The sequence below is a fragment of the Spirosoma aerophilum genome, from assembly GCF_054782495.1.
The window spans coordinates 230687-461372 of sequence record NZ_BAAGSJ010000017.1 but is presented as its reverse complement, the minus strand read 5'-3'; the positions used below and the strand labels follow the sequence as shown (position 1 = coordinate 461372).

The following is a 230686-nucleotide window of genomic DNA, read 5'->3' as shown; positions in this document are numbered from 1 at the left end:
GCCATGATCAGCAATGATAATGGTCGTATAGCCGTGCGCCAGAGCGGCTTCCGTAACGGCCTGGGCACAGGCGTCGGCGGTTTCAGCGGCTTTTACCACAGCCTCAAATACGCCGGTATGCCCTACCATGTCGGTATTGGCAAAGTTGAGACAGATGAAGTCGGGGACCTCGCTTTCCAGTTCGGGGATAATGGCATCGCGAATGTCGAAAGCGGCCATTTCGGGTTTCTGGTCGTAGGTTTTCACCGGAACGACGGTTTCAACACCATTGGCATCAACAACAGTCATCTCTTTGGGTGATGCGCATAACAGTCGCTTTTCGCCCGCGAACGGCTCCTCTCGGCCACCCGAGAAGAAGAACGTAACGTGCGGATATTTTTCCGTTTCGGCAATCCGGATCTGTTTGCGTCCTGCACCGGCAATCACTTCGCCGATGGTATTTTGTAAGTTGTCTTTATCGAAAATGACCTTTACGCCCGTGAACTCACTGTCGTAGTTGGTCATGGTGATGTAGTTCAATGACAGCTTTTTCATGTCCTGCTCCGGGAAGTCCTTCTGCGTCAGAGCCTGGGTTATTTCGCGGCCCCGGTCGGTGCGGAAGTTGAAGCAGAGCACTACGTCACCTTCTTCAATAACGGCTACGGGCGAGCCGTCGGCCTTTGTTACGATCAGAGGCTTGATGAACTCATCGGTAACACCCGCATCATACGACGCCTGCAGCACGCTGGTAATGTCGGCAGCGGTCACTTTTTCGCCAATGCCTTTTACCATAGCGTCATAAGCGATTTTAACCCGCTCCCAGCGGTTATCGCGGTCCATGGCGTAGTAGCGACCTACAACGCTGGCAATTTGCCCCGTAGTAGCGGCCATGTGCGCCTGAAGATCGGTCAGATAACCGATGCCTCCTTTGGGGTCGGTGTCCCGTCCGTCGGTAAAGGCATGCACAAATACATTGGTCAGGTCGTGTGCCTGTGCAATAGACAGCAAGCCTTTCACGTGTTCGATATGAGCGTGAACACCACCATCCGACACCAGACCGATAAAATGGACGTTTTTGCCGTTGGTTTTGGCATAAGTCAGGGCATCAACCAGCACAGGTTCTTTGTCCAGCGTATGTTCTTCAACAGCTTTATTTACTTTCACCAGATCCTGATACACGACCCGACCGGCACCGAGGTTCATGTGCCCTACCTCGGAGTTCCCCATCTGGCCCGCAGGCAAGCCAACGGCCAATCCGGACGCTTCCAGCCGACTATGTGGATATTTACCATAAAGCGAGTTCATAAACGGCGTATGAGCGGCTTCAATGGCCGATACTTCAGGCTTGAGCGGAATACCCCAGCCGTCGAGAATGATGAGAATGACTTTTTTGTCCATAAGAAATAAAGAGTGAAAGAGCGAAAGAGCAAAAGAGTGAGAAGATGGGCCGAACGGCTTTCACTCTTTCGCTCCGTTCCGGCGTTCCGGTTCGCTCTTTCGCTCATTTAAGTTATGTTGCTGTACTATATAGATAAGGAGCTGGCGGCAGCAACGGAGCGTGATTTGGTATACCTCCTCAAACACTTCGGGGCCTTCATAATACGGGTCCGGCACGTTGGGCTGATCGCTCACGTCCGGGTCGAATTCACGAAGTAAAAAGATAGTATCGTTCGTGTAGAGTCCGGTACTTCGGTAATTGAGCTTTTCGATGGCCTCCAGATTGGTTTCATCCATAGCCACGAAGTAGTCAAATTGAGCCAGATCCTCGCCAATTAAACGGCGGGCACGGTGCGTAAGGGTCAGACCGTGTTCGAGCGCGTTTTCGCGGGTCCGGCGATCCGGGAGCTGTCCAATGTGGAAGGAAGCCGTTCCCGCCGAATCGGCTTGAATCTGTTTCTCCAGGCCAGCTTCGGCCACCAGCATTCGAAACACCCCCTCCGCTACCGGCGACCGGCAGATGTTACCGTAACAAACGAAGAGAACGTTTAGCATAATTCTGACATGAGGACGGGGCCGCCCGCGCGGTGAATAGTGCAGCATGCAGAATAGAGGAACAGTTTTCGGACATCTATTCTACATGCTGCATTATTTCTCCAGCTGTTCATTCTGTTCATTGACGATGACAAAAACGTCTTCGCCGGGCTTTTTCATCAGGTATTTCTCCCTGGCAAATTTCTCGCGAAGGCGGTCATTGCCCAGTACTTCCTGCCGTTCGATCTGTACCGCTTTTATTTTATCCTGATAATACTGTGCTTCACCGTCCAGTTCGCGCAGTTTCCACCAGTTCCGAATCTGGGTTGGCAGATCATTAGCATCAAAAAACGTCATCCAGACCAGCAATACCATGCCGGTGGCGACGTAGAAGTTGCGTCCGTAGCGAAGAAGACGGTTTAGCATAATTTTGTGGTGTCGGGTTCTGGAGCGCCAGCCCGGTCAAACCCGACACTCTTTATCATTGAAAAGTGTCGGGTTCTCAAACCCGACACCACAAAATGTATTAAAATTTAACTCCCGGGAAGTAAGCGGTTTCGCCCAATTCCTCTTCAATGCGGAGAAGCTGGTTGTATTTCGCCATCCGGTCGGAACGCGATGCCGAACCGGTTTTGATTTGACCCGTGTTGAGCGCAACGGCCAGATCGGCGATGGTAGCATCTTCGGTTTCGCCCGAACGGTGCGACATGATGTTCTTGTACGAATTACGCTTCGCCAGATTAACCGTGTCGATCGTTTCGGTCAGTGAACCGATCTGGTTCACCTTCACCAGAATCGCATTGGCAATGCCTTTGTCGATACCTTCCTGAAGGCGCGTCACGTTGGTTACGAACAGGTCGTCGCCCACCAGTTGCACCTTCGTGTCTTTCAGCGCATCGGTATGGGCTTTCCAGCCAGCCCAGTCATCTTCGGCCATACCGTCTTCGATCGACAGGATTGGGTATTTGGTCGCCCAATCTTTCCAGAAGCCCGCCATCTCTGAAGACGTCAGCTTGTCGCCGGTCGATTTTTTGAAGTGATACATACCCGTTTCGGCATTGTAGAACTCCGACGTAGCGGCATCCATCGCGATCCAAACGTCTTCGCCCGGCCGATAGCCTGCTTTTTCGATAGCCTGGATGATGGTTTGAATCGCTTCTTCGTTCGACTTGATGTTGGGGGCAAAACCACCTTCATCGCCTACGTTGGTGGCGAGGCCCATCTTTTTCAATACACCTTTCAGGGTATGGAAAATTTCGGTACCCATGCGCAGCGCATCCGAGAAGCTGGCCGCGTTGGCAGGCATTACCATGAACTCCTGGAAGTCGATGGAGTTATCAGCATGCGAACCGCCGTTCAGGATGTTCATCATCGGCACGGGCAGTGTGTTTGCATTCACGCCACCAATGTAGCGGTATAGAGACAAACCAGCCTCCTGAGCAGCCGCTTTGGAAGCCGCCAGTGAAACGCCCAGAATAGCATTGGCACCTAAACGACCCTTGTTGGGTGTACCGTCCAGCTCCAGCATAATTTTATCGATCATGCTTTGCTCAAAAACCGATATACCAACCAGTTCGGGGAAGATCAACTCGTTTACGTTCGAAACCGCTTTCAGAACGCCTTTACCAACATATACCTTCGGGTCGTCGTCGCGCAGTTCGACAGCCTCGTGGGTACCTGTCGATGCGCCCGATGGCACAGCGGCACGGCCCAGAAAGCCATTTTCAGTGCGGACGTCCACTTCAACAGTCGGATTACCACGGGAATCCAGGATCTGCCGGGCATGAATGCTTTGGATAGTACTCATTGCAAATAATAAGAAGGGTTAACAACGAAATATTTTATCGCTCCGGCGTACCGGTTTGTCGGGTTTTGACTACCAAGCCATTAGACTAGTTAGCTAACCAGCCACAAAGTAACGAAATACAGGGCAAAACTTTAGAAAAGGAATGGGATTGCTGCGTGACTTAATGAATAATTCATTGTCTAGAGGGTCCCTAAACAGAAGTTATCAGAAAATGTTGTCTATTTGTGTGCTCATGATTTGCCACTAAACAACCATATTTATGCGAGGCCTTTTATATTTTCTATTGTTCTTATTAGTCATTTTCGGTGTGTTGTATGCCCTTACGAACTGGAGTTATAGCGATGGCGAACGCGCCGGAACGGTTTCGAAATTCAGCCGACGCGGTTTTGTCTTCAAAACATACGAAGGTGTTCTTAATGTCGGCGGCTTTTCGGGTGAAACCGGTTCGCTTACGCCCCAGTACTTTGATTTCTCAGTAAAAGATGATGCAGTAGCCGCTAAAGTTACGGATGCGGTCAAGACAGGCCAACGCGTGACCCTGCATTACGAAGAGAAGATTCTGAAGTTCCCCTGGAATGGCGAAACGAAATACTACATTACTGATGTCGAAATCGTTGGCCCGCCGGCTCGTCCCTACGGCGACGGTTCTGCTTATCCGGGCTATCAACAGGGGCAGCCTCAGCCCGCTCAACCTCAACAAACACAACCCCAGAACCCACAAACGGCACCCGTTCAGCAGCCCGCTGCCGCCGACTCGACACTGCCGTAAAAGACGCTCCGTTTCGGCTCTATAGTTCACTGGAAATAAGGCAGTTAACTGCCTTATTTTTTAGCCGATCAGATTCGTAAAAAAGAGCCCTAAAAGCCCTAACTATTTTCAAAAGTCGTTTGGTAATCTGCCCGTTTTTGGGTAATTTTATCTGTTTAAACAACCATCCTAACATGGCAAAATCAGATACGGCGCAAGCCACAGCATCTGCTAATGACAGTAAATTAAAAGCACTTCAAACAACCATCGAAAAACTGGATAAAGCCTTTGGTAAAGGCACCGTGATGCGGCTGAGCGAAAGCAAAGTCGTTGACATTCCGGTTATTTCGACTGGTTCACTGGGATTAGATCTAGCCCTTGGCATCGGTGGTATGCCCCGTGGCCGTGTCGTTGAAATCTATGGTCCGGAATCGTCGGGTAAAACGACGCTGACCATGCACTGCATTGCCGAAGCTCAGAAAGCTGGCGGCCTGGCAGCGTTCATCGACGCCGAACACGCCTTCGACCGGGTGTATGCCGAGAAGCTTGGCATTGATACAAAAAATCTGCTTATCTCACAGCCCGACAATGGTGAGCAGGCGCTCGAAATTGCCGAACACCTGATTAGCTCCGGCGCCATCGACATTATTGTTATCGACTCCGTTGCCGCGCTGGTTCCCAAAGCCGAGATCGAAGGCGAAATGGGCGAAAGCAAAATGGGTCTGCAAGCTCGTCTGATGTCGCAGGCGCTGCGGAAACTGACCGGTACGATCAACAAAACCGGTTGCTGCTGTATTTTCATTAACCAGCTGCGCGAAAAGATCGGCGTTATGTTCGGTAACCCCGAAACAACGACCGGTGGTAACGCCCTGAAATTCTACGCATCGGTTCGTCTGGATATTCGTCGTATCGGTCAGATCAAAGAAGGTGCGGATAATATCGTCGGTAACCGTACGAAGGTGAAGGTCGTTAAGAACAAACTGGCCGCACCTTTTAAAGTCGTTGAGTTCGACATCATGTACGGTCAGGGTATCTCTAAAGTTGGCGAAATCCTCGACTTAGCCGTTGAAATGGAAATCGTGAAGAAATCAGGTTCCTGGTTCTCGTACGGCACCAGCCGTCTGGCCCAGGGTCGCGACGCCGTTAAAGAACTGCTTCTCGATAACCCCGAATTGATGGGCGAAATCGAAGGCAAGATCCGCGCGAAGATCGCCGACGATCAGGATGCCCTCCTCGACCCCGTTCTGGCCGCTACGGCTGACGACGACGAAGGCGAAATCGACGATTAATCATTCTTTTTGTAGTACCGACCGTCCCGGTCGGGTGTGGATTCAGGCTACGTTTGTCTGTTTTCACACCTGACCGGGACGCTCGTTTTGGGTCCGGCTTACCTTCCAAACACCGCAGTAGCATAGCTAACGTGAATAATGGGTTGATTAGCTTAAAATCTAGCTTATACGCAGTTATCACCCACGTTATGTTATGCATCAATTAGATCAAAAAGATATAACCACAGAGGCACAAAGAACACAGAGGTTGATCAGGAAACTTTATTCCCTGATCAACCTCTGTGTTCTTTGTGCCTCTGTGGTTAAATCTTTTTGATCTAGCCTGGATTCTGATCTTCAGTTAAACGAATGCTAACCTGCATTTAGCCATTATTCACGTTAGCTAGTAGCCGATTCTTTACATTTCTGGAACAATGAACGAATCGACCTCAATGCTTACTGCGGTATGCCTAATCATGTACATGCCGTCTTTACGCTCATTACCGAGACAAGCAACTCGGGAAAGGCAAACATACTTAAACAACTAATGCCCTCAATTAAACGCTACACGGCGCATGACGCTAATAAGATTCTACATCTAAGTGGTACCGACCGGGACGGACGGCACTACAATAAAAACGACCGGCCCGGTTGGGTGTGAAACAGACAGATCTGAACACACACCCAACCGGGCCGACGCTCGGTACAATAATACTATTACCGCTGCTCAATTGGAACAAACTCCCGCAGGGTAGAACCGGTGTAAATCTGCCGTGGACGACCGATAGGCTCTTTCGTTTCGCGCATTTCTTTCCACTGGGCGATCCAGCCCGGCAAACGACCGATGGCGAACATCACCGTAAACATGTTCGTTGGGATACCGAGGGCACGGTAGATGATACCCGAATAGAAATCGACGTTCGGGTACAGCTTGCGCGATACGAAGTACTCATCGTTCAGCGCGGCTTCTTCCAGACCTTTCGCAATTTCGAGGATTGGGTCGTTTACACCCAGCTTCGCCAGCACATCGTCGGCTGCTTTTTTGATGATCTTGGCCCGTGGGTCAAAGTTCTTATACACCCGGTGGCCGAAACCGAACAGACGGAAGCCCGTTGTTTTCGCGTTTTTGGCCATTTCTACATATTTCGACACATCGCCACCATCGGCCTTGATGTTTTCGAGCATTTCAATGACCTCCTGGTTTGCGCCACCATGCAGCGGGCCCCACAAAGCACTGATACCTGCCGAAATAGACGAGTACAGGTTTGCCTGCGACGAACCAACCAGACGCACCGTTGACGTTGAGCAGTTTTGCTCGTGGTCGGCGTGGAGAATGAGCAGCACGTTCAAGGCTTCGGCAACGACCGGATCAACTTTATAGTCCTCAACGGGCAGCGCGAACATCATATTCAGGAAGTTCGGGATGTAGTCGAGATTATTTTTCGGGTAGTTGGTTGGGTGGCCCATCGACCGCTTGTAGGACCAGGTGGCAATGGTTGGCAACTTGGCCAGCAGCCGGATAATGTGTAAGTCGGTCTTATCCTCTTCTTTGCCGTTTTCCAGTTCAGGATAGAAAGCGCTCATGGCACTCACCATCGATGCCAGAACGCCCATAGGGTGCGCATTGACCGGAAACCCGTTAAAGATAGTCCGCATACCTTCATTGACCAGCGTATGCCGACGAATGCCGTCTTCGAAGGTATCGTACTGCTCCTTGGTGGGCAGTTCACCGTAAATCAGCAGATAGGCAACTTCCAGAAACGATGCCTTGGCGGCCAGCTCTTCAATAGAATACCCTCGGTATTGCAGAATGCCCAGCTCACCGTCCAGAAACGTGATGGCACTTTTAGTGGCACCGGTGTTTTTATAACCACGGTCTAAGGTAACGTAGCCAGTCTGATCACGAAGGTTCGAGATGTCGAAGGCTTTTTCATGTTCGGTTCCCTCTAATGTTGGAAATGAATACGTTTTACCATCGACGGTTAATTCAGCGGAGTTTGCCATACAGAAATTTAGGGTAGAGTAATCAGAGTTAATGAATTAGGCTTTTTAAGCATCGGGACATATTTCATGCGGCAAATTCCGTCTGACGAACCAGTTACACCTGCAAAAAACAGGTGTAGCGACAATCGGGCAAACTCACCGCACCGAATCGGCGAAATTAGTCCAAAAACCCAAACGACAGATGAAATTGTCTAAAAAAAGCCATGTTACGTTTGTATTAACAGGTAACCTCAGGAATTTGCAATAAGTTTGCCGGTCAACGCTTCGAAAAAACGCCCCCTTTCATAACCATCTGAACGCGTTGCACATCCGCGATTGTTTTTGTTGGATCGCCCTGTACGGCCACCAGATCAGCCAGCAAACCCGGACGAATCCGGCCTCGATCGGCCAATTTGAACACGTCGGCGTTTATGGATGTCACCGAGCGCATCACATCGAGCGGTTTCATTCCGTATTCAACCATCAGCACGAGTTCGCGGGCGTTGTCGCCGTGGCTGAAAACGCCCACATCGCCCCCGGCGCAAATAGTAACACCGGCGGCCAATGCCTGTTTGAAAATCTCCCGCTTTTGTTTGAGTCGTTCGGGTTCGGGATCCTGTCCTTTTTTCCAGCCCCGATACTGGCTAATGGCATCACCAGCCGCCAGCGTTGGGCAAAGGGCCGTTCCATTCTGTTTCATGAGGGCAAATATTTCGGGGGTTCCGGCGTCGCCGTGTTCAACAGTTTCGCAACCGCCCAGAATAGCCCGACGCATTCCCTCTGCGGTACTGGCATGGGCCACTACGCCCCGACCGCTGCTTCTGGCCGTTTCGACGATGAGTTTTATCTCCTCCAGCGTATACGTTGGACGGGCTTCGGCCATAAGACCCCAGCGGTAATCGGCATAGATCTTTATGGCATCGGCCCCTTTGCCAATCTGCCGCCGAACGGCCTGAATCAGGGCGTCGTGACCGTCGGCTTCCTCAGCGCCCTGCGGCACGTCGATATCCGGACTGAATCCTTTGGGGGCATAACTTCCGGTAGCGATGAGCGCCCGCGTCACGATCATCATGCGCGGACCGGGAATAATGCCTTTATTGATTGCCTGCTTCAAACCGACATCATCATAATCGGCCCCTTCAGTACCGAGATCGCGCACGGTGGTAAAACCCGCTTCCAGTGTTTTTTTAGCATGAACCGTAGCGCGCGCCACCCGCAGCGAGCGGGCTTCTTTCAGCACCTGATCATCCCAGGGCGTTTCGTTGTAGGGGTGCAGCAACAAATGCGAGTGCCCTTCAATAAGTCCGGGCGTTAGGGTAGTCCCTTTCAGATCAACTACCGCAGCGCCCGTTGCCGAAACACTGTTGGCCGGGCCGACGGCGTCAATTTTATCGTCTTTCACCCGTACCACCCAGCCTTCGTGCATGGTTTCGCCGTCGAAGACCCGGTCGGGGCGGAGGAGGTATACTGTCTGGGCCAGGCTCTGGCTTGGCCCTATTAGCACAAATGAAAATAAGCCAAGGCCAAGCCAGAGCCTGGTCCAGACAGCGTAAAGATTACTCGAAATCATTGTATTCAGGTTTTATGTATGTCCATTGCCAATCTTGCCAGCGGTCGCACAAGCCAGCTTTCACGGGGTTTTGTAGAACGTATTGTACGATTCGGTGTAGTTCGTGGCGATCGCGCACCAGGCGATCGTAATTCTTATCGGACCAAAATGGGCCTGTTCTTTGAAGAATTTGATTACACTGCCTCCCCGAAAAACTTTTAACACTTTGTAAAACGCTCTTTAATGACTGAGTCTTCTTTCCTGGTTCATTGTCAAAAAGGGTGAAAACAACATGAATGTGATTCGACATGAGTGTATAAGCAATCAAATCGTAAGATTTATCATGCCAATAGAGAAGGCTGTTGGAAACAGTCTCTGCTACTGAATCCATAGTAAGCCACTTCGGGCCATAATCTGCTTTGTCTAATAGACTCTCGTATTCAGCGAAATATACCTTTTCGAGACGGTCTAACTCGCTAGATGAATACCCTTGTTGCGATATTATCTGTTGTTTTCGCAGAGCGTACTGTTCAGCTAATCGTATTTTTTCAACTTGTGGCATTGAGCCTGCCAGACGAGTCGTAACAAAGAAGGTCCCTCCAAGAGGCTGAAGATGCGGTAATCCTTTGTACCAATACAAGTCGCTATGCATAGATGTCCGGGCCAAGCTCCGGCTTGGCCGTGTAAATAGAAATTTAAATATATATGGCCAAGCCAGAGCTTGGCCCGGACATATACTACTTACCGCAACCGCCGGAGCAGCCCCTCGCCGAACACCAGCACAATGAGGCCGGGCAGCAGAATAGCCCCGGCTCGGAAGCCCGCACCGGTTAGTTTATAGATGCCCGTGTTGTATTGGGTAAAACTCTGAAACAGGTAATAAACCGATGCGGCCAGCAGGGCGACCATAATCCCCAACGCTACCGACTTGCTCAATTGCCCAACGGCCCAGCTGATCAGCAAAGACAAACCAACCACCACCCCGACGGTTCCCAGGGCTTTAGGGAACGTTTCGAGATAGGTGTAGTCAAAAAAGAACACCCCAGCCTTGCCGATCAGGTTGGGGTGCGCCAGGAGCCAGCCGTCCAGAACGACCAGCACCAGGAGTAAAACATAAAAAAATGGGTTACGCATGAATCTAGTTTCACAGGTTGTAAGTACCGGCGAAGATACTGGATTTTGCGATTTCTTATCCCGCCAATTCTATCTTCAAGAACTTGCCGGTATAGCTCCCTTTCACCTCGGCTACCTTTTCAGGAGGGCCTTCGGCGATGATATAGCCACCTTTGTTACCGCCCTCCGGACCAAGGTCGATGAGGTGATCCGACACTTTGATGACGTCCAGATTATGTTCAATAATTAATACCGTATTTCCCTTGTCGGCGAGTTTATTCAGCACGTCGAGCAGGTGAGCGATGTCCTGAAAGTGCAGCCCCGTGGTGGGTTCGTCCAGAATATAGAGCGTTTTGCCGGTATCTTTTTTGGACAGCTCTTCGGCGAGTTTCACCCGTTGTGCTTCTCCTCCCGAAAGGGTCGTAGCGTGCTGACCGAGGGTGATGTAACCCAGGCCCACATCGTTCAGCGTCGTTACTTTCCGCAGGATTTTGGGCTGGCTCGCAAAGAAGTCCAGCGCCTGCTCAACGGTCATGTCGAGCACATCGGCAATGGACTTGCCTTTGAACCGGACTTCCAGCGTTTCGCGGTTGAAGCGCTTGCCTTTACAGGTTTCGCACATGACGTGAACATCGGGCAGAAACTCCATTTCGATCTTCTTCATGCCCGCACCTTCGCAATCTTCACAGCGGCCTCCTTTCACGTTGAATGAGAACCGACCGGGTTTATAGCCCCGGATTTTCGCTTCGGGTAACTCGGCAAACAGGGTTCTGATTTCCGAGAACATGCCCGTATACGTGGCCGGGTTCGACCGGGGGGTGCGGCCAATGGGTGACTGATCGACCTCGATCACTTTGTCCAGATGCTCCAGCCCTTCCACCGTTTTGAACGGCAACGGCTCGCGCTTCGACCGGAAAAAGTGGCGGTTCAGGACGGGGAACAAGGTTTCGTGAATCAATGACGATTTACCGCTGCCTGACACACCCGTGATGGTCACCATTCGGCCAAGCGGCAGGCGGAGGGTCACGTTCTTGAGGTTATGCCCCGTTGCGTTTTTAATAACGAGGAATTTACCATTTCCTTTCCGGCGCTCTTTCGGAACGTCAATGGCGCGTCGGCCGCTTAGGTAATCAGCGGTGGTGCTGCTGCCCCCTACACCGATGTACTTATTTTGGAGAAACTCGGCGGGTGTTCCCTGATTAACCACCTGCCCGCCATGCCGCCCGGCACCGGGACCAATATCGAGGATAAAGTCCGATTCGAGCATCATGTCCTTGTCGTGTTCAACGACCAGAACGGTATTACCCAGGTCGCGCAGGTTCTTGAGCGAGTCGATCAGTTTGACGTTGTCGCGCTGGTGCAGACCAATACTGGGCTCATCCATGATGTAGAGCACACCTACCAGCTGCGTCCCGATCTGGGTCGCCAGCCGGATTCGCTGCGCTTCGCCACCCGACAGCGTCCGCAAGGGCCGGTCCAGCGTCAGGTAGTCGAGACCAATGTCGAGCAGGAAGCCGATACGCTTCCGGATTTCTTTCAGAATTTCTTTGCCGATCACATTCTGGCGGTTGGTCATCCGGTCTTCGACCCCGTCGAACCAGGCCGTCAACTCCGAAATGTCCATGCGGGCCAGTTCGGAAATGTTTTTCTCGTCGATCTTGAAGAAGAGTGATTCTTTTTTTAATCGCGCCCCATGACACTCCGGGCAGGACTTTATCACCATAAAATCCTTGAGCCATTCCTGAATTTTGTCGGTGCTGTTTTCCTGCTGCCGTTTCAGGAAGTTGACAATACCTTCGAACTTGAAGCTGTAATAATCCTCGCCCACGTACTTTTTCGACGGGACGGTGGCTTCCTCTTCCGTACCGTACATGAGGGCATGCATCAGGTCGTCGGGAAACTTGCTTACGGGCGAAGTCAGGTTCAGTTTGTATTTTTTGAGAATCGCTTCGATCTCCTTGAATATCCACAACTCGCGGTATTCACCCAGTGGCGCTATGGCGCCCCGGCTAATACTCAGCGACTTATCCGGAATAACTGATTCTTCCGTTATCTCTTCAATAACGCCCAATCCATTACAAACCGGACAGGCTCCGTAAGGCGAGTTGAACGAAAACGAGTTCGGCGAGGGTTCGTCATAGCTAATGCCCGATTCGGGGTCCATCAGGTTTTGCGAGAAATACACCAGTTTGCCATCGGCGTCCAGCATCTGCATAGCGCCTTTCCCCTGCTTCATGGCCGTTTGAATCGACTGGCTGAGCCGGTACCGGTCGTCTACTTTGGGAACGAGTCGGTCAATAACGATTTCGATGTCGTGAATTTTGTACCGGTCCAGCTGCATCTTCGGCGCAATGTCCTGCACCACGCCATCTACCCGCACTTTGGTGTAGCCCGTTTTGGCGATCTGCACGAACAGTTCGCGGTAGTGGCCTTTCCGGCTTCGGATAATGGGAGCCAGCAGGGTGATCTTTTTCCCTTCGTATTGCTCCAGAATGGTGTCGATGATCTGGTCCTGCGACTGCCGCTCCATCTTCCGACCCGTTACGTATGAATACGCTTCGCCCGCGCGGGCATAGAGCAGGCGCAGAAAGTCATAGATTTCGGTGGTCGTGCCCACCGTAGAGCGGGGGTTTTTGGAGGTCGTTTTCTGTTCGATGGAAATTACCGGACTCAACCCGTTGATCTTGTCGACGTCGGGCCGCTCCATATCGCCGATAAACGAGCGGGCATAAGCCGAAAAGCTCTCCATATATCGGCGTTGCCCTTCGGCATAAATGGTATCGAAAGCCAGCGACGACTTGCCGCTTCCGCTGATACCCGTTACCACCACCAGCTTGTTGCGGGGAATAACGACGTCGATGTTTTTAAGATTATGTTCACGGGCACCCAGCACTTCAATCTGGTCGTAGCCTGTCAGGTCTATATCAGTCAGACCGGCCTGGCGCTCGGTCGTTTTTTCTTCTGTCACGTTCGGTTGGCTCATTCTAAACAACAACGTAAAACCAGCGGGGGTAGTTTCCGGGAAATGTAGAGACGCAACTCTTTGCGTGTCTTGGCCGGATGGTTTTTTACACGTCCAAGTAAGCTACTACAATAAGGGCTGACGCACGGAGACGCGAAGGCCGGGCCGCCGATGTGGTCTCGTCTCTATAAATGCACTATTTTCGTGCATGGCAAGGACTGACCTTTGGACGCGCAGAGAATTAATCGTCGTTTTCAATTTATACTTAAAACTCCCCTTTGGAAAATTAGATAAACGAACAAAAGAGGTTCAGGAACTGGCCCAACTAATAGGACGCACTGACAACGCGGTTTCTATGCGACTCAACAACTTTGCTCATGTTGATCCGTATCATCAACAACGTGGAATTGTCGGTTTAGTTAATGGAAGAAAGCAAGTCGAGCCGATCTGGAATGAGTTTATTAACAACCAACAAGGGTTAGTTTTTGAGAGTGAGCAAATTCTGGCTGAATACAAACACGAAACCATAGAGGAAGCCTATCCAGAAATCGAGTTCGACCTTAAGGACCTGAAAGGCGAAATGAAAACCCGTTTCGTGAAAACCCGCGTAAACCAAAGTGTTTTCAGGCAAATGATTTTGAAAACGTACGATAATCGGTGTGCCATTTCGGGAATTGATTTGCCTGAGTTACTGGTTGCCGGCCATATAGTCCCTTGGGCTGAAAATGAGCATGAACGACTCAATCCTGAAAATGGCCTATGCCTGTCGCACCTTTATGATAGAGCCTACGAAAAAGGGTTGATTTGTATTGACACCGACTACAAACTATTGCTATCAAAGCAATTGAAAGGGCACACAACAAAAGCGTTCTATCAGCAGTTTTTCGGACGGTTCGAGCATCAGCCAATCCGAATCCCAAAATCGTACCAACCGAAGAAAGAATTCTTAGAATATAGATTAGAGCGATTTGATCGTTAAAAGCTCTCTTACTATACACCATCACTTCATAATCTTCTGTTCTATGCTGTCTTCAGACCAACACTGAACTATTCCAAGAACTTCCGCACGCCCCGAAAACATCACTCGTTAACTATCAGCACATTACGACGTTTCATCATTTATATCCTGCCAGTTATATTACCTGTTGGGCTTGCAGAAGCGGGCAGAAAGCCTAATTTTGTTAATCTGATTTTCATCGCTTAGATAGACGCTCAGCCTATTCGCCCGGTTGAACATTTACATAAAACAACGCATTCCAGATTCATGGTACAGACTGATGTAATTGAACCGATTTTAGAAGAAGACAAAGGCCGCTTTGTACTGTTCCCCATCAAACACTGGGACATTTGGGAATACTATAAAACCCACGAAGCATCGTTCTGGACCGCCGAAGAGATCGACCTCGGCCAGGACATGAAAGACTGGAACAGCCTTAACGACGGCGAACGCCACTTCATTTCGCACGTGCTGGCGTTCTTTGCCGCGTCGGACGGGATTGTGAATGAAAACCTGGCCGTCAACTTCCTGTCGGAGGTGCAGTATGCCGAAGCGAAATGCTTCTATGGTTTTCAGGTGATGATGGAGAATATCCACTCCGAAACCTACTCGCTGCTGATCGATACCTACATCAAAGACCCAGCCGAAAAAGACCGGCTCCTGAACGCGATCGACACCATCCCGTGCGTACAGAAAAAAGCCGAATGGGCGCTGCGCTGGATCGACAACGGTTCGTTTGCCGAGCGGCTGATTGCGTTTGCCGTAGTTGAAGGGATTTTCTTCTCGGGGTCGTTCTGCTCCATTTACTGGCTCAAAAAGCGGGGTATGATGCCCGGCCTGACGTTCTCGAACGAGCTGATCTCCCGCGATGAAGGCTTGCACCGCGATTTCGCCTGCATGCTGTATACCGACCACATTGTCAACAAACTACCCGAATCGGAGATTTACGACATCATTCGGAATGCGGTTGAAATTGAGCAGGAGTTCGTGGCCGATGCACTGCCCGTATCGCTCATTGGCATGAACGCCGAGTTGATGAAGCAATACATTGCCTTCGTAGCCGATCACCTGCTGGTGACGCTGGGTCTGCGGAAAATATACAACGTGGCGAATCCGTTCGATTTCATGGATATGATCTCGCTACAGGGCAAAACCAATTTCTTTGAGAAGCGGGTTGGCGAATACCAGCGGGGCGAAGTTATGTCGAAGTTCAAAGCGATGAAAGCCGCTTCGTTACAGCCTCAGGATGCCGAGAACCCGGCTCCCGTTGCCGTGGCGGAAGAGCCAAAAGGCATTACGTTCGACGCTGATTTTTAATTAAATTACCTGCTGGCAAACGGGCAGACAACACGTGATAAAACCACGTATTGTCTGCCCGTTTTTTTTGGCTTAAACAATCATCAATTAAACGAGTAGAACAATACCGTAAATTTATGTTCCTGTTAAATTGTACTCCTGTTTTATTCAAAGTAAGATAATATACACATCACACCCAGGAAATATTGCGTAGAGACCTTTGAGGGCACAAAATACCCTAGCAAATGGTCAACTTCTCAAAGTTAATTTTTGTACTTTTCTTATTTATAGTTTACTCCTCTAAGGCCCAGACCAACCTGGCGGGCATCTCAGGGAAGGTAATTGATCAGGATGGCAAACCCCTGGAGATGGCTACCGTCCAGATCAAAAATGAATCCACCGGTTTCAAGGCCAATACCGTCTCTAACGAAAAAGGTGAGTTTCGCTTAAAGGAATTACCGCTGGGCGCACCTTATTCCATTACGGTTCAGTTTATCGGGATGGCAACGCAGTCTCAGACCGGATTCGCCCTCAACCAGGGCGACCTGTTGCAGGTATCCTTCAAAATGGTCGAAAGTTCGCAGCAACTGGAAACGGTCGTCATTTCGTCGACGTCTCTGACCAATAAGATCGAAAACATTGGTACGGCAACGGCGATTACGGCCAAAGACATCAACCGACTGCCGGTAAACGGCCGTAACTTCTCGACCCTGGCCGACCTTTCGCCCCTGAGCACCGGCAATAGTCTGGGCGGACAGCTGGGTTCGGCGACCAATTTTACGATCGATGGTATGGCGGCTCGCAGTACCATTGCCGGTGGACAACCTACCGGAGCGTACTCGATTACGATGGAGGCCGTCCGGGAGTTTCAGGTGGTGACCAACCAGTACGACGTTACCTACGGAAACGCCGGTGGGGGTACCATCAGTACCGTAACCAAGTCGGGCACCAACAAGCTGAGCGGCAGTGCCTTCACGTTCCTGCGTACCAACTGGCTGTCGAGCCCGTACGGCTTGAATCAGCAAAAAAGAAACCTTCCTTTTAACACGGCTCAATATGGCTTTTCGCTGGGCGGTCCGATCATTAAAGACAAACTGCACTTTTTTGTCGCCTGGGACCGTCAGGCCAGCACTCAACCGCTGTTGATCGCTCCGATTCAATCGACCGCCGATGCGCTGCGTTATAATGTAACTCAGGCTACACAAGACAAGTTTCTGGGTATTGCCCGGAGCAAATATGGCGTGGGCAGTGCTCCTCAATTTGGCCAGTTCACCCGTTTCAAGAACACACAGGCCCTTTTTGCCCGTATTGACTGGCAGATCAACGCCAAAAACCTCCTGACCATCCGGGACAACTACATCTATGATCTGGATAACCAGTCGGATGGGGATAATACGGCCATCAACATGTATGAGGTGTACAGCACCCGCAAGAGTTCCAACAACAGCTTGCTGGCCTCGCTGCGGACAACCATCAATGCCAAGGTGACCAATGAGTTGAAACTTCAGCATTTTTGGGAGTACAACAAGATGTACGCCAACCCACAGCTACCGGAGGACAACATCCCGCGGGCAACGGTGGCCAATGTGGCCTCTGTAAACCCAACGGATTCGACCAAAACGTTATTCACGAGTATTCAGTTAGGTGGCCAGCGCTACGGCGGTGACTATTTCAATAACAACCTGGTTCAGCTGGTTGATAACCTGTATGTGAATACCAACAAGTTTAACTTCACCTTTGGCGCTGGTTTGACATTCAGCAACCAGAACTCCATTTACGGAAGTGAGACCAACGGCCGTTTCTGGTATACGGGCCTGGATGCGTTTAACAACCTGACTCCGTATCGGTTCACGCGGGATGTGTATTTGAGCAACACCCCCAATGTTAAGTTCAACGTGCTTATTCCCTCCGTCTATGCACAGGCGCAAACGACCGTGGCACCGGGCCTGAACGTAACGGGTGGTATCCGGATCGATTATACGGACTACCTGACCAAACCAAATTTTAACCAGACGGTATTTAACACGCTGGGTCTACGCACCGACAACAAGCTGGCTACCCTTCAGATACAGCCCCGTGTCCAGCTTACCTGGGATGTTCGGCAGGATGGGAAAGACATTGTTCGCTTAGGGGGTGGCATTCTGGGCTCGGCCCTGAATCCGTATTCGATGATCAACAACATGCTGTTTGACGGTAGCCACATTGCCAGCATCGACGTAACGGGCAATCTGGTGCCAACGCCGAACTTCCCTGCTTATCGCGCCAACCCGGCTGCGGCACCGGGCCTGGACCTGGTCAACAACCCCAATGTACCGAAACTCTACACCATCAATATGAATGGCAAGGATGCTAAAGTCCCAACTGTTTATAAAGTCAATGGGTCGTACAGCCACTTCTTCAGCCCCAATTTCAGAATGAGCATTGCGGGGTATATGTCGTTTGCCCGGAACAACTACACGTATATCGACAAGAACATGGTCGATCAGCCTTTCTTTACGTTATCGCAGGAAGGCAACCGACCCGTTTATGTTCCGGCTGCCTCCATCTTAACGTCGAATGGTTCGCAGAACTGGATTTTAGGCCGCAAGACGACCGAAGTGGGGCGCGTGCTGCAGCTGGAAAGTCTGGGTAAAGTGAATCAGGCTGCCGTTGTGGTAGATGCCAACTACCGGTATTTCAGGGATGGCGAAATTGCGGCCTCCTACACCTGGAACCAGACAAAGGACAACACGTCCTATAACGGAAACGTAGCCAATACCGCAACGCTGGTTCAGTACACGGCCGGCGACCCGCGCGTATTGAATCAGATGAATTACTCCGACAACCAGTTCCGGACCAAAGTCGTTGTTTATGGGAACACACCTACGTTCCACGGATTTAACCTGGGTTTCCGCTTTTCGGGCTTGAGCGGCACGCGTTATTCGATGATTGTGAACGGCAACATCAACGGCGATTTTGTGGAAACGAACGATCTGGCGTTTGTGTATGACCCAAACAGCCCCGAAACACCACAGTACTTACGCGACGGGATCAATGCCATTCTGAACAACCCGAACGTCGAGCAAAGTGCGAAAGACTACATCCGGAATAGCTTCGGTAAGGTTGCCGAGCGGAATGGCGGAGTGAATCCATTCTACGGAACGGTTGATCTGCGCCTGACCTATAAAGTTAAAACGTTTAAGAAACAGTACCTCGAACTATCCGGCGACCTGTTCAATACGGCCAACCTGATCAATAAAGCATGGGGTGTTAACCACGCCCTGGGAGCCACTACGCTATTGTCGAGAGCGGGCTTCGATCCGGTTACCAACAACTATAAATACGCCGTCAATACCAACGCGGGTGTCTCGGGCCTGAGTGGCAATCCCTACCAATTCCAGTTGGGTGCCCGATACGGATTTTAAGCAGCCTATCAGAAAACCAATAGACGAGCTTTCTGATAATAAACTAACTACTCATGAACAACCGGAAGGGGACCCAATTTGGGTCCCCTTCCGGTTGTTACAGCGACTTGCACTTCGGGCATTTAAATTTCGTTCTACGATTCTCGTTTTCAGAAACGAATCCGACTAATCAGACAGCCTCGTTAGGCGTTGCGTAGAAGTTGAAGTTCTTCCACCGAATCATATCCTGAGCTGACAGTTTTATTATTTCGGTATTCTCGTCGAAATCTCCGAAGTAATACAATGTGTAGTTATGGTCAGCAACGAGATTATACAAGTCAACGCGCTCTTCCAGTGTAGCCTCGCTAAAACATTCGGCAATGATGGTGGGCTTGTATGTATCGATCAATGACGAAATGGACCGCAGCACATCTATATCGTGTCCCTCCACGTCAACCTTGATCAGGGATAATTTAGGCAGATAGGTTTTGTAATACTGGTTCAGGTACTGGGTGAGGTTGACACCTCTCACTTTTTTTTCCAGCTTGAACTTCCCGTGCTGCACCGCTTCGGCAATGCTGGCCGACACGCCCCCATTTCCAAACGATGCCTCTGAGGAGGAATAGAAAAAATCACCTTCTGCTTCAGTAACCGCATAGGCAAGCGGAACGATGTTGGTGATGTCTTTATTCAGCTGCGCATTGGCATCCAGAATTTCATGCGTTGTTGGGTTGGGCTCAAAGGCCAGCGTTAGTCCGGCTTTCCCCACGGCTATAGCCATGGGCACGGTGGTATCGCCAATGTTAGCGCCCACGTCAATGCTGAAGCTATCCGGTATAGCAAATCGCCGAAAGAAGTTTATCTCTGCCTGAGTAATGGTTTTAGGCGGAATCAGCGGATTCTTCCAATTGGCAAACTGTACCTTCCCTTCTTTTGCCAGTTGAAACGAGTCGATCTCATACGGGTACTTGGCGGTAACACGACGAGCCTTTTTTCTGGCAAAGGACTCTTTTAAGTACTTAAACATACGGGCAGGTTTTAATCTTTAAATGAGCTTAGGACCTGCAAGTTTACTAAAATAATACTACTCCTACGTGCTTTACTTATATAGTCACCAAAACGGCTGATCAAAATCTATGTTACTGTTTATTAATCGTTTGGCGGTAACGTAAGCTCTCACGCATGGGGCTACCCCGCCATATAAACCCGGCCAGTTGGCCATAGATCGGGTTGCGCCGAAACTTCCGGCCATTTTTGATGAAGTAATACGCCCGGAACAAAGCCCGCGCCGGCCAGGCGTGGTATTTTCTGAAGTAATGAAACAGCGATATGTAATACTCCTTCTCTATGTCGTAGTTACGCGTGGTGCTTTGCCCGGTAAAATGAACATACTCGGCCTGCGGTACCAGATATGACTTGAAGCCCTGCCTTAGCAGACGTGTGGCTAAATCTTCCTCTTCCACGTACAGGAAATGGGCAACATCGAAGCCACCAAGTAAGTTGAAGGCCGATGCCCGCACAAACAGCGTGCTCCCCATCACAAAAGGGACTTGTACCGGCTCGGTATACACCTGCCGCACGTTGGGATACTGTTGCGGATTCAGCATTCGCACAAATCCATGACCCAGTATTTTGCTGCCCAGGGTAGGCAGATAGCCAAACGTTATCTGCCGCGAGCCATCGCCCGCAAACATCTGCGCCCCGCACAAACCGGCATCGGGCGTGGCCTCCATGAAAGCGGTCAGCTGCGTGCAAACATCCGTTCGCAACACACAGTCGTTGTTCAAAAAATAATAGTAATCAGCGGCCGGGTCGGCAAACTGGACACCCAGCATATTCCCCCCGGAAAAACCAAGGTTGATGCGGCTTCGAATGAGTTGTATGGAAAGGCCGGGATGCCGGGCTGGGTTGGCAATGGGTGTCAGCGCTTCGTAATCATCCGGCCGGGAGTTGTTATCAACAATAACGATTTCATAAGCAACACCGCCCTGCGCTACCGGGGCCGTTTTGGCAACAATGGAATCAACACAGTCGTACGTAAACTGGTGGGAATTGTAATTGATCAGAATAATGGAAACTTTTCGAGGGGTCATGTAGCAAAAGTAGCGCGGCTGGGAGACCGCGATGGTATATATAAATGAATCGCGACTGCCCATCGCACCAGCGCACCGTCCGCGTTACTCCTCGCCCAAAACTGTAAATATCAACTCCGATTCGTAACCTTTGCTGAGGGCATAGCGAACCAGTTTTTGTTTAATGACCAGCGGGTTATCGTCGCGCAGGGTTTGGCGTTTTTTTGCCAGCAAATCGGCCAGCGTACCCCGATAATCGTCCGGGGCGATTTCTTTCATGGCCTGATCGAGGTTATAGCCCGATATGCCCCGCTGCTGCAAATGCTGCTTGATCTTCCGCTTTCCCCAGCCTTTAACCCGGAATTTACCCCCGGCAAACGACTTGGCAAATCGCTCTTCATTGAGGTAATTCTGCTGGATCAGTTCAGCAATCACTTCTTCGGCATCATCGCCAAAAATGCCCCAGTCTTTCAGCCGATCGCGGACTTCCTGCTGGGTGCGTTCCTGATAAGCGCAAAACATAGCTGCTTTGCGAAGTGCCTCTTTTACGGAATCTGTCATACACAATACTACGTATTCACCCAAAATGAGATTACACTTAATGAACACAGAGACCCCAGGCGTATAGAGGCTAAAAAGCCAAAATCCATCGTTTACACTCTGTGCCGCAACGGTGGGCCGTCTCTGTGTTCAATAAATTTGCTTACTTAGAGTCAGCGTTACCCGGCCGGGCGCAAGCCAATACCCCTCCCAACTAATAACCAATTAACCGGCTAACTAAGTTTACTACTTGCGGGGCTGATGCTGCATCAATTCGTTGATGAGAGCTTCTACTTTCGGAACGGGCATGTCAACCACCAGATACTGATGACCTTTGCCCGAATCGTCCCAGCCATTTGAGCCATCGGGATTGAGGGTTAACCGACCGGATTTAACGGTATAGTACGGCGCGTAGCCTTTCACACCAACGAGCACCGCCGTCTGGTCCCAGCTCATCCGGCCATTCTTATCTTCGGCCGCTTTGGGCAGCGAAATCCGGAATACATCTTTTACGGGGCTGTTCTGAATAGCCTTGTTCTGGGTGAGCGGCACACCCGAATGGATCTGCTCTCCAATTTCAAACCCACTCATCAGGACTGGTGTTGGCCAATCGGCAAAGAATATTTTTGAGGACTCAGTATCCCGGTGCACATTGTACTCCCGTCCGCCCGGAAATTTACCCGCCATGCTAACGACCTGTTTTATCTTCCGGGCCGCCAGCGCCTTGCCTGACAGCGGAGAATACTGGTCGGGTTGAGAAGCCAGCAAATTAGCCAGATTGGTCAGAAATCCGACGGTAATAACGGTAACGCTATGGTCGGGTTGTTTAGCCAGAACCTGGCGGTAGAGCGCCACGGCATCGGGCATATTATCGTTCGACCGAACGGCATGTGGGTAGCGGGCGACCAGCGTATCGGACCAGTGCTGGGTGTCTTTATCACTCACGGCCTTTCCTTTCGGCACGCCGATGGGTATGGTCGGGCGCTTGAAATACGTATTCAGCACGCTCAGCACCGGTGCCACGTTGGGGTAGTTCGTGCTGGCAATGGTCGCCAGAATACGCGCCTGGCCCGCATCGGCAAACGCATGCAGCATCGTTATTGCACCAACATCATCATAATCGGGCCCCATGTCCGTGTCGAAAATAACGGGGATGGCCCGACTTTTCCCGGCCGGTTGTCCATGTACCAGACCGACTGTCAGGGTTAGTAAGGCACTGACAAAAAATAAATACGTTCGAATCATTTGGTTAAGCGAGATTTACAGGAACATTTCGGCAACGACGAAGCCCGTTGGTGCCGGACTGGGTTTTATACTACGAATTACGGTTTGTTTTGTCAAGAATCGGCATTCGTTTTCGCAAAATAACAACGACTATGATTTCTCTTAAAAAGCTGCCTATACAGCCCGACGCCCAGCTCCGTAATCTTGGCTGGGACTGGATGCTCGGACAGGATACATTACCCTATCTGACCAGCGACGTTGTGACCATCACGCCAGCTGAAGCCGATGCGTACTACGAAGCCGCCAACGACCTCTTCGACATGTTCGTGGCGGCCGGCCAGGAGGTTATCGACAACAACCGCTTTGCCGAACTGGGCATCCCGGTTAACCTGGTCGAGCTGATCAAACTATCCTGGGATGATGACCGGCACATTCACCTTTACGGGCGTTTCGATCTGGCAGGGGGTATCGACGGCCAGCCCATAAAGCTCATCGAGTTTAATGCGGATACCGCCACCTGCCTTCCCGAAACCGCCGTGGTCCAGTATGCGCACCTCAAAGCCAACGGCCTTGATGACAGCCAGCAGTTCAACGCTGTTTTTGAGACCTTAACAGGCCAGTTCGAAGCACTTCTGGCCCTCAACCCCGACCTGCAGCCAACCCTTTTGCTGTCGGCCATGCGCGACAGTCCCGAAGATGACACCAATGTGGCGTTACTGGGCGAAGCCGCCCGGGAAGCGGGTTTCGATATTGAGCTGGACTTTATTGACAACATCGATTTCTCGGCAGAAGAAGGCATTTTCTGGCAGAACCCGAAAAATGGGGAGTTTGAGAAACTGGACTTCTGGTTCAAGCTGGTTCCCTGGGAGGCCATTGCGGAGGAGGAGCCCGAACTGCTTCAGATTTTGACCGACATTGTCCGCAAAAGGCTGGCGGTTGTTCTGAATCCTGCCTATACGTTACTGTTCCAGTCGAAATACATTCTTAAAGTTTTATGGGAGCTGTACCCCAATCATCCGCTTTTGCTCGAAACAGACAGTAAGCCACTAGCCAACAAGCCCTGTGTCGAAAAAGTACTGTTTGGGCGGGAAGGCGCCAATACGCGCATTCTCAACGCCGACGGCAGCGAGCGTGAGGCTACCGACGGGGACTACGGCGATTATCCCAAAATCTATCAGGAGTACGTTGTGTTTCCTACCGATTCGGCTGGTCACGTCTATCAGGCAGGGGTATTTTATGCCGGTGAAGCCTGTGGGGCGGGTTTCCGGCGGGGCGGCCTCATCCTGAATAACACCGCTGGCTTTGTAGGGCACGCGATTGAATGAAGTATATATGTAAAGGCTATCGCTTAGACAGGAAGGAAGAGGACTAGACCTCTCCTTCCTGTTTTTGTATTTGCGCCATTATCATTAACCAAATGGGTATGTCAAACCTCAGTCTTTATATCCAGGCCATTATTTATATCGCTGCCGGGGCGAATCATTTCATCAGCCCTAAAACGTATCTGGCGATCATGCCGCCTTACATTCCATCGCATCAGTTGATGGTAACGCTCAGTGGTATAGCGGAGATTGTGCTGGGCATTGGACTGCTCTTTCCGGCTACCCGTTCCCTATCCGCCTGGGGACTCATTTTGTTACTGATTGTCGTCTTTCCCGCTAATGTTTACATGGCAACTGCCGGCAAATTTAAAAAGTTACCGGCCTGGATACGGTGGGGGCGATTGCCTTTGCAGGCTGTACTAATCTGGTGGGCTTATCAGTTTACGTAGCCAGTACAGCAACTTTTTTTTGATGTATTTATAGGACTATTTATATATGAATAAAATATAATATATTACTACAAAACTTCGTTTTAAAAGACTATCTTTCAGACAGGGATAGGCGCCTGGCTGTCCTTTTCCGGTACTTATAGTGTACTGATTTTTGTTACTAGCTAAATAGCACACGCTTTATTGCCTAGTATTTATTTTTCCATTAATACGTCACTAATTATAGGCTGACAAAAAAAGAAATGGTGTAAAAAGGCACTCCTTTTTGTCAACCACTTCATCATTAAAGCTACTTTTCTTCGTTTATAGAGCATTTTCCTATGTATATGATATGAATAATTTCGTATTATTATATATTAACAGATTCATTGCATAATATTGACAAACTTAATTTCTCTTTGTTATTACTAATTGATTGGCAAATTAAAGTTTACTAAAGTGACTTTCATAAATAGTTATAGTCAAAGGGAGTGACATCTACTTAATTACAATGAATACAGTTATTATGGAGAAAGATGAAAAGATAAGACGCAACCGGGCAAAGACCACCCAGCGCATTGTTGAAGCGTTAGAAGAAGTCATTGCCGAACGCGGTTTAGAAGGCGTAGGTGTAAACCGAATTGCAGAGAAAGCTAATGTTAGTAAAGTATTAATTTACCGATATTTCGGGGGCATGGAAGGCCTACTGGAGTATTATGTAAAAATGGGTAAACTGTTCCCTGTTTTTACCCCAGCCATTCTGGATCAAATCCGTCCGCTGCACGACTCTGACATAGCCAGAATCTGGTATCGCCAGGTCATTCAAACGTATAGATACTTCCGTACGTTTAAAGCAGCCCGCGAAGTGCTTAAGGCAAGCGTTATTGAAAATGATCCAATTGCTGCTACAACAGCAAAAGCTCAGGATGAAGAAATGACCCGGCTCGTTAGTCAGCTTTCCTTCGTAAAAGTAGCGGATACTCAGGCTATCTCGGCGGTTATTCTTGGCGCGATGACCTACCTTACCATCATGGCGCAGAACGATCATACCATGATCAGCATTGATCTGCAGAGTGAAGAAGGCTGGCAGCGCATTGAAAATGCCGTGAAAGCTATTTACATCTCATTAAATAAAATGGCGGTTAGTGCGAAGGATGTTCAGCTGGAACTTCAAGCCTCCAACCTACCCATGGCGCAATGGTAAAAAATAAGCCGAACACAATGGACGACCAGCCTACTACAAGATTGGTATCCCTCTGTAAACGGCTCATTATTTATATTGGCTGAACGGCTCTTTTTGAGAGCCGACATACTGAACACGAATAAACTCTTTTTCTTATTGGCTTTATTCTTCGTGCAATACTCTTTGCAAGAATAGACTAACAGCTTATTTCCACCTTACATTAACTTGTCTACCGGCATTACAAAAAGGCCTCTACCAGTACGATTGGTAGAGGCCTTTGTATTGTAGCAACCCGTAAACTTACCGCTGGGCCACTCCTGCTTTGCGGGTGCGAATTTTTTCGATCACCCACTTGCCAACTTTTTCGCCTTCCAGCTGTCCGTTTGCCAGGGCAGAGCGGTAGTGAATGCCACCATATAAACGACTTATCGAGGCCTCGTCGGCAGCCCCCCGGATGGACGTAAATGACCGAACGCCGTGACCATACGGAAACTCCGTTGAATCTGTAAAGGCTACATTATCGCCCATCAGATGAGTCATCACGGTAGCAGCGGCAGTCGAGATCACACTGTGGCCGCTGGGATATTCGGGAAACGGGGGCGTTTGCAGAAAGGGCGTCCACTTCGGATCAAACGTTTTGTTAATGACGGTTTCCGGCCGAACGGTTTTACTGCGGTATTTCTCATCCCAGCAGGAAATAAAGCCATCACTCAGGGCAAACGACGTGAGCGCGTAGGCTTCAACGGTCTGCATCATGTTCAGTTTTTTCTTCCGGGAAATGGTCTGCGCAATGGCCAGCCAGTGTCCGCCGGGCGTCATTTTCTTACTGGCGTACATCACGTGACCGGCTACGTTCATCACAAACGCGTTATCGTCCCAGAAGTAGGCAATATCCTGCTTCTGCTTATCAAGGTTTTTGCCAATCTGGTACACCTCATCGAGTTCTTTTTCATACGGACTTCCTTTCGTCAGGCTGTAGGGAAGCGGACGGGGCGGCATAAACTGATTGCATGTATCCATGGCCCAGCAGCGCAACTTGTTCCATTGCGGCTCGGCAGCATCCATATAGGCCGGGGGTGTTGGCACCCATGACCCCTCTTCGTTCGTGACGGTATGCTTGAACCCCCGCGTTTGCTTGTAGCTATCTTTGGCGGCATAATCCAGAATGTGCTTGGCTACCGCTTCGCCATAGGCCATCGATCGGTCGTATACCTCATCAGGCACGCCATCCTTCTTGTATTGCTCATAAAAGGGTTTTTCGAAGGTGTCGTAAAAATCAACCGAGAAGGTCAGTGCCCGGGCAACCGTTAAAAAGGCGCGGGTACTGGCCAGGGGAAAACAGTATTCTTTACCCGCTTCCGGTTTTGGCCCGCGGTCAAACCGTTTCAACTGCCCCCCCAGCGATTCGTATTGCGCATCGAAGGGAACAAGGGCCTCGTAACCCGCCAGGTTCGCATAAGAATAAATCCGACTGGCAACGGGTGGGGAGAAAATGTCGTGAATGACAACTTCTGTTAGTTTGTTCAGCGCCGAATTGTAATACTCAGGATTGGCTGCCTTAGCGTTGTATTCGGCAGGAGATGCAGGCTTTTGGCAACTGGCTAACCCAACCAGCAACACAGCCAGCAGATAGCCCCAACGAAGCGAAAAGTTCATACGATTAAATAACAAGTTGAAGTAATAAGCAACCGTAAAACTAATTGCTCAGAATTTACAAAATTAACGGAAAAAATCAGACAAAAGAAAGATTTATATCAGCCAGTTATAACGGTTTAAATACCTGCAAACCGGCATTGTTGCGGGCAACCACCATGAGCGTACCCTGCGCCGTTCGAACGGGGCGAATATCGCGGATTTCGCCGTTGAGCAGGAAGCCGGTATCTACGGGCGACAGGGCCGTGAAGTTCCCGTTGCCATCGTTCCGCAAAACTAACCCATAACTCGCATCGTAACGCCCCTGATAAGTACTAACGCCGTAGAAATTACCACCCCCCAGCACATCCAGGTCACCATCGTGGTCAAGGTCAATCGCTTGCAGAGCAAACAGTTTCGATACCTGAGCCATCATCGGCAATTCGTGAACGGTGAATTTACCCCCCTTATTTTCGAGATAAACCGACGCAAACTGATTGACGGTGGACTCCTGAGCATCTTTTAGTTCATCATCCTTCAGCACCTCGTCGAGGGGTTTACCGGCAAAGGAGACGTAATCGGTAAATCGTTTATTGATGATACTCGGCATCTGTTTGCCCAACTCATCTTTAAAGGCCAGCGGGTACCACTCTTTGCCACGATTATAGGCAATGATCTGTTCGACACTCTGGTTGTTATCGACATCCTTGACCCACATCCGTAGCTGCGAATCGGGCGTTTTGCGAAACTTAGTATTCGTGCCGAGGTTACCCGCCATCAGGTCAATGTCGCCATCTTTATCAAAGTCGGCCGCAATAACGCGCTGGTAGAAACCGCTCAGGGGGGTGTCTTCGCTGGTAATCTCTTTCACTTCGGCGAATTTTCCGTTGTCATTGGCAAAAATGCGAATCGGCATCCAGTCACCGGCCAAAATCAGATCCTGGTCTTTGTCGCCGTCATAATCGGCCCAAACGGCATCGGTAATCATACCCGCCTGGCGAAGCCCCGTGGCCAGTTGTTCGGTTTTGTCGGCGAAGTGCCCTTTTCCGTCGTTGATCAGCAGATAGGAGTTGGGCGACTTCCCGTAACCAAAGCCCACCACGCGCCCGCCAACGAATAAGTCCAGGTCGCCGTCGTTATCCAGATCGATCGGCCGAACGCAGCTTTTGTTGTCGTACATGGCTGGCAGAGCATTAGCCGAACGGCTGAAATTTCCCTTGCCATCGTTCACATACAGACGATCGAACTGTTCGGGCATTTTATTGTAAAACTCGTTCCCGCCCGACACCACATATAAATCGAGATCTTTATCACCATCGGCATCAAAAAACACCGCATCGACATCTTCGTAGGTAGAATCTTTCGTAAAGTCGGGCTGAACCGATGGAACAAACGTACCGCCCGGCTGCTGAATCAGTAAACTCCCGGCCTTCCATTTGGCACCACCGGCATACATATCGTCCAGACCGTCGCCGTTTACGTCGCCCACGGCCAGATGCGGCCCTTCCGTCGATACTTTGAAGGGCATCAACGACTCGCGGACAAAATCGAAATACTCGTTATTATCGGTATGCCGGTAAGGAATCGAATCGGCAGTGGCCAGATCGGCAAAGAGCGGCTGAGTAGGTGACGTTGTGTACCGGAAGTTCGTCCCGTCGAGTTTAGCGTCGGCCTGTTTCAGCGTGATTGCCTGATTGGTCTTGACATTTTTGCGTACTTCCATCTGCTGATTGGGCCAGATCACGATCAGCGAGTCGATAACTGCGCGTTTCCCTAATCCAAACAATAACTCGGGCGCGACCGACGACTCAAAGCCGCGCGTAGGCATCAGCTGCTGCATCATCAGGCTGTCTTTACCGTATTTCAGAATGACCTTTGCCCCCACCCCGAACGTGTTGGGCGACTCTCCTTTCAGCCTGACCGTCAGGTGTGTATTGTCAGGAAATACATCGTTGGCATCGTTGCGGTAGAGACTGGCAGCATCGTCGATGTTGTTGGCAATCAGATCCAGGTCGCCGTCATTGTCGAGATCGGCATAGGCCGAACCGTTTGAATAGGTAGGCGTTTCAAAACCCCAGGCTATCGACTTGTCTTCGAACCGCAGCGAAGGCGTGCCCCGATACAGGTAGTTGTGTACCTTGCCTTCAGGCATGAGTTTAGTGGCCCGTTCGTCCAGCGATTTCGAGGTTTCCATGGCATACCGCAGCGAGTCATCGGCGGCAAACTTGACATATTCGAGGTTGTTGGGCCGACGAACGATGCCGTTGCTAATGAACATGTCTTTCACGCCGTCGTTGTCGTAATCGGCCAGCAACGGCGACCAACTCCAGTCGGTAGCCGCTACCCCCGACATGGCGCCGATGTCCATGAATTTTTTCCCCGAAAGGCTCAGCTGAAGGCAGTTCCGGCTGTACTGGTTCATGTAGCCGTACGCCAGTTTGTAAGTGTATATATCGAGCGGATCTTCGCCCAGCGACGATTTCTCGACAGTTTCGTCTTCGGGATACATGTCGAGCGTAACCACGTCGGCAAAGCCATCGTTGTTCACGTCGCCAATGTCGTTCCCCATCGAGAAGCGGCTGGTGTGCTGGAATGCCTTCCGGACACTTTCCGTGAATGTCCCGTCGTGGTTATTGACGTAGTAATAATCGTCTTCGTGGAAGTCGTTGGAGACATAAATATCTTCCCAGCCATCGTTGTTCAGATCGGCAACCGAGACCCCAAGTCCGTAGCCCATTGCTGCGCCGTAAATACCGGCCCGCTCACTTACGTTCTGGAATCGGGCAATTTTACCGGCAGGCGCTTTTCCGGCTTTGGTGATCATCTGATTCTCGTACAGGTAATCGCCTGACTCGTTATTCCGGAAATTCCGGGCCGACACGCGGTCGTAACTGCGGGAGGTATGAATGGCGTGGTTGAGCAGGTAACAGTCCAGATCGCCGTCGTGGTCATAATCAAAGAAAGCGGCCTGGGTGGAGAAACCCGTAAAGTCGAGGCCATAATCGGCGGCTTTTTCGGTGAATGTCTCGTCGCCGTTGTTAATATACAGCTCGTTGGACCCCTCCTGCCCACGGAAATTCCCCACGGCACAAACGTAAATATCGAGCAGTCCATCGCCATTGACATCGGCCATGGTGGAGCCTGTCTGCCAGTCGGCAAAGCCTTCAACACCGGCTTTGGCGGTTATGTCTTCGAACTTAAAATTTCCTTTGTTGAGATAGAGTTTATTCTTTCCCTGATTGGAAACAAAGTACAGATCGGTGAGGCCATCGTTGTTGATATCGCCCGCCGACACGCCCCCGCCATTGTAGAAATACAGGTAATCGAGGATGTTCAGCTTTTCATTCGGCATTAACTTATTCACGAATCCGACCCCCGTTTGGGTCGAATCCAGTGATTGAAAAAGCTGTTTTTCCGATTTGAAAGAACTACAACCCGCCAGCGCCATAGCACAGAGGGAAAAGAAGAAAGCACTTTTTTTCATATGGTAGGAGCGAGGAATTAGGAGTCAGGAGTTGGGAGGGCTGACCGCGTCGGCGGACCGGCACGCAATGCCGTCAGATGCATCCTCACTCCTACTTACGAATTCCATAATCTCATTTCTTCATTAAACTTGTTAATATATTTTTTATTTGAAGAGTAAATAGTCGGCGTTGCTGGAGTTAAGCGTTGCTGACCGCACCGCAGCCGCGGACGGTCGGCGGACCGGCATGTTGCGCTGCCGGATGGCTCCTCACTCCTCGCTACTAACTCCTAACTACTTCTTCAAAAACACTTGCGCCCGGTCGTTATTTTTGGCCAGAACGATCTGCCCCTGCCTGAGCTGAGCAATGCGCCGAACCTGCCCCCGCGTGAACAGGCCGGAAAGGGTTGGATTAATGGTTTCGTAATGGATCGTACCATCGGCCGCTTTGCCTTTGTTGCGCAAGGTAACGCCATAACTGGCGTCATACCGCCCGATTTCGGGCAGCACATCCAGGAAGTTGCCCGTTAGCACGAGGTCAGTACGTCCATCCCGGTCCACATCGGTAAAGAGAGCCCCGCAAACGGGTGAGAACTGAGCCTCGGCGGGTAGAGCCTGATAGGTTAAATGCCCCTTCCCATCATTCAGCAAAATCGCCGTTGACCCCATGAAGGACTGCTTCACGATCGCCTGTTTGATCTGGTCTTCGTCCAGCACCTCGTTGATCTTTTTGCCGGCAAAATCATGGAACTTCACGTACTTTTTCTTGATCGTCGGCATGGCTTTCTGCAGCTCCTGTTTCAACACCATCGGATACAGTTCGCCTGTTTCATCGGCGCAGTTGATAATCTGCTCAACGGTGCCGTTGTGATCGAAATCGCCGACGTAGAGTTCGGAAGGTGTGGTTTGCGTGGCCTTGATGCGGGAGTTGGTTCCCAGGTTGCCAATCACGAGGTCCAGGTCACCGTCGCCGTCGGCATCACCAGCCGTTACGCAATTCCACCAGCCATTGGTTTTCAGCACTTCGCCTTTAGTGTTTTTAATGGCTGCCTCGGGGTTCTGACCCAGTTTACCCCGCTTGTTTTCGAATATTTTTACCGGCTCCCAGTCGCCCACCACAATGAGTTCGGGGTAGTTGTCGCCGTTTAGGTCGGCCCAGGTAGCCGACGTCACCATGCCTAACTGCTCGGCGTCGGTCAGGGAGCGTTTTGTGTAGTTCTTAAAATTGCCCGTTCCATCGTTGGTGAGCAGATAACTGGGTGGATTTTGTCCGTATTTCCCCGGAATCATTCGCGAGCCAACGAAAAGGTCGATATCGCCATCCCGGTCAAAATCAGCGGCAGCTACGCAGGAGCCACTGGCTTTCAGGTTCGGCAGGCCCGTCTCCGAGCGCGTAAACCCACCTTTGCCATCGTTGAGGTATAAGCGGTCCAGCAGTTCATCGGAGTCTTCGCTGAACTCGTTACTGCCCGATACAATGTATAAATCCAGGTCTTTATCGCCGTCGGCATCAAAGAAAACCGCATCGACGGCTTCATAAGCCGTATCCTGACGCAATGCATCCGGCGTTTTATCGGCAAAGCGCCCGGCGGGTTGCTGTACAAATAAGCGGGCGGGTTGACCTTCGGCGCCACCGAAGAACACGTCATCCAGCCCATCGCCGTTTACATCGCCGGTAGCTAACGCCGGTCCCTGCGTGGAGAGTTGCTGCTTGAGCAGTGCATCGCGGTTATAGTCGACAAAGGGGCTTTCCTGATGCACGTAATTCAGACCCGACGCAGCGGTGTTGTCCTGAAAAAAGGGTGCCTGTTTGGTGACGGTAGGTTTCCAGAGCTGGTTGGCCTGTTGCTGCTTGAGGGTCAGCAGTTGGTTGGCGTTGGGCTTTCGCAGCGTTTGCATTTTATCATCCGGCCAGATGACCACCAGCGAATCAATCCGGGGAGAGGCTCCCAGGCCAAACACCAGATTAAGATCAACCGATGACTCGAACCCGCGATTGGGCATTTGCTGAAGCAGTTGGGTTTGGGCTGGCTGGTAAACGATGACCCGCGCCCCAATGGCATTCCGGTTCATGCCCGTCCCCTCCAGCTTTATCTTCAGAAAGTTCGTCTTGTTCTTCTCGATCGACTGGTTCTGGTAAATGGCCACCGGCGCGTTCATGTTATTAACGATCAGGTCCAGGTCGCCGTCGTTGTCCAGATCGCCATAGGCAGCGCCATTGGAGAAATCCGGCTCCGACAGGCCCCAGTCAAATGCTTTGTTGGTGAACTGCAAGCCGCCGTCGTTGTGAAAGGCGTAGTTGGGTACCCCTTCCGATGGTGCTTTATCCAGAAACTCCTTGAAGTTGAACGCCCGTTGCCGAGCGATTTGCGCCATATTTTCCCCGTCGGCCAAGAAGTTGATAAAATCCTGATCGGTAACGTCTTTGGCAATACCGTTGGCCACAAAAATATCTTTCTGACCATCGTTGTCCATATCGAAAATAAGGGCTCCCCAACTCCAGTCGGTAGCATGAACGCCCGCAAAACGCGCCACATCGCTGAACACCGGCAAGGCGTTTGTTCCGGGTTGGTTACCCCGGTTCAGGTGGAGCATATTCTGCATGTACTGATAATGGAAGTCGCGGCCGACTTTGATCTGCTCCAGATCATGGCCTTCGTAACTCGACGTCCGCTTCAGTCGCCGGTCGTTGCCGGGCAGCATATCGGTAATGAAGATATCGAGCTTGCCATCGTTGTTCACATCGGCCACATCGGCTCCCATCGACGACAGACTCGTGTGCGGCATCGACTCTTTGATCGACTCCTTAAAGGTGCCGTCGTGATTGTTAATGTAGAGGTAATCCCGCTCGTAGAAGTCGTTGGAGATGTAAATATCCAGCCAGTTATCGTCATTGACATCGCCAATGGTAATGCCCAGCCCGAAGCCAATCAAACTCCCATATATCCCAGCCTTTTCCGACACATCGGCGAAAACAGGGCCTGACGGCTTAACGGTGACTTTTTCGCTCTTTTGCTCTTTCGCTCTTTCGCTGCTTAAATTCCGAAACAGCTTATGCCCCCCCAGCGAATCCCGCTGCGACCGCAGGTTGGCGTACTGCAATTTCCCAACGGGCATGAAGCTGTTATTGAGCAGGTACATATCCAGGTCACCATCCCGGTCGTAGTCGAAGAAAGCGGCATGGGTCGAATAGCCCCGATCGTCCAGCCCATATTCGGCGGCCCGCTCGGTGAAGGTAGGAATGCCGTTGGCGTCGTTGCCGTTGTTGATGAAGAGTTCGTTGGCGCGGTCGTCGCCACTCCGATTGCCGGCGTTACAGATGTATATATCGAGCCGTCCATCGCCATTCACATCGGCAAACGTGGCTCCTGTACTCCAGTCATGCTTACCCGCAATACCGGCTTTGGTCGTAACATCGTCGAACTGAATACCACTCTGACCGGGTTTTGTCCGGTTCAAATAGAGCTTATTATCGCCCATATTCGCGATCATCAGCACATCCGACAGGCCATCGTTGTTGACATCCCCAATCGCGACACCGCCCCCATTGTAGAAATTACGGTAATTAAAGATATTGAAGTCTTTATCGTCGGTAACGGTATTGGAGAAATTGACGTGTGTTTCGTCGGCAGATAACTTTCGAAATAAGGGATCTGATGGCTGTTGTTGTTCCGACCGGCAACCGGCAAGAAGACCTATGGCCACTAGTATGAAACTGATGCGCATTAGCACAAGTACGTGATTTGTAAGAACGTTATAATTAAGACAAGTTATCGTTCGGGCGGAGTATGTAAGGAAATAGGGGTTACAAAGATAAGTAATTACAGAAGTTCTTACACGTTAGGAATATGATTAATTGGCTTTTAATCAGGCTTAAAATGGAACGAGCAGACCCATATGAGCCTGCTCGTTTTCACCCTTTATCAGGAAAATTAATAACCAGGATTCTGCTTCAGGTTCGGGTTCAGCGACAACTGATCCTTCGGAATCGGGAACAGCTGGCGGAAAGGCTGTGAAGCCTCCTTAAAGCGCCATGCCTTCGTGTACTGACCGAAACGGATCAGATCCTGACGACGGTGCTGCTCCCAGGCCAACTCACGACCACGCTCGGCCAGGATTTCGTTCAGCGTCAGGGTAGCTGCGGTGTAATCCGGCATACCGGCGCGTTTACGAACCACGTTGAAATCAGGTAGTGCTGCGCCTACATTTCCTAAACGGAAGTTAGCTTCACCACGCATCATGTACACGTCAGCCAAACGATAAACGACGAAATCGTTATCCTGATCAACGAACGTATTGTTCTTCTGGATTTCGTACTTCTGGCTCCGGGCACCGGCCAAACGACCACTGGCACCGGCATCGAAGGTGAACGATTCGATTTCAGGACGGAAGACCATGTCCAAGGCATCATCCTTCAATGGGGTACCGTCGGCTTTGTACTGCTGACCAACGATCCACTGCTTTTTACGAATATCCTTATCGTCGAACGAGTTGTAGAACTCCGTTACCGTTGCCCAACCATTCCAGGGAGCGGTGCCCAGGTTGTAGGTCAACTGGTTCAGGTAGTGGAGCGTTTTCATCTGGTGGTTGAAGCCACCGCGCTTCGACTTATCGAACGGCGTAGCCAAGATCGTTTCGGGCGAGTTCTGGTTCTGAACAGCGAAGTTGCTCAGGTAATCACCGGAGATCTGGAATTTACCCGATTTGATGAGGTTATCACAACGGGTGATACAATCAGCCCAACGGGGCGTACCCGTGTATACCTGTGCATTCAGGTACATTTTAGCCAGAATCATGTCGGCCACGTACTTGTTCATCCGGCCATAATACGCACCACCCGATACATCGCTCAGGTTAGGATACACGGCCAGCAGTTCTTTCTCAACGAAAGCAAATACTTCAGCCCGCGTGTTCTGCTTGGGCGTAGCCGCCGTTACCGCATCCGAAATGATGACGTTACCAAACAGATCCATGGCCTGGTAGTGGAAGAACGCCCGCAGTGCCCGTAACTCAGCTTTGGTGTTGGCATCCGTAATGGTTCCCAGCTGCTGGTTGATACTGGTGATGTTATTGTAGCACCAGGTCCAGGGGCCATTGAACTGACCGTTGTCTGTAATAGGATCCCAGGTGTGTTGGTACAGACGCTTCCAGTTATCACCATCTTTCCAGTCACCACCCCGGGTTGGCACGATCTGCTCATCCGTAGTCGTGTTCAGGTTCGACATGTTGCCGTAATAGTCGCCCAAACCATTGTAAAGCGGACCGATCAGAGCAGATGCCTGGGCGGGGGTACTACCAAAGTTGCCACTGGTAGGAATAACGTCATAGGTTTGCTCGGTCAGATCGGTACAGGATTGGCCTGCCAGCATCAGCGCCGAACAGCCCAGAAGCAATTTTATGTTTATTTGTTTCATAGAAGTTTTTGATAGTTAACTAGTTACAGCGTTAGTGTTGACAAACTACGTACGCTGTGTTAATTAAAATAGTTTTCACAAACCGGATATTTTTTTGTATTAATCCGGTTTGTGAACAAGAACCATTTAGAACGTCAGGTTAAGACCTAACTGGAACGTACGGGTTTTTGGATAAACCGTGTTTCCGTAGCCACCGCCGTCCATACCAACTGAATTCGGTGCCTGTTGAATGGTACCACCGTTCATCTGCAAATCGGCCTTTACCTGTAGCTCAGGGTCGATACCTTTATATTTGGTCAGGATAAACAGGTTGTTACCACCGGCATAAATCCGGGCGTTCGTGATGTACTTGCTGGCTGGCAAGGGAATGTTGTAGCCTACCTGCCAGTTGTCGAAACGAACATACGAACCGCTTTCCAGCCAGTTTGTCGACAGTACGTTTACGCCGTAGTTGTTAGGCAGATCCGTTACGCCTTTCAGCATATTGGTTTCCAGAATAGAACCTGGGATGAGCAGGTTAGACCGGATGGCGTTCAGGATCGTGTTACCGAACGTACCGCGTAACTGGAAGTACAGATCAAATCCCTTATAGCGGAACGTGTTGATAAACGAAGCATTCAGGAATGGCTGTGGGTTACCCTGTTTCAATGGGTTGCCGGCAGCAACAGCCGCAGCGGCATCGGCTTTCGACACGTCCGTTACGGGTGTGTCGCCCGAAGCAGCTTTCAGCAGAGGCTGTCCATCGGCCGAGTAAGCTCCCGTAAAGGTTGGTACGTTGTTGAATTCGCCCAGCGACTGACCAGGGGTCAGGTAAGAGGCAAATACGTCGGAAAGACCACGGCCGTTGAACGCGTTGAAACGAACCTGTCCATTGCTGAACTGATCATTCGACAGCGAAACGATGGTGTTTTTGTTATACGCACCAACCACCCGCGAGTTCCAGGAGAAATTACCCTTCTGGATAACATCACCGCCGAAAGACAATTCAAATCCGCTGTTGCGCATCGAGCCTACGTTGGCCAGAATGGTGTTGGCGAAGTACTTGATACCATCGGCAGGTACTGAGTACGGATAAAGCATGTCTTTGGTCAGCTTGTTATAGTACTCAACCGTACCGGAGAAACGACCACCCAGCAACTGGAAGTCCAGACCAACGTTCGAGGTGGTCAGTACTTCCCACTTCAGGTTTGGATTTGCGTTCTGTGTGATACCGTAGCCTGGCAGGAAGTCGCCCAGCGTACCATCGTAGTAGGTACCTTTCTGACCATATAACTGAATGGAGTTATAGGCTGCAATACCTTCCGAGTTACCCGTTGCACCATAACCGACACGCAGTTTCAGGAAGTTAAGCGTGTTGCCTTTTGGGAAGAACGACTCGTTGGTGATCGTCCAGCCAGCACCAATCGATGGGAACACGCCCCATTTGTTGTTAGCACCAAACTTAGAGCTACCATCCCGACGTATTGTAGCCGTTACGTTGTACTTGTCGTTCAGGTTCAACGATGCCCGTCCGAAGAAGGAGATCAGCTTCGAGTTGTTGCGGTATGAGGTAGCGTAGTTGTTACCGGGGTTAACCAGCGTTCCCGAACCTAAGCCCAGGTTGCTGTAGTTAATATCGCTGGTTACGAAACCTGAGTTAGCAGCACCAAAGCCGTCGTTATCAAAGTTCTGGAACGAGTAACCACCCAATAACGAGTAGTTGCTGTTCTGGCTGCCAAATCCTTTGGTGTAGTTAGCCGTCAATTCAAGCAGTTTCGTATTCGACTCCGAGAAATTCCGGCTAGCCCGACCATTGTTAGCCGCATAGGCTTTGATGGCTGGATTGGTGTAGAAGTTATTAACGGTGTTATCCCGTTGTATCTGGCCGTTAACACCTAATGTCAACCCGTCCAGTATCTCGTAACGAAGGTTCATACCACCCTGCAGATACCGCTGAACGCCGTTGTTAATAACGTTTTCCAGCATAGCAACCGGGTTGAAGAGGTCAAAGCTACCGCCTACCTCATAATAGGAACCATCCGCATTCTTCACGGGCAGTGTAGGCAGGAACGTAACGGCCCGGCCAATGATACCGCTGTCATACTTTTTGTTCGTTTCGGAGTACGACAGGTTGTACTGAATGTTCAGTCGGTTATCGAATGCTTTCTGATCGAGGTTGATACGACCCGTTAAACGATCGATACCCGTATTTTTAATGATACCGTTCTGATTGAGGTAGTTAAGCGAACCCCGGTAGCTGAACGTTGGCGAACCACCGGCAATCGACAGATCGTGGTTGTTGACCGTTCCATTCTGGGTCACTTGCTTGGTCCAGTCGGTATTGTAGTTACCATCCGGGAAACGCTGCTTATCATTCAATGACGCAGCGCCCTTGATTTGCGTAACGGCATCCCGATACCCCTGGGCATCCAGCATGTCGTACCGACGGGAGATGGTCGATACACCTACGTAGTTATTGAACGAAACTGTTGTTCTGCCCGACTTACCACGCTTGGTGGTGATGAGGATAACGCCGTTAGCAGCCCGTGAACCATAAATGGCAGCAGCAGAAGCATCTTTCAGGACGTCCATCGACTCGATGTCGGAAGGAGAAATGGTGTTGATAGGGACACCGATCATACCATCGACAACATACAGTGGATCAGAACCACCGGCCAGCGAGGTGTAACCACGCAGACGAACCGTTGGGTTCTGGTTGGGGTCGCCCGAAGGAGCCGTGATAACCAGACCCGCTACTTTACCCTGAATGGCCTGTAGTGGGTTTGGGTTGACACCCGCGTTGAAGTCTTTAGCAGACACCTGCACAACAGAACCCGTCAGATCTTTCCGTTTTGCCGTACCATAACCCACAACGACGACTTCGTCGAGTGCTTTGGTATCGTCCGATAATTTTACGTCTACCGTCGAGCGGTTTCCTACGACTACTTCCTGTGACGTGTAGCCAATGAAACTCAGCACAATCGTTGCGTTGTCTGGCACGTTAGCCAGCGAGTACTTACCATCAGCGTCGGTGTTGGTACCCCGCTGCGTACCTTTAAGTTGTACACTTACCCCTGGCAAGGATGCGCCCGCGGGGTCGGTTACCTTACCCGTTATGGTACGGCCTTGTGCCCATGCTGCGGAGTTGCTCAACAGCAGTACCATTACCAGCATCGACAGAAAGCTAACCAACGCTTTCCGTTTGAATGACTGGGGTTGGCCTTCACCAACCTGACCTACGTTGCCACCGAAGTGGTTGATTTTGTAGGAGTTGTTCATCATAGGTTTTTTGTAAAAATGAATGGATTGTGATTCCTGGTTGATGGTTAGCTGACTATATAAATTCTATCTTCTTAATAGTACACCAAAGGTGCATACACCGTCTTTTAACTACTAAATTCTATTAACATGACTAGAAAATATTGAACTAAACCCGAACCATTTGGCGAATTACATCATGTTAAGAATAAAATACAAATAACACTGGTTAATATTGTCTTAAACGACGTCAATATTGAGTCATAAATAATGTTAAAAATTATAACAAAAACAGGATTATGTACATATTAAAAAACGCTTATTTGCTTGATATGTAAGAATACAGCAATAATTAAAGATATTACTAATTGTATTTTTTTTATAATATATTATTTACTCACGTATAAGTAATTACCCTAATCTTTTTAAGGGTTTACCCTATCCCACTTCACATTTCCTGTCGATACACGGGTTAGGAACATTATTGAGGAAAGCATTCAGTAGAGGTTAAGTATCAAGCCAATATATGTCACATCAATTTTTACTATACACTTATTATTAAACATAATACTTGAGTAAATTTTCAGTAATTACTTACTCACCTGTAAGTTCATTACGAGTGAGTAAGTAAAATGAGTAGAGGGCCGGTATAACTGTTCGGTGAGCAACGTTCGTTGCCTAGTTTTACGTGCCCTTCTGGTACTGTAAAGTCCTCACTTACGCTCCTTGGCTTTCTCTCTTTGGGGAACCCTTGTCTTTGCAACAGCAAAGAGCTGGGCTTTGTCGTTGTTTTTCGCCAGCACAATATATTGCTTGCCCTGTAAGCCAGACACCTGTCGCATCTGCCTTACCTGTCCACGCACGAAAAAACCGGTTTGATTGGGTGCTGTGGCCACAAAATCGCTTTCCCCGGTACCCGTTAGCAGCAAACCATAATTGGCATCGTACCGGCCTACTTCGGTCAATACATCGAAGAAGTTGCCAGCCAGCAATATATCCGGGTTTCCGTCACCATTGTAGTCATGGATAAGAATCGCGTGAATGGGCGATGTTTGCGCCTGAACAGGTAAGGCTTTTCGGGTGAAATTACCTTTCCCATCGTTGATCAACACGGATGTTTCAGCCGTTTGAACGGTCTTTATACTCATTCCCTGCCGTTGCTGCGCTGAAAATAGGTCTTCGAAGCTCGCTTTGGCATAGTCGATATGCTTCAGGTATTTTGTTTTGATGGATGGGATGCGTTTTTGTAGATCGGCTTTCTGCACCATCACGCATTCACGGGTTTCTTCTGTTCCGTTGGTGCCATTCGTGGTGGGGCGGAAACACGTAATAACCTGATCGTAAGATCCATTCTGATCGAAGTCATTGCTGTATAAATGAGCGGGTTCCTGTTCTGACGCGATCATCCGGCTGTTGAGCCCCAGATTACCAGCCACAAAATCCATGTCGCCGTCATTATCCAGATCAGCGGTTCGAAGGGTGTTCCACCAGCCGCCCGTGTTGGCCAGCGCATCGCTGTTCAGTTTTTCAAAACCTTTTCCTGCTTTGTTTTTCAGGACGGTAATGGGCATCCAGTCGCCAGCCAGCACCAGATCCGGGTAGCGGTCATTGTCAACATCTGACCAGACCGCGTCCGTCACCATGCCAATATCAGCCGAAAACGGCATCAGTTCTTTGGTTCCCTTCCGGAAGTTACCCTTGCCGTCGTTCACCAGCAGCAATTGATCGGGGGTTTGCCCATATCGACCGGGCACCAGTCGTGCACCCACAAACAGGTCCTGATCGCCATCGAGGTCGAAATCTGCGGCTATAACACACGAGTTACTGGCTAATGTGCGTGGTAAGGTTCTATCCCAAGTAAAGTTGCCTTTGCCGTCGTTACGATAGAAACGGTCAGCCGTATACGTTGAATCGATAAACTCGTTCCCGCCGGTGGCTACGTACAGATCCAGGTCTTTGTCCCCGTCGGCGTCGAAAAAGGTAGCCGCTACATCTTCCGTATAGATCGCGTCGAGCAGAAAAGGTTGTTTCTGAAGGAAAAACGTCCCATCGGCCTGCTGAATATACAGCGAACGGGGCATATCGACTGCACCGCCCAGAAATACATCGTCCAGCCCATCCCCGTTTACGTCGCCGGTGGCCAGGGCGGGCCCTTCCCGCGACAGCATTTGCTTCAATAAGCCATCGCGGTCGTAGTCGACAAAGTCGTTTTCCTTATGAACATAGTTCAGCTTTGAGGCCTCCGTTACATCCTGAAACAACCGGTTTGCTGCGAGGGCAGGGGTGGCAAACGTGGCCCGCTGACTGGCGTTTTTATGGCTCAGTGTCAGGGTGGTATTGGCTTTAGGTTGCCGGATAAGTTGTTTTTGATCGTCCGGCCAGATCACTACCAGTGAGTCAATGCGGGGATTATTATCTAACCCGAACACCATTGTCAGATCGACCGATGATTCAAATCCCCGATTGGGCATCTGCTGCAAAAACTGGGTTTGTGGTTTGCCATCGGAGCCCTTCTGGTAAACGTATACTTTTGCCCCAATGGCATTCCTGTTATAGGCATACCCATCAAGTTTTACGCGCAGGAAATTCTTGTGGTTCTTCTCCACCGATGTGTTGGCAAAGATCGACACGGGTGCATCATTATTGTTGACGACCAGGTCCAGATCACCATCGTTATCCAGGTCGCCATAAGCCGATCCGTTGGAGAATGAGGGGTCACCGAGTCCCCATTCAATAGCTTTGTTTTCATATTTCATGCCATTGCCCCCATTTCGGAAAGCGTAATTGGGCAACGGCCGCGATCCCATTTTATCGACGTACGCTTTGTAATCGAATTTCTTGGTGCCTTCGATCATGGGCTGTAGATCGGGGTTGCTGGCCAGAAAGGCCATGTAATCCTGATCGGTGAGGTCTTTCAGGATACCGTTGGCCACAAAAATGTCTTTTCGGCCATCCATATCCATATCGAACAACAAAGCGCCCCAACTCCAGTCGGTGGCCGATGTGCCCGCCATCCGTCCGATTTCGGAAAACGTGCCATCTCCATTGTTCAGGTGCAGCATATTTCGGGAATCCTGATAAAAAAAGTCACGGGACTCCTTTAATTTACCCAGTTCATAACTCTCAAAGGCAGTGGTCGTTTTAAGCCGGTAATCATCATCGGGCAGCATGTCTGTCACGAAAATATCGAGGTTACCATCATTGTTCACATCAGCAATATCGGCCCCCATCGACGCCAGACTGATATGGCCCATTTCGTTCTCAATATCTTCTTTAAAGGTGCCGTCGTGGTTGTTAATGTAAAGGTAATCGCGCTCATAGAAGTCGTTGGAAATATAAATATCCAGCCAGTTGTCGTTGTTGACATCCCCAATGGTAATGCCCAGCCCAAAGCCAATCAAACTCCCATATATCCCGGCCTCCTCCGATACGTCGGCGAAAACAGGGCCTGACGGCTTATCAGAGGCTCTTTCGCTCTTTTGCTCTTTCGCTCTTTCGCTGCTTAAATTCCGAAACAACTTATGTCCCCCCAGCTTATCCCGTGTTTCGCGCATGTTGGCATACCCCAACCGGTCCATGGGCGTGAAGCTGTTATTGAGCAGGTACATATCCAGATCACCATCGCGGTCGTAGTCGAAAAAGGCGGCATGGGTCGAGAAACCGCCATCCCACAGTCCATATTCTTTGGCTTTTTCGGTAAAGACAGGCACCCCGTTCTTCACGCCCTCATTGATGTACAACTGATTGCCCCGCTCGTCGCGGCTACCCGAGTTGCAGACGTAAATATCGAGCAGCCCGTCGCCATTTACATCCGCAAAGGTGACACCCGTCGACCAGAACTTCTTGCCGATAATACCCGCCGGCTTCGTTACATCGGTAAACGTCATGCCTCCTTTATTGAGGTACAATTTATTCTCTTCAAAATTAGAGGTCAGGAACAGATCGGGCAGACCGTCGTTATTCACATCGCCAATAGCGACGCCCCCGCCGTTGTAGAAGTTACGGTAGTTGAAAATATTAAAGTTCTTCTTATCCAGACTCCGGTTCACAAAATCAACCCCTGTTTTATCGGCCGTCAGCTTCACGAATAGCGAGTCCGGTTGCTGGTGGCAGGCCAGCAGGGTGAAGAGGATGGGGAGTAAGGTGAGTTTGTTGATCATGGGTAATGAATGGAAGTCGGGGTATCTACCCCACCCCCGACCCCTCCCCTTGAAAAAAAGGGAGGGGAGCTAAACAGCCACCTTCTCTCATTAACACTGGCCGTTTGTTCTCGACCAGCCACTAAAAACGACAGAAAAGCCACTTACTCTTAGCCCCTCCCCTTTTTTCAAGGGGAGGGGTTGGGGTGGGGTAAAACATCCCATTAGGAAAGCAAACAGCAGCCCACATTCAGGCTGCTGTTTGACATACATTTTTTGTGGTGTCTGGTTTAAGAAACTGACACCACTATAGCCAACTACCTCAATTAATAACCCGGATTTTGTGGTTGCAGATTCGGGTTGCTGTCGATGGCCTGCTGCGGGAATGGGAACAGTACAGCCGTAGCGGGCGAGGTTGTTGGACGCTGGTCGACGGGGTTCAGGAAGGTACCAAAGCGAATCTCATCGCTCCGGCGCCAGCCCTCCCAGTACAGTTCGCGACCACGTTCGGCCAGTACAGCGGGCAGATCGACCGTTGCGGCAGCCGACGCTCCCCGCGTTGTCCGCAGGTTGTTGACGATGGTAGCCGCTGTTTGGCCTTGTGGGTCCGTACCGCCACGCAGGATAGCCTCCGCTTTCATGAGCAACACATCGGCATACCGCAGAAACACGTAGTCGTTGGTTGGGTTGTTGTACGTAAGCGGGTTAGGCAGGTATTTCACCACCCGGATACCCTGCACTTCATTGGCCAGCGCAATGTTGACCTGTGGTGTAAACACCAACGGGTTACCACTCCGATCTTTCAGCGGAACCGGTCCCGAGGCTCCTGTAGGCCCATACTGCTGCCCAACCTGGAAACCAGCGGTAATACCCGTTGCAGGCGTTAGATCGGCAGGCTGAGCACCCCGACGTTCGTCCGTTGCTTCAAAACTGTTGTAAAAATCAGCCAGTGTGGTAAAACCATTCCAGGCACCAATGTACTGATTGTAGTGCTCCGTCATGAAATAACGGTTCTGTACGCTACCCGGCTGCGCTGTGGAGGTATTCTGGATGGTAAAGATCAGTTCCTTCGAACGCTGGTCGTTATCCCAGTGGAAGTTATCGTAGTAACTTCCCTTCGGCGTCAACGCGAACTTACCCGAAGCAATCACCTGATTGGCAAAATACACCGCCGAATCCATGTCAGCTTTGGCAAATGTGAATGGCCCTGCTGGTGTCGCGGGCGACTGGTTGTACACGGCTCGGTTCAGATACACCTTCGCCAGCATGGCCGCTGCGGCTTCTTTACTGGCTACGTTTGCGGTTGCCTGCGTGTAGGCGGGCAACACATTGAAAGCCGCCCGTAAATCACTGATAACAAAATTTGTTGCCGCCTGCCGACTCAGCACGGCGGGATTGGCATCGGCCGCGTCGGTCACCTGACGAACCGGCACCCGACCCCACAAGTCGACAATGCTCGACGTAAAGAAACCACGCAGAAATTGCCCCTGTGCCACCAACTGCGCGTTGGAACCGGCCGCAAAGATGGCCTGTGAAGCCCGGAAAGCGCCCGTGTTCAGGTCATTCCAGGCATTCAGGATTTCAATATGCTGCGAATCCCAGGTATGCTGGTGCAGCTTACGCCACACCCCGAAATCGTCCCAGTCGGTACCCCGTGTTGGGCCCATCATTTCGTCGGATGGGTGCTCCTGTAAGGCGTAAGCGCGTCCCTGGCTGTTTGCAATTGGGTTGAGCGCCTGATAAGCTCCCTGTAGGGTAGCCGCCGGATCGAGCCGGATTGACCCCTGCGTAGCGTCTGTTGACGAAAGGGCCCCAAACACTTTATCGTCCAGATTGGTACAACCATTGATGCCTATACTACCAACCAGCAGCGTGGTGGTCAGTAAGCCAATAGTTTTATAATTAAATGAATTCATGTCGTTGAAAATTGAAAGTAGTCTGTTGGCCTTGGCTCTTGTTTGCTGGCTTTACCCGGCAAACAAGAGCCCGACCGCTGATGCCTGATTAGAAACCAACATTTAAGCCTAAGGTCACCGTGCGGGGTGTTGGATACGGCGTGTAGTCGATACCCAGCGATGGAATGCCGTTGCCGTTGCCATTAAAGGTTACGGTGTTCACGTCCGGATTCAGGCCTGTGTATCCGGTGAAGATGAACAGGTTCTGGCCCGTTAATGACAGCGACAGCGTTTTGGCAAACAAGCCCTGCGGCAGGTCGAACCGGCGCGAGATGGTCAGGTTGGTAATCCGGACGTAATCGCTTTTCTCCAGGAACCGGGTTGATACCGAAGCGGGATTCAAGCCGTTTTCGTTGCTGTTCGCTACCTCATAGGTTACGTTACGGGCGTTTTTGAGGGCGCCTTTCGCAAACAGGGCATTGGCCGTGTTGTTGTAGATCTTGCCGCCAAACTGACCGTTCACGAACAGGCTCGCCGTCCAGGCACCAAACGTAAAGTTGTTGGTCAGGCCCAGCCGTAATTTGGCGAACGGACTACCCTGATAACTCGACCGGCCATCGTCGGCATAGGTCGAATAGCCATTGGCGTCGAAGCCCGTGAATTTAGGAACGAAGAACGCAAATGGCGGATACCCGCTGGTGATCCGTTCGGCATAAGCGCCGGAAAGCCCCTGACCGCTGATGGCACCCACGGCCTGATCGGTACCGATACCCTGCGCCTTGATGTCAAGCGTTGTCAGGTTGAAGACCGCTTCCCAGCCAAACTGAGGCTTTTGGACGACCTGATAGATCAGGTTCAGCTCAATACCCTGGCTCACGATCTGGCCCGGCAGGTTGATCCATTTGTAATTTACCGGAGCAGGCTGGGCATAGAACACCTGAAGCAGTGTGTTGGTACCCGCGCGATGGTAGTAGTCGATCGAACCGGACAGCTGGCCTTTCAGTACGCTGAAGTCAACCCCAACACCCGTTGTGGTGTTCTGCTCCCATTTCAGGTCGGGGTTTGGGTTGTTCTGCTGAATCTGCGAACCGGAACTGTTGTAGGTATAAATGATTTTCGATGCGCCCCCCGTAAAATCCTGGTTACCCACAATACCGTAGTTGGCCCGGATCTTAAGGTCATCGAAAATATTTTTCGGGATGAAACTCTCCTGCGATATGCGCCACGCAGCCGCCACCGACGGGAAGGTGCCATACTTGTTATTAACCCCAAAGCGCGACGATCCGTCGACCCGCACCGTAGCCGTTAAGAGATATTTCTCTTTAAAATTATAATTGGCGCGGGCAAAGTACGACTGCAGATCGTTCTGCGAACGCGACGAACCGCCCCCAATGGCCGTTCCGGTTAGCGTATTAGCTGCGCCAATGTTGTCGATGTAGGAAATCTGCGACTCATCGAACGGGAAACGGCTGGCCGCTACATAGCTGGTTCGTGTCCCGAATGTCTGGTAAGCAAACCCAGCTACAGCTTCCAGTTTTCCGGGACCCAGGTCGCGGTTGTAGTTGGCCGTGTATTCGACCAGTTTCGACAAACGGTTCAGGTTATTGATATAAGCCGCTCCGCCCAGTCCCGTTGTCGGGTCAGCATATACCTGGTTAGTTACCGAGCCCAACGGCACGTTGAACTGGCCATTCAGCCGGGAGTCGATGGACGTTGAGCGCGTCGAGGTCGAGTTATCCACGCCGAAGTTTGCTTTGAGCGACAGACCCTCCAGGATATTCCAGGTGGCACTGATGTTTGCCAGTGTGCGGTTGGTTACGCCCCGGTCGTGGTAATAATCCAGCATAGCCCGCGGATTACGATACGACCCGCCCGCCAACTGATAGTACGACGCCGTATCGCTCGCGTTGGTAAACACCGGATAGGTTGGGTTAGCACCGATCATGGCCCCGAAGAGGTTACCCAGCGCACCGGCCTGGTTACCCGTCATAGCGTACTGATCGGTTACCGACGAAGTCGTAGCGTTGACCGCCAGCGTCACCTTTTTGTTGAACAGGTCCTGCGACGCATTGATACGACCCGTTACCCGCTGCTGCCCTGTACCTCTCACCAGTCCCTGCTGATCCTGATAGCCCAGCGAGAACAGGTAACGGGTATCGTTGGTACCACCGCCAAAACTGGCGTTATAGATCTGCGAAACGCTGGTACGTAAGATCTCATTCTGCCAGTTTGTGTTGGCTCCGGCGTTTACCGTCGATAGCGTTGGATCGCCACCGGCAGCTTGCACCCCGGCCAGAAAATCAGTAGGCGACAGCAGATTATACCGCTTCAACGGCGTAGAAACTGCTCCCGACGCCGAAAAATTGAACTGCGGTGCCCCCGCCCGACCCTTCCGGGTCGTTATCAGCACCACGCCGTTGGCACCCCGTGCGCCGTAAATAGCCGCAGCCGACGCATCTTTCAACACCGAAATGTTTTCGATATCGCTTGGGTTCAGGAACGACAGTGGGTTACGGGCGGTGGTTGTACCCGTACCAAAATCCGGCGTACCACTGCTGAAATCACCTCCATCGAGCGGTACCCCGTCAATAACGTATAAGGGTGTGTTACCTCCGCGCAACGAAACAGCACCCCGAATCTGGATGTTGTTGGCCGCGCCGGGCTCACCGCTCGCTGGTGTAATCTGCACACCCGCCACGCGACCCTGCAGGAGTTGCTCTGGCGAGGCAATTACCCCTTTGTTGAAATCCTTCGGTCCTAAAGTCGCTACCGATCCGGTAACGTCTTTGGCCCGCTGGGTGCCATAACCAACGACCACAACTTCCTGAAGGGCTTTGGTGTCATCGGCCAGTTGAACATCAACGGTTGTCCGGTTGCCCACGGCCACTTCCTGTGTCGTGTAGCCAATGAAGCTTAGCACCAGGGTTGCGTTGTCGGGTACGTTGGGTAACGTATAGACTCCCTCACCGTTTGTGTTCGTACCGCGTTGCGTCCCCTTCACCTGAATACTTACCCCCGGCAAAACGGACCCTGTAGGATCCGTTACTTTACCGGTTACGGTGCGTTCCTGCGCCCAGGCGGCCTGACTACCCAGCATGAGTAAAAGTGCCATTAAGAACGTGTAAAGGTCCTTCCTGTTGCGTGACGGGCGTTGAGTAATCCCGACCTGACCTACGCCACCGCTCCTGCGATTTGTTCTGTAGGATTTTTCCATCATAGGTTTTTGATAAATGGTAAAAAAAACGTGAGCAAAATATCAGACCAGGTATAAGTATGATTTAACGTCGTCTGTAACCGATAAAACGTCCACTCCATAATGGAGTTCTAACTGTCTATTCAGTAGCAGATTATTCAAATCGAATAACATACAAAGTCTATCTAGTTAACAAATTACATATTGAAACTAGAGAATCATAGCCGAGGTTTAGTTAAAATCGAATTAATTAATGTCAAATTTGTATTATACTAAGCAGGCTGATGGCCTAGTGAGGCAGGTCATATATTTGGTTTAACAACGGGTTACTCACTGATAAGTACTTAGTGAAAATCAAGCTATATACTACATTTTATTAGACTATATATGAATTTTTGTTTATATATATCAGGATGCTATTTGCGGGCTTGTATCACTATAAGTTTGTCATATTTAGCGTTAATTTTGCTAAAATTTAATTGACTGGTTAAGGCTTCCTTAGTACCAGTCTGCTTCTTATGGACGTAAAAGACCTTCGCACATTAGCTGGTCAATTATCAGGCGACCTCTTCGACGATACTACCTATCGAACTTTATACGCAACGGATGCCTCTGCCTATCGGGAAATGCCGACGGCTGTGGCCATTCCAAAGACGATTGAGGACCTTAAAGCCCTGATTGCCTTTGCCAAAACGCACAAGACGTCGCTCATTCCACGTACGGGCGGCACGTCACTGGCCGGGCAAGTGGTAGGCAGCGGCATTGTGGTCGACGTGTCGAAGCATTTTACCAAGATCCTGGAAATCAATCCCGAAGAACGGTGGGTTCGCGTGCAGCCAGGTGTCATTCGGGATGAACTGAATCAGTTCCTGAAGCCTTACGGACTCTATTTCGGTCCAGAAACCTCCACCGCCAACCGCGCTATGATCGGGGGTATGGTGGGCAACAACTCCTGCGGCTCCAACTCCGTCGTGTATCGGGCAACCCGTGAACATACGATTTCGGTGAAAGCGCTGCTGGCCGATGGCTCCGAAGCAGAATTCGGCCCCCTGAACGGCTGGGATTTCACCAAAAAAGTGGGCGAAGCCAGTCGCAAAAACGGTTCCGCCAGCCTGGCTGACAAGATTCTACTAAAAACAAACACCATCCTGTCGGACCCCGCCAACCAGGAAGAGATCCGGCGGAATTTCCCGAAGAAGTCCATCGAGCGACGTAATACGGGGTATGCCCTGGATGCCCTGCTCGACATGCAGCCATTTGCGGCCGAAGGGGAGCCCTTCAACATGGCGAAGTTCATTGCCGGTTCAGAAGGCACGCTCTGCTTCCTGACCGAGATCAAGCTGAACATCGTTCCCTTACCGCCCAAAGAAAACGGGCTGGTATGTGTGCATTGCCACTCCATCGACGAGTCGCTGCGGGCTACGCTGGTGGCGCTCAAGTACAAGCCATATGCCGTTGAACTGATCGACGACATCATTCTGGAACGGGCCGACAGCAACCCCGAACAGCGCAAAAACAGCTTTTTCGTCCAGAAAACGCCAAGCGACCATTTTCCGATCATTCTGGTTGTCGACCTGTCCCGCGATACGCGCGATGAGATCGAACAGCTGGCCGCCGAGATGATCGCCGAGATGCAGGCTGCCGGTATGGGGTACCATTATCCGCTGTTGTTTGGCGACGATTCCAAAAAAATCTGGACGCTCCGCAAGGCAGGACTGGGCTTACTGGGCAACCTCCCCGGCGACGAAAAGGCGGTGGCCGTTATTGAGGATACGGCCGTAGATGTACACGACCTGCCCGACTACATCCGCGATTTCAACGAGATTCTGACGAAGCACCACATGCACTCGGTCCACTACGCCCACGCGGGTTCGGGCGAATTGCATTTACGGCCAATTATCAATCTGAAAACGGAAGAAGGCCATCGGCAATACCGGATGATTGCCGAAGAGATTGCCACGCTGGTCAAAAAATACGACGGCTCACTCTCGGGCGAACACGGTGATGGGCGTCTGAGGGGCGAGTTTATCCCGCAAATGGTTGGGCCGCACAATTACGAACTAATGCGGCAGATCAAGCATACATGGGACCCTGACGGTATTTTCAACCCCGGAAAAATCGTGGAAACGCCCCCGATGGACACGTTCCTACGCTACGAAGCCGGGCAGCAGACACCCAATTTCAAGACGTATTTCCGCTACAAAGACCAAAACGTTCTTCAGCACGCCGAGCAGTGCAATGGCTCCGGCGACTGTCGGAAAACGGAGGCTTCGGGCGGCACCATGTGCCCAAGCTACATGGCCACCCGCGACGAAAAGGACACGACGCGGGCACGGGCCAATATCCTGCGCGAAATGCTGACGCGTTCGACCAAAGAGAACCGTTTCGATCATGAAGAGATAAAAGCCACTTATGACCTGTGCCTGTCCTGCAAAGGATGCAAGAATGAGTGCCCATCCAACGTGGACGTTGCCAAGCTGAAAGCTGAGTTTCTGCAGCACTATTACGACTCGAACGGTATCCCTATACGTTCCCGATTGATCGCCAACTTTGCTCGTCTTTCCAGCATAGCCGCCCTGGTTCCCTGGGCCTGGAATGGCGTATTAGGCACTCCAGCCCTCCGTCGCATTGCCAACCGGCTCGTTGGCTTCCACCCCGACCGGACCATGCCGATGATGGGGAAAACGACGTTACGGAAATGGGTGTCTTCGAGGAGTGAGGAGCCATCCGGCAGCACCACACGCAACAGCACCTCCAACCTCCTCGCTCCTACTTCCTCGCTCCTACTATTTTGCGATGAGTTTACCAACTTCAACGATGTGGAGGTTGGGCAGAAAGCAGTTCGATTGTTTGAGAAACTTGGTTATGAAGTAGTTATTCCCGAGCACGGCGAAAGTGGACGGGCAGCCCTGTCGAAGGGGATGCTGAACTATGCGAAGACGCTGGCTGAGAAAAATGTTCGCCTGCTCAAAGATATCGTTACAGCCGAAACACCACTGGTAGGTCTGGAGCCCTCCGCAATTCTGACCTTCCGGGATGAATATCCCGATCTGGTCGATGAGTCGCTGATGGCCGATGCGAAACGAATTGCGGAGAATGCCCTGACCTTTGAGGAATTCATTGCCCGCGAAACAGAGGCCGGACGCATTAAACCCGACCAGTTCACAACCGAAACAAAGCTGATCAAGCTGCACGGGCATTGCCAGCAAAAAGCGGTATCGTCGCTGGTATTTGGCAAAAAGGCGCTGTCGCTGCCTAAGAATTATACCGTCCAGCTGATTCCCTCGGGCTGTTGCGGCATGGCGGGTTCATTCGGCTATGAAGCCGAGCATTACGATGTTTCGATGAAAGTGGGTGAGCTGGTTCTGTTTCCAACCGTTCGCCAGCAACCGGATGGCGTGATTATTGCGGCCCCGGGAACCTCCTGCCGCCATCAGATCAAAGATGGGACAGATCGCAAAGCGCAGCACCCGGCAGAAATCTTATTTGATGCATTATTGTAACGTTTTACGTATTTCATAAACAAAAAGTCTACATATTATGGAGACTAGATATTAAAGGGCATCATTTTTGTACATATAAGGCTATAACCGTAGTCTTGTATGAAACTTATTTTACAGTTGTTTATATCAATTGGATTCTGTCCAATGTTGGGTCTGGCGGCTGTGCCAGACCCAAAAGATTCGCCTACTGATCGATTACCTTATACTACTGCTGCCGATTCCCTTTTCACTGAACAGAGTAATTATAGTCTACTGTCCTCAGCGTCACTGGCGAATAAAAAAGCCGATCCCTTCGGCTTATTGATGATTCACCCAACGAACGCCACAACATCGGCGGCTGGTCAGACAGTTGCCGCAGGGTGTCGTCCGACCTATGTTAACGATTGCCGGGAGGGAGACGGCATGGTGAGCTTTTCGCTGAATAACATTGCGCTGAGTGAAAATTCGGGTTGCTCCAACGAGGGATACAGCTTGTTCGGCGTAACATCGGGAACCGTTGTAGCTGGCCAGACATATCCCCTGTTTGGGCAGTTGATGATGAATAATGTCTATGCACAGGGAATAACCATCTGGGCGGATCTGAACCGAAATGGCGTATTTGAAACCAGTCAGGGCGAACGCTTATACCAGAACACGTCCGTCCTCACTTCATTTTCGGGTAACCTGACCTTCCCGGCCAGTCTGGTATCAGGCGCATTGACCATCCGCGTCGTTATAGCCTATAATACTTTGCCAGCCGATCCATGCGGAACATATTCGTTCGGCGAGGCCGAAGATTATGTCATCAATGTGGTTAAGGCCGCTGACCTGAGTGTGGCGATGAAAACAAGCCAGCTGGTTGCCGCCGTTAACCAGCCTATTAGTTATTCACTAACGGTTCAGAACAATGGACCCAATAATGCCACGGGTATTAGCTGGCTGAACAGCTTACCCCCTAATTTGAGTTTTGTAACAGGTGATGCCGGTGTCGTTAGTTCCGGAACGGTTGTAGGCGTCAGTAATCTATCGCTGGTTAGTGGCTCATCCATAACCTTTACCTACCAGCTCAAGGCTAGTCGGGAAGGAACGTTCGTTAATGCGGCCCAGATTATAGCCAGTAACGAGTTCGACCCCGACAGTCAGCCTCGCTCAGGTACGGAAGATGGACAGGATGACACGGCGGTTGCCTCCATACGAACTCTATCGGCCAGCGGAGACCTGTTCACGTCACCGAATCCGGACCAGACGCCGTTACCAGCGGTTTTATCGAACCAGCCGACAGCTCATCCTGCTAAAGCCGATTTATCACTGGCAATGGCCGTCAGTCAACGTACCCTTGGGTTAGGGCAACCGATTACCTGTACGCTGACAATTAGTAACGCCGGTGGCCTGACAGCTACCAATATTGTGGTGCGGGACACGTTGAGAGGAATGTCCCTGACAGCCTCTTCCGGAGGAATGACAATTGTCGGTACAGGCGCTGATTACACCATTATTGACGGTACGGTGGCTTCGCTGGATAGTGGAGCGGTGGCACAACTTATTTTTACGGCAACCCCTACGGTGTCTGGTCGCATCGTAAATATGGCGCAGATCTGGTCGTGCAGCACCGCTGACCCTGACTCAACGCCCGGCTCGGTAGCCCCGGTCGCCAATGCGATCAAAGGTGAAGATGATGAGGCCTGGATTGACCTGCGGGTGAGCGTGCCCTGATAGGACAATTACTTTTCGAACGGCCACTGTTTTCGAATACCGGCCGAAGCCAGAAAAGCAACGATGCCCAGCCCGATAACGGTTAAGCCCGACAGCATGAACGTTAATCCCGTTGAAAAGAAGATGAATAGCCATACCGCAATGGCCAGCAGCACGGGCAGCGGATACAGCGGCATTCGAAAGGGAAATTCGGAAGCCGCCCGCCGGCGATGCAGCAGCATCAGGCCAATGGCCTGCCCAACAAACTGGATCACGATCCGCATGGCGAGAATAGCCATAATCACATCGCCTAACCGAAACAGGAGACTAAAAACGAAGCCCAGCCCGCCCAGAAATAACAGCGATATATAGGGAAACTGCCGGGTTGGGTGCAGCTTGGCAAAAATCTTAAAAAACTGCCCGTCGACAGCCGCGGCATAGGGCACCCGCGAATACCCAAGCAACACAGCAAACAGCGACGAGAAAGCGACTAACAGCACCAGAACGGTAGCCAGTTGAGCAGCACCGGGACCGTACAGCGTTTCGACAAACGTGCTGACGATGAAATTACTATTCTGGGCAATCTGCCAGGGCACGACGCTCACCACGCTCAGGTTCATGAGCAGATACAACCCGGCTATCCCGATGATCGAGATGAACATACTCGCCGGAATGTTGCGGGTAGGCCGCTGAATTTCGCTGCCCAGATGGCAAACGTTGTAGTAGCCCAGATAACAATAGATGGTTTTCACCGAAGCCTGCCCCAGGCCAGCCGCCAGTAAGCCACCGCTCACCGAGCCCATGGATTCAAACGTTTGGGCCAATGGGATCCGGGCGTTGGTCAATCCGCCCACAATGATCCAGCCAAGGGTCAGCAAAACAGCGCCCCACATCACCAGGCCAATTTTGCCGATCGAGTCAATTTTCCGGTACAGCAGGGCAATGATAATGAGGACAACAACGCCCGATACCCCTTTGCGCTGCCATTCCTCCAGCGGCATCAGATAAGAAGCATACTGCGCAAAGCCGATCGCCCCCGACGCCATGACGAGCGGGGCCTGAATAAGCGTTTGCCAGACGTACAGGAAGGACAGCAGTCGTCCCCATTTTCGTTCGCCGTAAGAAATTTTCAGAAAATTATAGCTTCCTCCGGCCTGCGGAAAGGCGGCTCCCAACTCGGCCCACACAAACGCATCGATCAGCGACACAAACGCTCCCAGTATCCAGGCCCATAAAAAGAGCGGTCCTCCCAGGGTTTTAATGACCAGCGGCAGCACCACAAAGGGCCCAATACCGACCATATCGATCATGTTCAACGCCGTTCCCTGCAAGAGCGTCAGGTTACGGGGCAAAGTAGCCGATGATGCATCGTCGGGCTGTTGATCTGGAGACGTAGCGTTGCTCAATAGCGTACTGGATAACGGAGCTTGAAACAGGGTATTCGCTTAAGAAAGGTTAGGAATTCTTTAAAAGTTCGACAGATGGCTTATCTACCAAAACAAAAGATTCCCCGTGGGCGTAGCGGGCGTTGGCCTCGATACGACTCACGGGGAATCAGTAGAAATAGATACAATAACCTGCCTAGTTCATCAACTGATCGAACGTCAGGCTGATGTAATACATAGACCCAACGCTGGGGTTACCCCACGACTGGGTGTAGAGTTTGCCGGTCAGGTTCGTACCGCCCACCTTAAGAATCGACTTGAGGCCCGTAAGCTTCTTGCTCACCTGAGCGTCGAGTGTGCTATAGGCGGGGATAATCGTTTGCTGGCGAAGCGTCGCTTCGGTGTTGCCGAAGGTTCCCTCCCACAGGAATGAATCCTGAGCGCGGTAAACAACATTGAATCCAATGCCCGTACCCCGAACATTCCGGTTACCGAAAGACAAATTGTAGCGATACTTCGGTGTGTTAAAGAACGTGATGAAGCCCGCCGGAATTTTGTCCTGATCAAGCAGGAAGTTCGATGATACGTTGGCTCCAACCATGAAATTACCCGGCAGCAGGTATTCGGCACCGATAGCCCAGCCCGCGTTTTTCAACTGAGTGGCCGAATTGGTCGGATAGGAATAAACATTCCGGGTCGAGCCACTAACCAATTGCAGCGTGGAGACCGGATCGGTCAGCGTTACCGGCGATTTGCCCTGAACGACCACTTGGCCACCCAGGAAATTCAGGAAACGGTTGTAATAATAATAGGCGTCAATGAACAGCTTTTTACCGATCAGGCCCTTATACCCCACTTCATACGTTTCAACGCGCTCCGGATCATAGCCCAGATCGGGGGCTTTTTCCAGTTTACCCAGTGCCTGCGGGAGAGCAGCCGGGCCACCCTGCTGCAAAATAGCCCCAAAGGCCTGAACAGATTGGAGGGTATAAACCGGGTTACCACTGAAGTTGTACTTCTGCTTAAACAAGGGCAAACCCCCAATTAAGCGGGCCGTAGGCGTGTTAAGATCAATATACTGATCCTGCGTGGTTGGAATACGGAAACCCCGCTGAAACGATGCCCGGAAGTTATGCACTTTAGCCACGGTCAGCACGGCCGAAAAACGGGGGCTTACCTGAGCCTTGAAGTTCTGGTTTTTGTCGTAACGTAATGATCCCGTTAATTTTAATACATCGAACAGCGTTTTGGAGGCCTGTGCGTAAGCACCGTATTCGTCGATCGTAAACTCTTTCCCATTCTCATCGCGGGCAAACAACGTACCCTCTGAATTCAGCGCATACCGGCGCAGATTACCCCCGACAATCAGCTCAACCGTTTTGGGTTCAATAAGCTTGCTGAAGTTGTACATAAACTCGCCATGGTACAGGTTGGTTTTATCCAGGAACTTCGCTCCCACACCACTGGCATCGCCCGGAATCGCCTTGCCCGTAACGGCATCGAAGGCTTGCAGGAAACCCGCCGAGCCCGGCAGGAAACGTCCCTGATCAGCAGCCCCGCGAGCCTGGTTCAGTAAATTGTTCTGCTGGCTGTTAATATAGGTCTGGGCGGCTGCCAGTGCTGCCGACGGCGACTGACCGGCTCCCAGCGCGGTTAAGTAAGCACCGGCATACCCCTGAAATGCCGATTGAGCATAGCTCCCGAAATAGGTAGGAAACCACTTGGCGGCACTACCACTCCAGGCTTCGTTGATCCCCTGCCCCAGTGTTGCGGTGGCATACGCATCGCCCGATCGTTCCTGCGTTGTGTAGGCCCGTACGAAAAAGTTTGATCCCCGCAGTTCAAGCTTATACTGCCCGAGCTGAAACCCTTTGATATAATACCGGTCGGCACCCGTATATACGGTTGTTCCGGTACCCCAGTTCGCCTGCACAATAGCCTCAACATTATCGTTCAGGCGGTAATGAACCGCTCCGTTCAGCTTCAGGTTGGTCGCGTTATAACTAACCAGATCACTCTCCTGATAACCCGTTCGGGAGATGTTCAGGTTTGGAATGATGTTATTGAAAATTTGCTGAGGTGTCAGGCCGGTCAGCTGGGGTAATGTAGCATTTCCGGCCTGCGGAATCTGGGTGGTGGCAATAGCGCCCAAAATGGCCGATGTGCCGTTGGCGCCGGTTCCGGGCTGGCCATTACCAAACAGGTTGGAGTAGAGGTTCGCGCTGGCATCACCGTAAATATTGACGCCGTCATAACCGGGATTATTGGCCCGATTTCCATCATTAAGCGTATACTTGTTTGAATAACTCTGATCCCGATAGTCGGTTGCCTGCCAGTCCTTCGCCGTCAGATACGAAACCCCGAATTTAATGGCCAGTTTATTGTTGAACGCTTTGGCATACCGGAAAGCCGCATCATAAAACGGCGTCGTAGCGGTTGCGCGATTGCTGGCATTCATGACGCCCCCTTTCACGTAAGCACTCAAACCCTGGTAGAGGAAGGGGCTTTTCGAAGTCATCAATAACAAACCATTGATGGCGTTGGGGCCATACAGAGCCGAAGCAGCCCCCGGCAGCAGATCGACGCTTTCCAGATCAAGCTCCGACACTCCGGCTATGTTTCCCACCGAGAAATTGAGCCCCGGAGCCTGGTTGTCCATCCCATCGAGCATCTGCACAACGCGGGTGTTTCCGTTGGAGCCAAACCCCCGCACGTTGACCGATTTGAACGTTAAACTCTGCGTACTCATGTCAACGCCTTTAATGTTCTGCAAGGCATCGTAGAAAGTGGCCCCGGGTGTCGACTGAAACGAACGGATATCTAACCGCTCCACAGATACCGGCGACTTGAGGACGCTTTCTTCCACCCGCGAAGCCGACACTACAATTTCCTGCCCAATGGTTACCTGTTCTTTCAGCGCCACGTTCAGGTCGGTTCGGTTGCCGTTGATCACAAACTCCTGCGTCTCGAAACCGACGGATGACACGGCGATCGTAAACGGAGTGGGCGTGTTCGTGGTCAGGGAAAAGTTTCCTTTCTGATCAGTGATTGTTCCAATCACTTTACCTTTTACCGAAATACTTATACCCACCAAGTTTTCCCGCTTAGCTTCGTCCGTTACCTTTCCGGCAACGCTCGTTTGGGCAAACGCTTCTGTTCCCAAAAAAATGGAAAAGGCCCACATTAAAATCCAATAAGTAATCTTTTTTCTCATAGAAGTTAATAAAATAGGTTGGAGTGTCGTAAAACGGATATCTACGACCTTAAATCTACGGATAAAACTTTCTTTTGTCCAAATTTTTCTTGCAATGAACAAATAAAATCAATATACCTACTTGATTGATATCATCTATTTGCCTGATTTATAGTAAATATGGTTCTTAATTTTCTTTCATGATCAGATAACTTTCTCCATCGAAATTTTCGCTATATATGACAAACGAATCGAACCAGGCACGCCGGGAATTCCTGAAGGCTTCCGGTCTGTTAACAGGCGGTGCTCTGCTCGGCAGCCTCCCTTTCCAAAGCAAAGCCGCTGGCAATCCAGGCTTTCACTTTTCGGTAAACGATACGATTAAAGTAGCTCTGATCGGCTGTGGCGGACGCGGTACGGGCGCGGCTCAGCAGGCCCTCAATACAAAGCAGAATGTTAAAATTGTTGCCCTGGCTGATGCTTACCGGGATCGGTTAGACGACGCCTACAAAGCCCTTACCGAGCGGGGTCTGAAAGCCGCCGATGGTACGCCTAAAGTAGACGTACCCGAAGATCATAAGTTTGTGGGCTTCGACGCCTACAAGCAGGCCATGGCCCTGGCCGATGTTGTGATCCTGGCCACCCCTCCGGGTTTCCGGCCCAGCCATTTCGAAGAAGCCGTTCGTCAGAATAAGCAGGTATTTATGGAGAAACCCGTAGCGACCGATGCGCCCGGCGTTCGACGGGTGCTGGCGGCTGCCGAGGAAGCCAAGCGAAAAAAACTAAACGTAGTTGTTGGTCTGCAACGGCGTTACCAGCCCAGCTACCGCGATATGATCAAGCGTATTCACGATGGTGCCTTAGGCGAAATCGTGGGTGGATCGGTCTACTGGGTCAGCGGTGGCGTATGGCAGAAGCCCCGCAAACCCGGCCAGACAGAAATGGATTACCAGATGCGCAACTGGTACTACTTCAACTGGCTCTGTGGCGACCACATTACGGAACAGCACGTTCACAATATTGACGTAGCCAACTGGGTGAAAAACAGCTATCCGGTTTCCTGCCAGGGAACGGGCGGCCGTCAGGTTCGGACGGGCAAAGACTACGGCGAAATCTTCGATCACCACATTGTCGATTTCGTCTATGCCGATGGAACGACCATCAACAGCCAGTGCCGTCACTATGAAGGCACCTATAGCCGGGTCGACGAAATGTTCCTCGGCACCAAAGGCAAGGTTGAGGGGATGGAGAAAAAAAGCAGCGCCCTGATGAGCTATAGCGGTCAGGCGATGTACACCCACAACGCGAAAGAAGATGGTAACCCTTACCAGATTGAGCACGATGAACTGTTCGACGCCATTGCCAAAGGTCAGTATAAATTTGCCGATGCCGAGCGCGTTGCCAAAAGTACGATGACTTCCATCATGGGCCGTATGGCAACCTACTCCGGCAAAGTGGTGAAATGGGATGAAGCGTTAAACTCGCAAATCGACCTGTTCCCAACCACCCTCGCCTGGGACGCGATGCCCAAGAGCCTGCCCGATGCAAACGGACTGTATCAAATTGCCGTACCGGGCAAAACGGTGACGGTGTAGTCGTCAGACAAGATAGGTAGTATAGAGGCCAGCTGCGCAATTGCCAGCTGGCCTCTTTGGTTTTGAGTAAATTTCTGATACGCGGCCCTGCTATACCCTGTAGGGTTTCAATCAGATCGCGGATGACACGGATCAAACGGCTTGTCGCGGATGAAACCTATGATCGGCCCTTTTATGCGTAAAAATCTGGTCCACCCGTGTCATCCGTGATCCCACTCGTTTTATAAGAAAATCCTATTACTCAAAATAGGCTTGACTGCCATTTGCGCACCTTTCCATTCTTATTTTCCAGCATCAGCAGTTTCACGCCGGGGAAGCGTTTAATGAATCGGCGGCTTTTCCGAAGACCCGCTACGCTGAATACTTTGGTCAACGCATCAGCCCGATAGCCATCCGGTGCCCAAACCGTAGCCCGCACAAAATGCCGCAGCCCCAAACCCGAACGGGGGTCCATAATGTGTGAGTAGCGACGGCCGTGGTGTTCCAGAAAACGGTAGGTGTCGCCCGATGTGGTGATGGCTGCATTCTTCAGTGAAATGGTGGTGGTGTCTGCATCACCGGTCTTGCCCGAACCAATGCCAACGCGCCAGCCCGAACGGCCCGGTGGCGGATCGCTGGCCAAAATATCCCCGCCAATATCAATGAGGGCTGACCGAATGCCGGCATGCCGTAGTACCTGTTCCGCTTCGTCTATGGCAAAACCCTGGCCAATGCCACCTACATCCAGACGCATCCCGGCCCGGCCTAAACGTACAGAGCGGGTCGTGCTATCCAGGTCCATCAATTTATAACCAACCAGCCGCCGGGCCCGACGACGCTCTTTGTTTGTCGGAAACTCCTTCCGCCGAACGGCCCGGCGCCACAACAGGGACAGCGGCCCAACGGTCGGGTCGTACCGGCCATTGGAAAGGCGGGCAATAGCCTGCGCTTTTTTCAGTACATTGAACAGGTCGGCAGATACAGGAACCCATGCACCCGAACCCGACGTTTGCGACAGCCTATTGATTTCGGATCCATCCATATAATCGCTCATGACGTAGTTGAGCGAATCCATGCGCGTATTTACGGCTGCGTTGGCGCGCTGAGCGGCCAGGCTATCCGGGGCGTAGAAAATAACATTGAACTGAGTGCCCATTAAGCCCCGGCTGAACGAAAAACGAAACAACTCTGGCTGGGCCGCACCCGGCTGGGCTATAACCCGACTTATACAGAGCAGAACCAACAGACCGACTCCAACCAGAAAACGAAAGGACAAACGGGTATTCAACGTATTTTTGTCGGACAGTCTTTTCAAATCGGCCTATCCATGGTTACCATTAAAAACAAATACATACTGCTGGCCGCCGGATTCTGGCTCTCGGGACTGGCCCTAACCTTGTTGGGCGCTTACGGGAAGAGTCATCATTGGACGGCAACGGGAACCTTCCTGACCATCGGCATTTCAGCACAGGCCATCGGCTTTGGCTTCCTGGGTTTCGCGATCATGCAGGCCGTTTTCAAGAAGAAATAGACCCTGACTAAGCCACCAATTTTTATGATGATCAGGATAAAGTACGATTCCACTGCATGAATACAAATCATACCCTGACCATAATCATCATAAAAACCGGTGCTCTGTGGCGATTTTCCCGTTGTCTTACACCTTGGCCGCTTTGTTTCGCAAATACAGATCGGCCAGTACCAGAGCGGCCATAGCCTCTACGATGGGTACGGCACGGGGCACCACGCAGGGATCGTGTCGGCCTTTGCCCGAAACCGTTACCGGCTGACCATTTACGTCGACGCTGTCCTGGTCCTGCATAATGGTAGCAACGGGCTTGAAAGCCGTCCGGAAGTAAATATCCTCCCCGTTGCTGATGCCGCCCTGAATACCGCCCGACTGGTTGGTTTTGGTGCGGACACGCCCCGACTCATCGGTATAAAATTCATCGTTATGCTGTGAGCCAAGTTGCTCAACGCCGGCAAAGCCGCTGCCATACTCAAAGCCTTTTACGGCATTGATACTGAGCATGGCTTTACCCAGTTCGGCGTGGAGTTTATCGAACACGGGCTCACCCCAACCGGCGGGCACTCCCGTAGCCACGCAGTCGACAATGCCGCCCACCGAATCACCCTGCTTGCGGATGCCGTCGATATAGGTAAACATCTGCTCGGCGGTTTCAGGATCGGGGCACCGAACGGCATTTTCTTCGGCCAGTGCCAGATTCAGTTCCGAATAAGCCTTTTCAAGTTTCAGCGTACCCACCTGCGACACATAGGCCGTTATCTGAACACCCTGCTGGGCAAGCAGCAGTTTGGCAACAGCGCCAGCCGCTACCCGAGCCGCCGTTTCGCGGGCCGACGACCGTCCCCCTCCCCGATAATCCCGTGAACCGTACTTGGTCTGATAGGTATAATCGGCATGCGAAGGCCGAAACTGTTCGGCAATATGACCATAGTCTTTGCTGCGCTGGTCAGTGTTGCGGATAACCAGCGCAATGGGCGTACCCTGCGTGTATCCGTCAAAAACACCCGACAGCACCTCAAACTCATCGGCTTCGCGCCGTTGGGTGGTAATGCGCGACTGGCCGGGTTTCCGCCGGTCCAGTTCGTGCTGAATAAAATCGGTATCGAACGCCAACCCGGCCGGGCAACCATCAATTACGACGCCAATGGCTGGCCCGTGCGATTCGCCGAAAGTAGAAATCTTAAATAATGTTCCGTATGTACTGCTCATGCTTTCCTGTTGGGCTTATTCCCGCTTGGCCGACCAAAGACTTTGAGTCTTCCCTCTGCCTGTTATTCATGTGATTCTATTTCCTGATTAAGACAAAAACCATCCCCAGCAACATAACGGCAATCAGCACATTCGCCACCGAACGAATCAGCACCGAAACGCTAACCGGCTGGCGTTCACTATCCATGGATTCAATACCCGTATAGATAGAATTGCCAACCGACGATGTCGGCACAGCTTCCGTTTTCGTTAACGATGTTCCGCTAAGTGTGTCTGTAAGGACGGCACCGTTTCGTTCGTTTCCTCCCACCCGAAGGTTGATCTGTGGCCGAAGCGTGTCATACCGGGCCGTTTGCGGGTCGAAGTAAACCCATTGAAAATGATTTGCCAACGAAATTGACCCATTCTGATGGGGTACAATATAATAAGCAAAACTCTTACGGCCCGTTATGTCATCGCCGGTATGCGTGACGGTATGGCGTTCTTCGGGCGGAAACACAGCCAGTTCCGTTCGCTCATTGAGAAGCGTTGGTGCCGGTAAGGTGGCAACATTTCCCTTTCCTGAGATCGTGATCGTATAGCGCACGCTCTTTCCGATCAGGACATTTTGCCGTTCCAGCCCCTCCTCCAATCGGAATGTTCCGACCGGCACACGCCCTCGTAGCGGATGCACGGGCAGCGAACGGACAACGATGGAGAGCGGTTTGCTGGTAAACAGCGTGGTTTCGGTCTTGGTCATGGATGGACCGGCAACGGGCCGTCGCCCCAGTTGAAGCGATACGGCGGGCACTTGCACCGACTGGTTTGACAACGGAAAAAAGACCGACTGAAAGATTCGATACTCTCTGAATTTTTTCTTGTTGATGACAACCGGTACAGGCGTCAAATCATTGATGGGGGTATTTTCTTCCCACGAATTAGCCGGACGTATCTTCTTAACAATAGCCTGTAACTGTTTCTCCAGTGCCTGAAAGCTGAGTTCGTAGGGGTAGTTATCGGCAACAAAAAATGACAATGTCAGGCCAACGCCCTCTCCGGCATATATCGACGATCTCGATGCCCGCAGCGACAGAAAAGCCGCTCCATCCGGCGCAATATCTACCCGGTTCAGGGTCAAACTACCCAGCCCCGACAGCACATTGGAGGGTTGAACCACCAGCACGGCGCCTTCTGACCGTATGGCCTCACCATTGATCATCATGGTAAAGGGCATCAACCGGAAACGACCGGGTGCCTGTGCCTGATAATTCTGTGTAATGACTTGATTTGTAACCGTTTTTTCGCCCGACTCAACAGGTGAGACGCTGGTTAATATACCTTTTTTGGTAAATCCGGGAATGTCTGGAAAGGTAACGGTAGCGCGGGTTTCGCTGTTCGGAATAATCAGCGAAATCGTGAAAGACCGTTCAATCGGAAATGTTGTTTGCCCTAATTCGATAGTGGCAACATTATCAATAGGTTGCCCAACGCACAGGGATGCGTAAAAGAAAAATAATACAAGAAGTCTTCGGAATATTACAAAGAACATTAGTATTTTTGGGCAACAAAGTCAAAGATGAGCCGTTACGAATTTAAGTATCAAAGGTAAGAACGAACTGTCCATCCTCTCTCAATATCCTTTAGCTTCTTTAACCGAAAAAAATGTTACGCTATGCTTTCCATGCTTGAGTATATCAAGACGATCCTTCAGAAGGTGAGTTTTGATAAAGGTCTTTTTGATAAAGAGCTGGCCAAAGCCATTAAAATGCTCATTCCAAAAGAGATTAAGCAACTTAAACGCTGGTGCTATGCTCAGTTCGGTAAAATGTATCGTGCTGTATTAAATCGTCGTTTCTCGCGAGTTCGGTTCACCTGACGGTGCTATCGTTTTATAAACAAAAATCCCCGGCTTGAACAAGCCGGGGATTTTTGTTTATAAAACGACGGATAAACGGGTTCATGAACCACTTGGTCACTGATCAGATCACTAATCTATACCGTCACTTTCTCCTTCATCTCAGGAATGTCAACCCGCCTGAAGCCAGCCGCCTGTAAATAGCCTTTCCAGATCAGTTGCTTGTCGTATTCGCCATGCACCAGAAATAGACGCTTAACCTGAGTCATATCCTGACAGCTTAAGAACTGAAGCATCTCGCGATAATCGGCATGGGCCGAAAACGAGTCCATAATAGCTACCCGCGCCACTACTGGATAGCGCTCCCCAAAGATCGTGACTTCCTTATCGCCCCGCTTCAAGGCACCGCCCAGGCTATTTGGCGACGCATAACCCACCAGCAGAATGGTCGTGTTGGGCTTAGCAATGTTATTCTTGATATGGTGCTTGATCCGACCCGCTTCGGCCATGCCCGATGGTGCAATGATGATACAGGGCTCCTTCGAGTCGTTGATCGCCTTCGAGTCTTCCACATCTGTTATGTAATGCAGATTCGGGAATTGAAATGCATCGCCATCTTTTTTGATGTACGCGAGAATTTCCGGGTTGAAATCCTCTTCGTGGTCGCGCATGACGTCCGTCGCTTTCACCGACATGGGGCTGTCGATATAAACGGGCAGTTTGGGCAGGTGGCCCTCACTGGAAAGCTGATCGAGGGCGTAAATGATTTCCTGCGTACGGTCGACCGCAAAAGCGGGAATAAGCAGTTTGCCCCGCCCCTCAACGCAGGTTTGCTGCACAATTTGCAGCAGGTGCGCTTTCATGTTGGGTTCGGCTTCGTGAAGGCGGTCGCCGTAGGTCGATTCGCAGATGATGTAGTCTGCCTGCGGAAACGGCTGGGGCGAACGCAGAATTTTATCGTCGGGGCGTCCAATGTCGCCACTGAAGAATAGTTGTTTTGTCTGGCCTTCCTCCTGAATGGTGAGGCTGACCGAAGCACTACCCAGCAAATGGCCTGCATCGGTCAGTAAGGCGGTTATTTCGTCACAAATAACGAATGGCTCGTTGTAGGAAACGGCCTGCATTTGGTCGAGTGCCTGTTGAACATCTTTTTCGTCGTAGAGCACTTCCAGCTCGGGCTGTCCCCGGCGGTTGCGTCGCTGGTTAACGCGTTCCAGGTCACGTTCCTGAATCCGGGCGCTATCCATCAGCATGATTTCGCACAGGTCAATTGTCGATGAAGTGGTGTAAATTGGCCCGGCAAATCCCTGGCGCACGAGCCGGGGAATCAGCCCTGTGTGATCAATGTGCGCGTGCGAAAGGACCATGTAATCGACCTGAGCCGGATCAAATCCGAACTGCTGGTTAAGCTCGTCGGTATCAATACCCTGAAACAGCCCGCAATCGAGCAATAATTGTTTGCCACCGGCAGTGGTGATCAGGTGTTTGGTTCCGGTTACGGTTCGGGCCGCCCCGAAAAATTGAATGGTCATTTCCTGAAAAAATCTCGTTGTTTGAGGAATTTACTGGCTTTTACACACCTACGCGATTTCTACCTGAGACCAGAAGACGTGAAAAAGTCACAGAAATTATGGTAATGTTTACGGTAATATCGGAAAAGGTACGTGCGGTTACCAAACGAGGCTGGCAACGGCCTTATATTAAAACGAGTATTGGGGTCCTATTGATTTTTTTTGCCTTAGATTTTTCCTTCCCCATCCGTACCCATGTCCCTTATTCGACCATCATAACGGCCCGGGATGGCTCTATTTTACACGCGTTTCTGAGTCGAGACGATAAATGGCGGATGTATGCCGAACTCAGCGAAATTACTCCTACGCTCCGCAATGCCATTCTTTTTAAAGAAGATAAGTACTTCAGATACCATCTGGGTTTCAACCCGGTATCGATGATTCGGGCAGCGGGCCGAAATCTATTAACTGGTCGGCGAACGTCGGGGGCATCGACCATCACCATGCAAACCGTTCGCCTGCTCGAACCCCGCGAGCGAACGTACAGCAGCAAGTTCATCGAACTGTTCCGGGCTTTACAACTGGAACTTCATTACTCCAAGGATGAGATCCTGCAGCTTTATCTGAATCTGATTCCCTACGGGGGTAACATAGAAGGCCTAAAGTCGGCTTCACTGCTGTACTTTGGCAAATCGCCCACCCTGCTCAGCTTAGCCGAACTGACAACGCTAACGATTATTCCAAACCGGCCGTCGAGTTTACGGCTCGGCTCGCGGAACGCGCTGGTCGTTCAGGCACGTAACCGCTGGCTCAATCGGTTTAAACGGAGTCATCTCTTTGCCGACGCCATTATTGACGATGCCCTGAACGAACCCCTGGCGGCTTACCGTCGTGAAGCTCCGCAACGGGCTCCTCATCTGTCCCGTCGGCTGCGGATGGAGAACCCCGACCTTCCAATTGTGCATTCGTCGCTGTCGCCCACCATCCAGTCAACAACCGAGCGACTGGTGCAGCAATACGCCAATCGGATTCGGGCTTACAATATCCACAATTCGGCAGTGCTGGTTGTGGATAACCATACGCACGAAGTAGTGGCTTACGTCGGTTCGGCTGATTTTGGCAATGCCTTCGATGGCGGGCAGGTCGACGGCGTTCGGGCAGTGCGGTCGCCGGGCAGTGCCTTAAAGCCCTTGCTCTATGGCCTGGCTTTCGACGCGGGCCTTATCACGCCAAAAACCAGGCTGGCCGACGTGCCTATCAATTTCGGCGGGTATGAACCCGACAACTACGACCGGCGCTTCAACGGCCCCGTTACCGCCGAATTCGCACTGGCCAACTCCCTCAATATTCCGGCAGTGGCCCTGTTGAAGGAAATTGGTACGCCACCGTTGGTATCGACACTGCGGAAGGCCGGCTTTTTATCTATCCGGAAACAGGCAAAAGAATTGGGACTTTCGATGATTCTGGGCGGTTGTGGTGTCACTCTCGAAGAAATGACGCGGCTGTATGCGGGACTGGCGAATGCGGGACAAGTGAAAGCACTCCACTTTACCCCATCAGTCCGGCGATCCGGTGGGGTCATTAAGGGGGTTAATCTCCTCTCTCCCGAAGCGGCTTACCTCGTTACACATACCCTCACCCAGATCACCCGGCCCGATTTACCGAACAACTTCGATAACAGCTACCACCTGCCGCGCATTGCCTGGAAAACGGGCACGTCTTACGGTCGGCGGGATGCGTGGAGCATTGGCTATAACCAGCGCTACACGATTGGCGTGTGGGTGGGTAACTTTTCGGGGGTGGGCGTAGCCGAACTGAGTGGGGCCAATACGGCGACACCGCTGCTGTTCCAACTCTTTAATGTACTGGATTACAACTCGCCAACCGGTTGGTTTAAGGTACCCAAAGCCGCTTCAAGATTAAGTATGAGGCTTATTTGCCCGGAAACAGGCGATGTGCCGGGCGAATTCTGTACCAACCCCGTAACAGACTACTGCATCATGGGCGTGTCGCGGTATCGGCACTGCCATCATCGCAAAGCGGTTTACACAAACGCATCCCGAACGCTGTCCTACTGCGCTCACTGCCTGCCCGACTCCGGGGCCATCCGGCAATCGTATCCGAACGTGTCGCCGGAGGTCATGGCGTTTTACGTAAGCCATCACATTCCAGTTGAGGTGGCTCCTCCGCATAATCCGGCTTGTGAGCGTGTCTTCGGCGGGCAGGAAGCGGGGCAGACGGGCCCGCTGATCACTAGTCTAAATGATGGCAGTGACTATTATATCGACCCCAAACAAACTACGCAGATGGCATTGGGTTGTCAGGCAGCCAATGATGTCCAGACGGTCTTCTGGTATCTGAACGATAAACTTTATCGCCGGGCAAAGCCCACCGAAGCCGTATTCTTCACGCCCCGGCCCGGTGCGCTGAAGGTTTCCTGTGCCGATGATAAAGGCCGGAGCCGTGATATACACGTGGTCATATACAGGGAGTAATAATTTGTTGATTTTGCGATACCACAAATTATTTACATTTTTCCGCCGTAAAAGTCAATAACCAATCTCATGAAGTATACACTACTTATTGTTAGTACGCTATTTTTGACAACTGCGGCCCTTGCGCAACAATCGACGACAACACCGCAAGACCCTACGGCCCTGGGGAATGCGTTTTTCAAAGCCATGCTTGATGAAGATGGCAAGACGATGAGCGGCCTGATTTCAAGCGACTTATCCATTATCAGTTTTAATGGCCAGGCCGTTGACGGGAGCTTGCTGGTACAGGGTATCGACGGGGGAGCCGTCATTGTTGAAACAGGCGTCGTATCGAATGCCGCTACCCGCCAATACAACACCAATGCCGCGGTCATGACCGGTACCTGGAAAGCCAAAGGAAATATTCAGGGGAAGCCCTTTGACAACAACGTTACGTTTTCGGTGATGAGCGCCAAACAGGGTGGTAGCTGGAAAATTGTTAATGTTCAGTTTACACCGCAGCGTGAGTAACCGTTGAGTAAGTGCCTTCCTTTAATTAAGCCCACTCAAAGTTACTGAGTGGGCTTTTTCGTCTATCTTAGAGACCTCACAACTACATTCATGAAAACGTTCCTGCTCCTCCGTAACCTGCTGCTTTCCAGTCTCTTTCTTTCGTTACTTTTCCAATGCTCCCGTTTGTCGTTCAACGAAGTCTCAGTCGTAGGGCGCAACTTCGACGATGAGGTGCAGCAGACCCAAAACCTGACGTTTACATTTAATAAAAATATTGGCCCGTCAACTGGGTTTGGCGACTGGGATTCAACCCAGTATGTCCGTTTTATTCCGGCCGTTCGCGGCAAGTTCAAGTGGACAGCACCCAATGAACTGGTTTTCTCACCCGCCCTCACCTTCGACCCCGCCACCGATTACCGCGCCGAGTTGACCGACGATCTGCTGACACGTTCAGCCCAAAAAGATTTGAAGATTTCGGGGGAGGACATTGCTTTCCATACGCCCTACCTGCAGCTGTCGGGTGTAGAAACCTGGTGGTCAAAGGCCCGCGAAACGGGACAGCCGGTAGCCAAAACCCGCCTTAATTTCAACTATGCCGTGTCGGCGGAAGACGTCGTCAATAAAGTAGCCCTTTCTACGGACGAGAAACCTCTGTCGGTTGTCAGTGCGCCCGATGATGACCAGAACTCGGTAGCCCTGACGCTAACCAATGCGCCTGCACTGAAGAACGAGCAGCCACTGGCCATCAAACTGGCCAAAGGGCTCAAAGTACCCAAAACGGCCTTCGTCAGTAAAGAAGACATTACCGAAGCCAGTACGCTGCCATCGCGCTATAAAGTCGACGTGGCCGATGTGCAGACCCGTTTCGAGACGAGCAGCAATGGCGGACCGCAGGGCGTTATTCGCATCATCACAACCCAGGAATTACAGCCCGGCTTGATTACGCCCGACGCATCCACGCCGGGCGATCTTAGCCTGTATTATACCATTCAGCCACAGGTCGAAACAACGGCCGAATTAACCGAAAACGGCTTTATTATCCGGGGCAACTTCACCGAAGTCGATACCTATGTGCTTACCCTCACCGACCAGATACGTGGTGTACTGAACACAAAGCTGGAAGAGCCTGTAACGCGTGATCTGTTTTTTGGGAAAATGCCCGCCAGCATTCAGTTTGCCAACAAAAAGGCGTTGTATCTCTCCTCCAAAGGATCGCGAAACGTTGGCCTGAACATTGTCAACGTCCCCAAAGTGCAGGTCAAAATTGCCAAAGTATACGAAAACAACCTCCTGAACTACCTGCGCTCGAACCGCTATGAAGACTATAAAGAAAACGCGAACGGTGAGTGGGGGCCATCCGGGTCGTTTAGCTACAGCGACGATGAAGCCGGTGATCTGAGCGATGTGCTCGTTAACAAAACCGTCGAAACAACCGATCTGCCGAAGGTACGGGGGGTGTCGGCGCTGAATCTGGCCTTACCCGATCAGAACAATAACTTCCGTGGAGTTTACCTAGTTTCGGTCGGCTCGAAAGATGAAGCTTATTTGCAGGCCAGCCAGTTGGTATCGGTATCGGACATTGGCCTGATTGCCCGTCAGACCAACGATGAGGTGCTGGTTTGGGCCAACTCGATCCGCACCGGCGATCCGCTGCAAAGTGTAGAGGTAACACTCATCAGCAGCAACAACCAATCTGTTTATACCCTCAAAACCGACGGCACCGGCTTTGTCAAGTTTGATAAGGTGAGCGAAAAAGCCCCCGGTTTCAAGATTGCGCTGTTAACGGCCCGCATCACAAATCCAACAGCAGGTCGCTCGGAACAGGACGATTTCAACTTTCTGTTTTTACCCGATACGCAGGTCGAAACGTCCCGCTTTGAGGTCGATGGCAAACGGGATAACGAAACCGGCTTCGATGCCTTCGTTTACGGCGACCGTGACATTTACCGCCCCGGCGAAACCGTTCATTTCAATACCATCATCCGGTCGCAAAGCTGGCAGGGCGACGGAAAGGCCACGCCGGGCGCATCCACCCCGGGCGCATCCACGCCGGGCGAGATTCCGGTACTCATCCGGGTGCTGGCGCCCAACGGACGCGAACTAAGGGTATTCCGCAAAACGACCAATGCCCAGGGAGCTGTGGCCACCGATGTTCCGCTCGACCCGGCCGCCGTGACCGGCACCTACACGGTTGAAGTGCTGAACGCCAATAACGTGTTGCTGACCTCGCAGCCCATTAGTGTGGAGGAGTTTGTACCCGACCGAATTAAGGTCGACGTGTTCACCGACCGCCAGACCGACCCAACCCTCGCGGCTACGTACAAATCGGGGCAAACCGTCACCCTCTCCCTAACGGCCATGAACCTGTTTGGGCCACCGGCTTCTGATCGGGCCTACGAGGTCGAACTACAGGCGAAGCGGAAGGTGTTTGCCCCCAAGGGCTTCGGCGAATACGATTTCGATATCGCCAACAGTCAGTCACCAACGGGCGACGCGGCTAAAGCCGATGTATTCCCCAAAGACCTGCGTCAGGGCCGAACAAATGCCAGCGGGCAGGCTACCGAGCGATTCATCATCCCGGCACAATATCAGGACATCGGTTTGCTGGAAGGGAAGCTGTTCGTGACTGTTTTTGACGAAAACGGCCGCCCGGTCAATCGGCTGCGTCGGCTGAATATCCTGACGCAGGACACGTTCTTTGGCGTGCGGCTACCCGACAGTTACGTAGCGACCAACACACCCCTTGCCGCCGATCTGGTTGCTCTCGACGTCAACGGCCAGTTTCGTGCGTCGGCTACCGCGCTGGTGGAGGTGGTCCGGTTCGCCTATCAGACCGTTATTGAGAAAGAGAATAACGGGGGCGATCAGGCCCAGATCAAGTACACGACCAAACGGCGCGAGAAATCCGTCTACTCCAATACCCTGCTGTTTAAAGGCGGGAAAGCCGCTTTTCGCTACGTGCCCACCGTTTCGGGTGAGTATGAGGTGCGGGTGCGTCGCCCCGGTGCATCGGCGGCTACGTATACTACGACTACGTTCTATGCGTATGGCTTTGGCAATACGTCGGCCTCGTCGTTCGACGTAAGTCAGGAGGGGCAGGTGCTGATGACGCTCGACAAACCGGTTTATCAGACTGGCGATAAGGCGACGATCCTTTTCAAAGCCCCTTTTGACGGCAAGCTGCTGGTAACGGTAGAGCGCAACCGCGTTCTCGAACAACACTGGCTCACGACCAGCAACAAATCGGCCGAATGGAGTTTCTCGGTAGGGGCCGAACACTTGCCAAACGTGTATGTAACGGCCACATTGATTCGGGCCATTGATGCGACCCAGCTTCCCCTCACGGTCGCTCACGGTTTCGCGCCCATTTCGGTGCAGGACGCTGACACCAAACTGCCCGTCACGCTGATGGCCGCCACGCAGTCCCGCTCCAAAACGAAACAAACGATCCGCATCAAAACCGCCAGCAATGCGCAGGTTACCGTTGCCGTGGTGGACGAAGGTATTTTACAACTGAAGAACTTTAAAACTCCCGACCCACACGGCTTCTTCTACCAGAAGCGGGCGCTCGAAGTGGGCAGCCATGATCTTTACGCGCTCCTCTATCCAGAACTATCCCTAAAGTCAACGTCGAGTACCGGGGGCGACGGCTATGATCTGGAACGGCGCGTGAATCCCCTCAGCAATGGGCGGGTGCGGTTAGTGGCTCTGTGGAGCGGTATTCTGGAAACCGGCTCTGATGGTGAAGCGGAGTTCTCGGTCGATGTTCCACAGTTCTCCGGCGATTTGCGCGTAATGGCGGTGGCCTACAAAGACAACGCCTTTGGGTCGGCGAATGCCAATATGAAAGTGGCCGACCCGATTGTGATCAGTTCGGGCGTTCCCCGCTTCCTGACACCCGGCGACCAACTCGAACTGCCTGTAACGCTGAGCAACACCACGAAACAGGCAGCCACCGTTACAGCCCGGCTAAGCCTGACCGGGCCGCTCGTCTCGGATAGCCTAAGTACGCAGAAACTGACCATTCAGCCCGGTCGCGAAAGCCGGGCCATCTTCCGGGTGTCGGCCAAACAGGCTATCGGTATCGGAGCCATTACGGTAACGGTCAATGGCCTGAACGAAACGTTTACCGAAACCACCGACATTACCGTTCGTCCGGCGGCTTCCCTGCAAAAAACGACGCTCTCCGGCGCAGTAGCAGCCGGACAAACCAAAACCGTGCAGCTGGCAAACGGTTTTCTGCCCGGAACCGCGCAGGCCAGCATCACCCTGAGCCGGTCGCCGGTAGCGCAGTATGGCCGCGAGTTGTCGTATTTACTGGGCTATCCGCACGGTTGCCTGGAGCAGACCATTTCCAAAGCGTTTCCGCAGCTGTACTTCGCCGATTTGTCGAAGCAGTTAGCCACGAATACGTATTTCGTTCGGGCGGGCGAGAGTGACCTGAACCCCGCCACTAATGTTCGGCAGGCCGTACAGACGGTTGAAGGGCAGCAAGCGCAAACCGGTGGCTTTATGATGTGGCCGGGCATGGCCGGAGCCGACGGGCAATCGACGGTCGATGCGTGGGCCAGTGCCTATGCCGTTCATTTTCTGGCCGAAGCGCAGGAAGCGGGGTATGAAGTACGGCCTTCGGTACTGAGTTCGGCCATTGATTACCTCACGACCATGACCAACAGCCCCGCCACCGAAAATGCCGTTACCTACGATGAAGCGGGCGGAAAAACCGTAAAGAAAATCGCCAGCCGAACGAGTATTTACGGTCTGTATGCGCTGTCGGTAGCCGGTAAACCGAACCGGTCGGCCATGAATTACTACAAGCAAAATGTGGGTCTACTAACGGCTGACAGCCGCTATCTGCTGGCTGCTACGTTCTTCCGCGTGGGCGACACCCGCAGTTATTCGGCTCTACTGCCCAAACGATTCACCGATAACACAACCGGTCGACAAACGGGTGGCAGTTATGCATCGCCCCTACGGAATCTGGCCCTTGTGCTCGATGCCCTGGTGGCTACGGACCCTGATAACATCCAGATTCCGACGCTGGCCCAGCAATTAGCGGATGCACTGAAACAGTCAACGTACCTCAACACACAGGAAGCCGCGTTCTCGTTCCTGTCGCTGGGCAAACTAGCCCGGCAAACGGCTAACAGCACTGCTACAGCTACCGTGTCGGCGGCCGGAAAGTCACTTGGCAGCATGAACAACGCGTTCCTGAACCTGAAACGGGTGCCAACGAATGTTCCCCTCAGCCTGAGCGCCAAAGGGTCGGGCAACGTGTATTACTTTGCACAGAGTGAAGGGGTTCCGGCCAGCGGCAAAATTACCGCCGAAGATAAGGGCTTACAGGTTCGTCGGCAGTACCTCAGCCGGGAAGGTAAGCCCATGACGACCGTTCGGCAGAATGATCTGGTTGTGGTTAAAGTAACCCTGAGCAGTAAAAACGGCCTGAACGTCGAAAATGTCGTGATAACGGACTTACTACCAGCCGGACTGGAAGTCGAAAACCCACGGCTAACCGGGACCTCAGACCGCGATATGACCTGGATTCCGAAAGCAACCGCTGGCGCACCGGACCACTTCGACCTGCGCGACGATCGAATCAACTTCTACACGACCGCTACGGGCACCCCACGGACTTTTTATTACCTGGCGCGTGCCGTATCCAAAGGCCGCTTCGTGGTAGGTCCCGTTTCGGCCGATGCGATGTATAATGCCGAATACCGAAGTTATAACGGGGCCGGTGTTCTTACTATCCGATAGAATAGTCCGGACCGGAAATGAGCAAGTACTTTCTCTCTCTTACTTTCTGGATTTCTCACGAAGAGTAAGGAAGCGCGGACGGAACGGATTAAACAGATTTTTACAGATAAAAGGGCTGGTTGTAGGCTCTATCCGTAGAAATCCATTTAATCCGTTCCATCCGCGATCCAACTCTAGTCCTCATGGAATGAATCCATGTTTTATGAGAAAGCACCAGGCTTAATTCCTAACATTTGCGTCGTATCGTGGTTATATCAGGCAAACAGCATGTGTGTGTAGCAATAACCGAACATGTTCTGTATACTCAACCAACGACACAACGTTATGAAAAGGAAAACATGGGTAGTGGGCGCTATGCTGGTAGCGATGGCAGGATTGTCCTCCTGCGCGTCGACCGAGCGGCTCATCTACGGAAACAATCAAAACAGCCGGGAGGACATTGTTCAGCAGGATCGAAACAGCTCCCGGAACAGCCGAGACGATCGCAATCGGAGTTACGACGACGATGAGGGCGGGTTATTCAGCCGACGAAATAGAGACCGGGACAACGATCGCATGAGCCGCAATGATTCGCGCAGCAGTTCTTCCCGCGACAACAGTTCATATCGGAACCCCTACGGCTCGTCGAGCGACCGGATGAGCTACCGGAGCGACAATTCCAACCGCATGTCGGGCAGCGATTCGTACAACAATCCGTACAACAGCCGCTCGTCGGATCGGCAGAGTTCGTACAGCGACCGTGATCGCGACGACAACGATCGGTATGATAACCGACGCGATTCGCGCGACTCGTATAATGACCGTTACGACGACCGGGATAGCCGGGGTTCGTATAACGACCGGTACTCCAGCCAGCGTAATTCCTATAATGACCGGTACGATGACCGGGATCGGGACAACCGCAGCTCCTACAACGACCGGTATAACGATCGCTATTCCTCAAATGACCGGTATAATGACCGCGATTCCCGCGACTCGTACAACAGCCGCTCGGATTCCGACAATTACCGGAGCCGGAACAACGATCGTTATGACGATCGTCAAAGCAACGACCGCTACAATGATCGGGACAACCGGAGCATGAACAACGACCGGATGCAATCGGATCGCGACGAGCGGTACAGCTACAATGACCGTAACGACCGTCGTAATTCCGATGATCGCAATAATGACCGGGATAACCGGAACATGAACGACAACCGCGACAACCGCCAGAACGATGACCGCGACAACCGGAACATGAATAATCGGATGGACGACCGACAGTCGACCACATCGGATGACCGCGACAACCGCCGTAATTCTGATCAAAATCAGAACGACCGCGACAGCCGGAATAACATGAGTGATCGTGACAGCCGGAATAATGACCGCGATAACAACCGAAACAACGATCAGTCGAGCGACCGCGACAAGCGTGATTTGACCGACCGCATTTCGGAGCAGATGGACAAAGTCGACAAGCAACTCGATGAAGCCAAAGCGGACGTGAAAAACGAAAGCAAGAGAGATCGTCGGAAACGGGAAGATCGCGTCAAAGACCTCGAAGACAAACGTCGTCAACTGGCCGACTCGTACTATAAAGTACAGCGGTCGAGCGCCGATGACTTTGACAAAGTGAAAAAAGAAGCCGGTAAAGTGGTGGATGATATTGGCGACGCGCTGAACAAAGCTGCCGATAAACTGGAGAAAAAATAAAAAATGGATGACGGCTCCGGCGGCTTGTTTACAGGCAGAGCCGGAGTCGAGTAAATAACAGATCCGACCGGGACGATTCGACGGTTGGTATGACAAGAAAGGCTGATTCATTGAATCGGCCTTTTTTTGTTGGTATAAGACCAGAGAAAACACAAACCAGCCTTGCCCGACTATATTTGCGCTATGGCATTAATTAAATCGGTTCGGGGTAATCACCCAACATTCGGCGACAACTGCTGGTTTGCCGACAACGCCACCCTGGTGGGTGAAGTAAGTATGGGACGCGACTGCACAGTTTGGTTCAACGCCGTAGTGCGGGGCGATGTGAACAGCATCACCATTGGCGACCGAACGAACATTCAGGATGGGGCCGTCATTCACTGCACCTACCAGAAACACAAGACGATCATTGGCAATAATGTCTCCATTGCACATAACGCCATTGTTCACGGCTGCACCATAGAAGATAACGTACTGATTGGCATGGGCGCCATTGTGATGGACGGAGCGATTATCGGCGCGGGCAGTATTGTGGCCGCCGGAGCCATTATTACCCAGAATACGGTAGTGCCCCCCGGATCTATTTATGCAGGCAACCCGGCCCGTTTTCTAAAAGCTGTTTCGCCCGAACAAGCCGAGGTTTTCGCCCGGACGGCCAACAATTATGTCATGTACGCTGACTGGTTTAAGGAGTAAGAGAGTGGCGTAGGTGGAATAAGTGGCGTCATTACACCCTTATACACACTCCACCGGGTTTACTTACTCCATACACTCCACTTACCTCACCTACTTCACCAACCTCCATGGATGATTTTTTGATTTACCTGCGTTTGGGTTTCGACCACATCACAGACCCCAGCGGATACGATCACATTCTTTTCGTTATCGCCCTTTGTGCTGTTTACACAGCCCGGCAATGGCGACAGGTGCTCATTCTGGTTACGGCCTTCACCATTGGGCACTCTATAACACTGGCGTTGGCAACTCTGCAACTCATTCAGTATAAAACGGCCCTGATCGAGCTACTCATTCCGATTACCATTCTGATCACGGCCATCAGCAATTTCTTTTTCCAGGAACCAAAGCTGCGAGGGATGCCCAAGCCAACATCCGGTCGCTCCTGGCGCTATGGACTGGCCCTTGTCTTCGGCCTTATTCATGGCATGGGCTTTTCCAATTACCTGAGGAGCCTCCTTGGTCGGGAAGCCGAGATTATTAAACCACTGCTGGCCTTTAACATCGGCCTGGAGCTTGGTCAGCTGGTTATTGTAGGGCTTGTACTGGGGCTGGCCTTTATTGCTGTTGATCTATTAAAAAGTAACCGCCTGCGCTGGACGCTCATTGTCTCAGGCATTGTTGCCGGGATGGCGCTATCACTCATTATCAACAATGAGTATTTAGAGGAGCTGATGAAGTAAGCTCGTATTGCGCTCCGTTCATCATAATGGAAAAATGCGTAACCTCTTTTTTTGTACTTTTACCCTTCTTATCAACAACTACAACCTCCTTTATGCAAAAGATAGTTTTGCTGGTGACAGCTTTGGCCATTCCATTAGGATTTGCGCAGGCGCAGGCACCGTCGCAGCATGCTAATACGCGTTTTGAGCAGATGGGCTCTCTGCTGCCTTCGCCGAATACCTTTCGTACTGCCTCGGGAGCCCCCGGAAAAGACTACTTTCAAAACCGCGCCGACTACGATATTAAAGCCACGCTGGACGACACCAAACAGAAAATTACGGGTTCGGAAACCATTGTCTACCACAATAACTCCGGCGATGTACTTCCTTATCTGTGGCTCCAACTCGACCAGAACCTGTTTCGGCCTGAGGCCGCCGGTAATACCACCGAAACCAACAGTATAAACGCCCAGCGGGGTATGACGGCCGAACAGCTTAATCCCAGCTCCGTATTGATGGGTAAGAACTACGGTCACAACATTACATCGGTGCGCGATCAGGCCGGGAAAGCCCTCAAATACACCATCAACCAGACCATGATGCGGATTGACCTGCCTCAACCCGTAGGTCCCGGCAAGTCGGTCACCTTCGCCATCGACTGGAATTTCAATATTGTCGATGCCAAAGCCACACACGCCCGGTCGGGGTATGAATTTTTCCCGAAAGACGGTAATTACGTGTATGAGATCGCCCAATGGTTTCCCCGGCTCTGCGCTTACAGCGACGTGACGGGCTGGCAAAACAAGCAGTTTCTGGGGCAGGGTGAGTTTACCCTCATCTTCGGCAATTACAAAGTAGCCATCACGGCTCCCAACGACCATATCGTTGGCGCTACGGGTGAATTGCAGAATCCGGCACAAGTGCTAACCGCCACTCAGCAGAAACGCTGGAACGAAGCGAAAGGCAAAGGCGATAAGCCCGGTGAAAACCCGGTGGTCATCGTGACGCAGGCCGAAGCCGAAGCCGCTGAGAAGGCCGGGGTCGCGCACGACAAGCCCACCGGTACTAAAACCTGGGTTTACAAGGCCGATAATGTCCGTGACTTTGCATTCTCCAGCAGCCGTAAGTTCATCTGGGATGCGTTGAATCCGAACGTAGAAGGCAAACGGGTTTGGGCTATGTCACTTTACCCAAAAGAAGCCAATCCACTGTGGGGTCAATACTCGACCCGGTTGATAGCGCACACCCTCCGCGCCTACTCCCGCCGAACGATTGCATACCCGTATCCGGTAGCCTACTCGGTTCACGGACCGGTGGGTGGCATGGAGTACCCCATGATGTCTTTTAACGGCGCCCGGCCCGAAGAAGATGGTACCTATTCGGAAGGCACTAAAAACTTCCTGATACTGGTCGTAATTCACGAAGTGGGGCATAATTTCTTTCCCATGATTGTCAACTCCGACGAGCGGCAATGGTCGTGGATGGATGAAGGACTCAACAGCTTCCTGGAAGGGGTGACCTGCCTGGAATGGGATGCTAACTTCCCGGCGCGGGGCATACAACCCCAGTCGATCGTACCCTACATGCAGCTCGATCCGACCCAGCAGGTGCCCATTATGAGCAGTTCGGACAATATTTTGCCGAATACCTTCGGGCCAAATGCCTACGACAAACCGGCTACGGCGTTGAACATCCTGCGCGAAACGGTCATGGGCCGCGAACTCTTCGACTACGCCTTCAAAGAGTACGCCCGACGATGGGCATTCAAGTCCCCCGAACCCGCCGACTTCTTCCGAACTATGGAAGATGCCTCCGGCGTCGACCTCGACTGGTTCTGGAAAGGCTGGTTCTACGGCGTACAGCCCGTCGACCAGTCGCTGGTCAAAGTGGACTGGTTCCAGGCGGGCTCCCAAAACCCCGAGATCGCCAAAGCCGAAGCCCGGGCAGCCGCTCAGAAACGAGCCAACACCATCAGCAAACAGCGCGATGCGGCCGCCAAAGGCCAGACCGTGGTGGCTCAGGACTCCACCATGAAGGACTTCTACAACAGCTACGACCCGTACGCCGTCACGGCCGACGACAAGAAGCGCTACCAGGACTACCTGGCCACGCTGAGCCCCGAGGAGCGCAAACTGGCCGAAGCCGGTACCAACTTCTACACCTTGTCCTTGAAGAACAAGGGGGGCATTCCCATGCCGGTCATTGTACGGATGGAGTTCGAAGACGGCACCGATTCGGTGGCGCGTTTTCCGGCCGAGATCTGGCGTTTCAACGATGTGTCGATCAACAAGGTCATTGCCACCGCCAAGAAGGTGAAGCAGTGGACGCTGGACCCCTTCTACGAGATTGCCGACATCAACACGGAGGACAACTCGTTTCCCCCCGTTTCCCAGCCAACGCGTTTCCAGTTATTCAAGCAGCAGCAGCGGGGTGGCGGGGCCGCCCCCAACCCCATGCAGCAGCAACGTCAACAACAACCCGCTAAACAAGGTACCGGCCGAAACTAACCATAACGGCTTCTAACAAACGATGAGAAAAATTCTGTTACTAGCTGCCCTGACCAGTTGGTCGGCCGCCCTGATGGCTCAGGCACCAGCCGCCCCAACCCAACGGGCCAACACGCGTTTCGAGCAGCTGGGTCCCATGCTGCCCACGCCCAACACCTTCCGTACCGCTTCCGGTGCGCCCGGTAAAGATTATTTCCAGAATCGCGCCGACTACGACATAAAAGCGACTCTCGACGATACAAAGCAGAAAATAACCGGTTCGGAAACCATCACGTACCACAACAATTCGGGCGATGTGCTCCCCTACTTGTGGATTCAGCTGGATCAGAACACGTTCCGGGCCGACGCCGATAGCCGGACCTCACAGACCAGCAGTATCAGCGAGCAGGGCGCGAGTTTCCAGCAGATCAACGCCAACGCGACGCTGATCGCCAAAGATTACGGGCACAAAATCACGGCTGTACGCGATCAGGCCGGGAAAGCCCTCAAGCACACCATCAACCAGACGATGATGCGGGTCGACCTGCCCCAGCCCGTGGGTCCCGGCAAATCCGTTACCTTCTCCATCGACTGGAACTTCAACATTGTTGACGTTCGCTCGACGGGCGCTCGTGGCGGTTACGAGTATTTCCCGAAGGATGGCAACTACATCTACGAGATTGCGCAGTGGTTTCCCCGGCTCTGTTCCTACAACGACGTGACGGGCTGGCAGAATAAGCAGTTTCTGGGTCAGGGCGAGTTTACCCTCATCTTCGGCAACTACAAACTGGCGCTGACCGTACCCAATGACCACATTGTGGGCGCTACGGGTGAATTACAGAACGCAGCGCAGGTGCTGACACCTACCCAAATCAAACGTTGGAACGAAGCGAAAGGCAAAGGCGATAAACCCGGTGAAAACCCGGTGGTCATCGTGACCCAGGCCGAAGCCGAAGCCGCCGAAAAAGGCAAGCCGACGGGTACCAAAACCTGGGTTTTTAAAGCCGATAACGTCCGTGATTTCTCCTTTGCGAGTAGCCGTAAATTCATCTGGGATGCCTTGCAGCCGAATGTAGAAGGCAAACGGGTATGGGCCATGTCGCTCTACCCAAAAGAGGGCAATCCGCTTTGGGGCCAATACTCAACCCGGCTGGTGGCCCACACGCTTATCTCCTATTCCCGCCGGACGATTGCCTATCCATATCCGGTAGCGTATTCCGTTCACGGCCCCGTGGGTGGTATGGAATATCCGATGATCAGCTTCAACGGCGCCCGGCCCGAAGCCGACGGAACCTATTCGGTAGGTACAAAGAATGGGCTCATTGGTGTGATCATCCACGAAGTGGGTCACAACTTCTTCCCGATGATTGTCAACTCCGACGAACGACAGTGGTCGTGGATGGATGAAGGGCTCAACAGCTTCCTCGATGGGCTGGCCGGGCTGGAGTGGGATGCCGACTATCCGGCCCGTGGCATTACCCCGCAAGGTATCGTGCCCTACATGCGGCTCGATTCGACCCAGCAGGTGCCCATTATGAGCAGTTCAGACAATATTCCGAGAAATACGTTTGGCCCGAACGCCTACAGCAAACCGGCTACGGCGTTGAACATCCTGCGCGAAACGGTCATGGGCCGCGAACTCTTCGACTACGCCTTCAAAGAGTACGCCCGACGATGGGCCTTCAAGTCCCCCGAACCCGCCGACTTCTTCCGAACCATGGAAGATGCCTCCGGCGTCGACCTCGACTGGTTCTGGAAAGGCTGGTTCTACGGCGTGCAGCCCGTCGACCAGTCGCTGGTGAAAGTCGACTGGTTCCAGGCTGGCTCCCAGAACCCCGAAATCGCCAAAGCCGAAGCCCGGGCAGCCGCTCAGAAACGAGCCAACACCATCAGCAAACAGCGCGATGCGGCCGCCAAAGGCCAGACCGTGGTGGCTCAGGACTCCACCATGAAGGACTTCTACAACAGCTACGACCCGTACGCCGTCACGGCCGACGACAAGAAGCGCTACCAGGACTACCTGGCCACGCTGAGCCCCGAGGAGCGCAAACTGGCCGAAGCCGGTACCAACTTCTACACCTTGTCCTTGAAGAACAAGGGGGGCATTCCCATGCCGGTCATTGTACGGATGGAGTTCGAGGATGGCACTGATTCGGTGGCGCGTTTTCCGGCCGAGATCTGGCGTTTCAACGATGTGTCGATCAACAAGGTCATTGCCACCAGCAAGAAGGTGAAGCAGTGGACGCTGGACCCCTTCTACGAGATTGCCGACATCAACACGGAGGACAACTCGTTTCCCCCCGTTTCCCAGCCAACGCGCTTCCAGTTATTCAAGCAGCAGCAGCGGGGTGGTGGAGCCGCCCCCAACCCCATGCAGCAGCAACGTCAACAACAACCCGCTAAACAAGGTACCGGCCGAAATTAAGCAAGCATCAACTCCTGAATAAACGATGAGAAAACTCCTGTTAATGGTGAGCCTGACCATCTGGTCGGCCACGCTGATGGCTCAGACACCAGCCCCAACTCAAAATGCTAATACCCGTTTTGAGCAGCTGGGCTCCATGTTGCCTTCGCCCAACACCTTCCGTACCGCTTCCGGCGCACCCGGTAAAGATTATTTCCAGAACCGGGCCGACTACGACATCAAGGTCGAACTGGATGATGCCAACCAGAAGATTATTGGTACCGAAATAGTCACGTATCACAACAACTCGACCGACGAACTGCCGTTCATCTGGCTTCAGCTCGATCAGAATCTGTTTGCTAAAGGCTCTACCGGCAGCGTAACCCGCACGGGTAGTGTGAACGAAAGCGGCATGAGCTTTGCGCAATTACAAAACCTGACCTCGGTCCGGGAACGCAGCAGCCAGCAGGCTTCCGATAAGTTTGGCTATAACATTCGCTCGGTAAAAGATGCCAAATCAAGTACTGCGCTGAAATATACCATTAACCAGACGATGATGCGGATCGACCTGCCAACGGCTCTTAAGCCCGGCGGAACGTATTCGTTTAATATCGACTGGGATTATTTCGTGACCGAGTACTACGGCCGGAGTGGTATGGAGTATTTTGCAAAAGATGGTAACTACAACTACTTCATTGCTCACTGGTTTCCACGCCTTTGCGCCTACAATGACGTAACGGGCTGGCAAAACAAGCAGTTTCTGGGACAGGGTGAGTTCACTCTCATTTTCGGAAACTACAAAGTGGCCATCACCGCGCCCAGCGACCATATCGTTGGCGCTACCGGCGAATGTCAGAACTACAAGCAGGTATTAACACCAACGCAGCAAAAGCGGATGGCGCAGGCAGCCAGCTCGAAAAATCCGGTTGTTATTGTCACACAGGAAGAAGCCGAAGCAGCCCTGAAAACCAAACCAACGGATAAAGTAGGCAAGAAAACCTGGGTGTTTGCCGCTCAGAACGTACGGGACTTTGCCTTCACCAGCAGCCGCCGATTTATCTGGGATGCGATGCAAACTGATGTGTACGGCGACGGTCGTAAAATCTGGTCGATGTCTTATTACGCGAAGGAAGGCAACCCACTCTGGGGGCAGTATTCGACCCGCGTAGTTGAGCACACGCTGAAATCGTACGGCAACCGGACCATCAAGTATCCATATCCAGTCGCTATTTCCTGCCATGCTACAGCGGGTGGCGGTATGGAATACCCCATGATCTCGTTCAACGGCGGCCGGCCGGAACCGGACGGCACCTATTCCGAGCAGACCAAAGCGGGTATGATCGGGGTTATTATCCACGAAGTAGGGCATAACTTCTTCCCCATGATCGTCAACTCCGATGAGCGTCAGTGGACATGGATGGACGAAGGCCTAAACACCTTCTGCCAGTACCTGGCCGAAAAAGAGTGGGATTACAATTTCCCCACCCGCCGGGGTGAGCCTCAGTTAATTGTCGACTACATGAAGTCGGATAAAGCGGTCCTGTCGCCGATCATGAGCTCGTCTGATAACGTCATTAACCTGGGTGCCAACGCCTATGCCAAACCCGCTACGGCCTTGAATATCCTGCGCGAAACGGTCATGGGCCGCGAACTCTTCGACTACGCCTTCAAAGAATACGCCCGTCGCTGGGCTTTCAAATCGCCCGAACCGGCTGATTTCTTCCGTACGCTGGAAGATGCCTCAGGCGTTGACCTGGACTGGTTCTGGAAAGGCTGGTTTTACGGCGTTGAGCCCGTCGATCAGGATCTGGTAGAAGTGGACTGGTTTCAGGTTGACTCAGGCAATCCGGAGGTCACGAAAGCCGCTGCCCGTGCCGAAGCCAAACGTCGCGCCGGTACCATCAGCAAGCAGCGTGATGCCGCTACCCAGGGGGAAACGGTTGTTGCCAAAGATTCGACCATGAAGGATTTCTATAACAGCTACGATCCCTATGCCGTTACGGATGCCGACAAGAAGCGCTATCAGGATTATCTGGCAACGCTGAGCCCCGACGAACGGAAAACCCTCGAAACGAACGCATCGACGAACTTTTATACGTTATCGCTGAAAAACAAAGGCGGTTTGCCCATGCCGGTCATTATTCGGATGCAGTTCGAAGACGGTACAGATTCTGTAGCCCGATTCCCGGCCGAAATCTGGCGCTTCAACGATGTGTCAATCAAGAAAGTCATTGCCACGCCGAAGAAGGTAACGCAATGGGTACTTGACCCCTTCCAGGAAATCGCCGACATCGACACGGAAAACAACGCCTTCCCACGGATGGCGCAGCCAACGCGTTTCCAGTTGTTCAAGCAACAGCAACGTTTCGGTCCGCAAGGTCCGAACCCCATGCAGCAGCAACGCCGGGCCAACCAGCCGCCAGCGGTGCAGGGTAGCGGAAAAAATTAACTACCTTCACTGATTCTCCGTACGCTAATCAGTCTAAAACGGTCTTCGACTACCCGGTCGAAGACCGTTTTTTTTGGATTATACTTTAGTCAATACACGTACCTACCATTCTCAATCAAAATGATGAAAATTTCTACACTGCTTTTTGCCCTGCTGATGGGCATTGGGCTTGCCAGTTCCTCCGTTGTACAGGCACAAACTCCACGCCCAACGTCACCTTCGTCGCCAACCATGACCCTACCCATGACGGCGACGGCAACACCCACCGCAACAACTGTCGTTGCCGCACCCAAAGTCCCTATAAAACCTTATCGGGAGGTTATTACAGCATCCGCACAAACCAGCAAGGGTCTGTTTACGGCGCACCGGGTTGACGAAAAATATTACCTCGAAATTCCGGATTCGCTGTTGGGCCGTGAGTTTATGGCCATCACCCGCATTGCCAAGGCACCGACCGGCGCAGGGTATGGCGGAGAACTCGCCAACCGGCAGGTGTTGCGCTGGGAACGCGGACCTGATAAGAAGCTCCTGCTACGGGTGGTGAGCTACATCAATGTGGGCAGCGACACCCTGCCGATTTCGCAAGCCGTTCGCAACTCCAATGTTGAGCCTATTGCGGCTGTTTTCGATCTGAGGGCTATTCGTAAAGACAGTGTATCGGCATCGGTCATTGAGGTAACGGACTTTTTCAAAGGCGACAATCAGGTAGTCTCGATTAACCCCGTCACTAAATTCCGATACCGCCTGACAGCATTGGCCCCGGAGCGGTCCTTTGTTCAGCGTATCAGGTCGTACCCGATCAACACGGAAGTGATGGTGACCAAAACGTTTACGGTCAACACAACACCCGTGGTTCCTTCGCCGGTACCCTCTCCCTTGCCTACCGTTGCGCTGCCCGTTGGTAATGAAGCCGGTGCCGTAACCATGGAGATTAATACGTCCATGATTTTGCTGCCGCGCACCCCCATGCGCAAACGCCTGTTCGACAGTCGGGTTGGCTTTTTCGCCAATGGCTATAGCGTCTACAATGATGCCTCCCAGCGAACAGAAGATGAAACGTTTGCCGTACACTGGAAACTGGAGCCCAAAAATGCCGCCGATGCACAACGACAGAAAGCGGGCGAACTCATAGAGCCGCGTAAGCCCATCGTCTATTACATTGACCCGGCAACACCGCTCAAATGGCGTAAATTCCTGAAGCTGGGGGTTGCCGACTGGCAGGTGGCATTTGAAAAGGCTGGCTGGAAAAACGCGATTTTTGCCAAAGACTGGGACAGTAAAGACACAACCCTGAGCCTCGAAGATGCCCGGTATTCCGTCATTCGCTACTTCGCATCGGACATCGAAAATGCCTACGGGCCAAATGTCCACGATCCTCGCTCGGGAGAAATCATCGAAAGCCATATTGGCTGGTATCACAACGTCATGAACCTGCTGCGCAAGTGGTATATGGTGCAGGGAGCCGCGGTTGATGCACGGGCACGCAAACCAAAATTTGATGATGAATTAATGGGGCAACTGGTTCGGTTTGTTTCGTCGCACGAGGTGGGCCACACCCTCGGTTTACGGCACAATTACGGCTCAAGCCATGCTACACCCGTTGAAAAGCTGCGGGATAAAGAATTCATCAAACAGTACGGTCACACGGCGTCTATTATGGATTACGCCCGGTTCAACTACGTAGCCCAACCGGAAGACAACATCACCGACCTCTTTCCCCGTATCGGCACCTACGATATTTGGGCTATTGAGTGGGGTTATAAGCCCATCTATGATACCCCGAATCCCGAAGCCGATAAGCTAATTTTGAATGAGTGGGTTAAAAAACACGCCGGTGATCCTCGCTATTGGTTTGGCACAGAAACCAACCCGCTTGACCCGCGCTCGCAAAGCGAAGACCTTGGTGATAATGCCATGATTGCCAGCACATACGGTATCAAGAACCTGAAGCGAATCTTGCCTAATCTCACCAAATGGACGGGCGAAGAAGCCGAAGATTACGACAAATTGAGGGAAATGTACGGTGAAATTGCCAGTCAATACCGACGGTATATGGGCCACGTAACAAAGTATGTGGGCGGTGTTTACGAAACACCTCGCACCTTCGACCAGTCGGGGATTGTGTATGAGCCAACACCCCGTGCGTTACAAAAAAGTGCAGTAGCGTTCCTGAATCAACAATTATTTCAGACGCCCACCTGGCTACTCGACCCTAAAATCATGGAGCTTGTCCGCCCTGACCAAGGTGTTGACTACCTGAGAACCCTACAGGAAACGACATTGAACAGCCTGATGGATGTTGGTCGGCTGTCGCGTCTGATTGAAAACAGCAGCCGTCCAGCTAAGTCATATAGTCTGGATGAGTTCATGACCGACCTTCAGTCGTCGATCTGGCGCGAGTTAAAGGCAGGTCATTCCATTGCTGTGTATCGTCGAAATCTTCAGAAAGTATATGCCGAAAAGCTTATTTCCCTACTGACACCAGCCCCGACCGTTGCCCCGGCTGCGGGTTTCTCGGGGAACGGTTTTCGGTATAACGCCGGCCCCATCGCCGACATTAAGAAATCCGACATCATGTCGGAGGTCCGGGCGAAGTTGGTTAGCTTACGCAGCAGCATCAAAACGGCCATTCCCCGGCAAACGGACAAGATGAGCCAGTATCATTTAAGTGATATACTGGCCCGTATCGACAATGCTTTAAATCCCCGACGTTGATAAGGATCATTTTAAAACGCTAAATATTTTGACAATTACTGCGACTGCGCTACATTTGCACTCCAATTCGGGATGTAGCGCAGTCCGGTAGCGTGCTTGCATGGGGTGCAAGAGGTCGTGGGTTCGAATCCCGCCTTCCCGACAGTCAAAAGGTCAACTTTCATCAAGTTGACCTTTTTTTATGCTCCTCTCCCAGACGGTTGCCTGTCCCGCCATCGGCGGGAAGGTCGTGGGTTCGAATCCCGCCTTCCCGACAGTCAAAAGGTCAACTTTCATCAAGTTGACCTTTTTTTATGCTCATCCCCCGCACGGTTGTCTGTCCCGCCTTACTCCCCCGATCCGATCCCCTTCGAATAGGCTGCAAACTTTTTTAAATCAATTTTATGGAATTGATCAGCCTGTTGCATCTATGCTATATGAATGCCGGAATCAACTCTTAAATAAATCCTTTGACTAATCTTAACAATTATTTTATGAGTCATGCACCACCCTGAGAGGTTACTAATAAAGACACCAAAGAAGAAAAATTTTTCGTGTGGCACTTGAGAAACAAGACTTTATGGACGCTCCCGGCAAAACGATCATTTTAGAAATAAGTGAGTTATGTGCAAAAACATGTTGCTGGATTGCAATTAAAGAGAAAGAATAGACTGAAAGGATTGTGTTGTTATTGACGGAAAACACATATTTTTGTGGAGGTTTGAAGGCATTTCCTTTAAAAATTTGAAGGCACAAACCGAAAGAGTCTAAATTTTTCACTTTTTTTACCGGGTAAACCAACTTTTAATTTTTAACCCTACAGTCCAGTTCCAATGAAAACACAAACTCCTTCTCCAGCACCCGCCAAAGCAGCGGCACCAAAAAAGAAGTCAGGTGGTCTTAACCCCGCGTTCGTAATTCCGGTGTTGTTACTGATCGGTATTCTGACGTACATGTTCGTCTTCGGTGATGGCAGCCACTTCCAGGAAGGCGACAACACGAAAGAACCACTACCCGGCGACTACTTCGGTACCGTTTACAAAGGTGGGTTCATCGTACCAATTCTGTTTACCTGTTTTCTAACGGTTCTGGTATTTTCCATTGAGCGTTTCATCACCATTGGCCGTGCAAACGGTTCGGGCTCGATCGACGATTTCGTTCGGAAGATCAAAGGCCAGCTTGACCGCAACGAAGTGGCAGCCGCCATCCAGGAGTGTGATCGTCAGAAAGGCTCAATCGGAAACGTTGTGAAAACGGCCCTGGTTAAGTATCAGCAGTTAGCGACCGATACGCAGTTAGACAAAGAGCAGAAGTTAGTTGCTCTTCAGAAAGAAGTAGAAGAAGCTACCACGCTTGAACTGCCAATGCTGGAGAAAAACCTGACCATCATCGCTACGCTGGCTTCGGTTTCGACGCTGATCGCCCTGCTCGGTACGGTACTTGGTATGATTCGCGCTTTCGCAGCCATGGGTGCTACGGGACAGCCTGACACCGGTGCTCTTTCGACGGGTATCTCTGAGGCCCTTGTAAACACGGCTCTTGGTATCGGTACGGCCGCTATTGCTACGATCATGTATAGCTACTTCACGAGCCGTATTGACGTACTGACTTACAACATTGACGAAATCGGTCTGAGCATTCAGCAGAACTTCGCAGCCCATTATTAATAGTTTAATTACTTATGCCAGCAGTTAAAATAAAACGCGCCAGTTCCACAGTGGACATGACCGCGATGTGCGACGTGGCGTTTCTTTTGTTGACGTTCTTTATCCTTACGGCCCAGTTCCGGTCGCAGGATGCCGCAGCTATCGAAACACCATCGTCCATCTCGGGCATCAAAGTCCCTGATAGCGATATCATGACCATCGGTCTTGGTAGAGACGGCAAAGTCTATTTCGGTATCGACAATGCGCAGAACCGCATTGCCATGCTGGATAACATTGCTGCTGCTAAAGGGCTTTCCTTCTCGAACAACGAAAAGAAGGAGTTTTCCCTGATGTCGAACTTTGGTCTGCCCATCAACCAGCTGAAAGCCTACCTGAATCTCCCTAAAGAGCAGCAGGCCAAAGTGAAACAGGCGGGAATTCCAACCGATTCAACCGGAGCAGGTCCAACCAACGAGTTGAAGGAATGGGTTTATAATGCCCGGAAGGCCAATAACAATCTTAGAATTGCGTTGAAAGGCGACAACCTCGCTAAATTCCCGGAATTCAAGAATGTACTGGCTACGTTACAAGCGCAAAACATCAACAAATTCAACCTGATCACGGGAACGGAAGCTCCCCCAGCCGGTTGGAAAGCTGATTAAGCGCGTAGCGATTGCACCTATAGTTGATTTTCACCACGCGAATCTGTTAAGAAAACATGGCAGAAATTAATACCGGCGGTGGTGGTGGTAAACATGATGGTGGTAAGGTACGGTCAAAGAAAGCGTCGACCCGGGTGGATATGACCCCCATGGTAGACCTCGGATTTCTCCTGATTACCTTCTTCATTTTGGCCACCACACTGAGCAAACCATCTTCGATGACGCTCAACGTGCCGGATAAAACACTAAAAGAAGAAACGGAGCCTATTAAGGCTTCCAACGTAATGACCGTCTTTTTGGGTAAAGACAACAAAGCCTACTACATTTTTGGTAAGGCTGCGGGCGAAGACCCAGAATTAAAGACCGTCGGTTACGGCTACGAATTTCGTCAGGCTCTCCAGGAGAACGTGAAGAAAGTAGGTGGCGAAAAGTTTGTTGTGGTTATCAAACCAACAAAACTATCGACCTACAAAAACATGGTTGACGTTCTGGATGAAATGGCGATTACGAAACTGAAGCGGTATGCCCTCGTGGACGCACTGACTCCGGATGAAGTAAAGCTCCTCAAAGACAAAGCAAAATTAGACGTATAACACCATGGCAGAAGTAAACCCCCAGGCAACACTCGATGATATCGTGTTTGCCAACCGGAACCAAGCGTATGGTGCCTATGATCTGCGGAAGTCATACCCTAAAACTGTAACCAGAGCCCTCATTATTGGTGGCGTCCTGTTTACATTGGGTGTATTGACGCCAACGATTATAACTGCGTTGACGCCGGAAGCAAAGGAAGTGTCTATGACGGAGGTGGACTTGATGAAACTCCCACCACCGCCCATCGACCCGAACGAGCCCCCACCACCGCCACCACCACCGGTCGAATTGCCGAAGGTGAACACGGTGAAATTCCTTCCGCCGGAAGTAAAGCCGGATGAGGAAGTACCCGAAGAAACGCCACCACCAGCCGTGGAGGAACTGAAGGAAGCCGTAGCTGCTGAAAAAACGCAGGAAGGTGATCCAAACGCTGAAGAAGTAATTGCTGCTCCTGAAGCATCAGCCGCCCCAACGAAAGTGGAAGTTGCCGTTGAAGCTGCCCCAAAAGAAGAAGAAATCTTTACGGTGGTAGAACAACAGCCAGAGTTTAGTGGTGGTATGGCCGCTCTGGGTCAGTACCTAAGCAAAAACCTGCGCTACCCGGCAGCCGCTCAACGAGCCAACGTTTCAGGACGTGTATTCGTAAGCTTCGTTGTCAACACCGATGGCAGTATCCAGGACGTTCAAGTCCTGAAAGGCCTTGGCTTTGGAACGGATGAAGAAGCACAACGCGTAGTGAAAGGTATGCCGAAATGGCGTCCTGGAAAACAATCCGGTCGGCCAGTGCGGGTTAAGTACAACTTACCTATCAACTTCACGCTGGAATAAAACCTATGCGCGGACAGAATCGAGGTCCAGCGAAGTTAACACTGTACATTGCAGTACTGGCTTCGCTGGCATACTTGGGAGGAGGCATCGGACTGATAGCCTCCTCTCAGTCTTTTGGGGTACTCCCGGAGCCGGGCTTACTACGGTATAGCATGGGGGCACTACTGGTCATTTATGGAGCGTTTCGAGCGTACAGGGCTTACCTGCGTTTTCAGGAAAATGAGTAAACTACTTTTAAGTATCGCGGGAGTACTAGGCCTATTGGCCGGCCTCTTGAGCTGCGGGGATGGGAAGCCCCCGCTCGACAATCCATCTCGCGGAGAAATTGTTGTGGCAGCCGATGAATCCTTCCAGCCATTGGTTACCCAGCTAACCTCGGCTTACTCAGGAATTTACCCGGACGCCCATTTCAAGGTTGTTTTCAAACCCGAGCAGGAAGCTATCAATATGATGCTTCAGGATAGTGCACGGCTGGTTTTCACCACACGCACCCTCAATCCCAATGAACGGGCTATCCTGGACCAGCGTAAGATAAAGGGAGCAACCGAAAAAATCGCTACGGATGGAGTTGCCTTGATCATCAACATGGCCAATACGGACAGCCTTATTACGATGGCTGAGTTGCAAAATATTTTTGATGGAAAAACAACCCAGTGGGGCCAGCTGAAAGGAGGCAATCAGACCAGTCCGATCACACTGGTATTCGACAATAACAATTCCAGCAATCTGGAGTTTGTATTAAAAACTTTTAATGTAAAGGACGTAAAGCGCTTGCGAATATTCACAACGCGCTCGAACCGGGAAGTCATTGATTTTGTTCGTAAAAACCCATCGGCAATAGGATTCATTGGCGTTAACTGGATTAGTGATGGCGATGAACCGCTTTCGGTGGAACTGGCCAGAGACCTGCACGTGATGGGTGTATCGAGTAAGGTAAACCCAACCAAGCGCGATGACTATTTTCAGCCGTTTCAGGAAGATTTAGGCATGCAGCGTTATCCATTACGGCGTCCGGTCTATATATTGAGCCGCGAAACCCATCCGGGCTTAGGTGGTGGATTAATTAATTATATTGCCAGAGATGCTGGTTCGTTAATCATCCGTAAATTAGGCCTTTGGCCAAGAATTCCGTATGATCGCATCATAAATCTGACCAAATAAATAAGTTTTTTAAGCTTAACCGCAATTTTTTAGTTTTGTCAATTGTTTTATAAGCATTAACCAATTTCCCTAATTTCCAACTTGAATTACATGATGAACAACCAGAAGCAATCGCTGATGACCATCCTGTTCGTTGGGGCGACTATGACGGCCCCGCTAATGGCGCAGGACGTCCAAACGGCCTTGAAAGATGTAGAGGCTGAGCGATATAACAAGGCGGGGCAAACGCTAACGCAGTTGGCCACCAGCTCGCCGACGGCTGACAATCAGTTTTACCTGGGCTATTATTATCTGAGAAGCGGACAGCTGGATAAAGCAAAAGCAACCTTTGAGAAAGGAGCCGCTGCTGACGCAAAAAATCAATTGAACAACATTGGTTTGGCTGGGGTAGCGCTGGCAAAAGGTGATGGAGCTACGGCCAAAGGCTTAATTGATAATGCTGTTGCACAAACGAAAAGTAAGAACCAGGATGTTCTGATTCGTGGTGCCGAAATGTACACCTTATCTGACCAGCCAAAGCAGAATGACCCGGCAGCAGCTCTCAGCCTGCTCACCGTTGCTGACGAGAAAGATAAGAAGAACGAAAACGCCGAAATCGAAATGCTGATGGGCGATGCGTACTTCCTGAAAAATGATGGTGGTAATGCCATCACGAAGTATGAAAACGCCCTGGCGATCAACCCCAGCCTTGCCGAAGCCAACTATAAAATTGGTCGTCTGTACCTGCGGGGTAAAAACTACCAGAAAGCACAGGACTTCTTCAAACTGGCCATCCAGGGCGATCCTGAATTTGCCCCTACGTATCGTGCATATGCCGATGCACTGGCAAGCTCACGGGCTTATAAGGCTGCTGCGTCAAACTACGAACTGTATGTTCAGAAAAGTGGCACCACTGATCCTGAGATGCTCCTTGATGTAGCTCGTTATAAATTCCTGGCACAGGATTACCAGGGTGCTATTGCCTATCTGGACCAGCTGAAAGGGAAAATCAACAACCCGATCATTGACCGGATGTATGGCTGGGCCTATACAGCCCTGGGCAAAAACAACGAAGCTATTGAGTCACTGAATCGGTTTATCTCGACTGCTCCTCAAAAGGTGATGGTTGACGATATCAAATATCTTGGTCGCGCTCAGTCTCAACTGGGAACACCAGAAGGTGACTCGTTGAGCATCGTTAACCTGGAGAAGGCTGCGCCAATGGATACGACCGAGAACCTGTATCGTGAGATTGCTAAAAAATATTACGATACAAAGCGGTACGATAAAGCAGCTACTTACTACGCCAAAACCATTGCCAACGATAAGAAGCCACAGAATAACGATTTCCTATGGTTGGGCCTGTCGAGTTACCAGTTTGCGCCACGCGTAGGTCGTGACAGCACGGTAGCGGCTATGGATACAGCGCAGATCCGAGTGGTAAAACAGCAGTATTACTTGAAAGCTGACTCTGCTTTTTCCCAAATGGCATCACGGATTGAAGCCGATGGCAAAAAATACCCGCTCGCTTACTATTATCGTGCTGGTTCTAACTACTACGCTTATCCTAAAGAACAGGAAAAAGCTGCCGAGTTGGCAACACCACTCTATGAAAAGTTCATTGAGCAGGCGCTTAATCCAGACCCAACAGACAAAACGGATTACAAGCGTTACTTGATAACATCATATAAGGCACTGGCAGGGTTTGCTCTCCTGAAGAAAGACGACGCCAAAGCTAAAGAGTACTTCGACAAAGTGCTGGCGCTCGACCCGAACGACGAAAGTGTGAAAAAAGCGCTGGAAGGTCCGAAGGCCGCTCCGGCACCTACAAAGGCGGCTCCCAAAGCTGCCCCGGCGAAAAAGAAAGCAGCCGCTAAATAATTGAATTTTCGGATTGGTACTGAAAAGCGTAGGTTTGATACCTACGCTTTTTTTTTAGATAATAAAAACTAGTGACAGTCAGTGAATACAGTTCATATTCTCAGCGGGTATTGTAACTTTGCGGGCGCAATTTTTTGACTGACCTATTCTGACACTCCCTTATAAGCCGTATGCTTAATCTTGTACTGTTTGGCCCTCCTGGGGCAGGAAAAGGAACCCAAAGTGAATATTTGATAAAAAAGTATAACCTGGTTCATTTGTCCACCGGTGACCTGCTCCGGTCACAAATTGCGGCCGGTACCGAGCTGGGCTTGCGGGCAAAACAACTCATGGATCAGGGGTTACTGGTGCCGGATGAAGTTGTCATCGGCATGATCGAAAGCAAATTGCAGGAAAATAAAGCGGTTGCAGAAACATCTATTGGGGGCTTTATTTTTGACGGATTTCCTCGTACGGTACCGCAAGCTGTGGCTTTAGATGAACTTTTGAGTCAACATGGTACCAAAATAACCATCATGATCGCGCTGGTGGTTGATAGTGAAGAGCTAACACGACGGTTGTTATTGCGAGGGCAGACGTCCGGCCGCCCTGATGACCAAAATGAGGAACTAATCCGAAGACGGGTTAGAGAGTATAATGAAAAGACGGCTCCCGTTGCTGACTATTATAGTCAACAGGAGAAATTCGCAGCCATTGACGGCATCGGTGAGATTGACACGATTTTCAAAGAAATCTGTCATCAAATCGATGAGGCAGTCGGGCGGTAACTATTAATTATGGCTTCATCGAACTTTATAGATTACGTAAAAATAAATTGCCGCTCAGGTGCGGGTGGCGCAGGATCTGTTCACTTCCGACGGGAAAAACATACCCCTAAGGGTGGTCCGGACGGTGGTGACGGCGGACGGGGCGGCCACATCATCCTGCGTGGTAATTCACAGTTGTGGACACTTCTGCATTTAAAATACCGAAAGCACGTTAAAGCCGGCAATGGCGTTGCCGGTGAAGGCGGCAGACGGTCGGGCGCTCAGGGAGAAGATGTTATTTTAGAAGTCCCTCTGGGCACCATCGCCCGCAATCCCGACACGAGTGAAAAAATAGCTGAAATCACCGAAGAAGGTCAGGAGATCATTTTATTCCCCGGCGGACGGGGTGGTATGGGTAACGACCACTTCAAAACACCTACCCAACAGGCTCCTGATTATGCCCAGCCCGGCGAGCCGGGTTGCGAAGAGTGGGTAGTGCTGGAATTAAAATTGCTGGCGGATGTGGGTCTGGTGGGATTCCCAAACGCTGGAAAATCAACGCTGTTATCCGTCCTATCGGCTGCCCGCCCCGAAATTGCTGACTATCCCTTTACAACCCTTGTACCCAATTTAGGGGTCGTAGCCTACAGAGACTACAAGTCATTCGTAATGGCTGATATTCCGGGGATCATTGAAGGAGCTTCTCAAGGGAAAGGGTTAGGCTTGCGCTTTCTACGTCATATTGAACGGAACTCGATATTATTATTCCTGATTCCGGCTACCTCTGAGAACATACGCCAGGAGTACAATACTCTTCTGAATGAACTGCGCGAATTTAATCCTGAGTTGATGGATAAAACCCGCTTGTTAGCCATTACAAAAATGGATCTTGTTGATGAAGAAACCCGCCAGAAAATAGGAGACGACTTACCTAAGAAAGTACCCGTTACCTATATTTCGGCGGTTGGTCAGCAAGGTCTGGATGCACTAAAAGATAGTATCTGGCAACATCTGACAAGTATAGAGCCAGTCTGAGAATACCCATATCGTTAACTACCAATTGGTCCTATTGGCTAATTGCTCCATTATTGACTATGAAACACTTCTCCGTAACACTGGGTACGGCCTTAATTTTATTGCTTCCGTTTTTAGCAGTAGCTCAGATTCAGGTTTCGTTCCCAACTAGCCGGGCGGTTCTTCAGCGTAATAATGCGAACCAGGCCACATTCCGTGTAACAGGTTACTACACGGCATCGATAACCCGAGTCGAAGCACGCTTGCAGGCTCGCGACGGGCAGGGTTCTTCAACCGACTGGCGAACTATCCAGACCAGTCCGGCAGGTGGCGTGTTTGCCGGAGATCTTACCGGATCAGGAGGTTGGTACAATCTCGACGTCCGGGGCATGAATGGAGATCAACAAGTTGGCAATGTAACGACGATCGAGCGCGTTGGTATTGGCGAGGTATTTATCATAGCGGGTCAATCGAATGCGCAGGGTATACACCAGTCTGCACCAAATCCATTAAATGATCGGGTCAATTGCGTAAATTACCGTTACCCAGATAATGGATTTCCAAATGATCCACCCGTTCCGGTATTCACACAACTCGATAATTCAAACGACTTTACCATAGCGCCAAGAGGGGTTGGAAGCTGGTGTTGGGGCCAATTGGGCGACATTCTGGTTAAGCGTTTAAATGTTCCCATCATGTTTTTCAACGCTGCATTTACGGGTACATTCATCCGTAACTGGCGCGACAGTGCTCCGGAAGGTGGCGTTGCTTACGGAATTGGCGGAGCTTATTCGGCCCGTCAGCCCTACATTAACCTAAAGCTTGCTTTACAGTTTTACGCTAAAACGCTTGGCCTCCGAGCTGTTCTCTGGCAACAGGGCGAAGCCGATAACCTACTTAATACCGAAAGAGATCAGTATGTCAGCGATTTGCAGTTTGTGATTGCTCAGGCCCGGCGCGACATGAATCAAAACATGCCCTGGGTAGTTGCCCGTGCCAGTTACGGCGATTTTATTGGCGGAAGCGATCCCGCTATCATTGCCGCTCAGAATCTTACGATCAGCTCTACCGCCAACGTATTTGCCGGGCCAGCCACTGATTTTATTCAGGTGCCACGACAACGAGCGCCCCTTTTCGATTTTAATGGTGTGCATTTTGACTTCGATGGCCTTATCGAAGTCGCCAATGCCTGGGGAAACAGCCTGAACGATTCATTTTTTCAGAATGCAACCCCTATAAGCGGCACGCCTGCTCCCACACTTTCCGTTGCCTGCGCGGGCAATAATAACCTAAGCATAAGTGTCAATGGAACATTTGCCTCCGTGCAGTGGGAATCAGGCGAATCGGGCAACTCGATCACTAAAGGAGCTGGTATTTACAGAGCTAAAGTGAAAGATGGCTTAGGAAATACCTTCTACACCGGTCAGGTGCGTGTTTCGGATGCGCCAGTTGCGGTTGTCGTTGATAATCGCCCCCCTTCGGTCTGCATTGGAAGCAGCCTGGCTTTAACAACCAACTACGATAACATAAGCTGGATCAATCAGCAAACTAATGCTACCGTATCGACTTCAAGGACATTTTCCACAACGTCAGCAGGTGCTTATTTCGTCCGTTATCGGGATATAAGCGGTTGTGAGTTTGCATCAAGTGCGCTAAATGTTACGGTCAACCCTCTGCCCAGCACACCCATTATATTTAATGACAAAGCAACTACGTTTTGTCAGGGTGATAATACACTCCTGCGTGCCAGCGCAGACAATATTCAGTATAACTGGAGCGATGGTCAGAAAAGTAAAGTGATTAGCGTGGGTAATTCGGGGTCTTATTTTGTAACGGTAACGGATCAAAACGGGTGTACCTCGGCTCAATCCAATGTAATCGTTGTGACGGCGAATCCCGTTCCGGCCAAACCCGTCATTTCGGCCAGTGGGCCCACCACCTTCTGCGCAGACCGAAACATTACCCTAACGGCTCCTCAGGATGTCGCGTACCAGTGGACCAGCGGTCAAACCAGCCAAAGTATTACGCTTAATCAATCGGGGAATTTTGCCGTACGGGTTAGCAATCAGTATGGCTGCTCCTCAGTGCCGTCTGATGTTGTCAGCATTATCGTAAACCCATTACCACCAGTGCCTTCCATTACGGCCAGTGGAACCACCACATTTTGTGATGGCAATCGGGTAACGCTCAATGCAACGAGCCCAATAAACGTTGTCTGGTCGAGTGGGCAGGAGGACAAAAGTATTGTTGTGACCACGTCAGGTAATTATGCGGTTCAGGCTAAGGACGGCAATGGCTGTCTGTCACCTTATTCACCAGTAATAACGGTGAAGGTCAATCCGTTACCGGCAACGCCCACAATACTGGCCAATCCTTCTGCGGTTATCTGCCAGGGCGACCGGGCTACCCTGCGTGTTGACGGGCCTTACACCGTATTCTGGAGCACAGGCGATTCAACCCAGCGCATCACAACGGGGGCGGCAGGTACCTATACCGCTAGGGTCCGCGATGTTAACGGATGTGTATCAGCACAGGCAGGTACAGTAACCGTTGAACTAAGGCCTCTTCCCCCAGCTCCCACCATAAACCTCATTGGTACTTATACGCTTCAGGCAGTAAGTTCTACCAACGGTACTGTATTTCGCTGGCGTTTAGGCACCGATTCACTGGCCGCGCAAACGTCGATCATTAAAGCCAGCCAGCCGGGCGTCTACACCGCCCGTGCCTCAATCATTTATTCCCCAACGTTAACGTGTTTTTCTTTGCCATCGGCTCCGCTCACATTTACCGTCGACTTAAGTAATAAAGGGCTAAGTATCTACCCAAACCCAAATCCAGACAAAATAATAACGCTGGAAACACAGGCCAACCTGACCAACGCTGTCATAACAGTTTACACACTGGGTGGGCAAACAGCCCTGACCTCGTCAGTTCCCGCATTTGATGAACGCAAACAACTTGTTCTGACCGGTCTGCCCTCGGGTTTTTACATTATACGGGTTCAGTCTGCAGATTTCGATGTTTCCAAACGAATTCTGATTGGATTGTAATATTAATTACATAATGGCCGTTTAATCATAGAAATTAGCTTTATTTTTGCACTTTATCGGGAAAGCATTCTGTCTTTTTATTCCTCCGGTCAAAATGAAGAACGAGTTAGCTTTTGCCGCGGCATGAGGCTATTAACGATCTATGGCAGTAGCGTATACAAGAGGTTATTGAAAAACAAAAGATGAAGAAACATTATTTTCTAGTAAGCTTGTTCATATTTAGTCTGATAGCCGCAGGTACACGGGTATTAGCTCAGAATACGAGTCAGGTTTTAAAAATTACCTATCCCGAAAGACGGGCCATTTTCCAGCGCGAAAATGACAATACCAGTACAATTTATTTATCAGGGAGCCTCTACCAGCCAGTTGATAGCGTTCAGGCTCGTCTGCAAATTGAAGAAAACGGTCAAGGCACGAGTACCAACTGGGTTACAATTCAGCGTAACCCCAAAGGAGGCATCTTTCAGGGTGCTTTACGAGGACGGGGTGGCTGGTACCGACTGGAAGTGCAGGCTTTTGTTGGCGGGAAAGTAGCCAGCTCCGATGTCGTTCGTAAGGTTGGTATCGGTGAAGTATTTATCATTACCGGTCAGTCAAACGCACAGGGCTTTCAAAACTTTGGTGCTGTTGGCGCTACCGATGACCGGGTAAACTGCGTTACATTCGACAATACGAAAGCCAATTCGCTGGGCGATCCACCAGCACCTTCTTTCCAGCAATTGACCGCCACTTCGCTCATTGGTCCCCGGGGACAGAGTGCGTGGTGCTGGGGTTACCTGGGCGATTTGATCGTTAAGCAGTATAATGTGCCGGTTCTGTTCATTAATACGGCCTGGGAAGGAACCAGTATTCAAAACTGGCGGGAAAGCTCACTCGGCCTGACCACCAAAAATATATTTGCCCTTGGAACACCCGATGAGAACTTCCCGAAGGGAATGCCTTACGGGAATCTGATAACGGCCTTACATTACTACTGTTCACTTCAGGGATTACGGGCCGTGTTGTGGCAACAGGGGGAGTATGATAACTTCCCGCTGCACTCAACCAGAAAAGATTACGCCGACAATATGCAGTTTCTCGTCAACAAAACCAGATCTGATACCGATAGGTATCCAGCCTGGGTACTGGCGCGATCGTCTTATTTCAATGGCTCCACCAGCGAAGATGTCATTCAGGCTCAGAACGACGTCATAAACACCTACAACAACAACGTTTTTGCCGGCCCATTCCTAGACAACCTGATGATTCCACGTTTTGATCAGGTTCACTTTGGCAATCGTGCAACCAATAATCCGGGCGACAAAGGGCTTAATGATCTGGGACAAGCCTGGTTTAATAGTTTGAATCCGGTGTTCTTTTCCAGCTCACGACCACTGCCACCACTGCCACAGCCAAGCATTAGTGTAGCCTGTTCACCCGCCAGCAACAGCCTGGCCGTTAGTTTGCCTAATCTGTATAAATCTTATAACTGGAGTTCGGGACAGGCCACACAAAGTATATCCATCACCCAGCCGGGTATTTACCGAGCCACGTTGAAGGACGGTTTTGGAAACACATTCCTGTCGCCCGCTCTTGAGGTACAAAGCCCGATTCTACCCGCAGCGCCAACAGCCTCACTGGCCAGCCAGCCGGGCCGGGTAATCGATAGCCAGCAGCAAGTCTGTGCCGATTCCAGCCTGGCCCTGATTGCCAACACATCGGCCAACAGCACCGGCGTTTGGAGCTTAAGTACAACCAGTACACTTGGCAAGACCATTACACTGAATAAAGCAGGAACCTATACATTACAGGCAGTGAATGCATACGGTTGTGTGTCGACTCAATCGGCCACCATCAATCTGACAGTTCGCCCCAAAGTTCCGGTACCTAGTGTTGAACAGATTGGTGCCTATAGCCTACAGGCGGTTTTACCAACGCCAACAGGTGGTCAACCGGATTTATTCGACTGGCGCCGTGGATCAGCCGAGGTCATTCCCCAAAATAGCGCGGTTGTGAAAGTAATTGTTTCGGCCAACTATTCGGCACGGACAAAAACAACCTATCCGCTTGCCAATGGAACGAGCCTGACCTGCTATTCAGATTTCAGCGTCCCCAAAGCGTTTACATTTGACCGATCGAATGGTGGTTTGAGCATTTACCCCAACCCATCGGCCTCGGGTATCGTCACGATTGAAACCATTGAAGACTTACAGAACGCTGACATCAGCTTGTTTACCCTGACCGGGCAACAGCTCTTTACCACGAAGGTACCTTCGCTCAATGAACGGAAGGCCATCGACGTTTCAGGACTGGCTCAGGGTGTTTACTTAATCCGCGTCCGGTCAGCGGGATTCGATATATCCCGACGTGTGATTATCAACCGATAGACCGCTTGATCTGACTTGTTGACCGAAGCCCCTTTCCGCAAAAGGGGCTTCGGCTGTTTTACACCGGTAAGCCACGTGAGCAGGTTGATAAAACAACAGTTGTCACGTATCTTTGAAAGATAGTGGGCAGAACGCGCGTGCGTAAGTAAATGGGCTTATTGGTTTTATACTTACCTTTGCGCCGAATCCAATCAACTCTACTTATATGAACGCAACTTACCTCCCGGCCGATTATTTGCCGGTACTGATACAATTGGGTTTGGCACTTGGTTTCATCGTGACAACGATGATCGTTACCCATAACATTGGTCCCAAACGCAACAGCCAGAAAAAGGACGATCCGTTTGAATGTGGGATTCCGGTTCAGGGTGACGCACGGACGCCAATCTCCATCAAATACTTTTTGATTGCTATTCTATTCGTTCTATTCGATGTGGAGGTAATCTTTCTGTATCCCTGGGCCGTTAATTTTAAAGGATTAGGCATGACAGGATTTATTGAAATGGTTCTGTTTATGGGTCTACTTCTGGCTGGTTTCTACTACGTTATCCGAAAGGGAGTGCTGAAGTGGGAATAAGCTTTTAAATGAATTTTCGAACATATTTATTCGTTGTTACAGTAAGCAATTACAACCGCAACGGCGGACCGTATTATTATGGCAACAGATATTAAGCTGGCTGAAGGCCCCGCAAGTTATGATGGCCCGGGTTTCTCGGCCACGTCATTCGATAAAATTATCGGTTTGGCCCGGGCAAATTCGCTCTGGCCTTTACCCTTTGCTACATCCTGCTGCGGCATCGAGTTCATGTCGACCATGGCTTCACACTACGACCTGGCACGTTTCGGGTCCGAGCGGCCCAGCTTCTCTCCGCGTCAGGCCGATATGCTGCTTGTTGCCGGTACCATTGCAAAAAAAATGGGGCCGATCGTGAAGCAGGTGTATCTGCAAATGGCCGAGCCACGCTGGGTCATCGCCATTGGTGCCTGCGCTTCGAGTGGTGGTATTTTCGATACATACAGCGTTTTGCAGGGTATTGATCGTATCATTCCCGTTGATGTGTACGTTCCCGGCTGCCCACCCCGTCCCGAACAGATTCTCGATGGCGTTATGCAACTACAGGAACTGGCTAAAAACGAGTCGCTGCGTCGTCGCAACACCGAAGAATATCAGCACTTGCTGAACTCATATAGTATTCAATAACAGCAGACAAGCGGGTGAATGAAAGGCAGCCTTTCATTCACCTGTTTGTTACGGCCCGGCGCTCCGGCTAACTCATTCACTCCCTGACAATGCTGACCAACGAAGAAGTTGCGCAGATCATAATTAACCAGTTTGGCGAAACCGTTACGGACTTCGACGATCCGTATGATTTACTGACGTGCTCGACCAGCCGGGATCAGATTTTCCCGCTCATCAAGTTTCTGAAAGAGCATCCAACCCTCAATATTGGCTTTTTGACCGATGTTACGGCCATCCACTATCCGGATTCCTCAGGGAAAGAGTTCTGTGTCGTTTATCACCTGCATAGTTTGCCGAATAATTTCCGGATACGGGTTAAGGTCTATCTCACAACGGAAGACCTACACATTCCGACCTTGATTCCGCTGTATGCCGGTGCCAACTGGATGGAGCGCGAAACCTTCGATCTCTTCGGTATCATTTTCGATGGTCATCCCGACCTGCGCCGGATACTGAACATGGAGGAAATGGATTACCACCCGATGCGCAAGGAGTATCCGCTTGAAGATGCAACCCGGGAAGATAAGATTGACGCATTGTTTGGACGATAAACACTTGTGAAAGAGCGAATGAGTTAACGGGCAGAGTTACCCTCCTGTTTGCCAATCTTCCTCTCTTTCGCTCCTTCGCTTTTTAACTATGGTTTCTGAAGAACTCGATATAGCGAATAAAAACTTACCCGCCGAACAGGGTCCGATTCAGTATGTAAACGAACTGACGACCCTTAACCTCGGCCCTACTCACCCGGCTACCCACGGCATCTTTCAGAACATCCTGCAAATGGATGGCGAAAAAATCGTGTCGGGCGAGCAGACCATTGGCTACATTCACCGGGCATTCGAAAAAATTGCCGAACGTCGGCCGTTTTACCAGATTACGACCCTCACCGACCGCATGAACTACTGCTCGTCGCCCATAAACAACATGGGCTGGCATATGACAGTAGAAAAACTGCTGGGTGTTGAGGTGCCTAAGCGGGCGCAGTATATCCGGGTGATCATGATGGAGCTGGCCCGTATAGCCGATCACCTCATTTGCAACGGTATTCTGGGTGTCGATACGGGTGCTTTTACAGGCTTCCTGTATATCTACCAGGAGCGGGAAAACATCTATGACATCTACGAAGAGGTCTGCGGAGCCCGTCTTACAACCAACATGGGTCGCATTGGTGGTATGGAGCGTGACCTCTCCCCTACGGCTATTCGTAAAATCAAAGAACTCCTGGTTCGTTTTCCGAAAGTGTTGAACGAGTTCGAAAACCTGTTCAACCGCAACCGGATCTTTATGGACCGCGTTGTAAACGTAGGGGGTATTTCGGCGGAGCGGGCACTGAGCTACGGCTTCACCGGCCCGAATCTGCGGGCTGCGGGTGTTGATTACGACGTGCGCGTCATGAACCCGTATTCATCGTATCAGGATTTTGAATTCGACGTTCCTATTGGTCAGAGTGGCGATACCTATGACCGTTTCATGGTTCGAAACGAGGAAATGAAGCAGAGCCTGCGCATTATCCAGCAGGCAATCGACAACCTGCCCGAGGGTTCTTATTTTGCCGATGCTCCCCAGTATTATCTGCCTCCCAAAAAGGAAGTGTATAAAAATATGGAAGCGCTCATTTATCACTTCAAGATTGTGATGGGTGAGATCGAAGCCCCGGTTGGTGAGGTTTACCATGCGGTAGAAGGTGGTAATGGCGAATTAGGCTTTTACCTGATCAGCGATGGTGGCCGGACGCCTTATCGACTCCACTTCCGTCGGCCATGTTTCATTTATTACCAGGCTTATCCAGAAATGTGTAAGGGGCTGACCCTCTCCGACGCCATCGTTATCATGAGTAGCATGAACGTTATTGCCGGCGAACTGGACGCGTAAACCTGCCATCAACTATGACGACCGAAACGAACAATACTGTAACATTTACCCCTGAGCGGCTCACGAAAGCACAGGAAATTATTGCCCGCTATCCGGAAGGCAAACAGAAGTCGGCTTTGTTACCCTTGTTGCATTTATTGCAGGAGCAGGAAGGCTGGACCAGTCCTGAAGGTATGGACTACGTAGCCCGAATGCTCGACATTCAACCGATCGAAGTATATGAGGTAGCGTCATTCTACACCATGTACCACCTCAACCCGGTTGGGAAGCACGTGATCGAATACTGCCGAACCGGTCCTTGCTGCCTGATGGGGGGCGAAGACGTATATGCTCACCTGAAGCAGCGGCTCGGTATTGATACGGGTCAGACAACGGTCGACGGTCAGTTCACGCTGAAAGAAGTGGAGTGTCTGGCGGCTTGTGGCATGGGCCCCGTGTTTCAGATTCGGGAGAAATATTACATGCACCTCACCAACGAACGCGTGGATGAGATCATTGACGAACTGTCGAAATAATCGCACACATGGCTACCAAAATATTAACTGAGCATATCAACGTTCCGGGCATTGAAACGTTCGATGTTTACCGGAAGCAGGGCGGCTACACGGCCGTAGAAAAGGCGATAAAGACAATGACGCCCGAGGCCATTGTTGAAGAAGTTAAAAAAGCGGGTGTTCGGGGCCGGGGCGGTGCCGGATTTCCAATGGGTATGAAATGGAGCTTTCTGGCCAAGCCGGAAGGCGTTCCCCGCTACCTCGTCTGCAACGCCGATGAGTCGGAGCCGGGTACATTTAAAGACCATTACCTGATGAAGAACATCCCTCACTTGTTGATTGAGGGAATGATTATCTCATCGTTCGCGCTGGGTGCCAACAAGTCATTCATCTATGTACGGGGTGAGTTGATGTACGTGATCCATATCCTCGAAAAAGCCATTGCCGAAGCTACAGCCAAAGGTTTTTTAGGTAAAAATATTCTGGGCAGCGGTTATGATCTCGAACTTGTCGTGCAGCCCGGCGGTGGTGCCTATATCTGCGGAGAAGAAACCGCTTTACTGGAATCGCTGGAAGGGAAACGGGGAAACCCCCGGAACAAGCCCCCCTTCCCGGCTGTAAAAGGACTATACCAGTGCCCAACGGTAGTTAACAACGTAGAATCCATTGCCACTACGGCCTGGATTGTTAACAACGGTGGCGATGCCTATGCGGGTGTCGGCATTGGCCGCAGTACGGGTACCAAACTGATCTCAGCATCGGGTCATATCAATAAGCCGGGTGTGTATGAGATAGAACTGGGCGTTCCGGTAGAAGATTTTATTTATGCCGATGAATGGTGCGGTGGTATCCGGCCGGGGCATAAATTTAAAGCACTCGTAGCGGGTGGTTCATCTGTCCCCATTTTACCGGCCAATCTGGCCCTGACCCTGGCTAATGGCGAGAAACGCCTGATGAGCTATGAGTCACTGTCGGATGGCGGCTTTGCAACCGGCACCATGCTGGGTTCGGGCGGTTTCATTGTGTTTGACGAAACATCCTGTATTGTTCGCAATACCTGGAATTTCTCGCGTTTCTACCACCATGAGTCTTGTGGTCAGTGTAGCCCCTGCCGCGAAGGAACAGGCTGGATGGAGAAAGTGCTTCACCGCATTGAATACGGTCATGGCCATCAGCAGGATATCGACTTGCTGGTCGACGTGGCGAAGAAAATTGAAGGAAACACGATTTGCCCGCTTGGCGATGCTGCGGCCTGGCCCGTTGCCAGCGCCATTCGTCACTTCCGGGATGAGTTTCAGTGGCATATTGACCACCCAACCGAAGCCACGCAACCGGGCGCCGTTTATCGGGGTGAGATGGCATTGGTATAATAGTAACCCGGCCAAAAGCCGTTTAGAAAAGGATGATTTGCGGCTTTACAGCCGCAGTACACAATATGGAAGACGTAAAGCCGCAACTATTAAAAGTCACTATTGACGGAATTGAAGTTGAAGTGGAGCCGGGAACAACCATCTTGCAGGCCGCTCGCAAAATTGGTCCGGCAGTAGCTCCTCCTGCCATGTGCTACTACCAGCCCCTGAAAGGTAGTGGTGGCAAATGCCGGGCGTGTCTGGTACGGGTGGCTGCCGGATCGGCCAAAGATCCACGGCCCATGCCCAAACTGGTTGCGTCGTGTCTGACGGCCGTTCAGGATGGCATGATCGTTGAAAACGAAACCAGTCCGCAGGTTATTGATGCCCGCAATGGTGTCGTTGAATTTCTGTTACTGAATCACCCGCTCGATTGTCCGGTTTGTGACCAGGCCGGCGAGTGCGACCTCCAGAACTTTGCCTTCGATCATGGTAAAGCAACAACCCGCTACGAAGAAGATCGACGGACTTTCGAAAAACGTGATATCGGCCCGAATATCCAACTGCACATGACCCGGTGTATTCTGTGTTACCGTTGTGTGTATACGGCCGACCAGATCACGAACAAGCGTGTGCATGGAGTCATGAATCGGGGCGATGCCTCCGAAATCAGCACGTATATCGAGAAAGCAATCGACAACGATTTCTCGGGCAATGTAATTGATGTTTGTCCGGTTGGCGCGTTGACAGACAAAACTTACCGGTTTAAAAACCGCGTATGGTTTACCAAGCCCGTTGATGCTCACCGCGATTGCCCCACGTGCTCGGGCAATGTAACCCTGTGGTATCGGGGCGACGAAGTGATTCGGGTAACCGCCCGCAAGAACGAATGGAGCGAGGTAACGGAGTTCATTTGCAACACCTGCCGCTTCGAGACCAAGAAAACCAGCGACTGGACGATTGAAGGGCCAACCAAAGTATCGCGGAGTTCGGTCATCTCGGCCAACAAGTATCGGGCCGATACGATCAAACCCAGCTTTGGCGAACGGTTGGCAGCTGCAGACTACAAGCCTATCGACGACAAGCGTGATACGTCGCAACTGGGCATTCAGCAGTTGCCTGCCGAACGGTTCGCGAAGGTATTACCCTCGGCGCTTGAACCCGAACCCTGATCAATTATAGGAATTCAGTTTATAGTTTTGGCGGGTTAACCCTTAGGCGATTTTCGAAAGCCTGCCGAACATAGAGAAGCAAAATTTTTAGACATGGATTTAACCGTATTACTCGTAAAAGGAATCATTATCCTGGTGATTTTTGGGATAACCCTTCTGATTGCGACTTACTCTACTTACGCAGAGCGGAAAGTAGCGGCCTTTTTACAGGATCGCCTGGGACCGAACCGGGCGGGTCCGTGGGGACTTTTACAGCCCATTGCCGATGCGGGCAAGATGTTCTTCAAAGAAGACTTTATTCCGTCGCAGGCCAGCAAATGGCTGTTTATTCTGGGTCCCTGTTTAGCCATGTTAACAGCCCTGATGTCGAGTGCCGTGATTCCATTTGGCGACAGCATCCGGTTTGACAACTACTCCATTCCTGTGCAGGGCATCGAGATCAACATCGGCGTACTGTACATATTCGGGGTTGTTTCGCTGGGCGTGTATGGTGTGATGGTCGGTGGCTGGGCCTCTAACAACAAGTTCTCGCTATTGGGCGCTATCCGGGCTGCTTCGCAAAATATCAGTTATGAAATTGCGCTGGGTCTTTCGATGATCGCTATTTTGATGATGACCGGCTCCCTGTCCGTGCGGGCCATTGTCGATCAGCAGGCGACGTTCTTTGAGTGGAACATCTTCACCCAGCCTATTGGATTCATTATCTTTCTGACCTGTTCATTTGCCGAGTGTAACCGTACACCCTTCGATTTACCGGAGTGCGAAACAGAGCTTGTGGGCGGCTATCACACGGAATACAGCTCCATGAAGCTGGGCTTTTATCTGTTTGCCGAATACATTAACATGTTTGTGTCATCGGCCTTCATTTCATCGCTCTATTTCGGTGGATTCCATTACCCGTTCATGAACGAAGTAGGTAGCGCGCTCGAAAATTCGATGGGTGTCATTACCGGACATAACATAGCCACAGCCATTGGTTTTGTCGTATTCTTCGGCAAGATCTTCTTCTTCATCTTCTTCTTTATGTGGGTTCGCTGGACGCTGCCGCGTTTCCGCTACGACCAATTGATGAACCTGGGCTGGAAGACACTCATCCCCCTGTCGATCCTGAATGTCGTGTTGACGGGTGCTGGTTTGCTGTATGACTTCAAATATTCTACCTGGCTGATTGTTATCGTCATGGTGGGTATGGTCCTGGTATCATCATCACGGGCGCCAAAAGGAGCCGTAATTCCGCAGGGAACCGTTTAAGTTAACTGGTTTACAGTAGTCAGGGTACGATATTCCGCAGCAAGGCCGACCTTGCACCCTGACTACAGATTACCATAAACCGAATACCGAAAAGGATGCAACTAACGAATCGATCTAAACAAGTCAGCAATAAGGAAATGACGCTGGCGGAGAAGATGTACCTGCCCGCCATTGTTGGGGGTCTGGCCATCACAATCAGCCACTTTTTCCGAAAAAAGCCGACGATCCAATACCCGGAGGTAAAAAAATACCTTGGGCCCATCTATCGCGGACATCACATTCTGAAACGGGATGAGCAGGGGCGCGAGCGTTGCACAGCCTGCGGTCTGTGTGCGGTTGCCTGTCCGGCCGAAGCCATTTCTATGGTCGCTGCCGAACGCAAGAAAGGCGAAGAAAGCCTGTATCGTGAAGAGAAATATGCGGCTGTTTACGAGATCAATATGCTGCGCTGCATATTCTGCGGTCTATGCGAGGAGGCTTGCCCTAAACAGGCCGTTTACCTTCGTCACGATCGTATGGTACCGGTATTTATGGAGCGGGACGATGTCATTTACGGAAAGGATAAACTTGTCGAAAAAATGGATGACCGTTATATCCGTATCGCTAACTCCGAAGTCCAGGCTACGCCAACCGAACCAAGCCTGACCAGAGCAGCTACCTAGGACCTGGCCTTACGTTCCCCATCGTTCTCCATTTGACCGAATCATGACTGAATTCATAACCTTTTTCAAATCGTTGACGGGTACCGGCTACCTGTTTTTAGGGTTAACGGTACTGACGCTGTTTAGTGCTATTGGCGTTGTTACGGCCCGCAATCCAATTTATAGCGTATTAGCGCTTATCGCCACGTTCTTCTGCCTGTCTGGGCACTATATCCTGCTTAATGCGCAGTTTCTGGCAGCGGTGAACATCATCGTTTATGCAGGTGCCATCATGGTTCTGTTTTTGTTTACGATCATGTTCCTGAACCTGCGCAAGGAGGACGAAGAATCGAAAACGAACCTGACCAAAATGGCTTCAGTGATTGTCGGTGGTATGCTGATGATCATGCTGATTACTATTTTCCGGGCCAAAAGCGCTCAGGTACCTACGGTTACTCAAGCTACGTTCAGTGCTAAAACGGGTCTTGTTGAAAACCTCGGACAACTGCTTTACAGTGACTACATCTTACCGTTTGAGCTGGCTTCGGTCTTGTTTCTTGTCGCTATGGTGGGCGCTGTTATGCTCGGCAAACGCGAAGCCGGTGATCGCCACTTTTAACCGTGTAGGCAGTCCTGCCAGGTTTGGTTTATTGCTGACTTTCCTCCTTTTAAAGCCGCTTCACGAAGCGGCTTTTTTCTTTTCAACAGAAAGAGAATGAATGGAAACAGGCATGTGCTCAGTAGTTGCACAAGTCAAAAGAAAATAGTATGCTTGCATAATAATTTACAGGTAGATTGTAATTTTCCGCCCAAAAAAATAGTTATTGCTTTGAGTTGCCTGCTGAACCAGTAAATCAACATCGCATTTTATGGACGCATACATTGTAGCCGGATACCGCACCGCCGTGGGGAAAGCCCCTCGCGGAGGACTCCGTTTTACCCGCCCTGATGATATGGCGGCTGAAGTTATCAAGCATTTGTTGAGTCAGGTACCCAACCTCGACCCAGCCCGTGTAGAAGATCTGATCGTTGGAAACGCTGTTCCCGAAGCGGAGCAGGGTATGCAGATTGCCCGGTATATTGCCCTGTTATCATTGCCAAATAGTGTTCCCGGCATGACCATTAACCGCTACTGCGGCTCAGGTCTGGAAGCCATTGCTATTGCCTCCGCGAAAATACATGCCGGTCTGGCCGATTGTATCGTTGCCGGAGGAACCGAATCCATGTCAATGGTACCGGTAATGGGCTGGAAAACGGCTCTCAACTACGAAATTGCCAAAGCACACCCCGATTATTATATTGGTATGGGGCTAACGGCCGAACAGGTTGCCCAACAGTTTAACATCAGCCGCGACGCGCAGGATGAGTTCGCTTATGCCTCCCACCAGAAGGCACTGGCCGCTCAGAAAGACGGAAAATTCAGCGACGAGATCGTACCCATCAAGGTAAGCGAAACGTATTTCGATGCCGAGACGAATAAGAAGAAAACCCGTGAGTGGACCGTTGCCCAGGACGAAGGCCCCCGCAAAGACACCAGTGCCGAAGGTCTGGCGAAGCTAAGACCCGTTTTCGCAGCGGGTGGGTCGGTCACGGCTGGTAACTCGTCCCAAACATCCGACGGAGCCGCTTTTGTGGTGGTTATGTCCGAGCGATTGGTCAATGAGTTGAACGTAAAACCAATAGCCCGGATGGTTTCGTATGCAACGGCCGGTGTCGAGCCTCGAATTATGGGGATCGGACCTGTAGCAGCTATCCCCATCGCACTTAAAAAAGCGGGTTTACAGCAAGACGATATCGACTTGATCGAACTGAATGAGGCCTTTGCCGCTCAGGCGCTGGCGGTTATTCAGGAGCTGGGTCTGGACCCCGGCAAGATCAACCCGAACGGCGGTGCCATTGCGCTAGGTCACGCACTTGGCTCGACTGGCGCCCGACTATCGGTACAGTTATTGAACGAAATGCGCCGTCGCGATCAGAAATACGGTATGGTATCGGCCTGCGTTGGTGGCGGGCAGGGTGTAGCCGGAATTTTTGAGCGGTTAAATTAACGTGAATAATGGGTTGGCTCGATCAAAATTTAGCTTATACATAGAGTCAGTAGATCTTTTTTAACCACAGAGACGGTCCGCCGTTGCGGCACAAAGCGCACAGAGGTAATGGGGAAAGAAAGTGCCCTAATAAACCTCTGTGCGCTTTGTGCCGCAACGGCGGACCGTCTCTGTGGTTAAAAATTATTGCATTAGGCGTGCAAAAGGATTTGATTTAACCTAGATACAGCCGTTATTCACGTTAAATTAAGTATAAGTGCATTAGTGATCGGGGAACTGGTGAAAGTAGTTAACTGCCGGTTATGTATCCGCTATGCCCGAAAACCAGACAGTCAATAAGAATTAATCACGAGTTGAATAGCAACTGGTGAGTTTGAAAGCCGAATGCCAAACTGATTTTTCAGTTTGGCATTCGGCTTTTTTGTATCAACCAAACCCATGATAACGGTGATTTACGTATGCCAACGCACATAAGGTTATATTTGATTAAATTTGGCTACTTACCCACTGTATATTCATGAAAGGACTACTATTCACATGCCTATTTGTATGCTTATTCCTGTCTGGAACTTATGCCCAGAAACGTTCTTCCAAACGCCCTATTCCGTACTCTGAAATAGGTATTGGCGGTGGTGCTGCCCTCTATCTGGGCGAGCTGGCCCCTCCCAGTCAACTAGCGCAAAGCATTTACCCACTACCCCGCTGGAATGCCGGAGTGAGCTTCACACATCATCTAAGCCCGTATTTTGCCGCACGAGCCTCCTTCACATGGATGCGATTGATCGGTGATGATTATACATATAATGAAGCCGACCCAAACCTGCATCCCATCCAGTTTCAGCGCAACCTGCACTTTCGTAATGATGTGAAGGAACTCGCCGTAAGTGGTGTGTATCAGTTTAAACCAGAAACCATACATGCCAACAAGCGCCCGGCACTTACACCCTACCTCACACTGGGCGTGGCCGTAATTGCCCATAATCCGAAGGCGCTTTTGCCCACCAATGTCGCAGAGCGGGAAACATCTGGCTGGGTCTCCCTGCAACCGCTGGGCACCGAAGGGCAGGGGCAACCCGGCTACAGCAAGCCTTACCCGCTCATTACACTGGCCATACCCGCCGGAGCAGGCCTCCGCTGGCGACTGGCCGAACGGCTGAATCTGGCGGCTGAAGTTAACGTTCGCTACACGTTTACCGATTACCTCGACGATGTAGGCGGGATGTATCCGAACCCGAAGGATTTGCCCAACCCGCAGTCAAAACTTTTATCTGATCGTCGCTTCGAGAACACGGCCGCCCGGACCGGCGACGATAGAACGTCTCTGCTAACTACGCTTATCAACGTTCCAAACGATGTACGGCGAGGGGCGGTCGGCAATGATTTTTATGTGACTGCTCAGCTCTCCATCCATTATCTGCTGCTGGCCTCCATCAAATGCCCTCCTCATCGCTAAAAAAATTATTAGTATGCTTGCATACTAATTTTGAAATGATTTTATTTGTTTACGAATTAGTATGCAAGCATAATAAACCTTTTTCAACATGATTGCGACAGAACCAAAAGCTTCTCTGAAAGGGGGCGAATTTCTGATCAAAGAAACGCAGGCAGCACAGGTTTTTATCCCTGAAGAATTTACTGAAGAGCAGCAGATGATTGCGGCTACTTGCCGCGAGTTCCTGGAGCGGGAGATCTGGCCGCGTCTGAATGAAATTGATAACGCCAAATCACCCGAGTTGATCTCCTCGTTAATGGATAAAGCTGGTGAACTGGGCATTCTGGGTACATCGGTACCTGAGCAATACGGCGGTTTTGGCACCAACTTTAACACCTCCATGCTGGTTGCCGAAGTAACCGGCGCCGGTCACTCATTTTCGGTGGCCTTGTCTGCACACACGGGTATCGGTACCCTGCCAATCGTGTATTACGGCAACGAAGACCAGAAATCGAAATACCTGCCAAAACTGGCATCCGGCGAGTGGAAAGCAGCTTACTGCCTCACCGAACCAGATTCCGGCTCTGACGCCAACTCCGGTAAGACGAAAGCAACCCTGACCGAAGATGGTCAATACTATGTGCTGAATGGCCAGAAGATGTGGATCACCAACGGTGGATTCGCCGATGTGTACATCGTCTTTGCCAAGATCGATGCGGACAAAAACCTGTCGGCATTCATTGTGGAGCGTGGCTACGAAGGCATTACCATGAATGAGCCGGAGCACAAAATGGGTATCAAAGGCTCCGACACCCGTCAGATTTTTTTCAACGACTGTAAAGTACCCGTTGAAAACCTGTTGTCTTCGCGGGAAAACGGCTTTAAAATCGCCGTAAACATCCTGAACATTGGGCGGATCAAGCTGGGTATTGCGGCCATTGGCGGCTCGAAAGAGGTCATCAACAATGCCATCCGGTATTCCAACGAACGGAAGCAGTTCAAAACGGCCATCTCGCAGTTTGGCGCCATTAAGCACAAACTGGCCGAAATGGCGCTGAAAGTGTATGCGTCGGAAACAGCGTCGTACCGGGCTGGCCAGAATATCGACGACCTGATTGAAGATTTGAAAAGCCAGGGGCTGGACGATGCTTCGGCTAAATTGAAAGCGCTGGAGCAGTTCTCGATCGAGTGCGCCATTATGAAAGTACACGGCTCCGAGGTACTGGATTACGTGGTCGATGAAGGTGTTCAGGTCTATGGCGGCATGGGCTACTCCGCCGATGCGCCCATGGACCGCTCGTACCGTGATGCCCGTATCAACCGGATTTTCGAAGGCACCAACGAAATCAACCGAATGCTCGTGGTAGACATGCTGCTGAAGCGGGCGATGAAGGGCGAACTCGACCTGATGGGGCCAGCGATGGCCGTTGCCAAAGAGATCATGTCGATCCCCGACTTCAATTCCGACGAGGAAGAGGGCGTATTTATTGCCGAGAAGAAAGTTGTTCGGAACCTCAAGAAAGCCGCCCTCATGGTAGCGGGTGCCGCGGTTCAGAAGTTCATGATGAACCTCTCCAGCGAGCAGGAAATTCTGATGAACGTGGCCGATATGGCTATTGAGATTTACGTGGCTGAATCCGTTTTGCTGCGTGTTGAGAAGCTCATTGGCATTCAGGGTGAAGAATCGGTTGCCCTCCAAAAGCAAATGGCACTGGTTTACCTGCACGAAGCCGTCGAAAAAGTGAACAATGCCGGCCGGGCAGCCATCACCTCCTTTGCCGAAGGCGATGAGCTACGCGGTATGCTGATGGGTCTGAAACGGTTCACGAAAATTGAACCGATGAATCTGAAAGACGCCCGTCGCCAGATTGCCGACGCCATGATTGCCGAGAACAAGTATATTTTCTAGCGTTATTTATCTAGACCTATAAGGTTTCTAAAACCTTATAGGTCTGAAAGAAAGCCGTTTCTGTCAGGGAACGGCTTTTTTGTTGACCAAAACCCACCACCTTTACAGACTGTTGTCTATTTACTATGAAAGTCCAAACGTTCCTTACGGCAGAGTGGCGAAATCTGCTGATGCTCAATTATGAAGTTAGCCCCGATGTACTGACACCCCTATTGCCACCCACTACCGAGCTGGATCTTTGGCAAGGCAAAGCGCTGGTCAGTATGGTTGGCTTCCGGTTTCTGGAGACCCGCGTGCTGGGCATAAAATGGCCGTGGCACGTCAACTTTGAGGAAGTTAATCTCCGATTCTACGTTCGGCATTTCGACGGGCAGGTCTGGAAACGCGGCACCGTTTTCGTTAGCGAGATTGTTCCTCGACCGATCATAACGGTGATCGCCAATACCTTGTATAACGAAAAGTACAGTGCTATGCCGATGCGCCACCGCATCGAACCGGCCGGTGACAATGATACAGCCATTCGTTATGAGTGGAAGCACAAAGGCCGCTGGAATGCCCTGGGCGCTACGGTCGGCAACACGCTACGCCCGATGGACAGTGCCGAAACCTTTATTTTCGAACACTATTGGGGCTACAATAAACTGAATGAGCGCACAACCCATGAGTATCAGGTGGAGCATGTGTCCTGGCAAGTGGCCGACACCCGCGATGCATTTTTCGACGCCGATATTGCCGGGTTATACGGCGACGCCTTTCACCCGTTTCTTTCTCAGCCACCTCATTCAGTCTTTTATGCCGATGGCTCTCCCGTTGGCGTCAGGATTGCGGGTAAGTTGCGTACTTGATACGAATACGGGCTTATTATGACGTCAGGTTCTTCAAACCCGGCTTCACCGTATGAGCGAGCCAGCCCTTGAATAGGGCTGGCTTGTTGCTTACATGCCCCTTCGACAAGCTGGCCTGACGAGTTACCTAGCAAACCTATAGGTGGCAAAACAATGAAGTACAACACTCGTTTAGACAACTTAATCTACATATGTAATTGGATAAATAAACACTGGCTCAACAACTATGCGTATGGACTTGTCCACTTTCCGGTTTATCATTCCAGCGGCAGCATGGCTGACTTTACTAAGCTGTGGAGGCAAAAACACCGCGTCGAATGTTCAGTCGCCCGGCGAAGAAAAAACGGCTAAAACAAAAACGCTGGAAGCAGGAGCCGATTTGCTTCAGAACAAAGCTCCACTAAACAAGCTGAACATGTATCTGGACGGCTTTCATTTTTATAACGGCCACATGGATGGCCAGATGGAAGCGCATCACTACTGCTCGGCCATCAATGAAGACCTGACCCAGTGCGTCATTTATGACGGCAACGGCGAGAACGCCAAGATCATGGGCATCGAATACATCGTTTCCGAGAAACTGTTCAGGACCCTTCCCGCCGAAGAAAAGAAACTCTGGCACAGCCATGTGCATGAAGTAAAATCAGGTCAACTGATAGCGCCCGGCGTTCCAGCGGTGGCCGAGCATGAACTGATGGAGAAGCTGGTGTCTACCTACGGCAAAACGTTCCATACCTGGCATACCGACCGCGAACTAACCCTGCCAGTTGGCCATCCGATGATCATGATGGGCTTTACCAAAGACGGCCAGGTGGACCCCAAACTGGTGGCCGACCGGGATAAACGATTCGGCGTATCGACGGAGGAGAACAAGAAAAACCGGGCCGATATTCTCGCACCGGCCATTTTGCCCGGAGCCAACGCCTGGCAGCACGGCGAAGTACGCCAGTTGAACGTAGTCAATGAAGCGGGCCCGGCGCATACCCATCCGTAGGTTTGCCGACAGGCCGAAAAATACAACTCATTAACCCTCAATTTAACTAACTCAACGTTATGGAAAATTCAAATCCAACTCAAAACTGGTGGCTATTGATCGTTCGAGGCCTCCTCTATATGTCCATTGGCCTTTGCCTCTTTCTGTTTGCCAATGACTTCACCAGCTCGTCGGCTCAACTGGTTGCCGGTCTTCTGCTGGCAGCGGGGGTACTTGGGCTCGTTTACACCTTCGATAATGTGCGCAGAGATCGTAATTATATCTGGGAGCTGCTCCGAAGTTTGTCTGACGTGGCCTTCGGAATCGCCTTATTCGTCACGGCAAAACAGGATACAGATGGATTTCTGTCAACCCTGAGCTTTTGGGCGATGATGTACGCGTTCATCCAGGTCGTACAGGCCATGTATTCCTTCATGCAGTCGGGTGTGGGGTCGAGCATTAGTTTATCGGGCAAATTGATCTATTTTCTGGGTGTCGTTATCTCCGGGGGTCTGTCGTATGTTTTACTGATGCGACCCAACGGTCTGGATGGCTCTTTGGGCGTTATTGGGCTCTTTCCGATAGCCCTGGGCGTTATCATCACCCTACTGGCCGTTCAGCAGCGAAGACAAGCTTCACTGGCCAATAATTCGCCAAAACCCTACTGACATAGGGCTGTCACAACCCACCATTATTTTTGTCATGGTTATTCATTTAGGACAACAAATCATGACAACACAACTAAACATCCCGGAACAAGCGCTTATCATCAAGGAAACGAAGGCGTTTACGGCCCTTTGTTTCACCACACGAACCACATTGCTAACCATGTCGGAGTACGCTCCCGGCACGGGTCGGGCCCTTCATCAGGAAGCGGTTCGGCTTGGTCTGGAGGTGTGTGGCCCTATTCAATGGATATACACGGGTGTCAACGGCAACGAGACAAATGAGTTTCAGCTGGAGATCGTGTTACCCGTCAGCCAGCCGGGTCTTCCATCTGCGCAGTTTACATACGCTACATTTCCCTCCTTTCGTTGTGCCAGCCATACCTATCAGGGTGCCTGGAGCGATCTTGGTCAGGTGTACGAGGTGCTCTTCGCTCAGCTTTATCGCGACGGGTATCAGAATGATGGCTACGTTCGTGAGGTCTATGCTGTGGTTGATCTGGAAAATCAGGCGAATTGTGTAACCGATATTCAGATTGGACTGGTGTAAATACAGTATGTTTTTTTGCAAAAGTCATATTTACAGTAAATCCTATATAACAGAGCAGCGACGCTGGTAGAAAAACCGGCGTCGCTGCTTTTGCAGGCACGCTAGAGCCTATTCTATTCACTGGCTTTAGAGTCTCCCCTAAACGGATACTCATGAAAAATCACGACCTTAATTCCCGACGCACCTTTTTACGTAACCTCGGTGCAGGTGCATCGGCTTTCTCGTTACCACTCCTTGGCTTTGGCGAAAGTCTTTCGCAACAGGAAGAATACAACCGCATTCATTCGCTGGTCACCAAACTCGATGCCACCAGATCCGCTCAGCCGGGTCGTAAACTGGGGATCGCGCTGGTGGGACTGGGCTATTACAGCAAAAACCTGCTGGCACCGGCTCTGCAACAGACCCAAAACTGCCGTCTGGCGGGTATCGTGACGGGCACACCGGCCAAAGCCACCGAGTGGATGCAGAAATACAATATCCCCAAGGAGAACGTATACGACTACAAAAACTTCGACCGGATTGCCGATAACAAGGACATCGACGTGGTGTATGTTGTGTTGCCGAACTCCATGCATGCCGAGTACGTCATTAGGGCAGCTCAGGCGGGTAAGCACGTCATTTGTGAGAAGCCGATGGCGATTTACCCGAAAGAATGTCAGGCCATGATCGACGCCTGCAAAAAGGCGAACAAGCAGCTGGCTGTGGGTTACCGTCTCCACTACGAGCCATTCACCCGCGAGGTGATGCGACTGGGACAGGAGAAAGTATTCGGAGCCGTTAAGTTCGTGGAGAGCAGCGACGGGTTCCGGATTGGCGACCCGACGCAATGGCGGATGAAGAAAGCCTTTGCAGGCGGTGGCCCGTTGATGGACGTTGGTATTTACGCCATTCAGGGCGCGCGCTACGTAACGGGCGAAGAACCCATTTCGGTAACGGCCCAATTTTCGCCAAAAACCGAACCCGACAAGTTTAAGGAGGTTGAAGAGACGATGTTCTGGCAGTTTCAGTTTCCCAGCGGTGCCGTTGCCAACTCATCGACCAGCTACACGGCGGGCGTCGAACGGCTCTATGCCTCCTGCGAAAAGGGTTGGTTTGAGCTGTCTCCGGCCTTCGGCTATGGTCCGCTGAAAGGGCGCACGAGCAAAGGCCCCATCGAGATGCCCATTGTGAACCACCAGGCCGCCCACATGGACGGCGTGTGCAAAGACCTCCTCGACGGCAAGCAACTCCCCGACCACGTTACGGGTGCCGAAGGCCTGCGCGACGTTAAACTGCTGCAAGCCATTTACCAGGCCGCCGAAACAGGCCGTAAGATTAATTTAAAAGCGTAAGGTCATTTACTCCCAAAAAAGCCCACCCGAAAACGTTAAAATCGTTAGGCGGGTGGGCTTTTTCAGTTGATACTGAGTAGCGTTAATTGGTTAACTTTATACTAAAAGAAAAGTAGTGGTTAGTCGTTACGGCTGCTGAACATCTACTCAGCGTCTATGGTAAAGAGTGCATTAGTATCATAGACAAAAACAAAGTAAGCGTTATTATATCAATATTATCATGACATATGAACGGCGTCGATTTTGTTATGCGAGATGCATAATAGACATCTTTTTGCTAAATTATTTTTATAATTAATTGCACTTTTACCATTCAATTAACATAATTGTACTTATACAACAAAAACTCTGTTACAATCGGAGATGATCTAGCCGATAAGAAATACCAACCTGTAGAGTAGTACTGCGTAAGTTAAACACATCCTTATTGACAAGCTTAGAGGTTGAATAGGGAGTAAATCCATGACTAGCACCAAGCTGCAACGTCAGATCGCTGATGGTGTAGTTTAGGCGAGTAAATGCACCAATTTCGACTAATCTAGAATTAGCAAAAGCTGACTGTTTGGCAAGCAGAACATTAACTTCAGGACCTAACTGAATGGCCAGCTTTTCGACGAGATTATAACGAACCGACGGCGCTAGATTTAGATAATAGTAGCTGTTAGTAGGGGAAAATTTACTAAACTGACTCAGATCAACTCCCGTCATTCCTCTACGTTGAATAGTGCCTTCAATAACATAGCCAATTTTATTCCATGTCTTCGCGTAGGCGATTCCTAAATAATAGCTATTGATGGGGCCAATTCCTAAAGTAGTATAAAGATTCGGACTAGGAATAGTTGGTTCTGATATCAAAGGATAGGTACGTAAATATCCACCCCGTAATGCCCAATAGGATGTGTGCTTTCCAGGTAGATCTACAATTTGGGCCTGACTGATAACAGGTAAAACAATTGTAGTTAAGAGTATAAATTTCCAATAACGCATTATGCAGTCTAGATAGCATTCGACACCTCGAATCTATGTATAATCGCGTAACATAAAATTAGTGGCTGTTGCAAAAGTCTACATTGGGTGTGATGGCCCTGGATTAGTTGCCGATTTCCTCCTGTTAATAAGGCAAAAAATGGCTTACTTGGCCACTGACTTCATCGTCCTGTTGACTTTTGCAACAGCCACGCCACTTATATAACAGATGATTTATCTGATGTAACAGTTTGTTCAAAGATCGAAAAGCCAGTCCTTTGTATTCAAACTGATTGGCTTATGCTCAACTATCTAAAAGAATCGTTTGCTCGCAAGAAGGCAAGACGTGTCACTAGCAAATACCCTCACGAAGTAAATTCGTTTCAATTGACGACCGAAGGATTGGTCGAGTTTGCTAACTGGAAAAATCCACTGGTACCAGCCAAATCGATTTCCCAGGGAGAAATTAACTTCTTCCGCCAACTAGCTCCTTTAGGAAGCTTTTGTATCGATGTAGGTGCCAATATTGGCGATACAACTGTACCAATGGCAATAGCGGTTGGTAGAGAAGGATTAACATTAGGTTTTGAACCTAATCCTATGACTTACGAAATCTTAGAGGCTAATGCACAACTGAATAAGTCAAAGAGTAACATTGTTCCCTTACGTTATGCCGTTACTGAAGAAGAAGGAGAATTTATCTATTCATCCTCTGAAGCGTCTTTTGGTAACGGAGGTGTTTCCAGTACTGAACAAGAAGCCGATCAACATGGTAAGTTCAAACTGCAAGAGAAGGTACAAGGGGTCAATTTGCTATCCTTTCTAAATCAATATTACAAAGAGTACTTACCAAAACTATCCTTCATTAAAGTTGACGTTGAAGGTCATGACATTGATGTCATACGGTCAATATCATCCTTGATTGATCACTATAAACCTGCTCTAGTCGCTGAGTGCTTTTCCGAAGCAACTCTTGATGAGCGAATGGAGCTCTATAAGATTGTGGCCGAACACAATTATAGCCTTTATTACTTTGGCGACTTTGACGAAAATACGGAGGTTATTAAGCTTTCACCCCAAGATATGAATCGCTGGAAAAATTTCAATTTCTATGCTGTCTCTAATGAAAAGCTATAAGTTTTAATGTCTTTATAAAAGGTTAGTTATATAACAGGTCTAGGTAAAGTACAACGAACTGCCCCACAGTAAGTTAGTACTTTTCCTAGACTCGTTTTATAACTCACTTTATGTAAAGGAATTATAACGAAAAATCAATAAATTCTGAATACCACCTTATTACTCAAAAAATACAAGTAGTTTAAAAATTAAATCCTGTCGTTAAACCCAGTGCAGGAATAATATTTGAGTTTACATAGAACATACTTACTCTGCCTCCCAACGTAAAGCAGGAACTCAGTGAATAGCTGTATTCACTAACCACATTTAGGCCTGCTTTTAAGCCATCTTGATAAGGGTTCGTCAGCGAAAATTTTATTACATCCCCAGTTGGTAAAACGGGAGTATCAGTTGATAGTGCTACCGATTCCTGTCGATACCATAGCGAGGGACCTGCTCCTAACCGTATCCCATGACGGCTACTTTTAAGTATGGTATAGAGAAGACTAAAATCGGCGGTTGTTCGACTAAAATGAGCTTCTTGGTGAGAAGAAGTAGCAGGTAGGTAATGAAATGCATAGCCTAGGCTACTTTCCAAAGTCAGTCGATCATTAGACAAATGACGGGCATAGATAAGGCTATATCGCACTGTAGCCTGTTGATCAGTAACTCCTATAGTGGTATAGTCAGCGGCCAGCCGGATCGAGTTTTTACTGATTTTCATCTGAGCCGAGCCGAGTAAGCTACAGCTAATGAAAAGGCAAGATAATAGAAACTTTTTCATAGATAGAAGGCTAGAAGGTCTTGGCAGTGAAGGTATCACAATATCCCAAAAACCGCTATCAATTAACAAGCTTTAACTCTACTACCAATGATTGAAACTGTTATATAAGTGGCGTGGCTGTTGCAAAAGTCAACAGGGCTATGAAGCCAGTTGCCAGTGGAGTAATTTTTGTCTTGTAAAGGGGTAAAATCGGTCGGTAAGGCTGGATGAGCCGGCTAGGTCCAGACCCTGAACTGGTCAAAAATGCCGTTTGTTAAAGGTATACTTTACGGTTACCGACTTTTCCAACAGCCACTCACTTTATGTTAGTCGATTTAAACAATAATTGAGAAAGGTAACCTGTTTCGTGTCTAGGGGAAAACACAATTCTAATAGCTTCCTTCTAAGAGCACTTTAAGTTGTTTTGCTTCACTGTAGAAAGCATTGTAATTGATACTACGCTTAACAATTGTAGCTCCTGAGCAATCGAAGACATAACTCATAGGAGAACTAATAAACCCATTCTCGAAAGCCAAAAAAGACTCGTCTTTATAAGTGTATACTATCACTTTCAACGGCCCACTTTTAGGTTTCTGAAAGAATTGCAATTGGTCTTTCTGCCAAGAAACGTCTGTCAGCGACTTGTCTGAAAAACAAGATGAACTGACACCTTCCGGACTAACATCATCCTTGGAGCCACACATTTGAGCAGTGGACAGAAAGCTAGCTAAAATGGCTATCAGTAGAGTAGATCTTTTCATCTGATCAAGAAAGTAAAAGGGTTGTATAGTATTGATTCCATCTTTTCTAAAAAGGTTGGAAGAGTGGCTTCCATTTGTTGTATAAGTAATGTGGCTGTTACAAAAGTCTTGTAGACTAATGGGCATCCCAAAAAATAGGTCGCCACAGGGTGCTTTTTACACCGAAAGCACAGGGGCAAACAGCCTATTTCAAGATTATTCCGACTTTTGCAACAGCCACATTAGTTATAAAACGAGTCTTTAAAGAGTACAAACTTTGACTAGCACTAAGGCTTGTATATATTTAATAATCAATCCTATTTCAGTGGTAAAGCTAACTCGATAGATTATGTCAAAACTTCCCTGGGCAAAGTATCTCTTTGGTATTTGGTGTGTAGCCATCGTCCTAGCTTTGGTGGCCAAATACATTACCGCAACTCCTTTGGTTCTGATACCACTTTCATTGGGACTATATTGGCTTTTCGTACGAGGCTTTGCTAAGATAAAAGGCTATCAGTGAGCACAAGTACTAAAGCTATATTCCGATAAAGTACAAAGCCTGACATCTATAATGAGACGTCAGGCTTTGTACTTTTCTTTGACTAGTTGCATAACTAATCGTTATGGCAAGAGAAACTTACTGTAGAAGAAAGTTTGAGCTGCGAGGAGCCTTTCTAAAAGAATCTAACTTAACGGCCAACATATTTGTAGTAGTGCCGGATCGTATCTGCGTCTTCACGGTATGTCTCCATTAGCTCGCTGGTTTGCATTTCCCTGGCTACATTATCAGGACCCTTTGACAGATAATATTTTAAATACTGTTTTCCATATTGCTCCATAACCGTAAACTGCTTTTTATCCTCCTGATAAAATGTGCGTGATTGAGTTAACTGCAAATACAGAGAATCATTTTGATAGAAAGCAATGTAGTCTCGGTTCCCATCATTTTCATGTTGGAAAATACGGCTATACTTCATGGTCTGTGGCGTAACTGTACGACTCGGAGACACCGTTTTAACCCATTCCCATTTACCCATCAACGTTGAACTTAACGGAGGAGCGCAGCCACAGTCGGGCTTTTCACAAGCTTGTACTAGTGAACAGAGAACCAAGGTTAGTACTATCGAGATAATTGGTTTCATAGCGTTTTCCGGTTGATAGCTGACAGACTCGTTCTTATTCGTAAAGGTTGTGCCTCGCTGTTCTACAACTGCCCATCAAATAAAGAGACTTTCCGGATAAAATAGAAAAGTGGCTAACGGCTGTTATTCGTAAATCGTTAATACGATCAAAGTCATTCTATTCGCTTAAACATGTACCCAGGCAAGTCGGTGGCCATACCCGTATCCAGAAACAGCCGATTGCTGGAAACCCGTAGACCCGGATTGCGCACGTACCAATTATCCTTGCCGGGCTGAGCTGTGGTTTTAAGATAGAGATAATTCTGCGTTTTTATGATCTCAAAGCTGACCTGATCAATTTGCTTTTCATCCTGAATAACTGTAATCCGGTTGTTGGCAACAACCAGTTGTACGTTCGGAATGGCGGGATTTGGGATCATGGCCGTCACATCTATCAACGTCCATTTACCATTTAAACCATGTTTGAGCCTACTTAAGTCCTCTGTATAGGTATAATCGGCGGTTTCACTCTCTTCAGGAGTTACCGAAGGGTGGCAACCAGCCAGTAAAACCAGTATCAGAAGGGAAAATTGTATCCCAATAAGTCTCATACGCTAAAAGATGAACAGTTACCGGTAAGGACCCGATATGGAAGCCGATGGTTGGATCAAGGCTGCTTAGTAAATCTGAACGGCTTTCCTATGGGCCTGCCTTTCAACCAGATGGGTAGACTGGACGGCTACATATGGGCATAAACGGGTTATCTGCTTATCAAGGCAACCACCCAAACAACCTGCCGTTAACAATAAGCTATAGACGTTAATCACCTACAAATCAAGAATATACATCAACCCTATTCGTGATGCGCTGAACCTTTTGCGCTGGCGGGGACATCGAGTTTCGACCGTAATTGACTAGCCCAGTCAGCAATCTGTCTGGCCTCTTCGGGCTTCAGTTTGGCGTCGGTGTGTATCCACAGATAGGAACCCAAAGGCATCCAGCCGTCGGTAACGGCTTCGCCAATTTCTTCGAGTTTATGGTCTGCCTTTTTGGGGGAGTAACTGGCAAATTCCGAGAAGTTCAGCTCCCGTTTTCCTTCGTCGATGTGATGGTTGAGCCACCACGCCACGGGCTGAATCCGGTCGTACCAGGGATAGGTTGTGTTGTTGGAATGGCAATCGTAGCAGGACCGCTTCAACGTGGCCTGCACAGCGGCCGGAACCGCATACTTCGCCGTAATGTCGTTCGCCGAAACACCCGTTGACTCGTTTTTTTCCGGGCGGATAAACTGGATAAGCACAAAAACAGCCAGGAGAGCCAGCACCATCTTACCAGTAGTCATATGTAGTAACGTAAACAGACTAAACCCGATAACCCGCAAATGGTTTTGGCTCCTCTTCGCGCTTTTTTACCCCAGTGACTGCATGAGTGCCTGCGCTTTACGAATGTTGGTATTCACGCGGTCGGTTTCGATCAGGCCATCCCGCAGGCGGATAATGCGGTGTGCATATTCGGCAATGTCTTCTTCGTGCGTCACCATAATCACCGTATTGCCTTTGCTGTGAATCTGGTCGAAGAGGTCCATGATCTCGTACGATGTTTTGGTATCGAGGTTACCCGTTGGTTCATCGGCCAGCAGGATACTGGGGTCATTGACCAACGCCCGCGCCACGGCCACGCGTTGCCGCTGACCACCCGACAGTTCATTGGGCCGGTGGCCCGCCCGGTTTTCCAGACCAACGTTTTTGAGGGCCATCATCGCTTTTTCTGTCCGGTCGGCTTTGTTATAACCGGCATAGATGAGCGGCAGAGCCACGTTTTCGAGCGATGTTTGCCGGGGCAGCAGGTTAAATGTCTGGAAGACAAAGCCAATTTCCTTGTTGCGCACCTCCGCCAGTTCGTTTTCGCCCATGCCGCTAACATCCTGGCTATTCAGAATATACTGCCCGGAGGTGGGCGAATCCAGACAACCCACGATGTTCATCAGCGTCGATTTTCCGGAGCCCGATGGGCCCATGAAGGCAACATATTCACCTTTCTGAATGCTGATCGTAATGGATTTGAGCGCTTCCACAACCTCCGTGCCCATTACGTAACGCTTGGCAATACTGCGGGTTTCAATAATATTCATAGTTGGTTGGCTGATCAGGCAGCTGCTGCGGCAGCGCGACGTCGACGCTGGAAATAATTGCGAATAAACAAACCCGTTAAAATAACGACGTCGAGTGTAGGCATCGGCCCGGCCTCGTTCACCGTAATATCACCGGCATCTTCAAAAAATTTACGCGTCAGATCATAACTGACAATCTCCCGTTCGGGCGAGCCATCGGGTTTTTCGAGAATCATGTCCCACTCCCGCATCAGCATGTTATGGCGCTTCCACAGGTACGTTTCGCCCGAGGCTAGATTGAGCTCGGCCTGTTTGCCAAACCTGAACTCAATATGGCCGATAATCTGGTTGCCGGCATCAACGCGATGAACATTAACTGAATGAAATAAAAAGCCAGTGACGTCGAACCGCAGTTGAACACCATGGAGGGAAGCGGTCACGTCGTTACTGAAAACATCCCGGATCATTTCGCCCACGACCTGCCCATCCTGCATGATCTGGAGATGGCGACTGAACGCTTCTTTAATCCAATGTAGTTTGTGGCTCATGGCTTGTCGAGATAGAATAGACAAATCTACTTTATTGCAGAAACTTCTCTCTATTCTTTTCGATTGACGCTAATTTTTCCTGATAAGCCGCTTCAAACGCCTGATAGTCGGCGGGAGTCGTTGCCGCCTGAAGCTTGACCAGGCCCGTTTCGGCATAGTCGGGCAGGCTGAGTTCCAGGCATAAGGTGATGTACGTTTTGAGCAGATCGGCGTTGTCTTCATTGAACGGCAACGCTGTCAGCACCAGATCGTAAGCGGCCTTCGATTTCTTCTGCTGCTGATCCAGCTGCGCGGCTGCCATCACGATTTGGGCGTTGAGGGGGGCCAGCGCCAACGCCTGCTGATAGGCCTTTTGCGCCTGAGCCGTGCGTCGGGTACGCTCGTAGGTTTGGCCCAGCCAGTAGTCCCGTTCGGCCTGATGCTGCGGCAAGATAGCCTCCTTCGCCATTCTCTCGGCCGAGCCCACGCTCCGCCGGAACGCCGACAGGCGAATGGCCGCCACGTGACGCATGGAAGCCGCCACCGGGCTCACCCGACTCGAATCCGGCAGCCCCGAAAGCACCAACTGGGCATTACGCCATTGCAACTGATCGAGGAAGTCGTTTGTCAGCGCCACACCCGCCACCGTTTTCAGGCTGGGTTCCTGGATGGTTTCCCAGTAAGCGCCCCGGTTGGGGTCGTCTGTTCGGTAAATGGCGTAAAACGCTTTTTCTACATCGGTCTGTGGCTTTCGTTCCTGGTAAAGTACCTCTTTTAAAGCCGCTACAGCCCGGTCACTTTTGGACGCTACCTCCCAAAACGGTTGCGCCAGGGCCGGGTCATTGGCTTTGGTGAACGCCATCGCCCGGTAATAGATGGACGTCGTGTCTGAGTTTGCCCCGAAAGTCTCGGCCGCCCGCTGGTACAACCCCTGCTCCAGCAACCACAACCCTGTAATGGAGCGATAGCCGGGACCATTTCGCTGATCGCCCTCAGCCAGTTGACTCAGCAGACTAAAAGCCGCCGGGTGGTTATGCCGTTTGTATTCGGCCACGGCGCGGGCGAGCAATAAATCGTCCGTAAAATCCTGATTGACGGGATCTTCGGATAACCTTCGAAGCATACCTGTTATCGAGCTATCGGGTTGCTGTTCGGCCAGTGAGTAATTGTACAAACTGGCAAAGCGCCCCACACTAAGCCCCTGCTTAGCCGACTCCCCTTCCAGCCAGGCAGGCTTCCGGGTTTCGGCAGACCTGGCGGGCGCAATTAACCGAAGGGCAAGATCATTGGCCTGATACGATTCGTAATCCAGATTTTTCCTATCCGCGATCAGGCTGGAATCGGCGGCCAGAACCTGCGGATTACGCGCATAAAGTGCCAGCAAATTCGATTCGGGAACGTCTTTCCGGTTGGCTTCAGCGGTGGCTGATTTCAGGTAATAATAAGCGGAATCGGCCACGCTGGTCCGGGCATACAGAAAGCCGAGGTTATTCTGTAATTCACCACTGGCAGGAAATGTTCGAATGCCCCGTTGCAGGATTTTAATGGCTTCGAAAAACAGGTTCGTTTGCAGGTACGTCTGACTTAACCCGGCATAATCCTGCGGCCGAGGCTGCTTCAGCATGGCCTGCTGAAAGAAGAAAGCAGCTGCCGTCTGGTTGTTCTGCGCCAGCGCCAGCGAAGCCAGTGCATAATTCGACTTATGGTTCTGAAATTCCTGCTCCAGCGCCAGTTGATAGAAAGCATTGGCCGATTGCGGCTCATTAGTGGCTATATACACATCGCCCAGACCATTGTAATACCCGGCAATGCTCTGCCGAAAGGTAATAGCCCCTCCCGATGCCACCAGCACCACTACGACGAATACCCCGACCACCCGAAAGAGGCTTAACTCAAGGCGTTTGGGTTTGTAAAGAATTCGGTAGACGGGCAGATTTTGCTGATAAATCGGCAGGAAGTTGATCAGCACATAGGCGACAAAGACTACCCCCATCGCCAGATGTGTGTAGACGATCACATCCTCAAACACCTCAACCAGGGGGTCATTGGCCGTGGCAAAGGCATAGGCCATCGTCAGCGTGGTCAGCAGCGCCAGACCGGCATAGACGTAAGCCCCCACATCGCGAAACGAGAAAGCCTCCTGCTGCTCAACTAGCCGACGAAAGCCCCAGATACCCAGCGTTACCGAAATGATATAAAGGACAAACGGGCTGATGGCCAGCACATCCCAGTCGATCGAGCGGGTGTTTTTCAGCCAGATTAGGATCAGGTTAACTAAATAGAGCCCACTGATGAACAGGAAGTTACTGATACCCAACACACGCCGTTGCGCTCCCGCACCATCTGAGCGGCCTGCCGATGTGACCCAGACCAGACCGGCAATAATTTCGATGGCGATAAAGAAGATGAAACCTATGCTAAACACCAGCAACACTGGCATGCCATAGCTCACCAGTACTAAGGCCGGAAATTGAACCGGCGATAAAAGGCCCAGGCCAACAGCCGCCAGGATCGTCAGCCCCGCAAAGGCCCCCAATCGAACCAAAATTGGAAGATCGGACCGAAAAGCGTGGAAATAATAGCTGACCGACCCAAATAGAAAGGCCAGTAGGAGAAAGACGTAGTTTCCGCCCAGGCCGGGAATTTCGAGCATTTCCCAGCGAAAAAATGCCAGCCCTACAATCAACAGCGCCATACTGACCAGATACCGAATCCGATCGAAGCGGGTAATGGCACTCATCAGCAGGACAAAAGCCACACCAATGCCACTCAGAAACGCAGTGGCTACCACAGGGCGTACCTGCATGCCGGAAGCAACAAATTGTTCTGAAACCACATACGCTTTGCCGTTCACCGGATAATCGAGCAGGCCGTCGGAGAAGCGCTGAAAGGTAACCGGCAATTCATTGAGCTCGCTCAACACATCCCAGTGAACAACATTTCCCAGGCCCTTTGCCCAAGCAACGACAAGGCTAACAAGACTGATTACAAAGCAACTAAAGGCAAATAGGTAAGTAAGCCGGGATGCCCGGCTCCACTCTTTCCAGAAAAATAAGAATGACATGAAAGAGAAACGTAGTTAAGGGCGCGTTAGTGCCTACCCTACCATACGGCAAGTCTACGTATTTTCTCCTTACTGACGACCACCACTAATGGCAGCCGCAACGGGGACTAAATTGGTTGTAGCCAGGCAAGGGCTTGCCAGTAGTCGGGCATCCAGAGGGGTCTTCCACCGCAACAGGCCGGTGGCCGAATTCAGACAATACAGACTTGTATCCTGCCCGCTCAGGTAAACGAAGCCATTGTATACGACAGGGCTGGAACTGATCATTCCGCCCGTGCTGTATTTCCAGCGTTGCGAGCCGGTAACGGCATCCAGTGCATAGAATGTTTTATCTTCACTACCCACATACACCAGGCCATTGTCGACAGTTGCGCTGCCCGTTATGCGGCCATTTGTGCCAAACTTCCATTTCAGGCTGCCGGTAGCCGCATCCAGCGCATAAAACGTGTAATCGTCACTCCCAATATATACCAGACCATTCGCGATGGTTGGGCTTGAGGTTACCGGACCACCGGTACTGAACTTCCACTTGATGGCTCCGGTAGCGGCATCCAGGGTATAAAGGTTATAGTCGCTGGTGCCGATGTACAGCAAACCACCCACAACGGCCGGACTTGATGTGATTTTATTGCCGGCACTAAACTTCCAGCGTAGACTGCCGCTGGCTGCATCGAGCGCATAAAGTGTTTGATCTTTACTGCCCACATAGATCGTTTTATTGACCACAACGGGGCTCGACGCAACCCCGCCTGCCGTACTGAATTTCCATTGCTGGGTACCTGTCAACAGGTTTAGCGCATACAGATTTTGATCTTCGCTGCCCGCGTAGACCAGCGATCCGGAAACTACCGGGCTCGACAGAATGCTGCTTCCCGTGCTGAACTTCCACCGCTGAGCCCCTGTCAGCGCATCAAAACCATAGATATTGCCGCTTTCATTGCCAACGAATGCCATACCAGCCGCCACATAGGCACTGGACGTAATGGACGCCCCCGTAGAGACCCGCCACTTTATCGCGCCGGTTCCACCATCAACGGCGAAAAAATTTCCGGCTCCGTTGCCGGTATACACCAGCGATCCGCCATTAACAATGGTGCTGGCTACGCTGACCGTTACGGTATACGACTGCGTTAAGCCATTCATACCCGTAACGGTATAAGATACGGGTTTACTAAAATCCTGCGCTACTGCCGATGCGGGTGATACAATGGCATTAGGAGATAGTGTAATGCGGGGTAAGAGTTTCGTTAAATCTGTAGCAACCGGTACAGTTGCCCTAATGGTGCGAATAACGGAATCGACAACAGCGGTAACCGGTGGCGTTATGTTTGTGAATGAGAACGATTCAATGTTCTTACCCGTGCTGGTTGGCTGCGAATCAATTGACGTTTTACAAGAGATAAGCACAACCAGAAAACTGGTCGACCAGAGCAATGAGACAGCTATTTTTTGAAACATTGGCAGTATCAATTAATTAAGCGCGTGCTAAACTTTAGAGAGCGTAATGATCACGCCTGAACAGTGACAAAAACGCTACCAAACAAGTCAGCACTTATAATGCCAAAGTTTACTTATAACTTATCATTTAGGTAACTTAATACATAAAATTGTTCATTTAGTTATAGAGAAATAATAGCCATTCTGTCATTCAGATAAAGCCGTAACAGCGCAGGGGCAGATCGAACTTAGTTCGATCTGCCCCTGCGCTGTTGTGTTCCGGAAAAGGAATCTAAACGGTTGAGTCCACTTTGCTTATTCGCTGCCGTTTCCCCAGGCTTTTCTTCCACATCTTCCATAGAACATGCCAGTAACCACCACCAACTTTAATCAAGCGGAAAGATGATCCTCCCATATCGGGTGTGCGGTTGATCCATGAAATGGGCACCTCCTTCACAAAATAGCCCATCATAAGCGGGTGGAAGCCCGTTTCGGCATTGACGGAGAAGCCTGGCTGTGTCAGGTCAAGTTTTTCAACTACTTCCCGCTTAATGAGTTTTAAGTTGTTGGTCAAATCGCGGAAAGGGCGTCGCAGGGCTAATCGGGCCAGTGTATGAAAGCCCCGGTTAGCCACAATCTTCATGAACGGGTAATTTAACAGCACACTTTGCCGGGAAAAACGACTGCCAACGATCACATCATGACCCTGATTGGCCGCGTCGAACAAGTCCCGGATTTCGGGGAGCAAGTGTTGAAAATCGCAGTCCATCGACAGGATGTATTTACCCGTCGCCACCTTATAGCCATCGGCAATGGCCCGGCCGACACCACCCGGCGGAGTGCGGTAGAAAGGCTTAATGCGGCTGTCTGTTTTAGCCAGTTCTTCCATGACCTCACGCGTACGGTCTTTACTATTGTCATCTACGGGAATGATCTCGTGGATATAGTCGCCATACATAGACATTAGTCCCTTAACGAGCGGAATAATATTCATTTCCTCATTGTAGCAGGGAATAACCACCGAAATAGACTTCATGAGCGACTGGTGCTCACATAACGATACCACCGGCCGACTCACTACCCTCGGCGGCTTCTGCGCGTGAATCAGAATAGAACCTGCCAGCGTTTTGATACCAGGAGCGTTCTCCAGAAGAATTGACAGGTTTCGTAAGATCCAGGCCAGCCGACGACTCAGTGGCGCATACACAAAATCATTACAAATGGCGAAGACCCGGACGAAGCCAATCTCCGAAATCAATTCGTAGAGCTCCGATCGGTTCAGCAGATTACGCGGGTCCTTCTGGCCAACCAGCCCTGTAAGAAACCGGCGGAACTGAAGAACGACATTCCAGGGATTACTTTCAAAAAACAGGATCTGTCCGCCGGGTTTCAATAGTTCATAGATATTTTGCAGCACCCAGGCCGAATTACTCTTATCCAGCAAATCCATGGCTACAATAAAATCGAACTGCCTGTCCTCCAGCGGTCCGGGAATGGATGTGCTGTTCAAAAATTCTATATCGGCGGGTAAGTTTTCCGGTCTTGGCTTATCGTCGAACGTGATGGCTGTTATTGGGTTTTCGCCACGGGATACCTGGTGCAGGCGTTGCGTAAACAGGCCGACACCACATCCTAACTCCAGAATCGTCTGGCCGGGAACAAGATGAACCATATGCCTGAAGGTTTGTGCACGCCAGGAAAGGCGTTCCTTCAAAATCGGATCACGCTCCAGCCAATATTTATCCCGGTATGTTTCCCGCAACCCCAATACTTTGGTATCAGCTTTATTCTGTTCACTGACAATAGAATAACTTACCATGTCTATAGAATTTAATGTATCAAAATGAGGACAGAATTATTTACTCAACGAGCTTCGACCAAATGGACCTTCCAGTAATCGTCTATTTCACCTAACTCGGTAACTTTATAGGCAGGATTGTTTTGAATAACCTTTATGAACCATTGAGGCTGCTGCAGATTTCCAGGTAGTGGCTCCGTCGAAATTTTCCTGGCGTAGTTTTTACTGTTCAGCACCAGAAAGCGTTTGGTAGTCTTCAAAAAATCGGCGCTTTGAATGATCTGATTCTTGAAGTAATCGGGATAACGGCGCTTCAGAGCATCCAGGTGCTTGTACTCCTGCGGAGGAAACAGACCGCTGCCTTCATCCAGTGCGCTCGGCAAATCCTGGATAAACCGATACCTGTCGCGGTTCGGAGAATAGTACAATCGCTTTAAGAAATCATTGGAAAACGTCACTACCACCGGGAGCGATTCGTACCCGTAACGGGTATCCGTTAAGCCGGGAAGCTGCTCCTGGTGACGGGCTACCGCATTCTTAATGGGAGCCGCTAATGCGTAAACGGCAATACCGATAAACAGGACGCCACCAACCAGTGACCAACGCGAAGGCGATAAACGCCCTGTAGCCAGCAGGCCCGATTGACGAACGAACTGACCCGAATAGGTGACCAGTTGAGCCAGTATAATGGTCCAGCTAATCAGTACAGGCATCAGATAACGGTCCATGAAAACGGGCTTTATCAGATACGAAATGCACCACACAAACACGGGAACGGCCAGAAAGGCATAGGCCAGCACCATGGTGCTTATCTGTTGCCGATTGTTACCCCGATTCATTTCAGAACGGGAAATTTTGGCCAGCGAACGAACGAAGACCCAGGCCGGCACCGCAAGAATGGCGAGGAGTATGGCCAACCTGAGCCAGGTTCGTTTAGTAATAGGTAACAGCCTATCCCACTGCATTGAGCCATATTCGACCAGGGTAAGGGTATCGGCCAGGTCCCGCAGGCTGGGCAGGTAGATCCAGGTCCGGGGCGTACCCGCATCAACCTGAATGAGAAAGGCAGGCAGGTACAGCAAAAAGGAAAGCCAGCCCACCACAATCGATATGTAAATAGCGGGCCTGAACCGGTTAACATACCAGTCAGTTGCTATGAACGATACGAGGATGGCTCCGCTGAAGAACAAACCATGCAGGTGCGTTTGAATAAATGCCGCGTGGATGAGCGCGTTAGCGACCAATAGCGGAGTTCCCGGTTTTTCGCGCCGGTTAATTGTATCGTATAGAAAGAATCCTACTGCAGCGACAATCATGTATAGACCATACATGCGGGCTTCGGTATTCTGATACAAAACCAGTGTAGACGTACAAAACGGCAGAAGAACACCAATGGAGGCCGCTACAAATGAGTACGTACGGCGTAAGGTCGTCCAGATTATATAACAGGACAGCGCCAGCCCGATTGAGGAAAATAAACGCAGCGATAACTCGGAGGGACTAAATAATTTAGCCCACAACCAACCCAGAATAAAATAAAGCGGTGGCGTATTATTAATCTTATCGTTGAAAGATCCCCACATATGAGAAAATGAACTCTCCGAAAGCAGGTAATAGGAATAGAGTTCATCGTTCCAGAAATACTTTTTCGGGGACGCTATGATGCAGGCAGTGAGTAAGGATATAGTGATAAGAATGGGGACTAAATACTCCCACAACTGAGGTTTACTTTTTCGGTTATCAATGCCATTAATTGGCTCTTCAAGTTGTATATAGCTGGAGTTCATTTGATCAGAAGAACCTCTGGATAGTAAGGTTACACAAGCACTTTTAAATATTACTTTTTCGTTATTTTTGTATACTATTCTATTCTTTATAAATTCCCTAAAAGCATTCTTTACAACGAAATTTTATATCTTTTTTTATCATCACTACCGACTATGCACATTGTTGATAATCAGTCCATTTAAATCTATTCTTTACGGCGGAATGTATACTGTATTAGCGTATCTTTTGCTAACTGGACGGGACGTAAAAGGCGAATAAAATCCATGACCCGTAAGCTATATTTTAAGCTTTTTGTACACGCAAATTTTTCACTAGCATGTTTTTAGAACTGTAATTTATTCAAAAGTATAGGGTGACTAAAAGAAGGTAATCTTTATTTATCTGTTTGTATATTCAAACAAGTCAGTATATCTATCTTATGTATTAATATGAAATAGTGAATACTTATATTTAGTAAAATAGGCATCGCTTACTGATAGATTGAATTGGCAAAGAGACAAAAAAACGTTGCTTATCTATACGAAAAAGGGAGTGCTGACGACCCTGCAAACAGGTTATCAGCACTCCCTTTTTAAGTAATATTCAGAAATTTATTGATCGATAAAGCTATTGTCTGATTCAGCTAACCGGCTGCCCGTGAGGTTATGCCCGGCCGGTCATTTGTGTAAGTTTCAATAATTTAGCAGCGACTTCATCCGTCAACTGACCGGGCTTCAGCCGCCATTGCCAGCTTTGTCCTCCCAGGCCAGGCGTGTTCATGCGGTTGGTCTCGTCGAGGTTCAGGATGTCCTGCACGGGCATGATAGCCAGCCGGGCTACCGACTGCATGGTCAGGCGACAGATCTGGTCGACGATGTTCTTTTCCGTCAATTTGATACCCAGGTAATCGCTCATGCGCTGGCGCTGCTTTTTGTCCAGTTCCTTAAACCAACCCAGCGTCGTGTTATTATCGTGAGTGCCGGAGTAGACAACAAAATTCTCGGCGTGGTTATGAACGGCATAACTCGACGTGGGCATATCTTCACCAAAGCCAAACTGCATGACCCGCATTCCCGGAATGGCGTAGTGACGCAGAATCGGCTGTATGTCGGCGGCCTTAGCCCCCAGGTCTTCAGCAATGATGGGTAGCTGCACAAACTGCCGGTACATAGCGTGCAGGAAGGCTTCGATGGGTGCTTTTATCCACTCCCCCACCTGAGCGGTGGGTTCGCTGGCGGGAATTTCCCAGTAAACCGCAAATCCCAGAAAGTGATCCAGGCGAGTCAGACTGTATAATGACATCTGGTGCCGCAACCGGCGCATCCACCAGGCAAAGCCTGTTCGTTCGTGTTCATCCCAGTCATAAATAGGATTCCCCCACCGCTGGCCATATTTACTAAAGTAATCGGGCGGAGCACCCGCCACAAACAAGGGCTGAAAATCTTCATCCAGCTTGAACAGCGTTGGATTGGCCCACACATCAGCGCTGTTGAACTGAACATAAATGGGAATATCGCCGATGAGATGAATCTTTTTTGCGTAGCAGTAGGCCGTCAACTCACTCCACTGCTGCATAAAAAAGTACTGAATGACTTTTATGACCTCAATTTCTTCCTGATGTAGTTCCGTTTGCCGGGCCATTTCCGCGGGCTCCCGGCGTACGATGTCAATCGGCCATCGTGCCCAGACCGATTCACCGGTTGACTCCTGCAAAGCGGTAAACAGGGCATAATCGTTGAGCCAGTCAGCCTGCCACATACAAAAACGATCATAATCACTACGCTGCGCTGCGGTCGCCTTTTCAAGAAAAGCTTTGGCGGCCTGTACTAACAACGGCCGTTTTTTTGTCCAGGCCTTTTGAAGTATCGACGGGGTTAGCGTAATGGTCCCGGCCGGCAAAGCCGTTGACCCACTCCCTTTAGCCCCCGGTGGTTTTGCTGCCGCATCATCCTCAACGGGCAGCTCGCTAAAAATAGAGAACTCATCGTGCGCCAGAAAACCCTGGTCAGCCAGTTTCTCCAGACTAATCATCAATACGTTACCAGCAAAGGCCGATGGACTGCTGTAGGGAGAAAATCCGGAACCTGGATCGGCCGGGGCCAGCGGTAAAATTTGCCAGTAGGTTTGTCCGGACGAGGCCAGAAAGTCAGCGAATCGGTACGCTTCCGGGCCTAAATCACCAACGCCATGGGCCGAAGGCAATGAGGTAATATGCAGCAGTATGCCGCTGGAACGTTGTTGAAGCATGAGTAGTGAGGCAGTAGGTTATGAATGTATTGACGGTTGCACACAGGTTGAATTCTTCCGGAGGGTCATACGCTAATTAATGATGATTAATTAACGGTTACTAGGGCTAAACTAACTTTTGTACAAATCCGCCCAGGGCCGCTTTTGTTTACTTTTTATCGTAAAAACCTTAGTGCCAAACCTATTCCGGTAAGAATCAGGAGGAAAATGACTAGAGGGTTCCTTGACCTTACGCTGTTTTTCTCCTACTTTTGCATTCCCAAACAATGGGCAACATATAATAAAAGAATATCTTATACAAATGAGTACGGCAACGGCAGTCAATACAGGTAAGATTACGCAAATAATCGGGCCGGTCGTGGACGTGAGTTTCGAGGGCGAAGGCTCGCGGATTCCCGCCATCCTGGACGCCCTAAAAGTAACTAAAGCCAATGGACAACAGGTAATTCTGGAAGTTCAGCAACACTTAGGCGAAGACCGTGTACGGACTATCGCGATGGACTCAACAGACGGACTATACCGCGGTATTGATGTTGTTGACCTGGGCCACCAGATCACTATGCCAACGGGCGAAGGCATCCGGGGGCGGCTTTTCAATGTCGTAGGCGAAGCCATTGACGGCATTCCACAGCCAACCACAACTGGTGTTGGCTTACCGATTCACCGCTCGGCGCCTAAATTTGAAGACCTTGCTACATCGACCGAAGTACTGTTTACCGGTATCAAAGTAATCGACCTGCTGGAGCCTTACGCCAAAGGGGGCAAAATTGGTCTCTTCGGTGGTGCCGGTGTAGGCAAAACTGTATTGATTCAGGAATTGATCAACAACATCGCGAAAGCATACGCGGGTCTGTCCGTATTTGCCGGTGTTGGTGAGCGTACCCGTGAAGGAAATGACCTGCTGCGTGAAATGATCGAAGCCGGCATTATTCGCTACGGCGATGCCTTTAAACATTCGATGGAAGAAGGTGGCTGGGATCTGACGAAAGTCGATCTTCAGGAAATGACGAACAGTCAGGCTACCTTCGTTTTCGGTCAGATGAACGAGCCACCGGGAGCACGTGCCCGTGTAGCCCTGTCAGGATTGACCATTGCCGAACACTTCCGCGATGGCGACGGTGAAGGCGAAGGCCGTGACATTCTGTTCTTCGTTGACAACATCTTCCGGTTCACCCAGGCGGGTTCCGAGGTATCGGCTCTGCTGGGTCGTATGCCATCGGCCGTGGGTTACCAGCCTACGCTGGCTACCGAAATGGGTGTCATGCAGGAGAGGATCACCTCAACCAAGCGTGGTTCGATCACCTCGGTACAGGCCGTTTACGTACCTGCCGATGACTTGACTGACCCGGCTCCGGCTACCACCTTTGCTCACTTGGATGCTACGACCGTATTGAGCCGTAAAATTTCCGAGCTAGGTATCTATCCTGCCGTTGACCCGCTTGATTCTACGTCCCGTATTCTGTCGGCCGAAGTTCTGGGCGATGAACATTACAACACCGCTCAGCGCGTGAAAGAGATTCTGCAACGCTACAAAGAATTGCAGGACATCATTGCCATCCTGGGTTTGGAAGAATTATCGGAAGAAGACAAACTGATCGTAAGCCGCGCCCGTCGGGTACAACGCTTCCTGTCGCAGCCGTTCTTCGTAGCTGAGCAGTTCACCGGTCTGAAAGGTGTGCTTGTTCCCATCGAAGATACCATCAAAGGCTTCAACGAAATCATCGACGGTAAGTATGACCACTTGCCCGAAGCTGCTTTCAACCTGGTTGGAACTATCGAAGACGCTGTTGCCAAAGGCGAGCGTCTGCTGAAAGAGTCTGGCCAGTAATCCTCTGATTCCGTGTACGTTCACAGATACAAAATCTCGTGAACGTACACGGTTTAGAACCCTTCCTTCCTCCAGTCAAATTAGTTAAGTAATAAAGACAACCTTGTTTTATGAAAACGATTCGATTGCGAGTAGGAATGGCCCTTTTGTCTGTTGGCTTAACGGCAACGACGTTAACAGCGGGTGGCACCGGTAAGGACTTGACGGTTGTTCCAGACCGGGCAACGCTGGTTCAGGACGATGCCAATGCAGCTACAGCCCACCTGGACAATGCCGTAGCCGCGCTCGATAAGGGCGATAAGACAACCACAACGAAAGAACTCGAAACCGGGATTTCTGCTCTTGAAGCCGAAGCTCAGCAAAAGCCGACTTCGTTTAAAGACAAGCTACTGGCTCAGGCGGGTAAGCTGAAAGCCTTGCTTCCGCTTATTCCAACCGGTGCATTAGGCAGTGGTGCGTTAGGCAAAGCAGTTAGTCTGGCGAAACTGGCGTCGGGAGGCAATCAGCTCGAAGGGATTCTGGCAGCAGGTTCTTTACTCGGGAAAGGCAGCCAGCTTACCGGCGGTCTGTCAAATATCGGGGGTGCCCTGTCGGCCCTCGGCGGCAGCAGTGCCACCACCGGTCAGTCGCTGATCTCAACCGCAATGGCATCGGTTGGCAAGCTCAATCAGGGCGGGTTGGTCGCTAAAGCGGCCGAACCAGCCGCCAAAAGCCAGATCGGCAGCGTACTTAATTTTGTAAAAGGAGCTTTATAAAAGATATATGATGTATGATGTATAATATATGACAAGCGTTATCGGCCAACTTCATATAGCATACATCATATATCATACATCATACATCTTTCTCGTATGACACTAGATATTATCACTCCCGATCGTAAAGTCTTCTCCGGCGAAGCCACGGCGGTTACGTTTCCGGGGAGCGAAGGTCAATTTCAGGTTCTGAATGACCACGCCCCGCTGGTAAGCACGCTGGATAAAGGTCAGGTTATTGTTCAGACAAGCTCGGGACAGCAGACCTTTACCGTTGACGGTGGCGTAGTTGAAGTACTCCAGAACCGAGTACTGGTACTTGCCGAAGCGATCGTAGCCTAGAGAACTCACTCATTTCGACATAAAAGCGATTCACTTACCCCAAAGTGGACCGCTTTTTTTATTGCCACTTCATCATTAACCAGTTACCTTGTTACCGACTCCAGGTACAACCATGACCAAAAAACCGTTTATCGTCGGCATTACCGGCGGCAGTGCTTCGGGAAAAACGTCTTTTTTAAAGGGTGTTCTCAGTGCCTTTACGGAGGACCAGATTTGTCTGATTTCGCAGGATAATTATTACCTGAGTCGCGATATGATCCCGGTAGACGATCAGGGAATCCATAATTTCGACCTGCCCGAAACGATCAACCACCATCTCTACGCGGACCATATTGGGCAGCTACGCAATGGCGAAATCGTTACGCAGAAGGAGTATACGTTCAATAATCCAAACGTCATCCCGAAGATGCTGACGTTTCACCCGGCCCCCATCATTGTGGTCGAAGGTATCTTCGTATTCCACTTCCGCGAACTGGCCGACCAGATGGACCTGAAAATTTTCATCGACGCTAAAAACAGCATCAAGCTCGAACGTAGGGTCAAGCGCGACGCCGAAGAGCGCGGCTACGACCTCGACGATGTGATGTACCGCTGGAAATACCACGTAAAACCCACCTACCGGCAGTTTATCAAGCCCTATCGTGCTGAAGCGGATATCGTCATCCCCAACAATAACCATTACCAAAAAGGATTGAATGTGGTTATCGAGTTTTTGAAAACGAAGGTGTAATGTAGCGCGGGTCTTTAGCCCGCGTAGCCGTCAGGCTAAAAATTTCATTATCAAATTAGCCTGATGGCTACGCGGGCTAAAGACCCGCGCTACATCACACCTCAATCACCACCCCATCACTTTCCGGATAGCCGGTGCAGGTCAGCACCCAGCCTTCCCTTAGATCACGCTCGGTCAGTACATCATTGATCGTCATATGGACGCTTCCCGATGTGCAGCGGGCCACGCAGGTCGAACAACGCCCGCCCCGGCAACTATAAGGCAAATGAACGCCCTCATCCAGAGCGGCCTGCAAAATAGATTTATAGGCCGGGACCTGAATTTCCACCTCACGAGGTTCAGCCTCGCGTCGCCGAATACGCAGCAGTACTGTCCGATCCTGCGCCAGGGCGGGCGGGGGCGTCAGCACAACCGGTTTAATAACGAAATCTTCCCGCCGAATCTGGTCCGAGCGAAACCCGCTGAAGACGAGCGTAAACTGAACCATCCGCATATAATCGCCGGGGCCACAGATGTAGAACCGGAGCGTCTGCGAATCTGAGGTGCCGATCAGGTCGGGCAAGAGCCGTTCGAGCATGACGTTGTTGAGTCGCCCCCGCCGACCGTTCCAGTCATCGGATGGGCTACTAAGCAGATAAATCAGCCGAAAGCGGTCGGGGTGTTGACGCTGTAGCTCGTCAAGTTCCGTACGAAAAATGATGTTTCGCTCGCGGGGGCTACTGTACAGCAGGGTTATGCGTCGGTTCGGTTCCGTCCACAGAACTGTTTTTACAATCGAGAATAAAGGTGTTATGCCGCTGCCCGCGCCTAGCAGCACCAGATCGCCGGGTGCGTTTTCATCGACGGTAAATCGACCGGCGGGGTGCAGACTTTTCAATTCATCGCCAACGCGTAGCGTATCAAGTAGATACCGGGAAATTTCTCCGTTTTCCACTCGTTTAATGGTCAGACGCAGTGGCTCATTAGCCGCTGAACTCAGCGAGTACGACCGCCGAACTTCGTGCCCATTGTAGCGCAGGAGTAAGGTCAGAAACTGCCCGGCACGGTGTAGAACCGGCTGCCCATCGACCGGTTCCAGAAAGTAGCTTTTAGCATCGGCTGTTTCTGACTGAATACGGGTAATGCGAAGCGTAAGAAAATCGTCGGTCATGAAGAGGTCTGCTTACTGTCAAAACTAATCAAATACCAGTCGTTGTTTGAAAGCCCGGTTGATTTACTGAAATTCGCCCCGTTACGGTCATCCGATAGTCGCGCAGCGACCAACTCACAACGTTCATTATCCTCTCATAGAGTTTATAGAATACAAGAGGGATTGGTGGACAGCGTGACATTTTACCATGATTCAGTGTTTACTATAAAAACCGCTTTTAATCCTGCTAATGGAAGCACTCCTGGAAGAAGTTCAGCGCGTTGGGTATGTCAACAAACCCGTTGCCGAAGATATAGATTTAGTCGCCGAAATTAACCGGCTAAAAAAAGAAAAGAATGCCGTTATCCTGGCTCACTATTACGTCGATGGGGCCATTCAGGATATAGCCGATTACATTGGTGACAGCCTGGGTCTATCCCAACAGGCAGCCGCTACCCCCGCCGACATGATCGTGTTCTGTGGCGTCCATTTTATGGGCGAAACGGCCAAGGTTTTATCGCCCGAGAAGAAGGTGGTTATCCCCGACCTCAACGCAGGCTGTTCCCTCGCCGACTCAGCTCCTGCGGATAAATTTGCAGCTTTCAAAGCGCAGTATCCCGACCACATCGTGCTGTCGTACATCAACTGCTCGGCCGAGATCAAGGCGTTGTCTGACATTATCGTTACCTCATCGAACGCCTTAAAGATTGTCGAGAGCCTGCCGAAAGATCAGAAGATCATTTTCGCACCGGACGCCAACCTCGGCCGCTTCGTCTCGAAGAAAACCGGCCGCGACATGGTGTTGTGGGACGGCGCCTGCATCGTTCACATCGACATATCGCTGGAGAAGCTGCATAAACTCCGGGCCGACTATCCCGAAGCCAAGTTCATTGCTCACCCCGAATGTCAGGAGCACATTCTGAGCGAAGCCGATTACGTAGGCTCCACAACGGCGCTGCTGAAATACGTGGTCGACAGCCCGGAGCAAACGTTTATTGTTGGTACCGAAGCGGGGATTCTGCACAAAATGCGGGAGGCCGCACCGCACAAAAAGATCATTCCGGCCCCGCCCAGCCAGAATAATACCTGCGCCTGTTCGGAATGTCCATACATGAAAATGAACACGATGGAGAAGCTGTATAACGCCATGCTCTACGAACAACCGGAGATCCTTGTTCCGGAAGATGTGCGACTGAAAGCGTATGAGTCCGTGGCACGGATGCTGGAGTTGAGTAAGTGATAATCTAAAAGATCCTTAAACACCAGGAGAGTTATGAACTGGAGAAATTATATCACTTCAGACTCAGCCATTATGTTTGGCAAGCCTGTTATTAAGGGTACACGTATTCCGGTTGATTTGGTTTTAGAGAACTTGGTAACGGTGAAACATTACCTCAGTTAGTAGCATCACACCCACGTGTTACAGAAGAAGGACTTTATGCCTGTCTGCTGTTCGCTTCGGAGACAATAAAAAACGAGGTTGTCTACGCCCATGCAGGATGAGCGTTCGTTATACACAAGTATTACAAATTGCTGTAGACAGAAATGCAATTCTGCTCACAGAGGATAAAGATTTTGGTGAGCTGGTCCACCGTCTCCGTATGAATCATTGTGGAATTTTGTTAGTCAGACTTTTAAAAATGAATAGTGCAGAAAAGTCCAAACGGGTTATGGAGGTAATCTTGAAACAGGGAGATGAGCTAACGAATAGCTTCTCTATACTAAGCAACGAACAACTCCGTATAAGACCTGCCAAATAAAAAACCAATGCCCCATCAATTCGATTTCTTAGTTATTGGCTCCGGGATTGCGGGCCTGAGTTACGCCACCAAGCTGGCCATGCACTTCGAAAACCTGCAACAGGATGTGCGTATTGGCGTCATCACGAAAGTGCAGGCCGACGAAACCAACACCAAATACGCACAGGGCGGTATCGCGGCCGTGTGGTCGGAAGATGATTCGTTCGAGAAGCATATTGAAGACACCATGGTGGCGGGCGACTACCTCAGCGACCGGCATATTGTTGAGATCGTGGTGAACGAAGGGCCGGGGCGCATTCAGGAACTGATCAGCTACGGCACCCGCTTCGACAAGGAACATGGCGGTACAGACTATGACCTCGCCAAAGAAGGCGGTCACTCCGACTACCGGATTCTGCACTTTAAAGATATTACCGGAGCCGAAATTGAGCGGGCCCTGCTCGAAAAAGCGAACTCGCTGAAGTCGATTGAGATCTTCACCCATTTCTACGCCGTTGAACTCATCACCCGTCACCAGCTTGGCGAAACCGTTCATCGGTACGATACAGACAACAAATGCTTTGGTGCCTATGTCTTGAACACCCAGACGGGTCAGGTCGAGGTGTTCCTGGCGAAAACAACGCTGCTGGCTACCGGCGGCATTGGCAACATTTACCAGAATACGACCAATCCCAATATTGCCACCGGCGATGGCATCGCGATGGCCTACCGCGCCAAGGGAATCGGGAAAGATATGGAGTTTATCCAGTTCCACCCCACCGCCCTTTACGAGCCGGGCAAAAAGCCTAACTTCCTCATTTCCGAAGCCGTTCGGGGCTTTGGCGGAATCTTGCGGACCCGAAAGGGCGAGACGTTCATGGAGAACTACGACCCGCGCCTGTCGCTGGCCCCGCGCGATATTGTGGCCCGTGCCATCGACTCCGAAATGAAAAAAGCCGGTGATCCGCACGTCTACCTGGACGTGACCCACTGCGATTACGAGAAGTTCATCGAGCATTTCCCAAATATTACGGCCTACTGCCGCGACCATCTGGGGCTGGACCTGCGGAAAGATTATATTCCGGTCGTTCCGGCGCAGCATTACCTCTGCGGAGGCATCCGGGTCAATGAATGGGGCCAAACGAACATTCAATACCTGTACGCCGTGGGCGAATGCTCCTGCACGGGCCTGCATGGGGCCAATCGACTGGCGTCCAACTCCCTGCTCGAAGCGGTGGTCTTTGGCCATCGGGCCTTCGAAAAAACCGTCGAGCTCCTCGGCGGGGCCGTTATTCCCGACAACATACCCGACTGGAACGATGCCGGAACCACCCACCCCGAAGAACTGGTGCTGGTCACTGAGATGAAGAAAGAGCTGGAGTCGATCATGTCGAACTACGTGGGTATTGTCCGCTCGAACCGGCGTCTGAAACGGGCCATGGACCGGCTTGAACTCCTCTATCTGGAACATGAAGAACTCTACCGCCAGTCGAAAGTATCGGTGCCCATCTGCGAACTCCGGAACATGATCGAAGTGGCTTATCTGGTCATTAAAATGGCGATGGCCCGACGAGAGAACAGAGGGTTGCATTTCAATCTGGATAATGAGAAGTAAGGTCTGGGCCAAGCTCCGGCTTGGCCCAACTAATCATACATGGCCAAGCCGGAGCTTGGCCCAGACCTTACTTCACCCGTTCCATTAACTCATCGCGGTAAGAACCGGCCAGGGGGACTTGCGCCTTGCCGATGGTTAGTTGGTGTCGCTCTATTTTCTCGATGCGGTCGAGGGCGACGATGTAGGACTTATGAACCCGCATGAACTGATCGGCGGGGAGCAGGTCAATGGCTTCGGTGATGGTCATGCGGGTGAGGGCTTTTTTGCCGGTTTCCTGAAACGTCAGGTAATTGCCCTCCGATTCGACATACTGCAACTCCTCCAGATTGATTCGTACCCAGTCGTAGCCATCTTTTACAAAGACGAAGGGCGATTTCTTCGAATCACCTGCCAAACGTTCGTAGGCTTTGTTGGCCGCCTGCATAAACCGCCCGAAGGCAATAGGCTTCAGCAGATAATCCAGCGCACTCAGTTCAAACCCCTGCAAAGCGTATTCCGGATAAGCTGTCGTGAACACCACCAACGATTTGTTGCCAACCACCTGAGCGAAGTCCAGCCCCGTCAGGTCGGGCATGTTGATGTCCAGAAAGATCAGGTCGACAGCTTCCGTATTCAGGAACGTTAACGCGTCGAACGCATTCAAAAACGTGCGTTTCAAGTCCAAAAACGGCACTTTACCGGCATGTGCTTTTATAATATCGAGCGCAATCGGTTCGTCGTCGATGGCGATGCAGCGGAGGGTTGGCGGCATGGGTTAAGGATGAACAACCTGAGCGTTTGGCAAGATTCGATCCAAAAGCCGATAACAGGCAACGCAAGCTGCCGCGCAACCCACCAGTAAGGCCATATAATAAACATCGCTTCCCATCCACTCGCGGGTCTGGTTCTGGCTCATGTCCAGCGTTTCATCAGTCAGCAGCGAGAGCGAGCTGAGACCATTGTTCACAAAGTGCAGAAACATGCAGAGCGTAAGCGAACGGGTACGGTAATACAACCAGCCTAGCGCAACACCAATGAAAGCCGCGTTCAGGGCCTGGGCTGGAATGAAGTGAATAAGGCCAAAAATTATGCCCGACCAGATAATGGCTTTGGCAGGGCGGTAGTTCTTCAGAAATCCGTCCAGAATAATACCCCGAAACAGAATTTCTTCCAGGATTGGCGCGGCAATTACCGCCGATATAACCATATTCTTGTTGAACATTTTGTTTATCATCTCCTGCACGGCATCGGGCATGGGAATGGCGCTCACAATAGGCTCGGCCAGTACACCCATAGCAATCAGGCCAACCGCCGATACCAGATAGGCCAAAGCCGGAACCGACGCAAAGGACAACGAATAGCTCCCCCGTTTCCTGAACGCGTACCAGATGGTGAGCCCCATACCAATACTGTAGGCCAGCGTTTGGCCGATGGTATCCAGAAAGGGCAGCGCGTAGCTATCGGCAACGGCTTTTAAGCCAACCATCGGTAGGGCAGCGGGAATCTGTGCCAGCAGAAATATGCCTATCAACGCCCAAATCTGCGTGAGAGTTGGATACGCGTTTTGAGGTGGGGCAACAGGCTGAATATGCTCTTCTGATGAAAATGAGGTAACAGTTGTCATGAGCGGGTATTGTTTAGGCGTATAGGGTTACAGTCAAATCTACTAAAAAAGTATTACCGCGGTTAACAACGGTCAGGGTATGCCGGTCTGGATAGGCCAGTTCCAGGCGCTGACGAACGTTGGCCAGCCCCAAGCCAATACCTTTTTCCAGGTCAGTGCGGTTCAGAACGCTATTCTCTGTGGTAAGGTGAAGCGTTCCCTCCTGCACTCGCAGCCGAATGTGAACAAAACAGGGGTATTGCATACTGATACCGTATTTGAAGGCATTTTCGATAAGTGGATTCAGCAGCAGCGGCACAATCCGGGCGGGCTTTTCGTCCCAGTCGATGGTCACCTGAATGTCGATGTTATCCTGATTCGGGAGTCGAAGGCGCTGGAGTTCAACAAAGTCGTCGATAAAGCGAAGTTCGCGTTGAATGTCTGTCGTTTTCAGCCGGGATTCTTCCATCACATAGCGTACAATACCCGATAGTTGCTGGATACTCTCGGCGGTGTGGGGGCTGTCTTCCAGAATGGCCGTGCCGTAGATGTTGTTGAGCGAATTGAACAGAAAGTGCGGATTGACCTGGGCTTTCAGGGCATCGAGTTCGGCCTGGGTGCGTTGCTGGATGAGGGTAATTTGGAGCTTACGGTTTTTACGAAAGTCTATTATAAAGCCGTAGACGACCATACAAATCAATAATAACGACGTTAGTGCCGAGGCAAACATTTCGTTGTAAGCCCCGGAATTTTTCTTCTGCTCCAGATTATACTTGTCAAATACCTTAGCTAATCCATCCGCGCTGCCATTCCAGAGTAGAAGAAGACAAACAACATACAGCACGGTATAAGGCAACTTATTGTTTTTGAAGACATGCCGATGAAACAGGGAATAATAAATATGCGAAAGGCCCCATAATAACACGATAAAAAAAACAAGTACAAAGGCGGTACCCACAAGAGCCACAATGAATGAAATAGGCTCCTTGCTGCCCAGCCCATCCCTAAAACCTTGCTCAACATCCCCAAAGCTTGTAAACAGGAACAAGACAAGCGTGCCAACGACAATAAGAAGCCAGATTCCCCACGTTTCCCAGAACCGGATAAGTGGCGAAGAAATAGGTTGCTTCGCCACGAGAGATACGGTTCGTTGGGGCATTTTGTCTAAGTTCGTTTCCATTAGTTATTGCCAAAGGTAAAGGATACGAATAGTTTCCAATTTGTACCCGGCGACACGTGCGCCGTTTCGATGAATCAAAACAAGCACATGACTGCCGCCCCCTGAAATCAGTGTGACGAAGCCCCCGGACTTTGGGAGGAAATGGGCAAAGTTTGGGATGATGTCAGTACCTTTGGTCGACCTGAATCGCCTTCACCGACATTTGGCAATCCATGAATCAGCAAGACATTATCGACTTCATACAACAGAGCGACAGCCCTAAAATCAAATACGCGTTTACCGATATTGATGGGGTGCTGCGCGGGAAGATCATTCACCGCCAGAAATTTCTGGATGGTCTGTCCGATGGCTTTGGTTTTTGCGACGTTGTGTGGGGGTGGGACGTGTCGGATACGCCCTACGATAACGGACAGACGACGGGCTGGCAGTCCGGCTATCCCGACGCACCCGTTCGGCTCGATCTGGCCACCTTTCGGCAACTGCCCTGGGAAGACAACATCCCGTTTTTCCTGGCCGATTTCACGCCCGGTTCCGACAAAAAGCCGACTCACTACGCGCTGGCAGCCTGTCCGCGCAGCCTGCTCAAGCGCATTGCGGCTCAATGCGCCGACATGGGCTTCCACGCCGAATACGCCCAGGAGTTCGAGTGGTTCAACTTCCGCGAAACACCCAGGAGCTTACAAGACAAAAATTTTCAGAACCTGGAGCCGCTAACGCCAGGTATGTTTGGCTATTCCATCCTGCGCCCCTCCCTCGAAAGTGCGTTCTACCACGACCTCTTCGATTTGCTGGGCCAATTCGATATTCCGCTGGAAGGGCTCCATACCGAAACCGGGCCGGGCGTATACGAAGCCGCTATCATGCACGATGAGGTGGTCCGAGCCGCCGACAAAGCTGCCCTGTTCAAGACCGGAGTGAAGGAAATAGCCTACCGGCATGGCATTATTGCTACGTTCATGGCGAAATGGAATGCCGACCTGCCGGGTTGCAGCGGGCACATTCACCAGAGCCTGTGGAACGCTGACCAGACAAAGAACCTGTTTTATGACGCCACCCAGCCCGACAACATGAGCGAGCTGATGCGCCACTTCATAGCCGGTCAACTCTACTGCTTACCCCACATCACGCCCATGTTTGCACCAACCATCAACAGCTACAAACGGCTGATCGAAGGCGCCTGGGCACCCACTACCGTAACTTGGTCGGTCGATAACCGGACTACGGCCTTGCGGGTGCTGAACCATAAAGAAGCTTATACACGGGTGGAGCATCGGGTGTCGGGTTCGGATACTAACCCCTATCTGGCCCTATCGGCCGCGCTGGCATCGGGCCTTTACGGCATTCGCCATAAACTGTCTCTCGACATACCAGCCTCCGTCGGAAACGGGTATGCCGACAAACGAAATGGGATCTTACCCTCAAATTTAGCCGAAGCAACGCGTGCCATGGCCAATTCGCCCGTGGCGGCTGAACTGTTTGGCACCGAGTTTGTTGACCATTTTACCCGCACCCGCGACTGGGAATGGCGACAGTACATCCGCCAGGTCAGCGACTGGGAACTGAAACGATATTTTGAAATTATTTAGCGACGTTGGTGTAGTGAGTATTATTGGTAAAAAGGTGCAGTAGGGTCTGCAAATTAGTTGACTCACTCCACCATTTCCTTGCTACACCCCTTTACCAATGTACAATGCGTCTTGTTGATTACTCCTCGATCATAAAAAAAGCCTGGGCAGACTTTGATGGTTCTGTTCAGATTGATACGATAGAAGATATCAGTGCCAAGGTTTCGACGAACCACGTCTTTAGAGTTACGTTCGAGGATGGCGATCATATTATTGCCAAACTCTCTTATTTCGGTAAATACGAACAGTTTTTAGAAGATCACCAGATCATCCATGCGCTGGCGAACAACCTGCTCTATCCGTTTGAAAATGTGCTGGCCAAGTCTCTCGTTCGCGACGGGCAGGTATATACGTACCGGCATCGAGATGGGTTCCTCGATGCCTGGGTTGTGTTTTACAATCCTATTCGTATTCAATTAAAGCTTCCCCGCCGACTGGAAGAGCACCACATTCGTACCCTTGGTCGGGAAATTGCCCGCTTTCACAAAGCCTGTTCGCGGGTGAGTCCGGTACTGCCCAAATCCAGCAAAACTTTACGCTCGGATGTTTGGGATTTGCTCGATCTGTTGGAAACAGAAACGGGCCAGTTTGAACACCGGATGCACATCGACGAATTGAAACACCAATGTGAACTGTTCCTGACAAATCGCCAGAAACTGGTGGCGGGCACCGTCGAAACCATGCCCGTATTTGTGGACTGGAACATCGGCAACTTTTCGGTTACCAACGAGCTGGAGCTTTATTCGCGCTGGGATTATGACTGGTTCCGAATTAGTTACCGGGTCATGGATTTCTATTTTTTCAGCCGGGTCGTTTCCAACATCGGTGACCGAACGGTCTTCAGCTATGTCATTGGCCCCTTAATGGAAGACCGTTTTTTATTATTTTTAAAAGAATATCACCGCGTTTTTCCCCTCACCGAAAACGAAATTCGGTTCTTACCGGAAGCCTATCGGTTTTTCATACTCAACTACGTCATAAAATACGGTCGTTATTTTTTCCACCGTACCTACGCCATCAAACTCCAGCAGGAGGCTTATGACATTTATTTCCCGTCGATTGACACCTTCGACGCGGAAAAAATCCTGAAAGCGTTGGGTATTTAACCGCCCTGGCGGTCTGAGTAAACGTGACCGACACAAACGACCTGGTCGTATTGATTGAGGCTGTCCGGCAAGGCAATCAGGACGCTTTCCGGTACCTGTATGAACAAACCAAAACCCGGGTTTTTAACCTGGTGCTTGGCTATGTCCGAAACCGCGAGGATGCCGAAGACATTACGCAGGATGTATATGTCGAGGTGTTTCGGTCGGCCGGGAGCTTCAAAGGCGACGCTAGCGGAACAACCTGGCTTTATCGCATTGCGGTCCATAAATCGCTGGATTTCCTCAAACACCAGAAACGCCAAAAACGCTTTGCCTTCCTGACGAGCCTGTTTGACGCACACACCGGAGAAACGCTCCACCAGCCCACCGATTTTTCGCACCCTGGCAGTACACTGGAGAATAAAGAACAGGCCGCCATACTGTTTAAGGCCATCGACAAGCTCTCGGAGAAGCAAAAAACTGCGTATATCCTCACCAAAGTACAAGGGCTGAACAACATCGAAACAGCCGCCGTTATGGCCATCAGCGTTGGCGCGGTGGAGTCGCTGCTGCAACGGGCCACCGATAATCTCAAAAAGCAATTAGCTGTTGTTTATAAATCGTTGATGAGTGGCTAATTGTACCCATAGCTGTACCCACGGGTTTTAACCCGTGTTTTTATCCATTATGAAAAAACACGGATCAAAACCCGTGGGTACAGCCGTAGGAATCGCTCACCTTTGTCGTCTAACGCACTATGGAACCAAAACAAGAGAAATGGATAAACGATATACTGGACAGTGTCAATAGCCTCCAACGGACCGAACCGAGCCCGTTTCTGTTCGCCAAAATCCGTGATCGGCTGAATGCTGTCTCGCAACCCGTATATGTACCCGCCCGAACCGTATGGCTGGCCGCGGCCTCTTTTGTCCTGCTGGCCTTGCTGAATTGGCAGCTCACCACATCGCTAGCCCCTGCCACAGCGACCCAGACGACGGAGCTGAACACGGTTGCGACAGAAATGCAGCTCTACCCGGCGACTAATCAACTGTATGATGTATGGAACGGACAAAACTACTAACCCTCGCAACTATAGGCTTACTTCTCCTTAACCTCCTGACCATTGGTTATTTAGTGTTCAAGCCCGGCCAGCTGGGGCCTCCGGATCATCCGCCCGGCCGGCCCGGTGCCGAGGAACCCGCCACGGTGATCATCAGGCGGCTTCACTTCGATGAAAATCAACAGGCAAGGTACATGGCGCTGGTTCATCAACATCAGGCCGATGTCAGGGTTTTGCGCGATCAATCGACGCAGTTATTTTGGGATTTTTACGGTTTGCTGAAAGCCGACCGGCCGAATTTAACGCAGATAAACGATCTGAGCCATCAGATTGGCATCAATCAACAACAGCTGGCTCAGCTTAATCTGGCTCATTTCGGCCAGATTAAAGCGCTTTGTCGGCCAGACCAAAAAGCGGATTTTACTGAGTTGGTCGCCGATCTGTCCAAACTATTTGGCCAGCAGCAACGCCCACCTCGACCCAATGGTGGTGGCCCGCCGGAAGGTCTACCCGGTAATTTACCACCCCGCCCGTAGGAATGGGCAGCGGAGAGCGTCTAACCCACCAAAACAACATAAATCCCAATGAACAATACACCCATCAAGCTAACCAGTCTGACACTCCTTTGCTCCTTTGTGGCTTTTATCGCCTGCCAGACAAACGATAACAACGTTTCGCCAACCACGACCACCACAACGGGTACAACCAGCACAACGGCGACCAGCATTGGCACGGGCGTTCCGGATGTGTACAAGAAGATTTACGGGGCCACTGAAATCTACGTCGAAGGCACCAACGTTGTTATCAAGACCAAAGGTCGTCCCGATCACAAAAGCCCGTATTACAAAGGAACCCAGTGGGAAAGTACGCTCTATGAAGCCTACAATGGCACGAACACCAAATTTAACGTCAATCCAAACACCATTAGTGAGGTGAACCTGACGTTTAAAATCCCCATGAATCCTACCGTCGATGCGGCCCACGCAGAAACCCCTCTGGGCGCTATCGGTGTCTCGCTAAATGGTGTCGCCTTTTATAACCAGTATGCTGCACAGCGGGCGGTATTGACCAACGAAATCAACGGGTTCGATCAATACAACGGACACCCGCAGCAGCAGGGCCAGTATCACTACCATGTGGAGCCGACCTATCTGACAAAAGCTAAAGGGAAAGATGCCCTGCTGGGTTTTCTGCTGGACGGATTTCCGGTTTATGGTCCGCTGGAAAATGGCAAAACGATCACCAATATCGATCTGGACAAATATCACGGCCACACGACTGCAACGACTGATTATCCCAACGGCATTTATCACTATCACATCACCGCCGAAGACCCATACCTCAATGGCAGCGGATACTATGGCAAAGCGGGTACGGTTACGCAGTAAGTTTATTTACCTTATCTGTCTGCTCTCCGGCTTGTATGGTTGCCAGCCACACAAGCCGGAGACGGTTGATATCCCCGACGTGTATGTACCTTCCAATAACGCTGGATGGCAGAAACGGGAAGGTCGCTTATGGCTAAAGGATACACTATTTAGCGGCTGGCAGTACCAGCTCGGCCCCACTGGCGATACGCTCTACAAAGCCTCCTTTTTGCAGGGGCAGGCGGAGGGCTACCACCGGCAATGGTATGATAACCGTAAACTTAAAGAGGTTCGGCAGTACCGGAACGGCTGGCAGGAGGGCGAGCAGCGCGGCTGGTTCGAATCGGGCAGACCCGCTTTCCAGTACCAGTTTCGGCAGGACGTGTACGACGGAAGTCGTAAAGAGTGGTACCCCAATGGGCAACCTGCCCTCTTCGGCCATTACCACGACGGCCAGGAAGCGGGCTCGCAGCAACAGTGGTTCGCCAATGGCACCTTAAAAGTTAATTATGTGGCTCGTAACGGCCGGAACTATGGATTTACAGGAGTCAAAAATTGCGTCAATGTCTGGGATTCGGTTAATGTGTCGCATTAGTCTCGCACTGGGTTTGGTCGCTTGTATCAGCGCGTGCCAATCGGCCGATACCCGTACGCAAGCCAGCGAAGACCCCGTTCCTTATTACAATACCCCCGATTTTACCCCCATCTGGCTCAGCGACCCCGGCACCGTCGACAAAACGATCACGCACCGAATTGCCGATTTCAGCTTTCGGGACCAATCCAACGCTGTCGTTACGCAGCAAACTGTTTCGGGCAAAATTTATGTGGCCAGCTTTTTCTTCACCGCCTGCCCCAGCATTTGCCCTAAAATGACCAATCTGCTCAAGGCGGTACAGGACACCTTCCGTCATGAGCCGGGCGTTCAGATGCTGTCGTTCAGCGTGACGCCCTGGATCGACTCCATTCCCCGGCTTAGGCGCTATGCGACGGATAAAGGCATCGACTCCGCCAAATGGCATCTGCTAACAGGAGAACGGGGAAAAATCTACGACCTGGCCCGCCGGTCTTACTTCGCCGAAGAAGCCCTTGGCTTCACCAAAGACTCGACCGAATTCCTACATACTGAACACCTGATTCTGGTGGATCAAAACCGTCGGATTCGGGGCATTTACAACGGAACCCAACTGCTGGAGATTGACAAATTGATTGCTGATATGCGTACGCTGTTAGGTAAATAGTCATCTTTCAGACTTGACCGCACGCTGGCTTATGACAAAAAATTCGGCTAATGATGTATTTTTACCAATATTCTTCTGAAAGTATCGTCATAATAAAGTCTCCGTTCCCTTGTAGACTATTTTTAGGCGAATCATTTTTACGTATGCCTTCATGCAACTAACTGATTTCAAAACTGTAGCGGCCAAGTATAAAGTTATTTTCTTCGATGCGTTTGGTGTCCTGAAAAACTCGGAGGGTCTGTTGCCCGGTATTGAACATACCTTCGACTGGCTCAAAGCCAACGGTAAAGATTTTTATGTATTAACCAACGATGCCTCACGCAGTCCGCAGGAATTAGCTGAATCATACTACCGACAGGGTTTTTATGCCATTACGCCCGAGCGAATTATCTCGTCGGGTATGCTGGCCCGTGAATATCTGGATTTAAAAGTACCCAGCGGCACAGTAGCCTATCTGGGAACCGAGAAATCAGCCCACTACCTCGAAACCACAGGCCTGAAAACATTACCTATCAGCCAGGTGGACCTCAAAGATGTAGCCGACATCAACGCCCTGGTGTTGCTGGATGATGAAGGATTTGACTGGAATACCGATCTAACCAAAACGGTGAACCTGCTCCGCAAACGAAACATACCGGTCATTGTCGCCAACACCGACAACACCTATCCCGTTTCCAAAACCCGGGTTTCCATTGCCATCGGGGCGGTTGCCAAAATGATTGAAACCATTGTGGGCAAGCAGTTTATCAAATTTGGCAAACCCGACGCGCAGCTTTTTATGTTCGCCTACGAGAACGTGGAAAATGCCGCTCACGTAAGCAAACGCGATATTTTAATGGTGGGCGATACGCTCCGAACTGACATTCTGGGCGGCAATAAATTTGGGCTGGATACCGTCCTCGTACTCACGGGAAACACGCAGCCACAGGACGCCGAGGTTCTCATTCGGAGCACCGGCATCATTCCAACCTATGTTTGCAAATCGGTAGTTATTCGGTAATCGGCGCTTTTTTTACAACTTAAATACCTGACGTTAAGAAACTTAAGCAGGCATAAAGGGTACAAGCGAACGATTTCCGCGTTAAAAAATTGTTTGATAATACAAAGGTAAATACGTTTCTTTGCGCAGTTTTTTAACTCGAACAGAATACTAAAATGTCGGACATTGCACAGAAAGTAAAGAATATCATTGTTGAAAAATTAGGCGTAGAAGAATCAGAAGTGACGCCAGAGGCAAGCTTCACCAATGATTTAGGGGCCGATTCACTCGACACCGTTGAGTTGATCATGGAATTTGAAAAAGAATTCAACCTGCCTATCCCTGACGACGAGGCTGAAAAAATCTCTACGGTTGGCCTGGCCATCGAATACCTGGAGAAAAACATCGGTAAATAAGTCTCATCGAGATTTAACAGACGTCATAACGAATTAACTCGGTACCTCTCCAATTAACTCAATTGGAAAGGGTACTGAGCGTTGAAGCCAACGCCAACAAATACGGTATCGGCGTTGTTTTTCATTTTCCATTACGTAGTAAAACCCGTATGACACTCAAGCGAGTAGTAGTGACCGGCCTCGGTGCCTTGACACCAATCGGCAATGATGTAGCCTCTTACTGGAACAGCTTAGCCGCCGGTGTAAGCGGGGCCGGTCCCATTACGAAGTTTGACGCCAGCAAATTCCGCACGCGCTTCGCCTGCGAATTGAAAGGCGTGGATGTTACCCAGTACATCCCCCGTCAGGAAGCCCGCAAAATGGATGCGTTTACGCACTATGCCATTATTGCCACTGACGAAGCCATCCGCGACTCCGAACTGAACCTCGATACCATTGACAAAAACAAAGTTGGTGTCATTTGGGGCTCAGGTATTGGCGGTCTCAAATCGTTTGAGGACGAGATGATCGACTACGCCAAAGGCGATGGTACACCCCGTATCAATCCGTTCTTTATCGTCCGCATGATCGCCGATAGTGCATCGGGCCAGATTTCGATGCGCTATGGGTTTCGGGGTACGAACTATGTGACGGTATCGGCCTGTGCCTCCACCAACAATGCCATCATTGATGCCTTTAACTACATCCGGTTAGGTCGGCTCAACATGTGCGTGGTAGGTGGCTCGGAAGCGGCCGTTACCCGGGCAGGTATTGGCGGCTTCAACGCCAACCGTGCTCTGTCGGAACGTAATGAGTCCCCTGAAACAGCCTCCCGCCCTTATGACAAGGATCGGGATGGATTTGTGCTCGGTGAGGGTGCCGGCTCGCTCATTCTGGAAGAGTATGAGCACGCTCAGGCGCGGGGCGCCAAGATTTATGCCGAACTGATCGGGGGGGGTATGTCATCCGATGCGTATCACATTACGGCTCCTCACCCGGAAGGGCTGGGTGCGTTTTTGGCTATGCAGGACGCCCTGAATGATGCAGGAATCTCGCCCGATGAGATCGACTACATCAACACACACGGTACATCAACTCCCATTGGTGATCCGCAGGAATTAAAAGCCATTCATCAGTTGTTCGGCGACCATTCATTCAAGTTGAACATCAGTTCAACCAAATCAATGACGGGTCACTTGTTGGGTGCTGCGGGCGCCGTTGAAGCCATCGCCTGTCTCAAGGCAATGGAACATCAGCTTGTTCCGCCAACCATCAACCATTTCACCGACGACGAAGAAGTAGATCCGCGCTTCAACTTAACGTTCAATACGGCACAGGCTCGTTCTATGACCACCGTAATGAGCAACGCATTTGGGTTTGGAGGCCACAACGCCATTGTTATTTTCCGTAAACTTAGCTGAGTCGTGCAAATCGCTCTGCCACGCAGTTTATTTAATCCTCTGGCCTGGTTCCGGTCGGGCGACGCAGACCTTCGTAAGAATCTGCGTCGCTCTATCGCCCATATCATCGGCGCACGTCCATCCAATTTAGGTCTTTATCAACTGGCCTTACGCCACACCTCAGCCTCAAAAGCAACAGCGATCGAAGGCTTCCGCGAATCGAACGAGCGGCTTGAGTATCTGGGCGATGCGGTGCTGGGCATGGTCATTGCCGAGTTCCTCTTCAAAAAGTACCCTTACAAAGACGAAGGTTTTCTGACCGAGATTCGCTCGCGTATTGTTAACCGCGAAACGCTGAACGGCATTGCCCGCAAAATTGGCCTCGACCAGCTCATTGAATACGACGGAAGCCGTACCCGGAGTTTGCCCGCCCGCACATCTATGTATGGCGACGCCCTCGAAGCGCTCGTTGGTGCAGTGTATCTCGATAAAGGATTCCGGTTCTCCCGTCAGTTTATCCTGAAAGACCTGCTGGCGCATTACGACATTGAGTCGGTCGTACAAAACAATGGTAATTACAAAAGTCGCCTGATCGAATGGGCGCAGCGGGAAGGTAAAGAGATCCGCTTCGAAATCGTTTCTGAAAAAGGGAACAGTCATTTCCGTGAGTTTATCTCACAGGTACTTGTCAACGATGAGCCTTTTGCTACAGGCAGCGGCTACAGCAAGAAAAAAGCCGAACAGGCAGCCGCCGAGAAGGCCTTCGAACTACTGGACCTCAAGTAGATCCCTCCCCACACGTTTGCAACCCGAATTCTTCATCGGAAAGAAGACTTGATGGTTACTCACTCCGCCAAAATGACCGTATACGCGTCAGTTTGGCACTTTTCTATTTATTTTCTCGATTGAAAAATGACAAAATAGCGGCAATCGCGGAGTTGAGTGGATTGGCATAAAGTTTGAAAAATACTAGTCAAACAGAAACAACCAGTATCAAACCTAAAACCACAACAGTCATGAATCCGTTAACACGAACCAACAACCATTTGCCGTCGTTGATCGAGAATTTTTTCGGACGCGACATGAACGACCTTTTTAATACGAATAGCGCTGGCGTAACAAACGTTCCGGCCGTAAACGTGGTCGAGCACCATGACGGCTTCCGCATTGAAGTAGCCGCTCCCGGTCTTAAAAAAGAAGATTTCAAACTTAATCTGAACCATAATAACCTAACGATTTCGGGTTATCAGGAAAATCAGAAAGAAGAGCACGATAAGACTACGGAACGGTATACCCGTCGTGAATTTAGTTATTCATCCTTTCAGCGGACATTCACCCTGCCTACATCAGTAGATGCGGATAACATTCAGGCTTCGTATACCGATGGGGTGCTGAAAATCGAAATTCCCAAGCGCGAAGAAGCCAAAGTGAAGCCGCCCCGTCAAATCGAGATTGGTGGCTAATCAGGCCTGACAGGCCCAGCGGCAACAGCCTGTGGGACATTTGCTCACAGGCTGTTGCCATTCTAAATTTGCCTTAACAAAGCCCTGTTAAATTTTGTTAAGGACGCACAATACCCGGATTTTTCGGAAGCTAGTTTCCGTTATATCTCCAGCAGACAGAATCTGACTCCAACACAAAAGAAAGCAATTAGATTTTCCCATTTTAATCATGAAAAGCAACTGGAAATTATTAGCGTTGATGGCACTCCTCTCGAGTGTTGTAACGTTGGCCGCTTACAACCTGTTGGGATTCAACAACCGGGATGTAATTTTTAACGAATCGTCGCCATTTCCGACGATCACGAGTCGTCTGGCCTCTATGCCAGGTGGACCAGCCTCCGCACCAGGCGATTTTTCGACTGCTGCCGAAGCGGTAACGCCAATGGTGGTGCATATTCGTACCACAATGACCCGCACCGTACGTCAGCAACAGGTTCCTGATATTTTTCGGGAGTTCTTCGGCGACGAATTTGGTGGCCAGCGTCAACCACGCCGGCAGCAGGGCCAGGCTTCGGGTTCGGGTGTAATCATCAGTAAAGATGGTTATATCGTTACCAACAACCACGTCGTGCAAGATGCCGATGAAGTAGAGGTCATTATGACCGACAAGCGGAGCTTCAAAGCCAAAGTAATTGGTACCGACCCCCTAACTGACCTTGCCGTTATTAAAGTAGATGCCAACAACCTCCCAGCCATTACGCTCGGCGATTCTGACGCACTGAAATTAGGTGAATGGGTACTGGCCGTTGGTTATCCCCTCGATCTTGAATCGACCGTTACAGCGGGTATTGTGAGCGCTAAAGGTCGTAAAATTGGTATCCTGGAGCAGGATTTTGCTCAGCGTCAGCAAGGTCGTACCGACAAGCAGGCGACGGATACGCCGTTGGAATCCTTTATTCAAACTGATGCCGCCATTAACCCTGGTAACTCGGGAGGTGCTTTGGTAAATCTGCGTGGCGAATTAGTCGGTATCAACTCCGCCATTGCGTCGGCCACAGGTTACTACAGTGGTTATGGATTTGCCGTTCCTGTATCCCTCGTGAAGAAAGTATCGGCCGACCTCTTGAAATATGGTAATGTACAACGCGGTTATCTGGGCATTCTGCCTGTCGAGTTGAACAGCACCGTTGCTAAAGAGAAAAACTCAAAAGTAGGTCGTGGTATCTACGTTGAAAACGTTGTTGAGAAAGGGGCTGCTGAAGCTGCCGGTCTGAAAAAAGGCGACGTTATTGTGAAAATGGAAGGCCAGCCGCTGGATTCGGAAGCACAGATGCGCGAAATCATTGGCCGTCGTCGTCCGGGCGATATTGTCAACGTAACCATCAACCGGGATGGCAGCGAGCGCGACGTTAAAGTCGAACTCCGCAACCGTAACGGTGGCCGCGATGTGATCAAGAAAGCAGAAGCTACTGCCGTTAATGCCTCACTGAGTACATTGGGTGCCAACTTCGAAGAGTTAACAGCTCAGGAAGCCAAACAACTTGGTATAACAGGTGGTGTCCGGGTGAAGAAAATCATGGACGGTAAATTAGCCGAAACCGATGTTGAAGAAGGTTTCATCATCGTGAAGGCGAACGGTAAGAACGTAAAAACGACGAAAGACCTTCAGGCGATCATGTCATCGGTGAAAGAAGGCGAAGGGCTCATGCTGATCGGCATGTATCCCAACAGCTCACGGATGTACTATTACGCAGTTCCGGTGTAAAAGTCGGTAAGTCGGTAAGTCGGTAAGTCGGTAAGTCGGTAAGTCGGTAAGTCCGAATGGTGTTTTATGGCGTCGGGTTCCTTAACCCGACGCTTTTTTTATATTGAGGCAAAACAAACGGTCGGGTTTTCGAAAACCCGACCGTTTGTTTTATTACTTACCAACTTGCCAGCTTACTGACTTATCGACTGTTTTATTCAAAATAATTCAGTACCTGGTGGCCGCTGCTCGCCAGCAGCTGATCGCGCCGGAAGAGGTCGATGTCAGCGGTCATCATATCTTTCACCAGCGCCGGCAGATCATATTTGGGCGTCCAGTTCAGCTTGGTCATCGCTTTTGTTGGGTCGCCGAGCAGAAGGTCTACTTCGGTTGGGCGGAAATAACGAGGATCGATGCAAACAACAGTTTTACCTACTTCAACCGCAAAGTCAGGGTTCGTTGAGCTAACAACTTTTCCTTCTTCGTTAACGCCTTCGCCGGTGAATTCGAGTTCAACGCCAATTTCGGCAAAGGACATCCGGACAAAATCCCGAACACTGGTCGTTACGCCGGTAGCAATCACAAAATCTTCGGGTTTTTCCTGTTGCAGAATCAGGTACATAGCCTCAACATAGTCTTTGGCATGGCCCCAGTCGCGCAGCGAATCCATATTACCCAGGTACACTTTATCCTGTAAGCCCAGGCCTATCCGCGCCACGGCCCGTGTAATTTTGCGGGTTACGAAGGTCTCTCCGCGCAACGGTGATTCGTGGTTGAACAGAATACCATTACAGGCAAACATGTTATAGGCTTCGCGGTAGTTAACCGTGATCCAGTATCCGTAAAGCTTAGCGACGGCATAGGGAGAGCGGGGGTAGAATGGCGTCGTTTCTGACTGCGCATGCCCCTGAACACCGCCATAAAGTTCAGACGTTGATGCCTGATAGATACGTGTTTTCTCGGTCAGGCCAAGCAGGCGAACGGCTTCCAGGATACGGAGCGTACCAATGCCATCTACCTGGGCTGTATATTCGGGCTCGTCGAAACTAACCCGCACGTGCGACATAGCGCCAAGGTTGTAAATTTCGTCGGGCTGTACTTCCTGAATAATACGAATTATATTAGCGGAGTCAGAAAGATCACCATAATGAAGTTTGAGATGCACCTTCTTTTCATGTGGATCTTCATATAAGTGATCAATTCGCTGTGTGTTGAATAATGAGCTCCGGCGCTTAATACCGTGTACTTCATATCCCTTTTCTAACAACAGTTCGGTAAGATAAGCCCCATCTTGACCAGTGATACCGGTAATTAATGCTTTTTTCATAGTATATTAATAACAACAAATAGAATATAATATCTTTTAAAATAAGCCAAATATAACACTCAGAATGAACAAAAGTGAAATTTCGATAACTTATTTTATCAGGAGACTACGACGAACATCTATCTTGTCGGGTTGCAGCTGTGCTGATTCAACCAAACGTTTTATAGAAGCATAGTACCATTCGGCGTCCATACGACGAATAAAATCACCCACTTTCAGTTTATATGTCGGCTGATTAAAAGTCAAATATGGACTAAGCTCAGGAAAATTCTGTGAAATTAACAATTTTGCTGCGTCAACTTCTTTTCGCTGAGTACCTACGTATATCTGAATCCGAAAGCCCGGTGCATATCGTATCGAACGGTTTTTGGTGGCAATGGTATCGAGTACCATATCGAGCCGCCGGTTAATATGTAACGCTTCTATCGGTGCACCTGGCTTGCGCATATCCGTTTTCCGCGGAGCTGGTGGCGTCGTCGACGGAACGGGGGGTTTTGCGGGTGACGTAGTAGCCGGTGCAAAGGGAGGAAGCGCATTGTATGTGGGACGTACAGACGATAGATCTTCGTTATAACTGTTATAGTCAACAGCCGTTGTAACCGAACGACTGCCGGCACAACCGGTCATTATAAATACGCCCACTATAACGATTTTACTGAATCCCCACTGCATAACCATCCTTACATGAAGTGGCAAAAATAACTATTTGTCACTGTAAATGTGTTAACCTATTTATATAGCTGCTGCCCCATCCCATAATTTGGTTAATTTTGAGCGCTTACAACCTATAGTAGATGCTGAATATACAAAGCCACGTATCGCTTAAACCATACAATACATTCGGAATAGACACCAATGCGCGGTATCTGGTTGAGATCAACGCTGAAGACGATCTTCAAACGTTGCTTCAACTAACTGACTTTGTCGATCAACCCAAGCTCATTCTTGGCGGAGGCAGTAATGTATTGCTCTGTCATGACTTCAACGGGCTGGTTGTCAAAATAAATATCAAAGGTATAAACATTATCCGGGAAAACGACACACATGTTTACGTAACGGCGGGGGCGGGTGTTAACTGGCATGAGCTTGTTTTATTTTGTGTTAGCCATGGCTATGCCGGTATGGAAAACCTGTCGCTGATACCCGGTACGGTTGGGGCTGCGCCCATGCAGAACATTGGCGCCTATGGCGTTGAGCTGGAACAGGTGTTCGAATCGCTCACTGCCGTGCACATGCAGACTGGTGAGAAGAAGACCTTCATGCATGCCGACTGCGCCTTTGGCTACCGGGAGAGCGTGTTCAAACGGGAGCTGAAAGGCAAGTACATCATCACAAGCGTTACGTTCCAGTTGGATAAACAACCTACGTTTCATACCCGGTATGGAGCCATTCAGGAAACACTAACCGATATGGGCGTTTCGGAGGAGACGTTATCCATTAAAGCCATTAGCGAAGCCGTAATTCGTATCCGGCGCAGTAAACTCCCGGACCCCGCCCAAATTGGGAATGCGGGCAGTTTCTTTAAGAATCCCGAAATTCAGCAAACGCAGTTCGATTCCCTAAAGGACCAGTACCCGGCTTTACCGGGTTATCCGATGGGCAACGACATCGTTAAAATCCCGGCGGGGTGGCTCATTGAACAGGCGGGCTGGAAAGGGTACCGCTCCGGCGATGCGGGCGTTCATGCCAAACAGGCGCTGGTGCTGGTGAATTATGGCAGCGCAACGGGCGAAGAGATACTGACTTTAGCCAAAAAGGTACAGGAGTCCGTACTCGAAAAATTCGGCGTGACAATCACACCCGAGGTCAATGTTATTTAAAAAAGGAGGAAGGGGACGAGAGGGACAAAAGGAGGAACAGCTTCGCGCTTGTCATTCCCTTTTCTCCCTCTCGTCTCCTTTCTCCTTTCTCCTTTCTCCCTTTTTGCTATTCAAAACAGAGTGAAGCGGCTCCCAGCAGGCCCGCGTCGTTTCCGAGGGTAGCCCGCTTGATGCTCAGACCATTTTTATAATAGTCATTGAGCCAGTAATCGAGTGTTTTGTTAACGGCAGGCAGGATATAGTCAAACGAAGCCGATAAGCCCCCGCCGATCAATACCTGCTTGATGTCCAGAATTTTGATCAGCGCGGCCAGTCCTTCGCCCAGCATTTCACCTACTTCAGCCCAGATTTGCAGCGCCAGTTCGTCTCCTTCGGCAGCGGCAGCAACAAGCCCCGTTGTTGAAATGGAGCCATCGTCGGCCAGGTGCGTCTCTCCGGTGTATTCTTTCCGGCGTAGATTAGCCAGATCGAGCAGTTCTTTTTTACCAATATTGCGTTCGAGCACCCGGCCATTCCGCGACGGAATGTGGCCGGGTTCCATCGCGTTACCATCACCACCGGTAAAAATTTTCTTGTTGATGATAGCGGCCCCGCCTACGCCCGTTCCGAGCGTTATAAAAATATAGTTTTCGGTTATCTTTTCTTCAGCAAAGTAGTATTCGCCCAGAGCCGCAGCATTGGCATCATTTGCCAGAAAAAACTGGGTACCCGGAAACCGCTTACTCAGCAAATCAACCATCGGTATTCCGTTTATTTCGGGGATGGCCGTGATTTCGAGAGGAATCGTGCGTTCGCGGTTGAGCATTCCCGGCAAGCCGATGCCCACTTGTTTAACATCCTTATTCGCTAATAATTGCAACGCTACAGCATCGCCAAAGCGCTCAACAAAGTGTCCCGATTCCCGCCAGCTAATGGTGTCATGGCTATAGAAATTAGAGATTTTACCGGTATTGGCATCGACAATACCCATTTTGACGTTCGTGCCGCCCACGTCAATACCCAGATACTCAACGGAAGCCATTCGTAATAATAGTCAGTTAATAGTGAACAGTTTGCAGGTCAGGAACTGTAAATCGGGCGCAAGATACAAAAAGTAGATAGTCGTTAGGCATTCGTTCCTGTCACTACGCTCAGTTTACTGATTAAAGGGTCTATGATTTTGGTTAGATATCGCCCAGCTGCGGTCGGATAAGCATCTCTTCCACCACGGCGCTCTTCGAAAGCGAATAGGCCGCCCAGGCGCTGTTGGCCACATCATCGGCTTTTAGAAAACGTTCTTCGGGCAAATCCGTCCCACTCCAACTGTCGGTCAGCGTAGCGCCGGGAAGGATGGCGGTTACTTTCACACCATGCGGCTTCAGCTCTTCCCGCAACACACGGCTCATGCCTAGCAGCGCAAATTTCGAGATACAGTACGACCCGCCATTGGTATAAGCCGTAATACTGGCCGTTGAACACATCATAAAGATATGCCCCTGCCGACGGGCAATCATGCCCCCCAACAGGCCACGGGTCAGGTGGTAAGCACTGGCGACATTGGTGTTCATCAACGCTTCGAAAGTACCTTCGGCTTCGTTCTGAATCTGACCGGGATGAAAAATACCCGTGTTATTGACCAGTACATCTACGGGCCGGTTGAGCGAATGGATATAGCCAACCAGCGTATCGACGCCCGCCCGGGTGGACAGATCGGCGGCAACGGGCAGTAAACCCGGCTCGTCAATACCGTCGACCGAACGCGCGCAAACAACCGCGTCGAAGCCCTCAGCCACAAACCGCTTGGCAATGGCCCGGCCAATTCCTTTAGAACCGCCCGTTACAACAATTAATGGATTCATAGGATAAACGTAATCAGCTGCCACCGATATCGGGCCGCCTGTCGTCGTTTTAAAACCGGTGATGACCGGTATAAGTTATGGCGCAAGTTACGTTAGAAACCATTCTGTCTTTACGGGGGTTCTCCCGAATGGATACCCACAAGACCATACCGACGAGATTCCTTCGTTTTTCTACACGCTTTTATGTCACGAATAGGCAGTTACTTTATTTTTTTAGGGACGCTCTTCCGCAACCGCGAGAAACTTGGCGTTTATCTGAACCTTATTCTAAATGAATGCACGTCGATTGGCGTCGGGTCTATTTTTATCGTTGCGCTGGTTAACATATTCATTGGGGCCGTTACCTGCGTTCAGACGGCCTATAACCTCACCAACCCATTCGTTCCCAAGTACATCATCGCCCTGATCGTGCGCGACAGTTCCATTCTGGAGCTGGCCCCAACACTATCGTGCATTGTACTGGCGGGCAAGGTCGGCTCGAACATTGCCAGTGAGCTGGGTACCATGCGCATTACTGAGCAGGTCGATGCGCTGGAAGTGATGGGCATCAATTCAAGTTCCTATCTAATTCTGCCAAAGGTCATTGCGTCGGTGCTGATGTTTCCGCTGCTGGTTATCATGGCGGCATTCCTGGCCATTCTGGGTGGATATATCGCCGGAACGCTGGCGGGTGTTATCTCTCCGGAAGAATATGTTACGGGTCTCCGTTTCGACTACAAACCTTTTGGTGTGGCGTTTGCCCTGATCAAAACGGTTGTATTCGCTTTTCTGATCTCGACCATTTCGGCCTATCAGGGATACAATGTCAGCGGTGGTGCGCTGGAAGTGGGTGCCGCATCAACCTCGGCCGTTACCAATAGTTGCATCGCCATCGTAGCCGCCGACTTTGTGTTGACCCAGTTGTTACTCACTTAAAGGTGAAAGAGTGAAAGAGCGAAAGAGTGAATGAGCAACCACGCCATTCACTCTTTCGCTCTTTCACTCTTTCACTCTTTCACTCTTATGATCGATATTAAAAATATAACGAAATCATTCAATGGTCGGCAGGTGCTGGCCGGCATCGACGGCAGTTTCAAGCCCGGCGATACCAGTCTGATCATTGGAGGCAGCGGCACGGGCAAGAGTGTGCTGCTGAAGTGTATGATTGGGCTGGTCAAACCCGATTCAGGCGAAGTGCTGTACGATGGCCGGAATTTTCTGGAAAGTGACCTCAACGCCCAGAAAGCCATTCGTCGGGAAATGGGCGTTCTGTTCCAGGGGTCGGCACTGTTCGACTCAAAAACGGTGCTTGAAAACGTGCGCTTCCCGCTCGACATGCTGACCGATCAGTCCGAAAGCGAAAAGGTGGAACGGGCGCAGGAGTGCCTTCGACGCGTTGGCCTGGAGAATGCGGGTGACCGGATGCCATCGGAAATCAGTGGGGGGATGAAAAAACGGGTGGGTATCGCCCGCGCTATTGTACTGAACCCCAAGTACCTGTTCTGCGATGAGCCCAACTCGGGCCTGGACCCGTTGACGTCCATCAAAATCGATCAATTGATCTCAGAAATTACCGACGAGTTTCAGATCACAACCGTCGTGATTACGCACGACATGAACTCGATGATGGAGATCGGCGAAAAAATCATGTTCCTCTACGAAGGAAAAAAACTCTGGCAGGGCGATAGCAGTACCCTTACGCATTCGAACGTAAATGAGTTGAACGAGTTTATCAACGCCAACAAGTTGATTCGGGAAATGCAGAAGTAAGGTGCAGCCCCAGGCCCCTACAAGCGCACCATGATGTTCTCGCTCTGCTGAACGGGCGTGTCTGCCTGACTTTTCAGAAACTCTTCCCGCTGTTTCAGTTCGATTTTCAGTTGGGCAATGGCATCGGTCAGGCGTTTCCATTCAGTATCCTGCGTAAAGTCGTAGACAACCTTTTTGGTGATCTGAACGCTGGCACTGGCATAATGAATGGTGTTCTTCCGCACAACCGCCTGTTCATCTACCACGTCCCCATCGCCATCCAACGGGGTCAGAGCAGGTAAACTGGCCGACTGGGAGGTGGCTTCCAGCTCAGGTTTCTGATCCTCCTCCCGCATAACCTGCGCCTGTAAGGTCGAAATAGCTTTGAGTTTGCTGATAATCGTTTTGATGTACAACTCGTAGCGCTTCATCTCGACGTACGTCTTCAGCAAGTCGTAGTTACCACTTTCAATGATCTGGTGCGCGTGCTCATTCGCCAGCTTGACAATAGCCGTCTTCGAGATGTTTCGGTCGAGCGTACCGATTGGCTTAATAAGACCCATAACGGAAGTTAGGTTGGTTCATGCGGTTGGTAAAGATACGACTTTTGAAAAAGTCCCGCTAGAACCGCCAGCGAGCCTGCACCTTCACTTCTGACTTATGCGATGCATCGATCTGGTCGAGACCGGAGCCGATGGTATCCTGATTGGTGAGGTCGGTTCTGGCCCAGCGCACCCAGATGTCCAGATGACGGCTAAGGTTGTACTGCGCCAGTACATAATGCCGGACGCCCCGGTCGAAGTAAGCCGGAAACGAAAACGCGTACAGCACATCGCGCTCATACACATACTGACGGCTATCGTAATCATCGGTCCCGAACAAGGCCACGCGACCGCTGAGGATCAGCCGTCTGACTTCCAGCGTGGCATCCTGCACGATCGCAAACCCACGCGAAGCCGGTTGGCCCGCATACTGAAAACCACCCCACTGCACCCGCGACCGTAGCGACAGGCCGTGCATAAGCACATATTCGGCATTGAGCGCATAACTCCGGCGGGTTGTGCCCACAACCGCCTTCACCTTGTCAATCGTCAGGTTTTTCTGCTTATGTTCTTCATGATACACCGCGTAAAAGGCCGTTTTTCGGTCGGGGGTGTACCGCGCCTGCAGCAGGTAATCGAAGCCTTTTGAGGGTGTATCGACCAGGTATTTCAGCCATGGGAAACGAAAGTAATCGACAAATCCGCCCACGGTTAATTTCCGATAGACGGTATATTTAAGACCCGCATACGCCCCCGATTCGTTGATCGTGCGGCTGCCTTCGCTGAAGCCGTTGCTGTAAAAGCTATGAAAATTACGGTCATAATGGCGCAGGATCATCGACATATCCACTTTTTTCGACAAGCTGATCAGAGCCCCGCCTACCGCCCCAAACCCGCCCGAGTTCGTTGCCGAGCCACGGCTATGCGCCACTTCGCCAAACAGATTCCAGTTGTGCCGGACATAGCCGCCATGCACACCGACAACAAGGTTCTGTTTCCCCGTAAATTCATATTGATTATAGGGCAGAGCACGCCGGCGGAAGAACGTATCGAACGTGGTTTGCAGCACCGTTGCCCCAAGCTGGGTTTGCTGCCGATTGTGGTAAAGCAGATGCGCACCGATATTCGTTTCCAGCAGGCTGCCCTGGTCGTCCATTTCGGATTGGGTGCGGTGCAGCCCCGACGTTTGCAGGGAGGTCGCCACTAAACCATCCAAAGAGTTGTCGGCAACGGTGTTGGCATCGCGTCGGTTTCGGGCCATCAGCAGGGTTATGTCCAGCGTTGGGCGAAGGCTATAGGTGGCGGTAGCGCCCCGAAAATAGCCGTATTCGGTCAGTGACGTATACGGCCGGGCTCCCAGCGTTGGCCTACGCACGGTCTGTACGGTTTCGGCACTTTTGCCCAGCACAAAACCCGCCGACAACACCAACCCCTGCCCTACCTGAAGCTGATAATCACCCAGCAGCACATTTTTCCACTTACCCCGATTTTGTATCTGTGCATGAAACGACACATAATCTACGCCATACCGACGGGCTGATGGCTGCCAGCCCAATTGTTCGCCGGGGTCCTGCTCCAGGGTTAGCCCGATACTAAAAGCACGGGGGCGACTGTACCGATAACGGGCGTACCACTGCCCCGGAATACCCACGTATCGCGTGGGGAGATTTCCTTTATTATCCGGTGTAGCCTCCGAAAACCCTTTTTGCGGTTCCATGACCCGCTCATAGCGAACGATCAGATAGTTGTCTGTTGGTGTAGCCAACGCCCCAAACAGATTTCTGTCCGCCGTTACGGTCACAAAGGGCAGTAAGCGTCGAATAGTGGGTATGTCAAAATCAGGAATTGCCTGTAATTCATATACCGACAGCAGATCGCCGAATTCGGCCCGGTAGGTTTCCAGGTTCGACAGTTGACGCTGGGTGAGGAGATAAGTCGATTCCAGTTCATCGCGCGAGGCCACATTCAGATCGAGCGGATTGGCGTATAACTGCGTTAAGGCATCATACACCGACGCATAGTCGATTCCTTCCGTCTGCACCGGGAATAAATCCTGTAAGTGCTGGCTGATCGCATCGGCCGAGCGATTGGCTGGTTGAGACGAGGACTTACCGGTTTGAGACAAAGCCGTGCCGGTAGCCAGCCAGCCAAGAATAAAGATTAGGTAAACAATTCGCAAAGCCCTTATCTGTCAACTGTATACAACAGGGCATTAGACGAACGCTACCTCAAAAAGACACCATTAAAGACTATATAGTTACATAAGGCTAATTTGTGAAGAGAGGACTTTTCAACATAAATGGTTTTACCCAATCAATGATTGAAAAATAGAAACCGCATGGGTGGCCCCGACGGATGAGACGGATTGAACGGATTTTAACCGATAAAATGATTGCTCCCAGGTTTGTCGGTTAAAATCCGTTCGATCCGTCCTATCCGCGTTCTCTTTTTTTACTGGCAAACCCTATCCATCAAAATAAATCCCCGGAGTTGACTGTCTATAGGTGGTCAACTCCGGGGATGTAGTAATGAGTCTCTACGCGAATCGCCGTTTCAGAATTTCGACCAGTTCGCTTACTTCATCGCTACTCATATCCCACAGATACTGCGAGGCATAACGATAGGAAATCAAATCAAGCGCCTGCCCATAGTTGTTGAGCGTATCGATCTCTTCCACGGCCTGATTATAAGCCACGGCATTCCCATTAAACAACTGGTTGATAAATCTGAATTTCTGATTCAGCGAAATACTGCGCGCGACACTCTCGATCGGTGCCCGATTAAATTTCTCGGCCACCGTAGCGGGTTCGGCAGGTACCGCTTCGCGCAGCGTATCGTTTAATGTTGGCTTGTTTTCTTCTGAACTGTCCGATGACGAATTATCGGCTACGGCCGATTGCTTGATGTCTGTATCGGTCGCTGACACCTGCGATGGCTGACTAATGGGTGCAACTGGGTCGGGGCCGGCATTACCACCTAAAAACATTGCACCGCCAGAGGCCATATCCTCGTCTGCTTTTTTCTCAGATACGACCGGCACGGGCATTTCCTGCGGAACGGGAGCAGCTGGTTCATTAGGCTGTATTGTCTCGGCTGGCATGTCTTTCGATAACATCATATCGGGAGCAACCAGCGGGGCTGGCGGCACACTCGGCTCGGTAGCCGTATCGAAGAAGGAGCGCATGGGCGGTGCCGGAATGTTATCGGGCACATGACTCCGAAGCAGGGCCGGCACATCCATCGGTAGCTTCTCCGAAAACAGCGACACAAACTTATCGTAGTGCTCCAGCTCATGACCACGTTGCGTCAGGGCTTCGTCTAAATAACTTAGTGCCTGATTCACATAAACGAACGGCTTCCCATTCATACGCTGCAAAATATGCGTAGGAATAAACTGGTTGATCTTCGTGTACCTAACCATCTGCTTAACGGCGTCGGCCGTCAGTGTAAACTCCGGCTGGGTACGCAACATGTCATCAAAGTAGGCCCTGGGGTCGAAAATCATGATAATCGTCCGTCGCGTGGCATCGGCCAGTAGCGGTTCGAGGTGTTCGCGCCGAACAGATATATGCTGCGACACCACATTCATAAAATTTCGAAGCGCTTCTTCTACATCGGCATTGGTAAAATCAAAGTAAGGGCTACGAAATTTGGCCGCATCGGCCTGCCACTTGTCAGATAAACTACTAATCACAAATAAGTTAATCTGATTAATAGGGGTAAGCGACAATATTTGCGGGCCATTGATGGTCGGATGATGCTGGTAGAAATCGGATGCGATCCGCCGAGCGTAGGACTTACTGTATTCCGCAAGGGCGTTGGCGTTAAACTTGTTCGACATTAGGAAAAGCCTTTGTTTTGTAACTACTTTATTGAATACCACAGACGCTTATTTGTGTCAATGTACACAAATAGTAAGCCAGTTTGAGTACATAACGAGAATATGCTCCTCGGTTAATTACAAATGTTATCCTATTGTTATCCTACTTAAATAATTGTGCAGCTTCGTCTACTGCCGACTCAGCCAGCTCCTCCATATAGTCCTGCGTCGTCGAGAAATTTTCGTGACTCATCGCGTCTTTAATCTTACTCCAGTCCATACCTGAACGGCGGGCCAAATCGGCGAACGAATGGCGAAATACGTGCGCACTGACCGCTTTGTCAATTCCGGCCAGCTCCATGAGCTTGTGGAGGTTGTTGCGGATCAGCACCACTTTAGCCTTAATCTTATTCCGCATCGCGTAGAGCGTATACCCCATATCAATCTCTTTTCGCAGATAAGTAAACAAAGTTTGTTCGGATGTGGAACAGGCCTGCCGATACGGAAGCAGTAAATCGACGCACTGCTGGGGCAGGAGCACGTTCTTAGCCTTTCCCGTTTTATGCATCGTATAAATCAGTCGATGCTCAGTAGTTTCTCCCGATCCGATCAGCACGTAGTTGCGTTGACGAAGCCGCAGCGCATCACCTACCCGCATGCCTTGAGCATAGTACATCATCAGACTAATATCCCGCGCCCGGCGCATAGGCGTCCCCCATGGCAGATCCAGAGCAGCAAACCGAGTGATCTCATCCTCGTAGAGGCGCTTCTTTTTTGTCTTGATTTTGGGAATCTTAACCCGTCGAAAGGGTTCGGTAACGACCGTGGGCAGGCCGGACAATCCGTCAATGTCTTCGACGGCCTGAAAATAGAGACTCTTTAACCGGGAGTGGTAGAGCCAAACGGTATTATTCTTATAATGATCGAGTGCCCACTGGCGCCACTCTTTTAGAAAGCTGATCGTGATTTCCTCAAACGCAATATCCTGTTTGCCCATCGTGGCCAGGTATTTACCAAATGCTTTGTCGGCATTCTCGTACGTTTCGCTCGTCGCCGATTCGCCCCGTCGATTAATGTACATGGCCGCGTAGGCGCGAAAGCCCGGACGTTCAGGGGCGGGGACGATCACTATCTTCTCACTTTCCTCAATCAGGGATTTAACCTCATCGGCGCTGATATTCTGAAACGTATCGACCAGGGCGACGGCTCTATCCCAAAGCCGCTTGATCTGATCATTGTATACGCCCGCATTGGGATGCGCCGTTTTGATCCAGTTAATGTTTTCCCGCTTTCCCTTTGGATTGAACACCGTGGGGTGAATGTCAATCGAGGTCGATACAAAGCGACTCTTTCGCTCGGCGGTGATGCGGAGTCGAACGTTTCGTTTGCCATCGGCCCGGGGCTCATACTTGAGCGTTATCTTGAGCGTCACCTTCCCCATACCTACCGCACTGGCGAGCTGACGACGGTTTCGATAAACCACACATGGCGAATGGAGTCAGCCCGTATAAAGAATGGATCGGGTGGCGGGTTATCGCTATAAAGCAGTAGCCCGCCATCGGCTTCAATGTTGTTGGTTCGGACCCGCTTAATGACAAATTCGTCGTCGTACTGAATCGCCCAGATGCCGGGCTTGAGATGATAGAGTAGGTTTTTGTCTAATTTAAATCCGGTTGCTTCCTGTCTTCCGACGTAATACCCCAGCACGCGGGCACGTGATCGAAGCTGGGGCTCCATCGAGTCGCCATCCACTTCGATTATCCACCAGCTCTTACGGGGATTTGAGGGATCTACTTCATAGTCTGTTAATGCTGATTGCATAATGCGCGTTGTTTCTAAACGCTGACTCCAGTATTGTGGCGTCGCAATGCCAGCACGCGCCCGGATCGGCACGAAAGGTACAACAGCGATTGGCTCGGCTGAAAAATTCCCCACGTGTCGCACTAGCCGGGCGGAGCCAATATTCGTATTAGCGTTGGGTTGTGGAATAATAGGTCCGAAGACTTGCTCTTCATCGATCGTTTCATCCCCCGTCACCAGCTTCAGGCCGTTGAGAATCGCCTGACGGGTTTCGGAATCGAACGTAGTTGTTTTAAAATAATCCGTAATAACAGACCGGGCTATGCCAATTTCATCGGCGAGCCGTTTCTGGGTGAACTCATGCTTATGGCTATTGATATATAACTGAAAGAACTCGCCTTCCCGGGTCGGCTGACTGGTATCAGGCCGCCAGCCTATGGGGTGAAACATCGGCTCTTCTCCGGTAAGCAACCACTCCAGGCGGGCCAGACTCGTGACTGAAATCGCCTTAAGCTGCTTATAGGAGATATCCATCGTACCATTTAAAATTTTGGAAATCGCGGCCGGTTGTATGCCAGCAGCTGCAGCAAGTTCACCCTGTCTATCGTTAAATTTTTCTTGTATTACATCGCGGATACGCTGTCGAATAGCGGGCTGATCGGCCGGATGAGAGGATTTGGACATTTCTGAATCGTATAGAAGAGGTTGCATCATATCACGCCGGTGCCGTACGACTTGTTTTATTTTGTTGTTATTTTTGCAAATAACCCTTACAGCGTTTAAGTTTGTTACAACTTATTACAAACGGCACAATTCCACTGTGTAAGGCCAAATAACAATGTAAATAACAGAAATATGGGACGAAATGCCAATCCGTTGACGGGCACGCAGCAAGACCCGAAAGCGTTTGCCAAGATCGTAGCCGATATAAGATCGTTCGGTCTGCGTACGCTGGCTGGTTACGGGCTGGTTTCACATGAAACCATCAAGCAATATGCACTCAAGCGCGCGGTCAGGCCTGAGAGTGAAGAAGCCATTCAGAAGAGCATCGACATGCATAAGAAAGAGTTGGCTAACAAACGAGAGCAGAGCATAGCAAGAACCAAGGAATTATACCTTAACTAAGCGTTTATGGTCTCAGTGATCACCAAGGAGGAGTTCGAACCTGTCTTACAGCGACTCGAAACGCTGGAGCGTGAGAACGCATTTCTGCGCTCGATATTTATTGACCTGAAGTGGCTAAACGTTAACCAGGTTGCCAAAGCCTTGAACTGCTCAGACTCGACGGTGTACCGACTGATTAAGAGTGGAACGCTTGAACATCGTCTAGAAGGAACCCGGCCTATGTGCTCGATTGAGGCCGTCAGAAGTTATTTATCGGCCAAAAAAATCTTGCCTTATGAAGTCGATTACCGGCTCGTAAGTGCCTGTCAAACCGTCTAAGCTTATCTTTTTACAACAAAAAAACCGGATCAACAATTGTCAGATCCGGTTTCGCCGCCGTAGAATACGGATACTGTTGGGATAAAATACAATTCAAATGCAATTATTTTTTTGCCTTTTATATTGTTTTTTACCCTTACAGTCCCTTACTTTACAACGTAATCTAAAAGATAAGCACAAAGATAAAATGAAAACGCGCACAATTCTTTTCACCATCAGCGGCCAGGCTAAAAACGTTGTGGCCGTTTGCGGTCGACATACGAGCGATGTCGAAACGAAGCAGATTGCTACCTACTCGATTGAGAACGGGGTAGCTACGATCACCGCCCTGACGCCCGCGATTGCTACCCACCTTTCGATCAGCTTGCCGCTGGTCGTCCCAGTCAATGACTTAGGCTCTGGCCTGATCAACGAAATTGAATTCGACGCCGACACGCTCACCGCCCGGAAAGTAACCTGCCCGACCATGAAATGGGCTACGGGTCGCGCCGACGCCACTAGACTCGAAGCCAGCCTCAGCCTCTACCCGACTATCCTTTAATCCATCCGGCCCGGCCTAAGTGCCGGGCCACAAACAACCCTTTCCCATGCGTACGCCAATCTATTCTTTCGATACGAGTGAAATCATGATGCGCCGTCTTCGGGAGCGCATTGGCCAGGGCGATAAAACCGCCAAGTTCGTTTTGCAGGGCCTGTCTCAGCAGTACCGTCGTGATCTACGCGTTGGGCGCAAAGAGCGTCCGTTCACCATCGCCTAACAACTTTAAAAGCCATGCGACTAATCGACAAAGCTTTTGAAGTCCATGTACATCGGTTACTGGGTCAGTCCGCCCCGGTAACTGATGTACACTACGAAGCGGGGCTGATCACATTTCGATTGCCCCTCGGCTACGATACGATGTTTCGAACGAAGGTCGAACTAGCCTCAGAAGAGAAGGCCGGTGACTACCTGTTATGCTCGATCACAGAAACGAGCTTAAGCGACCAGCTTGATAAGTTGGATGCTACCCTATCCACTTTTGGCCAGATACTACCATGAACGAGCAACCCAACTTGATCCGCGACGTATCGCAATGGATCATCTACGAATTGTACGACGAGGTCAGCGACGTGGACCGCATCCAGATGGAACCGCAGCTTGCGGTCTGGCTCACCGGCTTTCGCTACACGAACCGCAACCTTCCCCGCAATCACCAGCTGCTGGCGTATGCCCGACGGGAGGCCGACCACTACTACCGGGGACATATTCAACCGCCGTATCATACTTGGCAGGATAAAGTGCTATTCATGGAAAAGCTGACGCGTGCCCTGCTAATGGCCTGCGACTGTTACAGCGAATTCCTTTCCGACGACCCCCGTGATTGGCTACGACCGGAAGCGATGCATTGCGGCTATTACGTCACGCTGACGGAGGCTATAACCCGGATGATGTTCGATATGGGTACCAAAGACCGGGCCTGGAACGAACAGCATAAGATCGTGCGCATTCTGCAACCCTTTTTACCTCTCAACTAGATGGAAGCATCCCCACAAAACAGCAAGCCCGTCTTCGATCACATCGACCTGATTCTAGTGGCTATGGGTATTCTATTGGCTCTTTACGGCGTCTGGTAGAGCGTGGCTCACTACCAGCACATTTACGGGCATCCGCCTTATTGATGACTCTATGAAAGATGGCTATTCCCTTACGCGTCGATGGTACGACTGGTGCTTTCGGCATTCGGGCCATCATACGCCAGCGCATGCGGCTTTGTACAACTGGTTTGTAGAAGCCAATAACCGGGTATCCTGGGCCGAAGAATTTGAAATGGCTCCTCAATATGCCATGACAGCCATCGGTGTACGCTCCTATAATACCTATAAGGATACGCTCGCCGATTTGCAGGCCTGGGGCTTCGTTCACATTCGCCAGAAAGGGGCGAATCAATACGTCCCCTGGCTTATCGCCTTGTCAAATTTTGATGAACCACTTAACAACCCACTTGATAAATCGACCGGTGTTTGCTCGTCAAAAATTGACATACCACTTAACAAGGCACGTAATAAGGCACCTGACAAAGCGAGTAGTAATGGTTCGTCAAAATTTGACAACCCATGTAACAACCCACTTGACGAGGCATGTAACGAGGCATGTAACAACCCACGTGACGCTATTACTATAAACAATAAAGGGGAAAGCTTAAACGAAAAACTTGAAACGTTTACGAACGGCGCGCGTGAAAATTCAACACCTGTCGATGCAGAAAAAAAAGACGCCCTCACCCCCCAGCCCCCCGCTCCCAAACCGATTCCGATTCCTCCCGGAAAAATCTATGGTGATGGGAAGCTTCAGGCGAATCTGATCGACTTCTATCGCCAGTACCCCGATATGTTTCCACTGGCGATCTACTTGCCGTTTCTGCGCTACTGGACGGCGACCAATCAGAAAGGCGATGTTGCCCGGATCGGCTGGGAACGCTGGCGGGTACTCGACACCTGGGATTTAGAAATCAGGCTCAATGCCTGGAATGAACGTGAACTAAAAGGCAAACCAACCAATGGCAACTCAAGAACCTCCACTGATTTCCTCAATCGTCAACGGGCAGCCGAGCCTCAAACCATCGATGACTACGGTGACCTCTAAAGAACCCGAAGCCGACCTAACGCCCGAAGAAGAAGCGGCAGTACTGCTATCGGCCCGACAGGCCAAAGCCAAACGGCAGAAAAACGATGCCTACTGGAGGCGCATCCTGAATCCCCAAATCAATTGGTCACCCTCTGATCTGGGAAGCTGGATACTGATCGAATCAAGCCGCAAGGACCCCCAGAACCTGAACCCCCGCTACATCGGGCCAAAGGGCTATAAGCTGGACGAATACAGCCAATCCGTTTTCGATCTACTCTGCATGTACTTCACTGGCCATCCCGATTTCGAAAATCCCGGCATCCATTACGATCAGTTCAAGGATGGGCGCTTTTCGCTCGACAAAGGGATAATGCTCGTTGGTCCGACTGGTATCGGGAAAACGGCCCTGCTAAACCTGTTCTGCGACAATCCCCGCCAGAGCTTTCTGATTACACCCGCCAAGCTGGCGGTCGATACCTACGAAGGCGTTGAGAACGGTCAGGCTGGTAAGCTCATCTATGACCGGCTCACCTACAAATCGAACGTAGCCGGTGGGCGGTTCCGACAGGGTATGGGAGGCCGGGCCTACGATGATCTGGGTAACGAGACGATTCCTGCCGTACTCTATAACAAGAAGCGAAACCTGATGCTAGATATCCTAGAACGTCGCTATGAGATCGGACCCGAGGAGTGTGGTCTTACGCACCTGACGACGAACCTAACCACTCAACAAATAGAGGATCTGTACGGCAAACGGCTACGCTCCCGGATGCGCGAAATGTTCAACGTGATCAAGTTCGACCCTAAAACTCCTGATCGGCGCGAGTAAACAAGTCATTCCAATTAATAATCCACACCCCATGAATAATCAAAATGAAATGTCGGCTGACGACTATCAGCGTTACATCAGACAAGCCACGGGTGATAATACCCCCGGTAAGATCGCGACCAGGTTAAATGCCCCCCCACGGAAGACCCAGCCTGACGTGATCAGCGCTGAGCAGTACCGGGCTGAAAACGTCGATCAGAATGAACACGAGCTGCAGGTCCGTTGTGTCGATTGGTTCAGGAAGCATTACAAAAACCTGCTTCTGTTCGCCGTACCCAATGCCGCCCTTCGTTCGGTCGCGCTGGCAGCTATGCTCATAAGTGAGGGGATGGTATCAGGTATACCCGATCTGATTCTCGCCTATCCGCACAACGGCAAACCTGGCCTCTACATCGAAATGAAAACGATGAAGAAGCACAGCAAGCCATCCGACGAGCAGCTGACCATTCATGCCTACTTAAGAGCCGTTGGCTACGAAGTGGCTATGCCCAGAACGTTCGAGGAGTTTCAGGCTGCCGTAATCGAGTACCTGCATGGCTATTAGTCCCAAACGGCGGCTCGCCCTCTACGAAGCCATGAACGGGCGCTGCGGCTACTGCGGCCAGAAGGTCGAGTTCAGCAAAATGCAGATCGACCACATGATGCCCCAGTCTTCGCCCAGTCTGTCGACCGTGCTCGTGAACGGCAAGAAAGTCAACCGGACCCACCACGACGAGAACCTGATGCCGGCCTGCGGGGGATGCAACCACTACAAACGAGCGGCCACCGTCGAGGGCTTTCGGCGGATGATCCTCACCCTGCACGAACGCCTTGCCAAGAGCTATATCGTGAAAGTTGCCCGGGCCTTCGGTATCGTCCACATCGTCCCATTCGACGGCCTATTCTATTTCGAAAAGCTTAAAAAAAAGTAATCTATGGAACGCATTGTAATGCCCGACAGCATGAAAGAAGAGCTAAAAATATGGCTCGATCCGGTCGGCAAAGGCTCAGATGAAGACATCGCCCAGATGGAACACTGGCTGAATGAAAACACGGGCGGACTGGCCCGGAGTGCTATCAACGTGTACTGGTGCAAAGAGGGTCACGATACCGTTACCATCGACCGCTATTACCATGGTCACGCCAAAACGATTATCTGCCCTTACTGCCATCAGGAATCCCGAAGCCTGTACTATATGGTCGATCAGAGTCAGGCTCCCCATAGCGAATTCTACAAGCCCAAAGACATCCTGGCTTTCCCCAGACAGCAACAGGAAGCCCTCCGACGGGGTGCAGCTGCGTTCAAAGCGATTCTGTCGAACGAACCCAAGCGCCTGTCTACCGGCCTGCTTTCCAAGTTGAGCCGCCCTAAACAGAAGGATAGCCCCTCGATCGTCGATCAGGTTGTGGACCGACTCAAACCCAACATCAAGTGATCATCGCTTACCAATTTTTATCTCTAACCAAATACATCGATGCATTTCTACAAGACTAAGTACACCTGGACCGAACCCGTTAACGAGGAAACGATAGCTCCAAAAAAACGCCGTCGGCGCATCCCTAAACCCGTTGTCAAATCCGAAAGCCTGCTGATCAAAGCGGCTAATCACGGCGATGCCGAAACTCAGACCTTTCAGGAGGCTGGCTCCCGGTCTGATCTGGACGTGCCAAGCGTAGCACGGGCCAAATTCTGGGACATCATCGGGGACGGCTCCGTCGAGGGCTGGTACAAGGGTAAACTCGTGCTCTTGGAGTCGAATTTCAAAACCGGTAAAGTGAAGCGAAAAGCTGTTGCCGTGCTCGTCAACGCGACCTCTAACCCCCACGCTAGCGAGCAGATCATCGAGCACATGAAAACCATATCGTTTGATTACGAACTGGAAAATGTGGATAAGACCGACATCGTAGAAGTCATCAGAGCACCAAAGACAAAGGGTTAAATAGTCAAACAGCAATTGGCGAGGGGTATTCTCTCGCCAATTCTTAAAACTCCTCATCGTATGGCACACGCGCTCAATCACGCCGACAAACAAACGCTGATCACCTTCCTGAAAGGATTCTACAGTCTGGGTCAGCTGCAGTGGATCTACTTCACCCTGACCGACGATTCGCCCCTGCCCGATATTTCCGAGTTCGAGCGTCAGGCCCGCGCGGAGGCAATAGCCGAAATACTGAAGGAAGCTAAAAAGGCGGTACCCCAACGCATAGAGGAGCCTGTAAGCGTCCCTGTAAGCGTCCCTGCTACTGAAACGAGGATACCGCTCGACAAAGCGCAGCGACTGGCCAAGGGATTGGTCGAACGACTGGAGGAGTACTGTGACCGCATTCACATCGCCGGGTCGATTCGTCGATTGAAACCCGAGGTGAAGGATATCGAAATCGTTTGTCAACCCAAAACCTTTGTCGAGGCTGATTTCAGCCTGTTTGGTAGTGGCAGTAATGAAGTAAAAGTTATACCCGCTTTCATCCGGGAAGTGGAAACGCTGGGCCTGCGCGTGATCAAAGGTCAGCCCACCGGCCGCTATATGCAGATCGAGGCTTTCCGGGATATTAAGCTGGATCTGTTCATGCCCCAGGCATCGGATTTCTACCGTCAGCTGGCCATCCGCACCGGCTCGGCCGACTATGCCGCCAAAGTGATCGCCACCGGCTGGAAGAAACTAGGCTGGTGTGGCACGGATCAGGGCTTACGATTAGTGAATGAATGCGAAGAAACGAAATCGGGCTGGAGGTGCATCAAACGGACCCCGACACTACCGCCCGTCTGGCAGTCAGAACGCGAATTCTTTTCGTGGCTAGGTATTCCGGCCATTAGCCCTCCTGAACGAATATGAACACGACCTATCATCTGCGCGGACCACCACGGCCAGGCCTGCCAACCGTCGGGAGATACCAGGCGTCTCGAAAATGGGAACGACGGTTGGCTCTTTTAAAAATCTAACTGATAACAAGATGCAAAAATTTAAAATAACTGATCACATCCACTGCGATCGAAACGACCCCAATCAGCCGCAATCCATCTACTTCGACGTTGATCAACATGTCTAATCAATATGTCTAAAGTTAAGAGGTAGAGCGAGTATTAATGAAAGAATGTCTTTCTTTGCTTTGCTTTTTAACGTTGTTCACACAATCCTTTGTAAATGAATTTCATTTTTCAATTTGGCGAATTTACAGCCGCCGATGGCGGCTTTTTGAAGACCTTCATTCCACTTGCAGCTCCACTTGTTGCGTTATATATATACTATACTGGGCAAAAGAAGGCTACCAATAAAGAGGCAAAGTCAAAGGTAGATACGGAAAATAATAAACTTAAATACTTACATTATTTAGTTGATGACTCCCTTCGACCAATAGAAACGTTCAGTTTTGAAACTGACAAGCTGCAAAGCATGTATCATCATAATTTTTTTGTGTTACCTCCCTTTAATCGAATCATACCGCATAGTATGAATACGATTTCGAATAAAATCAATCAGGAAGAATATTATCTAGCTTCAAAAAATCGTATTGACGAAGATATTTCTGAACTGTTCAAAGTATACAATTCTCTTTATGATAATTTCATAAAATCCGTCGCTCATTATGATGAGAATCGTCCATTATTAGTAAAAGATAAGGGTGCTTATAACGAGGCTTTGAACAAGTTGGTAAAATTATATACTGACAAGACAAATGAGTTAATGGTTGGAGCAACTACTCATGCAGAAGCGGTAGTGTTGAACAAGCTTCAAAGTTTAAGTGATGTTATACCTGACGAAGAGAACAGAAGATGGAATATGAGTTGGATGCTCAATGCTCACAATAGCTTTATAAAGCCTTTAATACATATTCTGTCAAATAGTCCGGATTCAAATACGGAAGATTTACTTCAAAAAAGCAAGGAAGTCAAAGAGTTATATACTGACTTTCGGTCTTTTGTCTTTAATGTCGTTGATTCTTTGAAAATTAGTAAGGACCATCAAAAAGGGATGGTTGACATAATAGTTGAAAGACGAAAACCTCTAGATGCTTACATTATCAAGTTGAATGAGGTTGATGGCAGCGCCACAAAAATCTCCACAGTAGACCGCATGTTAGGATTTGTAGGTTTACAAAGAAAGCCCGGCATCTAGTGTGCCGGGCTTTGTACTTATACAACCTGAATTATTAAACTGAAACGCTCTTAGACCGTGTACTTACGCGTGATCTCGCACCATACCGGTTCATTTCGATTGACAGCCGCCCATATGTCCTTGATAAGCGGCTCATAGACCACGCCCGAACTCCATACCCGATAGAAGCCGTTTTTGTCTTTGTCGAAGGTTTGACCAGGCAACAAACACCCGTCCGTATTTCCCACATAATTACCCTTGTGGATGCGGATACCGCCAAAGCCGGGCACGTTTATCAGTTCAGGCATGACTTTACCAAATCGGTTCGAATACGTCATCTTGACCTGGTAGCGTCCTGCCGGAATGGCCGTTCGGTCCTGAATTTTAATGGCAGCAATCAGGGGTTTTATCATGCTCGACAATAAGCCCCGATCCGTATCTTCAAGCACATAGCCCCGAATCACTTTGTCGATGACCAGTGATGACAGGGTTGACTCGACACCCTGCCGGATACGTATAATCTGTATGTTCATCTTGTATGGATAGAAAATTTACAATAAACTTGTAAAGGAATTCAGCGCGGATAATGAGCCGCTATCAATATAAACTGGGCTAGGCCCGCTACACAGCGCGAAAAAGCGCACCAAGGGAAGGTTAGCCCGCTACCGGATTGTAGCGGGCTTTTTTGTTAGGTATGGATCAGCGTTGTTTTGATCCCCACGTACCACCAGCCGAACGAAACGAGAATATACAGATCCTCTTTGACGTCTTTGTTGACATTTCGGGTAACGCTGATCAGCCCCTTCCGGTAGAGCATCTCACGCAACCGAACGGCGGCCACCGAATTACTCTGCGCTTCGACGAACAAATTAAGCCGCTCCTCGGCCCGGCCGTCTTTTTCCTGTGTCCAGCGCAGCACCTTGTGCCAGGGCAGGCGTACGACTTCGATTTTTTCACCCGACGAATCCGATGTACCATCATCATACATCAGATTGGGTACGGCCGTCATCAGCGCCTGCAGATCGGCCAATAGTTGTTCGTTCTTATTCATGGTATGGATTGATAAAAATTAGTCCTGATTCAAATATTTTTCAAGTTTACTTTCCCGCCTTACATCAGCCTGAATACTATCGACTGTTGTAGCAGCCTGACTCAACTGCTTCGATGCTTTAGTTTTGATGAAGAGGAATCTCGCCTTTTTCGCCTGTTTTCGCAGATCGACACTCAGAGCACCCAAGCTGGCATCTGTCCGTTTCAGTGTTTTCCCCATTCGGTCAGTTTTCACGGTCAGAACACCAATTACCCGACTGACTGAATCGAGCGTTTTAACGGCGGTTTCTTGCCGCTTGACCGTTTTTAAATTCGCTAAGACGACGCGACCATCACCGGGGGTTAAGGTCTTCGTATCAAGGGATTTATCGAGGGTACCATTCTGTTGCAATCCCAAAAAATTTTGTTGCTCTTGCTCAGGTTGACTTAGCTTTTCAGCCAGCTCGTCATTAAGGGCATATTGCTTAACTAGATCCGCTTTCCATTTATCGCCATAGGCAATGGCATCCTTCCACCGAGATGAAATATCCATAATGACCGAATCCTTGGTCGCGTTTAGGCCGAAAAGCATAGTTGCTTCCCGCTGTAAACTATCACCCCGGACTTTGTAGCGGGCCGCCGTTGCGTTCCAGATTTCTGGAGCGTGCCACAGCCAGTTCCATAGCACTAAGAGCAGAGCGATTCCACCCCCTATGGCCATCACTTTAGCGAAGATTTTCATTTTGAATACTATTGAAAAACGACCGTATCGCTGGGCATTACCTCCGCACTACTTGACAGACTATCCCGACGGGCGGACGAATGGAACATGCCCTTGAAGCGTTTCCAGATATTCTGTTTTTCCTCGTCAGCCGCTTCGACTTTGGGCTTTGTCGGCTCGATAGGCCTGGCCTGAATGACCGATGATTGAATCGTTTTCTTGACCGCCTGATTTTGTTTGCTGACCAGTTGGCCCACGTTCTTCTGACCCTTCAGGATAGCCGCGCTGTTTCTATGCTGATTTTCGATAATTGTCCCCTGCGTAGCTGAAATTGAACTGACCGCTTCGAGTAGACTATCCTGCTGTTCTTTCGTTTCGCATAGCTGCTCATTGTATTGAGCCGTGACCTGCTGGGTGGCTTTCTGGGTCGCTACGATCACCTGCGCGTCCGTGTGCTGCAACTTCATATACAGATCGACACAGTAATACGTCAGCACACCAGCGAGTAGCAGACCCACGCCCCAGGTAACTTTCGTTTCCAGCCGGTCGAATACGTCGGCCACTACCACCGGAGCCCCGGGCCGCATGATCACTTCGGCTTTGGCTTTGTGGGCGGCTCGTACGGCTGCGATCACGACGGCCGCCAGCGTTACGTACTGAATGATATCGGAGATCCAGAACCAAGATTCGTGCGTTGCTCTGGCCACCACATTCGCCAAAAACCCGAAGGCCAGACCGCCCACGATCTGAGGCAGGGGCTGACTGGTTTTGCGGATGGCAAAAAACAAACGAAAGAGAAAAAAACTCGAAATCAGCTGCGCGATAATGATGAGCGGATGATCGACCTGCTCGAAAATAACGGAGGTTATCATGGTTGTTTTTTAGAAAAAAGTGTGGAAAATGAACTGATAAGATCCAGTAAGGGCGCCTTAATACGAAGCCAGACATTCGTAACTTTTTCGACCCGCTCCAGGCCTTCGTCGAACGACGCTCCCGGATGCTCGTAGATGGTACCGCCAACCTTCTGGCTAAGCCGAATGATCCAAGCGACCAGCTGAATCGACAGATCGCCGATCAGGGCCACAGCGGCAAAGTTGCCTTCCGTGCGATGGATGTGCAGGATACCCCCGGCCGCGATCACGTCGGGCGCAAACAGGCACGAGATGATAAACGCTACCAGCCAGCCCAAAACCGACGCCCCGAACGGAATTTTCGGCAACGCAAACCGTATCACGAAGGCCCCGAAAGCCGCGGCCAGCCAGTTCCCTGCGTTGTGCTGAGGCTGGAAGTAATTGATCAGCCAGTCGAGCAGGCTGAACATAAGCATAAGGTTGAGATAGATCAAACGGGACACGTGAGTAGAAGTCATAAGAGTATAAACGAGCGGTCGGCGGTGGGTGTCGGACTGTTCATCTCGACACCCAGCTGACCTACGGTGAGTACTTCAAAATATAAGGCCAAGGCCTCCCCATATTCGGCGTGCGTAAAGCGGTGCTCCTGACGGATATCGACGTCGATTATGGTCACGATATGCGGGTATTCAGCGTTCCACATAGGGCAGGATCGTTATGGTTTTCTTGGTTCCTTTTCGGTCTTCTGCCCAGCGATGCAGGTTGCTGCAGCGGAAGTAGCTCGTTACGGAATTGACGTCCGGAGCGATGAGTTTGCCCGCTTCGTCGAAGTACACCGATGGGCGCAGCGTGTCGGCCGTCATTATGCCGAAATAGACCCGGCTCACTAGCTTGAGCTTGACACAGGACGGGCATTTGCGGCTCGTCCCAATGACTTTCTTCAACTGAGGAATCAGGACTATATCCTCGATAGCCAGATTATAGGCTCTTAAAGGCGTCGGGTCGATACTGACCCCCTGAGCGTTGCTGATACAGGGTATTAGAATCGTTATCAGAAGGACCAACAGGAATATCTTGTTGAGCAGATAGAAAGCCAGTTGGATTAAAATATTTTTCATATGCGAAAGTGACGAGTAATGAAACGTTCCGTCTAATTGAGTATACCGATCATTCACAATCACGGACTTACTCCTCGTTTGAGAAACTGACACCCCCCAGCCTAGCTGGGGGGTGCTTTTTTTAGTCGGGAATATAAAATCTTGGGCGCTCCGTAGCCGTAACATTCATCGAGCCATTGTTGACGGTAAGCGTCGAGGTCGTCGGTGTGGTCCCCGTGGTATTGAGCAGGTACTGGGTCACACTCGACACACCCGGCAGGCTAAGCGTATAATTCACCGTGGTGTTGGTCTCGGTGGGTTTGATTACGATGTACATGGGTTTGGCACCAGCTTTTGTGTAGGTGTCAATGATCACCCCCGTCGGACTGTCGATGCGGGTGGAGGAGAACCGGTAGTCCTTACCAAAGCCATACACCTGAGCATAATAGGCAGTCGTTGGCCGGAGTGCCCGATCAGTGGGGGTAAGCCCTTCGTAGGCGATACCACAGCTCAAGTCCCAGTGCATGTAGCCGAGGGGGTTGTTTTTGAAGTTGCTGTCATCATAAAGCTGATAGCACATCATACCCGATCCCCCCATCCTTGACATCGTCAGCGAGGAGCGCAGCAACCAATCCCCCTGGGTGATAAAGCGGTCCTGAGCTACTGTGCCATCCGCATTGTAGTACGTTTTGGCCGTGTTCTCCTGATCGCCCTTAATGGGGTCAGAGATCGAGTATCCCGTTTCGGTAATCCATAAGGTGATCTCCTTATCGGGTACCAAATCAAACAGGGCCTGCTTCATACCCGCGATGTGCTGAGCGAATAAGCTGTTCTCAGGCGATACGCCCGGATGGGTACCCCCTCCGGCGTTCTGCGAACCGGCCGTGTTGTTGTAATCATGGTAAGCTATGCCATCGAAGAAGGCTTTGCCCCCGTTGTAAAGCTCACACCACTGCATCACCCCTCTCAGGTAATCGGGGGTATTGCTGGCCAGTCCTGCCAGAATGATATGCGCCGTGGGGTCATACTTACGAATCGAGTCCGCTACGATCTTACTGGTAAAAGCCAACTCCCATGGACTCATCATGCCCGACTGGAAGGTGATCATCGAATCGGGCAATTCCCCCCGTGCCACCTGATCGTATAGCGTGGTATGTCCCTCAGCGGTCCAGGTATTACCGAGCCCTACTTTGCCCAGCCACCAGCGGTTGGGCTCGTTGCCCAGCTGATAATAATGCACCGTATTCAGCCCGATCTCGGGTTGATTGGCGGGATAGCCGGGACCACGGAACACCTTACTTTTGGCTGGGTCGATGGTCTGGTCAGGGCCGTATCGCATGGCCACCTGCGCGTACCCTTCGGCATAACGCGGTACCGGTTCGCGGTTTTTCAGACAGAAGATATTGATGATCCCCTCCTGTTTCTGCCACTTGTTGACCGAATCAATCTGCCAGCCACCGGTAGCAGCCGGTTGGAACGCATAGGTGCCCAGATACTCTTTCCCTTTGGAATCCTTTCGGGCAATCAGGTCAAAATCCACATACGTCCGATGCACCCTTGCCGTTCGAGCGATGGCCTTTTTCCCGGCATCCATCCCACCCCCTGAATCCTTCTGGTAGTTCCACTGGTAGGTCACGACCCCCAGATGGTTCTGAATGGGGGTAGCCACAATGGGATAAGGTACCTTCGTGTAGGGCACATACCAGCCCCAGAACTCAATTTCGGTGGGCATGGGGTAGGTTCGCTGGAACTCATAGTAGTTGGTTCGTCGGGGTGTGCTGAATTTATTGCGCACCCACACCCCATTCCCGGCATTACCGGTGAAGTTGAAGGCGGGTTCCCTCGCTCCCGTCTGCACGTTCAATGTCCACGCCTGACAGGTCGAGCCACTACCGTCGCCATCCCCATACTTCACGCTGTCAAGTTCGACCTGCATCGCCTTCGGAAAGGAAAACGAAATCGTTGCATTCGGAATAATCCCCGAACTGGCTGGCCCTACGGTGAAGTTGCTGTTGAGCACGCCGTCAAAAAACGGCTGCACCCGCCCGAAACTGTAGTCCTGAACGAACGCCCAGGCGGGGTCATAGGGGATTTTGCCGTACACTTTGGTGACCGGTGGCCCCGGTGTTGAGGTACCCGAGCCGGGCGGGGTGGTGGTGCTGGGCGGTACCGTCACGACGGGCCCTTTGATCTTCCACTTGCGGTACTTCTTGGGCAATTGAGCTTGTGCCTGGGCGAATCCCAGGCACAGAGCTACGATCAATAACAGAAAGTTTCTCATTAGAATATACTGTTGTAAGTGAGAATGATTGGGTCAGTGCCGGCCGTGATGGTAACCGTCTGACTCCCGTTGTCATACGGTTTGCCGGGTGACCCGTTGCCCGTTTCGGTGCTGGTCACGGATATGGTCACCGTATCCCCGACGTTGAAAATGTACTGCCGGGCCGTTTGCACCGATCCATTCACCCGGATGGTGTTCATCCAGCGGGTGCCCGGTGGGTCGTTGATCACGAGGATCACTCGACGTTGGCCAGCGGTTGGATCAGGTACATTGAAATCAACGGGCAGGGAAATGAACGGTGTCAGGAGGACGTTGGTCGTAGCGTCTTTGGCGTTGCCGCGCTGCATGCGATAATCAAAAAACGTGGTACCCAGATTCATCGCCCCTGACAGCTGGATGGTCAGTTCTTTGGTTCCTGAGCCCGCCACCGATTGAGTGGTGAGCAGTGTACCCAATGCCGTTGGATTCCGGGCCGAAGGTGCCCCGGTATAGCCGGTATACACCTCAAATCCACCCGTACCGGTGAAACTAACCGCTTTATCCAGCGTGACCTTCAGCTTCGTCAGATCATTGGGATCGGCGCGAACACCGACAACAAAGGGTGGCGTAGTGGCCGTCGATGGATTGGTAAAGCCGGTTTTCTTCGTCTTATAGACGTTGACCAAACCCGTCGTCGAATTGTAGGTGACCTTATCCGCTCCGGTGGCCGTAATGCTGGCAATGGTGCCGCCCGTCGCGTAAAACGAAATGTCCCGGTGACGAACGTCCGTATTCACGTTGCTATAGTCCAGCACGTAGGTGACCGTATTGCCCGAGACGGTTTTAGAGACAATCAGATCCCGTTTGACCTCCCGATATTCTAAAAACTCCTGCATGCCGCACCACCACAGTCGGTCATTGTTATTCGGGTGGTTATACAAGTAGTTGACGCACTCTTTGAAGTTGGCCCACTGGGTTTGATAGCCGGGTTTGCTGGTATCCCAGTTGACATTGTGCGAGAAGCCAAAGCCGGTATAGGTCGTGGCATCGGTGGCTCCCGTGGAGGCTGTCAACAACTGGTCGAAGAACGTTTTCACGTTGGTGACGTCGGCCGTCTGCCAGTCATCGCCGAACCATCGCCGGGTGGTGACCAGTTCACGGGTTTCGGCCACTGAGACTTTCTCCCCGTAGATCGCCCGTTGGGTGGGATTATACAGCTGGTAGTCATCCGCCGAAACCCCGCTGGGACCGTACCCCTGAGAAATGACCATCGGACTGCCAAACGTTAGAGACAGCTTCACGAACGATTCGTAAAAGGTCGGTACCGTGAAGGTTCGGGGTAGATAGCCCAGCGAATTGTAGATCGACACCAGGTTGCGCCAGTAATCCAGATAGCGGTTCTCCATACCGCTGTGACTAATCGAGTGGTTGGATACATCGGAAAAGCCGACGTTGATCATCTCCAGATGTTTGGCCACCGAGGTGGCGTTACCCGTCTGCCCACCATTCCAGTTCAGCGCAAACGTCACGTGTGGTTTGAGAACGCCCCCCGCTCCATCGGTATAGGTCAGGCCCGGATAGGTGACGCCATCGGCGGCCGTACCACCCCAGAACAGGGGATACAGTAATTCCCAGTCCCCCGAGCCGCCATCATCTTTGGTCCAGCTGAAGGCGACCGTTTTGCCGTACAGCAACGGGGTTTTGGTGAGCGTCGGATTGTTGACCGTACCCGTCAGGTTCATCACCAGCGTGACATTGTTGGCGCTGGGATTGCTGGCCACGGCCGTCGTTCCCGATGGCGGTGTCGTGGTGGTCGTCGAAGGTGGTGCCGTCGTCGTCGAACTGGGGGGCGTCGTCGCCACCGTGCCACTCACCCGAAACAGCCCTCTCACCGGTGGATCACCGGGGAGAGAAGCTATCAGGGAGACCACAAAGAAGGCGAATAACAGAGCAATCGCTGCTAAGTAGGTTCTCATAAGGTAGTTGAGCGATTAGGGAGCCGTCAGGCCGTTAGTTTGTACATTGACCAGATTCCAGTTGGACGCCGTACCCAGATCGTAAGCAACGGTGCCTTTGATGCGCTGATCAGCTACCTGGGTTACCGTACCACCGGGGATATCGACCCACGTTGTACCATCAGTCGTGTACTGGGCTTTGTTGTTCACCCCATCAGCCACGATCTGTACCGCAATAGCCGTAGGAATGATCGGCTGGGCCAGATAACTGGTACCTGAACGAACGAAGATTTTGTTATTGGCCCCGTGACTCACTGAGATGGTAAAGCCGGTACCTGATGACCAGGCAGTGTTACTACCTGTACCAAAAGCTAGATCACCCGAAGCCTGACCCGGCGTTACGCTCATGCGGATAGTGCCGGTACCGAGTCCGATGATCTTCTGATTACCCACGATGTAGCTGGTCGCCGTCGCCGTGTTAGTGGTCTGGGTAACGCTGTTGCCGTTGATGATGGCTGCTGCGTTCTGTCCGTTAGCCGTCAGGTTCCAGTCCGCGAAAGGCGTGACGCTACCGGCTACCGTGTTGGAAGTCGTAGCACTCACCGTAGCCGAGGTAGCTGAGGTAATGAACCCGTTGGCACTAGCTGACAGATCGAAAAACGAGTTTACGCCCGGGTTCTGACCCGTAACCGTGTAGCTGGTACCGCTGGTAACAAACGACACAGGTGAGCTCATGCCCGGTACCGTACTCTGACGGAGCGTGTAGGATGTGGCATTCGGTACCGCACTCCAGCTAAACGTATAGGTAGAGGTCGTTGACAGACCGGCCGTCAGCGTTGGCGTTGTCAGCTGAGTACCCAGGGCCGTCGTAGCCGAGGTCGTTCCCCAGCCCGAGGGGGCGGTATTGACACCACCCGACGCCATGATCCGGAAGAAATACAGCACGCCCGGGGTCAGACTCGTGACGTTATAGGTTGTGATATTGCCCGTCGCCAGCGTGAGCAGACCAGCGGTAAAGCCGCTGTTGGTCGCCTGCTGAAGGGTGTAGCTGTTCGCACTGGTGGAAGCAGGCCAGCTGAGGGTAAGCGTCGTTGCCCCTACGTTGGAAGCCGTCAGCGCGGGAGTGGAGATGACATAAATACCCGAACCGCTGGCATAGGCCGTCTGGATAGCACCTACCGTTGCCGACAAACTGGAAATTACCGAATTCTGGCCGGTGATCGTACCGTTCTGGGCAGTGATCGTTTGGTTAGCAGTCGTCAGTTGCCCCTGCAAGGTGGTCACCTGCAACTGTAGAGCCGTCAGGCTGGTGGTATTGCCCGTGATGAGCCCCTGCAGCTGATTGTCTTTATCGTCAACGTAGAGCTTGTTGACATCAGAGGCCCCACCTGGGATGTCGATGTTCCAGCTTTTAGGCCCTGTTTTTGTGAGCGTCTTTCCATTACCTGAAAAGGTAATGTTGCCGGCACTATCCGAAATCATCTGGGACGTCTGAGCACGTGTGGGTACATCAGTCACCCCCCATGCCCCAATGCTGTTAGGCAGTCCCTGCATGCGATTGAAAAGTGGCCTGGGAACGATGTTTCCCGATGGATCCAGCCCAAACTCGGTGGCCGACAACGGCGGTACGGCCTTGAGTGAATCTGACACAATCACGCTGGGATTGATGTTGGGCACGTTCGACAGGCCCACATCGGTTTTGGTGATACCGGTGGGCGACTGGAGAACCGGCGAAACCAGCGTTTTCGCTTTCAGCGTCTGGGCGGCATCCGTCAGTACGGCTGCGGGTGGTAGCCGTTCGGGGGCCAGTGTCCCCTGAGTCAGTGCACCGGCATTCGTGGTGATGGTACCGCCCGAACCGCTACCGCCCGAGGTGGCGATGGTCGTGTTCTGATAGGCCAGCATCGAGGCTCCTACGGTCAATCCCCACGGGGCACCCGATTGATCGAGAAATTTCGTCGGGGCGTAATAGCGAATGTTCTTGCCGATCGTCAGCTGCACGAGCGTACCATTGGCCCGGATCTGCACATCATTGGCCGGGTAAGAAAACACGGCTGAACCCGCCGAATCAGCGGTAAAGACCTGCTCACCGATTCGGTACACGCGAACCGGGTAGCGTTCCTGCGCATAGGCTCCCAGCGAAGTCAGCATCAGCAGGACAATCAGAAAAACGTTTGGAAAGCGTTTCATTGGAAATAATTAGTGTGGATAGAAATTGACTGTAAGCAACTGATTACAAAACAAGACGTAACGCAGTGACCCGTAACAAATACACTGAATTACGTCTTGTCATTTTCCCGTACCGTGCGGCTTGGGAACTCTTAAAGGCTCGGATCTGCGTTGACCGTATTGATCCAGTCGATCTTTATTTTCGAGCCACTAGCCGCCCCATCGTTGGAGAAGCGTAATTTCTGAATGGTATTCTGCCACTGCCCATTGACCGGAATCGTCACGGTGTGCCATTGATTGTCGTTGATCGTGTTGAAGTTGATCGTCTGCCCGTTATTCAAGGCGGCCCCATCCTGCTGATTCACCTTGTTGTAATTCAGCGACCAGCTACCACTGAAGCCGGTGGACTTATAGCGCAGATAGATATTGCTGACCGAACTGGCCGGAATGGCCATATACGGAGCCTGAATATAAAATTCGCCTGACCCCTGTTTGGTGATCTCGATACCATCGTTGTTGGTCGGGAAGCCCTCATCAATGCCGTTTTTGTGGACCCAGAAGCCGCGGCCATTCCGGGAATTGAACTTCCACGCTATTTTGTTACGTGGGTCCGTTTTGGCCTCCGCGTAATCTTTGATCTGCTGCACCGTGCCGACTACCCACGTATGTTTGGAGTAAAACACCTGATTCCAGTCAGTGTGAAAAAACGCTCTCCAAGCTGAATACCCTTTCTCATTGCCCAGATCTTCATTTGGCGCTGGCTTACTATCACCAATCGCGTGTTGCCACTGGGTGGTGAAATACAAACCCGGTGCGGTGAGTCCGATGGCGGGCGCGGAGGGGCTGGCTGATTTGGCCAGAGCAATCCAGTTTTTGGCAATACTGATATCAAACTGACCGGCCTGGTTAGCCGTGTAGTTGATACCCCCATTTTCCCCAATATAGGCCAGCGTCCGCATAGAACCGACCGAATAAAACGTCGGAAATTCATGGGCCCGGAAAGCCTGGAACGATTTATCATCCGTGCGGTTGAAGGTGATTTTCGTGTAGACCGGTGCCCCGATCCCGTCAAGCGTTACCCACTGCTCCAGATAAACGTCCGTGTATTCATCCTTGACCGACCAGTTCCGCATGTGGGTTTTGGTGTAGATCATGTCGGCCGTTCTCCCCATGGCGACGACTTCCGATTTCTGGCCGAAAACGTTACCCATTTGAATCGGGTCATTGCCGATATTGGGCCAGTCAGGACTAATTATCGGGTTTGGATAGGGGGAAGTCGCGCCGTCCCGGTACAGTGTTTGTCCGTTCTGCGTGCCCAGATCGTGGAGGTTGATGCGGTTGAGATTGTCCGAGTTGCTGGCAATGAACGATGGGGTACCCCCCTGATCGCCCATTACGCGAACGGTAATTTGACCGTTCGTGAGCGTCGCGTATTTGCCGATAGGTCCGTCCTGATTGACCCGACTGTCATAGCCATCCCACGAATCAGGATTGCTGGTAATAGGCTGGTAATTGAAGGTCTCGAACAGCGGTATTCCGTTGGCTCCCGTGGAAGTCGTCGATGAAGGTGGCGTCGTGGTGGTGGAGCTACCCGGTGCAGTTTCATCCGCCAACGTCGATTTTTCGTAAAATTTCGCTCCATCGGGGAAATAGCGGAGCCGGTAGCCGGTGGGCTTCACAAAATCACTCGGAGCCGAAAAGCCGCTGTTGTTGGTGGCGACGACAGCAGACGGAATACTGCCCGACAAACTAAGCCCGGACAAATTGGAACCCCGGGGTGCGAATTGATCCGGGCTGTTCGAAAATACCTCCAGCAAATAATTCAGGCCCGGGCCCGAGTAAACATTGAAGCCTGACCGTGTGCCGACCAGAGTGCGGGGATCACCGGCTACGGATGAACTGGCTGCTGTCGTGGAGGTGGGCGGGCTGGTCGTGGTGCCGATCAGCTGAACGTTGCTGGCTCCCGACGTACTGGAAAAATTGTAGTCGTAGGCCGTCCCTGAACTGTTTTTCAGACTAAGCGTGTAAGCCCCCGCTCCTTTGGTGATCTGCCACTCGCCGGTGTAGCCGTTATTGGTGGCCGGATCAAGCGGAGCCGGTCCGTAAAATACATCGTTGGAAATCGTCACCCCGCCCGGGTTGACCGACGACCAGGTCGTTTTCGGATTCGTATTGAAAGCGATTTGCGAGACTCCTGCAGCTCGCACCGTCAGCACACTACTGGTCTGGCTGTACTGCAATTGGGTTAGCCAGTTCGGTATCGCCTGCGTACAGGTTGGCGCGGTCAAAGGGGGCACTGTGCCGGCCGCAACGACGCACCCGGTAGAGACAACGGTATACTGAAACGTACCCGTGGCCACGGCGGCCGCGAAATCCTTGAAGCCCTGCGAAGTCAGCGGGTACTTACTGACATCCCGGCGGAGCTTGATCGTGTAGGGGGTTCCGACATAACCAGTGGCCGGAGCGATGACAACGGTTTGCGAGCCGGTACCGGTAGTGATCTGGCCACTGGCCCCTAAACAGGAGGCTAGTACCGATACCGCGATAAGAAGTAGTTTTTTCATGGTGGTGGTTAGCTGTTATCAATCAAGCTGCCATAGCCGGGCTTTTCCCAGGCGGGCACGATGGAACTGGCGGTGAAGGTTGTATTCGTCGTGCCGGTCGGGATAAAGGTTTCGAATACCTGAATGGTGCGACCCTTGTAGGTCAGACTAATGGCATTGTCGCCAGCCAGTCCCGGTATTTTGATCACGTCGGTACGGGTGTCGTTGTCGGTCTGGTACATGGCCCAGATGATCACGACCTGCGTTCCACCTGATACGGCCCGGTGTCTCGTCGCTCCGGTGGGCTTATACGGCCCCCGCCCCCCGTCCTGACGGAAGGAATACGCATCGACCGCGTTATAGGTCTGAAAGGCTCCCGACCCGCCGACCTGAACAGACAGATCCGTGGTCAGGATGGAATTCGCCAAAAAGTCCAGGTGATTTTCAAACATGCGGCCCGCCGTGAAATACGTCTCGACCGTGTGCATGTGGAAATCATAGCGGGGGTCAGTGTCCAACGTGTAGATAATGCCCTGACTCGGGTTGTTATCCGACGCATTGGCCGCGAATATGTGCATCCCCGCTCCCGGTGTTTCGCCTTCCAGAAAGTGGTGAGAGACCGTCATAATCTCCATCACGTAAGGCGGTAGAAATGGTTTGATCAGCTCACCACCCGCCCCATGCGCGCCCAGGGCCGTGGGTACCCGGCGATCACCCTCGTAAAAAAACTCGGTCATGCGAATACTCGGAATATAACTTCCGTGTACGTCCATCATGCGTTTGCGATTGGCCAGCCAGTGGCCTATTTCCCGGGCTAAGGGGTGAACGTTGCTGAGGTAGGGCCACAGGTCAGGGAACGACGAAATCGAGTCGTAATTCGACCCGGTGAAATCGACGGTGAAGTAATAGTGATAGTCAAGGTGGCAAGTTTCCTGTTTCCAGAAACTTCCGGTCATGTTCGTGTATTGGCGTCCATTAAGGGTTATCGTCCCATTAACTCCGCCAATATTGGAGACGTTAACGTCTCGGGTATCGAGGAACCGGGCCGAGGTTGTGAGCGCGTCCGAAAAGGGCTCGCCCTGATACATGGATGCACCAATCGACCCGAACGCTCCGGCTCTTTTGGCTACCTGAACAAAGAGGGCGAAACGGTTCGCCCGGCGTGTTCCTTCTTCGTCGGCGAACTTCCCGGCGTCGGCGAAGAGTTGCTCCAGCGTCCGGGTTATACCGTCACATTCACAAACGATGCTCATGTTCTTGACCGAATCCCAACTCGGATAGTTGGGCTGTGGATTGGCCTGACCGCCGTAATATTCCTTACGCCAAAGGTTCGTTTCTTCCAGATTGGCCGTCCAGTGTGCGCCCGGCCCATACGCCGGAATATTGCGCATGAACACGATTTCCATTTCGGCCAGCGTAGCCGTATAGAAATAATGCCCGGCCATTCTCGGCCCTCCGCCCGTTCCGGCTAGAATGGCGCTTTCCGTCGCATAATCAAACTTGAGGGCTTCGGGCAGGTCGGAAAACTTATTGCTGCCGTCCGTATTATCCGAACACCACTTGCTGATCATACCGATTCCCCGGGTTCTCCATTCGGCATGCGAGACGTTGGCGGGTCGCCAATCGGCCGAACGCCGGTAATTGGACTCCGACACCTTGACACCCGTCTGCGCCAGATTGATGGTTCGTTTGGCTGCTGAGGGCTTGTAGGTGAGTCCCAGCTTGCGCGAAACAAAAGCCGGTACCGCCCCATTGGGCAGACTAGCCAACGGGGTATCGAATCGGCCCGAATTAGGGACGCTCTCGGTCGCGTAGGTGGCTACCCCATTGACGATTGTTTTTTCGATGAGTGGCATAGGTTAAGTCGTGAAAAAACCGGCTAACTGGCCAGTGGGTGTGTACGTTGTTGGGGTCGGTGTTGTCGTTGGATCGGGGGTATAGCCTGAATTATCGCCCTGCACGACGATCGAGCCACCGCTAGATGATCCACAATTCCGCGAAACAGCCGGGCCGTGGTAGCCGCTGGGAGCGGTCAGGACGGCCGTGCTCATCATGGCCCGAAGGTCCCGTATCTGCTGTTCGCTGAGGCCCGCAAACAAAGCCTCCTCCTCCGAGCAGGTAAGGCCCGTATAGGCCAGACGGACGGTTTCGGTACCCGTCTGCACCCCGTCAGTCAGGGTGTCGTATTCGTATTCGACATAAAATTCCATTAGCTGGCAGAATTATAAATGTTGACAAATCCGGGTGTGGCAGCAGGCGGCACGGTGAAATCGAGCTGCAGCAGGATATCCCCGGCGTAAACTTTACCGTTATCGAGGGCGCCATCTTTCCGAGTGATCGCAATCCGTAGTTTCTTACCGGCCAGGGTACCCGCCGAAGCCGTATCAATGGCTGCATTGCGAATACCGCTCACGCGGTTGTAGGCTAAGAAACCATCCGTTGGCGTGCCACTGGAGGCCAGCACAATCGCGTAGCGCATCGGCTGCAAGGGATAGGTATCGGCCATCTGCACTTCGAGCAGATCCTTCACGGTACCGGACCCTCTCAAATAGCGGAACTGTACGTACTGAATGGCGTTTGGCTGTGCCTGTGGGGTACAGATCAAACTGATTGGATCCACCGCCGTACCGCCCCGGCCATCGCTGGCAACCGTACGGAATTTGTAGGTGACGTCCTGCGAACTGGTGACCGGTGGCGTACCCGCCAGCCGGTTATTCACGTAGGTGACCCACGAGGGCAGATTCGGCGAATAGGTTGCTCCGTTATCTGCGCTGTATTCCACCGCGAAAGTCAAGGGGTCGTTATCCGGATCGGTAAACGTGCCCGTTGCTGGTACCGGATAATCGAAGCCACTGCCCTGATTGGCATTGAGGAACTGGGTCGGATTGGCCAGCACGGGCGGATTATTGACCGTCGTGTCGTTTACAAAGACGATATCCAAGTCCGGCATCTTTTGCCCGTCCGGGAAGGTGAATTCCAATACACCGTCCACGTTGGCATTCAATGCCAGAGCAGGTACCGTAATGTACGTTTCGCCCGGTGTCGAATTGGTGACCGTCACCCCATTCGGATACGGAATCCGGAGACTGAACGTACCCTGACCCGTGTAGCGGGTTTCCGTGCGGTTATCACTCCACAACTCAGCAATAAAGGCTTTGCGGGTTTCGCCTTCCGGAAACGAGACATACCCCCGCCAGACCCGCTGGGTGACGTACGGCTGAGGAGCGGTCACCGTGCCACAAATCTTGTCATTCGGTGCGCCTGTGTCGGTGATGGCTTCCGTCGTCGAGTCTTTCCCAAATACGCGCCAGGTATGTTTTTTCCCATCAGCATAGGTGGCATCCTTATAGTGGCGATAGCCAAACAGATCGAAGGTCGTACCCGCTGGCAGTTTGCCTAATGCGATCAATGCCTCCCGCACATCCGGCCGGGAATTACCTGCCGTGATTGTTTTGTAGGTGGTGCCATCGACTTTAATATCGACCGATGTGCTGGCCGTGGGGTTGTTCTCATCGAAGGCCCAGCCTGATATCTCCGAGCAGTCGTTCACGTCGAGCCGAAGGGTGTACAGCGGAGCATTGGGCAGGGTAACCACCGTATCCTCAACCCATGCATAATGCCGTGGATTGCGGAACCGGTGGGTGATCACCGGATTCGATGGGGTCGTCGTTGAGCCGTTCCGTTTCCATACCTTGCCATCGGCATCGAGCACCAGTACCGGAAGGGTGGCATCGGTAGTGGTCGGGATATTGTCCAGATACAAACCGCCGAGCAGCTTCAACAACTGCGAGGTTTTACCGATTGTATCGGCGTCGCCGGATTTAGCCACCGCATCGAGGGTAGGCACATCATCCTGACCGAAAATTTCGATAATGCGTTGAACGACCAGATTCACCAGAAAAGGCGTGACAAACGAGGTATCATTAAGGCCATCGTTCATCTCCTCTTGGGTTGCTTTGCGGCCACTGCCCGTGCCACCATCGCCACCGGTTGGCCCCTCATCTACCTTTCGGGTAACGAAGCTTTTCAGAGCGTTCGCCAACACGGCGTAATTGTTGCCGCCATCGACCAGCTTTTCCTCTGAGTCGATAATGGGATCATCCCACTTCTCGGGCTTGCTGGTCGGCGACTCGCCGGGGATCGTCGGTTGCAGGGCCCTTACGTTGCGCCCCTGCCAGATGATGTATTCACCCGCCCCATAGGCCCGGTCGGGGTCGAACTCGAAGGCGGTCGAGGCTAGAATATCGAGCAGCAGTTGACCGATCCGGGTAGCGGTGTTCGCGCCTACTTCCAACTCGCCCCTGACGTCGCTGGCCCTCTGGTATAAGTTTGTTGTTGATTGTTTAGCCACGGATATAGCGCACGTTTAAGGGGGTGGTTTGCGCGTTACCGGCCAGCATGATTTGCATGGTCGCATAATACGCGCCCGATATGGGTTCCGGAATACGCACGCGAACGATGCGACGAGCCGCCATAATATCGGCGTCGATCGTCTCGTCCGTTGTGCTCAGAGAGGCCCGGTTGATGTCAAAGAATTCGGTCTGAAGGGTATACACACCTATACCGGCCACGGGTAACCACACCATCACATCAGCGTAGTGTCCCTCGAAAGCAGGTACTTCCGACCAGGGCGTTAGCCAGTCAGCGGGACCGTCCGCATTGGTAAAGTTGACCAGGTCGTTTTCGTCTCCGATCGGAAAAACGTTGGCGACCTGGAGGGAAAACGAGGTGTTCAGATCCTGTCGGCCGGTGGGCGTCAGGCTGGCCAGCGTCACGGTGTATTCCTCCGACGCGTCGGGATCAATATCGACTATTCGGGTATCGCCGACCAGGTGCATACCGGTTTCCAGTTCAAGCCGCGCCTGCAGGTTGAGTCGAGCCTTGCCGCTGGTCGTCTGTACTTCGATGACCGAACGTCGGTTTTTTGAGTCGAGTACCGTCGCTTCAATGAATTCCCATTTGGCCGTCGAGGGTGCCACCGCGTCGACCAGTACTTCAATCGGAAACAGGGGCGACACATACGACGCCCCCGGCAGGGTGATATTCTCCACCGGTATCGGCTGGGTGTCGCCCGTCAGTACGACGGTGAAGTTGCCCGGACCGATGAAATCGGGAGGCGTATCGAGTTGAAACGGATGATAACCCGGGGCACCGACGATCAGTTTGTAGGTACCCGCCCGAACAATCTTGTTACCCGGCGAGGGGTATGAGTACACGCCGTTTTCGCGGGTATACACCGGAGTTTTTCCGAACAGTGCGCCCGTGACGTCCGTACCCAGCGCATTCAGCAGCCGGATAGCGGCATCGACAATCGGCAAACCCGATACCGTAGTAACCAGGCAACGAAATTCTGTCATGAGCGTAGCTATTGATCGAGAATAGAAGCCTTGCGGCCCCGTGAAGAGGAAATACGCAGATCGCCACCGCTCACCGGTGCACTACAGCTTTTGCCCAGCGCATCGATGTAGTCGCGGATCATGACCTTTCGGGCATTGGCCTTGTCTTTGTTAGAGCGGTACAGCTGCATGATGCGCACGTCGCTCAGCGGCTCCGAACTATCGCGCTCTTTGACGACGGCACCGGTGTCAGTGGCTTGTACGTCCCCTTCGATCAGGTAGGCGGCATAGCTGGCATAAACCAAAAAAGCCGCGACGAGCGGGTACAGGGTCAGAAACTCGATATTGGGTTCGGCGTCGGGGTCGCTGATCACGCCGAGCGGGTTGATCAGCAGCCAGGCACGAAGGCGGGTGAGCCGATCGGTGCCCAGCAAGGCAGGTAATTCGGTTTCCTCCAGATCCAGCAGAAAGGGATTAAAAACCGAGATGTTAAAGTTTGTCGGTAGGGTAATCCGGCCACTAAAACTAGCCAGATTGAGCCACTGTAGCGGTTGAGCCATTGGGAGAGTCCGGGAAATAATTCAGGTTTTCGATGTGAAAATCAGCGCCCGGCATCGGGGTCTGCCAGTTGGCGAAAATGAACGCGAACAACTCCGTGATGCGCCGTTGGTAAGGGTTGACCGTCTGGTACATCAGCTGAGAAGCGACGATCACCTCGTCGCCGGTGGGCGCAATACCGCCGTTTCGACGAATGCCGACCAGTTCGTTGGGTACGTTCATGGCCCGGGTGATCATGTCGGCCGCCCAGCCACTGGTATACTCGAAACGTTGGGCCAGATTCGCGCCGGTGATGTCGAGAAACTTCGTGGCCTGGGCTTCAGATTCGGTCTTGAAGCGCATCACCATCACGCGGGCTGCATTCTCTGCTCCTTGATTGTCGGCGAGCTGGTATTCGATTGACTGCGGATCGAGCAGCGGATCATAGTTAGCTGCTGTTTTGGTCGAGTCGCCGATCACCGACAGGATACCCGACACGTTGAAGCCGTTGACGATCGTATTCCAGTTGAAGAGATCCAGTTGCCCCTCCGACTCGATCGCCCGAACGGCGGTCATCCAGGAAGGTTGATGATAATAGCCATCACCGGGAGCCCAGAACGGTTCGTACAACAATTGTCCCTGGTACTGCTCGATGCCGCCAGCCTCCACCATTTGCGCCTGTACGACGGCCGGATCAGGATTGAACAGCGGAATTTTGGTGAACAGGTTCTTCTTGTTGGCATTGTAGCCCCCATCCAGATACGGACAGATGGCGGCATGGGTAATGATGCCCATGTCGTCGGGTTCGCAGAGTCGAATGAACTCGTAGGGTATAGGGCGAATGCTGGCAATCTTCCCGTGCCCGTTGTAGCCGATGTGCAAAACAACACCCTCAAAATAGGCGACGTTGTTGCTGGTGCGGTGCAGCACCTGATCGAGTGTCAGGCCCGAGCGGTGTACAACCATCTTGGCGATCGCCGGATCGGTGAAGCCGTTGCCTTGAATGAACTGAGCGCGGGTAGCCAGGCAAGCGCGGGCGGTAACGGAATCCGAAACGAGGGTAAGCAGATCCTGAGGAAGCAGGTTATTCGCACCAAAAGTCAAGGTACCCTTGATCGTTGATTTTTTGACCGTGACACGCTTGGCCTTTGGTGCGCTAACTTGAATCATGTGGATAGGATACTACTAGACTATTACCAGACTACTATAAGAAATACTACGCTTTGGCTTCGTTGATGACCGCCTGCGTGCTGTCAGCGGCTTCATTGCCCTTCGACTCATCCGAAGCGGGAGCCGTGGCCGGCAGACTCTCCAGTGCATCGCCGTTGCCCACGCCCGTGGTATCGGTTGAGGTCTCGGGGGTAGCGGGTGGAGTTACTGGAGCAATAGGGTCATTCGGTACGGGCTGAGCCGAGGCCGCCAGCTTATTGGTCGCCCTTGTTAGTTTACCCTTTGTCGTGGTAAGCTCCTGTTTGGTCTGCTCGTGCTCTTCGACGAGGGCATCATATTTTGCCTGTAACTCATCGTATTTGGTCTGTAACTCAGATTTAGCGGTCTCGTCGTCCGATTCCTCCTCCTCCGATTCGTCATCAGCTTCATCCGATGGATTCGGATCGACCCACTGGGGGTTGATGCCGATCAGGGCTGAATACGACGGGTTGTTGGTTAGGATCTCTTCAGCCATCGCGTCGGTCAGGAGTTTGCGGTCTTCCGACTCCTGACCGTCATTAACGATGATGGTTGAATCGCCGGGCAGCATCAGGAAGCCAGCACCCAGAATAATGTATTTACGCGCTTGCACTTTGGAATTAGTAGACACAGGTAGAAGATTTTGAAGTTTGAGTTGATACGTGAAGTGGTGTTTGATGTCCGCTATCACGCTACTACAGGTTTTGCAGCCGGGGGGCGCTCCGATTTCCCGTAAGTATAGGACTTTCAGAGCCGCCAGATCGTCGGTCGAGATGTGGCCAGTAGCGTACCACTGGCGCACAATCTCTATTTGCTGTTCAGACATCGTTAGTCAGGCGTTACCAGACCGGCTAGATACGAGGTCGTATCATCGAGATTGCCGGCTGTTGTGTGCTTGACGGTGACAGGTAACAATTCTTCGTCCGGAGCCGACAACGTAATCAGGAACGCCCCTTTGTTGTCGTCGTTAGGCCGGTAGGTGAAAGCCGTCACCAGCATACCCGTATGAAAGCCCATGCCCTCGAAATCGCCCTGAACGCGTTTGTAGATCACGATCAGATCTTTCCGGGTTAACAGCGCCATGATTTCAGCCTTCGTTGCCGCCGAGTTGGAGAACAGCGTAATGATGATCTGTTGCGGTAACGTCAGGTCATAATCCGTTTTGTTCATCGACACGCTGGGGTCGTTGGAGTAGTTCTTGCCTTCGTAGGCGAAGAGCTTTTCTCCATCGGCCATCGCGATACCGGTGCACAACAGTTCGTTGGTCGCATCGTAGGTGAAAGCAATCGCCTGGGCGGTGATCATACCCAGATACACGATCTCATCGACGCCCTTCGCGAGCGACTTTTCCCCGCACCGCTTAATGTTTTTCTTGATTTGTTTTAATGCGCACGACGCCATTCTAGTGTGTGGATAAGCGAAACCGATAACCGCTAGAGTTGTCTAACGGTTATCGGTATACGCGGGTGATTAGTAAGCGAGGGAAACGTATTTCTCCTCAGCGACTTGCGTGCACAGTTTGTACTTCAAACGCCCGTTCCACTTCTCGTCTTTGCGCTCGTACCAAACCTCCATCGCTGTCGGATCGGACGTATCGCCATCGACACCGACCTGGAAGTTGTCTTTCACCGTCAGGATCACCCGGTTCGGTAGCGTTACTTTACCGGCCAGGTTGAAATCGCTGTCGAGGAACTGATCGACGATGTCCACGATCACCAGCGGTACACCACGGAACGTGAGCGTCATCTGACCATCCTGCAGCTTGGCGTAAGACGACTCCAGCGAATCTTTCGATTCGAGCCAGGTTTCGTACTCTTCGTAGATACCACGGGTCACGAAGAGTACTTTTTTGTCTTTCGCCGTTTGCTTCAACACGGTCGATGCGTTCTTGAACACCGCGGCCAGGATCGTATAAGCGCGACCCGTTCCCAGATCCTGCTGACCGGCGGCATTGGTGTTCTCGGCGATCGGCGTCCGCTTGATCAGGTTAGCGGCCACACCGGCGAATAGCTTCGTCCAGATACCGTCAACCTGATTGTAGTTCGGCACGTCAGCCGCACCAGCCGTCAGCTCGGCCGCTGTGATGGCCACTTTACCCAGCCACGCCATGCGCAAAAAGTCACTGTAAGCCGCAGGCTCCAGCAAATCGAGCATGAACTTTTCAATCTGGGTATTGGTCAGGTCCGACTTGTCGTTGCCAGCTTTTAACTTGGCTTCGTCGATCGTTCCCTTTAACTCCGTCCAGCACTGATCAACCCACGCTTTCACGTCGACAGGCTCCCAGAACTTTTCGGTACGCGTTACGCCCGGGTTGTTCACGCCCTGACCACAACCCGCATCCTTTTTGGTGATTTTGTACAACGGCTCGGCGAAAATGACCTGTTGCCGGGTCTTAACGCCATAAACAACTTTCATGAAGTCGTCTATTCGGCCGGTCTCGATAGCGGGTCTGATCACGTAATCAACCGCCATTTGCCCTGTGTACGTCAGGGGGGTACCCGTCAGCAGCGAGGCTGCTTTGACCTTTTTAACTTTCATTGTGTGGACAGAAAAAATTATGGTGTGGATAGAAACGGAAAGTCTTAAGGCCCGTTCTCAGCCCGTTTTATTCTGCTGGTGTTTCGGCTTTTTTATTGCGATTCTTTCGCGCATCGAGCATCGCCTGCCGTTCGGCGTCTTCTTCGTCTTCGTCATCGTCGCCCGCCAGAACGGCTTTGACAACGCCTTTCGGAGCGGGAACCTTCGGATCGGACGACTGCTTCGAGCCGAGCAATACGTTCATCTTCGCGGTGATGGTCGCCTGACTGGCTTCGAGCGTCGATACCCGGCTGGCCAGTGCATCGCGTTCAGCGCGTACGGTCTCCAGCGTTTCAGCCTCTTCGCCTTCCTCAGCGCCCGAAGCAGTGACGGTTGTACCACCTTCAGCGGTTACGGTCGTTTCGCCTGATGCGGTGACGTCAGCGGAGGTGTCACCCGTATCAATCGACTCAACTTTGCCACCCTTCACCGTTACCTTCACACCGTCGATGGTGTAGGTACCGTCGGGCGCATCTTCACCGCCTTTGGTGACGACATCGCCTTCGGCAATGGACGTGCCCGAATAGGCAATGTCCAGTTCCTCGCCCGTAGAGGTTGTTACTTTTTTCGCTTCGACAACCGGGGTTTTAATCAAAGCTGTGAGCGACGCGGTAACGCGTTCCCACTTGTCGCGGATAATCTTCATTACGTCTGTATTTGGGGATTGTGAACTCTGGGGAGAAACTAGCTTACGACTAGCGTAGACTTTGGCCGTGACGGGCTTGGCAATGGCGGTAGCAAATCCATTATCAAAAGCTTCCTGAGCCGTCATGAACGTATCTTTCGACATCCATTCGGCGACCAGTTCGGCGGTCTGACCGGTCTTCTCGATGTAGATAGCGGCCATGCGCTCATTGAATGAGTCAATGAAATCAGCGACGGTACGCATCTCGTCGGCCGTCGCGTTCTCGACGCCACCCGCTGCCTGGTGCACCATAAAGGCCACGACGTTTTCGTAGATCAGGCGGGTTTCGCCAGCTAAGAAAACGATGGTAGCCGCCGAGCAGCACTGACCCAGAACAATGGTGGTGATGGGCTTACCGTAAGAGCGGAGCAGGTCATAGATGGCGAAGCCTTCGGCGATATCGCCCCCGCAACTGTTGATGGTTACCTGAATGTCGTCAAACTGACCTTGCCATTCGAGATTGGAGCGGATAGCGGCAACGGAGCTATAATAGCTGTCGTTCATAATCTCGCCATCCAGAAAAATACTAGCCGTTTTGCCCACTGTTGACTTATAAAAGTTCGGTGAGCAAAACTGCGATTGTTGTTTTTAAACCTTACTATCCTTACTTTTAAACGTCTAGACGTATATAATGCAACTTTCTACCGTCCGCCCAGCCGTACCTACGTTCTTCCTGTTTCCAATGGCCCAGCCGAACCCGTCCAAGTGCCACCCATGCCGAGCGAAGGGTATGGAACAAATCAATTATTTTATTACGCCGGAGCGCAAATCGAAGTTCAAACATTACTGCCAGCTAAAAGGCGTATCAATGACTTCAATGCTCAATTCTCTTACTGCAAAAGAGCTCGATCAAAACTATGATCGAGCTGTTCTGTTGGCAGCTCGTAAAAAAATGCATAGACGAGCTAAGGCCTATAGATACATTCTAGGCAATTAGTTGATTAATAGGAAGTAGGAAAGTTGATTAATGTGTTTATACATAAAAACACATTAATCAGCCCTTATGGATTTTAAAGACCAGATCAAGCAATTAGCTGATCGAGTATCCCGCCTTAAAGATTCAATTCAAACCGAAGAGGCCACAAAGAACGCCTTTATCATGCCCTTTATCAATGTTCTTGGCTACGATGTATTCAACCCTTTTGAGGTAGTACCCGAATTCATTTCCGATATAGGTACTAAGAAAGGAGAAAAGGTAGATTACGCTATTATGAGGGAGGTTCCGGGAGGACTACCAGAACCTTGTTTGCTTATCGAATGTAAGCATTGGAAGCAGGCGTTAACCCTCCACGATAACCAACTACTCCGCTACTTTCACGTTACCAAGGCGCGGTTTGGTATTCTGACAAATGGTATTGTCTACAGGTTCTACACTGATCTTGTTGCGCCTAACAAAATGGATGAACAGCCCTTTCTGGAGATTGATCTTCTTGATTTGAAGGATAGCCAGATCGAAGAGCTTAAGAAGTTCAGCAAGCCTTATTTTGATGTTGATCAGATCTTGAGTACGGCCAGCGAGTTAAAATATACCAGTGCTCTAAAAAACATTCTAGCCCAAGAGTTTGCCAATCCATCAGAGTATTTCGTAAGGTTTTTTGCAAAAGGGATTTATGAAGGGGTATTGACAGCTAAAATGGTAGATTACTTCACCGGAATCGTCAAGAAGTCAATTGCTCAAACCATTTCTGAGCAAATTACGGACCGGCTAAAAACGGCTTTAGTTGCTGAAGAGTTGTCTTTACCAGTACCAACGCCAGCAAGTGAACAGGCTCCTGCAGCAACTGAAGAGAAAACCGGACCTACGATAGTCACCACCGCCGAAGAACTTGAAGGCTTTTACATCGTCCGTGCTATTCTTAGACCACAGGTTGCGGCCGAACGGATTGTTCACCGGGATGCGCAGTCTTACTTTGCCATTCTACTTGACGATAATAATCGAAAACCCATTTGTCGGTTAAATTTTAACGGTCAAAAAAAGTTTATCATCCTCTTTGATGAGTCAAAAAAAGAAGTTCGTCATGAATTGGCATCACTAAATGATATTTTCAACCATTCAGATGCTTTACAGAAGACACTAGCCAGCTACATTGTGTCCTAGTGTTCCTTTATATAAGTCTTGTCATAAAAGCCCGGTTACATTATCGGGCTTTTTGGTGTCCACTACTTTCGTGTATCCACTAACGTGCAATCATGGAAGACAAGGAAACACTACTCTTTGAAGTCAAACTGGACATTGCCCAGGTCAAAGAAAAAGCGGAACTCGCCCGTAATGCCATCGCTCAGCTGAGAGCCGAGAAGGTCGCCACCGACAAGGAGTTTCGCGACAAAGCCATCAACGCTGACGAATACGCCAAGTCGATGCAGGCCATCGAAACCCAGCTGGGACGGGCGCAGGGGCAACTGAAGACCTACACCAAAACCCTCGCCGATAACGAACGGGCCACCTTAGCCGCCGAAGGATCGAATGATCAGTTGAGGGCGAAACTATCTTTACTGGTACCGGTCTGGAATGCGGCCAGTAAAGCCGATCGGCAGTACAACGAAGGCATCAAAGCAGTTGGTCAGCAAATCAAGGCCCTCAACGACGAGTTAAAAGAAAACGAGGAGGCCATGGGTGATCACCGGCGCAGTGTCGGCGATTACGCCAAAGGTGTCCGGGTTGCCGGTGTGTCAGTGGGCGATGTTCAGGAGGCCTTGAAGGGAGGAGCCGAAGCCTTTCAGGTCTTTACCAAAGGCATTTCCGTGACCAAAGGCGCGCTGATCGCGCTGGGAGCGGTGCCCATATTAATTTTCTTGACGGGCTTAGTGCTACTCGTTCAGAAGTCGCAAGCGGCTATGGACAAGCTGAGTCAGTACGCCAAAGCCGCCGAGCTAGCCTTTGGTGTGCTGACCGACGGGATGATCAAGAACACCCGGATCATTATCGAAGCGTTCACCAGCTGGGACAAATTCAAGAACCTGTTTGCGGATCTACGGGCCAATGCCGACGCCACCACGAAAGCCATGGGCGAAGCTGCTCGGGCCGGTCTGGAGATAGCCGCCACGAATCAGCGTATTGAAGACAGTGAAATCAAACTGTCGGTTGCCCGTGCGCAGGCCCGGAAAGACATTGAGAAATACAAGCTGCTCGCGGAGGATACCAGCAAATCGAATACCGTACGCGCAGCGGCCGCCAAGAAAGCGTTTGACCTGGAAAACTCCTCGGCGCAGGAAGCTCTGAAGCTCCAAAAACAGCGCATCGCCAATCTGGAACGGGAACAGAAATACGGTACCCGCAACCGGGAAGATGCCCGTAAACTCGCTGAGGAGCGGATCAAGCTCGCTGAGATCGAAGAAGATTCTGTCGGCCGTCAGACGGAGTTGAATAACAACCTCAACAGCATCCGTCAGGATGGGATTACCAAAGCGAAGGAAGCGGCCGCCCTGGCGGCTCAGGAGTCGATTGCCGAAGCCGAACGGGCGCTGATCCTTGCCAAACAAAAGGGTCAGGATACCTTACCCATCGAAGAGGAAATCATTCGTCGAAAAGCGAAGGCCCAGCTGATCGAGGAAAAGAAAGGGGCCCAGCAACGCAAGCTGATCGAGGCCCAGACCAACGCGGAGATACTGGCTCTTCGTGTCGCTCATGCCACCGAACTGAATCTGCAAACTAACAACATTACCCAAGCGGGTATCGATGGTAGCCTGGCTATCGTTCGGCAGGGAACCAAAGAAGAATTAAACCTACGTATCGAGAGTCTGCGCGCGCAAGGACAGGCCGAAGCTATCGCAATTGAACAACGATTAGCTGGTAAGGCAAACGAGAAACAGCGACAAATTGAGCAGGGCAAAGTCGCCTTGCAGACTCAGGCCAAAATTGATGCCGCCCGCCAGCAGTACGACGAAGCCGAAATCCAGCGCATGAATCAGATGCAGGAGGATCGACTATCGTTCGAGGAGAATTTCGGCGATGTGCGGCTTTCAGATTTACGGGGTTTGGCCGGTGATCGGATAGATCTGGAGGAGAAGACCCAGACCGATTTACTGGAGATACAGAAAAATTACGGTCGTATCAGCGACGAGGAATACTTAACCCGGCTTAACGCGATTCAGGCGAAAGCCCGTGCCGCTGATCGGGAATTGAATCGACTACTCGACGAAGATGTCCTCAACGACGAAAAGGCACGTATTGAATCGCGGATTAGTGGTGTGCGGGCTGGCACTAAAGAGGAACTTAAGGCACGCATCGATGCAATTAACAATGAGCGCCGGTTATCGCTCAACGTGGCCAAACTAACCGCTGATCAACGAAAGGCCATCAACGACAAGGCAAACCGGGAGATCAAAGATGCTCAGGAAGCGTTTGGTCGGGATCAGATCAATTCGATTCTTGATACAGCCAGTACGGCGACCGATGCGCTCAGTAGGGTTTTCGAAGCGCAGGCGCAGCGGGCCAATGATCTGCTCAACAAACAGAAAGATGCGGCACTGACTTCGGTGGGTCTGTCGGCCGAGGCTCGTACGAAGATCGAAGAGAAGTTTGCCGCCCGTCAGGAAGAGCTGGACCGAAAGTCAGCCGAACGTCGTCGTAAGATTGCTACCATCGAGAACATTATTGCCACGGCCCGGGGTGTCACCGAAGCGCTGTTGTTACCACCACCGTTCGATATCATCAAAACGGCGCTCGTAATTGCCACCGGTGCCGCCCAACAAGCCGTCATTGCTTCTCAGCAGTTCGCCAAGGGTGGTATCGTTCATGGCCCGAGTCATAAGGAGGGGGGCGTTAAGATGTTCCACAAATCGGGCGCATACCTGGGCGAAATGGAGGGCGAAGAAATCGTTCTGACCAGTGGTGTATACCGTGATCCGGAATTACGGGCGAAGGCCTCAGCGCTCAACGTTGCCGGTGGTGGTATCGCCTTTGCCAGTGAAACGCCCCGTACCTACGTACCGAAACGAATGGATATGGGGGGCATCGTTACCCCGCCGATGATCAGCGGTGCCAGTGGTGGATCTGCCATCGACTACAACAAGCTGTCGAAAGTGATGGTCCATGCTGTTCAGCAGTTGCCGCCCTCGATCATTCGGGTAACGTCGCTTCGTTCGGCGGTCGATAAAGAAGTCAAGGTGGAAAGCCGGGCCGATATTGGCGTGTAACTGTACAAAAAAAATCGGGATTATACATTGCCTTTCAGACGAACTATTTGTAAATCTACAAATTGAAAAAAGCCGCTTCCAATCAATGGAGCGGCTTTTTCGTTTTTCATTTGTAAATCTACAAATGGGATGTACAAAATAAATCGGGATTATACATTCTCATTTTATATACTTTTTGATCATCGGCTCATATCCAGGAAACTCATTTGGATTTAGGTATACCTTATCCGGATCGGTTGTCATGTTAAGTACTTTATAATCCGGTGCGGGTCCCGTTTGAAGTATGTACTCATTTAGCATTTTAGCGGCGAACGCATTAGTACCCCGAAGCTTAAAGAGGTATTTATAAGCGGCTATATCATTAACATGGGTACCCATCTGGTTTTCGATAGCTTTGATCTCCTTAATGATCTTATTATTTTGAGTGATTTTGCCTTGTAACTCCCTAACCTCATTTTTATCATACAAGGTGGGGAAGGATCGTCTGTATCCTTCCTGCCTTTTTAATTCGGCTTTGTCGCTTTGGATCTCTTCGCCGAAACTGTCAATACGATACTTAATATTATCTCGGTAAGAAGTTGAGTCTAATAAAGTAATTTCTACGAATTCATAGCTGCTTGCATCGTTCAGTTTGGGCTTGATGTACGTTTCGGCATTCTGCCTGACGATATCAATCTGATTTCTTTTCTTCTGACAAGCGGTCTGGGCAACTAACATTGCCAGTAGAATCAATCCTTTAAGAATAAAATTTGACTTCATATACAGACGGGTTTTTCGAACAAAGTACCATAAACAGGGCAAAGCGAAAAACCCAGGCCAATACTCAGACTGACTTATTTATTAGGTGGAAATAAAAACACCACAAACTGTACAGAATAAACATTTTGTAATTAAAGTAATTTATGTTAGCTTTGTTCCAACCAATGAATGAATTAACCAATCCAGGTTGACCTGCATCGTCCATCTAACCAATCTTTTTAAAATCCTACAAAATGAACGCAATCCTAGAAAGATCCTCCGCTCAAGACGCGCGAAAAAATCTCTCCGAAATTATCGGGAAGGCTGCTTTCGGCAACCAACCTACCGTTATAACCCGTTCGGGTAAAAATGCTGCTGTAGTGATCTCGTATGAAGATTACGAACGATTCCGTGAACTTGAAGACAAGTATGACGGAGACCTGGCGACCAAACGTCTTGCTTCTGGTGGCAAACGTTACTCGCTGGATGAAGTGAAGACCGAATTAGGTCTTAATGAGTGACCGACTGGGCAACCCGACTTATCCGATCTGGTTGCCCATTAACTTTTAAACATGGCTAGGATGAATACTGAAAAAGAAGAACAGACGAACAACAAAGTTTATGTAATCGAATTTGAAGAAGCTGCGCTACGTGATCTGAAGAAGCTGTCGAAGCAGGTACAAATACAAATTCTTGACGTTATAGAGGGTTTAGCAATCAATCCACGTCCAGCGGGTGTTGAACCATTAACCCAATTTAAGGGACTCTATCGAGTCCGTTCCGGCAATTACCGCATAGTCTATTCAATTGAAGACCAAAAATTGATAGTTACTGTGGCCGCCATTGCTGACCGTAACAAAATTTACGACGTTGTAGAGCGTCGTTACACCTAAAAATGATCTCACTTTTCCGTTATATAAAAAAACCGCATCGGCCAGACGATGCGGTTTTTTTATTAAAAAGCGATCAAGGCTACCTGCGCTAAACTGTCAGACTGATAGTCGCCTACCCGATTCAAATAATAGTATCCGTCTGAGATGGTTATCGCCCCCACCTGCACGCGTTGTAAGCGAATCGGTAACCGGTAGTCGATGCCGGCGATATCATTGGGATACAGGCGCATCGTTAGCCCCACCGCTCGCATGCGTCGGAGCACGCGTTGCAGACTCCCATAGTAGCGTTCGATCGAGCAAACCTCACCCCGGGCGATACCCAGCGGTCCGAACGATAGACTAAACTGAGTGTTGACACCACTGACCACATCCGGACGCTGGCCAAACCAGCACGGTTTGAGTTGCAGCACCACGGGTTCTACCGTGACGCCATCGTCTTTTAGCTGGGTGGAGTTGACCGGGAACGGCCCATCCAGTGAGGCCAGCAGTAAGCGAGGAGCCGTATTTTGATTGTTGATGTTCAGACTCTCGCCCCTGCCCGATACGCTTCGTAGTTTGACCAGCACCGGATTACCGTAGCCAGGTATCGACTCTTCGCTATTGGTGGACGCACCGAAAGGCATTTCGAATAAAGTTACCTCAGCGTCCAGTACTGGAGCGTTCACGGTGATAATACCGTCCCCGTAGTTGAGTAGCTTCTTTCCGATCGTACGGCCCGCTTTCTTGGCTTCGTCGGTCTCCTTCCAGGTCAGCAGGTTAATTTGTCCATACGGGTCGATTCGTGGCGTCCATTTGATTTCACTACTCGTATCAATGCGATAGCTCCAGTCAACGGCTTTGTCGATATTAGCCGGTACCTCATCGAAGTAGTTGAACTGCACCTGGTGGCGAACAGAGTCCACCTCCCAGGTACCACACAGCTGATAGGCGATGGCCACCATCACCGCTTTGGCCGTCAGGTCGGGTAAGTTCCTAGCTGTTTTCCATATGTCGCCAAAGCTAGTCGTCAACATGGGTGTAAAGTTGACAAATGAACTGTCCGGGTCGTTGAAAATAACAATGTGGTAGTTCCCTACTTTCGTCATTCGTCGAGCCTGAAGCCGTATTTGAATTCGATCACCTGCCTTACATTTGACCGTCTGACGCAGATTCAGTATATCCTCTCTCAGGAATAGAAGATTATAGCCCGCTGGTGCCTCAAGTCTCGCTCCGTCGCCAATATCCTGACCGTTTTTAACGATACTGAGAATAATTTCTACGACACCTGTTAAGGACATAGCCTTCAGCTTTTGAGAAGCCTCGACCTTCAGATTCATCGCCGTATCACAGACGTAGGCATACGTTTGCGTATTGTAGTTCTTCAGGCTGCCCTGATAGAAAGTGTCGATGTTATCGAGGTTGTAAGGCTGTATCCGGTCGAGCCAGTTGGATTTACCCAACGCCCCGCGGCTAACCTCATCGTCGAGTCGTTGCATGGTCACCCGGGCGAACCGGTCGATCTGCCACTGTTCGTCGTAGTTGGTCGGCTCGGACTCCGAGAAGGGGATAAACAGTCGCTTATACAATTCATCGTCGAGGATAGAACCCGTCAGGGTATAGCCCTCTTCGGCGAGTGCCCGGGCGAGTATCGTTTTGACGAATATCGCCGGGAACACCGTATCGAGCGGCTGTATACCATTCTTGAGTAAACCGTAGTCGATCAGGGGATAAAACAGCCCGTCAGTGGCATTGGCGTACCGGTTGATGTTCTCGACGGTCCACGCGTGATCGTAGTTGCTAAGCTCCAGCGTCTGGAGTGATCGGTCGAGCCGGGTGAAGAGATCCCGTTTTTCTTCGTACAACTCGATTTCCCAACCCGCCGAAAAGCTGCTCAGCTGGGCAATACCGGAAAACGTTACCTCCCCGCCCCGGATAACTTTCGCGCGCAGCGGATTATACGGAAGCTTCGAGCCACTGTCCAGCTGCTCGGCATTCTCCAGTAGTTTACGGACCGCCAGACTATCGGGGATTGTAAACGAGTTGGTGTAGGAGGTCTGGAGCGTATCGGGCTTGGTCAGATCGTTACCCTGGTGGGTTTCGGAGATAACGTCGGCAGTGCATACCCAGACGTTATTGAGATATAAACCATCCTTAATAATCATAGTTTTGACAGTGACTAGTGCCTCATTATCTCCACTTCTTCTGGTATTTTCCTTACTGGAGTTGAGTATCATGAATAAAATACGAATGTACAGTACATGAAAAAAGCGAACCCTTCGATTCGCCTTTTCCGTCTTGTCATTTCTTGTTTGGGGCTATTGTATTCTGATAAATAATCGTTCATAAGCTTATGTTTTTCAAACCCTCACGTTTCTCTTTTCGTGCTAGAGAGGCTTCGACACCACTTTTGCCTTATCAGCCAGTTTAGGATCAGCCTTAGACTTAATGCCGCGTAAAATAGTTTATGAATAATACTATTAAACCCTAGCTAATTCCATCTTCTTTATGAAATAATAGTTTTTTCAGATTGATTCACGAACCAATTAAAAGACAATGCACAGGTTTTGTATGTGACCTATCTTCTATCAAAGTATTTTTTTTCATCTGCGGGAATAATCTTTTTTTGAATATATATACCCTCATCTACTTGGAAATAACTTCCATAATCAATTAGTAGAGCAACCGAATCTTTTATTGATCTATAATTTACTTTACTCTTATGTATTTTTTCAAAATACTCTTCTAAAAAAATCGCCATTACTTTAGGCGATTGTAGCATAATGCTTAATAAATCATTTTGCTTAGCTAATAATATGTTGATCTTTTCGTTCGAATTTTTCAGTATATACCATCGAGTTCCTGGCTTCAAGCCATAATGAATTGGACTTTTCAAAAATGAGCCTACTTTATGCTTGAGATCAAGATTTAGACTCTTACTTTTTAATAAATTTTCAATATCAAGTAGAACTATATCCGTCCTACTCCGTTTTACCATAAACCATTTAAGTCCATATGTTAAAGGTGGAAAACGACTTGATAAGCAGAGTGTATAAAGTTCATTTAATAGTTGGATACATGTTTGAAAACGAATAGGATTAATTAAAACTATATCTTTTTCATTAATTCCCTCATCATAGATATTTTTATTATCTAAATCTAATTCTAATTCTATTAAATGATCGAATTGATTATTTTTAATAATAATCTTAAGTTCCCGACAAATAACATAATTATTTTCATCCCTCACATAATCTTTTATGCTGCCGATTTTTTTATAATCAGCAGGAATAATCTCGTTTGGAGCTATTTTTTTGTAGAAGGATTTGTAAGTAAAAATGGATGGTAACACGTAGAGATTTTTTGACAATTCTTTTACTAGCATACTAAAGTTACTATCGTAATAGTCGCTCCGTAAGTCTAGGTACTGAATGTGCGCTAAAGTCATCGGTATAGCGTCAATCCATTCTTCACCTGCTGCCCAAACGGCATATATTGGTAATTTTTTTGCCTGTGTCAATAGGACTTCGCTCCGGACAAAGGGCGATTTCATCGAGTTAGGAGTAGCAATCAGCAAAACGGCGAAGCTCTCCTCGACTGCTGCCCTTATTGCCAACTCCCAATCAGGAGTTCCAGGGTTCAGTCCTTCGAAATCTATCCAAACCTCAATGCCGTGCTTCCTTAAGTCTTCTGCTATTCTGTTAGCAAATTCCTGATCGATTCGTGAATAGCTAATAAATACCCGTTTAACAGATTCTATTACAACCATCTAATTGAAGGGTTTTATATTCTGAAAAAATCCTGTATGTATAGGAAGTCTTACTCTGCTCAATTAACTAAATCACAAGAATAAGCTTATGTAAAGTCAGAGCAATTTAGTAAACGGCATAACTTCATTAACAAGAATCAAATTTATTAAAGTGATGAAACAACAGAGACCGGTACAATCCATCACGATCAGCCATGAGCCAGTACCTTTTCGTTAAGTTTCTTCATTTTGGCGTACACCCGGCGACCACTCGATGCAGTCCGCTCGGCGAAGCTCATGCGATTGTAGACCACGCAGTAGAAGCGTAGGAAGTATTGATCGGCTGACTCTTTCATGCTCGGAAGGATTTAGTTGAAGGAAAACGGATCTGGAACTCGATACCGATCCGGTTGGCTGACTCCCGCCACACCGCATAGGTGCCGGTGGCCACGTGCACGGGTACACTCCGGACGATACCGGATTTGTCCGGAGCGATCACATACACGCGTGTTGACAGGAAGATCGTTTTAATAACATCACTGTCAGGCTGGGTCAGTCCGCCAGCCCGAACCGTCAGCACGTCGCGGCCGACACGGCGGGTGTCTTTGATCGCTCCGGCCTGCTCGAATTCGCCCGATGACTGAGCATCGAAATCAGTATCGGTATTCCCGCGAAACAGGTAGTAAGCCCAGCCACGGGGTGACTCCCAGCCCAGCAGAACGCCGGGTACCCGGCATGTTGGCGCCGTTACCGGGTAGTCGGTACCGATCAGCTTCTGAAACGTTTTATCAAACGTCAGATCGAAAGTTTTTTGATTGAGTATAAACATCAGGTGTGGAAGATCGTCGATCGTATTTCTTTGAATAAGGCGTCCTGTATTCGGGGACTGAGCAGCTTCTTAACGCGCTCGACATTGAGCGGATCAGAGAGCACCCCGCCCGGATTATGGCGGTTGGGTACCTGTATACCGTACTTGGCTATGTTGGTGGCGATACCCCAGGGTGAACCCGACAGGCCCGCCAGCTGCATCCATTCGGCAATTGCCTCCACCATCTTGCGGCCGGGCTTCTCGGATTTGTTGGGGCCCCTTCCTTTTTGCAGATAGACCCACGTGATCGAGCCGTACAGCTTACCTGACAGCGTTCGGCCGTCCGCATCGACGGTCCAGCGTAAGGAGCGGTTGGTTCGTCCAGATTTGGTCAGGCCCTTGCTGTCTGAACTCTCGATGACGTCGTTAGCCAGGTTGCCCATGCCATCGTCGAGGATTGTCTGAGCAATGTCTAAGATCATGACTGAGGTCGTTTGGGCAGGTTGTATGATTCGGCGATTGATTTAGCGATCGCTTCCCAGATGCCAGTAAGTGGACCAACCGCCGTGATTGTCTTTACCCGCTTACGGGGTAGTTTCTTTTTCATGGTATGGATAGTTAACAGTACGCTTGAGTGAATTTGGAAACGCAGTTGACCACGAAGCGAATGCCATCGAGGTTTTTATCGGTCTGATTAATGCCTTCGGAAAATGGCACCGGCCCTTTTATTTCGTAGTTATTTGATAGCCTTGTGAGTATCTGTTTCATCAAAGGCTCAAGGGCGGCAAATCGGGGCTTCCGATCTGTTGGATTATCACTGAGGTTACTTTTGAAAAGTAGCCAGATTCGCATATTGTAGTTAGTCTCCCAGGCCCCTTGCTGATCTTCTGTAGAACTACCGGAAACAAAACCTTCGTGGTACATGACGATCAGATCAGGATTAGTATAATCTACACCAATGTTAAACGCCGGCTTGTCGCCATAGATAAACGTTAGGCCGAACTCAGCGGCAATCGCGGTAAGGGTAGATAGCATCATAGTAGATGCAAATTCGGGCACAGGCCGGCAGTATTTGACTTAGGCTATTAAATAGGTCTTTACTTTTTTACTACGTTAGTAAAAAGTCGTATTATAGCGAAAGATTCATTAGTAGGGAATTATCGATTCGGAGATCGGATGATAAGCCCTTCTGCTAAGGAGTTTAGGTTACTCCGGTCTAGATAGCTTGAAGCGTGATCAGAGCTTTTTTTGTGAATTTAAATTAACATATATATGAGTGATAAAATTTTAGTACGAATTGAGTACAATGAATTGGATGGAGATATCCACTATGAGCACGACCTTGAAAGTGAGCAAGGTGATAATGGATATAATACTATTGCCGACAGAGTAGACAGCGACTTGGCTTTCGAATTCGGTGAAGTAATAGATGAAAGATACCCTAACTTGGGTGATGAGGAGGAAAGCGAATACCCTTCCTTCGAGCAAGTAAAAGCCGATTATCAAAAATTTATTGTAGCTAAAGGCTCTAATTTAGCTTAGTATAACGCATTCTTGTTTAGCCCTGCCTACAGTCGGGGTGGTTTTTGCTTAAAAAAACCACCCCGACTGTAGGCAGGCTTTCTTTTCAAAAAAGTGGAAGATCCAATCAATAATCTTAATCAAGAAGCTAAGTCCCTAGAAAGAATCACAGATGTATTGGGATATCTAAATATTGGTTTTGTTGTGGCAGCAGCAATAGTCACTATTGCCACTTTTTTCATAAGTGATAAATTAGCAAAAGCGAAAGAAAGAATTTCGGATTTAAAAATCGCAAAAGCTAACGAAGGAATATCTATAGCACAAAGTGAGATTGAAAAATCAAAGGTTGTAATAGCAACTACAAACGAGAAAGCTCAAAAGGCTTCGCAATCTGCCCAAGAAGCTAAAAATAAACAGGCTGAATTAGAAATAGAAATGGCTAATGCGAGGGCGAGACAAGCCGATGCAGAGCGAAAACAATCAATTGCCGAGTTGGAGCTCATGAAATTGAAACAAAGTTTAGCCCCAAGACTCTTATCTAAGCATCAGCAGGATAAGTTGCATAAGTTGTTAGTTCAGTATCCTGGCAGTAGAGTCATTATCGACAATGTTCTCGCTGACTCTGAGTCAGAACAACTTGCACTAGAACTCGAAAAAATTTTTCAATCTGCGGGATGGAACATAGAAGCTTCAGCAAAGCAATACACCGTGACACCAGTAGGAATGTCAGTTTATGTCCAAAATCCAAGTCCTTTTGCAAGTGCTTTATTAAACTTAATACAGGAAATAGATCCCTCGGCTAAAGGATTTATAGATGTAAAGTTAAAAGCACCAATTGCTATTAGTATTGGTATAAAAAATAGAGCAACTAATTAGGTTTTTCTTAAAAACGTTCTCTTACTTAAATATAAATAATTTAGGACCTAATAGTTGGTTTAAGCTTAGACTTTACTTTTTAATTAGACAATACCGGAACGGTTAATAAACTGATTGTACTCGTACTGCCAGCGTGCCTGGTGGTGAATCAGCGCTAGCGTTGACATAAACTCATCGTAGGCCAATTGCTGAGCCTCTTCATCCCGGATACGTTTCTGAGCCGCTACCCGCGCAATGAGAGCCGCTTCCTGATATGCTGCCAGTTCCGGAACCATCTCATCCGCAATGTTTTCGGCGGGCCGCTTGGGTATCGTATGTCGAAACTCATGAGCCCAGAAGCTTTCGGACTCGCTAAGCTGGACAAAAAAAAAGCCGACAGGGGTAACGCTTCCGTCACGGGCAACGCTTCGACAACGGGTATTACCTCAGCGATCGCGTCAGTATCGGTCAATGGTTTGCCCGTGATCAGCGGATAGAGAAAGATGGCCAGCATCGGTACAGCGAGCAGGATATAATCCGCTTCGCCCTCCTCTTCGATGGCATCGTTGACGATCATGCGCGCACTCTCTACCTGCAGCTGGGTACACAAACCAATATCAGCCGGTGGACGAACACCCGCAACCTCAAACGGTACTTCCAACGCTGGCCAGTTTGGCATCGGGCCCAGCACCGGCAACCACTCATTGAGCATGCGGTCGATGTCGCCGGCTGGTGCTGCATGATAAGCAGCCAGGTCCGATACGAAGGCTTTGGCCGTTTCGTACGGGTCGAGGTAGATCGTACCGTCTTCGTTGGTTTTGCGCTTGGGATACAGATCAACGAACTGTTTGATGTTGACCTCGAACCATGCGGAGGGCAACGTAAATTCAATATTCTTGCCTTTGGCGGTTAGCATTATTGTTAGTTGAAAGAGATGGAGCAGGCCTCCACGTGTGTTTTAATTTGGAAATAGCCGCGCGTTTCAACGACGGGTATCATAACCGAGTAGCGGTGCCAGTCGCCCAGCGGCACGACATGGACGAAGCGGAACCAGATGTAGTGGTCAGTCATTTCTTGATCTTTTTACTTCTTGAATACCAGAAACAAGGTAAAGCCTCTATACCTCTGACCCAAACCTGAGCGCCATTGAATCGACGAACAAATTCGGTGTAGGGTTTTAGTTCGGGCATCGCCACGACTGTCAGGCCATAGCGAACGAACGGCCGCACGATCCTCGACTGAACCACACGAACCGATCTGATCAGGTAGATCGAGCCGATACCTTTCGCGCCGATAGATACCAGGTACTGGCCCTTGATCGGAGCCGGATCGTCCGGGCTGAGGTCATACGACAGGTTGCGGGCTTCGGTCATAATCCGTCGATGTCTTTTCGTTCGATCAATACGTTCATATCGAATACCTCATACCCATGTCGGCAATAGTCGCCGAAGATCCGCATCAGTTCATTGAATCGCATTTCGACATACCCGTCAGGCCGAACCTTGCTGGTATAATGCTCCAGGGGCTTGATCAGCTTCTCACGAACCTGCGCTGGAGCGAAATCGACCATGGCGTCATCATGACGTTTCCAGATCGCAAACGCCTTATCATCGAGCTTGACCAGTACCGGCTGATTGAGATTATAGCCGACGTAAGGCGATTGATTGAGCAGACCTGTCTCGAATAATCCAAGTACAATTGGTCTTACTATATAAAACTTTGCCTCGAATCCTTTCCCGCAGATAACCTTAACTAGCCCCGTATCCTCGTACACGGACTCAATTTGGCCGATAAATTCTCCTTCGTCACCAAAGCCTGTTACAAGCTGGTAGATGTTCTCTTTTGCTTCTTCGAGTGTCATAGCGGTTAGTCGATTAGTATTGAATAGGCTTTGATCAGATTACCGAAGCCGCCCAGGAGTAAGAAGAACACAGCCAACGGATTTGGTACGGTCAGCATACCGTACAGGCACCAGGCGCCCGCACTGAGGAATACAATAAACTTTGTCACTTTCCATAAGTAGCCTCCTATTGTCATAATAGATTGATTTAAATGTTATTCTTTTGATTCACGTAAGCTTAGCCACTGATTGGTTAGTCGGGCAGGCTCTTCCTGAAAAGCATTCAGGTTATCGTGTAAGTATTGTGCGAGCTGAAAAAAGGCTGATCTATCAATTTTGGGTTCGGCTCCCAATGGTAATAGCTGATCCTGACTAGCGATTAACTCGCCATTCTTCGACCATACGCTTGTGACTTCTCGAATCGGGTATGTGATGCCATCGCCAGCCCGTTCAATCGTTGTAATGATTACTTCTTCAATGCGTACAGGTGGCCGCATAAAAACCAATTTTCCTTCCATGATTTAGATATTAAGTGATGATCGTTTACCTGGTGCTTTGGTGGTGGTACCGCCCGTCGGTTGTGGCTTGCCGTAGACGGTGAACACCGCCGAGCGAACGCCGTCGATGGCGTGGTTCCATGTGCCGATCGGGACGTTCGTTGCCTTGCCGCCCGACATGATCCACGTATAGTTGTTCTTCTCTTTGATCAGGTTCCGGGAACGCTTCGTAACGTAAACGGTGTACTCTTTCAGCTTCGAGATGCCGGCCGCAATTGAGCCAGGTCCTTTGTCGCATCCCTTCGCATTGATACCGTTGTACTGGGTTTCGGTGGCCTTATCGTAGTAGCCACGCTTCAGCTCCTCGATAGATTTCGGTTCGGCCTTATCGCAGATCGACTCGATACTGGGGTTCATGCCCAGTGCATAGAACCATTTCAACATGTCCTGATTCGTCAGGCCCGTTTCGTAGAACTGCTCATCCAGATATAGACTTTGTCCGACCCGGCCAATACGCGTAGCCGCCGAGGGGTCATTCGAGTAACCAAAGTCAATACCGTAAAACTCGTGATCGACGTATTCAGGATATTCGTCAACCTCAATCCAGTCGCCAAAGATGATACTCTCCTGACTGGGCTTCGGATCGCCCTGGTACAACGCATCGAAGGTTGTCGGGTTGTTCTTCTTGATAAGCTCCATCCGATGTTTGCTGTGCTTACCTGGCCACAAAGCCTCACCCTCTTCACGCTGATCGTAGCTGTCAATGTTGGCAGTCTTGAGCGCGGGAAAGTTCAAGAGTACCCAGCCGTCCGGATTCGTCTCCGAGAAATAGCCGTCCCGATCGAGGAACCGCCCTGACGGATCGTCTTCATGCCAACGGGTCGTTACATAGAGCATCTGACTGTTATTGTGCAGACGCGATTCAACGACAGGTATTATCCAGTCGGCCCAGGTCTGCTCCCGGATGTGTGGGTTCTGGGCTTCGATGTTGTCTTTGAACAAGTCATCCAGAATCACGATGTCAACCGGATCACCGGTGAGCGGGCCCCGACGACCTACCGCCTTCAATGAGCCGATGTGCCCGACAATATCGAATTCAGCCTGAGTACGAACAGCCGCCTGATCTTTACCGGTGGCCAGTCGAACGCCGGGAAAGATATTCTGATACAACTCCGAGGATAAACGCTGCTGTACCTCCCGCGAAAACTTCCGGGCTTTGTCGGCCGAGTAACTCAGTAGCGCGATCTTCAGATCAGGGTTCTGACCAAAGAGGTAACACGGAAGCGAGCGGGTCGATAGTTCGCTCTTTCCGTGCTGGGGAGGCATGGTGATCATTAACTTCTTAATGCTACCCTCCGCGAATGCCTGCAAATGATCAGCCATAACCTCGTGAAACCATTGCATATCGTAGCGACGGTTCACATAAGGCACGAATTCTTTGAAGTCGATACTAGCCAGCTGCCTGGTCAGATGCTCGGTTTCTAAGAGCAGCAATTCGTCTGCGTAGTTCATCAGGGGTCAATCGGGTAACGTCATCAACTTGAATAGGACCGCCATCGGCTCCGGTGATCGGCTGAGGTACCCGGCCCTCGGTCCGGTTGAGTACTTCACGGAAAAACTGATAGTCACCTTTGAGCGCCTTCTGTAAGCCACGGACAGCAATCGCCTGGTTAATCGTCACGTTGCCATCGGTGGCGATCGTTGACGAAGATTCTGAAACCTTACCCTCGATATCCGTTACCGTCAGCCGTAGTTCGATCTTCGTCGCTTCGCCGAATTCTTTCATCCACTGGGAAATACTACCCTTTGGCCGGCCGTCCAGATTGCCCGATTCGCCGGGCTTGAAAGGCTTGAGGTTATCCGCTGCATTGGGGTTGTTTGGCACGATTCATCACTGTTTTATCACTGTTACGACTTTTTTACAACTGTTTTTACAAACCCTACAAATCTTCTTACAAGAGCTACAAATGATGTACACCCTATAGCTTTTCGAGTATGCCTTCGACGATCGCCCGACCGATGGCTTCCATCATGCCGGGGGGGACGCTTCGACCTATTCCTTCCGCTTGTCGGGCACGATCGCCCGTGAGCGAATAACTATCCGGGAATGACTGTAACCGTTTAAGCTCGGCGACATACAGGTTACGCGGTTCCGACCAGTGGGTCAGATCCTGATAGGCATGAGCCGTGAGCGTGAAGCTGGGTCGATCAGCGTGCAGTCGTTTACGCGAAAACCATTTGTAGCCATCACCACACCGCTGGGAGCCTTTGTCCATTCCTTCACCCGGGAACGTGCGAGCGTAATACTTTTTATAGAGGTCGCTGATATCAACCTTCTCCGAAGGATTGATCGTAACACCTCTCAGCGCTTGACGTACGGAAACAATTTTGCCTTGTGGCTGGGGATAAACCGGATCAAGGTTCAGATCAGCGCGAACGCCCTGAAAGATGATCCGTTCGCGTGCCTGAGGTACCCCATAATTCGCACTATTGAGCAGCTTCGCTTTTGTATTGTAGCCGGCCGCTTTGAACGCTCGTAGAAAATTATTGAAGTGCCCGATGCTCTTACCCTTAATGAGGCCCGAAACGTTTTCAGCAACGAACACCTTCGGTTGCATCACCGTCAGAAAGCGAATGAACTCGTAGAACAGATCATCGGTGCGCTGCACCTTATTACCGTAGGCTTTCTCTTTACCCCATCCCTCAGAGACGATTCCGTTTGTCGAGAAACTACTACATGGGGGTGAACCATCGAGTATATCCAACTCACCGGGCTTGAGCGCGTGATCATTTAGAATCGTGAGCGGATCAAGTTCGCGAATGTTCGCATGGTAGAGTTTCGTTCCCGGATGGTTCAGGCGGTAGTTCTCGGCCTGATAGTCCAGGAATTCCACCGACGCGACCACTTTAAGCCCAGCCTGTTTATACCCCTGCGAACTACCGCCAAGCCCGGAGAAGGTCGATATTACTTTATACATAGCCAGGCTTTAAATTGTAGATACTGCCAGAAGGGATACACGTTCGAGAAGGCCGAAAGCTCCCGTTGTATGTGGGGTTCGGTCTGGGGGCGCATAATCCGCCGAAGAGCGAGCTGCTTATCGAGTATCTCCTCGGGCGTAAAGTTTTTAAGCTTACTATCGTAGTAGGCGAAGGTGAACAGATCCTGCGCGAACCCGTCATGCAGATAGGTTTTCTCCGCCAGAATAAAGGCACCACCCGGCTCCAGGGCATTGTACGCCTTTTCGACGATAGCCGCCCGCTCCTGCATCGGCAGGAACTGGAGCGTAAAGACCGACAAGATCAGCGAGGCCGGCGCGAGCACCAGCTGCGGACCGGTCAGGTCCACGCGTTGCAGTTCGATACGGGGATCGACCGAACAGCCGAGCAGGTTCTGCGCCCGATCGATGCCGATCAGCCGGGCCGAATCGGGTACCAGGCCCGCGAGCATCGAGAGCGTAAGACCCGTCGAACAGCCCAGATCATAGACCACCGAGTCGGCCGCAACAAAGGAGGTGGCCAGCCGAAGGATGGCGTCACGCAAATTGCTATACGTCGGAATACTCAGATCAATATGATTATCGAACTGCTGAACGGTGTCAAACGAAAAATTACCATTCATACTTACAGTTTGGGCAAACGTGCGTAGTGACCTGTTCCTCGACTTCCTTCTCCTTTTTTACCTCGTTTGAGTCGAAGGGGTCGAGTCCCATGCCAGTGATATCTAAATCGAACTCAGCGCCCAGATCGGCAATAACGTCGGTATCAAAGTCGAGATTGACTTTCGATACCTGGTTATCCATTAGGGCCATCGTGCGGCCTTCCTTCGAATCAATATCCAGATCGGTGCGCTGAACGACGACCAGTTTTTTACCGTCACTCTGCACAACGATAATATCCTCCACGCCCAGGGCCGCAGCCATTTCCGTGGTTTTGTTGCCGCCGATCAGATTGCCGTTCCTGTCGGCGAGCACCGAACGACCTAATCCAACCTCACGAATCGACTTCTCAAGCAAAGCATTTCCGAACTCGGTACCCCGGTTGGCATTCTTCTGATCCGGGATCAAATCATCAATAGAAGTTAATTTTTTATTGGGTGGCATATAAGTAAAGGGTGATTTCTACAAATATATGCAACAAAAAACAATTTATTTCTTGTCAATTTATTTGTTTTTTACCCTTACAACACCTTACTTTACATCAGAATCTAAAAGATAAAACAGATGAATCAGAGACCAACAGAATTTCCAATCAGCCCCCGGGCCCTGATGGAATTGCAATTATCGGACTGGCAGTTTCAAGCCGATCAGCAAAAAGAAGAAACCCCGCCCGCCGAGGTCGCCTTCGTCAAACGTCAGATCAGCCGCCTTCGCATCGAACTGGCTATCGACAGTCCTATGTCTGACACGCACGTACGAAGCAAAACCCACGGTGACGAACCCGCCTTCGTTGTTCCCGGCGAATTTGACGGACTCAGCAAACGGGAGTATATGGCCACTCAATTTCTGGCCGGAATGGTTGCCGCTAAGGGCCCATACTACAATGCCAACGAAGTAGCTGGTTTCGCTGTCGAACACGCCGATGCCCTAATCAACGCCCTCAACAAATAACCCCCGATGGCCGAACGGGTCTGATTCGGCCACTTACTTCTTTCTATTTTATTATACAACATGGCAAAAATGGTAACACCCCGCGAAGCATTAAACGCAGATCAACAAGGCTCTTTGAAGTCGTACGAAATCGGTCTGGACGCCGACGGACAACCCGTCAGCAAGTTCAAGTATTTGGAAGGGCATCCCCGGCAGATACGTTTCGATGCCAAAGAGGGCAAATTTAAGCTGCACATGGGTGGCGAACAGTTTAAGGACATGGGCCGCTCGATTACCTTCCGTCCGTTAGCCTGGCGCATATTCTACGATCCTAACCTCTTCAACCGGGGACCAAAGCGGTGGGCTGAGCTATTCTTCGTTGATGCAAACAATGCGATTTGCGCGGTCATGTTTCATGAGTACTCCGTCGATAACCTTGAAGGATTGATAGAGCCGTTATTCTATGAAGATCAAACACTCGCTGACGTTACGCTGACGGTTACGGCCGACAAAAAGAGTCGTCAGGATGGCGGGACATACTATATCGCAACGTTCTCCTTCACCCTGGCTGATCAACTGCCTCAGGACCTAAGCGACTACCTGAAGAATACGGAGATATATCGTCGTGAAACGTTGACCGAAGTCTCAGAAGTTAGCGTGGCTCACGGCATGAAGTACATTGTTCGTCCGCACGTCGAACCGGCTCAACTCGAAGCCCCAGCCGAAACCAAATAGTCAAGCTGGCCCCTGGCTTATCCGGTCAGCGGCCTTACACTCCTTCATCATGAAAGCGTTCCTGATTGATCCGACAAGTCAAACTATTACCGAGGTCGAGCAAAACGGCCTTGAAGACCTCTACAAACTGATCGGCTGTGATACCGTTTGCGCCGTTCCTCTTGCTGCTGGTGATGCCATATACCTCGATGACAACGGCCTGTATGTCGATTCGCCGATGCCTAGCTTTTCTTACCAGGGCTATAGTCAGCCCTTGACCGGAAAGGGTGTTGTCGTTGGCTGTGACGAAGAAGGCGACGACATCGAGCCGAATCATTCGCTAACCCAGCTTGAAAGGCGCATCACGTGGCTAGGCGTTCAGAATATCGAACCGACCATCGAAGTCTATAGCTGGTAATTCTAACCTGCCCGCTGACTGGCAATGGTTAGCGGGCATAAACTCCTCAACAGATGTATACAACTGAACGCGTTCACCTTGCCCTGCCTCTGGCATTGCTATTTGTAAAGGCTATGCTTCGTATCAAGGAGATTGACGCCAATCCGATAGTGGCCCCTGCAAACGTTTTTCGGACTCCCGAAGCGGCTGAATCATACGATAAAGAATGCTTGGAATATGCTAAGCGGTATAAAGAGCAAGGGGATGAGCGGAAAAACAAACTGGAAATGCTGGAGCGCATGGATGCCTGGAATGATGAAAACCGGGATCGCTCACTAAGACAACTGCTTGATGGTCACGACCATGAATACGGTATCAAGGTAATTGTCACTGTGGATGAAACGGAGTACGTCGTATTCACGGACGATAGAGGTAAGCTGGCCTACGATACAAATGGCGGCATGGACTGAAATCCTCGATCATGGCGATGACCCCGCCCGCTACACCCTCATCGATGGGAAAGGCCGAGTCATCACCGCCAACGAAAACGGTTCGATTGTTTCGGTCCGTCAGTGTAAAAACCCTTATAAGCTGGTCGCCGACCTCTGCCGGGAACCAAGCATCAAAATAGTCAAGCCTGCCAAGCAGGTCGAATTACTCCAAAAAATCAATCGCTTTTTACTCGCCAAACTCAATGGTAACTGAACAAGTAGCACCCGAAGTAGTACACGATGCTGTACCGGTTATTCCAGCCACGGACACACCCATCAAGTTCGATGTATCGCAGTCGGCAATTACCCAGATGAAAAAGGAAGCCGCCAAGCTTTCGATCAAAGGGCCCGATGATAAGGTCGGATTTAATGCCGTTTACAAATTTCGGCAGATGGTCAAAGATCAGCGCATCGATGTTGAGAATAAACAGAAAGCCCTCAAGCGGCCGCATATCGACTATAACCGCGATGTTGACAGCCACGCCAAAGCATTGATCGAACCGATGAAGGCCATCGAAAACGCATTGGCCTTTCAGGAGAAAGCGTATAATGATGAACGTGACCGTCTGGCCGAGGAGCGCGAACGGGCCATCCGCGTACGAACAGATCAGCGGACGCAGATGCTTCGGTCGTCTGGTTTTACTTACAACGCTATTAATGATGCCTGGGAGTTTGGCGAGGTGGCGATCAACTTTGACGACATCAAGGGACTGAATGAGGAGGACTGCCAGCCGACCGCCGATCTGGTCAAATCGACCTACGAAGCCGAACAGCAGCGTATTGCCGACGAACGTTTTAGGGGTGAACGGGCCGATGTTCGCATGAAAGCATTACGAGCGTTGGGCTTTATTTGGGACGCCGAGCAGGAGTGGTACACCTTCACCGATGGCGAAGGTACCGGCCGTTATGAGGTTTGTCCGCGTGATTTAATGAATCTCACGGATGAGGAGTACGAACCCATTGCCAGTACTGCCCAGCGCATCTATGATGCTGAACAGGCCCGAATCAAAGCGATCGCCGACGAACAGGCCGCGATTGCCCTGGCCAATCAACAGGAAGCCGCCCGGTTACAGGCTATCGCTGATCAGCAAGCCGCCGATCAACTAGCCATCGAAAACGCGCGGAAGCAGCTGGAAGAGGATAAGAAAACGATGATCCTCGACAACCGACGCCCGAAGCTGGTCGAAGCCGGTTTCGACTGGAACGGTTTCCGCTCTAAGCTGCTGAATGTCTTCCGACTCAGTGAAGCGGATATCATCGACATGACCGAGGTCGAGTTTGCAGATCTGCTGACCGATGCCCAAGCGAAAACGAAGGAAGCCGCCGAAGAAGCTGACCGGGTAGCGAAAGCCCAGAAGCGAGACGAAGCCGCTAAGAAAGCCGCCGATCGGGCACGCGTTGCCCGGCTCAAGCCTGACAAGAAGGTAATCAAAACGCATCTGCTATCGGCCTTTGAAAAGCCTGCTCCTGCGGTATCGGAACCCGAATCAACGTCCTTTTTAAAGCGGCTCTACGATGAATGGGACGAGTTTGTCAAACAACAAATGGAATTACTGGATGCCTTATGAGCACGTACAGCAATGACGACCCTTACTATTGTTCGACCCAGACAGTATTCAGCTGGGTCGAACTCTACCAGGCCTGCCAGTACTCCAGTGAAGAGCTAATGACCCGGCTCACGGAACTAATCGACGGAACCTATGTGCCGCAATGGACCTGCGAGATACCGCTACGGATCGGGGCCCTTCAGCAGATTCTGGGTATTGCCGAAGCCCCCACCGGTTGGGTTTGCCCGACCTGCGAGGCTCGTGAACGAAAAAAGCAGAAGGTCACCGACAATAACCAAACCTCACTTTTTGTATGAAACTCGCCTTTGTCTGCCTGATCGCCTTCCTGATCAGTTTCCTCGTGGCTCGCTCGATCGGCATAATTCCGACAATCTTAGTTAGCCTGGCTGGATTTGGTATCTGGTACGCTCTAAACCAATCCTCAAAATGAGAACGTTTCTGCTCAACGGTACCGCCTTCGATGAGGGCGATACCTTAACAATCACAGCACCAGAACTGGGAACGGTTGAGGTATCGACTACCCTACAACCCTTCTCGAATGGTAAGGTCGTTGGTCTGCAACTGAATTGGTTAACCAAGCCAACCGGCTGTCTATCCACCGCCCGGCTATCGCTCTACTCGAACGGCCAGTCTTACCACACGATGCAGCTTGCTTATCACTGCTCATGCGGCTACAACGTACACCCCCGGTCGCTACTGTGGTTCGACCTGCAATTCAGCAGCAGGTTTATTGAGGTGGAAGCGGCCCGGAAGGATGACCGGGATATTCCGTTCGTCAATCTACCCAGGGCAGCCGAACCCGTTGTCAAGCCCCTGCATACGGTAGAACTCGAACAAACCGCTACGGTCGCTCCTATGCCAGTGGCTAAGCCTAAACCAATACTACCCGAGCCGGAGGTTAATGTTGGCCGTCACGGACAGTTTCAATTATTCTGACGCCATGAAAATTCACTTTTTTAATCAGGCCGACAATACGCCAGGCCTTGTCCGAGCTATGAAGGATTGGCCCGACTCATGGGACAATGAGCTTCGTCGATTGCTCGAAACAACGACGAATCACCAGATAGCAAAACAGCTAGGAGCCTCGCCTGGCCTAGTCGGTTTTCGGATTAAGCGGCTAGGTTTGACCCGGACACCCGAAGCCCATGAACGGCTATATGGTACCCTCCGCGGGCGTCTGGTTTCGGGAATGAACGTAAAAAATCAGCAGGCTCCCGGCACCATTAAATGGATCAAGAAGCATAAGAATCGACCTGCCGAAAAGCCAGAATGGTGGATTTTTTTGGGCAAGGGTGAACGGATGCCTTTGCGTCGGTATCTGTGGCTAACCTGGATCGGCCCCATACCGAAAGGGTATAACGTCATCTTCGTCGATCACAATCCTCGCCGATGCGTGCTCTCGAATTTAGAATGCATTCCAAATTCTGAAATGGCGGGACGCAATCGCAATCTGATTAAGATGTCTCTTACGAAC

The 230686-nt window shown here is 50.7% G+C and carries 202 protein-coding genes and 1 tRNA gene (2 of these 203 cut by a window edge); 109 read left to right on the top strand and 94 right to left on the bottom strand.

Annotated features, from left to right (window positions below; genetic code table 11):
- The 4 genes from gpmI to eno all read right to left on the bottom strand — a co-directional run.
- Positions 1-1377, bottom strand: partial view of a 2,3-bisphosphoglycerate-independent phosphoglycerate mutase gene (gene gpmI, locus ACYVK4_RS24290; RefSeq protein WP_461130161.1) — the 5' portion only. 201 nt of this gene lie to the left of the window's left edge; only the first 1377 of its 1578 coding nucleotides appear in the window; its start codon is at positions 1375-1377; the stop codon falls past the left edge of the window.
- Between the two features lie 60 nt (positions 1378-1437).
- Positions 1438-1971, bottom strand: a complete 534-nt coding sequence (locus ACYVK4_RS24285; RefSeq protein ID WP_461130160.1) for a low molecular weight protein-tyrosine-phosphatase — start codon at positions 1969-1971, stop codon at positions 1438-1440.
- A 93-nt stretch (positions 1972-2064) separates the two neighbouring features.
- Positions 2065-2376, bottom strand: coding sequence for a septum formation initiator family protein (locus ACYVK4_RS24280; RefSeq protein WP_461130159.1), 312 nt, complete (start codon positions 2374-2376; stop codon positions 2065-2067).
- Between the two features lie 100 nt (positions 2377-2476).
- Positions 2477-3757: a phosphopyruvate hydratase gene (eno, locus tag ACYVK4_RS24275; RefSeq protein ID WP_461130158.1), complete on the bottom strand. Its 1281-nt coding sequence runs from the start codon at positions 3755-3757 to the stop codon at positions 2477-2479.
- A 259-nt stretch (positions 3758-4016) separates the two neighbouring features.
- Here eno and ACYVK4_RS24270 point away from each other — a divergent pair, with 259 nt between their 5' ends.
- The 3 genes from ACYVK4_RS24270 to ACYVK4_RS24260 all read left to right on the top strand — a co-directional run bounded on the left by ACYVK4_RS24270 (position 4017) and on the right by ACYVK4_RS24260 (position 6434).
- Positions 4017-4526, top strand: coding sequence for a hypothetical protein (locus ACYVK4_RS24270; protein WP_461130157.1), 510 nt, complete (start codon positions 4017-4019; stop codon positions 4524-4526).
- 173 nt (positions 4527-4699) lie between these two features.
- Positions 4700-5794 carry a recombinase RecA gene (recA, locus tag ACYVK4_RS24265; protein WP_461130156.1) on the top strand — a complete coding sequence of 365 codons (1095 nt, stop codon included), beginning with the start codon at positions 4700-4702 and terminating at the stop codon, positions 5792-5794.
- A 445-nt stretch (positions 5795-6239) separates the two neighbouring features.
- Positions 6240-6434, top strand: coding sequence for a hypothetical protein (locus ACYVK4_RS24260; RefSeq protein ID WP_461130155.1), 195 nt, complete (start codon positions 6240-6242; stop codon positions 6432-6434).
- Positions 6435-6490: 56 nt separating this feature from the next.
- Here the strand turns inward: ACYVK4_RS24260 and ACYVK4_RS24255 are convergent, their stop codons facing one another.
- The 5 genes from ACYVK4_RS24255 to uvrA all read right to left on the bottom strand — a co-directional run bounded on the left by ACYVK4_RS24255 (position 6491) and on the right by uvrA (position 13401).
- Positions 6491-7777 carry a citrate synthase gene (locus ACYVK4_RS24255; RefSeq protein ID WP_461130154.1) on the bottom strand — a complete coding sequence of 429 codons (1287 nt, stop codon included), beginning with the start codon at positions 7775-7777 and terminating at the stop codon, positions 6491-6493.
- 256 nt (positions 7778-8033) lie between these two features.
- Entirely contained in the window at positions 8034-9326 is a 1293-nt protein-coding gene (locus tag ACYVK4_RS24250) for a metal-dependent hydrolase family protein (protein WP_461130153.1), read from the bottom strand.
- Positions 9313-9957: a transposase gene (locus ACYVK4_RS24245; RefSeq protein WP_461130152.1), complete on the bottom strand. Its 645-nt coding sequence runs from the start codon at positions 9955-9957 to the stop codon at positions 9313-9315. The genes ACYVK4_RS24250 and ACYVK4_RS24245 overlap by 14 nt, the downstream gene beginning before the upstream one ends.
- 89 nt (positions 9958-10046) lie before the next feature.
- Positions 10047-10439, bottom strand: a complete 393-nt coding sequence (locus ACYVK4_RS24240) for a hypothetical protein (protein WP_461130151.1) — start codon at positions 10437-10439, stop codon at positions 10047-10049.
- Positions 10440-10494: 55 nt separating this feature from the next.
- Positions 10495-13401 carry an excinuclease ABC subunit UvrA gene (gene uvrA, locus ACYVK4_RS24235; protein WP_461130150.1) on the bottom strand — a complete coding sequence of 969 codons (2907 nt, stop codon included), beginning with the start codon at positions 13399-13401 and terminating at the stop codon, positions 10495-10497.
- A 187-nt stretch (positions 13402-13588) separates the two neighbouring features.
- On the opposite strand from uvrA, the gene ACYVK4_RS24230 reads away from it, so the two are divergent.
- The 3 genes from ACYVK4_RS24230 (at position 13589) to ACYVK4_RS24220 (ending at position 19077) form a co-directional block, all read left to right on the top strand.
- The gene (locus tag ACYVK4_RS24230; protein WP_461130149.1) at positions 13589-14359 is read left to right on the top strand and encodes an HNH endonuclease; all 771 of its coding nucleotides are present in this window, start codon (positions 13589-13591) and stop codon (positions 14357-14359) included.
- A gap of 285 nt (positions 14360-14644) precedes the next feature.
- Positions 14645-15694, top strand: coding sequence for a ribonucleotide-diphosphate reductase subunit beta (locus ACYVK4_RS24225; RefSeq protein WP_461130148.1), 1050 nt, complete (start codon positions 14645-14647; stop codon positions 15692-15694).
- 224 nt (positions 15695-15918) lie between these two features.
- Positions 15919-19077, top strand: a complete 3159-nt coding sequence (locus ACYVK4_RS24220; RefSeq protein WP_461130147.1) for a TonB-dependent receptor — start codon at positions 15919-15921, stop codon at positions 19075-19077.
- Between the two features lie 169 nt (positions 19078-19246).
- Here the strand turns inward: ACYVK4_RS24220 and ACYVK4_RS24215 are convergent, their stop codons facing one another.
- From ACYVK4_RS24215 to ACYVK4_RS24200, 4 genes are all read right to left on the bottom strand, one after another.
- Entirely contained in the window at positions 19247-20083 is an 837-nt protein-coding gene (locus ACYVK4_RS24215; protein WP_461130146.1) for an FkbM family methyltransferase, read from the bottom strand.
- Positions 20084-20195: 112 nt separating this feature from the next.
- Positions 20196-21149: a glycosyltransferase gene (locus ACYVK4_RS24210; protein WP_461130145.1), complete on the bottom strand. Its 954-nt coding sequence runs from the start codon at positions 21147-21149 to the stop codon at positions 20196-20198.
- 84 nt (positions 21150-21233) lie between these two features.
- Positions 21234-21689: a regulatory protein RecX gene (locus tag ACYVK4_RS24205; protein WP_461130144.1), complete on the bottom strand. Its 456-nt coding sequence runs from the start codon at positions 21687-21689 to the stop codon at positions 21234-21236.
- 225 nt (positions 21690-21914) lie between these two features.
- Positions 21915-22913: a nucleoside hydrolase gene (locus tag ACYVK4_RS24200; RefSeq protein ID WP_461130143.1), complete on the bottom strand. Its 999-nt coding sequence runs from the start codon at positions 22911-22913 to the stop codon at positions 21915-21917.
- Between the two features lie 131 nt (positions 22914-23044).
- Here ACYVK4_RS24200 and ACYVK4_RS24195 point away from each other — a divergent pair, with 131 nt between their 5' ends.
- The 3 genes from ACYVK4_RS24195 to ACYVK4_RS24185 all read left to right on the top strand — a co-directional run bounded on the left by ACYVK4_RS24195 (position 23045) and on the right by ACYVK4_RS24185 (position 25846).
- Complete coding sequence (locus ACYVK4_RS24195) at positions 23045-24217, top strand: glutathionylspermidine synthase family protein (RefSeq protein ID WP_461130142.1); 1173 nt, start codon at positions 23045-23047, stop codon at positions 24215-24217.
- A gap of 98 nt (positions 24218-24315) precedes the next feature.
- Positions 24316-24663: a DoxX family protein gene (locus tag ACYVK4_RS24190; RefSeq protein ID WP_461130141.1), complete on the top strand. Its 348-nt coding sequence runs from the start codon at positions 24316-24318 to the stop codon at positions 24661-24663.
- 490 nt (positions 24664-25153) lie between these two features.
- A complete protein-coding gene (locus ACYVK4_RS24185; RefSeq protein WP_461130140.1) occupies positions 25154-25846 on the top strand; it encodes a TetR/AcrR family transcriptional regulator in 693 nt (230 codons plus the stop codon).
- Positions 25847-26125: 279 nt separating this feature from the next.
- On the opposite strand, the gene ACYVK4_RS24180 is transcribed toward ACYVK4_RS24185, so the two are convergent.
- The 8 genes from ACYVK4_RS24180 to ACYVK4_RS24145 form a co-directional block, all read right to left on the bottom strand.
- Complete coding sequence (locus ACYVK4_RS24180) at positions 26126-27481, bottom strand: vanadium-dependent haloperoxidase (protein ID WP_461130139.1); 1356 nt, start codon at positions 27479-27481, stop codon at positions 26126-26128.
- A 106-nt stretch (positions 27482-27587) separates the two neighbouring features.
- Positions 27588-30941 carry a VCBS repeat-containing protein gene (locus ACYVK4_RS24175; RefSeq protein WP_461130138.1) on the bottom strand — a complete coding sequence of 1118 codons (3354 nt, stop codon included), beginning with the start codon at positions 30939-30941 and terminating at the stop codon, positions 27588-27590.
- A gap of 273 nt (positions 30942-31214) precedes the next feature.
- Positions 31215-34646, bottom strand: a complete 3432-nt coding sequence (locus ACYVK4_RS24170; protein ID WP_461130137.1) for a VCBS repeat-containing protein — start codon at positions 34644-34646, stop codon at positions 31215-31217.
- 206 nt (positions 34647-34852) lie between these two features.
- Entirely contained in the window at positions 34853-36334 is a 1482-nt protein-coding gene (locus ACYVK4_RS24165) for a RagB/SusD family nutrient uptake outer membrane protein (RefSeq protein WP_461130136.1), read from the bottom strand.
- A 126-nt stretch (positions 36335-36460) separates the two neighbouring features.
- The gene (locus ACYVK4_RS24160; RefSeq protein WP_461130135.1) at positions 36461-39595 is read right to left on the bottom strand and encodes a SusC/RagA family TonB-linked outer membrane protein; all 3135 of its coding nucleotides are present in this window, start codon (positions 39593-39595) and stop codon (positions 36461-36463) included.
- A 689-nt stretch (positions 39596-40284) separates the two neighbouring features.
- Entirely contained in the window at positions 40285-43731 is a 3447-nt protein-coding gene (locus ACYVK4_RS24155; RefSeq protein WP_461130134.1) for a VCBS repeat-containing protein, read from the bottom strand.
- A 305-nt stretch (positions 43732-44036) separates the two neighbouring features.
- The gene (locus tag ACYVK4_RS24150; protein WP_461130133.1) at positions 44037-45626 is read right to left on the bottom strand and encodes a RagB/SusD family nutrient uptake outer membrane protein; all 1590 of its coding nucleotides are present in this window, start codon (positions 45624-45626) and stop codon (positions 44037-44039) included.
- Positions 45627-45714: 88 nt separating this feature from the next.
- Positions 45715-48717, bottom strand: a complete 3003-nt coding sequence (locus tag ACYVK4_RS24145; protein ID WP_461130132.1) for a SusC/RagA family TonB-linked outer membrane protein — start codon at positions 48715-48717, stop codon at positions 45715-45717.
- A 599-nt stretch (positions 48718-49316) separates the two neighbouring features.
- Here ACYVK4_RS24145 and ACYVK4_RS24140 point away from each other — a divergent pair.
- Together ACYVK4_RS24140 and ACYVK4_RS24135 are read left to right on the top strand one after the other, a co-directional pair.
- On the top strand, positions 49317-52301 hold the full coding sequence (locus ACYVK4_RS24140; protein WP_461130131.1) for an FAD-binding and (Fe-S)-binding domain-containing protein: 2985 nt from the start codon (positions 49317-49319) through the stop codon (positions 52299-52301).
- A 99-nt stretch (positions 52302-52400) separates the two neighbouring features.
- Positions 52401-53993, top strand: coding sequence for a GEVED domain-containing protein (locus ACYVK4_RS24135; protein ID WP_461130130.1), 1593 nt, complete (start codon positions 52401-52403; stop codon positions 53991-53993).
- A gap of 8 nt (positions 53994-54001) precedes the next feature.
- Here the strand turns inward: ACYVK4_RS24135 and ACYVK4_RS24130 are convergent, their stop codons facing one another.
- Together ACYVK4_RS24130 and ACYVK4_RS24125 are read right to left on the bottom strand one after the other, a co-directional pair.
- Positions 54002-55378, bottom strand: a complete 1377-nt coding sequence (locus ACYVK4_RS24130) for an APC family permease (RefSeq protein ID WP_461130129.1) — start codon at positions 55376-55378, stop codon at positions 54002-54004.
- A gap of 175 nt (positions 55379-55553) precedes the next feature.
- On the bottom strand, positions 55554-58571 hold the full coding sequence (locus tag ACYVK4_RS24125) for a TonB-dependent receptor (protein WP_461130128.1): 3018 nt from the start codon (positions 58569-58571) through the stop codon (positions 55554-55556).
- Between the two features lie 218 nt (positions 58572-58789).
- Here ACYVK4_RS24125 and ACYVK4_RS24120 point away from each other — a divergent pair, with 218 nt between their 5' ends.
- Positions 58790-60145 carry a Gfo/Idh/MocA family protein gene (locus tag ACYVK4_RS24120; RefSeq protein WP_461130127.1) on the top strand — a complete coding sequence of 452 codons (1356 nt, stop codon included), beginning with the start codon at positions 58790-58792 and terminating at the stop codon, positions 60143-60145.
- A 241-nt stretch (positions 60146-60386) separates the two neighbouring features.
- Here ACYVK4_RS24120 and ACYVK4_RS24115 read toward each other — a convergent pair whose 3' ends face one another.
- Positions 60387-61439 carry an FAD:protein FMN transferase gene (locus ACYVK4_RS24115; protein WP_461130126.1) on the bottom strand — a complete coding sequence of 351 codons (1053 nt, stop codon included), beginning with the start codon at positions 61437-61439 and terminating at the stop codon, positions 60387-60389.
- Positions 61440-61451: 12 nt separating this feature from the next.
- Between ACYVK4_RS24115 and ACYVK4_RS24110 the strand changes: the two genes are divergently transcribed.
- Positions 61452-61655, top strand: coding sequence for a hypothetical protein (locus ACYVK4_RS24110; RefSeq protein ID WP_461130125.1), 204 nt, complete (start codon positions 61452-61454; stop codon positions 61653-61655).
- Between the two features lie 126 nt (positions 61656-61781).
- Here the strand turns inward: ACYVK4_RS24110 and aroC are convergent, their stop codons facing one another.
- The gene (aroC, locus tag ACYVK4_RS24105) at positions 61782-62861 is read right to left on the bottom strand and encodes a chorismate synthase (protein ID WP_461130124.1); all 1080 of its coding nucleotides are present in this window, start codon (positions 62859-62861) and stop codon (positions 61782-61784) included.
- Between the two features lie 76 nt (positions 62862-62937).
- Positions 62938-64389 carry a BatD family protein gene (locus tag ACYVK4_RS24100; protein ID WP_461130123.1) on the bottom strand — a complete coding sequence of 484 codons (1452 nt, stop codon included), beginning with the start codon at positions 64387-64389 and terminating at the stop codon, positions 62938-62940.
- A gap of 123 nt (positions 64390-64512) precedes the next feature.
- Here ACYVK4_RS24100 and ACYVK4_RS24095 point away from each other — a divergent pair, with 123 nt between their 5' ends.
- Positions 64513-64716 (top strand): hypothetical protein, encoded by a 204-nt coding sequence (locus ACYVK4_RS24095; protein WP_461130122.1) that lies wholly within the window; start codon positions 64513-64515, stop codon positions 64714-64716.
- Positions 64717-64832: 116 nt separating this feature from the next.
- On the opposite strand, the gene ACYVK4_RS24090 is transcribed toward ACYVK4_RS24095, so the two are convergent.
- Positions 64833-66227 carry an MBL fold metallo-hydrolase gene (locus ACYVK4_RS24090; RefSeq protein WP_461130121.1) on the bottom strand — a complete coding sequence of 465 codons (1395 nt, stop codon included), beginning with the start codon at positions 66225-66227 and terminating at the stop codon, positions 64833-64835.
- Positions 66228-66331: 104 nt separating this feature from the next.
- Between ACYVK4_RS24090 and pbpC the strand changes: the two genes are divergently transcribed.
- The 40 genes from pbpC (at position 66332) to ACYVK4_RS23890 (ending at position 119780) form a co-directional block, all read left to right on the top strand.
- Positions 66332-68701, top strand: a complete 2370-nt coding sequence (gene pbpC, locus ACYVK4_RS24085; protein WP_461130120.1) for a penicillin-binding protein 1C — start codon at positions 66332-66334, stop codon at positions 68699-68701.
- A 69-nt stretch (positions 68702-68770) separates the two neighbouring features.
- Complete coding sequence (locus ACYVK4_RS24080; protein ID WP_461130119.1) at positions 68771-69211, top strand: nuclear transport factor 2 family protein; 441 nt, start codon at positions 68771-68773, stop codon at positions 69209-69211.
- A gap of 90 nt (positions 69212-69301) precedes the next feature.
- Positions 69302-74953, top strand: coding sequence for an alpha-2-macroglobulin family protein (locus ACYVK4_RS24075; protein WP_461130118.1), 5652 nt, complete (start codon positions 69302-69304; stop codon positions 74951-74953).
- Between the two features lie 324 nt (positions 74954-75277).
- Entirely contained in the window at positions 75278-76651 is a 1374-nt protein-coding gene (locus ACYVK4_RS24070; RefSeq protein ID WP_461130117.1) for a sll1863 family stress response protein, read from the top strand.
- Between the two features lie 183 nt (positions 76652-76834).
- Complete coding sequence (locus ACYVK4_RS24065) at positions 76835-77347, top strand: gamma carbonic anhydrase family protein (RefSeq protein ID WP_461130116.1); 513 nt, start codon at positions 76835-76837, stop codon at positions 77345-77347.
- 107 nt (positions 77348-77454) lie between these two features.
- A complete protein-coding gene (locus ACYVK4_RS24060) occupies positions 77455-78069 on the top strand; it encodes a HupE/UreJ family protein (RefSeq protein WP_461130115.1) in 615 nt (204 codons plus the stop codon).
- Positions 78070-78161: 92 nt separating this feature from the next.
- Positions 78162-80555, top strand: coding sequence for a M1 family metallopeptidase (locus tag ACYVK4_RS24055; protein WP_461130114.1), 2394 nt, complete (start codon positions 78162-78164; stop codon positions 80553-80555).
- Positions 80556-80577: 22 nt separating this feature from the next.
- The gene (locus tag ACYVK4_RS24050) at positions 80578-82959 is read left to right on the top strand and encodes a M1 family metallopeptidase (protein ID WP_461130113.1); all 2382 of its coding nucleotides are present in this window, start codon (positions 80578-80580) and stop codon (positions 82957-82959) included.
- Between the two features lie 25 nt (positions 82960-82984).
- Positions 82985-85387 carry a M1 family metallopeptidase gene (locus ACYVK4_RS24045; protein ID WP_461130112.1) on the top strand — a complete coding sequence of 801 codons (2403 nt, stop codon included), beginning with the start codon at positions 82985-82987 and terminating at the stop codon, positions 85385-85387.
- A gap of 123 nt (positions 85388-85510) precedes the next feature.
- Positions 85511-88102, top strand: a complete 2592-nt coding sequence (locus tag ACYVK4_RS24040) for a zinc-dependent metalloprotease (RefSeq protein ID WP_461130359.1) — start codon at positions 85511-85513, stop codon at positions 88100-88102.
- 68 nt (positions 88103-88170) lie between these two features.
- Positions 88171-88244: transfer RNA gene (locus ACYVK4_RS24035), tRNA-Pro, on the top strand.
- Positions 88245-88914: 670 nt separating this feature from the next.
- The gene (locus ACYVK4_RS24030) at positions 88915-89748 is read left to right on the top strand and encodes a MotA/TolQ/ExbB proton channel family protein (RefSeq protein ID WP_046578753.1); all 834 of its coding nucleotides are present in this window, start codon (positions 88915-88917) and stop codon (positions 89746-89748) included.
- Positions 89749-89762: 14 nt separating this feature from the next.
- The gene (locus ACYVK4_RS24025) at positions 89763-90389 is read left to right on the top strand and encodes an ExbD/TolR family protein (protein WP_461130111.1); all 627 of its coding nucleotides are present in this window, start codon (positions 89763-89765) and stop codon (positions 90387-90389) included.
- 56 nt (positions 90390-90445) lie between these two features.
- Entirely contained in the window at positions 90446-90982 is a 537-nt protein-coding gene (locus ACYVK4_RS24020; protein ID WP_461130110.1) for an ExbD/TolR family protein, read from the top strand.
- Between the two features lie 4 nt (positions 90983-90986).
- Positions 90987-91811 carry an energy transducer TonB gene (locus ACYVK4_RS24015; protein ID WP_461130109.1) on the top strand — a complete coding sequence of 275 codons (825 nt, stop codon included), beginning with the start codon at positions 90987-90989 and terminating at the stop codon, positions 91809-91811.
- 5 nt (positions 91812-91816) lie between these two features.
- Positions 91817-92038 carry a hypothetical protein gene (locus tag ACYVK4_RS24010; RefSeq protein WP_461130108.1) on the top strand — a complete coding sequence of 74 codons (222 nt, stop codon included), beginning with the start codon at positions 91817-91819 and terminating at the stop codon, positions 92036-92038.
- Positions 92031-92972: a PstS family phosphate ABC transporter substrate-binding protein gene (locus ACYVK4_RS24005; RefSeq protein WP_461130107.1), complete on the top strand. Its 942-nt coding sequence runs from the start codon at positions 92031-92033 to the stop codon at positions 92970-92972. Before ACYVK4_RS24010 ends, ACYVK4_RS24005 begins: the two co-directional genes overlap by 8 nt.
- Positions 92973-93062: 90 nt before the next feature.
- Positions 93063-94832 (top strand): tetratricopeptide repeat protein, encoded by a 1770-nt coding sequence (locus tag ACYVK4_RS24000; RefSeq protein WP_461130106.1) that lies wholly within the window; start codon positions 93063-93065, stop codon positions 94830-94832.
- Between the two features lie 170 nt (positions 94833-95002).
- Positions 95003-95599, top strand: a complete 597-nt coding sequence (locus ACYVK4_RS23995; protein WP_461130105.1) for an adenylate kinase — start codon at positions 95003-95005, stop codon at positions 95597-95599.
- A gap of 9 nt (positions 95600-95608) precedes the next feature.
- Positions 95609-96613, top strand: a complete 1005-nt coding sequence (obgE, locus tag ACYVK4_RS23990; RefSeq protein ID WP_461130104.1) for a GTPase ObgE — start codon at positions 95609-95611, stop codon at positions 96611-96613.
- A 59-nt stretch (positions 96614-96672) separates the two neighbouring features.
- Entirely contained in the window at positions 96673-99642 is a 2970-nt protein-coding gene (locus tag ACYVK4_RS23985; protein WP_461130103.1) for a sialate O-acetylesterase, read from the top strand.
- 182 nt (positions 99643-99824) lie between these two features.
- Positions 99825-102008 carry a T9SS type A sorting domain-containing protein gene (locus ACYVK4_RS23980; protein ID WP_461130102.1) on the top strand — a complete coding sequence of 728 codons (2184 nt, stop codon included), beginning with the start codon at positions 99825-99827 and terminating at the stop codon, positions 102006-102008.
- 205 nt (positions 102009-102213) lie between these two features.
- Entirely contained in the window at positions 102214-102585 is a 372-nt protein-coding gene (locus ACYVK4_RS23975; protein ID WP_461130101.1) for an NADH-quinone oxidoreductase subunit A, read from the top strand.
- Between the two features lie 78 nt (positions 102586-102663).
- Positions 102664-103209 carry an NADH-quinone oxidoreductase subunit B gene (locus ACYVK4_RS23970; protein WP_461130100.1) on the top strand — a complete coding sequence of 182 codons (546 nt, stop codon included), beginning with the start codon at positions 102664-102666 and terminating at the stop codon, positions 103207-103209.
- An 89-nt stretch (positions 103210-103298) separates the two neighbouring features.
- Complete coding sequence (locus ACYVK4_RS23965) at positions 103299-103799, top strand: NADH-quinone oxidoreductase subunit C (protein WP_461130099.1); 501 nt, start codon at positions 103299-103301, stop codon at positions 103797-103799.
- 88 nt (positions 103800-103887) lie between these two features.
- Positions 103888-105120, top strand: a complete 1233-nt coding sequence (locus ACYVK4_RS23960) for an NADH-quinone oxidoreductase subunit D (protein ID WP_461130098.1) — start codon at positions 103888-103890, stop codon at positions 105118-105120.
- 14 nt (positions 105121-105134) lie between these two features.
- Positions 105135-105635 (top strand): NADH-quinone oxidoreductase subunit NuoE family protein, encoded by a 501-nt coding sequence (locus ACYVK4_RS23955; protein WP_012929578.1) that lies wholly within the window; start codon positions 105135-105137, stop codon positions 105633-105635.
- Between the two features lie 8 nt (positions 105636-105643).
- Positions 105644-106984 (top strand): NADH-quinone oxidoreductase subunit NuoF, encoded by a 1341-nt coding sequence (gene nuoF, locus ACYVK4_RS23950; RefSeq protein ID WP_461130097.1) that lies wholly within the window; start codon positions 105644-105646, stop codon positions 106982-106984.
- Positions 106985-107049: 65 nt separating this feature from the next.
- The gene (locus ACYVK4_RS23945; protein WP_461130096.1) at positions 107050-108135 is read left to right on the top strand and encodes an NADH-quinone oxidoreductase subunit G; all 1086 of its coding nucleotides are present in this window, start codon (positions 107050-107052) and stop codon (positions 108133-108135) included.
- Positions 108136-108228: 93 nt separating this feature from the next.
- Entirely contained in the window at positions 108229-109386 is a 1158-nt protein-coding gene (gene nuoH / locus ACYVK4_RS23940; RefSeq protein WP_461130095.1) for an NADH-quinone oxidoreductase subunit NuoH, read from the top strand.
- Positions 109387-109481: 95 nt separating this feature from the next.
- Complete coding sequence (locus ACYVK4_RS23935) at positions 109482-110048, top strand: NuoI/complex I 23 kDa subunit family protein (RefSeq protein WP_461130094.1); 567 nt, start codon at positions 109482-109484, stop codon at positions 110046-110048.
- 43 nt (positions 110049-110091) lie between these two features.
- The gene (locus tag ACYVK4_RS23930) at positions 110092-110646 is read left to right on the top strand and encodes an NADH-quinone oxidoreductase subunit J family protein (RefSeq protein WP_461130093.1); all 555 of its coding nucleotides are present in this window, start codon (positions 110092-110094) and stop codon (positions 110644-110646) included.
- Between the two features lie 250 nt (positions 110647-110896).
- Positions 110897-112075, top strand: coding sequence for an acetyl-CoA C-acyltransferase (locus ACYVK4_RS23925; protein WP_461130092.1), 1179 nt, complete (start codon positions 110897-110899; stop codon positions 112073-112075).
- A 517-nt stretch (positions 112076-112592) separates the two neighbouring features.
- Positions 112593-113528, top strand: a complete 936-nt coding sequence (locus ACYVK4_RS23920; protein ID WP_461130091.1) for a DUF6089 family protein — start codon at positions 112593-112595, stop codon at positions 113526-113528.
- Between the two features lie 88 nt (positions 113529-113616).
- Positions 113617-115416, top strand: coding sequence for an acyl-CoA dehydrogenase family protein (locus ACYVK4_RS23915; RefSeq protein WP_461130090.1), 1800 nt, complete (start codon positions 113617-113619; stop codon positions 115414-115416).
- Positions 115417-115541: 125 nt separating this feature from the next.
- On the top strand, positions 115542-116261 hold the full coding sequence (locus ACYVK4_RS23910) for a YqjF family protein (protein ID WP_461130089.1): 720 nt from the start codon (positions 115542-115544) through the stop codon (positions 116259-116261).
- A 232-nt stretch (positions 116262-116493) separates the two neighbouring features.
- Positions 116494-117255, top strand: a complete 762-nt coding sequence (locus ACYVK4_RS23905) for an OBAP family protein (RefSeq protein ID WP_461130088.1) — start codon at positions 116494-116496, stop codon at positions 117253-117255.
- A gap of 59 nt (positions 117256-117314) precedes the next feature.
- Positions 117315-117902 (top strand): DUF308 domain-containing protein, encoded by a 588-nt coding sequence (locus ACYVK4_RS23900; RefSeq protein WP_461130087.1) that lies wholly within the window; start codon positions 117315-117317, stop codon positions 117900-117902.
- A gap of 61 nt (positions 117903-117963) precedes the next feature.
- Positions 117964-118449 carry a GyrI-like domain-containing protein gene (locus tag ACYVK4_RS23895; RefSeq protein WP_461130086.1) on the top strand — a complete coding sequence of 162 codons (486 nt, stop codon included), beginning with the start codon at positions 117964-117966 and terminating at the stop codon, positions 118447-118449.
- Between the two features lie 152 nt (positions 118450-118601).
- Positions 118602-119780: a Gfo/Idh/MocA family protein gene (locus ACYVK4_RS23890; RefSeq protein WP_461130085.1), complete on the top strand. Its 1179-nt coding sequence runs from the start codon at positions 118602-118604 to the stop codon at positions 119778-119780.
- Between the two features lie 351 nt (positions 119781-120131).
- Here ACYVK4_RS23890 and ACYVK4_RS23885 read toward each other — a convergent pair whose 3' ends face one another.
- Complete coding sequence (locus ACYVK4_RS23885) at positions 120132-120767, bottom strand: hypothetical protein (RefSeq protein WP_461130084.1); 636 nt, start codon at positions 120765-120767, stop codon at positions 120132-120134.
- Positions 120768-121046: 279 nt separating this feature from the next.
- Here ACYVK4_RS23885 and ACYVK4_RS23880 point away from each other — a divergent pair, with 279 nt between their 5' ends.
- Positions 121047-121883, top strand: a complete 837-nt coding sequence (locus ACYVK4_RS23880) for an FkbM family methyltransferase (protein ID WP_461130083.1) — start codon at positions 121047-121049, stop codon at positions 121881-121883.
- A 181-nt stretch (positions 121884-122064) separates the two neighbouring features.
- Here ACYVK4_RS23880 and ACYVK4_RS23875 read toward each other — a convergent pair whose 3' ends face one another.
- The 12 genes from ACYVK4_RS23875 to malQ all read right to left on the bottom strand — a co-directional run bounded on the left by ACYVK4_RS23875 (position 122065) and on the right by malQ (position 137436).
- Positions 122065-122646: a hypothetical protein gene (locus ACYVK4_RS23875; RefSeq protein ID WP_461130082.1), complete on the bottom strand. Its 582-nt coding sequence runs from the start codon at positions 122644-122646 to the stop codon at positions 122065-122067.
- A 368-nt stretch (positions 122647-123014) separates the two neighbouring features.
- Positions 123015-123386, bottom strand: a complete 372-nt coding sequence (locus ACYVK4_RS23870; protein ID WP_461130081.1) for a hypothetical protein — start codon at positions 123384-123386, stop codon at positions 123015-123017.
- A 668-nt stretch (positions 123387-124054) separates the two neighbouring features.
- Positions 124055-124507: a hypothetical protein gene (locus ACYVK4_RS23865; protein ID WP_461130080.1), complete on the bottom strand. Its 453-nt coding sequence runs from the start codon at positions 124505-124507 to the stop codon at positions 124055-124057.
- Between the two features lie 152 nt (positions 124508-124659).
- Complete coding sequence (locus tag ACYVK4_RS23860) at positions 124660-125097, bottom strand: hypothetical protein (protein WP_461130079.1); 438 nt, start codon at positions 125095-125097, stop codon at positions 124660-124662.
- A 242-nt stretch (positions 125098-125339) separates the two neighbouring features.
- Positions 125340-125828 carry a heme-binding domain-containing protein gene (locus ACYVK4_RS23855; protein WP_461130078.1) on the bottom strand — a complete coding sequence of 163 codons (489 nt, stop codon included), beginning with the start codon at positions 125826-125828 and terminating at the stop codon, positions 125340-125342.
- 66 nt (positions 125829-125894) lie between these two features.
- Positions 125895-126617, bottom strand: a complete 723-nt coding sequence (locus ACYVK4_RS23850) for an ABC transporter ATP-binding protein (protein WP_461130077.1) — start codon at positions 126615-126617, stop codon at positions 125895-125897.
- 14 nt (positions 126618-126631) lie between these two features.
- A complete protein-coding gene (locus ACYVK4_RS23845) occupies positions 126632-127144 on the bottom strand; it encodes a hypothetical protein (RefSeq protein ID WP_461130076.1) in 513 nt (170 codons plus the stop codon).
- 31 nt (positions 127145-127175) lie between these two features.
- The gene (locus tag ACYVK4_RS23840; protein WP_461130075.1) at positions 127176-130187 is read right to left on the bottom strand and encodes a tetratricopeptide repeat protein; all 3012 of its coding nucleotides are present in this window, start codon (positions 130185-130187) and stop codon (positions 127176-127178) included.
- Positions 130188-130256: 69 nt separating this feature from the next.
- The gene (locus tag ACYVK4_RS23835) at positions 130257-131645 is read right to left on the bottom strand and encodes a beta-alanine-activating enzyme beta-propeller domain-containing protein (RefSeq protein WP_461130074.1); all 1389 of its coding nucleotides are present in this window, start codon (positions 131643-131645) and stop codon (positions 130257-130259) included.
- A 271-nt stretch (positions 131646-131916) separates the two neighbouring features.
- Positions 131917-133443 (bottom strand): glycosyltransferase, encoded by a 1527-nt coding sequence (locus tag ACYVK4_RS23830; RefSeq protein ID WP_461130073.1) that lies wholly within the window; start codon positions 133441-133443, stop codon positions 131917-131919.
- 44 nt (positions 133444-133487) lie between these two features.
- Positions 133488-135209, bottom strand: a complete 1722-nt coding sequence (locus tag ACYVK4_RS23825; RefSeq protein WP_461130072.1) for a glycosyltransferase family 39 protein — start codon at positions 135207-135209, stop codon at positions 133488-133490.
- A 643-nt stretch (positions 135210-135852) separates the two neighbouring features.
- Positions 135853-137436, bottom strand: a complete 1584-nt coding sequence (gene malQ, locus ACYVK4_RS23820; RefSeq protein ID WP_461130071.1) for a 4-alpha-glucanotransferase — start codon at positions 137434-137436, stop codon at positions 135853-135855.
- A 301-nt stretch (positions 137437-137737) separates the two neighbouring features.
- Between malQ and atpD the strand changes: the two genes are divergently transcribed.
- The 4 genes from atpD (at position 137738) to udk (ending at position 141091) form a co-directional block, all read left to right on the top strand.
- Positions 137738-139264 carry a F0F1 ATP synthase subunit beta gene (gene atpD, locus ACYVK4_RS23815; protein ID WP_461130070.1) on the top strand — a complete coding sequence of 509 codons (1527 nt, stop codon included), beginning with the start codon at positions 137738-137740 and terminating at the stop codon, positions 139262-139264.
- A gap of 110 nt (positions 139265-139374) precedes the next feature.
- The gene (locus tag ACYVK4_RS23810) at positions 139375-140019 is read left to right on the top strand and encodes a hypothetical protein (protein ID WP_461130069.1); all 645 of its coding nucleotides are present in this window, start codon (positions 139375-139377) and stop codon (positions 140017-140019) included.
- Between the two features lie 96 nt (positions 140020-140115).
- Positions 140116-140361: an ATP synthase F1 subunit epsilon gene (gene atpC, locus ACYVK4_RS23805; RefSeq protein WP_461130068.1), complete on the top strand. Its 246-nt coding sequence runs from the start codon at positions 140116-140118 to the stop codon at positions 140359-140361.
- 112 nt (positions 140362-140473) lie between these two features.
- On the top strand, positions 140474-141091 hold the full coding sequence (gene udk, locus ACYVK4_RS23800; RefSeq protein WP_461130067.1) for a uridine kinase: 618 nt from the start codon (positions 140474-140476) through the stop codon (positions 141089-141091).
- 94 nt (positions 141092-141185) lie between these two features.
- On the opposite strand, the gene ACYVK4_RS23795 is transcribed toward udk, so the two are convergent.
- Positions 141186-142241, bottom strand: a complete 1056-nt coding sequence (locus ACYVK4_RS23795) for a 2Fe-2S iron-sulfur cluster-binding protein (RefSeq protein ID WP_461130066.1) — start codon at positions 142239-142241, stop codon at positions 141186-141188.
- Positions 142242-142470: 229 nt separating this feature from the next.
- Here ACYVK4_RS23795 and nadA point away from each other — a divergent pair, with 229 nt between their 5' ends.
- From nadA to nadB, 4 genes are all read left to right on the top strand, one after another.
- Positions 142471-143460, top strand: coding sequence for a quinolinate synthase NadA (gene nadA / locus ACYVK4_RS23790; RefSeq protein WP_461130065.1), 990 nt, complete (start codon positions 142471-142473; stop codon positions 143458-143460).
- Positions 143461-143493: 33 nt separating this feature from the next.
- Positions 143494-143622, top strand: a complete 129-nt coding sequence (locus tag ACYVK4_RS23785; RefSeq protein ID WP_461130064.1) for a DUF433 domain-containing protein — start codon at positions 143494-143496, stop codon at positions 143620-143622.
- Between the two features lie 97 nt (positions 143623-143719).
- Positions 143720-143980 carry a DUF5615 family PIN-like protein gene (locus ACYVK4_RS23780; protein WP_461130063.1) on the top strand — a complete coding sequence of 87 codons (261 nt, stop codon included), beginning with the start codon at positions 143720-143722 and terminating at the stop codon, positions 143978-143980.
- Positions 143981-143987: 7 nt separating this feature from the next.
- Complete coding sequence (gene nadB, locus ACYVK4_RS23775; protein ID WP_461130062.1) at positions 143988-145574, top strand: L-aspartate oxidase; 1587 nt, start codon at positions 143988-143990, stop codon at positions 145572-145574.
- 67 nt (positions 145575-145641) lie between these two features.
- On the opposite strand, the gene ACYVK4_RS23770 is transcribed toward nadB, so the two are convergent.
- From ACYVK4_RS23770 to ACYVK4_RS23760, 3 genes are read right to left on the bottom strand one after another with little or no spacing between them, the layout of a single operon-like run.
- Entirely contained in the window at positions 145642-146325 is a 684-nt protein-coding gene (locus tag ACYVK4_RS23770; RefSeq protein WP_461130061.1) for a LytR/AlgR family response regulator transcription factor, read from the bottom strand.
- A 3-nt stretch (positions 146326-146328) separates the two neighbouring features.
- Positions 146329-147177 carry a lysostaphin resistance A-like protein gene (locus ACYVK4_RS23765; protein WP_461130060.1) on the bottom strand — a complete coding sequence of 283 codons (849 nt, stop codon included), beginning with the start codon at positions 147175-147177 and terminating at the stop codon, positions 146329-146331.
- A gap of 13 nt (positions 147178-147190) precedes the next feature.
- Positions 147191-148336 carry a sensor histidine kinase gene (locus ACYVK4_RS23760; protein WP_461130059.1) on the bottom strand — a complete coding sequence of 382 codons (1146 nt, stop codon included), beginning with the start codon at positions 148334-148336 and terminating at the stop codon, positions 147191-147193.
- Positions 148337-148548: 212 nt separating this feature from the next.
- Here ACYVK4_RS23760 and ACYVK4_RS23755 point away from each other — a divergent pair, with 212 nt between their 5' ends.
- From ACYVK4_RS23755 to ACYVK4_RS23690, 14 genes are all read left to right on the top strand, one after another.
- The gene (locus ACYVK4_RS23755; protein WP_461130058.1) at positions 148549-149922 is read left to right on the top strand and encodes a glutamine synthetase family protein; all 1374 of its coding nucleotides are present in this window, start codon (positions 148549-148551) and stop codon (positions 149920-149922) included.
- A 104-nt stretch (positions 149923-150026) separates the two neighbouring features.
- Complete coding sequence (locus ACYVK4_RS23750; protein ID WP_461130057.1) at positions 150027-151067, top strand: aminoglycoside phosphotransferase/kinase family protein; 1041 nt, start codon at positions 150027-150029, stop codon at positions 151065-151067.
- A gap of 23 nt (positions 151068-151090) precedes the next feature.
- Positions 151091-151684 carry an RNA polymerase sigma factor gene (locus tag ACYVK4_RS23745; protein ID WP_461130056.1) on the top strand — a complete coding sequence of 198 codons (594 nt, stop codon included), beginning with the start codon at positions 151091-151093 and terminating at the stop codon, positions 151682-151684.
- Positions 151685-151803: 119 nt separating this feature from the next.
- Complete coding sequence (locus ACYVK4_RS23740; RefSeq protein ID WP_461130055.1) at positions 151804-152127, top strand: hypothetical protein; 324 nt, start codon at positions 151804-151806, stop codon at positions 152125-152127.
- A complete protein-coding gene (locus ACYVK4_RS23735) occupies positions 152106-152642 on the top strand; it encodes a periplasmic heavy metal sensor (protein WP_461130054.1) in 537 nt (178 codons plus the stop codon). The genes ACYVK4_RS23740 and ACYVK4_RS23735 overlap by 22 nt, the downstream gene beginning before the upstream one ends.
- A 48-nt stretch (positions 152643-152690) precedes the next feature.
- On the top strand, positions 152691-153494 hold the full coding sequence (locus tag ACYVK4_RS23730; RefSeq protein ID WP_461130053.1) for a YHYH protein: 804 nt from the start codon (positions 152691-152693) through the stop codon (positions 153492-153494).
- Positions 153451-154068 carry a toxin-antitoxin system YwqK family antitoxin gene (locus ACYVK4_RS23725; protein ID WP_461130052.1) on the top strand — a complete coding sequence of 206 codons (618 nt, stop codon included), beginning with the start codon at positions 153451-153453 and terminating at the stop codon, positions 154066-154068. The genes ACYVK4_RS23730 and ACYVK4_RS23725 overlap by 44 nt, the downstream gene beginning before the upstream one ends.
- On the top strand, positions 154055-154711 hold the full coding sequence (locus ACYVK4_RS23720) for an SCO family protein (protein WP_461130051.1): 657 nt from the start codon (positions 154055-154057) through the stop codon (positions 154709-154711). The genes ACYVK4_RS23725 and ACYVK4_RS23720 overlap by 14 nt, the downstream gene beginning before the upstream one ends.
- Before the next feature lie 151 nt (positions 154712-154862).
- Positions 154863-155711, top strand: a complete 849-nt coding sequence (locus ACYVK4_RS23715) for a TIGR01459 family HAD-type hydrolase (RefSeq protein ID WP_461130050.1) — start codon at positions 154863-154865, stop codon at positions 155709-155711.
- A 155-nt stretch (positions 155712-155866) separates the two neighbouring features.
- Positions 155867-156106, top strand: coding sequence for an acyl carrier protein (locus tag ACYVK4_RS23710; protein ID WP_012929621.1), 240 nt, complete (start codon positions 155867-155869; stop codon positions 156104-156106).
- A 149-nt stretch (positions 156107-156255) separates the two neighbouring features.
- Entirely contained in the window at positions 156256-157506 is a 1251-nt protein-coding gene (fabF, locus tag ACYVK4_RS23705) for a beta-ketoacyl-ACP synthase II (RefSeq protein WP_461130049.1), read from the top strand.
- 3 nt (positions 157507-157509) lie between these two features.
- On the top strand, positions 157510-158271 hold the full coding sequence (gene rnc, locus ACYVK4_RS23700; protein WP_461130048.1) for a ribonuclease III: 762 nt from the start codon (positions 157510-157512) through the stop codon (positions 158269-158271).
- Positions 158272-158501: 230 nt separating this feature from the next.
- Entirely contained in the window at positions 158502-158948 is a 447-nt protein-coding gene (locus ACYVK4_RS23695; protein ID WP_461130047.1) for an Hsp20/alpha crystallin family protein, read from the top strand.
- A gap of 208 nt (positions 158949-159156) precedes the next feature.
- On the top strand, positions 159157-160692 hold the full coding sequence (locus ACYVK4_RS23690; protein WP_461130046.1) for a Do family serine endopeptidase: 1536 nt from the start codon (positions 159157-159159) through the stop codon (positions 160690-160692).
- 193 nt (positions 160693-160885) lie between these two features.
- Here ACYVK4_RS23690 and gmd read toward each other — a convergent pair whose 3' ends face one another.
- Both gmd and ACYVK4_RS23680 read right to left on the bottom strand, forming a co-directional pair.
- Entirely contained in the window at positions 160886-161998 is a 1113-nt protein-coding gene (gene gmd, locus ACYVK4_RS23685; RefSeq protein ID WP_461130045.1) for a GDP-mannose 4,6-dehydratase, read from the bottom strand.
- A gap of 90 nt (positions 161999-162088) precedes the next feature.
- Positions 162089-162445 (bottom strand): SPOR domain-containing protein, encoded by a 357-nt coding sequence (locus ACYVK4_RS23680; protein WP_461130044.1) that lies wholly within the window; start codon positions 162443-162445, stop codon positions 162089-162091.
- A gap of 347 nt (positions 162446-162792) precedes the next feature.
- On the opposite strand from ACYVK4_RS23680, the gene murB reads away from it, so the two are divergent.
- A complete protein-coding gene (gene murB / locus ACYVK4_RS23675) occupies positions 162793-163818 on the top strand; it encodes a UDP-N-acetylmuramate dehydrogenase (RefSeq protein WP_461130043.1) in 1026 nt (341 codons plus the stop codon).
- Positions 163819-163924: 106 nt separating this feature from the next.
- Here the strand turns inward: murB and ACYVK4_RS23670 are convergent, their stop codons facing one another.
- Together ACYVK4_RS23670 and ACYVK4_RS23665 are read right to left on the bottom strand one after the other, a co-directional pair.
- A complete protein-coding gene (locus tag ACYVK4_RS23670) occupies positions 163925-164839 on the bottom strand; it encodes an ROK family protein (protein WP_461130042.1) in 915 nt (304 codons plus the stop codon).
- Positions 164840-164981: 142 nt separating this feature from the next.
- A complete protein-coding gene (locus ACYVK4_RS23665; RefSeq protein WP_461130041.1) occupies positions 164982-165656 on the bottom strand; it encodes an SDR family oxidoreductase in 675 nt (224 codons plus the stop codon).
- 183 nt (positions 165657-165839) lie between these two features.
- Here ACYVK4_RS23665 and ACYVK4_RS23660 point away from each other — a divergent pair, with 183 nt between their 5' ends.
- Together ACYVK4_RS23660 and ACYVK4_RS23655 are read left to right on the top strand one after the other, a co-directional pair.
- Positions 165840-166571, top strand: coding sequence for an MlaE family ABC transporter permease (locus tag ACYVK4_RS23660; RefSeq protein ID WP_461130040.1), 732 nt, complete (start codon positions 165840-165842; stop codon positions 166569-166571).
- An 87-nt stretch (positions 166572-166658) separates the two neighbouring features.
- Positions 166659-167405, top strand: coding sequence for an ABC transporter ATP-binding protein (locus tag ACYVK4_RS23655; protein ID WP_461130039.1), 747 nt, complete (start codon positions 166659-166661; stop codon positions 167403-167405).
- 17 nt (positions 167406-167422) lie between these two features.
- Here the strand turns inward: ACYVK4_RS23655 and ACYVK4_RS23650 are convergent, their stop codons facing one another.
- The 5 genes from ACYVK4_RS23650 to ACYVK4_RS23630 all read right to left on the bottom strand — a co-directional run bounded on the left by ACYVK4_RS23650 (position 167423) and on the right by ACYVK4_RS23630 (position 174230).
- Positions 167423-167947: a hypothetical protein gene (locus ACYVK4_RS23650; RefSeq protein WP_461130038.1), complete on the bottom strand. Its 525-nt coding sequence runs from the start codon at positions 167945-167947 to the stop codon at positions 167423-167425.
- Between the two features lie 58 nt (positions 167948-168005).
- Entirely contained in the window at positions 168006-170105 is a 2100-nt protein-coding gene (locus ACYVK4_RS23645) for a helix-hairpin-helix domain-containing protein (protein ID WP_461130037.1), read from the bottom strand.
- A gap of 357 nt (positions 170106-170462) precedes the next feature.
- Positions 170463-171767 (bottom strand): hypothetical protein, encoded by a 1305-nt coding sequence (locus ACYVK4_RS23640; protein WP_461130036.1) that lies wholly within the window; start codon positions 171765-171767, stop codon positions 170463-170465.
- Positions 171768-171909: 142 nt separating this feature from the next.
- On the bottom strand, positions 171910-173229 hold the full coding sequence (locus ACYVK4_RS23635; RefSeq protein ID WP_461130035.1) for a tyrosine-type recombinase/integrase: 1320 nt from the start codon (positions 173227-173229) through the stop codon (positions 171910-171912).
- Positions 173190-174230, bottom strand: coding sequence for a S24 family peptidase (locus ACYVK4_RS23630; protein WP_461130034.1), 1041 nt, complete (start codon positions 174228-174230; stop codon positions 173190-173192). The genes ACYVK4_RS23635 and ACYVK4_RS23630 overlap by 40 nt, the downstream gene beginning before the upstream one ends.
- A gap of 171 nt (positions 174231-174401) precedes the next feature.
- On the opposite strand from ACYVK4_RS23630, the gene ACYVK4_RS23625 reads away from it, so the two are divergent.
- The 14 genes from ACYVK4_RS23625 to ACYVK4_RS23560 all read left to right on the top strand — a co-directional run bounded on the left by ACYVK4_RS23625 (position 174402) and on the right by ACYVK4_RS23560 (position 182517).
- Entirely contained in the window at positions 174402-174671 is a 270-nt protein-coding gene (locus tag ACYVK4_RS23625) for a hypothetical protein (protein ID WP_461130033.1), read from the top strand.
- Positions 174672-174677: 6 nt separating this feature from the next.
- Positions 174678-174989: a helix-turn-helix domain-containing protein gene (locus tag ACYVK4_RS23620; protein WP_461130032.1), complete on the top strand. Its 312-nt coding sequence runs from the start codon at positions 174678-174680 to the stop codon at positions 174987-174989.
- Positions 174990-175176: 187 nt separating this feature from the next.
- Positions 175177-175530, top strand: a complete 354-nt coding sequence (locus ACYVK4_RS23615) for a hypothetical protein (RefSeq protein ID WP_461130031.1) — start codon at positions 175177-175179, stop codon at positions 175528-175530.
- A gap of 46 nt (positions 175531-175576) precedes the next feature.
- A complete protein-coding gene (locus ACYVK4_RS23610) occupies positions 175577-175747 on the top strand; it encodes a hypothetical protein (protein ID WP_461130030.1) in 171 nt (56 codons plus the stop codon).
- Positions 175748-175761: 14 nt separating this feature from the next.
- Positions 175762-176028 carry a hypothetical protein gene (locus tag ACYVK4_RS23605; RefSeq protein WP_461130029.1) on the top strand — a complete coding sequence of 89 codons (267 nt, stop codon included), beginning with the start codon at positions 175762-175764 and terminating at the stop codon, positions 176026-176028.
- The gene (locus ACYVK4_RS23600) at positions 176025-176504 is read left to right on the top strand and encodes a hypothetical protein (protein ID WP_461130028.1); all 480 of its coding nucleotides are present in this window, start codon (positions 176025-176027) and stop codon (positions 176502-176504) included. Before ACYVK4_RS23605 ends, ACYVK4_RS23600 begins: the two co-directional genes overlap by 4 nt.
- A 151-nt stretch (positions 176505-176655) precedes the next feature.
- On the top strand, positions 176656-177612 hold the full coding sequence (locus tag ACYVK4_RS23595; protein WP_461130027.1) for a hypothetical protein: 957 nt from the start codon (positions 176656-176658) through the stop codon (positions 177610-177612).
- A complete protein-coding gene (locus tag ACYVK4_RS23590) occupies positions 177593-178423 on the top strand; it encodes a hypothetical protein (RefSeq protein WP_461130026.1) in 831 nt (276 codons plus the stop codon). The genes ACYVK4_RS23595 and ACYVK4_RS23590 overlap by 20 nt, the downstream gene beginning before the upstream one ends.
- Positions 178424-178454: 31 nt before the next feature.
- The gene (locus tag ACYVK4_RS23585) at positions 178455-178967 is read left to right on the top strand and encodes a VRR-NUC domain-containing protein (protein ID WP_461130025.1); all 513 of its coding nucleotides are present in this window, start codon (positions 178455-178457) and stop codon (positions 178965-178967) included.
- Complete coding sequence (locus tag ACYVK4_RS23580) at positions 178957-179334, top strand: HNH endonuclease (RefSeq protein ID WP_461130024.1); 378 nt, start codon at positions 178957-178959, stop codon at positions 179332-179334. Before ACYVK4_RS23585 ends, ACYVK4_RS23580 begins: the two co-directional genes overlap by 11 nt.
- Before the next feature lie 3 nt (positions 179335-179337).
- Positions 179338-179838, top strand: coding sequence for a hypothetical protein (locus ACYVK4_RS23575; RefSeq protein WP_461130023.1), 501 nt, complete (start codon positions 179338-179340; stop codon positions 179836-179838).
- Between the two features lie 39 nt (positions 179839-179877).
- Positions 179878-180342 carry a DUF4494 family protein gene (locus tag ACYVK4_RS23570; RefSeq protein ID WP_461130022.1) on the top strand — a complete coding sequence of 155 codons (465 nt, stop codon included), beginning with the start codon at positions 179878-179880 and terminating at the stop codon, positions 180340-180342.
- 60 nt (positions 180343-180402) lie between these two features.
- Positions 180403-181236, top strand: coding sequence for a nucleotidyltransferase family protein (locus ACYVK4_RS23565; protein WP_461130021.1), 834 nt, complete (start codon positions 180403-180405; stop codon positions 181234-181236).
- A gap of 309 nt (positions 181237-181545) precedes the next feature.
- Positions 181546-182517: a hypothetical protein gene (locus ACYVK4_RS23560; protein ID WP_461130020.1), complete on the top strand. Its 972-nt coding sequence runs from the start codon at positions 181546-181548 to the stop codon at positions 182515-182517.
- 50 nt (positions 182518-182567) lie between these two features.
- Here ACYVK4_RS23560 and ACYVK4_RS23555 read toward each other — a convergent pair whose 3' ends face one another.
- The 21 genes from ACYVK4_RS23555 to ACYVK4_RS23455 all read right to left on the bottom strand — a co-directional run bounded on the left by ACYVK4_RS23555 (position 182568) and on the right by ACYVK4_RS23455 (position 205987).
- Positions 182568-183029: a DUF5675 family protein gene (locus ACYVK4_RS23555; protein WP_461130019.1), complete on the bottom strand. Its 462-nt coding sequence runs from the start codon at positions 183027-183029 to the stop codon at positions 182568-182570.
- Positions 183030-183184: 155 nt separating this feature from the next.
- Positions 183185-183547, bottom strand: coding sequence for a hypothetical protein (locus tag ACYVK4_RS23550; RefSeq protein WP_461130018.1), 363 nt, complete (start codon positions 183545-183547; stop codon positions 183185-183187).
- 18 nt (positions 183548-183565) lie between these two features.
- A complete protein-coding gene (locus tag ACYVK4_RS23545) occupies positions 183566-184267 on the bottom strand; it encodes a hypothetical protein (RefSeq protein WP_461130017.1) in 702 nt (233 codons plus the stop codon).
- Between the two features lie 8 nt (positions 184268-184275).
- On the bottom strand, positions 184276-185118 hold the full coding sequence (locus ACYVK4_RS23540; protein ID WP_461130016.1) for a hypothetical protein: 843 nt from the start codon (positions 185116-185118) through the stop codon (positions 184276-184278).
- A complete protein-coding gene (locus tag ACYVK4_RS23535; RefSeq protein ID WP_461130015.1) occupies positions 185115-185615 on the bottom strand; it encodes a hypothetical protein in 501 nt (166 codons plus the stop codon). The genes ACYVK4_RS23540 and ACYVK4_RS23535 overlap by 4 nt, the downstream gene beginning before the upstream one ends.
- Positions 185612-185800 (bottom strand): hypothetical protein, encoded by a 189-nt coding sequence (locus ACYVK4_RS23530; RefSeq protein WP_461130014.1) that lies wholly within the window; start codon positions 185798-185800, stop codon positions 185612-185614. Before ACYVK4_RS23530 ends, ACYVK4_RS23535 begins: the two co-directional genes overlap by 4 nt.
- Positions 185787-186215 carry a hypothetical protein gene (locus ACYVK4_RS23525; protein ID WP_461130013.1) on the bottom strand — a complete coding sequence of 143 codons (429 nt, stop codon included), beginning with the start codon at positions 186213-186215 and terminating at the stop codon, positions 185787-185789. Before ACYVK4_RS23525 ends, ACYVK4_RS23530 begins: the two co-directional genes overlap by 14 nt.
- Positions 186216-186336: 121 nt before the next feature.
- On the bottom strand, positions 186337-188475 hold the full coding sequence (locus tag ACYVK4_RS23520; protein ID WP_461130012.1) for a hypothetical protein: 2139 nt from the start codon (positions 188473-188475) through the stop codon (positions 186337-186339).
- Positions 188475-190430 (bottom strand): hypothetical protein, encoded by a 1956-nt coding sequence (locus tag ACYVK4_RS23515; protein WP_461130011.1) that lies wholly within the window; start codon positions 190428-190430, stop codon positions 188475-188477. Before ACYVK4_RS23515 ends, ACYVK4_RS23520 begins: the two co-directional genes overlap by 1 nt.
- A gap of 15 nt (positions 190431-190445) precedes the next feature.
- Entirely contained in the window at positions 190446-192599 is a 2154-nt protein-coding gene (locus ACYVK4_RS23510) for a fibronectin type III domain-containing protein (RefSeq protein WP_461130010.1), read from the bottom strand.
- 131 nt (positions 192600-192730) lie between these two features.
- Positions 192731-195142 carry a hypothetical protein gene (locus tag ACYVK4_RS23505; RefSeq protein WP_461130009.1) on the bottom strand — a complete coding sequence of 804 codons (2412 nt, stop codon included), beginning with the start codon at positions 195140-195142 and terminating at the stop codon, positions 192731-192733.
- A gap of 8 nt (positions 195143-195150) precedes the next feature.
- Complete coding sequence (locus ACYVK4_RS23500; RefSeq protein ID WP_461130008.1) at positions 195151-196977, bottom strand: hypothetical protein; 1827 nt, start codon at positions 196975-196977, stop codon at positions 195151-195153.
- A 3-nt stretch (positions 196978-196980) separates the two neighbouring features.
- Positions 196981-197331 (bottom strand): hypothetical protein, encoded by a 351-nt coding sequence (locus ACYVK4_RS23495; RefSeq protein ID WP_461130007.1) that lies wholly within the window; start codon positions 197329-197331, stop codon positions 196981-196983.
- A complete protein-coding gene (locus ACYVK4_RS23490; RefSeq protein ID WP_461130006.1) occupies positions 197331-199472 on the bottom strand; it encodes a hypothetical protein in 2142 nt (713 codons plus the stop codon). The genes ACYVK4_RS23495 and ACYVK4_RS23490 overlap by 1 nt, the downstream gene beginning before the upstream one ends.
- Positions 199465-200478 (bottom strand): carboxypeptidase-like regulatory domain-containing protein, encoded by a 1014-nt coding sequence (locus ACYVK4_RS23485; protein WP_461130005.1) that lies wholly within the window; start codon positions 200476-200478, stop codon positions 199465-199467. Before ACYVK4_RS23485 ends, ACYVK4_RS23490 begins: the two co-directional genes overlap by 8 nt.
- An 8-nt stretch (positions 200479-200486) precedes the next feature.
- Positions 200487-201017: a DUF6712 family protein gene (locus ACYVK4_RS23480; RefSeq protein ID WP_461130004.1), complete on the bottom strand. Its 531-nt coding sequence runs from the start codon at positions 201015-201017 to the stop codon at positions 200487-200489.
- Positions 200983-202164 carry a phage portal family protein gene (locus ACYVK4_RS23475; RefSeq protein WP_461130003.1) on the bottom strand — a complete coding sequence of 394 codons (1182 nt, stop codon included), beginning with the start codon at positions 202162-202164 and terminating at the stop codon, positions 200983-200985. The genes ACYVK4_RS23480 and ACYVK4_RS23475 overlap by 35 nt, the downstream gene beginning before the upstream one ends.
- Positions 202165-202210: 46 nt before the next feature.
- The gene (locus ACYVK4_RS23470; protein WP_461130002.1) at positions 202211-203008 is read right to left on the bottom strand and encodes a hypothetical protein; all 798 of its coding nucleotides are present in this window, start codon (positions 203006-203008) and stop codon (positions 202211-202213) included.
- A 2-nt stretch (positions 203009-203010) separates the two neighbouring features.
- The gene (locus tag ACYVK4_RS23465; RefSeq protein ID WP_461130001.1) at positions 203011-203583 is read right to left on the bottom strand and encodes a hypothetical protein; all 573 of its coding nucleotides are present in this window, start codon (positions 203581-203583) and stop codon (positions 203011-203013) included.
- Positions 203584-203652: 69 nt separating this feature from the next.
- Positions 203653-204720 carry a hypothetical protein gene (locus ACYVK4_RS23460; RefSeq protein WP_461130000.1) on the bottom strand — a complete coding sequence of 356 codons (1068 nt, stop codon included), beginning with the start codon at positions 204718-204720 and terminating at the stop codon, positions 203653-203655.
- Positions 204721-204787: 67 nt separating this feature from the next.
- On the bottom strand, positions 204788-205987 hold the full coding sequence (locus ACYVK4_RS23455; protein WP_461129999.1) for a head maturation protease, ClpP-related: 1200 nt from the start codon (positions 205985-205987) through the stop codon (positions 204788-204790).
- Between the two features lie 460 nt (positions 205988-206447).
- On the opposite strand from ACYVK4_RS23455, the gene ACYVK4_RS23450 reads away from it, so the two are divergent.
- Positions 206448-207542: a type I restriction endonuclease gene (locus ACYVK4_RS23450; protein WP_461129998.1), complete on the top strand. Its 1095-nt coding sequence runs from the start codon at positions 206448-206450 to the stop codon at positions 207540-207542.
- Positions 207543-207634: 92 nt separating this feature from the next.
- Positions 207635-210580: a hypothetical protein gene (locus ACYVK4_RS23445; RefSeq protein ID WP_461129997.1), complete on the top strand. Its 2946-nt coding sequence runs from the start codon at positions 207635-207637 to the stop codon at positions 210578-210580.
- A gap of 159 nt (positions 210581-210739) precedes the next feature.
- Here the strand turns inward: ACYVK4_RS23445 and ACYVK4_RS23440 are convergent, their stop codons facing one another.
- Positions 210740-211339, bottom strand: a complete 600-nt coding sequence (locus ACYVK4_RS23440; protein ID WP_461129996.1) for a hypothetical protein — start codon at positions 211337-211339, stop codon at positions 210740-210742.
- 233 nt (positions 211340-211572) lie between these two features.
- On the opposite strand from ACYVK4_RS23440, the gene ACYVK4_RS23435 reads away from it, so the two are divergent.
- Both ACYVK4_RS23435 and ACYVK4_RS23430 read left to right on the top strand, forming a co-directional pair.
- Positions 211573-211839, top strand: coding sequence for a type II toxin-antitoxin system Phd/YefM family antitoxin (locus ACYVK4_RS23435; protein ID WP_461129995.1), 267 nt, complete (start codon positions 211573-211575; stop codon positions 211837-211839).
- A gap of 60 nt (positions 211840-211899) precedes the next feature.
- Entirely contained in the window at positions 211900-212211 is a 312-nt protein-coding gene (locus ACYVK4_RS23430) for a type II toxin-antitoxin system RelE family toxin (protein WP_461129994.1), read from the top strand.
- Between the two features lie 62 nt (positions 212212-212273).
- Here ACYVK4_RS23430 and ACYVK4_RS23425 read toward each other — a convergent pair whose 3' ends face one another.
- From ACYVK4_RS23425 to ACYVK4_RS23395, 7 genes are all read right to left on the bottom strand, one after another.
- Positions 212274-214352, bottom strand: coding sequence for a hypothetical protein (locus ACYVK4_RS23425; protein WP_461129993.1), 2079 nt, complete (start codon positions 214350-214352; stop codon positions 212274-212276).
- Positions 214353-214765: 413 nt separating this feature from the next.
- Positions 214766-215956 carry a toll/interleukin-1 receptor domain-containing protein gene (locus tag ACYVK4_RS23420; protein WP_461129992.1) on the bottom strand — a complete coding sequence of 397 codons (1191 nt, stop codon included), beginning with the start codon at positions 215954-215956 and terminating at the stop codon, positions 214766-214768.
- A 188-nt stretch (positions 215957-216144) separates the two neighbouring features.
- Positions 216145-216291, bottom strand: coding sequence for a hypothetical protein (locus ACYVK4_RS23415; RefSeq protein ID WP_461129991.1), 147 nt, complete (start codon positions 216289-216291; stop codon positions 216145-216147).
- A complete protein-coding gene (locus tag ACYVK4_RS23410; protein WP_461129990.1) occupies positions 216288-216764 on the bottom strand; it encodes a hypothetical protein in 477 nt (158 codons plus the stop codon). Before ACYVK4_RS23410 ends, ACYVK4_RS23415 begins: the two co-directional genes overlap by 4 nt.
- A complete protein-coding gene (locus ACYVK4_RS23405) occupies positions 216764-217225 on the bottom strand; it encodes a hypothetical protein (RefSeq protein WP_461129989.1) in 462 nt (153 codons plus the stop codon). The genes ACYVK4_RS23410 and ACYVK4_RS23405 overlap by 1 nt, the downstream gene beginning before the upstream one ends.
- Complete coding sequence (locus ACYVK4_RS23400; RefSeq protein WP_461129988.1) at positions 217222-217350, bottom strand: hypothetical protein; 129 nt, start codon at positions 217348-217350, stop codon at positions 217222-217224. The genes ACYVK4_RS23405 and ACYVK4_RS23400 overlap by 4 nt, the downstream gene beginning before the upstream one ends.
- An 11-nt stretch (positions 217351-217361) precedes the next feature.
- Entirely contained in the window at positions 217362-217781 is a 420-nt protein-coding gene (locus ACYVK4_RS23395) for a hypothetical protein (protein ID WP_461129987.1), read from the bottom strand.
- A 234-nt stretch (positions 217782-218015) separates the two neighbouring features.
- On the opposite strand from ACYVK4_RS23395, the gene ACYVK4_RS23390 reads away from it, so the two are divergent.
- The gene (locus tag ACYVK4_RS23390) at positions 218016-218285 is read left to right on the top strand and encodes a hypothetical protein (RefSeq protein WP_461129986.1); all 270 of its coding nucleotides are present in this window, start codon (positions 218016-218018) and stop codon (positions 218283-218285) included.
- 93 nt (positions 218286-218378) lie between these two features.
- Complete coding sequence (locus ACYVK4_RS23385) at positions 218379-219140, top strand: hypothetical protein (RefSeq protein WP_461129985.1); 762 nt, start codon at positions 218379-218381, stop codon at positions 219138-219140.
- Between the two features lie 83 nt (positions 219141-219223).
- On the opposite strand, the gene ACYVK4_RS23380 is transcribed toward ACYVK4_RS23385, so the two are convergent.
- The 12 genes from ACYVK4_RS23380 to ACYVK4_RS23325 all read right to left on the bottom strand — a co-directional run bounded on the left by ACYVK4_RS23380 (position 219224) and on the right by ACYVK4_RS23325 (position 225556).
- Positions 219224-219415, bottom strand: a complete 192-nt coding sequence (locus ACYVK4_RS23380) for a hypothetical protein (protein WP_461129984.1) — start codon at positions 219413-219415, stop codon at positions 219224-219226.
- Positions 219364-220035 carry a hypothetical protein gene (locus tag ACYVK4_RS23375; protein ID WP_461129983.1) on the bottom strand — a complete coding sequence of 224 codons (672 nt, stop codon included), beginning with the start codon at positions 220033-220035 and terminating at the stop codon, positions 219364-219366. The genes ACYVK4_RS23380 and ACYVK4_RS23375 overlap by 52 nt, the downstream gene beginning before the upstream one ends.
- A gap of 5 nt (positions 220036-220040) precedes the next feature.
- A complete protein-coding gene (locus tag ACYVK4_RS23370) occupies positions 220041-220190 on the bottom strand; it encodes a hypothetical protein (RefSeq protein ID WP_461129982.1) in 150 nt (49 codons plus the stop codon).
- Entirely contained in the window at positions 220187-220492 is a 306-nt protein-coding gene (locus ACYVK4_RS23365; protein ID WP_461129981.1) for a hypothetical protein, read from the bottom strand. The genes ACYVK4_RS23370 and ACYVK4_RS23365 overlap by 4 nt, the downstream gene beginning before the upstream one ends.
- Positions 220489-220980, bottom strand: a complete 492-nt coding sequence (locus tag ACYVK4_RS23360) for a hypothetical protein (RefSeq protein WP_461129980.1) — start codon at positions 220978-220980, stop codon at positions 220489-220491. Before ACYVK4_RS23360 ends, ACYVK4_RS23365 begins: the two co-directional genes overlap by 4 nt.
- Positions 220981-220985: 5 nt before the next feature.
- Positions 220986-221156, bottom strand: a complete 171-nt coding sequence (locus tag ACYVK4_RS23355; RefSeq protein ID WP_461129979.1) for a hypothetical protein — start codon at positions 221154-221156, stop codon at positions 220986-220988.
- 18 nt (positions 221157-221174) lie between these two features.
- The gene (locus tag ACYVK4_RS23350; RefSeq protein ID WP_461129978.1) at positions 221175-221477 is read right to left on the bottom strand and encodes a hypothetical protein; all 303 of its coding nucleotides are present in this window, start codon (positions 221475-221477) and stop codon (positions 221175-221177) included.
- A 3-nt stretch (positions 221478-221480) separates the two neighbouring features.
- The gene (locus tag ACYVK4_RS23345; protein ID WP_461129977.1) at positions 221481-222968 is read right to left on the bottom strand and encodes a terminase large subunit; all 1488 of its coding nucleotides are present in this window, start codon (positions 222966-222968) and stop codon (positions 221481-221483) included.
- Positions 222907-223341, bottom strand: coding sequence for a DUF5681 domain-containing protein (locus tag ACYVK4_RS23340; protein ID WP_461129976.1), 435 nt, complete (start codon positions 223339-223341; stop codon positions 222907-222909). Before ACYVK4_RS23340 ends, ACYVK4_RS23345 begins: the two co-directional genes overlap by 62 nt.
- 94 nt (positions 223342-223435) lie before the next feature.
- Complete coding sequence (locus tag ACYVK4_RS23335; RefSeq protein WP_461129975.1) at positions 223436-224434, bottom strand: DNA cytosine methyltransferase; 999 nt, start codon at positions 224432-224434, stop codon at positions 223436-223438.
- Complete coding sequence (locus tag ACYVK4_RS23330; RefSeq protein WP_461129974.1) at positions 224422-225075, bottom strand: methyltransferase domain-containing protein; 654 nt, start codon at positions 225073-225075, stop codon at positions 224422-224424. Before ACYVK4_RS23330 ends, ACYVK4_RS23335 begins: the two co-directional genes overlap by 13 nt.
- Entirely contained in the window at positions 225065-225556 is a 492-nt protein-coding gene (locus ACYVK4_RS23325; RefSeq protein WP_461129973.1) for a ParB N-terminal domain-containing protein, read from the bottom strand. Before ACYVK4_RS23325 ends, ACYVK4_RS23330 begins: the two co-directional genes overlap by 11 nt.
- A gap of 120 nt (positions 225557-225676) precedes the next feature.
- On the opposite strand from ACYVK4_RS23325, the gene ACYVK4_RS23320 reads away from it, so the two are divergent.
- The 9 genes from ACYVK4_RS23320 to ACYVK4_RS23280 form a co-directional block, all read left to right on the top strand.
- On the top strand, positions 225677-226063 hold the full coding sequence (locus tag ACYVK4_RS23320; protein ID WP_461129972.1) for a hypothetical protein: 387 nt from the start codon (positions 225677-225679) through the stop codon (positions 226061-226063).
- A gap of 60 nt (positions 226064-226123) precedes the next feature.
- Positions 226124-226777, top strand: a complete 654-nt coding sequence (locus ACYVK4_RS23315; protein ID WP_461129971.1) for a hypothetical protein — start codon at positions 226124-226126, stop codon at positions 226775-226777.
- 49 nt (positions 226778-226826) lie between these two features.
- Positions 226827-227174, top strand: a complete 348-nt coding sequence (locus tag ACYVK4_RS23310; protein WP_461129970.1) for a DUF3846 domain-containing protein — start codon at positions 226827-226829, stop codon at positions 227172-227174.
- 53 nt (positions 227175-227227) lie between these two features.
- A complete protein-coding gene (locus ACYVK4_RS23305) occupies positions 227228-227623 on the top strand; it encodes a hypothetical protein (protein WP_461129969.1) in 396 nt (131 codons plus the stop codon).
- The gene (locus tag ACYVK4_RS23300; protein ID WP_461129968.1) at positions 227607-227858 is read left to right on the top strand and encodes a hypothetical protein; all 252 of its coding nucleotides are present in this window, start codon (positions 227607-227609) and stop codon (positions 227856-227858) included. The genes ACYVK4_RS23305 and ACYVK4_RS23300 overlap by 17 nt, the downstream gene beginning before the upstream one ends.
- The gene (locus ACYVK4_RS23295; protein WP_461129967.1) at positions 227848-229212 is read left to right on the top strand and encodes a hypothetical protein; all 1365 of its coding nucleotides are present in this window, start codon (positions 227848-227850) and stop codon (positions 229210-229212) included. The genes ACYVK4_RS23300 and ACYVK4_RS23295 overlap by 11 nt, the downstream gene beginning before the upstream one ends.
- Positions 229209-229508 (top strand): hypothetical protein, encoded by a 300-nt coding sequence (locus tag ACYVK4_RS23290; RefSeq protein ID WP_461129966.1) that lies wholly within the window; start codon positions 229209-229211, stop codon positions 229506-229508. Before ACYVK4_RS23295 ends, ACYVK4_RS23290 begins: the two co-directional genes overlap by 4 nt.
- A gap of 130 nt (positions 229509-229638) precedes the next feature.
- The gene (locus tag ACYVK4_RS23285) at positions 229639-230148 is read left to right on the top strand and encodes a hypothetical protein (RefSeq protein ID WP_461129965.1); all 510 of its coding nucleotides are present in this window, start codon (positions 229639-229641) and stop codon (positions 230146-230148) included.
- Between the two features lie 4 nt (positions 230149-230152).
- Positions 230153-230686: the 5' portion of an HNH endonuclease gene (locus tag ACYVK4_RS23280; protein ID WP_461129964.1), read on the top strand. It continues 324 nt past the right edge of the window; 534 of the gene's 858 nt are visible here — the first part of the coding sequence; its start codon is at positions 230153-230155; the stop codon falls past the right edge of the window.

Excerpts from the sequence above, each read along its gene's own strand:
- ACYVK4_RS24285 (WP_461130160.1), bottom strand. The coding sequence starts at position 1,971 with ATGCTAAACGTTCTCTTCGTTTGTTACGGTAACATCTGCCGGTCGCCG.
- ACYVK4_RS24280 (WP_461130159.1), bottom strand. The coding sequence starts at position 2,376 with ATGCTAAACCGTCTTCTTCGCTACGGACGCAACTTCTACGTCGCCACC.
- eno (WP_461130158.1), bottom strand. The coding sequence starts at position 3,757 with ATGAGTACTATCCAAAGCATTCATGCCCGGCAGATCCTGGATTCCCGT.
- ACYVK4_RS24270 (WP_461130157.1), top strand. The coding sequence starts at position 4,017 with ATGCGAGGCCTTTTATATTTTCTATTGTTCTTATTAGTCATTTTCGGT.
- recA (WP_461130156.1), top strand. The coding sequence starts at position 4,700 with ATGGCAAAATCAGATACGGCGCAAGCCACAGCATCTGCTAATGACAGT.
- ACYVK4_RS24260 (WP_461130155.1), top strand. The coding sequence starts at position 6,240 with ATGCCTAATCATGTACATGCCGTCTTTACGCTCATTACCGAGACAAGC.
- ACYVK4_RS24255 (WP_461130154.1), bottom strand. The coding sequence starts at position 7,777 with ATGGCAAACTCCGCTGAATTAACCGTCGATGGTAAAACGTATTCATTT.
- ACYVK4_RS24250 (WP_461130153.1), bottom strand. The coding sequence starts at position 9,326 with ATGATTTCGAGTAATCTTTACGCTGTCTGGACCAGGCTCTGGCTTGGC.
- ACYVK4_RS24245 (WP_461130152.1), bottom strand. The coding sequence starts at position 9,957 with ATGCATAGCGACTTGTATTGGTACAAAGGATTACCGCATCTTCAGCCT.
- ACYVK4_RS24240 (WP_461130151.1), bottom strand. The coding sequence starts at position 10,439 with ATGCGTAACCCATTTTTTTATGTTTTACTCCTGGTGCTGGTCGTTCTG.
- uvrA (WP_461130150.1), bottom strand. The coding sequence starts at position 13,401 with ATGAGCCAACCGAACGTGACAGAAGAAAAAACGACCGAGCGCCAGGCC.
- ACYVK4_RS24230 (WP_461130149.1), top strand. The coding sequence starts at position 13,589 with ATGGCAAGGACTGACCTTTGGACGCGCAGAGAATTAATCGTCGTTTTC.
- ACYVK4_RS24225 (WP_461130148.1), top strand. The coding sequence starts at position 14,645 with ATGGTACAGACTGATGTAATTGAACCGATTTTAGAAGAAGACAAAGGC.
- ACYVK4_RS24220 (WP_461130147.1), top strand. The coding sequence starts at position 15,919 with ATGGTCAACTTCTCAAAGTTAATTTTTGTACTTTTCTTATTTATAGTT.
- ACYVK4_RS24215 (WP_461130146.1), bottom strand. The coding sequence starts at position 20,083 with ATGTTTAAGTACTTAAAAGAGTCCTTTGCCAGAAAAAAGGCTCGTCGT.
- ACYVK4_RS24210 (WP_461130145.1), bottom strand. The coding sequence starts at position 21,149 with ATGACCCCTCGAAAAGTTTCCATTATTCTGATCAATTACAATTCCCAC.
- ACYVK4_RS24205 (WP_461130144.1), bottom strand. The coding sequence starts at position 21,689 with ATGACAGATTCCGTAAAAGAGGCACTTCGCAAAGCAGCTATGTTTTGC.
- ACYVK4_RS24200 (WP_461130143.1), bottom strand. The coding sequence starts at position 22,913 with ATGATTCGAACGTATTTATTTTTTGTCAGTGCCTTACTAACCCTGACA.
- ACYVK4_RS24195 (WP_461130142.1), top strand. The coding sequence starts at position 23,045 with ATGATTTCTCTTAAAAAGCTGCCTATACAGCCCGACGCCCAGCTCCGT.
- ACYVK4_RS24190 (WP_461130141.1), top strand. The coding sequence starts at position 24,316 with ATGTCAAACCTCAGTCTTTATATCCAGGCCATTATTTATATCGCTGCC.
- ACYVK4_RS24185 (WP_461130140.1), top strand. The coding sequence starts at position 25,154 with ATGAATACAGTTATTATGGAGAAAGATGAAAAGATAAGACGCAACCGG.
- ACYVK4_RS24180 (WP_461130139.1), bottom strand. The coding sequence starts at position 27,481 with ATGAACTTTTCGCTTCGTTGGGGCTATCTGCTGGCTGTGTTGCTGGTT.
- ACYVK4_RS24175 (WP_461130138.1), bottom strand. The coding sequence starts at position 30,941 with ATGAAAAAAAGTGCTTTCTTCTTTTCCCTCTGTGCTATGGCGCTGGCG.
- ACYVK4_RS24170 (WP_461130137.1), bottom strand. The coding sequence starts at position 34,646 with ATGCGCATCAGTTTCATACTAGTGGCCATAGGTCTTCTTGCCGGTTGC.
- ACYVK4_RS24165 (WP_461130136.1), bottom strand. The coding sequence starts at position 36,334 with ATGAAACAAATAAACATAAAATTGCTTCTGGGCTGTTCGGCGCTGATG.
- ACYVK4_RS24160 (WP_461130135.1), bottom strand. The coding sequence starts at position 39,595 with ATGATGAACAACTCCTACAAAATCAACCACTTCGGTGGCAACGTAGGT.
- ACYVK4_RS24155 (WP_461130134.1), bottom strand. The coding sequence starts at position 43,731 with ATGATCAACAAACTCACCTTACTCCCCATCCTCTTCACCCTGCTGGCC.
- ACYVK4_RS24150 (WP_461130133.1), bottom strand. The coding sequence starts at position 45,626 with ATGAATTCATTTAATTATAAAACTATTGGCTTACTGACCACCACGCTG.
- ACYVK4_RS24145 (WP_461130132.1), bottom strand. The coding sequence starts at position 48,717 with ATGGCACTTTTACTCATGCTGGGTAGTCAGGCCGCCTGGGCGCAGGAA.
- ACYVK4_RS24140 (WP_461130131.1), top strand. The coding sequence starts at position 49,317 with ATGGACGTAAAAGACCTTCGCACATTAGCTGGTCAATTATCAGGCGAC.
- ACYVK4_RS24135 (WP_461130130.1), top strand. The coding sequence starts at position 52,401 with ATGAAACTTATTTTACAGTTGTTTATATCAATTGGATTCTGTCCAATG.
- ACYVK4_RS24125 (WP_461130128.1), bottom strand. The coding sequence starts at position 58,571 with ATGAGAAAAAAGATTACTTATTGGATTTTAATGTGGGCCTTTTCCATT.
- ACYVK4_RS24120 (WP_461130127.1), top strand. The coding sequence starts at position 58,790 with ATGACAAACGAATCGAACCAGGCACGCCGGGAATTCCTGAAGGCTTCC.
- ACYVK4_RS24110 (WP_461130125.1), top strand. The coding sequence starts at position 61,452 with ATGGTTACCATTAAAAACAAATACATACTGCTGGCCGCCGGATTCTGG.
- aroC (WP_461130124.1), bottom strand. The coding sequence starts at position 62,861 with ATGAGCAGTACATACGGAACATTATTTAAGATTTCTACTTTCGGCGAA.
- ACYVK4_RS24100 (WP_461130123.1), bottom strand. The coding sequence starts at position 64,389 with ATGTTCTTTGTAATATTCCGAAGACTTCTTGTATTATTTTTCTTTTAC.
- ACYVK4_RS24095 (WP_461130122.1), top strand. The coding sequence starts at position 64,513 with ATGCTTTCCATGCTTGAGTATATCAAGACGATCCTTCAGAAGGTGAGT.
- ACYVK4_RS24090 (WP_461130121.1), bottom strand. The coding sequence starts at position 66,227 with ATGACCATTCAATTTTTCGGGGCGGCCCGAACCGTAACCGGAACCAAA.
- pbpC (WP_461130120.1), top strand. The coding sequence starts at position 66,332 with ATGTTTACGGTAATATCGGAAAAGGTACGTGCGGTTACCAAACGAGGC.
- ACYVK4_RS24080 (WP_461130119.1), top strand. The coding sequence starts at position 68,771 with ATGAAGTATACACTACTTATTGTTAGTACGCTATTTTTGACAACTGCG.
- ACYVK4_RS24075 (WP_461130118.1), top strand. The coding sequence starts at position 69,302 with ATGAAAACGTTCCTGCTCCTCCGTAACCTGCTGCTTTCCAGTCTCTTT.
- ACYVK4_RS24070 (WP_461130117.1), top strand. The coding sequence starts at position 75,278 with ATGAAAAGGAAAACATGGGTAGTGGGCGCTATGCTGGTAGCGATGGCA.
- ACYVK4_RS24065 (WP_461130116.1), top strand. The coding sequence starts at position 76,835 with ATGGCATTAATTAAATCGGTTCGGGGTAATCACCCAACATTCGGCGAC.
- ACYVK4_RS24060 (WP_461130115.1), top strand. The coding sequence starts at position 77,455 with ATGGATGATTTTTTGATTTACCTGCGTTTGGGTTTCGACCACATCACA.
- ACYVK4_RS24055 (WP_461130114.1), top strand. The coding sequence starts at position 78,162 with ATGCAAAAGATAGTTTTGCTGGTGACAGCTTTGGCCATTCCATTAGGA.
- ACYVK4_RS24050 (WP_461130113.1), top strand. The coding sequence starts at position 80,578 with ATGAGAAAAATTCTGTTACTAGCTGCCCTGACCAGTTGGTCGGCCGCC.
- ACYVK4_RS24045 (WP_461130112.1), top strand. The coding sequence starts at position 82,985 with ATGAGAAAACTCCTGTTAATGGTGAGCCTGACCATCTGGTCGGCCACG.
- ACYVK4_RS24040 (WP_461130359.1), top strand. The coding sequence starts at position 85,511 with ATGAAAATTTCTACACTGCTTTTTGCCCTGCTGATGGGCATTGGGCTT.
- ACYVK4_RS24030 (WP_046578753.1), top strand. The coding sequence starts at position 88,915 with ATGAAAACACAAACTCCTTCTCCAGCACCCGCCAAAGCAGCGGCACCA.
- ACYVK4_RS24025 (WP_461130111.1), top strand. The coding sequence starts at position 89,763 with ATGCCAGCAGTTAAAATAAAACGCGCCAGTTCCACAGTGGACATGACC.
- ACYVK4_RS24020 (WP_461130110.1), top strand. The coding sequence starts at position 90,446 with ATGGCAGAAATTAATACCGGCGGTGGTGGTGGTAAACATGATGGTGGT.
- ACYVK4_RS24015 (WP_461130109.1), top strand. The coding sequence starts at position 90,987 with ATGGCAGAAGTAAACCCCCAGGCAACACTCGATGATATCGTGTTTGCC.
- ACYVK4_RS24010 (WP_461130108.1), top strand. The coding sequence starts at position 91,817 with ATGCGCGGACAGAATCGAGGTCCAGCGAAGTTAACACTGTACATTGCA.
- ACYVK4_RS24005 (WP_461130107.1), top strand. The coding sequence starts at position 92,031 with ATGAGTAAACTACTTTTAAGTATCGCGGGAGTACTAGGCCTATTGGCC.
- ACYVK4_RS24000 (WP_461130106.1), top strand. The coding sequence starts at position 93,063 with ATGATGAACAACCAGAAGCAATCGCTGATGACCATCCTGTTCGTTGGG.
- ACYVK4_RS23995 (WP_461130105.1), top strand. The coding sequence starts at position 95,003 with ATGCTTAATCTTGTACTGTTTGGCCCTCCTGGGGCAGGAAAAGGAACC.
- obgE (WP_461130104.1), top strand. The coding sequence starts at position 95,609 with ATGGCTTCATCGAACTTTATAGATTACGTAAAAATAAATTGCCGCTCA.
- ACYVK4_RS23985 (WP_461130103.1), top strand. The coding sequence starts at position 96,673 with ATGAAACACTTCTCCGTAACACTGGGTACGGCCTTAATTTTATTGCTT.
- ACYVK4_RS23980 (WP_461130102.1), top strand. The coding sequence starts at position 99,825 with ATGAAGAAACATTATTTTCTAGTAAGCTTGTTCATATTTAGTCTGATA.
- ACYVK4_RS23975 (WP_461130101.1), top strand. The coding sequence starts at position 102,214 with ATGAACGCAACTTACCTCCCGGCCGATTATTTGCCGGTACTGATACAA.
- ACYVK4_RS23970 (WP_461130100.1), top strand. The coding sequence starts at position 102,664 with ATGGCAACAGATATTAAGCTGGCTGAAGGCCCCGCAAGTTATGATGGC.
- ACYVK4_RS23965 (WP_461130099.1), top strand. The coding sequence starts at position 103,299 with ATGCTGACCAACGAAGAAGTTGCGCAGATCATAATTAACCAGTTTGGC.
- ACYVK4_RS23960 (WP_461130098.1), top strand. The coding sequence starts at position 103,888 with ATGGTTTCTGAAGAACTCGATATAGCGAATAAAAACTTACCCGCCGAA.
- ACYVK4_RS23955 (WP_012929578.1), top strand. The coding sequence starts at position 105,135 with ATGACGACCGAAACGAACAATACTGTAACATTTACCCCTGAGCGGCTC.
- nuoF (WP_461130097.1), top strand. The coding sequence starts at position 105,644 with ATGGCTACCAAAATATTAACTGAGCATATCAACGTTCCGGGCATTGAA.
- ACYVK4_RS23945 (WP_461130096.1), top strand. The coding sequence starts at position 107,050 with ATGGAAGACGTAAAGCCGCAACTATTAAAAGTCACTATTGACGGAATT.
- nuoH (WP_461130095.1), top strand. The coding sequence starts at position 108,229 with ATGGATTTAACCGTATTACTCGTAAAAGGAATCATTATCCTGGTGATT.
- ACYVK4_RS23935 (WP_461130094.1), top strand. The coding sequence starts at position 109,482 with ATGCAACTAACGAATCGATCTAAACAAGTCAGCAATAAGGAAATGACG.
- ACYVK4_RS23930 (WP_461130093.1), top strand. The coding sequence starts at position 110,092 with ATGACTGAATTCATAACCTTTTTCAAATCGTTGACGGGTACCGGCTAC.
- ACYVK4_RS23925 (WP_461130092.1), top strand. The coding sequence starts at position 110,897 with ATGGACGCATACATTGTAGCCGGATACCGCACCGCCGTGGGGAAAGCC.
- ACYVK4_RS23920 (WP_461130091.1), top strand. The coding sequence starts at position 112,593 with ATGAAAGGACTACTATTCACATGCCTATTTGTATGCTTATTCCTGTCT.
- ACYVK4_RS23915 (WP_461130090.1), top strand. The coding sequence starts at position 113,617 with ATGATTGCGACAGAACCAAAAGCTTCTCTGAAAGGGGGCGAATTTCTG.
- ACYVK4_RS23910 (WP_461130089.1), top strand. The coding sequence starts at position 115,542 with ATGAAAGTCCAAACGTTCCTTACGGCAGAGTGGCGAAATCTGCTGATG.
- ACYVK4_RS23905 (WP_461130088.1), top strand. The coding sequence starts at position 116,494 with ATGGACTTGTCCACTTTCCGGTTTATCATTCCAGCGGCAGCATGGCTG.
- ACYVK4_RS23900 (WP_461130087.1), top strand. The coding sequence starts at position 117,315 with ATGGAAAATTCAAATCCAACTCAAAACTGGTGGCTATTGATCGTTCGA.
- ACYVK4_RS23895 (WP_461130086.1), top strand. The coding sequence starts at position 117,964 with ATGACAACACAACTAAACATCCCGGAACAAGCGCTTATCATCAAGGAA.
- ACYVK4_RS23890 (WP_461130085.1), top strand. The coding sequence starts at position 118,602 with ATGAAAAATCACGACCTTAATTCCCGACGCACCTTTTTACGTAACCTC.
- ACYVK4_RS23885 (WP_461130084.1), bottom strand. The coding sequence starts at position 120,767 with ATGCGTTATTGGAAATTTATACTCTTAACTACAATTGTTTTACCTGTT.
- ACYVK4_RS23880 (WP_461130083.1), top strand. The coding sequence starts at position 121,047 with ATGCTCAACTATCTAAAAGAATCGTTTGCTCGCAAGAAGGCAAGACGT.
- ACYVK4_RS23875 (WP_461130082.1), bottom strand. The coding sequence starts at position 122,646 with ATGAAAAAGTTTCTATTATCTTGCCTTTTCATTAGCTGTAGCTTACTC.
- ACYVK4_RS23870 (WP_461130081.1), bottom strand. The coding sequence starts at position 123,386 with ATGAAAAGATCTACTCTACTGATAGCCATTTTAGCTAGCTTTCTGTCC.
- ACYVK4_RS23865 (WP_461130080.1), bottom strand. The coding sequence starts at position 124,507 with ATGAAACCAATTATCTCGATAGTACTAACCTTGGTTCTCTGTTCACTA.
- ACYVK4_RS23860 (WP_461130079.1), bottom strand. The coding sequence starts at position 125,097 with ATGAGACTTATTGGGATACAATTTTCCCTTCTGATACTGGTTTTACTG.
- ACYVK4_RS23855 (WP_461130078.1), bottom strand. The coding sequence starts at position 125,828 with ATGACTACTGGTAAGATGGTGCTGGCTCTCCTGGCTGTTTTTGTGCTT.
- ACYVK4_RS23850 (WP_461130077.1), bottom strand. The coding sequence starts at position 126,617 with ATGAATATTATTGAAACCCGCAGTATTGCCAAGCGTTACGTAATGGGC.
- ACYVK4_RS23845 (WP_461130076.1), bottom strand. The coding sequence starts at position 127,144 with ATGAGCCACAAACTACATTGGATTAAAGAAGCGTTCAGTCGCCATCTC.
- ACYVK4_RS23840 (WP_461130075.1), bottom strand. The coding sequence starts at position 130,187 with ATGTCATTCTTATTTTTCTGGAAAGAGTGGAGCCGGGCATCCCGGCTT.
- ACYVK4_RS23835 (WP_461130074.1), bottom strand. The coding sequence starts at position 131,645 with ATGTTTCAAAAAATAGCTGTCTCATTGCTCTGGTCGACCAGTTTTCTG.
- ACYVK4_RS23830 (WP_461130073.1), bottom strand. The coding sequence starts at position 133,443 with ATGGTAAGTTATTCTATTGTCAGTGAACAGAATAAAGCTGATACCAAA.
- ACYVK4_RS23825 (WP_461130072.1), bottom strand. The coding sequence starts at position 135,209 with ATGAACTCCAGCTATATACAACTTGAAGAGCCAATTAATGGCATTGAT.
- malQ (WP_461130071.1), bottom strand. The coding sequence starts at position 137,436 with ATGCTTCAACAACGTTCCAGCGGCATACTGCTGCATATTACCTCATTG.
- atpD (WP_461130070.1), top strand. The coding sequence starts at position 137,738 with ATGAGTACGGCAACGGCAGTCAATACAGGTAAGATTACGCAAATAATC.
- ACYVK4_RS23810 (WP_461130069.1), top strand. The coding sequence starts at position 139,375 with ATGAAAACGATTCGATTGCGAGTAGGAATGGCCCTTTTGTCTGTTGGC.
- atpC (WP_461130068.1), top strand. The coding sequence starts at position 140,116 with ATGACACTAGATATTATCACTCCCGATCGTAAAGTCTTCTCCGGCGAA.
- udk (WP_461130067.1), top strand. The coding sequence starts at position 140,474 with ATGACCAAAAAACCGTTTATCGTCGGCATTACCGGCGGCAGTGCTTCG.
- ACYVK4_RS23795 (WP_461130066.1), bottom strand. The coding sequence starts at position 142,241 with ATGACCGACGATTTTCTTACGCTTCGCATTACCCGTATTCAGTCAGAA.
- nadA (WP_461130065.1), top strand. The coding sequence starts at position 142,471 with ATGGAAGCACTCCTGGAAGAAGTTCAGCGCGTTGGGTATGTCAACAAA.
- ACYVK4_RS23785 (WP_461130064.1), top strand. The coding sequence starts at position 143,494 with ATGAACTGGAGAAATTATATCACTTCAGACTCAGCCATTATGTTTGGC.
- ACYVK4_RS23780 (WP_461130063.1), top strand. The coding sequence starts at position 143,720 with ATGAGCGTTCGTTATACACAAGTATTACAAATTGCTGTAGACAGAAAT.
- nadB (WP_461130062.1), top strand. The coding sequence starts at position 143,988 with ATGCCCCATCAATTCGATTTCTTAGTTATTGGCTCCGGGATTGCGGGC.
- ACYVK4_RS23770 (WP_461130061.1), bottom strand. The coding sequence starts at position 146,325 with ATGCCGCCAACCCTCCGCTGCATCGCCATCGACGACGAACCGATTGCG.
- ACYVK4_RS23765 (WP_461130060.1), bottom strand. The coding sequence starts at position 147,177 with ATGACAACTGTTACCTCATTTTCATCAGAAGAGCATATTCAGCCTGTT.
- ACYVK4_RS23760 (WP_461130059.1), bottom strand. The coding sequence starts at position 148,336 with ATGGAAACGAACTTAGACAAAATGCCCCAACGAACCGTATCTCTCGTG.
- ACYVK4_RS23755 (WP_461130058.1), top strand. The coding sequence starts at position 148,549 with ATGAATCAGCAAGACATTATCGACTTCATACAACAGAGCGACAGCCCT.
- ACYVK4_RS23750 (WP_461130057.1), top strand. The coding sequence starts at position 150,027 with ATGCGTCTTGTTGATTACTCCTCGATCATAAAAAAAGCCTGGGCAGAC.
- ACYVK4_RS23740 (WP_461130055.1), top strand. The coding sequence starts at position 151,804 with ATGGAACCAAAACAAGAGAAATGGATAAACGATATACTGGACAGTGTC.
- ACYVK4_RS23735 (WP_461130054.1), top strand. The coding sequence starts at position 152,106 with ATGGAACGGACAAAACTACTAACCCTCGCAACTATAGGCTTACTTCTC.
- ACYVK4_RS23730 (WP_461130053.1), top strand. The coding sequence starts at position 152,691 with ATGAACAATACACCCATCAAGCTAACCAGTCTGACACTCCTTTGCTCC.
- ACYVK4_RS23725 (WP_461130052.1), top strand. The coding sequence starts at position 153,451 with ATGGCAGCGGATACTATGGCAAAGCGGGTACGGTTACGCAGTAAGTTT.
- ACYVK4_RS23720 (WP_461130051.1), top strand. The coding sequence starts at position 154,055 with ATGTGTCGCATTAGTCTCGCACTGGGTTTGGTCGCTTGTATCAGCGCG.
- ACYVK4_RS23715 (WP_461130050.1), top strand. The coding sequence starts at position 154,863 with ATGCAACTAACTGATTTCAAAACTGTAGCGGCCAAGTATAAAGTTATT.
- ACYVK4_RS23710 (WP_012929621.1), top strand. The coding sequence starts at position 155,867 with ATGTCGGACATTGCACAGAAAGTAAAGAATATCATTGTTGAAAAATTA.
- fabF (WP_461130049.1), top strand. The coding sequence starts at position 156,256 with ATGACACTCAAGCGAGTAGTAGTGACCGGCCTCGGTGCCTTGACACCA.
- ACYVK4_RS23695 (WP_461130047.1), top strand. The coding sequence starts at position 158,502 with ATGAATCCGTTAACACGAACCAACAACCATTTGCCGTCGTTGATCGAG.
- ACYVK4_RS23690 (WP_461130046.1), top strand. The coding sequence starts at position 159,157 with ATGAAAAGCAACTGGAAATTATTAGCGTTGATGGCACTCCTCTCGAGT.
- gmd (WP_461130045.1), bottom strand. The coding sequence starts at position 161,998 with ATGAAAAAAGCATTAATTACCGGTATCACTGGTCAAGATGGGGCTTAT.
- ACYVK4_RS23680 (WP_461130044.1), bottom strand. The coding sequence starts at position 162,445 with ATGCGCAAGCCAGGTGCACCGATAGAAGCGTTACATATTAACCGGCGG.
- murB (WP_461130043.1), top strand. The coding sequence starts at position 162,793 with ATGCTGAATATACAAAGCCACGTATCGCTTAAACCATACAATACATTC.
- ACYVK4_RS23670 (WP_461130042.1), bottom strand. The coding sequence starts at position 164,839 with ATGGCTTCCGTTGAGTATCTGGGTATTGACGTGGGCGGCACGAACGTC.
- ACYVK4_RS23665 (WP_461130041.1), bottom strand. The coding sequence starts at position 165,656 with ATGAATCCATTAATTGTTGTAACGGGCGGTTCTAAAGGAATTGGCCGG.
- ACYVK4_RS23660 (WP_461130040.1), top strand. The coding sequence starts at position 165,840 with ATGTCACGAATAGGCAGTTACTTTATTTTTTTAGGGACGCTCTTCCGC.
- ACYVK4_RS23655 (WP_461130039.1), top strand. The coding sequence starts at position 166,659 with ATGATCGATATTAAAAATATAACGAAATCATTCAATGGTCGGCAGGTG.
- ACYVK4_RS23650 (WP_461130038.1), bottom strand. The coding sequence starts at position 167,947 with ATGGGTCTTATTAAGCCAATCGGTACGCTCGACCGAAACATCTCGAAG.
- ACYVK4_RS23640 (WP_461130036.1), bottom strand. The coding sequence starts at position 171,767 with ATGTCGAACAAGTTTAACGCCAACGCCCTTGCGGAATACAGTAAGTCC.
- ACYVK4_RS23630 (WP_461130034.1), bottom strand. The coding sequence starts at position 174,230 with ATGTCCAAATCCTCTCATCCGGCCGATCAGCCCGCTATTCGACAGCGT.
- ACYVK4_RS23625 (WP_461130033.1), top strand. The coding sequence starts at position 174,402 with ATGGGACGAAATGCCAATCCGTTGACGGGCACGCAGCAAGACCCGAAA.
- ACYVK4_RS23620 (WP_461130032.1), top strand. The coding sequence starts at position 174,678 with ATGGTCTCAGTGATCACCAAGGAGGAGTTCGAACCTGTCTTACAGCGA.
- ACYVK4_RS23615 (WP_461130031.1), top strand. The coding sequence starts at position 175,177 with ATGAAAACGCGCACAATTCTTTTCACCATCAGCGGCCAGGCTAAAAAC.
- ACYVK4_RS23610 (WP_461130030.1), top strand. The coding sequence starts at position 175,577 with ATGCGTACGCCAATCTATTCTTTCGATACGAGTGAAATCATGATGCGC.
- ACYVK4_RS23605 (WP_461130029.1), top strand. The coding sequence starts at position 175,762 with ATGCGACTAATCGACAAAGCTTTTGAAGTCCATGTACATCGGTTACTG.
- ACYVK4_RS23600 (WP_461130028.1), top strand. The coding sequence starts at position 176,025 with ATGAACGAGCAACCCAACTTGATCCGCGACGTATCGCAATGGATCATC.
- ACYVK4_RS23595 (WP_461130027.1), top strand. The coding sequence starts at position 176,656 with ATGAAAGATGGCTATTCCCTTACGCGTCGATGGTACGACTGGTGCTTT.
- ACYVK4_RS23590 (WP_461130026.1), top strand. The coding sequence starts at position 177,593 with ATGACTACGGTGACCTCTAAAGAACCCGAAGCCGACCTAACGCCCGAA.
- ACYVK4_RS23585 (WP_461130025.1), top strand. The coding sequence starts at position 178,455 with ATGAATAATCAAAATGAAATGTCGGCTGACGACTATCAGCGTTACATC.
- ACYVK4_RS23580 (WP_461130024.1), top strand. The coding sequence starts at position 178,957 with ATGGCTATTAGTCCCAAACGGCGGCTCGCCCTCTACGAAGCCATGAAC.
- ACYVK4_RS23575 (WP_461130023.1), top strand. The coding sequence starts at position 179,338 with ATGGAACGCATTGTAATGCCCGACAGCATGAAAGAAGAGCTAAAAATA.
- ACYVK4_RS23570 (WP_461130022.1), top strand. The coding sequence starts at position 179,878 with ATGCATTTCTACAAGACTAAGTACACCTGGACCGAACCCGTTAACGAG.
- ACYVK4_RS23565 (WP_461130021.1), top strand. The coding sequence starts at position 180,403 with ATGGCACACGCGCTCAATCACGCCGACAAACAAACGCTGATCACCTTC.
- ACYVK4_RS23560 (WP_461130020.1), top strand. The coding sequence starts at position 181,546 with ATGAATTTCATTTTTCAATTTGGCGAATTTACAGCCGCCGATGGCGGC.
- ACYVK4_RS23555 (WP_461130019.1), bottom strand. The coding sequence starts at position 183,029 with ATGAACATACAGATTATACGTATCCGGCAGGGTGTCGAGTCAACCCTG.
- ACYVK4_RS23550 (WP_461130018.1), bottom strand. The coding sequence starts at position 183,547 with ATGAATAAGAACGAACAACTATTGGCCGATCTGCAGGCGCTGATGACG.
- ACYVK4_RS23545 (WP_461130017.1), bottom strand. The coding sequence starts at position 184,267 with ATGAAAATCTTCGCTAAAGTGATGGCCATAGGGGGTGGAATCGCTCTG.
- ACYVK4_RS23540 (WP_461130016.1), bottom strand. The coding sequence starts at position 185,118 with ATGATAACCTCCGTTATTTTCGAGCAGGTCGATCATCCGCTCATCATT.
- ACYVK4_RS23535 (WP_461130015.1), bottom strand. The coding sequence starts at position 185,615 with ATGACTTCTACTCACGTGTCCCGTTTGATCTATCTCAACCTTATGCTT.
- ACYVK4_RS23530 (WP_461130014.1), bottom strand. The coding sequence starts at position 185,800 with ATGTGGAACGCTGAATACCCGCATATCGTGACCATAATCGACGTCGAT.
- ACYVK4_RS23525 (WP_461130013.1), bottom strand. The coding sequence starts at position 186,215 with ATGAAAAATATTTTAATCCAACTGGCTTTCTATCTGCTCAACAAGATA.
- ACYVK4_RS23520 (WP_461130012.1), bottom strand. The coding sequence starts at position 188,475 with ATGAGAAACTTTCTGTTATTGATCGTAGCTCTGTGCCTGGGATTCGCC.
- ACYVK4_RS23515 (WP_461130011.1), bottom strand. The coding sequence starts at position 190,430 with ATGAGAACCTACTTAGCAGCGATTGCTCTGTTATTCGCCTTCTTTGTG.
- ACYVK4_RS23510 (WP_461130010.1), bottom strand. The coding sequence starts at position 192,599 with ATGAAACGCTTTCCAAACGTTTTTCTGATTGTCCTGCTGATGCTGACT.
- ACYVK4_RS23505 (WP_461130009.1), bottom strand. The coding sequence starts at position 195,142 with ATGAAAAAACTACTTCTTATCGCGGTATCGGTACTAGCCTCCTGTTTA.
- ACYVK4_RS23500 (WP_461130008.1), bottom strand. The coding sequence starts at position 196,977 with ATGCCACTCATCGAAAAAACAATCGTCAATGGGGTAGCCACCTACGCG.
- ACYVK4_RS23495 (WP_461130007.1), bottom strand. The coding sequence starts at position 197,331 with ATGGAATTTTATGTCGAATACGAATACGACACCCTGACTGACGGGGTG.
- ACYVK4_RS23485 (WP_461130005.1), bottom strand. The coding sequence starts at position 200,478 with ATGACAGAATTTCGTTGCCTGGTTACTACGGTATCGGGTTTGCCGATT.
- ACYVK4_RS23480 (WP_461130004.1), bottom strand. The coding sequence starts at position 201,017 with ATGGCTCAACCGCTACAGTGGCTCAATCTGGCTAGTTTTAGTGGCCGG.
- ACYVK4_RS23475 (WP_461130003.1), bottom strand. The coding sequence starts at position 202,164 with ATGATTCAAGTTAGCGCACCAAAGGCCAAGCGTGTCACGGTCAAAAAA.
- ACYVK4_RS23470 (WP_461130002.1), bottom strand. The coding sequence starts at position 203,008 with ATGTCTGAACAGCAAATAGAGATTGTGCGCCAGTGGTACGCTACTGGC.
- ACYVK4_RS23465 (WP_461130001.1), bottom strand. The coding sequence starts at position 203,583 with ATGGCGTCGTGCGCATTAAAACAAATCAAGAAAAACATTAAGCGGTGC.
- ACYVK4_RS23460 (WP_461130000.1), bottom strand. The coding sequence starts at position 204,720 with ATGAAAGTTAAAAAGGTCAAAGCAGCCTCGCTGCTGACGGGTACCCCC.
- ACYVK4_RS23450 (WP_461129998.1), top strand. The coding sequence starts at position 206,448 with ATGGATTTTAAAGACCAGATCAAGCAATTAGCTGATCGAGTATCCCGC.
- ACYVK4_RS23445 (WP_461129997.1), top strand. The coding sequence starts at position 207,635 with ATGGAAGACAAGGAAACACTACTCTTTGAAGTCAAACTGGACATTGCC.
- ACYVK4_RS23440 (WP_461129996.1), bottom strand. The coding sequence starts at position 211,339 with ATGAAGTCAAATTTTATTCTTAAAGGATTGATTCTACTGGCAATGTTA.
- ACYVK4_RS23435 (WP_461129995.1), top strand. The coding sequence starts at position 211,573 with ATGAACGCAATCCTAGAAAGATCCTCCGCTCAAGACGCGCGAAAAAAT.
- ACYVK4_RS23430 (WP_461129994.1), top strand. The coding sequence starts at position 211,900 with ATGAATACTGAAAAAGAAGAACAGACGAACAACAAAGTTTATGTAATC.
- ACYVK4_RS23425 (WP_461129993.1), bottom strand. The coding sequence starts at position 214,352 with ATGATTATTAAGGATGGTTTATATCTCAATAACGTCTGGGTATGCACT.
- ACYVK4_RS23420 (WP_461129992.1), bottom strand. The coding sequence starts at position 215,956 with ATGGTTGTAATAGAATCTGTTAAACGGGTATTTATTAGCTATTCACGA.
- ACYVK4_RS23415 (WP_461129991.1), bottom strand. The coding sequence starts at position 216,291 with ATGAAAGAGTCAGCCGATCAATACTTCCTACGCTTCTACTGCGTGGTC.
- ACYVK4_RS23410 (WP_461129990.1), bottom strand. The coding sequence starts at position 216,764 with ATGTTTATACTCAATCAAAAAACTTTCGATCTGACGTTTGATAAAACG.
- ACYVK4_RS23405 (WP_461129989.1), bottom strand. The coding sequence starts at position 217,225 with ATGATCTTAGACATTGCTCAGACAATCCTCGACGATGGCATGGGCAAC.
- ACYVK4_RS23400 (WP_461129988.1), bottom strand. The coding sequence starts at position 217,350 with ATGAAAAAGAAACTACCCCGTAAGCGGGTAAAGACAATCACGGCGGTT.
- ACYVK4_RS23395 (WP_461129987.1), bottom strand. The coding sequence starts at position 217,781 with ATGATGCTATCTACCCTTACCGCGATTGCCGCTGAGTTCGGCCTAACG.
- ACYVK4_RS23390 (WP_461129986.1), top strand. The coding sequence starts at position 218,016 with ATGAGTGATAAAATTTTAGTACGAATTGAGTACAATGAATTGGATGGA.
- ACYVK4_RS23380 (WP_461129984.1), bottom strand. The coding sequence starts at position 219,415 with ATGGTTCCGGAACTGGCAGCATATCAGGAAGCGGCTCTCATTGCGCGG.
- ACYVK4_RS23375 (WP_461129983.1), bottom strand. The coding sequence starts at position 220,035 with ATGCTAACCGCCAAAGGCAAGAATATTGAATTTACGTTGCCCTCCGCA.
- ACYVK4_RS23370 (WP_461129982.1), bottom strand. The coding sequence starts at position 220,190 with ATGACTGACCACTACATCTGGTTCCGCTTCGTCCATGTCGTGCCGCTG.
- ACYVK4_RS23365 (WP_461129981.1), bottom strand. The coding sequence starts at position 220,492 with ATGACCGAAGCCCGCAACCTGTCGTATGACCTCAGCCCGGACGATCCG.
- ACYVK4_RS23360 (WP_461129980.1), bottom strand. The coding sequence starts at position 220,980 with ATGACACTCGAAGAAGCAAAAGAGAACATCTACCAGCTTGTAACAGGC.
- ACYVK4_RS23355 (WP_461129979.1), bottom strand. The coding sequence starts at position 221,156 with ATGACAATAGGAGGCTACTTATGGAAAGTGACAAAGTTTATTGTATTC.
- ACYVK4_RS23350 (WP_461129978.1), bottom strand. The coding sequence starts at position 221,477 with ATGGAAGGAAAATTGGTTTTTATGCGGCCACCTGTACGCATTGAAGAA.
- ACYVK4_RS23345 (WP_461129977.1), bottom strand. The coding sequence starts at position 222,968 with ATGAACTACGCAGACGAATTGCTGCTCTTAGAAACCGAGCATCTGACC.
- ACYVK4_RS23335 (WP_461129975.1), bottom strand. The coding sequence starts at position 224,434 with ATGTATAAAGTAATATCGACCTTCTCCGGGCTTGGCGGTAGTTCGCAG.
- ACYVK4_RS23330 (WP_461129974.1), bottom strand. The coding sequence starts at position 225,075 with ATGAATGGTAATTTTTCGTTTGACACCGTTCAGCAGTTCGATAATCAT.
- ACYVK4_RS23325 (WP_461129973.1), bottom strand. The coding sequence starts at position 225,556 with ATGCCACCCAATAAAAAATTAACTTCTATTGATGATTTGATCCCGGAT.
- ACYVK4_RS23320 (WP_461129972.1), top strand. The coding sequence starts at position 225,677 with ATGAATCAGAGACCAACAGAATTTCCAATCAGCCCCCGGGCCCTGATG.
- ACYVK4_RS23315 (WP_461129971.1), top strand. The coding sequence starts at position 226,124 with ATGGCAAAAATGGTAACACCCCGCGAAGCATTAAACGCAGATCAACAA.
- ACYVK4_RS23310 (WP_461129970.1), top strand. The coding sequence starts at position 226,827 with ATGAAAGCGTTCCTGATTGATCCGACAAGTCAAACTATTACCGAGGTC.
- ACYVK4_RS23305 (WP_461129969.1), top strand. The coding sequence starts at position 227,228 with ATGTATACAACTGAACGCGTTCACCTTGCCCTGCCTCTGGCATTGCTA.
- ACYVK4_RS23300 (WP_461129968.1), top strand. The coding sequence starts at position 227,607 with ATGGCGGCATGGACTGAAATCCTCGATCATGGCGATGACCCCGCCCGC.
- ACYVK4_RS23295 (WP_461129967.1), top strand. The coding sequence starts at position 227,848 with ATGGTAACTGAACAAGTAGCACCCGAAGTAGTACACGATGCTGTACCG.
- ACYVK4_RS23290 (WP_461129966.1), top strand. The coding sequence starts at position 229,209 with ATGAGCACGTACAGCAATGACGACCCTTACTATTGTTCGACCCAGACA.
- ACYVK4_RS23285 (WP_461129965.1), top strand. The coding sequence starts at position 229,639 with ATGAGAACGTTTCTGCTCAACGGTACCGCCTTCGATGAGGGCGATACC.